This window comes from Aquirufa sp. HETE-40SA (assembly GCF_054558635.1).
The window spans coordinates 518,773-749,458 of sequence record NZ_JBPXKN010000001.1 but is presented as its reverse complement, the minus strand read 5'-3'; the positions used below and the strand labels follow the sequence as shown (position 1 = coordinate 749,458).

The following is a 230,686-nucleotide window of genomic DNA, read 5'->3' as shown; positions in this document are numbered from 1 at the left end:
CTTTTTGTTCGCTTTCGTCTTTCAAATCAGCTAGTTTACTAATCAACGGGTGGTTCGCATTGATAGTGATGTTATAGGTGTTTGGCATAGCTCCAAACATTCCCATACCGCCACCGCCGGTCTTCGACATGTCACTCATTCTGCGCATAAACTCATTTTGAGTGACGATCGCAGGTAATTCATCGGGTGACATCGCCTCTACGGCTACTACTTTTTGTTTGTCATTTAGGGTTTCTTCGAAGACTTTCTTTACGCTTTCTTTTTGCGTATCCGATAAAATGGCTTCTAGTGTAATCCCGGTATCAATTAATTTGTCGACCGCATCAGCATCCACACGCTTCCATTGCGTCTTTTCTAATTTAGACTCCATCGTGTTAATGAAGTGGCTGTCGATCAGGGTATCCAATTTAATGACTGAATAACCTTTGTTTTGGGCGGATTGAATAAAGGCATCTTGTTGCTCGACGTCGGTGGTATACAAGTAAACCTTGTTTCCGTCCTTGTCTGTTTGGGCAGCTTGCACCTCTTCACTGTATTCGTCTAACGTGAAATATTTGTTATTCGTATCTTGAACTAGACAAAAATCTTTTGCTTTCTCTAAGAATTTCTCATCCGAGATCATTCCGTACTTGATGAATAAACCGATGTTCGCGAACTTCTCTTCGAAAGCAGGACGATCTGATTTGAATAATTCAGCTAACTTATCAGCTACTTTCTTCGTAATGTAAGAGTTTATTTTCTTCACATTTGAATCTGCTTGCAAGAACGAACGAGAAACGTTCAATGGAATATCTGGTGAATCGATAACCCCGTGCAATAACATCAAGAATTCAGGAACGATGTCTTTGACCTCATCGGTGATGAATACTTGGCGGCTGTAAAGGGAGATTTTTTCGCGTTGCAACTGCATCTCGTTCTTTACTTTTGGGAAATATAAAATACCCGTCAAATTAAACGGATAGTCCACATTTAAGTGAATCCAGAACAAAGGCTTCTCTTGGAAAGGATATAATTCCTCGTAGAATTTCAAGTAATCTTCGTCTGTTAAATCAGATGGGGATTTAGTCCAAATCGGGTTCGGGTTGTTGATGACCTTATCACCAAACTCAATCTCAATCGGCAAGAACTTACCGTATTTCTCTAAGATCGACTTTAATTTGAACTCCTCTAAAAACTCTTCTGAATCTTCTGCGATGTGCAAGATGATATCCGTTCCACGCGTCTTCTTTTTGGCTGATCCGATCGTGTATTCGGTAGAACCGTCGCACTTCCAAGTAGCGGCTTCAGAACCCTCTTGATACGATTTTGAGATGATCTCGACCTCTTTCGCCACCATGAAGGCAGAATAGAAACCCAGACCAAAATGTCCGATAATTCCTTTGTCATCTCCTTGGTCCTTGTATTTCTCTACGAATTCGGTCGCCCCAGAGAAGGCGATTTGGTTAATATACTTCTTGATTTCTTCCGCGGTCATACCGATACCGTTGTCAGAAATCGTGATGGTCTTTTTGTCTTTATCAAAACTTACTTTAACCTTCAATTCTCCCAATTCGCCATTAAATTCGCCAATGGAACTTAAGCGCTTAATTTTTTGGGAGGCATCTACGGCGTTCGAAACTAGCTCACGAAGGAAAATCTCGTGATCCGAATAGAGAAATTTCTTGATAATGGGAAAAATGTTCTCGGTGTGAATGGAGATGTTACCTGTTTCTTTCATATTTATTAAAATTAATAATCCTAAATTTGGACTACCTTTTGCAATTTTAATTCCAAGTCGGCAGGAGGTGTCACATTGTCAGTTTTTATGAGAAAACTTGCCTTTCTTTTATTCCTTTCATTCGCAGTTCATGCCCAGCAGGAATCTTTGCGAATGGCCTATCCATTTCTCCCGTTAGCTATTAATCCAGCGGATGCGGGGGTGCAGAAGATTTTTTCTGCGAAAGGTGTTTTTCGCAGAAAGCCACTATTTCAAACAATAGGTGGAGCTACTTCGTCACAGCAATTTATGAGCATCGATATGCCATTGCAAAAGGGAAGCTGGGGATTGGGATTTTTGGGATTCAATACGGATCAATCCTTCGCTACTTCTTCCGGCATGATATCATCGAATTTAGGTTTAGCTGCTGTTATTTCAAAGCATTGGAATTGGGGTCGGGGTCATCAATTAAGTGTGGGGGCTAATTCTGGAATTAATCAATACCCCATTTTAGGGAAATCAGGTTCTAGTGAAATGCTCGCCAACGTGGGGGTAGGAATTGCTTATCGAAAGGAGGCGCTGACTCTTGGTATTTCGAAACCAACTATTCGTTTGGATGGACTGGGAGATTCGCCACTTTATTTGCAGGCTTCTTATTATTTTCCAGTCGCTGATTTGCATAATTTAAAATTAGGAACCGTCATTCGAGAGGATCAAGAAACTAAAATTGACATGAATGCGGTGTTTTGGTTTCAAGAAAAAGTTGGTTTCGGATTATGGTACCAACAGACCGGTTCAGAGTTCGGTGATCCAGCACTTTTGGGATCAATCGAAGTACCTTTAGGAATCAATTTTAAGGTAGGCTACTCGTATGATTTTCTGGGCAAAAACGTGACCACTTTAGGTAGTTCCACCACGAGCGAAGCCTCTGGTTTTCATCAAATTTTTCTAAGTTACAACCTGGATTTTGGACTGGGTAAGTTAGGTCTATTTAGACCTTAAAAGAGTACGGTTATTATTGGTGATTTTAGGGGAAAAAATTGAAATTATTAAAGAATTTTAATGACTCTTTTCTACTAGCTACAAATCCTCAGAAATTTGTGCTCTTATAGCTAAAAAACCCGGTAGAAATTAGGGTTATTTTGCTGAGCAAATAGTAAATTGCGTAGATTTTAGCGTTTAATAAGATGTTAGAATTAATACTAAACCAAAACATTGAAACATTTCTTTGGCCTAAAGCCTAGAAAATTAACTTATGGATCCATTTTCCTACGTAGCCAATGCCGACACGCAAGTTATAGCTGACTTGTATGAGGCGTACAAACAAGATCCCAATTCGGTAGATAGCTCTTGGAGAGATTTCTTCAAAGGTTTCGACTTTTCTCAAACCTGGTTAGGCGAGGGAGCTCCTTCGGGCGCTGTTTCAGCAGATTCAAGCCACGTTCAGAAAGAAATGGCGGTTATCTCATTGATTAAGGCATTCCGTTCAAGAGGCCACTTATTAGCTAAAACTAACCCGGTGCGTGAGCGCAAGGATCGTAAGCCACGTCTAGATTTGGCTGATTATTCGTTGTCTGATGCGGATTTAGATACCGTATTCCAAGCGGGATCTTTCATGGGTTTAGGTGCAGTGACTTTGCGCACGATTCAAGCAGCTTTACATAAAATCTATGCTGGTTCTGTTGGTTTCGAATATTCTTATATCCGCGACGTACAGCAAAAAGAGTGGTTACGTAATAAAATCGAGAAGGAAGCCCTTTCTTTCAAGCCTACTTTTGAGGAGAAAAAGCACATTCTTCAGAAGATGAATGAGGCGGTTGTTTTTGAGAACTTCTTAGGAACAAAATATTTAGGCCAAAAGCGTTTCGGCCTTGAAGGTGGTGAATCCACTATCGCCGGTTTAGATGCGATTATCAATGTGGCAGCTGATGCGGGTGTGAAGGAGGCGATGATCGGGATGGCGCACAGAGGTCGTTTGAACGTTTTGGCAAACATCATGCACAAATCTTACGAAGCAATCTTTGATGGTTTCGAAGGAAATGTACCACATGAGATTCATGGTGATGGTGATGTGAAATACCACTTAGGTTATTCAAGCAAGCATATTTCTCCAAAAGGAAGCGAGATTTCATTGAAATTAGCTCCTAATCCATCGCACTTAGAAGCGGTAAATCCTTTAGTAGAGGGTTTCTGTCGTGCGAGTGCAGATGCGCATTATAACGGAGATTACGATAAAGTATTACCTATTTTAATTCACGGAGATGCGGCGGTTGCCGGTCAAGGTATCGTATATGAGGTAACTCAGATGGCTAAATTAAATGGATATTGCACAGGTGGAACGATCCACTTTGTGATCAATAACCAGGTAGGTTTTACGACTGACTTTGAAGATGCTCGTTCGGCGATTTATTGCACAGATGTGGCTAAAATCATCGATGCGCCAGTATTCCACGTGAATGGAGATGATCCAGAAGCGGTGGTATTTGTGTCTCGTATGGCGGCAGAATTCCGTCAAGAATTTAATCGCGATGTATTTGTGGATATGGTTTGTTACCGTCGTAATGGCCACAACGAATCAGATGAGCCTCGTTTTACGCAGCCTACGTTGTATGCGAACATCACGAATCACCCAAACCCACGCGAGGTTTACACACAACAATTAATCAAGAATGGCGAGATCGAGGCTAAATTAGCCGAAGAAATGGATTCCGCTTTCAAAGCTGAATTACAGGCTCGTTTAGATATGGTGAAGCAAAAAGTAAGCCCACCCTATGTTCCCTTGAAATTAGATAATCGCTGGTCAGCGCTTCGTTTCTCAAACGAAACGGATTTCGATTCGTCTCCTAAAACGGCGATCTCGAAAGAGGTGATTGATTCAGTAGCGAAAGCCTTGACTTCATTGCCTAAAGGTTTTACTGCCTTAAAGCAAATCGAAAAAGTAATCGCAGATCGCAAAGGCTACTTCGAAAAAGGCCAATTAAACTGGGCTACGGCTGAATTATTAGCCTATGGTTCACTTCTTTTAGAAGGCAAACCAGTTCGTTTATCCGGTCAAGATGTGCAGCGTGGTACGTTCTCTCACCGTCACGTCGTATTACACGATGCGAACACGAATGAGAACTACAATTCGTTAAACCACATTAAAGAGGGTCAAGAGCAAGCGCAGATTTATAACTCCTTACTTTCTGAGTACGGCGTATTAGGTTTTGAATTTGGTTATGCCTTAGCGAATCCAGATGCCTTAGTTATTTGGGAAGCACAGTTTGGTGACTTCGCCAATGGCGCTCAAACCATGATTGACCAATTCGTTTCATCTCACGAATCGAAGTGGGGTACCCAGAATGGTTTGGTGATGTTATTGCCGCACGGTTATGAGGGACAAGGTCCAGAGCACTCGAATGCGCGTCCAGAGCGTTTCTTGCAGTTAGCTGCCGAAAACAACATGATCGTGGCGAACTTAACGACGCCAGCGAATATTTTCCACGCTTTACGTCGTCAATTAACTTGGGATTTCCGCAAGCCATTAGTGGTGATGTCGCCTAAGTCGATTTTCCGTCACCCGAAAGTGGTTTCGCCTATGGAAGAGTTTACCAAAGGTAAATTCCAAGAGGTGATCGGTGATAGCTATGCTGATAAGGCCAAAGTGAAGAAGGTATTACTTTGCTCAGGTAAAGTATACTTCGATCTATTGGATCGTCAAGAAAAAGATAAGCGCAAGGATGTGGCGATTGTACGTTTGGAACAATTACACCCATTCCCTACGAATCAAGTAGATGCAGAATTAGCCAAATACAAAGGCGCTGACGTATATTTCGTGCAAGAAGAACCGGAAAACATGGGCTATTGGTCGTTTGTGATCCGTGAATTTGGCTGGTCTAAATTCAAAGGTTTAGTAGCGCGTAAAAAATCAGCTTCTCCTGCGACTGGATTCTTGAAAGTTCACGGCGTAGAGCAAGCAAACCTAATTAACAAAGCATTCGAATAATAGAATTATTATGGCTATAGAAATGAAAGTGCCCGCTGTGGGCGAGTCGATTACGGAAGTGACCGTTGCTACTTGGAACAAAAAGGAAGGCGATCACGTGAAATTAGACGAGGTTTTGTGCGAATTAGAATCGGACAAAGCGACCTTTGAATTGCCTGCAGAGGCGGAAGGTGTGTTGCATATTGTGGCGAAAGAAGGCGATGTTCTTCCGATCGGCGCTATCATCTGTACGATTGAGGCAGGTGGAGCAACGGCTTCAGTGAAAGTGGCAGATGCGGCACCAGCGGCAGCCGTTGCTGCGGCAGCCGTTGCTGCGGCAGCGACTCCAGCACCAGCCCCTGCACCTTCGGCGGGTCCTACGTCTGTTTTAGAAGTAAAAGTTCCTGCAGTAGGGGAGTCGATCACGGAAGTGACAGTTTCTGTTTGGAATAAGAAAACAGGGGATAGCGTTTCTTTAGACGAAGTACTTTGCGAATTAGAATCAGATAAAGCGACGTTCGAATTGCCAGCTGAATCAGCGGGTGTATTAGAAATCGTAGCGGAATCAGGAACGGTAGTTCCGATTGGAGGAATTTTGGCAAGAATCACCGTAGGAGGTTCAATAGCTGCGGCAGCTCCTGCCCCAGCAGCAGCGCCATCTGCTCCAGCAGCTCCAGCTTCTTCTGGGGATGCGACTTATGCAGCGGGTCACCCATCTCCAGCAGCAGCAAAAATATTAGATGAAAAAGGAATCTCCGCTGCTTCGGTAGCAGGTTCAGGCGTAGGTGGTCGCATCACAAAAGAGGATGCGGTTGCTGCAGTTAAACCAGCTTCGGCATCGGCTCCAGCCGCTTCTGCTCCGGCAGCAGCGACATCAGATCGTACACGTCGCGAAAAAATGAGCTCATTGCGTAAGACAGTGGCTCGTCGTTTAGTAGCAGTGAAGAATGAAACAGCGATGTTGACGACGTTTAACGAAGTCGATATGAAACCAGTGATGGATCTTCGCGGTAAATACAAAGATAAATTCAAGGAGAAACACGGTGTAGGCTTAGGCTTTATGTCGTTCTTCACGAAAGCAGTTTGCGTGGCTCTAAAGGAGTACCCTTCTGTGAATGCAAAAATCGATGGAGACGAAATCGTATTCCACGATTATTGTGATATTTCCATTGCAGTATCTGCGCCGAAAGGCTTAGTAGTTCCTGTGATTCGTTCTGCGGAAAACTTGTCTCTAGCGGGAATCGAATCAGAAGTGGTTCGTTTAGCAGGTAAGGCACGTGAGAACAAATTGAGCTTAGAGGAAATGAGTGGCGGTACATTCACCATTACGAATGGGGGGGTATTTGGTTCGATGTTATCGACTCCGATTATCAACGCACCACAAGTGGCGATCCTAGGTATGCACAATATCGTAGAGCGTCCAGTGGTGGTAGATGGTCAAATCGTCATCCGTCCTATCATGTACTTAGCCTTATCCTACGATCACCGTATTATCGATGGTCGTGAGTCGGTAAGCTTCTTAGTTCGCTTAAAGCAACTTTTAGAGGACCCAGCTCGTTTATTATTAGATATTTAATCAATTGGATAGGCCTTTAGGGGCCTATTCGCTTTCAATCGCCTATATGCAAGATTTTGATGTAGTAGTTATTGGTTCTGGCCCAGGAGGATACGTTTCGGCGATCCGTTCGGCTCAATTAGGTTTCAAAGTAGCCATCATTGAGAAATATGCCGTGATGGGTGGAACTTGTTTAAATGTGGGATGTATTCCTTCCAAAGCGCTTTTGGACTCGTCTGAGCATTATTACAATGCCGTTCATAGCTTCGAAGAGCATGGAATCGATATCGCGAAGCCGAAGGTGAATATGGGCCAAATGATCAAGCGTAAAGCAGGTGTGGTTTCGAATTTGAATGCAGGTATCTCGTATTTGATGAAGAAAAATAAGATCACCACTTTCTATGGTTTGGGTTCATTTGATTCCGCTAAAACGGTGAAAGTGACGAAAGAAGATGGTTCTTCTGAAGTAATCTCTGCTAAAAATATTATCATTGCAACCGGTTCTAAGCCGACGATCTTACCTTTTATCCCCGTGGATAAGGAGCGTATCATTACATCGACGGAGGCCCTAAAGATGAAAGAAGTTCCGAAACACTTAATTGTGATCGGTGCCGGAGTAATTGGTGCTGAATTAGGTTCGGTTTATGCGCGTTTAGGTGCTAAAGTTTCTTTCGTTGAATTTGCGGATAGCATGATTCCGACGATGGACAAGACAATGGGAAAAGAATTACAGAAGTCGATTGCCAAAATGGGCGCCGATTTCTACCTTTCACACAAAGTGACTTCTGCGGCTGTTAAAGGCAAAGAAGTAACGGTGAAAGCGCAAGATTCCGCTGGAAACGAAGTCGAAATCAAAGGTGACTATTGCCTAGTATGTATCGGTCGTCGTCCGTATACAGATGGTTTAAACTTAGCTGCGGCTGGTTTGACGGCTGATGAACGTGGTCGTGTGGCAGTAGATGAGCACACGCTTCAAACTTCGGTTCCAGGCATTTATGCGATTGGTGACGTAGTTCGTGGTGCGATGTTAGCGCACAAAGCGGAGGAAGAAGGAACCTTTGTTGCGGAAGTAATTGCAGGTCAAAAACCACACATCAACTACAATTTAATTCCAGGTGTTGTTTATACTTGGCCAGAAGTGGCTGCTGTGGGAAAGACAGAACAAGAATTAAAAGCAGCTGGCATCGCTTACAAAGAAGGTTCATTCCCATTCAAAGCCTTAGGTCGCGCGATTGCATCGGGTGATGTGGATGGCGTATGTAAGGTGTTAGCTGATGCAACAACAGATGAGATTTTAGGTGTTCACATCATCGGTGCTCGTGCAGCTGATATGATTGCGGAAGCAGTTGTTGCGATGGAATACCGTGCTTCAGCTGAAGATGTAGCTCGCATGTCTCACGCGCACCCAACGTATACGGAGGCGATGAAAGAGGCTTGTTTAGCGGCTACGGCGAAGAGGTCGATTCATTCTTAATTCAAAGAATAGAGCATAAAGCACAAATAATAAAGTTGGAATCGCCTTTGGCGATGAATTTAGGGGATGCAAATTTGCATTTCACTATACTAAAAAAGGGGTCGAATTTCGAGCCCTCTTTTCACGTACTTTATGCTTTATTCTTTGTGCTTTATGCTTTTAAATAATCCTTATTCGATATCCAACTCCTCAAAATTAACTTTCTTCGCCCTCGCATAAAAGCGCCATGATAGCAGGGCAGAAGAACAAACTAAACTAGCAGTTAATCCTACCCAGATGCCCACGGCACCTACTTTTTCATAAATACCGATATAGTAGCAAAGTGGAATTCCGACTCCCCAATAGGATATAACGGTAATGGCGGTAGGGATTTTGTAATCCTGAAGTCCACGTAATAAGCCGAGTGAAACGGCTTGAATGCCATCAAAAAGCTGGAATATCGCGCCCCAAACGACCAACGTAACTGCGATAGTAATTACCGGTAATTCTTGTGTATAACCCCGGACCAGGTATTCGCGGCCGAAGAAAAACAATAGGGCACAGGCACCCATAAATAAGAGGGAAAGGATTAATGCTGCTTTGCCAGACTCTATGATTCCAGCACGGTTTCGTTCGCCAATGGCTGTTCCCACATTAATTCCACCTGCCACTGCGATCCCAGTAGCCATCATATATGTAATGGAAGCCATATTAATAGCCACAATATGAGCTGCTTGAGCGGTAACAGAAATCCAACCCATCATAACAACGGCCATACCAAAAGTCGCAATCTCAAAGAAACCTTGCATTCCAGAAGGTATTCCGATGCGAAGAATATTTTTTTCTAAGACATTCTTGACCACATGTACATGTCCTTTACGCAGATAAGGCTTGAACTCCTCTCTTGTAAATACATAAATAGCGAGTGTTCCCGCCATGAATAAACGGGACAGTAAGGTGGAAATGCCAGATCCGAATAAACCCAAGGCTGGAAAACCCCACAAACCATTGATCAAAATATGGTTACCAAATACATTTAAAGCCAATGCGATGATGGTAATTGTCATCCCTACAGTAGTCCGTTGCAATCCATCCATGAAGCTTTTCAGGGCGATGAACCAGAATATAGGTAAAACGGATACCGATATTAAACTTAAGAAGGGTAATGTTAAGGCTTTGTTTGCCTCTGTCTGTCCAAATAAGTCGTAGTTTAAACTAACGATGTACGTGATCAGGATGGTGATTAGGCCTAAAAAGGTAGCTACTCGCAGGTTTGCGCGCAATAGATTTCCACATTCCGTTTTGTCACCCTCAGCCACGGCTTTAGAAACCATGGGGGATACAATTTGTATGCAAATGATTCCTATAACCGCAATTGTAAAAAATATAGACTGCGCCATACCAGAAGCACCGAGGCTTTCGGCGGCACCGGTGGACATTTGGCCTACTTGAATCGTATCCGCAAGGCCCATTAGCATCACGCCCAATTCGCCTACCACGATAGGTAAGGCCAATTGGACGGTCTGTTTGATTTTAGGAAAAAGGGACATTAGATACGGACGATTTCTGCACCGATGGCATTTAGGCGTGTATCAATGTTTTGGTAACCGCGATCGATTTGTTCGATGTTATCGATGATCGAAGTTCCGTTCGCTGACATCGCTGCGATTAAAAGGGAAACACCCGCACGGATGTCTGGTGACGACATGCGGATTCCTTTTAATGTTTGCTTGCGGTCGAATCCAACAACCGTTGCGCGGTGTGGATCGCAAAGGATGATTTGGGCACCCATTTCGATCAAACGGTCAACGAAGAATAGACGGGATTCGAACATTTTTTGGTGGATTAAGACCGTTCCTTTGGCCTGAATCGCTGTCACTAAAATGATCGATAATAAATCGGGTGTGAAACCTGGCCACGGGTGGTCAGAGATCGTTAACATCGACCCATCGATGAAGTTTTCTAATTCGTAATGTTCTTGAGATGGGATGAAAATATCATCGCCACGGAATTCCATTTTGATTCCTAGTTTTTTGAAAACCTCAGGAATGATGCCTAATTCAGGGATTTGGCAGTTTTTGATCGTGATTTCTGATTGTGTCATCACGGCTAAGCCGATGAATGAACCGATCTCAATCATATCTGGAAGCATCGTGTGCTCTGTACCATGTAATACATCTACACCTTCGATGATCAACATGTTAGATCCGATACCGGAGATTTTCGCTCCCATGCGGTTCAACATCTTGCTCAATTGTTGCAAATAAGGTTCGCAAGCGGCGTTATAGATGGTTGTTTTTCCTTTGGCTAAAACGGCAGCCATCAAAATGTTTGCTGTACCTGTTACAGACGCTTCGTCTAATAACATGTACGCACCTTGTAATTGTGACGCATCTACTTCGTAGATTCCGCCATCTTCTGGGCTATAGTTGAACTTAGCACCTAATTTCATAAAGCCAAAGAAGTGGGTATCCAATCTTCTGCGGCCGATTTTGTCTCCACCTGGGGAAGGAATACGTCCTTTTTTGAAGCGGGCTAACGTAGGTCCAAGAAGCATAACTGAGCCACGAAGCGCAGCCGCTTTCTTCTTGTAGGTATCTGAATCTAAGTAATCAATGTTGACTTGTGAGGCATCGAATTCAATGCTGGATTCCGATAAACGACGCATGCTCACGCCCATATCGCCTAATAAATCAATTAATTGATTGACGTCGCGAATGTTCGGGATATTGTGGATGGTTACAGGCTCTGCTGTTAAAACCACGGCACACAAGATCTGTAATGCTTCGTTTTTTGCTCCTTGAGGAGTAATTTCTCCTTTTAAACGGCGGCCACCGGTTACTTTAAATGATGCCATAAATGATTACTTATTTTTACGGAAATTGTTATTTCGGTTGTTGTTATTGTTGCTTCTGAAGTTATTCTTCCGGTAGTTATTGTTCCGGTTATTGTTGTTGCTATTCGGATATTCCGGTGCGTTATACGCGTTTCTAGCGTTATTTGCCACCTTAGCGTGTCCTAATCCCTCTTGCGAAAGCTCATCCACGATAGTGCCTAATAGGTTTTCTGACATCTCTTTAATGTTTTGCCAAATCACCGCATCGTCCACCGATTCCTTGTTCCAGGTTACGTAAAAACCTTTCATCAAGCGGGCGATGTACGCTACTAATATTTTCTTGTCTTCTACTTTTTCTTCAGCGATGGCACGAAGAATTAATAACTCGACGTTGCGGCCATAATGCTTGAAACGCAAGTTGTGCTGGTTGTACGCCACTTTACGCGGTGCTTTACCTAGTGATTCCGGAGATGGAGAAGGGAAGGGGCCCTGAACATTCAATTCAAAATTCGACATGATGTACAAATCATCCCACAATTTTTTTGTGTAGTCTTGGGTATTATCCTTCATATTCGGGTGAATTTGTTTCATCACCTCTACCATCAAAAACGCGTATTTTGTCCGTTGCTCTTCATCGGCAATAGTCAAAATATAATTCACTAATTTTTGAACACTTGATCCGTATTCTTTCATATTTCTGTGCTCTTAAAGCATTAAATTCAGTATAATGCGCGGTACTGCGACGAGTAAGAAGACGATAATCGCCCAAATAGCCATCACTAAAACCGCTCCCGCGGCATAATCTTTGGCCTTCTTCGCTAATTCACTTTTCTCCGGCGAAACCAGATCTGTGATACGCTCTAAAGAGGTATTCAGCAATTCAGCCACCCAAACGCCGGCCACCGCTAAGGAAATCCATAACCATTCTGACGCCTCAAACCCGACTTTCCAGCCCACATAAATCACGACAGCCGTGCTCACCAAATGAAAACGCGCATTGCGCTCATTTTTGATGAGTTCCACTAGTCCATTGATCGCGTGCTTTAAACCAAACATCTTAGAATTCAGCCGTTTTAGGGGTACGAGGGAAAGGAATCACGTCACGGATATTGCTCATACCCGTCACAAACAGCACTAAGCGCTCGAATCCAAGGCCAAATCCAGCGTGTGGTGCAGATCCGAATTGACGCGTTTCTAAATACCACCAGATGGATTCTTCTTCGATTCCCACCTCTTTCGTACGTTGCAATAATTTCGCATAATCATCTTCACGCTGCGATCCACCGATGATTTCTCCAATGCCTGGGAATAAAACGTCCATCGCACGAACCGTTTTTCCGTCCTCATCTAGTTTCATATAGAACGCTTTGATGTCTTTCGGGTAGTTCGTTAAGATAACCGGTTTTTTGAAGTGTTTCTCTACTAAATAACGCTCGTGCTCTGATTGAAGGTCGATTCCCCATTCAACTGGATAAACGAATTTACCATTCTTGTGCGCTTTCGAATTCAATAAGATGTCGATCGCTTCTGTATAGGTCAAGCGTTCGAATTCGTTTTCTGTCACGAAACGTAATTTCTCTGACAAGCTTAATTCCGATTGCTCTTCTTTCTTTTTGTTCTTTTCCTCTTCGATTAAGCGCTTTTCTAAGAATGCAATATCATCTGCGCAGTGATCTAAGGCGTATTTGATACAGAATTTAGTGAAGTCTTCCGCTAAATCCATGTTGTCTACTAATTCATTAAATGCAACCTCTGGCTCGATCATCCAGAACTCCGCTAAGTGGCGGGTGGTGTTCGAATTTTCCGCACGGAAAGTAGGTCCGAACGTATACACTTTGGACAAAGCCATCGCTCCTAATTCTCCCTCTAATTGTCCTGAAACCGTTAAATTGGTCTCTTTCCCAAAGAAATCTTCCTTGTAGTCCACTTTGCCCTCTTCCGTTAACGGAGGATTGATAGGGTCCAAAGTCGTCACGCGGAACATCTCGCCAGCTCCCTCTGCATCCGATCCCGTAATGATGGGAGTATGTAAGTAGAAGAAACCGTTGTTATTGAAATAGGTGTGAATCGCATAGGCCAAAGCATGGCGAATACGCAATATCGCAGAGAATGTGTTCGTCCGGGGACGTAAGTGCGCAATCTCGCGCAAGAACTCTAAAGAGTGTTTCTTAGGCTGTAATGGGTATTTCTCCGGGTCCGCTGTTCCGTACACCTCGATGGAAACCACTTCCACTTCTACGTTTTGGCCTTGTCCTTGTGAAGCAATTAATTTACCCGTAACGGCGATACAAGATCCCGTAGTCACTAATTTCAACGTTTCTTCTGAAACAGTTCCCTCGGATACCACCGCTTGAATATTGTGGATGGTCGAACCATCATTGATCGCAATAAACGCGACAGAAGAGGAAACTCTTTTCGTACGAACCCATCCTTTCACGACGATGCTTTGCTGCGTGGGTGTTAAACCTAGTATTTCTTTGATTTGCATAAATGACTCGGGCATTATTAATAAAAAGGCCTCAATAGAGGCAATAACCCTCAAAAATACGGATAAAAAACCGATTTATTTTATTTATTTGTAATTAAAAATCGGCTTATCTTTGGTGTAGATTATTTAGACAATGCAGGGATTATCCTTAAAACAGAATCAACAACAGAACCTCTCGCCACAACAGATACAGTATATCAAGTTGTTGCAGATACCTACCGCAGAATTAGCGGCTAGGATTGAGGAGGAATTAGAGGATAATCCTGCTTTAGAGGAAGGCTTAGATCATAATGAGGAGCAAGAACCCCGCGAAACCTTAGATGACCTGGAGCGTGAGGAGATGGAAGTGGGGGATTATCTGCAAGATGAATATGCTGGCTACAAGATGGCCGGAGATTCCTATGATCCCAATGAGGAGACGCGCGAACGCCCTTTGGCCACCGAATCAAGCACCCAAGAATATTTATTGAACCAAATCCGTTACGTCGTTCGTACCGAGCGCGAAGAAATTCTCGCCCAGCAAATCATCGGTTCCTTAGAAGAGGACGGCTATTTGCGTCGTAATATTGAAAGCATCGTGAACGATCTTGCCTTCACCCAAGGCTTTGAAACGGATTACGATGAAGTGGAGCAAGTATTGTTCAAAGTACAGTCCTTAGATCCGGCCGGTATCGCCGCTCGTTCCTTGCAAGAATGTCTTTCCTTGCAAATGCACCGAAAAGAGTCAGACGCACCAGCTCATCTAATCGCTATACGTTTAGTGGATGATTTTTTTGAGGAGTTCTCCAAAAAGCACTTTAGCATTTTATTGACTAAACTTGCCATCACAGAAGAAGAGCTCAAAAAGGCGATGCAAGTCATCACCCATTTGAATCCCAAACCAGGTGGGGGAGATGACGCTCCCATCGCCCCGTATTTACAACCGGATTTCATCATCACGAATCAAAACGGCAAGATTGAGATCAAAATCAACGGAAAAAACGCCCCTGAGCTTCGGGTTTCCCGTGCTTTCCAAGAAATGTTGCAGACCTACGACAAAGGCGACAAGCAGCAAAAGGATATCAAAGAAGCCGTTACGTTTATCAAACACAAATTAGATTCCGCTTCTTGGTTCATTTCAGCCATTCAGCAACGCCAAGGAACCTTGATGAAAACCATGGAAAGTATTGTGACAAAGCAATATGATTTCTTTTTAACGGGAGATGAAGCGGTATTAAAGCCATTAAAGATGAAGGAAATCGCTGCCATGATCGAAATGGATATTTCCACCGTATCTCGAGTGGTTTCGGCGAAGTCAGTTCAGGCCGATTTTGGTATTTATCCTCTAAAATACTTCTTCTCCGAAGGTATCACCCACGAATCTGGAGAGGATTTCTCTACCCGTGAAGTGAAGAACATCTTGCGCGAGATTATCGAGCAAGAACCTAGCTCAGAACCGCATTCAGATGAGGATTTAGAGCAATTATTACTCGAGCGCGGCTTTGTCGTGAAGCGCAGAACCGTCGCTAAATACCGCGATCAGCTGGGGATTCCGGTGGCGAGGTTAAGGAAACATTTATAATCAGTTTCTTGATTAGGAATTCAATGTAATTTACTTACCTTTGGAGTTAGTAACGCAATGCGTCATTATGATCAAGTCCTTCGGTTCTAAAGAAACTTTAATAATTTGGAATGGAGAGAGGTCAAAACGCTTACCATTTGAAATTCAAGAGATTGCGCGTAGAAAATTACGTATGATTCAAGCCTCAGAGAATATAAATGACTTGCGAATTCCACCTGCAAATAGATTGGAAAAACTCACTGGTTCAGAATTTTATAGTATTCGCATAAACGATCAGTGGCGAATTATTTTCAAATGGATAAATAACTCAGCAGAAGAAGTAGAAATTGTAGATTATCATTGATATGGAAAACTTGAAAAACATACACCCTGGAGAGGTTTTATTAGAGGAATTTCTAGTTCCTATGGGTATTTCTGCATATCGTTTAGCGAAAGAAATTAATATACCTCAAACACGTATTTCAGAAATTTTAAGAGGTCGCCGCCGTGTGACGGCAGACACAGCCTTGCGTTTGTCTTTGTTTTTTGGTAATTCTGTGAAATTCTGGATGGGTTTGCAGGATGATTTTGATATTGAAGAGGAATTAAGATTAAAGAAAAATGAATTTGATTTAATTCGTAAATATGAATTTGCATAAGCTATGACTTTCAACTACTTAAAGCTCCACCGCAACGGTCCCATCTGGACGCTGACTTTACATCGTCCTGAGGTATATAATGCCTTGAACGCCGGATTAATTCATGAAATCAGGGTAGTAGCCGAAGCGGCACAGATCAACGACGAGGTGCGTGTTTTAGTGATCACGGGAGAGGGTAAAGCCTTTTGTTCGGGAGCAGACTTGAAGTCCGGAGTGAGTGACCCTAATCTGGGAAATGTGTTGTGTTCTACCTACAACCCGATGATTACTGCCTTGCGTGGTTTAAACAAACCCGTTATTGGAGCTATTAATGGGGTAGCGGCTGGTGCAGGCTGTAGTTTAGCCTTAGCCTGTGATTATATCCTTGCGCACGAGGATGCATATTTTTCTGAATTATTTGTCCAAATAGGTTTAGCCATGGACGCGGGTTCAACCGCCTTTTTAATGCAGTCAGTTGGGTATCACCGTGCATTTGATTTAGCAACTACCGGTAGGAAGGTGGGGGCAAAAGAGGCGAAAGAGATAGGTTTAGTGGCTGAAGTCGTTTCAGGGGCTGAATGGGAGGCTAAGGTACAAGAAACGGCGGTTACCTTCTCAAAGAAAGCTACTTTAGCAATCTCGTTAATGAAGCGTAGCTTGCAAAGGGCTTATAATCAGGATTTAGTAGCGACACTAGCCTCTGAGGCAGAGGAGCAAACAATCCTCGGGCACAGCGAAGACTTCGCGGAAGGTGTGACTGCTTTTATCCAGAAAAGAGCTCCTCAATTCAAAGGGAAATAATTTTTGAAAATTTTAGAGGATAGTTTTTCATTTTGCCAAAGAAATTCTACCTTTGCAATCCCGAAAGGGCAATGGTTGCGTAGCTCAACTGGATAGAGCATCTCACTACGGATGAGAAGGTTTGGGGTTCGAATCCCTACGCGACCACATAAATGAAAAGACCTGTACGAAAGTGCAGGTCTTTTTTGTTTTTTCTTCTATCTTTAAGCAACCTATTTAAATACTATGAAGAAAATCCTATGCCTGTGCTTTCTAGCACCCTCTCTACTTTTTGCTCAAGAAATTAAAGTACCTACCGGTTTTAAAGTCGATGAAATTGGTAAAGATCTGGGTGCTACGCGTCATTTAGCTGTTTCGAAGCAGGGCGATGTATATGCCAAATTATCCAAATTGAAAGAGGGTAAAGGAATTATCATGTTGAAAGACAAGGATAAAGATGGAGTGTATGAAGAACAAGCCCTCTTAGGGAATTATACAGGGACAGGGATAGCAATACATGATGATTACTTTTATGCTTCTTCTAATAAAGGAGTATTTCGCTATCGATTAAATGAAAAGGGCGAGGTAGCGGATTGGACTAAATTCGAAACGATTGTGGATGGATTGCCAGATCATGGTCGGGATAATGCGAAGTCTTTTACGTTTGATCAGGATCGTAAGCATATGTATGTGACCATCGGATCATGGAATGATTCGTGCAGAGAGCCCGGGACTGGAAAAGGGATGAGTCCTTGTGCGATTTTAGATTCTGCGGGTGGTGTTTGGCGTTTTGATGCAGCTAAATTGAATCAAGGTTTTGCGGATGGAACGCGTTTTGCGACCGGTTTAAAGAATGCAGTTGGAATTGTTTGGAATAATTCTACGAAGTCCTTGTTTGCAATGGCCCACGGACGTGGTCAATTCCATGATTTTTATCCACAATATTATACTCCAAAACAAAGCCAAGAGCTTCCTTCTGAAGCGATGTATGAATTCAAAAAGGTGGGAGATGATGCAGGATGGCCATATATCTATTACGACCATATCCAAAAGAAGAAAATAGTCGCTCCCGAGTATGGAGGAGATGGGAAGAAGACGGGTGGAGAAAATGCCTTAAATCCTGTAGTGGCTTTTCCAGCTCACATGGGACCTAATGATATCTTATTTTACACCGGAAATAGCTTTCCAGCCCGCTACAAAAATGGGGCATTTGTCGCATTTCATGGTCAATCAGCAGAATTAAAGAAGGGTTATTTTGTTGCCTTCGTTCCATTCAAGAATGGAAAACCGTCTGGGCCATGGGAGATCTTTGCAGATAATTTTTCGGGCCAGGATTTAGCAAAACCGACTGGGCCCATTGAACACCGTCCTTGTGGTTTAGCTCAAGGACCTGATGGCTCTTTGTTTGTATGTGATGATTTGAATGGAAGTATTTGGAAGATAAGTTTTAAGAAATAAGTATTTTAAATGGTTAAATACAATACGAAAGACTGGATAACCTTTATTTTTCGTTTTCATCAATCGGATACGTTTCGAAAATTATTGCCTTTGATGGTTTTAATTGGGGTGTATTCAGGTTTGGTTTGCTTTTTAGAAGAAGAGGTTTTTCATCTTGGAGAAGACAGTTTAGTCAAAAACATTTCTGTGATGCACAGTATGTTAGGATTTGTTATCTCTTTATTACTAGCCTATCGGACTAATACGGCCTATGATCGTTGGTGGGAAGGGCGAAAATTGTGGGGTACTTTAGTGAACAATAGTAGAAATTTAGCCTTAAAAATAGCAGTCATCTTAGAAAATGAAATAGATCGTCACTTTTTCCAAAAAGTGATTCCTTTATATTCTCACATTCTTCAAAAATATTTAGCTGATGATGAAGCAGGTTTAGTCCTTTTCGAAGGCCTTGATTTAGATATTGACCACGCGAAACATAAACCAAATCAGGTGGCGAAAATGCTCTTTAAAAAGACGGATGAATTATATAAATCGGGAAAAATCTCAGGACATCAACTGCTCTATATCAATTCCGAATTACAATCTTTTACAGACGTATGCGGTGCGTGTGAGCGTATCAAAAATACGCCTATTCCTTATTCCTATAGTGCTTTCATTAAGAAATTTATCTTCTTCTATGTGATGACTTTGCCATTTAGCTACACCTTTATTCTGAGCTACTATGTGATTCCTGTGGTAGTTTTTATTTTTTACGTATTAGCTAGTCTGGAATTAATCGCGGAGGAAATTGAGGATCCTTTTGGTAACGACGCAAATGATTTACCTACGGAGAAAATTGCGGCCAATATCAAAAAGCACGTGGACGAAATATTTGTGTCGAATTAAACGTTATTTCAAAGCTTTCTGAAGCACACTACTATGCCCATCAATAGCCTTGGGATCGTAGTTTAATCCGAGGATTTTGGCCACAAAAGGATAGACATTCACATTTTCGAATCCGTCTACTATAAGACCAGATTTAATGGAAGGCCCCCATGCCTGGAAACTAGCACGCATTTCTGGCAATGCGGGATCAAAACCGTGTTTGCCTTTAGAGGTTTTGCGAGTGGAAAGGTTAAATACTTGAGGGAGTTTTGGCACTAATAAAAGATCTCCTAAACGATTAAAGCGATCATCTGATTTGCGGTAATGCCAATGTGCAGGCGTCTCGTCCAGCAGAAACGTTGTAAATCGGGTATCTTTCTTCAATTCCTGGTAGGTAGAATCAATTTTTGAAGGATCTTTGGTATAAACGTGCAACAAAGCATCGCCCCAAGGCACTTGAAACGCAGATGTATTCAAGGCAGCAGGTTTGCCAATCGTATTTACATTATCCACCTCCTTCATTCCGTGATCAGAGACAAAAACGAAGTTGATGGGCAACCCTAAAGGGGCTACCGCTGCCTCTAAATCTGCTATCGCTTGATCCACAAATTGCACAGAGTTCTTAACGCGTGGATCTTCTGGGCCATATTCATGTGCATCATGATCTACCTCGGGAAAATAAAAGGTAATTAAATGAGGCCTTTTTTCTGCCGGCAGCGAAAGCCAATTTTTGACCTGCGCAATACGTGTTTTGATGTCAATAACTTCGTTATAAACATAATAATAAGAGGGATAAGTATCTTGAATATTCGCTTCTGATGCTACCCAGTAGAAGCTAGCTGCCATCATCTGCTGTTTCTCCGCTAACACCCAAAGTGGCGTCCCCCCATACCATTTTCCCTCAGCCACCATTTTCTTGTTGGCCATTCGGTATTCTTGACCTGAATTCACGTCTAAGTAGGTGTTATCCACCAAACCATGGTGCGCAGGATACAACCCGGTAACGATGGAATAGTGATTAGGGAAAGTCAAGGTGGGGTAGGAGGCCTGCATGTAGTTTGCCTTTACACCTGTTGACTCTTTTGATTGAAGGAATTTAGCTCCGTATTTATGGGAAAAGTCGGAACGGAATCCATCGGCTGAAATAAGGATAACATAGGGCTTTTCTTGTTGAATCTTCGCATTCGATCTACCCGCTATGATATGTTGGGCGGTATCTTGAGCCCAGCTGGTGAAGCTAATTATCAACAAAAAAGTCAATATTCTCATTTATTTCTTTTTCCAAAATTTACCACCAGACTTGCCACCACCCGGCTTACCGCCAGACTTACCTTTATATCCTCCAAATGAGCTCTTTTGAGCAGCCGGATTATATTCCGGCGTCTCTCCAAATTCCTCCGGAACGGCCGCTTTTGTTACCTCTTTCTCTAAGAGATCCTCAATGGTCTTAAACTTACGTTGCTCAGATTCTGTAATAAAGGTATATGCCGTTCCTTTTGTCTGCGCCCGCGCTGTACGACCGATGCGGTGGATATAATCCTCGCCGTCATTAGGCACATCGTAATTGATCACTAATTCGATCTCGTCGATGTCAATACCCCGACTTAAGATATCGGTAGCTACTAAAATCTTCGTTTTCTTATTTCTAAAATCTTGTAAAACTTGTTCACGTACTTCTTGCTCTAAATCAGAGTGAATCTCCTCCACCGAGAAACGAGCACGCTTTAAATCCGAGGTGAGGGATTTGACGTTTTGTTTTTTAGAACAGAAAACAATCACGCGGGTATAATCTTGCAACTTTAATAGGTGCTTTACGAGCGGACTTTTCTGTTTTTCATACACTACAAAAGCCTCCTGAACAATTTGCTCTGGGGGTTTCGAAACGGCGATATTGATTTCAACCGGATTATCTAATAGTTTTTGGGCCAAAGTCTTCATCTTAGGCGCAAATGTCGCCGAGAACAACAAGTTCTGACGCTTCTCAGGTAAGAATGAAATAATCTTCATCAAATCATCCGAAAATCCCATATCGAGCATGCGATCCGCCTCGTCCAATACTAAATAACTACAGTGCTTTAAGTTCACATATCCCATATTTAAATGGGCAATCATGCGACCTGGAGTGCAAACTACGATATCTACACCGCTCGTTAACGCTGTTTTCTCAGTGGTAAAGGAATTTCCATCCCCTCCACCATATATGGCAATCGAACTTACATTAGCGAAATAGCCTAATCCTTCCATATTTCCGGCGATTTGAATCGCTAGTTCACGGGTTGGAACGATAATCAGGGCATTGATGTGATCCTCCGGATGAGGTTCTGTGATTAATTTATGGATGATGGGTAAAAGAAAGGCTGCCGTTTTACCAGTTCCTGTCTGGGCTGAGGCTAAAATGTCGCGGCCCGCTAATATGGGTTGTATAACTTGGGATTGAACCGGCGTAGCGGTTTTATATCCCATGGAACTAATACCGTCTAATATTTGTGGGCTGAGCCCGAGTTCTTCAAATGTCAAAATCTAGTTGTTTATGTTATCTCGGTAATGGAGGGCATTCTTTGGGTGAAGGTATGTGAAATATGATTTGGAATTGTGTTGTAACGACATGATCCGTTGTGTAGGGTCTTTTAGCCGGAATTAACAATTTTGGGTTAAATACTTTATCCGTATTTGTACTAGCCAGTTGGGGGAAAATACTTGGGGTTAAATTAGTTAAGTAGCCTAACTCAAAACCAAAGTCAATTTTATCATTTAATTTGTACCGTAAACCCAAATGAAGTGGAATGGCGATTCCAACGGATGGGACCACTTCAGCGGGATTCGTTATGGTTTCCGGAATAGTACTTAATGTAGGTAGAGGCGCTGGTGTTGGTATGGGTGAGGGAGGTTGAAGATAATAATTCAAGGTTTTAGGAGCGCTTTTCAATCCTCCTGAATAACCTGTGCCATCTACTCTTGAAATACTTGGGTTATTGGATATGACTGAAATTCCAAGTGAGATATAAGGTTTGATGGGACTTCTTTTGAGCACATATTCGTCATTTCCCAAAATTTCATATAGGCCTTTTGCGCTGATTTCGATGATATTATTACTAGTCGAAAAAACCATATTTTGCAAAGTGATGTCCGTAGGAATTTTTGTGAATGATACCTCTTCGCCCTTTAATTGAATGAAATTGCCGCTAAATCGGTAACTGAATTTTTTGTGAAAATGTCGGGTGAAACTCGCTCCTAAATTAAAGGAGGTTTTCGAATTGATCCAATTAGAAAAATAGCCTAAATCCTGATTCGAATAGAAATATTGCGAACTTCCTGCACCTAAGGTAATGGAATTATGTGCCTGAAAAGGGGCTCCTTTGTATCCCTGTTGACGCTTTTGTTTTTGAAACCACATTTGTTGTCCACTACTGGTAGGCTGATAGAGCAAAAAAGAAAGAAGAGACAACAAAAGTATTCGAATCATAATCAGTTAAATGCTAAGCTTTAAAACAAATATACTCATAATTCGATAAACGTTAAGGGCTTGCAATTATTTTGCTGAGCTTATTTGGAATATTTCTAGCTTGCTTCTGTCCCTAAGCTTAGGTAATTTTAACTCTAATTCTGTAACCATGAAAAAAATTATACACTTGTTGTCGTTGGCCGTTTTGGCTTCTTGTGGATCTAACTCGGAAGTGAGCATTCCTACTGAGAATTTAAATGAAGTATTGACCTGTATAGATGCCAAAGGCTTAGTCTCTAAATATGGTTCTAAGTCTGTCATTCTGGATACAGCCATTATCTCGGGAGATGATACGTTGAAAGGAGCGATCATTTTTCCAGGTACGCCTAAGCAAGCGAACGTATTCTTTCACGAGGGTAAAATTTCTGATGTGAGTATTCAAGGGGAGAGTTCTTCCTGGAAAACGGCTTCTGGCTTGTTTTTAGGATTGCCTTTACAGGAAGTGGAGAAATTGAATTCAAAAAATTTTACGATCTCTGGTTTTGGTTGGGCACACGGTGGCTCGGTAGTATCCTGGGAAGGAGGTAAATTAGCTGGAGACAGCACGTTAACTCATTTGGTTTCCTTCCGCAACAAACGCCAAAACATTTCTGTAGAAGAATTTACTAAAGTATCGGGTGAAGCGGAATTCGATGTGCGCCATCCTTTCATTCAGCAAATGAATCCCGTATTAGAACAAATAACGATTTTGAAGCCCTACATTCCATCTAAAGAAGAGGGGAAGGGAATCGCTAAGAAGATTGAATCTAGTCAAATACCCGTTCGTTAAGCTAGTTTGGGATTATTCTTGTGGCGGTCAGCATCACGCTCCGTCTTCTTTAAGAGGTTCTGTTTCAGAGCCTCTTCTAAGTTAACGCCTGTTTGGTTAGCCAGACAGATCAGCACGAAAAGGACATCAGCCATCTCATCTCCTAAGTCTTTATTCTTATCGGATTCTTTCTCTGATTGTTCTCCATAGCGACGCGCGATGATGCGAGCGACTTCTCCTACCTCTTCGGTAAGCATGGCCATATTGGTTAATTCACTAAAATAGCGAACGCCTACGGTCTTAATCCATTCGTCTACTTGCTGTTGTGCGTTTGAAATCGTCATAATTAGGGGTTTTTAGAGTCGAGGATGATGGTGACTGGCCCGTCGTTTGTTAAATTAATTTGCATATCAGCACCGAAGACGCCAGTTTGGATCTTTTTACCAAGTTTATCTGATAAAGTCGAGATCATCAGTTCATAGAGAGGAATCGCCTCTTCTGGTCTGGCCGCATCAAGAAAACTGGGTCGATTTCCCTTGCGAGTCGCCGCCTGAAGGGTAAACTGGCTCACTAATAAGAGCTCGCCTTGAATGGCTTTTAAATCCAAATTCATTTTGCCTTCCTCATCAGAGAAAATGCGTAATCCAGCTATTTTGCCCGCTAAATATGCCACATCTTCTGGCGTGTCATCCACGTGAATGCCTAGAAGTACCACAAATCCCTGCTGAATGGAGGCCTGCATTGCACTATCGATATGCAAGGTGGCTTGACTTACGCGTTGAATAACGGCAATCATATTTACAAGAGTAGGTAGACGATCAAGAAATAAACTCCATAGCCTAGGATGTCGTTCGTCGTGGTGATGAAAGGGCCACTTGCCACCGCTGGATTAATCTTCATTTGATTTAAAACCAATGGGGTGATGGTCCCCATTAAACTAGCTAACATAACCACCGCGAAAAGCGAGATGGAAACGGTCATGGATAACATGATTTGGCCTGAATCTACTAATAAAGAACATCCAAAAGCGAATATCGCTGCGATTAATGCGTTGATTAAAGCAACTAATAACACTTTCTGGAGACGTTTCCACAAGGTGGTATCTAAACCGCTTTTATCTGCTAAAGACTGCACAATTAAGGAAGAAGACTGTATTCCTACATTTCCACCGGTCGAACCGATCAAGGGAATGAAGGCAGAAATGGCAGGTAAAAGAGAGATGGTGTCGTCGAAACGATCGATGATTTTAGCTGCCAAAAAACTACCCACCATACCACCAATCAACCAAGGCAGGCGTGAACGCACTAATAACCAAACAGAGTCATCTTCTTCCACGTCTTCCGAGATACCGGCCATGACCTGAATATCTTCTTGTGCGGATTCTGTGATGAAATCAACCACGTCATCGATGGTGATTCGGCCTAAAAGACGTCCCTGAATATTGACTACCGGTATTGCTTCTAAGTCGTATTTCTGCATTAAATCGGCTACTTCTTCACCAGAAGCGTAAGTCTGAACCGAAACAATTTCATCCGCATCGTAGACGTCTGCGATTTTAGAACCGCGCTTCGCTAAGATGATTTTCTTTAAAGAAACGGTACCTAATAAAAGTCCGTCGTCATCAATGACGTAAACGGAATATACTTTTTCCACTTCCTCTGCCTGCTTGCGGATTTCCTCCACACATTCGGTTACGGTTTGGGAAATATTAATCTTGATTAACTCTTTCTGCATTAAACCACCAGCGCAGTCTTCATCGTAATGCATTAAGTCTATGATGAAACGAGCTTGCTCGCGGTCTTTTAAAAGCGCGATTACTTCCTCACGTACTTTAACCGGTTGCTCATTTAGAATATCTACTGCATCATCGGAATCAATGACGTTGATATATTGGGCGATTTCCTTGGAAGTAAAATTCTTTAAGAATTTTTTGCGGTCATCTGCATCTAGGGTAGAAATGATTTCAGCCGCTAGTTTAGTATCGATTAACAGAACCAGGTATTTCGCCTCTTCTGTGGTCAATTCAATTAAAATACTGGTAATATCAGCTGGAAATAATTCATCTAGCTTCAATAAAATCTCCTCATTCGCCTGATTTTCGATCATCAAACGGATGTCCTCTATGAACTCTTTCGTTAGTTCAAACGGAAGGTGTTGTGGGTTGACTACTTCCATGTGTTGAGGTGATTTAAAAATTTAACAGCGCAAATTACGAAAATTAGATCGATTAAGCGCCCTGGTAACCATTATCTTTCCATAAAATCGTTAACTCGGTGAACTCGGCTACGCCTAGTTGTTCAGCACGTTTACTCAGTAAAGGATGTTCAGGTAATTGCAAGGCTCTGAGGGCATTACGCAAAGTCTTGCGACGTTGGTTAAAGGCCATCTTTACTAAAGACTTGAATTTTGCTGGATCGCATTCTAGTTTTTTGTCCCAGTTTCGAACGAGGCGAATGACGCCGGAGTTGACTTTGGGAGGAGGGGTAAATACCTCCGGTCCTAGGCTGAACAAGTATTCGATATCGTAGAATGCCTGCAAGAGAACACTCAAAATGCCGTAATCTTTATTGCCTGGTTTTGCCGCAAGACGAACTGCTACTTCTTTTTGGAGCATTCCCACTACTTCGATGCATTGGTCTTTGTATTCCAAAATTCGGAAGAAGATCTGTGTCGAAATGAAATAGGGGAAGTTGCCCACGATGGCAAATTTCTCTTCGCCAAAAATATTCTCCAGCGGATAACGGAGGAAATCTCCATCGATTAAGCGCGGCCCCGTAAACTCCAGGTAGTTTTTACGTAAATAGTCGACAGACTCTTTATCGATTTCGATGAGGGAGGTTTCGTATTCGTTTTTTTTGACCAAAAACTGTGTCAACACTCCCATTCCCGGCCCAATCTCCAACACTTTCGTATAGGCTCCAGCCGGCTGCAAGCCATCTACGATGCGCTTTGCCGCGTCTAAATCATTTAAAAAATGTTGTCCTAAACTCTTTTTTGCTCTTACTTGCACCGGGTCTCTGGGGTTTAAGGAGTAAAATTAAGCCCTTTTTTGTACATTTAAGCAAAATTTTCGATTAAAGGCATGGAGGACAAGCAGGCCCTGATTAAAACATTGGATTCCCTGAAGCTTTTTGGCATCGTTATGGCGCTCGATGGTACCATCTCGCATGCGAATGCCTATACGCATCAATTGCTAGGCTATAAGCCGGGGGAATTAAATGGAATGGACTTCTTTAGCACCCTTGTTCCTGATGGCGAAAGTGAAATACGAAGAACCTCTTTTGATAAAGCGATTCAGACCGGTGGTCTATTCGAAGAACGCGAACGAAATTACAAAACGAAATCAGGTGCTATCAAATGGGTAGAAGTCGCTTCTACCGTGGTGAGCGATAATTTTCTGAGTATCATAGGGGAGGATGTCAGCGAGAAGAAGAAAGTATCAGAAGCGCTGACGCGCTCGAATGCCCAATTACAAGATTTAATTAATAATACGACTGACTTAATTCAAATTACGGGGGTGACTGGTCGTTTCCTGTTTGTAAACCGTGCCTGGTTAGAAACCATGGGATACACGGAGGAGGAAGTAAAGGACTTGAAAATTCAGGATGTGCTGCATCCAGAGTTTGCGCATTTGACGCAGGCTCAATTTGATACGCTAGCGAAAGGGGAGGAAATACCAGAATTTACAGCCGTTTTCAAACGTAAAGACGGACGCCGTTTGTATGTTTCAGGCTCCGTGACTTGCCGATTCGAACGGGGTCTGCCTACTGCTTATCGTTGTATTCTTCACAATTCGACGGCAAAGGTCCGTGCGGAGCGTGCGAATAAATTGTTCTCTTCTATCTCTCAGGTAGCCATCAATTCCTCGAATCTGGATGATTTGTTTGTGAACATTCACAAGCAATTAGGCGAGGTGATCGACGTGAAGAACTTCTTTATCGCGCAATACGATCCAGGGAAGAGTTATATCTATTTCCCTTACTACATCGATGAATACTTTAACTCCCGGGTGCACTTTACGAAGCGACGCTTAGGGAATGGCTTGACCGAATATGCGTTGATGGCGAATAAGCCGCTGATTTTGCACGATGATGAGATTCATCAGTTAGCGGCAGAGAAGAAGATTTACCTATATGGGGTGGTTCCCAAAGTAATGCTCTGTGTTCCCCTCCGGATTGGGGATCGGGTGACAGGAATCATTGGTGTGAAGTCTTATGAGCGGGCGAATAAATACGAGAACCGAGATTTAGAGTTATTGGATTTTATTTCGGGGCAAGTGGCGATTGCGATTTCGAGGAAGCAGGCGGAAGAGGCTTTGGCCAGAGAAACGGCACGATTAAATTCCATCTTCGAAAGTTCGTCTCACCTCATGTGGTCAGTGAACAAGCGTTTGATGCTCATGAGCTTTAATCATGATTATGCGGACTTATTACAGCAGGAATTGGGGATTACGCCTCAATTGAATTTCAGTTCGGAGACGATGGGTTTCAAGATGATGGCGCCGGAGGAACGCAAGGTAATGGAGGAGCATTATAAGCAGGCGTTCAGAGGTACGAAGCAGCACTTTGAGCTGTGTTTGAAAAAGAAAGATGGGACGGATCGCTGGTTAGAGATTTATTTGAATCCCATTTTAGACCAGGGGATCATCTCGGAAGTTTCTGGTATCGCTCGGGATATCACGGATATTAAGAAGTATCAAACTGAACTGGTGGAAGCCCGCGAACAGGCGGAGCACTCGTTGAAAGTGAAGGAACAGTTTTTGGCGAATATGTCGCATGAAATCCGGACGCCTATGAACGGGGTGATTGGGATGGTGGACTTGCTTTGTGATACACCGCTGGAGGAAGAACAAAGAGATTATTTACAAACGATACGTAAGTCGTCGGAGACGCTATTGCATATTTTGAATGACATTTTGGATTTGGCCAAAATCGAAGCCGGCAAGATGGTCTTACATCCTACCGATATTCTGCTAGAGGATGTTTTCGATCGCTTGATGGCTTTATTTACTCCATTAGCGCATCAGAAAGGGAATAAAGTCTCGTATAAACTAGATGATAAAGTGCCCGCTTATGTGAAGGCTGATGAGACGCGCTTATTGCAGATTCTATCCAATTTAACTTCGAATGCGCTGAAGTTTACGGAGAATGGTTCCGTTAAGATCTCGGTGAAACCTATTTCAGTTTCTTCCGATGCGACAGAATTAGAAGTGCGCGTGACTGATACAGGGATTGGAATCAGTCCTACGAATTTAGAAAAGCTCTTCAACGCGTTCCAACAAATAGATAATTCTACCTCGAAAAACTACGGAGGAACCGGATTAGGTCTAGCGATTTCACGGGAGTTCTGTAAGTTTATGGACGGTGATATCGGGGTGGAGTCAGTGGAGGGAAAGGGAAGTACGTTCTGGTTTACGATTAAACTCGCGATAGGGGATTCTTCTCTAGCGGCCAAAACGAAGAAAGACGAGAATCTTTCCATTTCAGGGACTTTGCATTCCGTACATGCGCGTGTCTTGTTAGTGGACGATAATGCCACGAATCGCAAGGTAGCAAGTCAGATTTTGATGAAGGCGGGTTGTGAGGTTTTGATGGCCTCCAGTGGCCAGGAAGCCATTGATATTTTGCAAAAAGACTCGAATTTCGATTTAGTGTTGATGGATATCCAAATGCCAGAAATGGATGGAATGGAAACTACACGTCGCCTGAAATCATTGAATCTAGCCGCTTTGCCACCTATCGTGGCGATGACGGCCTATGCGATGAAAGAAGATCGAGAGCGCTTCTTGGCGGCTGGAATGGACGATTATTTAGCCAAACCGATTCGGGCGCAGCAAATCATTCAGATGGTTTCGCGCTGGGTGTCTGAGGGTCACGCTATTACCGAAGTTTTCGTCAATAACGCTGAATTTGTGGTGGACGAAGAGGTTTTAGCCTCGCTTTCGGACGCGGTGGGCGGAGATCCTGCCTTTGTCCAAAGTATGTTAGAAGAATTTATCGCGGAGGCCAAAGAACAGATTGCGGCTGCTATCTCTGCTCATGCTGAGTCGAATTGTAAAGGAGTTCAATCCGAACTACATACCTTAAAGGGAAATTCCGGAACTTTAGGTGCGGCTCAAGTGCATTCGATTTGTGAAAAGATGGAGTTGAAAGCCAAAGTCTGTGATTTCACGCATTTCGCCACCGAGATAGTCGATCTGCAAATTGCATTAAAGAATTTTGAAGATGCGATAAAAGCCAAATTCGCCTAATATGCGCCATTTTGGCGTGTTTTCCTTTTTCGTTTCGCGAAATGTAGTGCCATTTTTTCCGAATTTATCGATTGGGTATTCATTTGCTAGGTAGGGGAAAAACCTAGCCGATATGAACCCCAATAATTACACATCACAAGCTGGAATTATTATTCAAAACGCGATGGAATTCGCGAGCCAGAATGGCCAGCAAGCCATTGAAACGGGGCACCTTTTGCAAGCCATCTTGCAAGACGACACCCAAACATCCGCCTTTCTTTTAAAGAAGAATGGCGTGTCTGTTCTACAAATTCAAGAGAAATTACAATCAATCCTTTCTTCTTACCCGAAAGTATCAGGCGCTCAGCCTTATGCGAGCAATGGCTTGCAGCAAGTTTTGACGAAAGCGGAGGCTTTGAAAACTGAATTTGGCGATTCGTATGTCAGTGTAGAGATTCTATTTCTCGCTTTAATCGAATCCAAAGATGCTGTCGCAGACCTATTGAAGTCGCTAGGCATCAACAATACAAATTTTAAGAAATCCATCACAGAATTAAGAGGAAATAGAAAAGTGAACGATCCACATGCAGAAGGTACTTACCAGTCTTTGGAAAAATACGGTAAGAATTTAAATGAATTAGCGAAAGCCGGAAAAATTGATCCCGTCATCGGACGTGACGAAGAAATTCGCCGGGTCTTGCAGATTTTATCCCGCAGAACGAAAAACAATCCCATTCTTCTAGGAGAACCTGGCGTAGGTAAAACCGCCATTGTGGAAGGTCTAGCCCAACGTATCGTCTCTGGTGACGTACCCGAAAACTTGAAATCCAAAATCGTGATGTCACTCGATATGGGACTTTTAGTGGCGGGAGCGAAGTACAAGGGGGAATTTGAAGAGCGTTTAAAAGCGGTGATCAAAGAAGTAACAGATTCCGACGGGGAAATCGTCTTATTCATTGATGAAATCCACACCTTGATAGGTGCTGGCGGCGGAGGCGAAGGGGCGATGGACGCAGCGAACTTATTAAAACCTGCTTTGTCGCGTGGTGAACTGCATGCGATCGGTGCCACGACTTTGAAAGAGTACCAAAAGTACATCGAGAAAGACAAAGCCCTCGAGCGTCGTTTTCAATCCGTTTTAGTGGAAGAGCCAGATGTCGCTGATGCGATTTCCATTCTTCGCGGGATCAAGGATAAATACGAGTTGCACCACGGGGTTCGAATCCAAGATGACGCGGTGATCGCGGCGGTGGAATTATCGAACCGCTATATCTCTGATCGTTTCTTGCCTGACAAGGCGATCGATTTAATGGATGAAGCAGCTGCCAAAATGCGACTTGAAATCGACTCTGTTCCAGAAGAAATCGATGACATTCAGCGCAAGATTATGCAATTAGAGATCGAGCGTGAGGCCATTCGTCGCGAGAATAACAAGGAAAAAGAAACGATATTATCACGCGATTTAGCGGATTTGTCAGAGAAAAGAGATGCGTTGAAGGCCAAATGGCAAGCAGAGAAATCCGTGCTCGATGCGGTCCGCGCCGAAAAAGAGACGATCGATCGTTTAAAACTAGAAGCCGAACAAGCCGAGCGTCAAGGCGATTACGGAAAGGTAGCTGAGATTCGCTACGGTCGTTTAGTCGAGTCAGAACAGAAGTTAAAAGATATGCAAGCTTCTTCCTCAGGAGAAAATTCGATGTTGCAGGAGGAAGTTACGGCCGAAAACGTAGCAGAGGTGGTGGCGAAATGGACTGGAATTCCCGTGAGCCGTATGTTGCAAACGGAGGTGGAGAAGTTATTGCATTTGGAAGATGAACTGCACAAACGGGTAGCAGGTCAAGATCAAGCGATCGAAATGGTTTCGGATGCGGTTCGCCGCTCTCGTGCGGGATTGCAAGATCCGAAGCGTCCCATTGGTTCGTTCATCTTCTTGGGTACGACGGGTGTGGGGAAGACGGAATTAGCCAAAACTTTGGCATCCTACCTATTCAACGACGAAAACGCGATGATCCGCATCGACATGTCTGAATACCAGGAACGCCATGCGGTAAGCCGCTTAGTGGGAGCGCCTCCGGGATACGTGGGCTACGATGAGGGCGGACAGTTAACGGAAGCAGTGCGTCGCAAACCTTACTCGGTCGTGTTGTTGGATGAGATCGAAAAGGCGCATCCAGATGTTTGGAACATCTTATTGCAGGTATTAGATGAAGGCCGATTAACGGATAACAAGGGTCGCACGGCGAACTTCAAGAACACGATCATCATTATGACCTCGAACATCGGCAGCCACTTGATTCAAGAGAAAATGGCGCAGATGGAAGGTTGGAATAATGCGATTGTATTGGAGGAGACCAAAGAAGAAGTAATGACTTTACTGAAACAAGTAGTCCGTCCAGAATTCTTGAACCGTGTCGATGAAGTCGTGTTGTTCGAACCATTGACTTTAGATCATGCCCGCAAAATTTTAGCGATCCAGTTCAAAGAAGTGCAGAAGCGTTTAGCGGAACAAAACATTACGCTGGAAGCTTCTGAAGAAGCCTTGAATAAACTCGCTACGGATGGATATGACCCGAATTATGGTGGTCGTCCGATGAAGCGCGTACTTCAAAAAGCGGTTCTGAATGAATTGTCAAAGGCTATTCTGTCAGGAAAAATCGTGAAAGATTCAGCGGTGATGATGGAGTTGGATGGTAAGGGGGAGCTTATATTTGAAAATGTGGAGGTGGAAATTTAAGAGTAGAGAGAGGAGATAGTAGATAATAGATAGGAGAGTAGAGATAATTTACATATTTTATCTCTACTCTCTGCTCTATAATCTCTAATCTAAAACCAATCTCTACTCTCTTATCTATACTCTATTCTGAAGGCAAACCATCCTCGTAAACCGATAAATCGCCTGCGTTCCCACACTCGTACTCCTCGAGTCTGTGGTAGCTGGAAATGGACCACCGTGGACCATTGCGCCAGAAACTTCCACACCTGTAGGGAAACCGTTGAATAATAGGCGGCCTACTTTTTGTAACAGCGTATCGATTAATTCGTCTGAAATTTCGTTTTTGGTTCCGTGAATGGTTCCCGTTAATTGTCCGTCCATTGACTCAATAAACGTCAACATTTCTGCTTCATCTTCTACTAAAATTGCGACTGTGCAAGGTCCAAAAACTTCTTCCAAAATCTGGTGATTTGCAGTAGCAGCCTCAGCCACAAATAGGGCAGGAGAAGGTAGCTCGTGCGAGGTTAATTGTTTTGCGTGTTTTGCAAGGTTAGTAACGCCGGAAGTGTAAGCAGATGCGATTCCGGGCGTTAAAAAAGTACCCAGAGGTAATTTATCTAATTCCGCGGCAAGCAAATCGAGGATGGCCGCGTCTTTTTTCTGTAAAATTAGCAGGCCAGGATTGGTACAAAATTGACCTACACCTAGGCAAACAGAACCGGCAAGTCCCGCTGCGAGAGCGGAAGGATTTTCGGCGATTTTGTTCGATAATAAAATAACGGGATTCACGCTGCCCATTTCCGCATAAACGGGTATCGGATGAGGTCTACGAACGGCTAAGTCATACAAGGCTTTTCCACCTCGGTATGATCCTGTGAAACCAACTGCCTGAATAGCTGGGTGTTGCACTAAATGGGATCCTACCTCGTTCGAAGAACCGTGAATCAAAGCGAAAACGCCTGCGGGTAAACCGCAGGAAGCGACCGCTTTTGAAATAGCTGAACCGACTAACTCCCCCGTTTTAGGATGAGCAGGGTGTGCCTTGAAAACGACAGGACATCCGGCAGCCAGGGCAGAAATCGTATCTCCACCTGCTACAGAAAAGGCTAATGGAAAGTTGCTAGCCCCAAAAACGGCCACTGGACCTAGCGGGATTTGGGTTTGAAATAAATCTGGTTTAGGTAAAGGTGCACGGTCCGGTTGAGCGGGATCGTGGATTTCTTTTTTCCAAGCAGGATTAGAGATGAAGTCTGCGAAGGCTTGAATTTGGCCCGTTGTGCGACCTCTTTCTCCCGTAATACGCGCTTCTGGGAGGTTAGATTCTGCGCAGGCGCTTTGGATTAAATCATCACCTATCGCCATTATTTCGCGGGATATGGCTTCTAAGAAGGCAGCACGCTTAACATCCGAAATGCGGCGATAAATAGGAAATGCGGCTTTTGCAGCTGCTATGGCTGAGTCGATTTCTGCCATCGAGGCGTCTTTATAATTCATTAGGCGACGGTTTGAATAAGGGTTCCAATAGGTTCAATCGTGATGTGGATGCTATCCCCGGATTGCAAGGTAAACGGCGGATCCGGGACGATGCAAGTGCCCGTCATCAAATAGACGCCTGATGGGAAGGACATTTCGCGGGTTAAATAATCGATTAATTCGGCGTGTGAGCGCTTCATTTGGGAGATTTCGGTGTCGCCTTGGAAAACGCTTTCGCCGTTTCGGATGATTTCCATCGCGATGATGGTAGTGGGTTCCAACGGTTTTTCAGTCACTAACAAGCAAGGTCCTAGGCCGGCGGCGGCGTCATAGACTTTGGCCTGCGGTAAATACAAGGGATTTTCTCCCTCAATATCTCTTGAACTCATATCGTTACCGATGCTGTAGCCCGCTAATTCTCCGTGTTTATTGACAAAAAGTGTCAATTCTGGTTCTGGCACATTCCAAAAAGAATCCTTCCGAATACGCACCTTTCCGCCCGGCCCTACGGACCGCAAGCGATTACCTTTATAGAATATTTCAGGCCTCTCGGCGTCATACACCTTGTCGTAAAAGGTATCTCCGCCAGATTCTTTAGACTCTTCCATTCGTGCGACTTTGCTGCGCAAATAAGTTACGCCAGCCGCCCAAATTTCTTGTGAATCGATAGGGCAGAGGGGTGTTTCGATTTTGGCCTCCTGAAAATTCAGGGAAACGCAATGCTGAAATAGCTGGGACTGGTTAATAAACTCATCCCAATTTCCTGGAACCGAGCAAACCAGCCCTTGCTGATCCTGCACCTGAATTCCAACTGAGGTTAAATTAATTTTATACGTTTTCATAGGTTGTCTAGTGAGGCATCAATCTCTGCTGCGTGGCGAGATGCATACGTCAATTCATAGGTACAAAGGTTATCAATTACCTGATTTACTATCGTAATCGGGTGTTTTTTGCAAATTTTCATCACTTCATTCATCTGGGCATAGCTGAACTGAATGCTACGGATTTTCATCGGCTCTTTCTCATAAATCTCCGCCTGTTCTAGCGCATCGACTGCTCCTTCTTTATAGGCTTGGATGAGTCCAGGTACGCCTAACAAAGTGCCGCCAAAATACCGAACGACCGCCACCAACACATAATGAAGATTTTGAGAGAGAATCGTATTCAAAATGGGTTTTCCCGCGCTTCCAGATGGTTCCCCATCATCATTTGATCTAGCTTCTTCAGGGGTAAATCCGAGTCGATAAGCATAACAAATGTGGCGTGCTTTCGGATGCGCTTCTTTCAAGGAAGCTAAATGGCTTTTGATTTCTTCCAAATCTTTCACCGGATATGCCCAACTGATGAATTTACTTCCTTTATCTTTGTAAAGTCCTTCAGCTGGTTTTGCGATCGTGAGATAGGAGTCGGGTATCAATGACATAAGGATAAATTTAGGCTAAGCGATGCACAATAACTATTATTTTCTGCGGATTTTATCAAGTCAATTACGTCAGATATTGATGTATGCGCGCTTAAAACAGTGTTTTTCGCAGGAGAAGGATGAATTAGTTTTAGGTTTTGAACGCCAAAACGGCGATGATTTCTACATCAAATGCTCCCTCGGTCCCCAGTTTTCTAGCTTACAATTCCCCGATTCATTCCATCGTGCCGGCCGAAATTCCATCGACCTGTTTTCTGATTTACTCTTAGCCGAAGTCCAAGAAGTGGAGATGTATGAAAATGAACGTGCCTTTGGGATTCATTTTCTAGGTAATTATGTACTCGTATTTAAGCTTTTTGGGAATCGGGCAAACTTGATTTTATACCGAGATGGAGAATATGATTCTCAATTCCAAAAACGACTAAAGAAAGACGATGAGCTTTCTCTAGATTCCATCTCGCGTTCCATCGACCAAAGTTTTGAAGCCTTCCAGACAGCAGATGGCGAGTATTTTCCACTATTTCCCACCTTGGGAAAAGAAGGGCAAGCTTGGCTTGCCGCGCGAGGATATGAAAATTTGAATCTGAATGATCGATGGGCTCTAGTGCAAAAGATGCTTCAAATCCTAGATGAAGGGACTTTTTACGTGGTTTCCACATCTAAAGGCATTGGTTTTACCTTGTTCCCGCCATCTTCCGCAACGCTATTCGAAACGACGGATCCCATTGCCGCTTTGAATCAATTCTATGTGTTGCATTATTCGGTAGGGGAGTTCACAAGGGAGAAAAGACAAATACAGGAGGGGTTAGAACGAAATTTAGCGAAATCTCAACTCTACCTACAAGAGCTGGTAAAACAAAAAGTGATAAGAGAGACCAATGTGCCATTCGAAGAAATAGGTAATATTTTGATGGCTTTTTTACATCTAGTTCCGGAGGGTGAAAGTAAGGTGGTTTTAGACGACTTTTACCGAAATCAACCCATCACGATTAAGTTAAATTCAACGCTGAGTCCTGCAGCTAATGCAGAGAATTATTACCGAAAGGGTAAGAATTTCTCCAAAGAACTGGCCCATTGGGAAGAAAATATTGCACGCAAGCAGCAGGAGATAGCTGAAATACAACAAAGAATCGCTTTGTTAGCATCCGTAAAAACTCGGAAAGGCTTGAAACCCTTTTTAGCCTTAGCGACAGATAAAAAATCCGCCGAAGAATTGCCATTTAAGCAGTTTGAGGTCGATGGTTGGGTAATTTGGGTAGGGAAAAATGCAAAGAATAACGACCTTCTTACACTGAAATACGCGAAGAAACAGGATATCTGGTTACATGCTCGCGACGTATCCGGTTCTCATGTGATTGTGCGTAACCCTCAAAATAGAACCGTGCCAGCCTTCGTCATCGAAAAGGCAGCAAGCCTAGCCGCTTATTTTTCTAAAAGACAGACCGAATCCCTTTGTCCCGTGATTGTTACCTCTAAAAAGTATGTGCGCAAAACGAAGGATTTATTGCCTGGAATGGTCATCGTAGACCGCGAGGAAGAGGTAGTTTTAGTAAAACCAGAGCTTTGGAATTAGTACAATTCCGATAAAAAGGTTAATTTAGTCAATTCAAGACCTTAAATTAACTTTAAAACTCTATGCAATCAAACGGTTTACAAACACTCGACTACCTAGTATTTCTATTTTATTTCGTGGTAGTAGCTGGTTACGGCTATTGGATTTACAACAAGAAAAAATCCGAATTATCCGACTCTAATGACTTCTTTTTAGCGGAAGGTTCGTTAACCTGGTGGGCGATTGGTGCGTCCTTAATCGCATCCAATATCTCAGCAGAGCAATTTATCGGCATGTCCGGCAATGGTTTTAGACTCGGTCTGGCCATCGCTACCTACGAATGGATGGCTGCAGCAACGCTCTTAATTGTGGCGATCTTCTTTATGCCGATCTATTTGAAGAATAAAATCTTCACGATGCCTCAATTCTTATCGCAACGATATTCACCTACAGTAAGTTTAATTATGGCTGTGTTCTGGTTAATGCTGTACATAGCAGTTAATTTGACCTCTATTTTGTATTTAGGAGCCCTAGCAATTACCACTATTTCAGGTATAGATTTTACGGTTTGTATGATTGGTATGTCTGTTTTCGCAGTGATTATTACGCTAGGTGGAATGAAAGTAATTGGATATACTGACGTAATTCAGGTCTTCTTCTTAATCTTAGGAGGTCTAGCAACTACTTATTTGGCACTCCAAATGGTATCAGACCACTTCGGTGGTGAAGGTGTGATGAATGGTATGAATCATTTATTAGCCAAAGCCCCAGAGCATTTCCACATGATATTAAACAAGGATAATGCCAATTACCCTTCTCTACCAGGTCTAACCGTGTTAATCGGGGGTATGTGGATTATCAACTTGAACTACTGGGGTTGTAACCAATACATCACGCAACGTGCTTTAGGGGCAGATTTGCCTACCGCGCGTAACGGTATCTTATTCGCAGCATTCTTGAAGATGTTAATGCCTATTATCGTGGTTTTACCTGGTATCGCAGCGTATTTATTGCACAAGGACGGCATGTTCCAGCAAGAAATGTTGAAAGATGGAGTTATCAACCAAGATAGTGCTTATCCTGTATTATTGAATTTGTTACCAGCTGGTTTAAAAGGTCTTTCCTTTGCGGCTTTAACCGCAGCTGTTGTAGCATCAATGGCGGGTAAGGCGAATTCAATCTCTACGATTTTTACGTTAGACATCTACAAGAAATACATCAATACGAATGCATCTGAAAAGCAATTAGTTTCTATTGGCCGAATAGCCGTAGTTGTTGCCATGGTATTAGCTATCGTGATTGCACCTTTAATGGGTATCGACAAAAAAGGTGGTTTTGAATTTATTCAAGAATATACTGGTTATGTTTCACCTGGTATTTTTGCCTTATTTACCTTAGGCTTCTTCTGGAAGAGAACTACGTCGAATGCGGCATTATTTGCGCTAATTGGAGGTGTTTCTTTCTCCATTTTAACGAAATACATTCCAACTTGGACTGGCGTCAATGACTCTATTTTCTATACGGCATTCCTTGATGGAGATGTGTACATGATTCCATTTATGGACCGCATGGGCTGGGTGTTTATCTTCTGTGTGGTTTCGATGGTGATTATTTCATTAGCGGATCCTAAAAGCAAGAACAATCCGAAAGGTTTGGAGATTGATGCCAAAATGTTCAAACTCGAGCCTTCTTTCATTTTAGGAACGGTCGTGGTGGTGATGGGATTGATTGCTCTTTACACGTATTTTTGGTAAAAATTACAGGCAAGGGTTTTAAAATTGTGCTGCGCAATAATTTTGTAAACCCTTGCCTGTAATTTTTCTGGAGACTTTTGGCTAAGCCGTAGGCGACTAAGCTGCGCGGCAGCGACTTTATCAACAAAACCATGAAAATCAAACTTCTGAAGAATAGATCGGATATAGGCGCCGGTACTAGAGGATCAGATATGGGCATCGATGCCCTTGAAATTGCTGCGATCAATGTAGATAACGATTTTTTTCATCGCCATCTTTTTGAAGATATTCCTACCCATAACGAAACTATCTACCAAAAGAATACCAATAGTTTTGCTAAACGAATAGACCATGTGTTACAACAGTGTGAACGCGTCTGTAACCACGTTTCTTCTACTTTAGAAAATGAGTATTTTCCTATCGTTTTATCTGGTGATCATTCTTCTGCATTGGGTGTAATTAGTGGAATAAAAAAAGCTTATCCACAGAAAAAGCTGGGAGTAGTTTGGATCGATGCTCATGCTGATTTACATTCTCCGTTTACTTCACCCTCAGGCAATATTCATGGTATGCCATTAGCAGCTTCCATGCAAATTGATAACAAAGCATGTGCGGTAAATGAGGTTTCGCATGCTACAGTCGAATCTTGGAACGAGTTGAAGAACATTGGATTATCCCAGCCTAAATTCTCGAGTGATCATTTAGTATTTTTTGGGCTACGGGATTTTGAATCAGCTGAGCAGTATATTATCGATCAAAATAGAATTCTGCATCACAAAGTAGAAGAAATACGCTCCTCGGGTCTAGCGAATTGTGTTGAAAAAGCCATCCAAAAACTGGACGAAGTAGACATGATATTTATATCTTTCGATGTGGATTCACTCGATTGTGATCAAATTTCGTATGGAACAGGGACTCCCGTAAAATCGGGTTTTAGTTCTGAAGAGGTACTTGCCATCATTGAATTATTTATCGCTACAAAGAAAGTAGTTTGTTTAGAAGTGGCTGAAATTAACCCCTTACTTGATAATAAAGGGAACAAGATGGCGGAAACTGCATTTGATGTTTTGGCCAAAATAGAGAAGCGAATAACGCAGTAGTCAGTCGACAGTGGGCAGTTTACAGTACGAAGGGAATGAGTCCGTAGGAAAAAAACCTCTAAATTCATCGCCATCGGCGATTCCAACTTTATGCTTTAAACCTATACTCTCTACTCTATTATCTATACTCTACAGCGGAGCATTGTAAAAGAGCGGAGCTCTTTTACAATGCTCCGCTGATAATCGAATCCACCACACCCGGATCTAACAACGTTGACGTATCTCCCAAGTTGGATGTGTCGCCTTCCGCCACTTTGCGAAGAATACGGCGCATGATTTTGCCAGAACGTGTTTTAGGTAAGCCTGTAACGAATTGAATCTTGTCAGGTTTGGCAATAGGCCCAATCACACGAGTTACGGTTGCTAAGATATCTTTGCGAGTCAAATCATCATTGATGGTCGGGTGTTCGCAGATAACATAGGCATAAATCCCTTGTCCTTTGATATCATGTGGATAGCCTACGACAGCGGATTCAATCACACCCGTGTGCATATTGATGGCATTTTCCACTTCTGCCGTCCCGATTCGGTGTCCAGAGATGTTCATTACATCATCCACACGACCGGTGATACGGTAGTATCCATCTTCATCGCGCATACATCCATCTCCTGTGAAGTATAAACCTGGGTAGGTAGAGAAGTAAGTCGATTTGCAACGCTCGTGATCACCATACGTGGTACGAATAATCGATGGCCATGGGTATTTGATACATAAATTACCATTTACGCCATTTCCGGTAATTTCTTTTCCATTCTCATCTACTAAGATGGGTTGAACCCCTGGTAGAGGTAATGTCGCGAAAGCCGGTTTTAATGGGGTGATTCCCGCGATAGGCGAGATCATTAATCCGCCCGTTTCGGTTTGCCACCACGTATCGACGATAGGGCAGTTGCCGTGACCTACTTTGTCATTATACCAATGCCACGCTTCTTCATTCAATGGCTCACCCACGGATCCTAAAACACGTAGCGAACTAAGGTCCTTGCCTTCAATGTGTTCATCGCCAAAACCCATTAACGAACGAATCGCTGTAGGGGCTGTGTAGAAGATGTTAACGGAATGTCTTTTGATGATATCCCAGAAGCGTCCAGCATCTGGGTAGGTAGGAATTCCTTCGAAAAGAACGGATTTTGCTCCATTTAACAAGGGACCATAAACTAAATAGGAGTGACCGGTAATCCAGCCAATGTCAGCGGTGCAGAAGAAGACTTCTCCAGGATTGTATTGGAATACGTTAGCGAATGTATAGGCTGTGTAGACCATATAGCCACCACAGGTATGAACAACGCCTTTAGGCTTTCCTGTAGATCCAGAGGTGTATAAAATAAACAAAGGATCTTCTGCATTCATCGCTTCAGCTGGGCAATCCAAAGAGGCTTCTAATTCTTCTTCTTCCAACCAAAGGTCACGTCCGCCTATCATCGAAACAGGTGTTTTAGTTCGTGTTTTTACAATGACCTTTTTTACTGATGGACAGGTGACTAAGGCATCGTCCACCGTTTCTTTCATCGGAATGGTCTTGTTGCCCCGCACAGCTCCGTCCGTAGTGACTACCACTTTACATTCCGAATCATTGATGCGATCCGCGATAGATTGAGCTGAAAATCCGCCAAAAACCACCGAGTGAATGGCACCTATTCGAGCACAAGCTAACACTGCGATAGCTAGTTCTGGAATCATGGGCATGTAAATACAAACACGATCTCCTTTTACGACGCCTTGGTTTTTTAGCACATTACTGAACTTACATACTCTCGCGTGTAATTCACGGTAAGTTAAGGTGATGGCTTCATCTCCCGGTTCATTTGGTTCGTAGATGATGGCTGCTTGATCTGGAATCGTTTTTAAATGGCGATCTAGTGCATTGGCTGTGATGTTCATTTGGCCATCTTCAAACCATTTGACCGAATAATCATCAAAATTCCAGTCTAACACTTTCGTGAATGGTTTGATCCAATCAAATTGATTTGCGATGCCTGCCCAGAATTTCTCTGGTTGCTGTACGCTTAATTCATACGTTTTTTGGTAATCTGCTAGGCTTGTGATTCTCATAATTAAATTTTATCAAATTCTCCCTGAAGGGAATAGTAGCCAAAAAGACTCATTCCAATCGATATAAGGGGAGCTAAAACAAAGGTGTAAATAATGGCAGGTACGAGGTCATTCCCGCCTTTGGCCCATAAAGGAACCGCTTGGAAATAGATCAAATAAATGCCTGCACCGATTCCTAGACCGATCCAAACTATTCCTAAAATGCGTTTGATGAGGTTCATGCTGCTGCTTTTTTATCTGATTTGATGTAAATAATTCCGATCACTACGCAGACACTAATTAAAGCAATAGGGTAGTTTAATCCCTCTAAATAGGGTTTTTGAACGACTCCAGCCGTTTGTGCATTGGACACTAAAAACGTAGCGATGGCCGGCATTAAGCCACCAAAAACACCATTCCCAATGTGGTAGGGCAACGACATCGAGGTATACCGAATTTTCGTAGGGAACATTTCCACTAAAAAGGCGGCGATGGGACCATATGCCATGGTGACAAAAGAAATCAAGAGAAAGACATAACCCACTAAGGTCCACTGATCTGTCTCGTTTATTTTAATGCTAATCTTAGATTCCGTTTTATCTGGAGAAACTTCTGTAATTACATTTTTATACGAACTACCATCCGTAAATTCTTTCGTAATAGTCATCGTATTGCCATTTAAAATACTCTTTTCAGAACCTGGAATCACGGTTTTATTGGTCACATCCACTGTTTTATACATCTGGTCAAAAATGGGGCGATACGAGAAAACGGCTATAATCATACCCGCCATCATTATCCCTTTACGTCCTATTTTATCTGATAAGGCACCAAAAATCACAAATAAAGGGGTTCCTAATAATAGTCCTATGACTAAAATCATATTTGTCTGAATATCATCCAGATTACAGATTTTTAAGAGGAAAGTCTGTGCGTAAAACTGGCCGGTATACCAGACTAAACCTTGACCCATCGTAGCCCCGAAAAGCGCTAAAAGCACATATTTTAGGTTTAGTTTATTTCCAAAAGATTCTTTTAAGGGGTTCTTGCTAATATTTCCTTCTGCTTTGGCCTTAGCAAACATGGGTGATTCCTCCATGTTTTTACGGATTAAAAGAGAGACTAGCACCATTAAAATAGAAACCAGAAAGGGAATTCTCCAGCCATAGTCATCGAATGCTTCTTTGCTCATAGATGCCCTAGTGGCCATTATGACAGCTAAGGAAATGACTAAACCTAAAGTAGCTGTCGTTTGAATCCACGAAGTAAAAAACCCGCGTCTTTCAGCGGGTGCGTGTTCAGCCACATAGGTTGCGGCTCCACCGTATTCTCCACCTAAAGCGAGTCCTTGTAAAAGTCGTAGTGTTAAGACTAAAATGGGTGCCCAGGCACCAATAGTAGCATAAGAGGGAATTAATCCGATGGCAAAAGTGGCGCCTCCCATCAGCATCAGGGTGACCATAAAGGTATATTTTCGGCCAATTAAATCGCCCAATCGTCCAAAAACTAAGGCTCCAAAAGGGCGCACTACAAATCCAGCTGCAAAAGTGGCTAAGGTATTTAGAAAGGCGGCGGTAGGATTATCTGTTGGAAAGAATTTGGTCGATAATACGGTGGCTAAACTTCCAAAAATGTAGAAATCATACCACTCGATTAAGGTACCTACTGACGACGCACTAATAATGTAGGCGAGGCTTTGTTTTTTGGTTGACATTATTTTAAATAGGTTTTAACAAATCTAAAATTTTCTGCCTAATTCTGCTAAATTTGAGCCAAAATTCTTGCCTATGTTTACCGAAACACAACGCTTCACCCAATGGTGGTTATGGCTGATTATCATTGGATCTTGGTTGACCATGATGTACTCGATTGCCACCGTATCACCGCCCACCACCAGCACATTCATGATATCATTTGTTGTGGGAATGTTATTGCCTGTGTTGTTTTGGCAAATGAAATTAGTCACTAGAATCACAGAAGAAGGTATTTATGTGCGTTTTACCCCTTTCCATTTAAAGGAGAAGTTTTACCCCTGGGATTCTCTTTCCGCTTGTTATGTTAGGACGTATAGTCCCTTACTAGAATATGGTGGCTGGGGGATTAAATACAGCTTTAGTGGGAATGGATTAGTTTACAATACGGCTGGAAATGTAGGCTTACAATTGAATTTCAAAAAAGGGGAATCGGTCTTAATTGGAACCCAAAAAGGGGAGGAGATCAAGCAGGTTTTAGCTGATATGGGCCGATTAGCCGAATCTGTGAAATAAAAGGCGTACCTTTGCGCCACATTATGAGGATGTTTGTTATTATTTCATTGCTCATAACACATCTTTATACAGTAATATGTCATTTGAATCATTGCACCTCATTGAGCCTATTTTAAAGGCGCTCAAAGAAGAGGGTTATACAAATCCTACACCTATTCAAGCCCAATCAATCCCCATTGTCCTTCGTGGCACGGATTTATTAGGTTGCGCCCAAACGGGTACGGGTAAAACGGCAGCGTTTACGTTGCCCATCATTCAGCTTTTAGAAGAGAACAAGTCGTTCCAGAAAAATAAGAAAATCCGCGCCTTGATTGTAACGCCTACTCGGGAGTTAGCGATTCAAATCGGTGAAAGTTTCAGAGCCTATGCGCGTCATACGGACTTGAAATATGCAGTTATTTTTGGAGGAGTGGGCCAAAGTCCCCAAGTTTCAGCCATCCGCAGCGGAGCTGATGTGGTGATTGCGACGCCTGGACGTCTTTTGGACTTAATGAACCAACGTCTTTTATCGATCGCAGACGTAGAATATTTCGTCTTAGATGAGGCGGATCGCATGCTCGATATGGGTTTCATCCACGACGTGAAGAAATTATTAGCCGCCTTGCCACACAAACGCCAGTCGTTATTCTTCTCAGCAACGATGCCACCAGAAATCGTGAAACTTGCGGGTAGTATTTTGAAAAACCCGGCATCCGTTTCTGTAACACCGGTTTCATCTACCGTTGAGATCATTAATCAATCAGTCTATTTTGTAGATAAAGGCAATAAGAACGATCTATTGCTTGACATCTTACAAGATACTTCGATCAAAACAGCCCTAGTCTTCACCCGTACAAAACACGGTGCGGACAAGGTGGTAAAAATGCTATTAAAAGCTAGCATTAAGGCAGAAGCGATTCACGGGAATAAATCCCAAAACGCTCGCCAAACAGCGCTGAAAAACTTCAAAGCTCAAACCACACGTGTACTTGTCGCTACCGACATTGCCGCTCGTGGTATTGATATCGACGAATTAGAATTTGTCATTAATTACGAACTATCGAACATCGCTGAAACCTACGTTCACCGTATCGGTCGTACCGGTCGTGCAGGAGCAAAAGGCGCTGCGATATCCTTCTGCGATATCGAAGAGAAAGCGTATTTGAAAGACATCGAGAAATTAATTGGGAAGAAGATTCCAGTAGTCGAAGCCCACAAATACCCGATGAAAGTCTTGCACGTGGAGAAAGCGGCCAAAAAACCGCAAGGTCAATCGCGTAATGGCGGAGGTTCTCGTCCCAGTGCTCCGGCAGCTGCAGCTAAAGATGCGAAGCCAGCTCGTTCTTTCGATAAGGCTAGTTCTGGCCGTAAATGGTACGGAAAGAAAAATACCTATTGATAATTGAAAAAATCAACTAAAATACTGCTCGTCATTGTAGGTCCCACGGCAGTGGGTAAGACCGCACTTTGTGTGGATTTAGCGAAGCACCTACAGACGGACATTATTTCGGCGGATTCCCGTCAATTTTATCGAGAACTTTCCATCGGTACTGCGAAACCTTCCGTGGAAGAGCAGGGTGGGGTAACCCACCATTTTGTCGATTCCCATTCGGTAGAGGACTATTTCTCTCCGGGTGATTTCGAGCGGGAATCTATGAAGTTATTGACGAAACTCTTCAAAAAGCACGATGTTGTAGTCGCGACAGGTGGCTCAGGATTATACTTGAAAGCTTTGATGGAGGGTTTGGATGTGATGCCAGAAGCTGATTTAGCCTTGCGCGAAACGTTGAATGCACGTTTGGAAAAAGAGGGTCTTTGGGTACTGTTTTCAGAATTGAAGCAATTAGATCCGCTATATGCTAATCAGGTAGATGCCAAAAATCCGCAACGCGTCGTTCGCGCGCTCGAAGTCTGCCTTTCTACCGGAAAACCCTATTCTGAATTTCGATTAGCTCAAAAACCAGCCAGACCTTTCCAAGTCATTAAGATCTGTTTAGAACGGCCGCGTGAAGAGTTGTATACGCGAATCGATCAACGGATGGATCAAATGCTCACGGCTGGTTTAGTGGAAGAAGCACGTGCCTTTGAGGATAAACAGCATTTATACGCCTTGAAAACTCTAGGCTACAAAGAAGTATATGCTTTTCTTCGGGGTGAATACGATGAAGAGGAAATGGTTCGCTTATTAAAGCGTAATAACCGTCATTATGCGAAGAAACAGATGACTTGGTTCAGAAACCAAGACGAGTTTACTTACTTGCATCCTTCGAATGCCTTCGTAGAAGTTTTGAAACAATTAGAGGCTTAAGTAGGCTTCAAGCCCGCCCTCGAGGTGGTCAATATTCGTGAAGCCTTTGGCCTTCAGTAGACGCATCGCAATCAAACTCTGGGTCCCATTATAACAGATAATCACCCAGTTTTTCTCTTTTGAAATTTCATCGATGCGCTCCAAAAGCGTATCCAATGAAACGTGAAAACCTCCTAGACTTAATTCATCCCATTCTCTGGGAGTCCGTATATCTAGGAGGTTTACATTTTTTAATTCAGCTTTGAATTCAGCGGCAGTCATATTAGTAGCCAGCTGCTTGCCAGGCCATCATTCCGCCTAATACGTTGCGCACATTTGCGTAGCCTTCTGCTGTCAAATAGTCTTTTGCACGTCCTGAACGAGCTCCAGAGCGGCAATGAATTAAAATCTCTTCGTTTTTTAGATGAGCAATCTCCTCTAAACGATCAGGCAATTCAGCTAAAGGGATCAAAGTCGCCCCAATGTTGAACTCATCGAATTCATACTCTTCGCGCACATCGAACAAGTTCAGTTTTTCGCCCTTGTCCATTCGCTCTTTTAATTCTTCAATTGTAATATCCATCTTATTCGTTATTTCCGTCACCTACTACCCAAACATCAATCGTATCACCCGGATGAATACTTGTTCCATCACAAGTTGCACAAGTCTGTTTGAATACAGTTCCTGCTGTTAAATCACTATTTGCCTCGTAGGTCACTTTGCCTAATTTTAAATTCATTCCTGCCAAAATAATAGACACCTCATCAATCGGTTTTCCAATCAAATCTGGCAATTCAATCTCCACATCCGCCGTTCCATTTCCAATGTATAGATCAACCTCTGTACCCTTTGGAATACTATTTCCAGCCATTATTTTACGTCCCAAAGCTTGCATGTCAATCACCTCTTTCAAACGTGGATCATTCACCTGATGCACTATCCCTTTTTTCAATCCCGCAATAACCAATTGCTGCTCCGCACTCCTTACAGATAGACCAATCAAATTAGGCATTCGGATGGTAGGAGGGGTTTCTGAATTGATCGTAATATAAATTTTACGACCTGATTTAACTAAGGCATTCGGCAATGGATATTGCGACAAGATCGTCAAAGGCGGCTTGTCCGCTACAAAGGTGCAGTCTGAAATTTCGTATTCTAGATTATTCGCATCGACTGATTCCTCCATTTTTTCCATCGACATTCCTTTCAAATTAGGAACTTTAATAGTCTCCCCGTGATGGGTACTCCAGGGTAAATACACAAAAAAGAAGGCAAAAAATAGCACCAAAAATAACGTCACTAAGATCGCGACGTGCAGGTAGAAGTCCTTTTTTGATTTAGTTGAAATGATTGCCATAGAGGGGGTAGTCTATTATACTGCAATTTACAAAATCTTATTAAAGCATAAAGCATAAAGCACAAAGAATAAAGTCAGTACTACAGTAGTATGACCTAATATTTACATTAATCATCAAAAAGGAGCTTTTGCTTTCTTTTTGATCCCATCATTATTCTTTCTTATCTATAATCTATACTCTTTACTCTATTATCTCTACTCTATTTAACAAAAAAGGGGCTTACGCCCCCCTTTTGTTTACTGACTACTGTCCACTGACAACTGACCACTGCCGACTGTCCACTGACCACTGTCTAGTACTTAAACACCTTATCGCCCGCCATTACCTCTTGCGTTTTCTCGTCAAAAGTAACGCGTTGTCCGGTGCGATAAGCCGCGTTAGACATGATGGTTGCAATTGAGTGTTGGTATCCAGCCTCGATAGGGGCATTCGGAGTTTTGCGAGATCGAACGCATTCCATCCAGTTTTTCACGTGGTTGAAAGTTAAGATATCTCCACCTGTATCTGCGTCTGTTGCTACTTTAGCCCCTTCAATTTTCATTGTAGGTAAAAGGTTCGCTTGAAGGCCCATTGCTTTTGCCTCGCGCTCACGAAGACCTCCGTTAGGAGAGATGGTATTCGTATCTAGGTTTAATTCACCTCCATTTGAGTAGTAAATTTCCTTCGTACCACCTGCTGAGTTAGAGAAACGGGAGGTGAATTGAACTTGGAAACCTTTGGTTCCCTTTCCATAATCCATTACCACAGTCATGGTGTCTGCATTTACGCGGCCATCATTCCACTGGTAGATTCCTCCGTTTGCCACGACTGAATTCGGGTGTGATAAACCGGAGAACCAATGTACTGTATCGATTTGGTGCGACATCCATTGTCCTGCAATTCCTGATGAATAAGGCCAAAATAAGCGATATTCTAAGTATTTGCGAGGATCAAATTTGTCTGCTGGGCGGTTCATTAAGTAACGTTTCCAGTCAATATCAGATTCTTTTAAGATGCTCGTTAATTCTGGGCGTCTCCAGCGACCTGGTTGATTGACGTTCCACATCAATTCCACCATTTTTATATCGCCAAATTTACCCGACTTGATGAATTCATCCGCAGCCCAGTAGTTCTCTCCTGAACGACGTTGTGATCCGATTTGAACGATTTTGCCTGAGTCTTTAACCGCTTTTAAAACCGCGCGGTTATCTTCCATCGTTTCAGCTAAGGGTTTTTCTGTATAGGTATCGCAACCTGCTTTTACAGCCTCGATGGTATGTAAAGCGTGCTGGAAGTCAGCTGTGGAGATGAAAACGGCATCGATTCCTTTGGCAGAATACAATTCCTCATTGTTTCGGTAAGTCTGGATAGATCCACCTAATTCTTTCTCTAAAAAGGCTTTTCCTTCATCTCTACGGCGGTTCCATAGATCAGATAGAGCGACCATTTCGAAGTTCATTCCTTTGGCCAAAGCCTTGAAAGGAGGCACATGCGATGCACGGTGACGATCAGAGAAACCTACGCAAGCCACGCGTACGCGGTCGTTTGCGCCAAGAATCTTGCTGTACGATTTTGGGCTAAATGCTAAAGTACCTAGAGAAGCTAGGGCACCTTTGTGTAAAAATTCTCTTCTTTCCATAGGTTGGTTTATTTAATTTCTCTGATTTTGATGTTTTTATAGAATACAGAATCCCCGTGTTCTTGGAAAAGGATTGGACCTGAATCTTGTGCTCCAAAACCATCCCACACTTTATGCTTGCTATGTGCAACTAATACTTTGAAGATATTGCTTTTGCGCTCGTATTCGATCACTTTAAAGCCATTCAACCAGTGTTGAACGATGTTATTTGGATACACAATGATACGTCCTTGGTTCCATTCGCCTATTTTCTTTTGGAAACGACCATCGATTTTGTTCGATGGAATGATGTCATACAAACTAGCTAATGTGCGATTTCCTACTGTTCCTAATTTCGCATCCGGGTGTTTTGCGTCGTCTAACACTTGGTATTCCAAGCCGATCGCTGACATGCCTGAATTATAAGATTCATTCACGAAATATTTCACACCTGAATTAGCGCCCTCTGTAAGTTTGAAATCAAACGTTAGTTCGAATGCGGAGAACTTGTCATTCGTAAGGATATCACCACCATTTCCTGATTCCTTACCACCAGAGCTATTCACATGCAGCGTGCCGTCTTCAACCGTCCAAACCGATGGAGGAGCCGTTGTCTTAAATGCTGAACGGAAGCCTGTTAAGTCTTTCCCGTTGAATAATAGACGGAAACCTTGTGCTTGTTCTTGAGCAGATACATTATTTATCGTGTAGTTGTCTACGACTACTCTGCTGTCCAAAGGACGAGGTTGCATCTCTTTTCCCGTTTGGATGCGGATATTTTTCCACATCACTTGCATGCCCGGTTTCATCTCTCCATAAATAGCGTGTACTTGGAAGGCGATAAATCCTTTCGCCGTCATGTCGTCTACTAAATAAGTCACAGGATAATCGTTAATCCAGGTACGGATCGTGCTTCCGATTGCCTCGATGCGGTAATGGTTCCAAACATCCCCTAATTTAAAGGCTTTCTTCGCCTCAGGTTTTAGCTCATTTTGAGCTAACCAACCACGGCGTGATTCGTCATAAATACCACCTGACCAGCCTCTAGTAGAGGGGTCGATTTCTGCTTGGTAACCGTGAACGCGGCCATTTTGGTATTCTGGAATAGATAAACTTCTGAATTGAACTCCAGAATTCATTTTGTTGTCTACTTTGACATCGAATTCTAGGATAAAATCTCCATATTCTTGTTCGGTAGCCATAAAGGAATTTGGTGTGTTCGCTACAGTGGTTCCCACCATCACGCCATCCTTTACTTCATATTTAGCTTGTCCATTGAGTTGCTTGAAACCTTTGAAGGTTTTTCCGTCGAATAGGTTGGTCCATTTTTGAGCTTGCGTTTGAAACGATCCAATCGCTAAAAACAAGCTTAAAAAGGGTATAATCAATTTTTTCATATGTTTATTTAGTTTTCCTTATAAGGTAGTAATCTTCGAAATTTACTCAATTATCTTAAAATAATTTAGTTCAGTAAGGTGTCAAAAACAGGTCAAGAAATTTGTAATCATCCAAGGGCGGATATCAGCGGTATTCTATTAAATTTGTAGATTAATTTGAAGAATATGCAAAAACAGACCAAAGCCATTCGTATTCAAGCCGAAAGATCTCAAAATAGAGAGCATTCGGTGCCATTGTACTTGACTTCTAGCTTCACTTTTGAGGATGCGGAGCAGGGGAGAGCAATATTCGCGGACGAAATGGCGGGCAATATCTATTCACGTTATATGAATCCCAATGTGGATGAGTTCGTGGAAAAGATGAATATGTTGGAAAATGCAGAGGATGGTATTGCATTTTCTACTGGAATGGCTGCCATTTTTGCATCAATGGCAGGATTATTAAAAGCAGGAGATCATATAGTCGCCTCTAATGCCTTATTTGGTTCATGTATCCAGATTTTGACGAAGATTACCTCGAAATGGGGAATTGAATGCACTTTCGTTCCTGGTGCTGATATCAATGCATGGAAAGGCGCTATTAAACCGAATACGAAATTCTTATTCTGTGAATCTCCATCAAATCCAGGTTTAGAGCTAATTGACTTGAAAGCATTAGCTGCCTTGAAAGAGGGGAAAGAAATGATTTTGGCCGTTGATAACTGTTTTGCGACACCTATTTTGCAAACTCCTTTGGATTTAGGTGCAGATTTAGTAATTCACTCAGCTACAAAATATATTGATGGCCAAGGCCGTGTTTTAGGGGGTGTGATCTGCGGAAAGAAAGTATATATCGATGACATTCGCTTTTTTGCGCGCCATACAGGTCCTTCTCTATCGCCATTTAATGCTTGGGTATTATCCAAGAGTTTGGAATTATTAGATCTCAGAATGCAAAAGCATTCAGAGAACGCGATGGCTTTAGCGGAAGCTTTGGAGGGACATAAAGCCTTAAATAAGGTAAAATACCCTTATTTGAAATCACATCCGCAATTTGAATTGGCAAAACGCCAAATGAAATATGGTGGAGGTATTCTAACTATTGATATTAAAGGTGGATTTGAAAAGGTAGTGGCATTTAGTAAGTTATTGAAGATAGCTTCTATATCTCCTAATTTAGGTGATTCACGCACGATTATCACACATCCAGCTTCGACCACACACGCTAAATTACCAGCAGAAGAGAAAGCTACTTTGGGGATTACCGATGGTTTAGTTCGTATTGCGGTAGGTCTTGAGTCAGTAGAAGATTTAAAAGCAGATTTCCTACAAGCCCTTAATCAAATTAGCTAATGTGGATCGCTCTGGTCGTTTGTTTGCTTTTGTTGACTGTAAATGTCGTAATAGGCGTTTATGTAGAGCGAAAGTTATCTGCCTTTATGCAGGATAGATTAGGGCCAATGAATGTGGGTAAATGGGGTTTGTTGCAGGTTTTTGCGGATCTGTTGAAGTTATTCCAAAAGGAAGACATCGTTCCAGAAAATGCCCAAAAGCGTTTATTTCTTATAGCTCCCTGGATTATATTTTTATCTGTTTTTGGGGCATTTTCTGTTATTCCTTTAAGTTCTGGCACTTTTTTGCAAGGAAGTCAAACCCAGATGGGATTGATGCTCTTAATGGGAATTGTTTCATTAGATAGTTTAGGCATTTTGTTAGCCGGTTGGACTTCGAATAATAAGTATTCTCTCTTAGGAGCAATTCGTTCCGCAGCTCAGTTAGTCTCGTATGAGATTCCTTTGGGGTTGACGATTTTATGTGTCGTATTGATTTCTGGATCGCTTAATTTACAGGATATTGCTTTACAACAAGGGATTTTCGCAACTGAAACGCAGTATTTATTTGGAATTAAAAGCTTAGGGATCGATTTGACACAAATCGGAGGTATCTTAAGTTGGAATGTGGTGCGCATGCCTTTGTATTTCTTTTTGTTCATCATCTATTTTATTGCCTCCTTAGCAGAAGCGAATAGGGCTCCCTTTGATATTCCGGAAGCTGAATCTGAACTAGTAGGAGGTTTCCATACAGAATATGCGGGTATGCGTTGGGCATTGCTATTTCTTTCTGAATATGGAATAATGCTTCTGGTAAGTGTTTTAGGCGTTATATTGTTTTGGGGGGCTTGGTATTCCCCTTTGCCTAATATTGGGTCAGTTCGTTTGGCAGATTGGACGAATGGTGAGCCTGGAACAATTTATGCTACTCTGTTTGGTTTTGTTTGGCTGATGTTGAAAGCCTATAGCTTAATTGCCCTTCAAATGTGGATTAGATGGACCCTTCCGCGTCTTCGGGTAGATCAGTTGATGTATTTGTGCTGGAAAGTGCTGACCCCCTTTGCCCTGATTTTCGTCGCAATTTCTGCGCTTTGGTCGCTTTTGATGTAAAGAGTTCGTTATAAAAAGTGTTTCTTTACAGAATTGAATCTGTTAACCTACTATCTATGATCAAACTCTTACTAAGAGTCTTTTGTATGGGACTTTTTTTTGTCCTTTCACATCAAAGTATCGCCCAAACCGTCTCTCTCCCTGTTATTTTTGGAAAAGTAACTGATGCCTCTACAGGAGAGCCTCTCATAGGAGCAGATATTTCCATTGATTCTAAAAAGTTTGGAATTAGGACGGATTCCTTAGGAAACTATAAAGTTTATTTTCCTGCTGGTGAATTGGTGATTAAAGTAAGTTTTGTGGGTTATAATCCATTTCGTTCGAAAGTGTCTCTTAAGGCGGATAGGGAATTAAATGTTCAGTTAAACAATGTAACTAAGCAATTAGAAGAGGTAATTGTTTCGAGTGCTGCGACTAAGCGCGATATTCAGACGCCCTCTTTAGGTGTTACTGTATTAAGTTTAAAAGGTATCAAAAAGCTCCCAACCATGATGGGGGAGGTTGATGTAATTCGCAGTTTGCAGTCTCTTCCAGGGGTATCTTCCGTAGGAGAAGGGGCAAATGGATTAAATATTCGAGGGTCCAATGTGGATCAAAATTTAATCTATATCGATGATACGCCTATTTTTAATCCGACACACATGTTTGGTTTGTTTTCTGTTTTTGCTTCAGATGCCATACGTGATTTAGAATTATACAAAGGAGGTGTTCCATCGCGTTTTGGAGGTCGCACTGCTTCAGTTTTGGATATCAAAATGATCGAGCCTAATACCGAGAAGTTTAAAATGCAAGGTGGAATTGGTTTAGTTTCGAATCGCGTAATGGCTGAAATTCCCATCATAAAAGAGAAATTATCTGTTTTAGTTGCGGGACGATTATCGGTAAATGATTTTTTGTTCAACTATTTTGCGCCTGATTATTTAAAAAACTTGCGGGCAAATTTTTCAGATGTGGCTACAAAGATTTATTTCCGACCTAACACGAAAAATACCATTTCTCTTTCGACCTATTTGAGTCATGATTATTACCGTGTGGATTCTTTGTTCAGTATTGAAAACGTAGTTGCGAAACAGACTTCATTTAATTATGGTCATAAAAATCTAGCTGTGCATTGGAATCACTACTTTTCTCCTAAATTAAATATGATGGTGAGTGGTTCTCTTACCGATTATATGACTAAAACCTTTGCACCAGATACGGTAAATACGATTGATTTAAATTCTTCTATCTTATATCGAAACTTGACTACTAGTTTTGATTACCAACCGAGTGAAAACCACAAGATGAATTTTGGTCTAACAGGAACACGTTATGATATAAATCCTGGTTATCTGAATGAAGGTGTTATTTCAAGGGTCGCTACGGTAAAGCTTCCTTTAGAGCAGTCCTATGAAGTAGGAATTTTCGCTGATGATGAATGGACTTTGAGTCCCAAGTTCACGGTTCAAGCTGGGCTTCGTTATTCGCACTATTATCGGGTAGGAGCGGGTGTAGTCAATGAATATCTACCAGGTCAATTACCTTCATTAAATTCAATTGTTAAAAAAACTACTTATGAGGAAGGGGAAGTGATGGCCTCTTACGGTGGTTTTGAACCTCGATTGACGATGAAATATTCGTTTGGAGAAAATATGACAATGAAATTTGGCTATAATAGGCAACAACAATTCTTTCAATTATTATCCAATAATACTACACCATTACCTACTTCACGATGGAAGACTTCGGATAGTTTTATTAAACCTCAACAAAGTGATTTCCTCTCATTGGGTTTATTCAGAACCTTTAATGAAAATGTGTTTGAGGCATCCATTGAGACTTATTACCGAGACGTAAGGAACACATTAGACTTCGTTTCTGGGGCTAATCTTCAGTTAAACCCAACAATAGAAACCCAATTAATTTCAGGAAAAAGTAAGGCCTATGGGATGGAAGTTATGGTGCAGAAGAAAAAAGGCGAAGTATCTGGCTGGATTTCCTACACTTATGCCAGAGCCTTCAATCAAATGATAGGCGATTTTCCAGAAGTTCAGTCGATTAACGGGGGAGAATGGTTTGCCACAAATTATGACAAGCCACACACGTTTAATATGATGTTGAATATTCAACCTACGACACACCATAGTTTCTCTTTTACTTTTGCGTATAACTCGGGTCGTCCTTTTTCTTCTCCTTCTGGATCCTATGAAATTGGAGGCAAAGTATACCCTGTATTTGCGGAACGTAATAATGATCGTGTTCGCGACTACCACCGTTTAGACTTCTCTTGGACGATCAATAATCCATCCTTAATTAAAAAACGTTGGGAAGGTAGCTGGGTATTTACAGTTTATAACTTATATGGTCGCCAAAATCCTTATTCGGTTTTCTTTAAATCAAGCAGAAGTGGTTTGAAAGCTTATGAATTGAGTGTTTTCGCCTCTCCATTTATCTCATTAACCTATAATTTCAAATTCTTATAGTCATGCCAATATCAATCACAAAAATAGTATTTTTCCTTTTGCTTGTTGGCATGGTGACTTGGGCATGTATAAACCCTATTAATGATTTTATTCAAGTGGATTCCACTTCGTTTACGACAATAGAGGCAGATATTTCTGATGACGCAGAATTAAGTAAAGTGCGATTAACAAGTTCTTCTAATCAACTGAATTCACAATTGGCACTTCCTATTTCGAAGGCAATCGTTTCGATTACGGATCAAAATGGCCTTAAGACTTCTTTTACAGAGGGTATTCCTCGTGGAACTTATTATCCACCAAAAGGATTTGTCGGAAAGGTTGGTTCTACCTATAAGTTGAATGTGAAGATGTTAAGTGGTCAGACTTACGAAAGCACCGAAGAAACAATGAAAGCGGTACCGGAGATTGAAAATACGATCACTCGTTTTGAAATCTTTGATCAATATTCAAAAGTAGATGTTAGGCGATCCGGTTTTACCGTATATTTAGATTTCAAAGATTTGCCATCGGAGGGGGATTATTATTTATGGAATTGGAAACATTATGAACAATTAAATTATTGTGCCACCTGTACGGATGGGGCTAAATATGATTTTAATAGATTAGATTGTGTCGTGCCTAGGAATCCCACTGATGAAGTTTTAAACTACTTGTGTGATGGTAAATGCTGGAGTATTACCACAAATAATGATTTGAATGTATTCTCGGATGCCTTAACAAATGGAAAGCGTGTAGTAGGTCGCCAGGTAGCACGTATCCCTTTTGATAATTGGTCTCCTTATTATTTCCGATTAGAACAACGTTCGATTACTAAAAATGCATTCGCTTTTTACCAATCCTTGATAGCACAAGTTCAATCATCCGGTTCTTTATTTGATGTGCCTGCTGAAACTAGGTTTAGTTTAAATATCAAATCATTGACTAATCCTACTGAACGAGTTTTGGGTATCTTTAACGTGTTTTCCGTTCGTAAAAAGATCTTTGTGATTGATCGTAAACAAAATATACCTATCAATGAATATCCAATGATTCCTCCGGTTATTGGTCTTCTCTACAGTTGTCCTCCGGGCGCAAGCGCCTTTGGATGTAAAGATCAGGTACCTTGTATGGAATCGGCTACCAGAACAAAAATTACACCAGAAGGTTGGGTATTCTAGTTTTTTAGGCACAAATTTGTTCTTTAATTAGAAATATGATCGGTGTTTTATTAGTGAATCTGGGAACTCCAGATGATCCGGGTACCCCAAGTGTACGCAAGTATTTACGGGAGTTTTTAATGGATGGTCGTGTCATCGACATACCTTATCCATTTCGTTATTTGTTAGTGAATGGAATCATTGCTCCCTTTAGAGCACCTCAATCTGCTAAAATCTATAAAGAATTATGGGAGGAGCGCGGCTCACCTCTTAAGTTTTATGGAGAAGACGTTTGTGCTTCTTTAACTGAGAAGTTAGGTGATGGTTACATGGTTCGTTTAGCCATGCGTTACCAAAGTCCGGATTTAAAGTCGGTCATGTCAGAAATGCAACAGGCAAATCTGAAGAAATTAATCGTCATTCCTTTCTTCCCACAATACGCTTCAGCTACTACGGGTTCTGTTTATGAGCGCGTGATGGAAATTATGTCGGATTGGCAAATTATGCCATCTCTTTCGATGGTGAGCTATTTTTACCAGCATCCGATTTTTGCCAAATACTTCGCAGATAAAGCTGCGAATTACCAAAAAGACGTCGACTTCGATTACTATTTATTCTCCTACCACGGAGTTCCCGAACGCCATATTCGCAAAGGAGATATCACAAAAAATACCTGTGTTTTTGGGACTTGTTGTGAAAGCATCACGGAGAAGAATCATACGTGCTACCGGGCACAATGCCACGAGACCACACGTTTAATTGCGAAGGAGATGGGTTTGAAGGCTGGGACATACGGAACAGCATTCCAAAGCCGCTTAGGCCGGGACCCTTGGTTACAACCTTATACGGATGAAACGATCAAGAAGTTGGTTAAAGAAGGGAAGAAGAAAATTTTAGCCTTCTCTCCAGCGTTCGTGGCGGATTGTCTAGAAACCACGATTGAAGTGGGTGAGGAGTACAAGGAATTATTCGAAGAAGCAGGTGGCGAGCACTGGCAATTAGTAGAGAGTTTGAATAATTCGCCGGAATATGTGGCGCTTTTAGAAGACCTTGTAAAGAACTCATAAGATGGTAGCCTTACTTTTAACTATCGTTTTTTCGGTATTATTATTGGTGAATTTTCGCGTACATGCGAAGTATAATATCGATACGAGAATCGCCATTTTGTTGAACTATCCTGTTTGTTTTCTAACCGGCTATTTTCATCAAATGGATGCGATTCCTTTTCACTGGCCCTCTACAGGGTATTCATTGGGTATTTTAGGTATTGGAATTGGTTTCGTAATTACTTTCTTATTGTCGGGCTATTCAACAGTTAAGAATGGAATGGCGCCCACTTCTTTAGCGAATAATATTTCCTTAGTGATTCCGGTGATGGTGAATCTTTTTATTTGGAAGACCGGAGGGGATTTGACTTTGTCTGTCATTGCAGGACTCATATTGTCGTTTGCTGCCATCTATTTCTGTAGTCCATCGGGAGAAGGTTCGGTACAAAAGCCAGTTATTTGGGCTTTGGTTGCCGTTTTTGTGGCTTATGGAATAACGAATACAGCCTTTAATTATTTGAATGCTGCTATCGTTCAGCAAGTGGGCGGGAGTATTTCATTTACCCTAATGCTCCTATTAGGATCACTAGCTACCGCCACGATTGTTTTAGTGTATTGGACGATCACAGGTGGAGTCACTTGGTCATTAAGATCTGTTTTAGCAGGAATTCCTTTAGGTCTTCCTAATTTCTTCTCTTTCTATTTCTTGCTAAAAGCCTTAGATGCTTACCAACAAAATGGTGCGGTGGTATTGACCATTTACAACTTAGGAGTGATACTATTAAGTGCAATAACCGCTTTGATTTTCTTCAAAGAAAAGTTGACGAACAAGCAGTGGTTAGGGATTGGGTTGGGGTGCGCTGGTATTGCGTTGATTATTCTTTAGAGTAGAGATAAGAGAGTATAGAGTAGAGATAGTAGAGTAAAGATTATAGAGTGGAGATTATGGATAATATTTAAATTTATCTCTTATCTATACTCTCTAATCTATACTCTGCGTTTTATAATTGCCCCGCAATTATAAAACGTTTGCAGTCTGCTCCTTAATCTTCTCCAGCTCATCCTTCATATTTACAACTAAACGCTGAATGGTAGAATCGTTTGCTTTTGAGCCAATGGTGTTAATTTCACGGCCAATTTCTTGGGCCATAAAGTTGAGTTTCTTTCCGTTTCCTTCGGCTAGAATTTCGATGAAATAATCTAGGTGGGTCGCTAAACGTACTTTTTCTTCTGAAATGTCAAATTTTTCGATGTAGTAAACGACTTCTTGTTCAAAGCGGTTTTTGTCAAAATCCTCTTTCAAACCAAGTTCCAAAAGCGCATTGCGCATCCGTTCACGGATACCTGGCATACGAATTTTGTCTTGCTCTAAAACTTGGGCTAATCCAGATTTGATGGCAGCGATGTATTCACGGAATTTATCTTCTACGACTTTTCCCTCCCTGGCACGGAACTCCTTACATTCTTTCACGGCTTCTTGGACGGCCTCAAAAACTACTTTCCAAAGTGCTTCAATTTCTTCTTCGTTGTCTTGCGAATGATCGGAAGTGTTCAAGCTCGGCATCGACATCGCCTGTAAATACAAGGCATTTTCGTCGATGTTTGTAACACCTAATTCAGTGGCAAAGCGCTTTAATTCTGTAAAATAGGTGGAAATTTGGCCTTGGGGTAAGATACTTTGTTCTACGTTTTCCGTGTTTTTTTGCAGATGTAAATTCAACTCCATTTTACCTCGCTCTAATTGTTGGGTGAGGTAATTGCGGATATCGATTTCTTTAGCTGATAGTGATTTAGGAACACGGCAGAAGATATCGGTAAATTTAGAGTTTAAACTTTTGACTTCGACACGGATTTGAAGGTCTTGTAGTTCTTTTTGGGATTTTCCAAAACCCGTCATGGAGTAGATCATATCGTTTCTTTTTTGGCCTTAGCCGCTTGGTAAAAAGCAAATGCAATAAATAAAAGCATCGCGATGGAAGCCCCTAAGTCAATTTTATTTCCAGTAATAACGGAAATGGGAGCAAATTTAAATTCAATGGTATGTTTCCCAGCGGGAATCGCTAAGCCACGTAAAATATAATCTGCTTGTACGTGATTGGTTTCTTTTCCATCGATATAGGCCTTCCAATCTTTGTTTCCACGGTAGTAAATTTCAGAGAATACCGCAAAGCTTGGATCCTTCGAATTAGAACTGTAGGTTAAATGATTTGGCTTATATTCGGTTAATTGAATACTGCCTTCTGTCTTAAACTCTTTAGCAGGTAGGTATGCGGCATCTTTTTGTTCCACTAAAGCCACAAAACGCGGATCTATCTTCCCAATTCCATTCAAGGCACTATCTGCTGATGGAACAAGATTAACAGCTGAAACAAACCAAGCATTGCCTAAAGCTCCGGGATTGGTTTGTGGTGTTAATTGGCCGGTCGAATCAGGGCTTAGGATGTATTTTGTATTGAGCATATTCAGGATATTCATTTGTCCTGGATTTGCAGTGAATTGCTTCTCAATTAATTCTTGGTAACGACGTAGTTTAGCTGCGTGATATCCTCCCACTGATTGGTGGTAATAGGATGTAGTCGCATCGTTCATAAAGCTGGTTGCCACATTCACCACACGGTAATGCGTAGAATCTTGTAAGATTTTTTGATCGGCTGGCGTAGGTAAAATTTGCTCATCAAGAGTCGCTTTAGAAACAAAAAATTCTTTGCCAAAATAGCGTTTTGCCACTGGAGTTAAGTCGAATATACCTAAGAGAACTAACGCAAGTAGCCAAATGGATTTTTTTACTTTTCCTGTACTTGCCACCCATAAGATGCCAGTTCCAATGAGTACAATAAAGAAGCTACGGAAGGCGTCAGATTGAAATAAATCGATTCGATCTAGTTGAATGCTTCGCCAGATTTGGTTGTTTAGTGCCGTATCTTGAATCAGAGCCCCACCAAAGTTAGGACCTTTAAAGTCAAGAAATAAGTCAGGAGCCATTCCGAAAAACAAGGCAAGTCCTCCGCTTAAACCTGCGGCATATAAAAGCGGTTTTTTGATATCGGACCAAGTGGATTTAAGTTGAATGAATCGAATTAGCCCTAATATACCCAAACTAACGAAACCTAGCTGTACAAAGGAAAGCACCATGGTGATTGCCCTGAACTTATTGAACAAGGGGAAATATTGGAAGAGAAATCCGTTAAAGAAGAAATATTTACCCCAGGCGAAGGTGATGAAAAGGGCTGTAAATCCAATGATCCACCACTTTTCTGCAGATTTAATATAGAAGGCTCCAAACAAAAACAAGAAGATCACAAGTGCACCCGCATAGGCAGGACCTGCGGTATAACTTTGTTCACCCCAATAGGCCGGACCTTTTTCTACGAATCCCAAAGCTTGCTCCTCTGGAATGCCTGCATTAGTCATCGTCTGGTAGGTGTTAGAAGCGGTTCCTCCTAAATCTCCCGCCGAGGCTCCACCCATAAAATTAGGGATTAATAACGTCCCAGTTTCAGCGATACCATAGGACCAATCAAAAGCGTAAGTTTGGTCTAAACCATCTCCACGCGATTTGTTTGCGCTTAGTTCGGAGGCACCACGCGTTGTTTCTTTAGCATATTCGTAGTTATTCCAAAGACGCATCGAGTGCGTTCCTAAAGCTAAAACTAAACCCAATCCTAGCAACAATCCGCGTTTGAACCAGTCGGCAAGGGTCTTCTGACTAATTGCCTTAGAAAAGGTGTAAACCAAGTAAAATCCAATGATGAAGAAAAGGTAATACGTAATTTGGACGTGGTTGGCATATAATTCGAGTGCCATTCCGAGCGTGAATAGGGCAGCGCCTAGCCATTTTCTATTACCCCATCCTAGTTTCACACCAGCTAGAACGATCGGAGCATAAGCCAAGGCCAAAACTTTTGAGGTGTGTCCAGCTGGGATAATAACCATGTTATACGTCGCAAAGGCGTAAAAAACGGCTCCAGCAAATCCTAAGATAGGAGAGGATCCCATCGCCCAAAGCAAAATATACATGCCTAACATCTGCAAGACAAGTAAGTTCACTGGACTTGGAAGGAGATTGGTAATGAAAGAACCTATTTTGGCAGAAATAGAATAGGGATAAGATCCTGAAATTTGGTAAGTAGGCATTCCCCCAAACATCGAGTTCGACCACCACGCATCTTCACCCGTTTTCTCTTTGTATTGTATGCTCTCCTGTGCCGCCGCCTGGGCTTGCTGAATATCGTGTTGAATCAATACTTTTCCTTGTAGAACGGGCCCACAATAGATAAAAGCGATCAATAGGAAACCCAAAAGGACAATCCCGTGGGGGGCAAAGGAGCGCAAATTAATTTTCATAGTTTATGAAATCGATACTAATTCTAATTCAAATGTTAAATCACGACCAGCCAATGGGTGATTTGCATCTAAAGTTACATGAGAATCTGTTAAGTCAGTGATAACTACCTCTACCACATGACCACCATCTTGGTGCATTGACAAAGAAGCACCTAATTCTAATTCAATGTGAGGAGGAATTTGAGCGCGTTCCAGGGTCACTGTATTTTCTGGAGAATGCTCGCCATAGGCCTCAGCAGCTGGTATAACCACCGTTTTTTTCTCACCAATCGTCATTCCAGTTACGCCATCATCAAAACCTTTGATGACCATGCCTGAACCTAATTGAAATTCAAGTGGTGTTCTTCCTACAGAAGAGTCAAAAATAGAACCGTCGGTGTGTTTACCTGTGTAGTGTACGGCAACCTTGTCGCCGGTTTTTGCAATAGACATATTGAATCGTTATAAATTAAAAAATAAGCTACAAATAACACGAATTTTCACTGGCTTTCAAAGCAAATGAACCCACCATTCACCACTCACCACCCACCATCATCTCTACTCTCTACTCTCTACTCTCTACTCTCTACTCTCTACTCTCTACTCTCTTATCTATAATCTCCTTTATTCTTTGTGCTTTATGCTTTATTCTTTACACAAAGAAGCTTGGTACTTCAAGGACAAAGTATCCCCCAGTTCAATCGCCGTCTTGAAATCAAGGCACGCATCGTCCAATAAACCCAAATGCATCAAGTTTAACCCACGATTATAATAGCTTTCCGCGTAATAGGGATACCGAATGATGGATTGTGAATAGTCGCGGATCGCTCCTTTATCGTTGCCTAATTTGGATTTGTAAAAGCCGCGGTAGAAATAATAATCCGCATTCGTTGAATCTAGGCGAATAGCTTTTGTTAAGTCAGAAATGGCTCCAGAATATTGCTCCATCGATCCGCGTGAAAATGCCCTTGCGAAGTAGATTGCTGGGTTATTGGGGGCTTTTGAAAGAGCCACTGAGAGATTATAGGTGGCTTGTTCGTATTTTTCTTGTTGAATTTGACTAAGTCCAGTTGCGTATTTAAACATACAACTACTTAGTAGAAATAGGGCAAAAAGAATAGCTAGAATACGTATCATTTGAAGGTGACGATAGTAATTCCCGCACCGCCACGGTCTGCATGTTCGTCCGTACTGTTTTTGATTTCCCGATAACGGCGTAATTGTTCCCGGATGAGCGTACGTAAAATTCCATCTCCTTTTCCATGCAGAATTTGAACTTCCGGAACACCTAAAAGTAGGCAATCATTAATGTATTGGTCTAAAATAACATAGACTTCTTCTGCTCGCTTCCCCCTAATATCTAGTTTAAGTTGAAATTGCGCCATTCGATCATTGATGTCGATGCCGCGTAGAGGGGCTGTGCTTTTCTTGGGTTGTTTGGGTGCGATGATTTTTTGAAGTCGATTCAGTTTGATCGTACTGCGAATGGCTCCCAAAGAAATGACTGCGTCTTTGCCTTTTAGTTCGAGTATTTGTCCCAAAGTAGGTTCGTCGCCACTCCCTTTAATCACCACCCAATCGCCCACAGCGATAGGGGAGTTCGCGTAGACGATTCCTGGAGTTTCAGACACGACCTTTAATGGGGCCACGGTTTTCAACTCTTTCTGCACAAATTGATCTAAATCAGCCCGTAATTCCTTCGTTTTCTCCTTGTCAGCCTCTTTTTCCTTAATCTGTCTAATGGTCTGTTCAATGCGTTGATTCGCCTCTTGGATGATCTTTTTTGCCTCAGCCTTCGCCGCATTTAACATGGCTTTCTGCTCCTCTTGTACGTGATTTTTGAGCCGCTCATAGTTTTCCTTGATGGAAAGTGCCTGCTCATTAGCGAGTGCTAAACTAGCATTTTTGCTCTCCCAAATCTGCTTCTCCGTCTCCGTTTCCAGCAATAACTTGTCAAAATCTACTTGTTTTTTGCCTAGTTTCTTTCGCGCATTTTCGATGATGGCCTTAGGCAATCCAATCTTCTGGGCGATTTCAAAGGCAAAAGAACTACCCGGTTTTCCCATATCCAAGATGAATTGGGGTTCCAAATGTTCGGTGTCGTAGCGCATCGCTGCGTTGAATAGTCCTTTTTGGCGATCAGCTAGACTTTTTAAGTTACCAAAATGTGTATTAATCGCGCCGTAACATCCTTTATCGGCTAGTTTCTCTAAGATGGATTCCGCAATCGCTCCTCCTAAAGAGGGCTCTGTTCCAGTTCCGAATTCATCGACTAAAATCAATGTGTTCTCGTTCACATGCTGCAAGAAATACCGCATGTTACTTAAATGGGACGAATAGGTACTTAATTCGTTTTCTAGATTTTGTTCATCCCCCATATCTAGGAAGAGTTGGGAGAAGAATCCCATCGTGCTGCCTTCGGCTAATGGCACTAAACAGCCGGATTGGAATAAGAATTGCAATAAACCTACTGTGCTCAATGTTACGGATTTACCTCCCGCATTGGGACCTGAAACGACCATAATGCGGCGGTCCTCTTCTAATCGAATGGTCAGTGGTTTAATCTTCTTACCAATTTTTTCGAGCGATTTCTCCAATAAGGGATGACGCGCATCGGTCCAATTAACGATCGGTTTATCTTGAATAAACGTAGGTTTGATAGCTTTGTGAGCACTTCCCCAAATGGCTTTGGCCCGAATAAAGTCAATCAGACCTAACCACGAAAAGGCGTGGGCTAAAAAGGGTGTTAAAGGACGAATTCGGTCCGACAGTTTCGATAAAATCTGTATGATCTCGCGACGCTCAGCTGATTCCAAAGACTTGATCTCATTGTTCATCGCTAAGGCATCCGCGGGCTCTAAAAAGACGGTTTTCCCGGTATCTGATTCATCTTGAACAAAACCTTTGATCTTTCGCTTGTGCTCTGCCGCTAAAGGAATCACCATCCGGCCATTTCGCAAGGTTAAGGAGAAATCCTTGCTGACCCAGCCCTCTTTATAGGCTTGGCTTAAATAAGAATCAAGTTTTTTGCGTAGGCTTTGTTCCTCTGCAATCCGCTGGCGTCGTAAATCGCCTAAAGCAGGGGAGGCCGTTTCCTTGATTTGACCATTTACATCAAATACGCGATCCAAATCCTGAATAATCGGAATGATTTGTCTGAAATCCCCCTCGCTTTCAGCACCTTTGGTGAGAAAATGCTGTGTAATTTTGTGTATTTCTGGGTATTCGGCAGAATCGATAGATGCAAAGAACCGAATGGTTTCATACAAAACCGTCAATGCGCGCTGCCAATCTCTCCACTCGTCTGCTGACAAATAATGACCTTCCAGCTGCAGCGGACTTAGATAAGAACGTAAGTCGTAATAATCTGTTTGCGGAAATTCGCCACCGTGCTCGCCCAAAATACGATTCATCTCATCGACCTGTTCTACCCATTGTTTGACCAAAGGGAATCGGTCTGAAAAACGCATTTTATCGGCATATTCCAGCCCCATCTGACTTAAGCAAAGTTGCTTAATTTCCTCTTTTACCTGGTTGAAACCCAGTTTTTCGGCAAGATTTACGGGGTAATTCATAGAGAAAAGTGCAACTTTATTTTTTCGAGTAATACCTCGTTGATTTTATAATAACTTTCCGTCGTCCAACCCGCTACGTGTGGGCTGAAAATGGTCGCTGGATAAGCGGCGATTTCAGCGAAAAGTTCTTTTTCCACCGGAGACCAAGAGGATAACTTTTCGTTTGGTAGCACATCTAGCGCTAATCCCTTAATCTGGCCGGAGCGTAATCCGTGTAATAAGGGTTGTAGCGGTGCAATGGGTCCTCTAGAACTATTGATTAGAATAATGGGCTTTTTGAACGAGTCTAAAAACTCAATGGAGATAAGTCCCCGCGTCTCAGTAGTCAAAGGAATGTGTAAACTTAGGATGTCACACTGTTCAAATAGCTGCTCCATTGTGGCTGGATAATCAGCCGACGGGGCGTATTTATCATACGCTAAAATGGTCATTCCGAAGCTAGAAAGGCGCGAAGCGACCGCTTTGCCCATATTTCCATATCCGATAATGCCGATCGTCTTTCCTTTGAGTTCAAAACCCCGATTTCCTTCTCTTTCCCACAATCCATGACGCACCTCGGTGTCTGAAGTATGTAATTTATGGGCAAGGGATAAAAGTTGTCCGATGACGTGTTCTGCCACCGCGTCAGAATTGCCCTCGTTAGCAGAGAAAACCGCGATTCCTCGAGATAGACAGGCGTCTACATCCAGTAAGTCTAGTCCTGCACCAGCACGAGCGATGAAAGTCAAAGTAGTATCTGACAGCATTTCTGCCGTGATTTTGAATTTACTTCGAACAACTAATCCCTCATAAGTCGGCAAAATCGACACAAACTCTGTTAGAGTTAAATCTGTACGCGTTTCCACCTCGAATCCCAAATTCGTTAGTCCTTCTGTCATCGAAGGATGAACCTCGTCGACGATTAAGACTTTACGCATTCATTCGATTTTTTATAAGATCTAACGCTAAAAATAAGGCTTGTAAGAAGGAACCTGGATCGGCTATGTTTTGGCCAGCAATATCATAAGCCGTTCCATGATCTGGAGACGTACGAATGACTGGTAAACCGGCTGTGAAATTCACACCTGAGTCGAAAGCTATGTATTTAAATGGAATCAACCCTTGATCGTGGTACATACCTAAAACCCCATCAAAATCCTTGAATTGCGCTTTTCCGAAGAATCCATCCGCCGGATACGGCCCAAAAATCAGGTTACCCTTCGTTCTAAATTCATCCACAACCGGTTGAATTATCTCTAATTCTTCTTGGCCTAATAACCCCGATTCTCCTGCGTGAGGATTTAAACCCAACACGGCTAAACGCGGTTTGTCAATAGAGAAATCCTCCTTTAAACTCTTCAAGAATAAGGTGATTTTTGTGCGTAACAAATCGGCGCTTAATGCCTTGGAAACCTCTAATAGAGGAATGTGGCCAGTAGCAACGCCCATTCTAAAACCATCCGAAACCATCATCATTAAAGATGATTTCGCTTCGAAGCGTTCTGTTAAATACTCGGTGTGTCCTGGGAATTTAAACTCCTCGGATTGGATATTATGTTTATTAATAGGGGCAGTGACTAAAGCGGAAATTAGTCCACGATCTAGGTCGTTTGCGGCTCTTTCTAAGCAATTAAAGGCAGCTTTCCCTGCTTCTTTGGTCTCTTTTCCGGGTTCTACGACCGTAGAAGAGTCGTCCCAACAGTTGATGACAAAGCTTTCACCAGATTTGGCTTCGGAAGCTTCTTGGATAACGGCGATGGACCACTCTTTTAATTCGAATTTTTGGCGATAGAAATCCAATACTTTAATAGATCCATAAATCACCGGTGTACACCACTTCAATAAGCGAGGACTAGCTAAGGATTTCAAGATTACTTCCGGTCCGATACCGTTGTAATCCCCTAACGTGATACCGATGATAGGTTTCATAAAAACTAATTTTTGTTCGACCTGCAAGTTAAGAAAAATCGTTCGAAGGCGGTAGAATTATTTTTCTTGGTAACGAACCCAATAAATATGGTATTTTTTTAAGTTTTCCCAAATAAAATGCGGTATTCGATGCGATTTTCACAATATATTTAGCATTTTTGTTAGAATCTCCTACTTTATTGATTATGCCAAAATCATACGTTAAGAAAATCTCTAGCCTATTAATCGCTAACCGCGGTGAAATCGCTATCCGAATTATGCGTGCTGCTTCCGAATTAGGTATTCGGACAGTCGCTGTGTATACCTTCGAGGATCGCTACTCCTTGCACCGCTATAAAGCGGATGAAGCCTACCAAATCGGAAAAGATGATGAACCTTTAAAGCCTTACTTGGACATTGAGGGCTTGATTTCTTTGTGTAAATCGAAGAAAATTGACGCTATTCACCCGGGTTATGGTTTCTTATCGGAGAACGTGGTGTTGGCAACCCGCTGTAGAGAGGAGGGAATCGTTTTTGTGGGTCCATCTCCAGAGGCGATGAATGCATTAGGAGATAAAGTAGCAGCGAAAGTGGCAGCCTTGAAGGCCAATGTGCCTATGATTGAGGATTCGAAAGGGGATTTGGCTGATTATTCTTTGGCCCTATCCGAAGCTAAACGTATTAAATTTCCCGTCATGGTGAAAGCGGCTGCCGGTGGAGGTGGACGTGGAATGCGTGTAGTAAGAACGGAAGAAGAATTAGAAAAGGCGTATCAAGAGGCGAAGAACGAGGCGAAAAATGCCTTTGGAGATGACACCTTGTTTATCGAAAAGTTTATCGATGATCCGAAGCACATTGAAGTACAATTATTAGGAGATCAGCACGGAAATTTAGTGCATTTATACGAACGCGATTGTTCGGTACAAAGACGTTTCCAAAAAGTAGTAGAGATCGCCCCTTCTTTTGGCTTAAAAGAAGAAACAAAACAGAAATTATACGCTTACGCGCTTTCCATCGGTAAAGCGGTCAATTATTATAACGCAGGAACTGTAGAGTTTTTAGTCGATAAAGACGAAAATATCTACTTCATCGAGGTAAATCCCCGCATTCAAGTAGAACATACGATTACGGAAGAGGTGACGGGCATCGATATCGTCCGCACACAAATCCTAATCGCCCAAAACTACAAGTTATCAGATCCTGGTATTTTCATTCAAAACCAAGCGGATATCCCGCTAAAGGGCTTTGCAATCCAATGTCGTATCACGACGGAGGATCCAGCGAATGGATTTAAACCCGATTTTGGAACGATCATCGCCTATAGAAATGCAGCTGGTTTTGGTATTCGTCTAGACGAAGGATCTTCGTATCCAGGGGTGAAAATTTCGCCTTATTTCGATTCGATGTTAGTAAAAGTGTCGGCCAAAGGCCGCACGCTTCGAGGTGCGTCCGAACGCTTAAACCGCGCACTAACCGAATTCCGAATCCGCGGCGTGAAAACCAACATCCCATTCTTGCGCAACGTCATCACGCACCCGGTCTTCCAAGAAGGCCACTGCACGGTGCCTTTCATTGCCAACCACCCGGAACTATTCAACTTCAAACCCACTCGCGACCGCTCTACGAAGGCGATACGCTACCTGGGAGAAGTTATCGTCAACGGAAATCCGGATGTAAAAGTGAAGCCAACGGCTCCTTTCCGCACTCCAATCATCCCGTATGTGGATCCGATGGCGGAATACCCGAAAGGAAACAAGCAATTATTAACGGAAATGGGTCCTGAGAAATTTGCGAAGTACATTCGTGATGCGAAGCAAATCTATTTCACCGATACGACATTCCGCGACGGACACCAATCGCTCTTAGCGACCCGTGTTCGTACCCAAGATATGTTAGCCGTGGCTGACGGATTTGCGAAATCCTTCCCTCAATTGTTCTCGATGGAGGTTTGGGGTGGCGCGACTTTCGACGTAGCGATGCGTTTCTTGCAAGAGTCCCCTTGGAAAAGGCTGCAAGAATTCCGTGAGGCCATGCCGAATATGTTATTGCAAATGCTTTTCCGAGGTTCTAACGCTGTGGGATATTCTGCGTATCCAGATAATTTGATCGAAAAATTTGTGGAGAAATCCTCCGAAGCAGGTGTTGACGTCTTCCGTATTTTCGATTCTTTGAATTGGATAGAAGCGATGAAAGTATCCATCAAAGCTGTTCGCGAACGTACTCCAGGTATAGCAGAAGCAGCGATTTGTTACACAGGAGATGTATTCACAAATGAAAAATACAATCTGCAATATTACGTAGACATGGCGCGTCAGCTCGAAGATGCCGGCGCTCATATGTTATGTATAAAAGATATGGCGGGACTTTTACGTCCTTTCCAAGCGGAGAAATTAGTAACCGAATTAAAGAAAGCGGTTGATTTACCTGTTCATTTGCACACGCACGATACGGCCTCTGTTCAATCAGCGACGTATTTAAAGGCCATTGAAGCCGGTGTAGATATTGTAGATGGAGCGTTAGGAGCGATGTCAGGATTGACTTCTCAGCCTAACTTGAACTCGCTAGTGGCGATGATGCAGGGTCATGCGAAAGCATCAGACCTAGATTTAGACCTGTTAAACGAATATTCGAATTATTGGGAAGCGGTGCGGACGATGTATACGCCGTTCGAATCTGAACTGAAGGCGGGAACCGCTGAGGTGTACAATAATGAGATTCCGGGTGGACAATATACCAACTTACGTGGTCAAGCGATTGCGCTGGGCGTAGGCGATAAGTTTGAACAGCTGAAGCGTAATTATACGGAGGCAAATACGCTTTTTGGAGATATCGTTAAAGTAACTCCATCGTCGAAAGTGGTAGGGGATATGGCGATTTTTATGACAGCGAATTCGTTAACGGCGGAGGATGTGTATGCCAAAGGCGCCACCTTATCCTTCCCTGAATCCGTAAAAGACTTCTTTAAAGGCGGCCTAGGTCAACCTTACCAAGGTTTCCCGAAACAATTACAGGAGATCATCTTGAAAGGGGAACACGCGATCGAAGGTCGTCCAAACGATCATTTAGCACCCATCGACTTCGATGCTGACTTCAAGTCATTTAAAAAGAAATTCCCTGAGGCTGAAGACGGATTCTTTGATTACTTATCGTACAAAATGTACCCGAAAGTCTACGAAGACTATTACAAGAATTCGGCTTCATTCGGTGAATTATCGGCACTTCCTACGCCAGCCTTCTTCTATGGCTTAAAGCAGGATGAGGAGATTATGATTACAATTGAGCCAGGTAAAACGATCATCGTGAAGTTCTTGTACATGTCTGAGCCAGATGAGTCAGGTCTGCGTAACGTGACTTTTGAGTTGAATGGCCAAGCACGCCGCATTAAGATTTTGGACAAAAACGTCAAAGTCGAACGTGCTCAACACGCGAAGGCAAAAGTAAAAGGCGATATCGGCGCTCCATTGCAAGGTCGCTTATCCCGTATCTTGGTAAAACCAGGCGATGAAGTTAAATTAAACGCGCCACTTTACGTGATCGAAGCGATGAAGATGGAATCGATCGTTTCAGCTCCATTCGAGGGAATCATCGGTAACGTAGTACTTACAGAAGGAACGGTGGTAGAGCAAGAAGACTTAGTATTGACCTTGGAAGAGGCAAAACTCCCAGAACCAAACGTGGAAGAATATTTATTTGTGTATGGAACCTTGCGTCGTGACTGTGGAAACGACTTACATCGCTTAATCGCACGTAATTCGGACTATATCGGCATGGCAACATACCAAGGTCAAATGTACCAAGTGGCCGATTATCCAGGTATCATTCCTTCATCAGATGCAAAAGACCAAGTTGTAGGTGAATTGTATTTATTGTCCAATACGATCAAATTATTGAACGTGTTAGATGAATACGAGGAATACAATACCGAAAAACCAGCAGAAAGTATTTTTGTGCGTGAGCAGGTAAAAGTGAGCTTAAAAGGCAAAGAAATTGAAACTTATGCGTATTTATACAATAAAAAAATCGACCCGAAAACGCGCATTGCGTCTGGGGATTATGTGAAAGGCTAATGAAAAATATCGTTCTTTTTTGTTTGTTGACATTTGCCGCTCAGGCCCAAAATCCGCTTTTAAAGGCGCACGCACACAATGATTACGAACACGTTCGACCATTTTTTGATGCGTTTCAGCTAGGTTTTGGCTCTATTGAGGCGGATGTATATGCAGTAAATGGTGAATTATTGGTGGGACATGAGCGTTCCCAGTTAAGCCTGAATCGCAACTTGAAAGATTTGTACATAGATCCCATTATTCGAGTTCTGAAAGCAAATAAAGAGGGTAATTTTCACCAATTATTGATTGATTCTAAGACCTCATCAGACTCCACTTTACCGCTGATTATTGCTGCATTGAGGCCCCATGCCGAAATATTACTGAAAAAGGGATTCCGAATTGTGATTTCAGGAAATCGTCCTAAGCCTTCACAATACATTGAATCTCCTGCTTGGATTACCTTTGATGGTCGTTCAGATGAGCGTTTTCCAACGAAAAAAGTGATTTTGGAGAGCGAATCTATGTTAAAATTTGGATTTTGGGGTGGCCAAGGACCAATTCCTGCCGCTTTGAAAGAAAAACTCAAAAACTACGTCGATCAAGTTCACGCGAATGGACGAAAAGTCCGTCTTTGGGCTACGCCAGATACTCTTTTAGGATACCAGGCTTTGATGGATATCGGTGTAGACTATATTGGCACAGATAAATTAAGTTTGTTAGCAGACTATTTGAAATTCGGCGAGAGTAAATAAGCCTGAGATTAAGCTTTTACAATAAAACCTATTCATATGAAAACTAGACGCGAATTTTTAGCTAAATCAGCTTTTTTTACTTTAGCATCCACACTTCCCATTTCCTTTTTTGCTGCTAAAAAATCCTATTCATTAGGTTATTCAGCTATTACCTGGAGTGGGCAAGATGAGCAGGCAATTAAAGATATTTCTGGCTTAGGATTTAAAGGAATTCAACTGCGTGCGAATACCTTCGCAAAATACAAAGACAATACGGCTGCCTTAAAAACACTATTAGAGCAATCGGGATTGCAATTATGCATGTTTTCAAGTGGTAATGTCGAAATAGATCCGGCTAAAGTAGAAGCATCTATTGCTCAGCACGTTAAGCACGCGGCATTTGTGAATGCCTTAGGAGGAACTTCGATTCAATTGACTAATTCCCTACGTAAGAAAGGGGTAAAGCCGGAGGAAAAAGACTTGATTCGTTTAGCAGAGGTAATGAATGAAATTGGTGCTAAAACGAAAGAAATTGGCATTCAATCTACCTACCATAACCACATGGACCAGTTTGGGGAAACACCAGAGGAGGTTGATTTATTGGTAACCCACATGGACTCTTCGAAGATCAAATTGCTTTTAGATGTGGCACACTATTTCCAAGGCGGAGGAAATCCAGCGGAAGCAGTCTTGAAATACCGCAAAGTGTTACACTCTTTGCATATGAAAGATGTGCGCCAAACAGAGCCTCGCTACCGTTTTGTCGAATTAGGACAAGGAAAAGTTAATTTAGAAGAGGTATTCGCCAACTTGGATAAAATCAAGTTTAAGGGCTTTGCCATTGTGGAATTAGATTCTGTCCCTGATACAGGTAAAACACCACTAAGTTGTGCAGAAACGAGTAAGGAATTTTTAAAATCTAAAATTCAGTATCCTTTTTCTTAAATTGCAGCCTAATTTAAAATCAAATGGCGAGTAAAAAGGATCCTGCAATTGGGTTTATCTTCATCACTTTATTAATTGACGTTCTTGGAATCGGCTTAATTATCCCCGTTTTACCCACCTTAATCAAAGGTTTTGTAGGCGGTGATATTTCAGTAGCCTCCCAATATGCAGGCTGGTTAATGGCTTCCTATGCCATTATGCAATTCCTGTTTTCACCTGTTTTAGGTGGATTATCTGATCAAGTGGGTCGTCGCCCCGTGATTTTAGCCTCTTTATTTGGATTCACGATTGATTATTTAGTTTTAGCTTTTGCCCCCAATATCCTGTGGTTATTTATCGGGCGAATTATGTCTGGGATTACTGGAGCTAGTTTTACAACCGCTCAAGCCTATATTGCGGATGTTTCTAAGCCGGAAGATCGCGCTAAGAACTTTGGGGTAGTGGGAGCCGCTTTTGGTGTAGGATTCATCATTGGGCCTGCCGTAGGCGGTATATTAGCCTCTTATGGAGACCGAATTCCTTTCTTTGCAGCCGCTGGTTTAACCTTGATTAATGGAATTTATGGCTATTTTGTCTTGCCTGAATCCCTAGCAAAATCGAATCGCCGTCCCTTTGATATTAGACGTGCAAACCCTTTAGGTTCCTTAAAAAACTTAACAAAATACCCCCTTATTGCCGGTTTAGTGGGTGGCTTTTTCTGCTTACAATTAGCTGGTCAGGTGCACCCTAGCACTTGGTCCTATTTTACGATGAAGGTATTTGGTTGGACTCCGGATCAGGTAGGTTATTCCTTGGCTTTTGTGGGTTTAATTGTTGCCATTGTGCAAGGAGGATTGGCACGTGTTATTTTGCCCAAATTGGGGGAAATACGAGCGATCTCCTACGGTCTACTCCTGTACGGAATTGGTTTCTTTATGTTTGCTTATGCCACTAAGTCTTGGATGATGTACGCCTTTATGATTCCTTTCGGATTAGGAGGAATTGCAGGACCAGCACTACAAAGTCTCATTACCCAACAAGTAGGTCCTGATGAACAAGGTGAGTTGCAAGGTGGTTTAACCAGTTTACAGTCGATTACGACGATTTTTGGGCCCTTATTAGCCTCCAATCTGTTTGCCTATTTTGCATCAGAACAAGCCCCTATCTTATTTCCTGGTGCTGCTTTCTTTATGGCCGCCATATTAGTACTCATTGGTTGGTTTATCGTGATGCGCTCTATCCCCAAGAAACACGCTTAAAAAAGGATGAACGGTAATTAAGCTATGCTTTTTTACCTTAACTTTCGAAAATAAACCCCTTTTAAATGAAAACAATGATCAAATCAATCTGCCTTGTGGCAGTAATGCTTGTAGCTAATGTAGCCTTTGCTCAATCGACAGAGGAAATTTTAGCTAAACACGAAGCCGCTATGGGTGGTGCCGATAAATGGGCAACTGTGAAAACAGCTGTGGTAAAGAATAAGTTTAATGTTCAAGGAATGGACATTGAAAGCAAGACGTCCTTAGTGGTTGGTAAGTCTTTTCGTCAAGAGGTGGAAGTAATGGGAAATAAAATCATTACTGTAATTGACGGAGACAAAGGTTGGATGAATCGCCCTGCCATGATGGGTGGAACGGGTGAGCCTGAAGATATGCCTAGTGAACAAGTAAAGATGTCAAGCTCACAAAAGACATTAGGTTCTATTTTAACGAATGCAAAAAAAGACGGTTATAAGATCGAGTTAGTATCTAAGGAGAAATTAGATGGTGCTGATGTGTATCTGTTAACGGTTACAAAGCCTTCTGGCGAAGATAGTAAAGTCTACGTTTCTACTGCCACTAATTTCGTAGTGAAGACACAGGCAAAAGTTCAAGCAAATGGCCAAGAAATAGATTCAGAAGTTAGCTTCTCGAACTATAAAATGGTCAACGGTTTAGCTTTCCCTCACACGGTGGAAACAGCTAATCCAATGGGTGGCATGATGACAGTGGAAACGGTTTCAGTGGAGATTAATCCAACAATTGATCCAGTTATTTTTGCAAAACCAAGCAAATAATCAAGCGTTTTTTGCTGAATTAAAAAAGGGCTTCAGTGATGAAGCCCTTTTTTTTAGGGTAAAAATTGCTGAATGTGATTCCGAGCACTTCGAATCGCTTTATCAATATCCTCTTCCGAACCCTCATAAGCCTTGTCTTCTACTTCGATGACGATGGGGCCTCGGTAACGTACATCATTCAATGCTGAGATAAACTTTCCCCAATGAATATCACCTAAACCTGGAATTTTAGGAGAATGGTATTCCAATGGATTGGCTAAAATCCCCACCCGATTTAACTTCTCTGGATACACTTTCACATCTTTTAAATGCACATGGTGAATCCGATCTGCATATGAATAGATAGGGTAGGTGTAGTCCATCATTTGGAAAACCATATGTGATGGATCATAATTTAAGCCAAAATTTGGCGATGGAATAATCGTAAATAATTCATCCCAAATCTTAGGCGTCGTCATCAAATTTTTTCCACCCGGCCATTCATCATCCGTAAAAAACATGGGGCAATTTTCAATCCCTATTTTGATCTGTAACGTATCAGCTAAGGCAATAATTTCAGGCCAAACTTCTGCAAATTTTCCTACATTATAATACACATTCTTCGTGTAATCACGTCCTACGAAGGTGTTAACACGCGATATACCTAATATGGCCGCAGCCTTGATGATTTTTTTGATGTGCTCGCGGTAAAAAGAAGCTTGAGTTTCGTCCGGATCTAATGGATTCGGATAATAGCCAAGAGCTGATATTTTGACCGGATGCTGTGCTAATTTCTCTTTTAAGCTCAATAAATCTTCTGTAGTCATTTCATCCACAGCTATATGAGAAACTCCTGCATACCTGCGCGCGTCTTTAGACGAAGCAGGCCAACACATGACCTCCACACACGCAAAATTTTGTTGATTTGCGTAGTCTAATACCTCAAATAGGCTTTTAGTAGGAAGAATCGCAGAGACAAATCCAAGTTCTAACATTTTATTTCATTTTTTCTAGTCCGTAAAACAAAGCAAAAGAACCGGTTGCTATCCAAAGACCTACTGCTTCTCTTGCTAATTCTTGATTATGCGTCTTCATGCTTAAACCATCGGTTAAGAATCCCTCCCAGGCCGTCATTTCGACCCATAATTGCAATCCTGCGAAGAAGGATAAGCAAAATAAAATGAGTAGAAGTTCGGGATTAGTTTTACCACGCATCGCTTGTAATGACGTATAAACTGCCGTAGCATAAACCGGAACCCACAAAATGGGGTCTGGATCATTTAATTGCCAATAAGTGAACATTAAAAATACTAGTCCAAATAAACCTCCCAAAACTAATTGTGCCTTTTTCATCTTAATTACATAGGTTTTTTACTGCTTCGGCTGCACCTGGATAGTTCAATTTCTGCGCTTGTTGGAAAGCAAGGCAAGCTTTATCGTTTTGTTTCGATTTTATATAGCTCAGGCCTAAAGCGTAATAGGATTTTCCAAAGGTTGGATCAATTTCTGCGGCCTTCGCAAAATCAGCTATAGCTTCGGCATAATTTTCTTCTTGAAACAAAATGTTTCCGCGGTTATAATAGGCATTGATGTCTTTGGGGGCTAATTTGATGGCTTGAGTAAAATCGATCTTAGCTTTTGCTGGATCAGCTAAAGCTGCTTGAATGATCCCTCTTTGGAGGTATCCTGCGCCTGAATCTGGCTGAGCTGTGATGGCTTTATCTGTAGGAGCTAAGGCTTTATCCCAAACTCCTTGTTCCATCAAAACTGCCCCTAGATTAAGCTGAGCAGTATATAGGGAAGGTTTTAGTTCGATGGCTTTACGATAGGCAGCTTCTGCCTCAGGATAATTTTTTTCTTGAAATAGAATGACCCCTTTGAGGTTATACGCTTCAGCTAAACCCGGATTTTTTTCAATCGCTTTCTGGAGCGCCTCTTTTGCGGAAACTGTTTCCCCTTTCTTCAATCTGGCTTTCGCCTCGTCTAACCAAGCCTCACCTGACGTTGAGCAAGCCCAAGCAAAACTAAGGCTTAGAAATAATATCAATTTTTTCATCTTTTAAAGTTAAGGGGCTATTCCAAAAAAACGATATATATTTTGAAAAAAGCAGCTTTTTTATCATATTTGTGACGGCAAATTACCAGCTCCCGCTGAATCCCCCAGGTCTTGATCGAAGCAAGGGTAGGTCGGTCGTAGCGGTGAATTTGCCATTTTTTTGTTATAAAAAATCTGACCTATGAAATTTTTCATTGATACAGCAAACCTAGCTCAAATTAAAGAGGCACAGAATTTAGGTGTTTTAGACGGCGTTACAACGAACCCTTCTTTAATGGCTAAAGAAGGAATTACCGGAAAAGATAACGTTTTACGTCATTACAAAGCGATTTGTGATATCGTAGACGGTGATGTTTCTGCCGAAGTAATTGCGACTGATTACGAGGGAATGATTCGTGAAGGCGAAGAATTAGCTGAGCTAGATGATAAAATTGTAGTTAAGATTCCAATGATCAAGGACGGTATTAAGGCCTTGAAATATTTTTCTGAAAGAGGTATAAAAACCAATTGCACGCTTGTATTTTCAGCCGGTCAAGCTTTATTAGCAGCGAAAGCAGGTGCAACCTATGTTTCCCCTTTCATTGGACGTTTAGATGATATTTCTTTTGATGGTATCGAATTGATAGAGCAAATTCGCTTGATCTACGATAACTACGAATTTGATACACAAATCTTAGCAGCCTCTGTACGTCATCCCATGCACATCATTAAATGTGCTGAAGCAGCTGCTGATGTCATGACAGGTCCATTGTCAGCGATGTTAGCTCTTTTGAAGCACCCATTAACTGATACTGGTTTAGCCCAATTTTTAGCTGATCACGCAAAAGCGAATTCATAATTAACCTAGGCGATTTTATGTCTGTTTTATCTTTTGAACAAGTAAGTATTTCACAAGAAGGTGTTAACACACTCGAAGACATTAATTTAACGATTAATGAAGGAGAATTTTATTATTTGATCGGCAAAACAGGTAGTGGGAAGAGTACTTTTTTTCGCAGTATCATTGCGGAAATTGGCCTTGAATCGGGAATTGCCTCCGTTGCAGGCTATTCTTTGAATACGATTAAGCGTTCAGAGGTGCCTTTCTTAAGGCGCAAATTAGGCTTTGTATTTCAAGATTTTCAATTGTTGACTGATCGCAATGTTGAGAAGAATTTATCTTTTGTTTTAGAGGCTACTGGTCATACGAATAAAGATGAAATTCGATTCAAGATTGAGGAGGTTTTAGCGCGCGTGGGAATGAGTTCTGCCATCAACAAGCGTATTCACCGTCTTTCAGGTGGAGAACAACAACGTATTTGTATTGCCCGATCAATTCTGAATAATCCGATGCTATTGCTAGCTGATGAGCCTACGGGGCATTTAGATCCAGAGGTTTCTTTGGAAATTATGCAATTATTCAAAGAATTAAATCAAAGCGGCATGGCGATTATCATGGCTAGTCATGATTACAATACGATGGCTAAAGTCCCAGGTAAAATCCTGAAATGCGAAGGAGGTAAAATCTTCCCTGTAAGCAGTCTTTAATCTTATTTTCCTGTATAGTAAACCACTGGAATGATACATTCTTCTAGTGAAATACCTCCATGTTGGAATGTATTTTTATAGTGGTTTACGTATTGATTGAAATTATTGGGATAAGCGAATAGATTGTCTTCTTTAGCAAAAACATAGGTGGTAGAGACATTCGGTTTCGGTAAGAAAATGTTCTCTGGTTTCCTGCAAACCATCATTTTATTGGTTGCATCCCAATTTAAATTTTTCCCTTGCTTATAGCGCAAATTCGTATTCGTATTGCGATCACCAATGATTTTAACTGGGTTTTGTACTCGAATCATCCCGTGATCCGTCGTAATGATTACACGCCCTTTTTTCTCTGCGATCTTCTTTAACAGATCAAATAGGGGAGAATGTTGGAACCAACTGGCTGTTAAACTGCGATAAGCAGATTCGTCTGGGGCTAATTCCTTAATCATGGCCATGTCTGTGCGTGCGTGGGATAGCATATCCACGAAATTATAGACGATGACGTTTAAATCATTGGTGGCTAATTTATTGAAATTGTCGACTAACTGTTTTCCTTGGTATTGGTGAATAATCTTGTGATAGGAGCTTTTAGCGTTGATTTTCAAGCGCTTTAGTTGTTCTTGTAGGTAGAATTCTTCTTGTTTATTATATCCCTCTTCATCTTCCGAATCACCTATATCATATACCCATTTATCAGGATATTTTTTTGCAATTTCAGACGGCATCATACCGGCAAAAATAGCATTTCGGGCATAGGCGGTTGTGGTGGGAAGGATGGAATAATACTTGTTTTCCTGTTCTAATTGAAAGTATTCTTGGATGTATTTATCCAACGTTTTCCATTGGTCAAAACGTAAGTTGTCGATTAAAATAAAATAAAGTGGACTCTTATCGTTTATTTTCGGAAATACGTGTTTACGAAGCATCAAGTGTGATAAAACGGGGGTTTCTGCATCAGGTTTTTGCAACCAATCTTCGTAATTTTTTTCAATGAATTTACTGAAATGGGCATTTGCCTCATTTTTTTGGTTGTTCAAAACTTCAGCCATCGATTTATTTTCGGTGGTGTCTATTTCGAGCTCCCAATACACAAGTTTTTCGTAGATTTCAGACCATTCTTTGGCATTTAAATGATCCTGGTATTGCATTGATAAGGCCAAAAATTCTTGTTGGTACGTAATATTCGTTTTCCCTTCTTCCAGTCTTTTCTTATCGAATATACGCTTAACTGAAAGTAATAATTGATTGGGATTCAGTGGCTTGATGAGGTAATCTGCTATCTTAGAACCGATAGCATCCTCCATTAATTCTTCCTCCTCTGATTTTGTAATCATGATAACGGGAAGGTTAGGACGGATCTTTTTGATTTGCAATAAGACCTCTAATCCAGACATTCCTGGCATATTTTCATCTAGGAATAAAATGTCGAACTTCTGCGTCTCTACTAATTCAAGTGCATCAGCCCCTGAATTAACCGTATAAACTTCATATCCCTTGCTCTCTAAAAACAAAATATAGGGTTTCAATAAATCGATTTCATCGTCTGCCCAAAGTATTTTATACGTCATTCTTCTTTTATTTACCTTTCAAGTATAAAATTAGCTAATTTTACATTTAATCCTCGTTAATACATGTTAATAGATTATCCTGTTCATTTAACGGAATCTGCGGTTGAAAATCTGCGCCTACTTTCTTTTCCTGAGCCTTTTCTTAGGGTTGGAATGCGAGGTGGTACATGTGGTGGTACATTTATACTTGGCTTTGATGCTAAAACTGAGTTTGACGAGGAATACCTGATTGAAAATATTCCTGTTATCATTGATCGAAGAGAATTGTTATTTGTCCTAGGAACAGAGATTTCATACGAAGCCCAAGGCAATGGTTTTTACCTTCATAAACCCGCGAAATCATGAAATTTGCAGCCATAGATATCGGTTCGAATGCCGCTCGTCTTCAAATATCCAGTGTATTGGAGAACGATGGTGTGATCAGTTTTAAGCGGATCGAATACGTGCGTTTCGCTCTTCGCTTAGGTCATGATGTGTTTGGCGATGGTTCCATTTCCCCTGAATCGGAGGTAAGGGTCTTTAAATTGTTGCATGCTTACAAGTTATTAATGGATTTACATGAAGTGAAGGATTACGCTATTTGTGCCACCTCAGCCATGCGTGAAGCCTCTAATTCAGCCGAGATTATTACTCGAATTCATAAGATTTTAGATATGAAAATCCAATTAATTGATGGAAGCCGCGAAGCAGAATTAATTAATGATGTGGTAGTTCAATCGTTGCATCCGAAGAAAAATTATCTGCACATTGATGTAGGTGGTGGAAGTACTGAATTAAATATCTACCGTCATCGGGAGAAGCTGGCCTCTAAATCCTTTAAAATAGGATCAGTTCGTTTATTAGAAGGCACAGAGAAGGAGGGGGATTGGGAAAAAATGCGTAATTGGATTTCGCAGCAGAAAGAATTAATCTCAGGTGAAATTGAGGCAATTGGGACAGGTGGAAATATCGCCAAATTATTTAATTTATCTAAGCCCGGAACAGAGGAGAAGTCAATGACTTTTGATGCTTTATTTGAGATGGCTGCCTATGTAGGATCTTTCTCTTTTGAAGACCGTGTCAATAAGCTTCGCTTAAATACGGACCGAGCTGACGTCATCGTGCCAGCAGCTTCTATCTATTTGACTGCGATGGAGTTAGCTGGTTGTAAATCGATTTTGGTACCCGATTTAGGACTGAAAGACGGTATTTTACAAATGCTCTATGACCGGTATTTAAATAGAAAGAAATAATTATTTTTCTATTCGGTAGACAAGCCCCATCGATAATACTTGGGAAAATTGCCAATTAGGGTCTTGATCATAATCGCGGAATAATACGATTTGCAGATTCGTACTGACATATTTGTTTACTTTCATTGTTATATTCGCATCTAATCGATGCACAATACTATTTGATAATGTTAGTCTAAAATAGTCTATGAGGGCTGAATAGCGGGCTTTTACATTGATATTTTCCCAAACATCTTTGTCCACGTTAACTAAATATTGGAATACGAATTGATTTCTAATATTGTCGCCTGGCTTTTCTAAACCATATAATCCTGCTCTAGAGATAGCTTGATCGAAGACAAAAGTTTGTCGTAAACTACCAATACCTATTCGGGTATAAAAAGATTTATCGGGATGGTATTCTAAACCCATCGAAGAAGTTAGGTAGGCAGGAGCAAAAAGGCTTGAAATAAGGGAGTCTACAGGAACACCTGCTTTGTTTTTCTTCCCATATTCAAATCCACTAAAGAATTGTGTTTGAAAGTTAGTCGAACCGAAAAAGTCCCATTTAGGGCTGATTCGATAACCCGCCTTAAATTCATAGGCAATACGGTCTATATTTTTACGAAGACTTTGAGTTTTATTTTGGAGAAAACCTACTTGTAAATTAAGGTCAGAATTCAAACGCCAAGATTCATTGGAAACGTTTGCTGTATGATTTAAATACCAGCCTATGGCTAAGGTATTTGTTCCCCCACCTTTCCAGTTATCACTAAAACTCGATTGATTCAAGTTAATGCCTGAGGTCATTATTTGTTTCCATTTATTTGCCGTAGAATCAGCCTTAGATACTGCTAATGCAGGCTCTAAAGCAATGAATAACAACAAAATGAAAAACAAATTATACTTCATTTGACAAAGGTACAAAAAACCTGTAGGAATGGCTTATTTTCCAATGGATAAACGTATCTGTCCTGAAAAGACCTCTAATGGCTCCAATTCAATTAATCCATCCCCCGTATTGAAGGCATCCGTATTGGCAGTCATCGGTTCTATGGCTACTGAAGTAAATCCCTCAGGCTGAAAGACAACCAGAAATGGAAATTGAATGGAGGATTGTTCCAAAAACAATGATCGCTGGTGTTTGTTGTCTCTCAATTCTGTGATGTGCTTCTTAAGGGGTTCTAGTCTAAAAACATGATCCACTTTTTCTTTCGAGAAAATAAACGCTGTCTGCCCTTGTAGACTTTCTTCTTTTAAGGGAATCATCTGCGAATCTGATAAAAAACGGCTAATTGGATGAAAATTGATGGATAAGTCCGCTATTGCTGTATCGGGGAATTTAAAATAGGGATGCCAGCCACAAGCAAATGGCATAGAAGTTGACCCAGTGTTTTTTGCTTCGAAAGTAATTTCAAGGCCACCTTCATTTAGTAAATTATACGTGTAGCTAAAGATAAAGGGGAAGGGGTAGTTCAGTTCTTCACCTTCATATACGCACTCTAAGGTGATAGAATTTTCTGCGTGTTGTTTGATTGAGAAAGGCGCTCTTGCTAATAAACCGTGAATTGCATTACCTAAAGCTAGTTCATTAATGGGTAATTGGTAATTTTTACCCTTATAGGAATAGTTTCCGTTGCGAACGCGATTAACCCAAGGGCTAAGGAGTGCACTTGGATGAAAAGGGTTACTTTCTAAAGGGTGTATTGTACTTCCAGGTAAATCAATTAATGAAATTCCGGAAAGATTTAATTCAATTAGGCTCGCACCTACCTTTTCATCTACTACTAAGTAATCCCTTGTTGTTATGTTTCTTATTTCCATGGCTTTCTACTTCACTACTTTTACCATATAGGTAGATTAACTTCAAAATTGCGCAAAGTTTCTGTTAGGGCCAAAGCCTAAAATTAAAACCTACCTTATAATTTCTTTATTTCCATTTTAACGGGATTGTGTAGGCGATTTTTTAGCTATTTTCTATGTCAATTCTATTCTTAGCAAAAACATGGTATGAAATACGCATATGAAAGGAGAATGTAGTATATATATAATAGGTATGAGAAAATTTTTAAAATTGAGTATTATTCAAACTTTGAATAGTCTTATTTGATTGATAAAACGATTAAGATTGAATTATTTAATCGTCACTTAATTACCTAATAACACCTTTTTGATTTTTTTTGAGCATATTTTTTTTTGATTTTACCGATAAATAATATACCTTGCTCGAATAAATTAAACATAAACTAAACTAAACACCTTATGAGAAAAGCTTTACTCTTTGTTGTTGCGGTTTTAACAATGACCCTCAGTTTTGAGGTTTCAGCGCAACAACGGGTGATTACCGGTACGGTAATTTCCGAGGAAAACGGTCAAGGGTTGCCAGGTGCAACGGTTCTCGTGAAAGGGACGAAAGTGGGTGCTACCACCGATTTGGATGGTAAGTATTCTATCAACGTTCCTGCGGGATCCGATGTTTTGGTTGTTTCTTTCGTAGGCCTTAAGGCTCAGGAAGAGGCAATTGGTAGCCGGTCCGTAGTCAATTTAACCCTTAAAGTCGATGCATCGCAACTATCCGAAGTGGTAGTAACGGCGATCGGTATTGCAAGGGAGAAAAAAGCTCTGGGTTACGCAGTAACTTCAGTAAGCAAAACACAGTTGGAGAATCGTCCAGAAGCTGACGTTGCCCGCGTATTGCAGGGTAAGGTACCAGGGGTAAACATTACCTCAACCAATGGTATGACAGGATCTGGTACTAACATGATTATCCGTGGTTACAAATCAGCTACTGGTAACAACCAGCCGTTGTTCGTTGTGGATGGGGTTCCATTTAATACCTCTACTAACGCGCAGAACGGATTTACAACTGGTGGAGCAACTACATCTTCTCGTTTCTTGGATATTGATCCTAACAACATCGAGACTATGTCTGTATTAAAAGGTCTTTCTGCAACCGTTCTTTATGGTGACCAAGGTAGAAATGGTGTAATCTTGATTACAACTAAATCTGGTGCATCTAAGAGAAAGGATGCTGAAGTAACAGTCAACCAGTCTGTATTCTTTAATAAGGCAGCCTCTTTACCGGATTATGGTATGGAATATGGTAACGGTTTCCAGCAAGCTCCAGGTTTCTTCTTCTCTAACTTCGGTCCGAGCATGAATACTGGTTTGTTGATCAATCACCCTTATGCTACTTCTTCTGTAGCGGCGGTCCGTGAGGCATTCCCTCAATTTTGGGTAGATGGTAAAGTGGGTGGTACTCCTATTAAGTATGAATACAAAGCTTACAAGGATCCTTCTCAAATCTTCTTTAGACAAGGTTTAATTTCCAATAGCTCTGTTCAAGTAGCAGGTGGTTCGGCTAAGACTAGCTATAATGCAAGTTTTGGTTATACAGATGAACAAGGCTTTACTCCAGGAAATGAAATGAAGAAGTTTAACTTCGGATTAGGAGTTAGATCTGAAATTACTGATAAGTTATCGGTTAACTCTTCTTTCACTTTCGCTAAAACTGATTTAATCTCTCCTCCTGCAAACGCATCATATGGTTCAGGATCTGATATTCCTTCTGTTTTTGGTCACGTATTGTTTACTCCACGTTCAGTGGATTTAGAAAACCTTCCGTATGAGAACCCTGTAGATAAAAGCTCTGTTTACTTTAGAGGTGGAAACGATATCACTAACCCTAACTGGTTGGTTAAATATTACAAGAATACTTCTAACGTGAGTCGTTTCTTCAACTCGACTTCTTTGAACTATGATTTCAGCAATAACTTCTCTGTGACTTATCGTTTAGGTCTAGATACCTATTCTGAATTACAAGAGCTCTTATACAATAAAGGTGGTGCTACTGCTAACCTAGCAACTAAAAACGGTTACTATAGAACCATTAATATTAATAATACGATCTGGAACCAAGACTTAATCTTGAATTGGAAGAAAGACTTTTCTGATAAATTCAGCATGACTGCTTTATTTGGTGCAAACTCTCGTTTTGATACTTATGCCCAGTCTGGTGTGGCTTCTCAAGGCCAATTGGCTTTTGGGTTGTTCAGACACTCTAACTTCGCTACCTCTTCTAGTAATGATGCCTATTCAGGTGGTACTATGAACTATGGCGTAGATGAGCGTAGATATGGTTTGTACACTAACATTACTTTAGACTATTCTGATTACTTATTCTTGAACTTGTCTGCTCGTAATGACTGGACTTCTACAGTAGAAAAAGAAAACAGAAGTGTATTGTATCCTGGAGGATCTTTATCTTTCATCCCTACTACGGCATTTGATTGGAGTTCTTCTACATTGAAATACCTTAAGTTGAGATTTGGTTATGGTACTTCAGCGGGTTATCCTAGCCCATACAGTACACGTAATGTCTTAGCTCAGTCTGCTAGAGCTTTCGATGTAGGTGGATCTGTGACTGCTACTCACTCGGTATCTAATACCTTGGGTAACCCTAACTTGAAGCCTGAGCTTCATGGTGAGGCAGAATTCGGTGTGGAAGGTGTTATGTTCAACAATAAGTTGAAATTTGATATCTCTATTTATGAGAAAAACACGACGAATTTGATTACGAATGCTCCGATTGACCCAGCAACAGGTTTTACAACAACTGCTATCAATATTGGTCGTATCAGAACTCGTGGTGCTGAATTCCAAGCTACTGTAACACCAGTATCTACGGCAAGTGGTTTTGAGTGGAACTCTACTTTAAACTGGGCTACATACAAGACTTTAGTAATGGAATTAGGTGGTGGATTATCTGAAGTAGTAGTGGCTGGATTTACCGATTTAGGTAACTTCGCAGTTCCTGGTCAGCCATTTAACGTTATCAAAGGTATTGGCTTTGATAGAGATCCTGCTACAGGACAGCCTATCATCCTTTCTACTGGTGTACATAAGCCTACTAACGAACCTGTAGTATTAGGTGATCCTAATCCGGAATGGACTGGTTCATTCATCAATAGCTTCTCTTACAAAGGTTTTACCTTAAGCGCTATGATGGAATACCGTCACAAAGGTGTAGTAATGTCTAATACAGTAACGGCAACTTTAGCTCGTGGTGTAACCAAGGATCCAGTTGCTGATCGTGAAATGACTTTCATCATGCCTGGTGTAAGACAAAATGGTACTAATCCAGATGGAACGCCAATTTACATCAAAAATGATCGTCAAATTTCTGCTTCTGATTATTTCTTCTCTGGATACCAGGGAGCTACAGATGAGCCTAACGTATTTGACGGATCTACGATTCGTTTGAGAGAAATTTCTTTGGCATACAGCTTGCCTAACAAATTGATGTCTAAGACTCCATTCAAGAAAGCATCTTTTGCTTTGAGCGGTACTAACTTATGGTTCCTTGCCCTTAACTTCCCACCAAACATGAACTTCGATACTGACGTATTGGGTACTGGTGTAGGTAACGGACTTGGATTTGATTTCGTAACTGGACCTAGCTCTCGTAGATTGGGTGGAACGTTGACTCTTACATTCTAACTCCAAACTAAAAATGATAATGAAAAGATTTATATATGGTCTGACGATGGTTGCCGGAATGGTATTCGCAACGTCATGTTCGGAGAAACTGGATGAATTATTGGAAAACCCGAATGCAGTTAATGCAACTACTGCATCTCCTGATTTCCTTTTGAATAGTATCCAGCTTAACTACCAAAGTTTATGGTATGGTGTATCAGATCGTGGTGCACGTTTGACTCGTCAAATTAACCAAGGATCTGCCTTGTATGAAGCAGCTTATTCAGCTGGTTCTACTAATGGAACGTGGTCTAATGCTTATGCGAACATTTTAGCGGACGTCGAGTTTTTGTTGCCTTTGGCACAGAAGTCGAATTTGCAACGCCACATGGGTATAGCTAAGACAATCAAGGCAATGGTCTTGATGGATCTAGTAGATACCTATGGTAATGTTCCGTTTACTGAAGCATTGAATGCAGCTAATTTCAATCCTAAAACAGATGATGGTGCTACTATCTATGCTGCGGCATTGAAATTGTTAGATGAAGCTTCAGTTCACTTTGCTGCAACTACTTCAGGTGGAACACCTAACGATTACTTTTACGCTAGAAATTATACACGTTGGGGTAAATTTGTTAATACACTTAAGTTAAAGTATTACTTGTATACGCGTTTAGTAAATGCAGATGCTTCTAAGACTGAGATTAATAAGTTGATTACAGCAAATACACTTATCGGAACTGGTGATGATTTCGTTTTCCGTTTTGGTACTACAGCTGCAGATCCAGATTCTAGACATCCTAAGTTTGCTGGTCAGTATACTGCCGGTGGTGGTGACTACCAATCTACGGATTTCATGCACCATTTGACTGTTGAAAAAGGTTTCGATGATCCTCGCGTTCGTTACTACTTGTATCGTCAAGTATTGACTAATACGACGAACGTAGATGAGCAAGAGTGTATTTCTCAGATTGCTCCTCCACACTACTTAGTTGGAAACTATTGCTACTGTAATCCTGCTGGTAACAAAGGATACTGGGGTCGTGATCACTTAGATCCAGACGGTATACCACCCGATGGTTTAAAACGTACAGCTTATGGTGCATTCCCTGCTGGTGGTCGTTTTGACAATAGTTCAGGTGCTCCAGTTGCAAACCCTGCTTTGGGTATGAAAGGTGCTGGTATTCACCCAATCATGTTAGCTGCTTATGTTGATTTTATGTTAGCTGAAGCTGCTCTTACTCTTGGAACTACAGGCGATGCAAAGACTTTGATGCTATCAGGTGTTAAGAAGCATATGGACTATGTTCGTGCTTTTGCAGTTGCTGGTGCTGAAGGTGCTACTATTACGGCTTTTGAGCCTGCGGCTACTTTCACTTCACGTGTAACTAACTATCAGAACTATATAGGTGCTCAGATTGATGCTGCTTCTTCTAACGACGCTAAATTAGACGTTGTAGCAAGAGAGTATTGGTTGTCACTATATGGTAATGGTATGGAGGCTTATAACTTGTATAGAAGAACTGGTAAGCCATCTCGTATGCAGCCTGGTTTAGAAGCGGTAACGGGAGTTTTTGTTAGATCATTCTTGTATCCTAACAACTACCTTGTGACCAATACTTCTGCAGTTCAGAAACAGAATCTAGCGACTCAAGTGTTCTGGGATAAGAATCCTGCATCACCTTGGATTTATTAACCTTAAAAATTAGAAAATATGAAAATGCTAAGATATAGTTTCGGATTGTTGGCAACTATGCTCATCTTTCTAAGTTCTTGTAGAGATTTTGTGGAACCTGCTGTTCCATACAAAGATTTTGATACAGGAGCTTATTTGAGAACTATTGCCAGAACAAGCACGACCTTTAACTTCTTTGATTTGGCTAGCTCTAAGTTTGCGCTGACCATTGAAGCAGTAGATAAAGAAGATGGAAAGACGGTTCAGACCGTAGAAGTTCGCGTACGGCACAGACGTTTAATTGCAGGTGTAGGATTAAAATACACTCCTGCAAATGATGTTCTAGTGAAGACACTTCAAGCTGCTGATTTCAAGCCTAACGATAATACTCGTTTCTTGAGATCAACCTTTGAAGTAACAGCTGCAGAAGCTATTGCAGCAGTAGGTTTGACCGCTGCGGGTATTAGTGGAGGTGATGTATTTGAATTCCGTTTGGTATTGAAAGATAAGTCTGGAAGAGTATTCTCTTCTGACAATGTCACTACTAACGTTGCAGGTGCTCCTTTCTATGATTCTCCGTTCCAGTATCCAACGTCTGTAGTATGTCCTTCTGATTTAGCAGGTACATATGATTTCGATGCATTGGAGACTTTCTGCGGAAATACTTACAATGGAAAAATCACTTTAACGGCAGATGCTGCATCTCCTGGATCATACAAAGTTTCTGATGGTACCTTTGGTGCATGGGATAGTTGTTATCCAGATACTTGGGGATCAGGTAACGTAAAAATCAGTGATGCTTGTGGTAAGTTGACCATGAGTGGTGCAGATAAGTATGGTGATTCTTACTCTATGACTGTTAAGAGTGTTACTCCTGCTCTTCTTACTTTTGAGTGGAAAAACACTTACGGTGAGTTCGGTACTGTTGCTGTTAAGTCTAACCCTGGTAAACCATGGCCGGCTACTTTGAAGTAACAGGTTAAATCCTAAGATTATAAAAGGCAACGTCTATTGACGTTGCCTTTTTTTTGTTATTTCTAGTACGGTTCTTGAAAATTGGTATGGAACTTAGAATTTTTCTATAACCCCTAATCCGAATAGAGCAAAGTCATATTTCACTGGATCTATTGGTTCAAATTCTCTTAAAATGGAATCTAAATCAACTACAGCTTTGGCATCATTTTGGTCTCGTTGTAATAGACCTAGTTTTCGTGCTGTATTTCCTGAATGAACATCAAGAGGTATGGAGAGTTTTGATGGGCTAATTTCCTTCCATAAGCCAAAATCTACACCTTTATTATCTTTTCTGATTAGCCACCTAAGCATCATGTTAATTCTTTTTGAGGCAGACCCTGTTCTTGGGTCGGAAACATGCTTTTGAGTTCTTTTTGGATGTGGTAGCTCGAAGAATATATTTTTGAACTCTGAGATGGATTCCTGAATTGTATAGCTAGCAGTCAATTCATTAAATACACTCTCTAACCCTCCATGGTTTACATAGATATTTCTTATTGACTCTAAAAAATAGCTGAAATCTATACCATTAAATGTCCTATAGTAAAATTTAGATATTTGATCACTCTTGTAATCATCACAATTCATAATAAAATCATAAGGACTCTCACCCATTATTTGAATCATTTGATTTGCAGCTCCCAGTATCGCTTTTCGGTTTCCCCAGCTAATAGTGGCAGTTAAAAAAGCTGCAATTTCGATATCTTCTTTTAATGAAAACTGGTGAGGAATACTTATGGGATCTAGTTCAATGAATTCAGGTCTATTGAATTCATTTACTTTATAATCAAGGAATTCTTTTAATTCAGTTTTAGAAAGACTATTCATATAGAAGGAGGTTTCTGTCTTTTTTCCTCGAAAGATGAAATGGCTTTTCCCTATATAGAGAATTTCCTTTTCTTGCTTAAGACTTAATTAGAAAGTGTATTTGAAAAGGTTTCGATTTATACAGGGCGGTTTTAAATCGAAATTCACCTAATTACGGCTCCATTTTTATGAAATTATTTTCGGCTGAATAAAGCAACTAAACGAGATGGAAGTGAAAAGATCCAAACTAAAACCGTAATAGCAACCGAAAATGCAGCTATGAAGGGATATGAAAGTATAAATAATACCTCAAAAACTACATGACCTGCAGTAATAGGCCTTTTTCTTTTATTCATATTATTGCAACAAATAAGAAATTTCAGCTCTAACCCGCTTATCAACTGCATTTAACTTTTCAAAAGCTTTAGGAGATAGTTTAATGATTACTTTGCTATCCCCGTTCGGTAAGCGCCCGATTACCTTTACCCAAATACTTTGATTGTTGGTTAGGTTCTTAACTAAAACTAGGGTTCCAATAGGGGCTGAACGGTGAAGTGCAAGGAATTTTCCTGAGTTATCAGGTACATCAATTAATTCAGCAATACCTGTTTCAATTTTCTTTTTGATATCCTCTGGTCCTTTTTCTTTAACAGGTGTTGTCTCCTCTATTGAGGTTGTGGCAGGAACTGTAGCAGCTTTTGCAGGTAATAAACTTGATTTATCTACAGAGATAGTAGAGTTTGAACTAGCTGGATCAGAAACGATTAATCGTTGCCCTTCTTGTAAACGATCGGATGTCAAATTATTCCATTTTCGCAATTCTGCCATGGTTACTTTATGCATATTAGCTACAGACAGTAATCCTTGTTTAGGTGCTACGATATGTATCTCTGCATCTTTAACCGGCGTTTCAGCTACTATTTCTTCGATAACTTTAGGTGCAGGGTTACTTTCCTCTAAATAATGCAGTGGTATGTAAACGATTTCACCTGTTTTTACTGGAATTTGTATGTCTGCATTGGCAGATTTGAATTCGCTTAAGGATAAATTATAGCGCTTTAGGATAGAGAAAAGAGATTGCTTAGGACCTACTTTAAATAATAAAAATGTCTTATTATTCTCCTTTTTTAATCCCAAAGAATCAAGGCTACTTGCTTCTAAAGATAGCTGCAATGTGAATAAAAAGGCGATTAGTAGGGTTAGTCTATAATTTTTCATAAATAGTCAATTTCAGTTTATCCTTTATAAAAATCAATTGTTCATTGAGTAGCGAAAAGGTTTGGAATCCGATGGTATCTCCTTCAGCGATCTGTTCTAACAGAATTGTCTCAAAAGCTAAATTACATACCCGAAGGTAGTTTTTCCACCCATTATCGTAAAGATAATAAGAAAACCATAGCTTATCATTTCTTTCAAAATAATCTATGCCTTTCGCAATCGTTTCGTTGAATTGCTTTTGAAAGAAGGCTTGAAAGTCTTTGAAATATTCTTGACTTTCATCAAAATGCTGTGGGACTTGAAATGTAAAGGTATTTTCCGTACTAATAGGACGCGGTTTTTCTTCTTTAATCAATTTTAATGGCTCGAACGAATAGGTTTGAATAGACTCAATACCCGGGTTTTTTGCTTGCTGTAATTTGATAAAAATAGCTTCGTTTTCTGAACCTTGAATAAAGTTTAATTGAGCATAATCGGACGGAGCTTTGCCAATTAGCTGCACCGATTTAGTCCCTAGTTGATGCGAATGCCAAAAAGCTTCTCCATTCCCCCTTGTTTCAATCCATAAACGAGGTTCTTCAACAGATCCCCAATAACGGATACTCCAAATAGGTTCAGCAAAGGAATGTTCAAAAAATGTGGACAAAGGATCGAATGTTTGGAAATTATGTGCAAATTTGGCAAAAATCTATCGAAAAAACGTATTTATTATGCTCTATGGCAAAAAGGTAGTCGCGATTATTCCGGCTCGTTTCGCATCCTCTCGTTTTCCTGGCAAGCCTTTAGTTGATATAGGAGGAAAGCCAATGATTCAGCGAACTTATGAGCGTGTGAAAGCGGTAGAGGGTTTTGATCGCATAGTCGTTGCAACTGATGATGAGCGTATTTTTGATGCTAGTGTAGCTTTCGGTGCGGAGGTGATGATGACGGCTAAAACGCATTTAACAGGAACTGATCGTTGCGCTGAAGTGTTAAGTCGATTAGGCGAATCAGTTGATTATGTCATCAATATTCAAGGTGATGAGCCTTTCATCGAGCCCGAGCAGTTGAGAGAAGTAGCTGCCGGATTCACTTCTGGAGCGCCTATTTTGACATTGATTAAAAAAATCACAGATCAGGAAACTCTTTTTAATGTGAATACGCCTAAAGTTATTTGTGACGCGGAAGGTCATGCGATTTATTTTTCTCGCCAAACCATTCCTTTTTTACGTGGGGTAGAGCCATCAGATTGGTTGAATAATCACACCTTTTTTAAGCATATTGGTTTATATGCCTATCGCGCAGATATTTTACCCGGATTAAGCGCACTGAAACCTACCTCTTTAGAATTAGCAGAATCCTTAGAGCAGTTACGTTGGGTGCAAAATGGTATTCGAATTAAGGCGATTGAAACCCAATTTGAAACGGTAGGAATTGATTCTCCGGAGGATCTAGAAAATATTCAAAAAATGGGACTAATTTAGCCTTTAAAGCGGTATATTTGCTAGATTTTTGGCATAATTAACTGTCAAATATGCGATTGTACACATGCAAAGACCGAATATAAAAGACGTATTACGCGAAAAGATTTTAATTCTTGACGGCGCAATGGGTTCTTTAATCCAACAATATAATTTAACGGATGCCGATTACCGAGGTGAACGATTCAAGAATTTCCCACACGAGGTAAAGGGAAATAATGATTTATTGTCGATCACACGTCCTGATGTGATCAAAGAAATTCACGCGAAATACTTTGCCGCAGGTGCAGATATCGCGGAGACTAATACCTTCTCCGGAACTTCCATTGCGATGGCAGATTACCACATGGAGGATTTGGTCTATGAATTAAACTTCGAGTCAGCGAAAATTGCGCGTGAAGTTGCGGATGAATTTACAGCCAAAAATCCTTCGAAGCCACGTTATGTCGCTGGATCCATTGGACCAACGAACCGCACGCTTTCCCTTTCTCCAGATGTGAATGATCCGGGTTTCAGGGCAGTCACTTTTGATGAATTAGTGATTGCTTACACCGAACAAATCCAAGGTTTAGTGGATGGAGGGGCTGATTTACTCTTAGTTGAAACGATTTTCGACACTTTGAATGCGAAGGCAGCCTTGTTTGCAATCGATCAATATTTCAAACAAAATCCGTCCAAGCCTTATTTGCCAGTGATGGTCTCTGGAACGATTACGGATGCCTCAGGGCGTACTTTATCAGGCCAAACAACGGAAGCCTTCTTGACTTCTGTTTCGCACATGCCTTTACTTTCAGTAGGCTTAAACTGTGCTTTAGGAGCAGATTTAATGCGTCCTTATGTAAAGACGTTGAACGATAAATCCCCTTTCTTAGTTTCTGCTCACCCGAATGCGGGCTTGCCGAACGAAATGGGTGAATACGATCAATCTCCCTCTGAAATGGCAGTTATCATCGATGATTTCTTAGCGAATGGCTTCTTAAATATCATTGGAGGGTGTTGCGGGACTACTCCAGCGCACATTCAAGCGATTGCGGAAGTAGCTGCGAAACACAAACCTCACGTGATTCCGGAAGAAAATGTGAATCAAAAGCTATCGGGTCTCGAGCCTTTAGAGATTACCGAATTAACCAATTTTGTGAACGTAGGGGAGCGTTGCAATGTAACGGGTTCGAAGAAATTTGCGCGTTTAATTCGCGAAGAAAAATTCGAAGAAGCGATTGCAGTGGCTCGTGAGCAGGTGGATGGTGGTGCACAGATTTTGGACATCAATATGGATGAAGGGATGATTGATGGTGTGAAAATGATGCCTCAATTCCTGAATTTATTGATGGCAGAGCCTGATATCGCGCGTTTACCTATTATGATTGACTCCTCGAAATGGGATGTGATTGAAGCCGGTTTGAAGTGCGTGCAAGGTAAATCGGTGGTTAACTCGATCTCGTTGAAAGAAGGTGAGGAGAAATTCATCGAATCCGCGAATTTGGTAAAAATGTACGGTGCTTCAGTGGTCGTGATGGCCTTTGATGAAACGGGTCAAGCGGATTCGTACGAGCGTCGTATCGAAATATGTCAACGTGCCTACGATATTTTGGTTGATAAAGTCGGTTTCCCAGCGCAGGACATTATTTTTGATCCCAATATTTTAACAGTTGCCACAGGAATCGAGGAGCATAATAATTATGCGGTTGATTTCATCAAGGCAACGAAATGGATTAAAGAAAACTTGCCACATTCGAAAGTTTCGGGTGGGGTTTCGAATATCTCCTTTTCTTTCCGTGGAAACGAATTAGTGCGTGAGGCGATGCATACCGTTTTCTTGTACCACGCGATTAAGGCGGGTATGGATATGGGAATCGTAAACGCCAGTCAATTAGGCGTTTATGATGATATCGATGCGACATTACGCGATTTGTGCGAGGATGTTTTATTGAATCGCAATCCTGAATCGACGGAGAAATTAGTGGCTTATGCGGAGACAGTTAAGTCCGCAGGCAAAGAATTAGTAGTCGATGATGCTTGGAGAAAAGAACCAGTGAACAAGCGTTTAGAACACGCCTTGATTAAAGGTTTGACTGAATTCATCGATGAAGATGTAGAAGAAGCGCGTCAATTAGTGGAGCGCCCGATTCAGGTGATCGAAGGTCCGCTAATGGATGGAATGAACGTGGTGGGGGACTTGTTTGGCGAGGGGAAAATGTTCTTGCCACAGGTCGTTAAGTCAGCGCGTGTGATGAAAAAGGCCGTGGCCTATTTATTGCCTTATATCGAAGCGGAGAAAGAAGGTGGGAAGAGTTCATCGGCTGGGAAGATCTTGATGGCGACGGTGAAAGGCGATGTGCACGATATTGGAAAGAATATTGTGGGCGTGGTTTTGGCTTGTAATAATTACGAGGTGATCGACATCGGTGTGATGGTTCCTTGCGATAAAATCCTAGCTGCGGCGAAGGAGCATAACGTAGATATCATCGGTTTATCCGGTTTGATTACGCCTTCCTTAGATGAGATGGTGTATGTGGCCAAAGAAATGGAGCGCCTTGGTTTCAAAGTGCCTTTGTTAATCGGTGGAGCCACAACGTCTCGTATTCATACCGCGGTAAAAATTGATCCTCACTATTCAGGACCGGTGATTCACGTATTAGATGCGTCTCGTTCTGTGCCGGTGGCAGGTCGATTAATGCAAAGTGAATTAACGTCACAAGAAATCTTTAACGAGATTAAAACGGAATACGCTGAATTGAGAACGGCTCACGCCGCCCGTCAGCAAGAGAAAAATTACTTGTCCATCGATCAGGCGCGTGCAAAATCGAGCGGCATCGATTGGACTGGATTTAAATCGAAACAACCTTCCTTCTTGGGAGTGAAGTATTTTGAGGATTATTCGTTAGAAGAAATCGCGAAATATATCGATTGGACTCCGTTCTTCTCCACTTGGCAACTGTCAGGTAAATATCCACGTATTTTCGATAATGAGGTGGTGGGAAAAGAAGCGAAGAAATTATTTGATGATGCGCAGGCTTTATTGAAAGAGATTATTGCAAATAAATCGCTACAGGCGAAGGCCGCTTTAGGTTTCTTCCCGGCGAACTCGCTAGGGGATGATATTATCTTACACGATTACATGGAGAAGGCACTAGAGGTTGCTTGCGAAAAACACGGTTCACACAAACAGGTTTCTTACGAGATTCAATACAAAGACGAATCTTCAGACAAGAGCCAATGGTTGCACCATTTGCGTCAGCAAGGTCAAAAAGCAAGCACGCTTCCTAACCGTTGTTTAAGTGACTTTATTGCTCCATTAAATTCGGGCGAGACAGATTATATCGGTGCCTTTGCGGTGACGACGGGACTGGGAATCGAAGCACTTTTAGATAAGTATGAAAAAGAGCACGATGACTATAACTCGATTATGGTCAAGGCTTTAGCAGATCGTTTAGCGGAAGCTTTCGCCGAATTATTGCACGAACGTGTGCGCAAGGAGTATTGGGGCTATTCGGCTGAAGAGTCTTTAAGCAATGAAGATTTGATATCAGAGAAATACGAAGGTATTCGTCCGGCACCGGGTTATCCAGCCTGTCCAGATCACACAGAGAAGAAGCGTTTATTTGAATTGTTGGATGCGGAGAAGCAGATAGGGATTCAATTAACGGAAAGTTATGCGATGTACCCGGCCTCTGCGGTGTCTGGATTCTATTTCTCTCATCCGGAGAGTACGTATTTTGGTTTAGGTAAGATTGCCAAAGACCAAGTGACAGATTACGCGAAACGTAAAGGCATGTCCCTAGACGACGTAGAAAGATGGTTAAGCCCCGTATTGAATTATGACTAAGATTACTAAATACTTTGAAGAAGCGGCGGGAAAAACACTTTTCTCGATCGAGATTATTCCACCGATGAAAGGCCAGCATTTGGGCGAATTAATGTCGCACATTGAGCCTTTGATGGAGTTTAAGCCGCCGTTTATTGAGGTGACGTATCACCGCGAGGAATATGTGGAAAAGTTGGTAGATGGGGTATCGAAACGTATTCCCATTCGCAAACGTCCAGGTACTTTAGGAATCTGCGCCTCCATCATTCAGCGTTTTCAAATTGAGGCAGTACCACATGTAATTTGTGGAGGGTTTACCAAAGAAGAAACCGAGGATTTTTTGATCGATTTACATTACTTAGGTATTGAGAATGCGCTTCTGTTGCGAGGTGATCAAGAAAAAGGCGAAAGCCATTTTATACCTAAACCGGGTGGCCATGCCTATGCGAATGAATTAGTGGCGCAAGTGGCGGCGATGAACCAGGGTATTTTATTGCACGAAGAAACGGAGTCATTACCGACGAATTTTTGCATTGGCGTAGCCGGTTATCCTGAGAAGCACATTGATGCGGTTTCATTCGATCAAGACCTACAGTATTTAAAACAAAAGGTAGATGCGGGTGCGGATTACATCGTGACGCAGATGTTCTTTGATAATGCGAAGTATTTTGATTTTGTTCAGCAATGCCGTGAAATGGGGATTCACGTTCCCATCATTCCAGGCTTGAAGCCTTTAGCGACTGAACGTCAATTAGAGATTCTGCCGGAGATTTTCCATTTAGAAATTCCGTCAGTATTTGTTTCTGAGGCGCGTAAATGCTCAAATAACGCAGCCATCAAGCAATTAGGGATTGAGTGGGCAGTTCAACAAGGCAAGGAGTTAATTCAAGCTGGTGTGCCTGCTTTGCATTTCTATACGATGAGTAAATCCGATAGCGTGCGTGCCATCGCAGAAAAATTATTCTAATGAAAGTCTTAGTCTACGGTGCCAGTACGAACCCAAGTCGATATGCCTATATCGCGACGGAATTACTTTTGCAGCATGGACATGAGGTTTCTTTAGTAGGAATTAAAAAAGGGGAGGTGTTGGGATTGACCATTCAGCAGAATCAACCTTTGCTACAAGATATCGATACAGTAACACTATATGTAGGACCGGCGAATCAGGATGGTCTTTATGACTATCTTAAGTCAATAGCTCCTAGACGTGTTATTTTTAATCCAGGTACAGAAAGTCCGGAATTAGAAAGAGAATTAGAAAAAGCGGGTATTCAAACAGAAGAGGCCTGTACACTTGTTTTATTGCATACAGGCCAGTTTTAGGCTCTTATTGAGCTGTTAACGTAAACTCAAATTCCTCCATAATCAAGTTCGCTAGCAATTTCTTGCAAGCATTTGTTACCACCTCATTTGCTTCAGCTTCAGAAGATGCATCCACTGTTAATGTGATGTGCTTGCCAATACGAACGCCTGCCACTTGGTTAATACCTAAGTTTTGTAAGCCAATAAGTACCGCTTTTCCTTGAGGATCAAGGATTTCTTTTTGAGGCATTACGTTGATTTCAGCTAAGAATTTCATTATTTGTTTGGATTTAAAAGGAAAATAAGGCCGGATAGGAGGATGTATGCGATCACTAAAACCGGAATTGCTGCAAATTTAAGCATAACAAGGGCAGCAATGCAAAAGATTAGGAAAATGAATTTTACTTGATTGCTTTTCCAATCCCAGGTCTTGAATTTAAAGGCCAATAAAGGCAATTCGCAGACTAACAGATAACTCATCACTACCGCATAAATCAATAGGCCTTTGAATGATAAAATATAGTCACTGTATTCTTGCTGAAAATGTAGAATCATGGGTAGGGAAGCAATTAAAAGGCCATTTGCTGGCGTAGGTACGCCGATGAATTGGTCGCTTTGACGGGTATCAATATTGAATTTGGCTAAACGATAGGCTGACATCAATACTAAAGCAAATACCATAAATGGCTTATAGAATCCGAATAATCCTACTGTGCATTGTGTTCCGCAGCTTTTTTCTACTAAACCAAACAAGATAAAAGCAGGCAAAACCCCAAATGACACCATATCTGCTAAAGAGTCCAACTGTTTCCCTAATTCGGAATAGGCCTGCAAAGCACGCGCTAAAAATCCATCAAAAAAATCGCAGACAAGGGAGATGAAAATACAATAGGAGGCACTTACTAAATCGCCTTGCATTACGAACCAAAGTCCGATGCAACCCGCCAATAAATTACCTAGCGTTAATAAGTTAGGGATTTCTTTTTTCATGCTTTTACGAATGGATTGGATACTTTTTCTTGACCTATGGTCGTGCTTCCCCCGTGTCCAGGGTATACAATCGTTGATTCAGGTAAGGTATATAATTGCGTTTGGATACTCTTCACTAAATCTGCGTGGTTGCATAAAGCGAAGTCAGTTCTACCAATACTCTGTCTAAACAACACATCTCCATCAAATAATAGGCCTTGATTTTCAAAATACAAAGCCACGTGTCCAGGTGCGTGACCCGGTACAAACAAGATCTTGATTTCCATTTCACCTATTTGTAATACTTGGTTGTCCTCATACCAAACATCTACTTCAGAGGGTTGGTAGTGGGGGAATCCATATACTTGTGCCCGATTTGCCGCATCTTTCAAGAGCGGTTCATCTTTCGGGTGTAGGTAAAAAGGAATCTTGAATTCTTGTCTAAAATATTCTACACCTAGCACATGATCTATATGCGCGTGGGTATTTAGAATATGTGTTAACGTAATGTTTTTTTCTTCAATAAAGCTTTTTATCGATTGACGCTCCTCAAAAGTGTAGCATCCCGGATCTACGATAATGCCTATTCCCTGGGAATCCCAAATGATATAGGTATTTTCTCGAAATTGATTTACGGTGAAGGCTTGATGGAAGATCATATTTATTTACCTAAAAGGAAGATACAAGGTTTTTTGTGTAAATCAGGTTGCGCTTTAGCCCAGTCACTTGCCTTTTTTGTTTGAACAAATCCGGAAGGTGCAGTCACGTCACAAGCAATGCAAATTAATGAATCTGGGGCACATTGTGCTATCAGATCTTCTAACATTGCATTGTTTCGGTAGGGAGTTTCAATGAAGATTTGTGTCTGACCCCATTTAGCTACTTCTCTGTCTAGTTGCTCTATCTTGTTAATACGGGCTGCTTTGTCGATAGGAAGGTAGCCGATGAAGGCGAAACTTTGGCCAGAAAATCCGGACCCCATTAATCCTAATAAGATAGAAGAAGGGCCTACTAACGGAATGACTTCGATGTTTTGTTGCTGTGCAATCGAAACGGCTAAAGCTCCAGGATCTGCTACCCCCGGGCAACCCGCTTCTGAAATAACGCCGATATATTCGACTGAACTATGTTTTTTATAAAAATCCGTAACCGTTTTAGGTTGAGTGTCTTTATCTAACACCTCAAAAACCAAGCTGTCAATATGAATCCCTAGTTTCAATTCACTAATGAATCGCCTTGCTGTGCGTACATTTTCGACTAAAAAATGTGTCGTCTTTTGAAGCGTTGCTAAGATTTGTTGGGGTAAGACTTCGGATGAAGTGTTTTCAGCAATCGGACAGGGGATGAGAAATATTTTCATAAAAACGGTTGAAGTGCCTGCAGAAATAGCTCAGGCTGGTCTGCTTGCACCCAATGGCTCGCACCTGGAATCTCTAAAACTTCAAAATTAGGAAAAATTTCTGCAATGTATCGTTCGTCTTCCGGTTGAATATAAGGCGAATCTGCTCCTTTAATGAAAAACGTTTCGGTATTCGAGGCAGCAGGGACAAGTAATTCGTGCCCCACGACATCGATATTTTTAGTGATTACTTTCAGATTAATTCGCCACGCAAATTGCTGCTCCGCGTTTCGGTAAAGGTTCTTTAAAAGGAATTGACGCACGCCTTCCTTCTCTTCAAAGCGCTTTAAATGATCATTCGCAGCTTGGCGACTCTCCAGTGAAGTTAAATCAAGGCTGTTTAATCCTTCCAAAATTTGGGTATGGTGCACCGGATAGAATTTAGGAGCGATATCCACAATGACGATTCGGCTAGCCATTCCTGGATGCAAAAGGTCGAATTGCATGACAACCTTGCCTCCCATACTGTGACCGATTAAAATGGGGTTTTCTAATTGATGCTCCTGAATAAATTCCAATAAATCCTGGGCCATCACCTCGTAATTAAATTCATCTCCCCAGGGTGATTGTCCGTGGTTTCTTTGGTCCACTAAAAATACGCGGTGATTTTCAGAGATCGCTTTTCCAAAACCTAACCAATTATCGGAGGTCCCAAAAATGCCGTGTAGAATAATAACCGGCGTGCCCGATTCCCCAAGTGCGCGATAAAATAATTTCATTAGGCTAAGTAAATGGCTTTTTCCTTACGTTTTGTCAATTCTCCGATAGGGCTCAATTCAAATCCATTCTCAAGCGCGAATGCCTCGAATTCAGCCGTATGCTCCGCTTCCACGGCGATTAACAATCCACCAGATGTCTGTGGATCAGCTCCGATATAACGTTGTCGTTCAGAGATATCTTCACTCAAGCGTTCACCATAACTCGCTAAATTGCGTGCTGTTCCACCTGGGAAGCACTTTTGGTCTAAATAATGATCTATATTAGGTAGCAATGGTAAGTTTTCGAACGCAATTTTAGCACTTAGTCCTGAACCATCCGCCATTTCCACTAAATGTCCGAATAATCCAAAACCTGTCACATCAGTTAAGGATTTAACATAATTTAATGGACCTAGCTTTTCTCCAAAGCTGTTTAAGGTACTCATCTGCTTCACCGCGCGAGCTAAATCTGCAGGACTAACGATGCCTCGTTTTTGTCCAGTAGATAAAATACCTACGCCTATTGGCTTCGTCAAATAAAGCATACAGCCTTTCGTAGCCGTATCATTCTGTTTTAAATGTTCTTTACGTACTTTTCCAGTCACAGCAAGCCCAAAGATTGGTTCAGGAGAATCAATCGAATGACCTCCTGCTAATGGAATTCCTGCTTCTGCACAAGCCGCGCGACCACCCTCTAATACTTGCGCCGCAACCTCAGGGGCTAATTTATCTATCGGCCAGCCTAGGATCGCAATCGCCATTAGTGGACTTCCACCCATGGCATAAATGTCAGAAATCGCATTGGTAGCCGCAATTTTCCCAAAATCAAACGGATCATCCACAATCGGCATAAAGAAATCCGTCGTCGAAATAACTGCCTCTCCATTCTGCCAATCAAATACCGCCGCATCATCTCGGCTCTCGTTTCCGACTAATAAGAGGGGGTGTGAGGCTTTGGGTTTATCAGATTTAAGGATTTGGTCCAAAATCTGAGGCGATATTTTACATCCGCAACCTGCGCCGTGACTAAAGGAAGTTAATTTGATATTTTCTGACATCTTGTTTTTTTACTTTGAAAGAAGTTTTAAAAAAGCGAGGGCGGAAATTTATTGCGCATCACAATTTTAGCCCTCGCATTTTTTAAAACTCTTTATGATGCGCCATTCTGAATAAATCGTCCTTACTCAATGACTTGAAATACTCGTAGGTAATCTTTAACCCATCAGCACGATTAACCTTGGGCTCCCAGCCTAAAATGCTGCGTGCTTTTGTGATATCAGGTTTACGTTGTTTGGGATCATCTGTAGGTAAGGGTAGGGAGATCAATTTCTGCGATGTACCCGTTAATTTGATGATCTCCTCGCCAAACTCCTTAATCGTTATCTCATCCGGATTTCCGATGTTCACTGGTTGAGCATAATCGCTCAATAAGAGACGGTAAATGCCTTCGACTAAATCATCTACATAGCAGAAAGAACGCGTCTGAGAGCCATCCCCAAACATCGTTAAATCCTCCCCACGTAAAGCTTGTCCAATAAAAGCAGGTAATACACGTCCATCATTCAGTCGCATACGTGGACCATAGGTATTGAATATCCGAACAATGCGTGTTTCTAAGCCATGGTACGTGTGGTAGGCCATGGTCATCGCTTCTTGGAAACGTTTGGCCTCATCATACACGCCACGAGGACCTACTGGATTCACATTTCCCCAATACTCTTCCGGTTGAGGATGTACATTAGGATCTCCGTAAACCTCTGAAGTAGAGGCAATCAATACACGCGCATTTTTCACACGAGCTAAACCTAGGCAATTATGTATCCCTAATGAACCCACCTTTAAGGTCTGAATAGGGATTTTTAAATAGTCAATAGGAGAGGCAGGCGATGCAAAATGCAAGATGTAATCTAATTCACCTGGTACGTGGATGAACTTCGATACATCGTGGTGAAAGAATTCGAATTGCTCCAAATGGAACAAATGTTCGATGTTCTTCAAGTCACCCGTAATTAAGTTATCCATGGCGATCACGTGGTAGCCCTCTTTGATAAAGCGATCACATAAATGAGATCCTAGGAATCCAGCTCCGCCGGTGATTAAAACTCTTTTCATATTAGTGTATGGTTTGACGGCCGATGGAATAATACGTGTAGCCTAATTCTTGCATTTGGCTTAATTCATATAAATTTCTTCCGTCAAAAATGACTTTATTCTTTAATAAACTATCCATTCTCTCGAAGTCAGGTGTTCTAAATTGCGGCCACTCAGTCACGATTAGTAAGGCATCTGCCCCTTCTAAAGCTTCATAAGGATTCTTAGTGAAGGTAATTTTATCTCCTATAAGATTTCGAACATGATTCATTGCTTCTGGATCATAGGCACTAACCGATGCGCCTAATTCGAGTAATGCATCGATATTGTATAAAGAGGGAGCCTCTCTAATATCATCGGTATACGGTTTAAATGCCAAACCCCACATCGCAATTTTCTTCCCGGCTAAATCACCTTTAAAATGTTTCGCTAGGTGCGGAATGAGTTTCGTTTTTTGATTCTCATTTACTTTCATGACCGAGTCTAAGATTTTAAACTCATAGTCGTTTTCTGCCGAAGTTTTAGCCAATGCTTGCACATCTTTTGGGAAGCAACTTCCTCCGTAACCGATACCAGCAAATAAAAAGCGTTTCCCGATTCGAGAATCTGTTCCGATTCCTTTGCGCACCTCATCCACATTCGCACCTACGAGTTCGCACAGATTAGCGATCTCATTCATGAAGGTAATTTTAGTGGCTAAAAACGCATTAGCTGCATATTTTGTTAATTCCGCCGAACGCTCATCCATAAAGATAATCGGATTACCTTGGCGAACTAATGGCGCATATAAGCGTGACATTAAGTCTTTTGCTCGCTCTGATTGCGTACCTATAACGACACGATCCGGTTTCATAAAATCCTCCACCGCTACGCCTTCTCGTAAGAATTCTGGATTTGAAACGACGTCGAAATCGACTTTCGCCTGCTTAGCAATAGCTGCGTGTACTTTTTCTGATGTGCCCACTGGAACGGTACTTTTATCAATGATAACCACGTATTCCGATAGAAGTGGACCTAAATCATTCGCCACTTGCAAAATGTATTTTAAGTCAGCAGAACCATCCGCACCAGGAGGGGTGGGCAGTGCTAAGAAAATGACTTTTGCTCCAGCAATACCCTCTTGTAAAGAAGTGGTAAAATCCAGACGACCTTCTTCCGTATTTCTTTTGAACAAATCCTCTAAACCAGGCTCATAGATAGGGATTACACCCGCCTGCATTTGTTTTACTTTCTCTTCGTTGATATCTACGCAAGTAACGTGGTTTCCTGTTTCAGCGAAACAAGTACCAGTCACTAAACCTACATATCCGGTTCCTACAACGGCTATTTTCATATTTTTACTGAATTACTTTACCAATACTTCCTGAGGGTTCACTTATTTTTAACCAATTCGCTAACGTACTGGCAATATCACTGATGTTTGTTCTTTGGTTTATTTCTTTTGGTTTTACATTCCACCCGAAAAACAACAATGGAACGTGGGTATCATACGCATATAAAGTGCTGTGTGTGGTTCCTGTTTTGTAACCAGAAAACCACTGTGGTTTTAATAAGTACATAAAATCACCGCTTCTCGCTTGATTATAGCCATTGGAGATCATTTCGCGGTATAGGGCAGGTAAAGGGCTATTCAAAGCATTTCTCATGTCTACTAATTCCGCAAAACCCGCTTGATTTTTGAATGATTTCTCCAAAACCTTTCCCATAGCCTCTTTCGAAATATGTAATCTCTCTAGGTTTGAATGGTTTAAATAGATTTGGTAATTATCATTTCCTACAAATAGATCTATCTCCCCAAATTCTTTTTTCAGCGCCATTTTAGCCTCATTTATTGCCTTCACATTATCAAATACTCCACCAGGCAATCGTTTGCTCTGTAGGTAATATGGAATTTCAGCTACAGCATGATCAGCTGTTAGAAATACGAGGTATTGATTCTTTCCTAATTTGGCATCTAAATGCGTTAAAATGTCTGCTATATCTTGATCCAAACGCAAATAGGTATCTTCTAATTCGATAGATTGAGGACCAAACGAGTGTCCTACATAATCAGTTGAAGAGAAGCTTATCGCTAAGAAATCAGTAGTTCCGTTCTTTCCTAAATTCTCCTCTTCAATCGCTTTTATAGCGAAGTCTTTAGTTATCGAATTGCCAAAAGGAGTAGTACGAATTACTTCTAATGCATTTGCTCCCTTTAATTCATGAGGGAAAGTGGGTGATTTTTCTCCGCTTAACTTACTTTCATATGGACTATTGTCTTCAGCAGAACGGGTATACGTTGCGATGGGGTAAAGCGTATTCCAGCCTTTACTCATGTATTTCTGTGGTCTTCCTTCTGAATTAAATTTTTGAACCCAAGTAGGTAATTCTTTCATGTAAAAAGAGGAGCTAATCCAATACCCATCAGCGGAATCATACCAATAGGCTGCATCTGCGGTATGACCACCTGGTAAAATGGATCCACGGTCTTTTAAGGCGATAGCGATCGTTTTAGACTTGTAATTCTGAGCCATTTTTAGTTGATCCGTAATGGTGGAAGTGAACATGTTTTTAGGAGACATGATTCCTGCTTTGCTTTTACTGCCCACTGTTTGTACGGTAGTGTCATCGACACAATACATTTTTTTTCCATTGGATACCTCAATCCACTCGTTACCTACAATGCCGTGAACCGCTGGAACAGTGCCTGTGTACACGCTAGCATGTCCTGCTGCTGTTACCGTAGGGGCATAATTATAGTGATTATCCTTGCAATTAATTCCTTCAATCATTAGGCGTTTGAAGCCTTTATCAGAATAGCGATCATAGAATTTATTCAGGTATTCGTAGCGCATTTGGTCTACGACTATTCCTACAACAAGAGCGGGTTTTTTCTGTGCCAAAACGGGTAAAGAAAGTAACCCTAGGAAAATAATCACTATTTTTTTCATAGATAAGGAGGGAATTCGTTGATAGTTTTTGTTGAATGGTGTAGTATAATGTTGTGCAGACCATTGGTAATGGCGAGGTACTCTGCTTTTTGAGTTTTCTGGTATTGACTTATTTGTTGCAATGTCGTTAAGTTAATGTCCACATGCGGTGCCTTACACTCAATAAGCATAAAAACTTCACCAGTTGACTTATATATGCGAATATCCGTTCGTCTATTTAATTTATCGACCTTCATTCCTCCTTCAATTTGGAACAAGGCGGCAGGGTATTTTAAGTCATTGACTAAAAATTGTAAACAATGTTGCCTCACCCATTCTTCAGGAGTAAGTAATCGATATTTTTTGGAGATCTCTTCGAAAATATACAGTTTTCCTTCGTTTTTCTTTACTTTGTAAGAATAGGCAGGGAAGACTAAGTTAATTTCCGGTGAGCTTATCATCAATTCATCGATATAACCTCTAAATTAATCTTTTTGCTTTATTAATTCATCACATCAAAGCGTATAATATGAAAACGAAAGAGGAAATTGTTCAAAATTGGTTGCCCCGCTATACGGGAACGAATTCGGAAGATTTTGGACAGTATATTTTATTGACCAATTTCAAGAATTACGTGGATATGTTTTCGGAGAAATTTGGGGTAGAAATAAAAGGCCACGATCGCCCGATGCAGACGGCTACAGCACATAATATTACGATCATTAATTTTGGGATGGGATCTCCCATGGCCGCTACGGTGATGGATATTTTATCGGCCATTAATCCTAAGGCTGTCTTGTTTTTAGGTAAATGCGGTGGCTTGAAGAAGAATCTATCCCTAGGTGATTTAATTCTTCCGATTGCTGCGGTAAGAGGAGAGGGGACATCGGATGAATATATGCCTAAAGAAGTGCCAGCTCTTCCTTCCTTCCGATTGCAGCGTGCCGTTTCTTCCATGATCAAAAAACATGAATTAGATTATTGGACAGGATTAGTTTATACAACAAATCGCCGTGTTTGGGAACATGATGAGGTATTTAAGACATATTTGTCAGACATTCGAGCGATGGGTATTGATATGGAAACAGCCACGATTTTCACGGTCGGTTTTAAGAATAAAATTCCGCATGGTGCACTCTTGTTAGTGTCCGATAACCCGATGACTCCAGATGGAGTTAAAACGGATGCAAGTGATAAAAAGGTAACGGCTAACTTTGTTGATAAACACCTCCAAATCGGTATCGATTCCCTCGAGGAATTAGCGAATTCAGGAGAGTCAGTTAAACATTTACGATTTGATTAAAAAAAAAGCCTTCTGAATGGAAGGCCTTTTTTTAATTGCAATAATCGCGAATCACATTATAAGCTCCTGCGTATCCAAGCTCACCAGCTTTACTTAAATCTAAGCAGCCAGAGGTATCATTCAAGGCAAGTTTGATGATGCCGCGAATGAAATAGGCTTCGGCAAATTTGTTATTCAATTCGATGGCATTGTTGCAATCTTGAATGGCATTGCGTTGATCTCCTAGGCTTGATTTAGCAACTCCGCGTTGGAAATAAGCATCTGCATAAGTGGGCAGGAATGAAATGGAGCGGTTATAATCTTCAATGGCACTTTTCGGGTCGCCGGATTTCGCTTTAGCTAAACCTCTATGGAAAAATACCTCCGCTCTACCAGCACTCATATCGCGCATTTTGGTGCGATCTACCAAGCCATTTCGGATTTCATCTAGTTGGATTTTACCTAGTTTGGCGGTATATAGAATTTTAGCGTTTTCATTATTTCCAAACTCAATTGCTTTTGTAAAATCCTCCATGGCGGCGCGCTGATCACCTAATTTAGCCTTTACAAAACCTCTTCCATACATCGCTTCGATTTTCTCTGGATCTAATTCTAGGGCTTTATTGAAATCTTCTAAGGCACCTTTCTCTCCATTTTCACCTCTGAAATTCTCTAACTGCACTTTACAGAGGCCAGAATAATACCATTCATCTGCTTTCTCTGGACTTAATTTTAATACTTCGGTAAAATCGGCTAAGGCCCCTTTAAAATCTGCCATTTTCATCTTCGCAAAAGCACGTCCAGAAAGGTAATTTGTGCGTTTAGGAGTGATTTCAATCGCTTTGTTATAGTCTTCAATACTTCCTATATAGTCTCCTAACTTAGATTTGCTATCGGCTCTTACGGCTAAAGTGGGTGCGTAATCGGGTAATAATTCGAGAGATTTATTGAAATCGGTGATGGCACTTCTGTAATTTTCTAATTTGTTTTTGGAAATACCTCTGCTCAAATAAGCTGTTCCTTCCAATGGATTTAATCGAATCGCTTCGTTATAGTCCTGAATTGCTAATGGGTGGTTATCTTGCTTGCTATAACTTTGGCCACGGGCAATAAAGGCCTCAAAGTAGTTAGGCTTTAATTCTAGTGCTTTGTTGAAGTCCAAAATAGCCCCTTGGAAATCCTTTAAATTGTATTTCGCAAAACCCCGGTTATAAAAAGCTATGGAGTTTGGATTAGCTGCAGTTTTCTCAATTTCTAAACTAAAATTGCGCAAGGCATCTGCGTAATTACCGGATTTGTTTTGGTTTAAACCAATTTCTAAATAATTGATCTCTGTTGTTTGTGCTGATAACGAGAAAAGGCAAGCCAATAAGGCGAAGGCCAAAATGACCACTTTGAATTTCATAGAAACTTATTTTTCGTAAAAATAAGCGAAATTACTGGCTTGTTAAAATTTGTATCAACCCAAAAACGATGATTAAAAACAGCGTCCTTAATGCAGTCTTTTTCAAATAAGGATCTATTTGCTCTGAGTTCATCTCTGAGTGTAGTTCGCGGAAAAGTTGAATAATGGGATAGATACCTACGATAAGTATTTGTTGATTGATGCCTATTTTGATCCCAGCTACAAAAGGATAGGCATAAAAGCAGGCAATGGCGAAAATATAGAGGGCTTTTTGGTAATAAAATCCAAAGGCTTTGCCTATTCTCACGGGAATCGAGTTTTTTCCCGTTTTAATATCATTGTCGATATCTCGTAAATTATTCAAATTCAAAACAGCCACAGACAAGAATCCGCAACCTGAGGCGGGGAATAAAATGGCTAAATTTAAAGTATAAGTCTGTAAGTAATAAGTACCCAACGTGCCAATTAAACCGAAAAAAAGGAAAACAGACAAATCCCCTAATCCCATATAGCCGTACGGTCTTTTTCCTACGGTATAGGCAACCGCTGCGGCAATGGCAGCGACTCCTAGGGCTAAAAATGTGGCCCATACTTCGAGTGGAGCATTTTTAAGTCCGAAAAATAATAAAGAGATACCTGAAAAAAAAGAAAGAACTGCTGTCCACATAACGGCAGTTCTCATCTCTTTTTGACTAATTTTTCCTGTTTGAACGGCTCTTAAAGCCACTTTGCGATCTGCATTATCCACTCCATTAGAGAAGTCGCCCAAGTCATTCGCAAAGTTGGAAAGTATTTGTAATAATAGGGTGGTTAAGGTGGCAAGTATCGCAATGATCAAATCAAATTTTCCCGTGGCGTAGGCCAAGAAATTACCTAATAAAATACTGCCAACCGCCAACGGTAAGGTTCTTGGCCTTGCCGCATCCACCCATCTATTCATATTATTTTCCTATGGCCGCTAAAAATTCTGGACTGCTTGGCTTGATGCCTGAAGCAAAGAAGTTTTGCAATTCGCCTTTCTCGTTGATTACGTATTTGCAGAAGTTCCAGCTCGGCTCTTTCTCGTTCCAACCATTTTTCGACTTGTCTGAAAGCCATTGATAAAGATCACATTTTCCGGATCCTTTAACTACGACTTTTTCCATCATTTGGAAGGAAACACCATAGTTTAAGGTACAGAAAGAGGCGATATCTGCGTTTGAGCCTGGTTCTTGTCCACCAAATTCATTGGCTGGGAAACCTAAAATAACAACGTCTTTGTTTTCCTTGTGGAATTTCTCCCAGTCTGCATATTGAGGAGTATACCCGCATTTAGAAGCGGTATTCAATACGATAATTTTCTTTCCTTTGAATTGAGAGAAATCAATCTCTTTTCCATCGATTCCTTTCATTTTGAAGGAATGGAAGTTCGTCGAAGCTGCGGAAATTTCCATTTTTTCTGGTCTGTTTAAGACGGTTTTTTGGGTGAATGGGAGGGCCAAAGCCGTTAATAACGATCCGATTTTCATAAAACTTGCGATCATAATGATGATTATTAAAAGGGTGAGGTAAAGGTATTTACGTTTCAAATTACATTCGATTAGGTGAAACTATACCTAATAACGAGGTGGCATGCTGAATTGTTTTACCTGTCAGCTCAGCTAAGGTAAGACGAATGTTTCTTTTTACCTCATTTTCCTCTGATAGAATAGTTTGCTCGTTGTAAAATTTATTAAATGTTTTGGCTAAATCATAGGCATAATTGGCGATCACAGAAGGTGCAAAATTAGCTGCAGCTTGCGCGATAGTCGCTTTGTATTCGCCTAATAAATAGATTAATTCTTGTTCAGATTCAGCTAATTCGGATTCAGAAGAAATAGTCGTAATCTCGCCCCCTTTGCGTAAAATGGAACAAATTCGGGCGTGCGTATATTGGATGAATGGCCCTGTATTTCCTTGGAAGTCTATGGATTCCTCCGGATTAAACAACATCCGTTTTTTCGGTTCTACTTTTAATAAGAAATACTTCAAAGCGCCTAATCCTAAATTATGGAATAACTCGTTTGATTCTTCTTCCGTAAAGCCATCGATTTTACCTAATTCAAGTGTGCGGTCTTTAGCTGTTTGAATCATTTCTGCCATCAAATCATCCGCATCTACCACGGTTCCTTCGCGGGATTTCATCTTGCCACTAGGTAAGTCAACCATTCCGTAAGAAAGGTGAAAATTGCCGTTTGAATAAGACTTGTTTAATTTTTTCAATATATGGAAAAGAACTTCAAAGTGGTAATCCTGTTCGTTTCCAACTACATAAACCGATTGATTCGTTTTGAAATCTTCGTATTTCAATTGAGCCGTTCCCATATCTTGGGTGATATAAACGGAGGTTCCGTCTTTGCGTAAAACCAATTTTTCATCTAGACCTTCTGCCTCTAAATTAATCCAAACAGATCCGTCTGGCTTTTGGAAAAATACACCCGAAGCTAGGCCCTCATCAACGATTTGCTTACCTAATAAATAGGTATTCGACTCGCGGTAAATTTTATCGAAGGACACGCCCATGGTGTGGTAAGACTTCTCAAAACCAGCGAAAACCCAAGCGTTCATCGTATTCCAAAGGTTCATTACCACTTCGTCACCTTGTTCCCATTTCAACAGCATTTCTTGTGCTTTTAATAGAATAGGAGCTTGTTTTTTAGCTTGTTCTTCGTCTAAACCGCTAGCTTTTAACGCTGCAATTTCCTCTTTATAAGCTACATCGAAAGCAACGTAATATTTGCCCACTAAATGATCGCCTTTTAATCCAGATGTTTCAGGAGTTTCATTATTGCCAAAAAGCTGGTAAGCTAGCATCGACTTACAGATATGTATGCCGCGGTCATTTACTAAATTTGTTTTAACCACGTCATAGCCACCCGCTGCTAAGATTTGTGCCACAGAAAAACCTAAAAAGTTATTGCGTAAATGGCCTAAATGAAGTGGTTTATTTGTGTTAGGAGAGGAATATTCGATGAGTACTTTTTCCCCTTTTGATTCAATTTGAAAGGGATTTTTATCCGAAGCAACGTTGGCTAATAAGTCTAACCAAGCAGAATCGTGAATCGATATATTTAAAAATCCTTGAACGACTTGAAAAGCCTTTACGATCGTACAATTTGTCATCAAATACTCCCCTAAGTCAGTTGCAATGGCAGCTGGAGCTTTTCCTGCTTGCTTTGTATAAGGGAAAACAACTAAGGTATAAGCGCCTTCAAACTCCTTTTTCGTCTCTTGTAATACGATTTCTGATACGTCGATTTGAAAGAGGGCTTTTAATCCTTTTGCTAGTTCTAGCTGTAATGTTTGCTGAATGTTTGACATCTAAATGGCTGTAATTTTTCAATCTGTAAAGGTAGCTAAATTCGGTCTAAACATTGCTTCTAATGCTCAGAAATGAATAAATTAATCTTACCTTTGCCCTAATTATGCAAAATATGTACCACGAGGCAATTCAAACTTTAAAATCGGGAGGCGTGCTGCTGTATCCCAGCGACACGATTTGGGGTTTAGGCTGTGATGTTCGAAACGATCAGGCCATTGAGAAGATTTTAGAATTAAAAAATAGACCAGCATCTAAAGGATTGATTGTCTTGATTGCTAAAATCGAGCAATTGAGCGAATACGTGGAACAGGTGCCTGATCTCGCTTGGGATTTAGTGGAATTTGCGGAGGATCCTTTGACGATTATTTATCCCAAAGGAAAAAATGTTTCTCCCTCCTTATTAGGGCCTGAGGGTAGTATTGCCATTCGTTTGGTGAAAGATGAGTTTTGTAAGGGATTAATTTACCGTTACCAACGAGCGATTGTTTCTACTTCCGCAAATCTTTCAGGGGAGCCATCCCCAGTTAATTATGCTGGTATTGCACCTTCGATCGCTACGGGAGTCGACGGAATTTTAAAAAATCCAGTTGGAGAGGGACCTGTGAAAAAGGCGAGTAAAATTGTGCAATTAGGCCTTCATGGCGACTATAAATTAATCAGAGGATAGATGAAAGAAGGGAAGGAGATTGTAGCAGATCCGATATTCTCCAAAATTGGCCTTGCAGCTGATCGTTTGGGGGTGGATAGTTATGTCATAGGAGGCTATGTGCGAGATGCGATTTTAGGTCGTGATTGCAAGGATATCGATGTGGTTTGCATCGGTTCTGGCATCGATTTAGCACTTAAAGTAGCGAAGGAATTTGATTTACCTGAACACGCGGTGTCTGTTTTTAAAAACTTTGGTACGGCGATGATCAAAGTCGATGACTGGGATCTAGAGTTCGTAGGTGCTAGAAAAGAATCGTATAATCGGGATTCCCGAAAGCCAGTGGTGGAAGAGGGTACTTTAGTGGACGACCAAAACCGCCGTGATTTCACCATCAACGCGATGGCAGTTCAATTAAATAAAGCGAATTGGGGTAAACTATTGGACCCATTTAATGGCCTCGAAGATTTAAAGGCGAAAATCATTCGCACTCCTTTAGCCCCCGACATTACTTTTTCAGACGACCCACTTCGGATGATGCGTGCAGTTCGTTTCGCTGCTCAATTGGGGTTTGATATATTTCCAGAGACTTTCGAAGCTCTGAAAACTGAAAAAGACCGATTGGAAATCATCTCGATGGAGCGCATTTCAGATGAATTGAATAAGATGATTCTCTGCAAGAAGCCCTCTTATGGCTTCCTTTTGCTCGATGCATGCGAAATTCTTCCGATCATTTTTCCTGAGTTTATGAAGCTGAAAGGTGTCGACACAGAAGATGGAAAGGGTCACAAAGATAATTTCTACCATACCTTGCAGGTATTGGACAATATTGCAGAAAACACACATGACCTATGGTGGCGTTGGGCAGCCATTTTGCATGACATTGCCAAACCGCAGACTAAACGTTTCGCGCAAGGCAAAGGTTGGACTTTTCACGGACACGAGGACATGGGCGCGCGCCAAGTGCCGAACATTTTCAAACGGCTAAAACTACCTTTGAATGAGAAAATGAAACTCGTCCAAAAGCTTGTTCGCTTACATTTACGCCCTATTGCTTTATCCAAAGAAGAAATCACGGCTTCTGCCTTACGTCGCCTTTTATTCGAGGCAGGTGAGGAATTAGAAGCCTTGATGACTTTGTGTCGGGCAGATATTACCTCCAAGAATGGAGATAAGGTAAAACGCTACCTCCGTAATTTTGATATTGTTGAGCAAAAACTAAAAGAGGTAGAGGAAAGCGATTCGCTTCGCAATTTTCAGCCTGTTTTCTCTGGTGAAATCATCATGCAAGTCTTTGATATTGGTCCAGGCCGCGAAATTGGCTTAATAAAAATTGCCATGCGAGAAGCTGTTCTGGAAGGAACCATCCGAAATGAATTAGCTTCAGGATGGGATTTACTAGTAGAGGAGGGTAGAAAGCTAGAGCTTAAACCAGTCGTTTCTCTCGCTGACATTCAATAAAAAAGGCTCCGAATTCAGAGCCTTTTCACTTTCTTAGGCAGATGTATATTATAAGTTGATCACTAGATCTTCTTTTGCATAACGAACCTTAGTTGCAGTTGCCATAAAGTCATTCGCTGCATCACGCTCACCCACGGCAAGCATCAAAACAGAATGTAATCCCATCGCCTCTAGACCTAATAACTCATCTAATTGAGCTGGAATAAAACCTTCCATGGGAGTAGAATCAATTTGCAATTCACCCGCAGCAGCTAGCGCAGTTCCCATGGCTAAATAGACTTGGCGTGCAGCCCAATTTCTTTTTGCATCTACAGGACGACCCAAAAGAGACCCAGCGATTGCTCCACGGTAATCACCTAGCATATCCACAGAAAGACCACGTGTGTCAGCCACTAATTGAATGAACGCATCGATTTGCGTTTCTGTGATATCGTTCCAAGCTGCAAACACTAACAAGTGAGACGACTCTACCGCTTGTGGTTGACCATAAGCGATCGGTTGAATTTTTGCTTTTAATTCTGGGTTTTCAATCACTAAAATTTTATACGGTTGTAAACCAAAACCGGATGCAGAAAGGCGGATTGCTTCTAATAAAGCATCCATTTTTTCTGTGGAAACTTTGTTTCCAGTCATTCTTTTGGCGGCGTAACGCCAGGTTAATGAGTCGATTAAAGACATATTGTTGAATGGTGAATGATAAATGTTAAGGCTTATTCTAGAAAATGCCCTGTGATATATCTAAAGTTTAAGATTATAGAGAGGAGAGTAGAGAGAAAATTTTAAAGTGCAATCTTATAAAACATTGTCGTAAGGCAGTTTTAGAGATTGCACTTTGAAATTATTCGCTTACTAATGAAACTGTCAAAGCGAAATCATCATAAATCGCCTTATCACCAATTGACTCAAAGAATTTCTTAGAACCGTAACGGATGTTGAAGTCAGTGCGATCGATCGTAATGTTTGCTTTCGCTGAAACTTTACCACCTTTAACCGCGATTTCAGCAGGGAAAGTGATTGATTTTGTGATTCCTTTTACTGTTAAGTTTCCAGTTACTTGGTTACCTGCTACTTTAGTGATAACGAAAGTCGCTGTTGGGAATTTTTCTACTTCGAAGAAATCACCTGAAGTGATGTGTCCGATGAATTTTTGGTTGTAACCAGCATCTGTGATATCTAAATCCTTGATAGTTTTCAAATCTATGGTGAAGTTTCCCCCGATTAATTTGTTGCCATCTACATTTAAAGCTCCTGCAGAGATACCTACTGTACCATTGTGCTCTCCTGTTACTTTCTTTGCTAACCAAGCGACAGAACTAGCTGACTTGTTAACGTTGACTACTTTCGGTGCCGATACGCCAGCGAAAGTTACTAGGCCTAATGCCAAAGTTGCAATAATTACTTTTACAGATTTCATATCATTTATTGTTTAATTGTGAGAAAATACGGTTCTAAATTCGTCCAAAATTTGGTTCATTTCTTCGAGCTTTCTAACTCCCAAAGCGTCGAAATGTTTTCCCCAGTCATTTTGGACTTGGTCTACTTGGGTTAATAAGTCTAGTCCAGCCGGTAAAATTAAGACATCTACCGCCCTACGATCTTTTGGACATTCGCGGCGAAGCACTAAATTCTTCTCCACTAATTTGTCTACTAGGCGAGAGGCATTCGACATTTTGTCTAACATCCGTTCGGTAATGGCTAAAACGGTCATCGGGTTTCCTTGTTGTCCTCGAAGAATGCGAAGCACATTATACTGTTGGACCGTAAGTCCAAAGGGTTTCAATAATTCCTGCTGTTGCTGAACGATCCAGTTGCCTGTGTAGATCGCATTTACAACGGCTTTTGCTGCTTCAGAAGGAAATTTTGATTGTTTTAAAGCTTCGGAAATACCCATGACTAAAAATTGATGTTGTAAAATTAAATGTAATTACATTAAATACAAATGAAAATAAATTTATTTTTATCAAAACCCTGATATTTTTAAATTTTGGGCTATTTTTGAACATGCAGACATCTTTATCCCTTCAATATCCATTTATCCTTGCTTCTAATTCTCCCCGTCGAAAAGAGATCTTGCGTTCGGCCGGATTCGAATTCTCCGTATTACCCAGTGATGTGGATGAATCCTTTTCTGCAGAAATGAAGCCTCAAGAGGTGCCGGTACATTTGGCGGAAAGAAAAGCAAATGAATTAGCTAGAATTTCCCCGAATGCCTTAGTATTAGCCGCTGATACGGTGGTGATTTTAGGAAAGGATATATTGAACAAGCCTCAAGATAAATCAGAGGCAATCTACATGTTGCAGCAATTATCTGGGAAAACACACGAAGTAGTAACTGGAATTGCTTTACACACACCTCAAGGTTTGTTCACAAAAGCAGATTCGGCCTTTGTTAAATTCAGGACTTTCGAAGACTGGGAAATTGATTTCTATGTACGCGAAGGATCGTGCTTGGATAAAGCAGGATCTTACGGGGTTCAAGATTTCTTAGGAATGGTGGGAATTGAATCCATTCAGGGTTCTTTCTACACGGTCATGGGATTGCCCATTTTTGACGTGTATCAATTAATGAAACCCTATATTCTAGATGGTAAACAGTTAACGATTAGATAGAGAAGCTCTCTCCGCATCCGCACGTACGGCTTGCGTTCGGGTTTTTGAATTGAAAACCTTTGCCATTTAATCCATCAGAGAAGTCTAATTCTGTGCCAGCAAGGTAGAGGATTGATTTCTTGTCTACCATCACTTTCACGCCTTTGTCTTCGAAGATCATATCGTTCGGTTGAGCTTCTGCCGCAAAATCCAAATTATACATAAGGCCCGAACAGCCGCCACCTTCTACGGCTACACGGATGTTGAATTCCTCCGTTAAACCTTCTTTAGAACGTAATTCCTTGATTCTATTGGCAGCTAAATCCGTTATCGTAAGCATGATGGTCGTATTTTGATGAAAATCTGATACAAAAGTAGCCCTTTTTTTGATAAAAAAAACCATTATTTAGAGTGAATCTAAATAAAGTGTAGTTTTTCAAAACCATTGGTCTTAATTTTGTGTTTCAATTGCGGATTAAAAACATATACCATGCTTTCAATAAAGAATTTACAAGCGAGAATAGGGGAGAAGGAAATCTTAAAAGGGATCAATTTAGAAATTAAAGCCGGTGAGGTTCACGCCATTATGGGACCCAACGGATCAGGTAAATCGACCTTAGCGTCCGTTTTAGCAGGACGTGAAGACTACGAAGTTACTGGAGGATCCGTTGAATTTTTTGGAAAAGATTTATTGGATTTAGCTCCAGAAGAACGCGCAGCAGAGGGTTTATTCCTTGCTTTTCAATACCCAGTGGAAATTCCTGGGGTGTCGACAACGAACTTTATGAAGTCAGCGGTGAACGAAATTCGTAAATACCGTGGCGAAGAGCCTTTGGACGCTGTTCAATTTTTGAAAATGTTCAAAGAGAAGATGAGTTATGTGAACATAGACCAAAGTTTATTGTCTCGTGCCCTAAACGAAGGTTTCTCCGGTGGAGAGAAGAAAAGAAATGAAATTTTCCAAATGGCAGTCTTAGAACCTAAGTTGGCCATTTTGGATGAAACAGACTCTGGTTTAGACATTGATGCTTTGCGTATCGTGGCAGAAGGAGTGAATAAATTGAAATCCTCAGACAATGCGACGATTGTGGTGACACACTACCAACGTCTTTTGGACTACATCATTCCTGATTTTGTACACGTATTGTACAAAGGAAAGATCGTAAAATCAGGAGGAAAAGAATTAGCGCTTGAATTAGAAGAGCGTGGATATGATTGGATTATTTCAGCTTTAGGAGAATAAGATGTTGTATACAGAATTAACGTCATCGGCTCAGAAAGAGGCTTTAGAGCGTTTTAAGGCCAAAGGATTTCCTACCAACAAATGGGAAGAATGGAAGTATGCGTCCTTGAAATCGTGGAATGAAAAGGACCTAGATTGGACTCCTGCTACTTTAAATGAAAATCTTTCAGCGAGCTTACAAACGCAAAATGGGAACACTAGTTTTCATGGTGCATTGCCTGCAGGGGTAGAATTCATTTCATTCGATGCTTTCATAGCTGCTAATCCAACGATTGCAGCTACATGGGAGCAGCGTTTACCTATATTAGATCAGAACTCCTTATACGATTTAAACACAGCGCTTGTGGTAAATACACAGGTTTTGTGGGTCAAAGCAGGTGTTTCAGTTGATCAGGCGATTACACACGATTATATTTTATCTGTGGCAAAAGCCTCAGCGGTTCAAAGTCGTTTAATCGTCTATCTAGAAGCAGATGCTTCCTTGACTTTAATTGAGCGTGCCTTTACAAAAGAGGGTTCAGCGGAGGTTTTGTCCAATTTTGTACAAGAAATATATGTGAGTGAGAAGGCGAATTTGACCTATGTGAAGGAACAGGATTTGGCCCAAAACACGACTCACATCGATCATACTTTTATCACTCAGCTTTCGAATAGTCAGGTTGATTTGTTTACATTCTCCCTGAATGCAGCTTATTTACGTAATAACCTGCATTTCTACAGCGATGGCGAAAATGTGGTTTCGAATTTGAATGGTCTTTATGTGCCAGGTGAAGATCAATTGATGGATTCACACACGGTGGTAGATCACCGCAAACCGAATTCAGAATCACACGAATTATACAAAGGCGTGTTATTAGGAAACGCAACCGGTGTGTTTAATGGTAAGATTTTTGTGCGTCCAGATGCTCAGAAGACCAATGCTTTCCAAAGTTGCAAAAACGTTCTTGCTTCCACTCGTGCTACGATGAATACGAAGCCTCAATTAGAGATTTGGGCTGATGACGTGAAATGTTCCCATGGAACAACGACAGGTCAATTGAACGAAGAAGCTTTATTCTATTTACGTTCAAGAGGTATTTCTTTAGCGAATGCGCGAACTTTATTGTTACTCGCTTTTGTTCAAGAAGTAATCGATCGCGTAACACACGAGGAAACGAAGTTGCGTTTGACAGATAAAATTATTACAAAAATCCAGACTTCCTTAGCGATTTAATCATGGCGGAAACATTAAATATAGATCAAATTAGAGCGGATTTCCCTGTTTTACATCAGCAGGTGAACAAGGCTCCTTTGATTTATTTTGATAATGCAGCAACCACTCAAAAGCCAAAAGCCGTTATCGATGCGCTTTCAGCCTATTATGAGCAGGATAATGCGAACATTCACCGGGGTATTCACACCTTGGCGGAACGTGCGACAACCGCTTATGAGTTGACAAGAAAAAAGCTAGCGGCTTTTTTGAATGCTCCTTCCACAGATCAGATTATTTTCACCTCGGGTACCACCGCAGGGATTAATTTAGTAGCCCAAACTTTTGGTCGTGCAAACGTCGGAAAAGGAGATCAAATCATTGTTTCTAACCTAGAACACCACTCGAACATCGTGCCTTGGCAGATGATTGCGGAGGAAAAAGGAGCAGAGATCAAAGTGATTCCTGTGAGTGATGCAGGTGTCTTGGATGTGGAAGCTTATAAATTTTTATTGAATCCCAAAGTCAAATTAGTCGCAGTCAATCACGTTTCTAACGCGATTGGGACGATTAATCCCATTGTTGAGATTATTTCTTTGGCACATGAAGTAGGGGCTAAGGTATTAATTGATGGAGCACAATCTGTCGCGCATTTAGCCGTAGATGTGCAAGCGCTTGATATGGATTTCTTTGTGTTTTCTGCCCATAAACTTTTCGGGCCTACGGGCGTGGGGGTGTTGTACGGAAAGCGTGATTTATTAGAGTCCATGCCTCCTTACCAAGGAGGAGGGGAGATGATTAAAGAGGTGAGTTTTGCTGGTACGACTTATAACGAATTACCCTATAAATTTGAGGCAGGAACGCCTAATATCGCAGATGTGATTGCTTTTGGGGCTGCTTTGGACTATGTTCAGGCTATCCCTTCGGAAGCTTTAGCAGCACAAGAAGAGGCACTTTTAGCCTATGCTACACAGAAATTGCAAGTGATTCCAGGTTTACGTATCGTGGGTACGGCTCCTGAAAAGATAGCCGTTATTTCATTCGTGATTGACGGAGTTCACCCGCAAGATATTGGGGTGTTATTGGATAAATTTGGCATTGCGATTCGTACCGGACATCATTGTGCGCAGCCATTGATGCAGCGCTACGAGCTAGTGGGTACGTGCCGTGCCTCCTTCGCTTTTTACAATACGTTCGAGGAGATCGATCGTTTTGTTCTTTGTTTAGAGAAAACCTTGCAGATGTTAGGATAATGGGACAGCCAATTAACGAGATACAAGAAGAATTAATTGAAGAGTTCGGTCTTTTTGAAGATTGGGCGGATAAATACGAATATTTAATTGACCTAGGTAAGAAATTAGCGCCTATGTCAGATGCCTTTAAAACGGAGGATAATGTAATTAAAGGCTGTCAAAGCCGCGTTTGGTTACACGCCGAAAAGCAAGGTGATTTAGTCGTTTTTCAGGCGGATTCTGAGGCCATTATCGTAAAAGGAATGATTTCGATGTTGATTCGGGTGTTGTCGAATCACACGCCAGCGGAGATTTTAGCCGCTGATTTATATTTCATTGATCAAATTGGAATGAGTCAGCATTTAGCTCAAACTCGCTCTAACGGTTTAGTATCCATGGTAAAACAAATGCAACACTATGCTTTGGCCTTCTCTTAAGCGATTATTTAGAATGGAAAATTCAAGTCAAATGAATGAGGTAGAATTAAAGGAAAAAGTGGTGAAGGCGATTAAAACCGTTTATGACCCCGAAATTCCGGTAGATGTGTACGAGCTCGGATTAATCTATGAAATCAAGATTTTTCCTGTCAATAATGTGTATATCTTGATGACACTAACTTCGCCATCTTGTCCATCAGCGGAGAGTATCCCGGTAGATATCGAGAAAGCGGTAAGAGAGATTGAGGGTATAGCTGAAGTCTCTGTAGAATTAACATTTGATCCTCCTTACGAGCAGGATATGATGTCTGAAGTGGCCAAATTGGAACTTGGTTTTATGTAATTGCGTTTAATTTTAAATCTAATATAAAAATATATGTATCCAGAACATTTAGTACATCCTATGCGGATGGATATTGTTGCCGGAGGTTTCCAAGAATTGAAGTTAGCTTCAGAAGTGGAAGACGTAATGGCTAAGCCAGGAACTACCTTGGTATTTTTCAACTCAGTATGTGGTTGTTCAGCATCTACTGCACGTCCAGGTGTAAAACATGCGGTAGCTGCTTCAGCTAAGAAACCGAATCAATTAGTGACGGTTTTTGCTGGTGTTGATCCTGAAGCGGTTCAAAAAGCACGTGAGTATACCTTACCTTACCCTCCATCATCTCCATCGATTGCCTTATTCAAAGATGGTGAGTTAGTTCATTTCGTAGAGCGTCACCACATTGAAGGTCGTTCAGCAGATATGATTGCAGGGCACTTGGAAGGCGTATTCGAAGAGTTTTGTTAATCTCAATACAATAAAAAAGGGAGCTTCCATCAGGAGCTCCCTTTTTTTATGACCTTTCAGAAAGGATTATTGCTTAGGCGCACCGCCCATCGCTCCTGATTCTGACGTACTATTTTTTGCTTTCTCAGCCATTTTCTTAGCTGCTCCTTCATAGTCACCCGCTTTGATGAAGGACATCTTCAACAAGTCGATTGATTTTTGAGTTGCCTCTTGAATTTGTGCCGGAGTTAAGCTCTTCACTTTGTTCTCTAATTCTTCAGACCATTTCATGTTACGTCCTAAGAATAAGTTGCTGTTCAAGCTTCCTACTAAAGCATTGTCTTGTGAACGTGTCACTTGACGAGATTGTAACCAAGATTTCTTCGCTTCGTCGATTTCTTTCTGAGTGAAACCTTCTTTCAATACTTTCTCGATTTCCTCTTTGAATGCTGACTCTAACTTTGCTAAGTTCTCTGGAGCATAGATCGCATAGCCGATGAACGCACCGCTTTGATCTAATGGACTAGCTACGAATTGAGAACCAACGCCGTAAGATAAACCATCTTTCTGGCGAATACGGTTCATTAAACGTGAGCTCAATCCGCTACCACCACCTAACATATAGTTAGATAATTCTAACGCAGCATAGTTAGGGTCGTTATCAGAGATTTTCAATGGTTGGTAAGCTAAGAAGAAGGCATTTGCTTTATCAGGCGTTTCGATTGAAATCGCTTTTCCACCTGTTTCTTTGAACTCTTCAGGAATTCGTTTGTATGACTTTGGAGATTTCCAATTGCCAAACTCTGCCGCAATTAAATCTTTCAATTCTTTCTCATCAAAATCACCTACCGCTGAGAACGTTGCATCAGAAGCTCCGTAGAAGTTCTTATAGAAATTAACGGATTCCTCTAATTTCACAGCTCCATAGTTAGCCGTTTGCTCTGCCATGGTAGGCTGGTAGCGAACATCTTTCTTATCATAGTGTCCAGCTCTTAATTGGCCTAATGCCTCAGAACCTTTCGCTTGTGGCTCGCTTTTTTGACCTTCGATCGCTGTTAAATTCTCTTGCTTCAATTTTTCAAATTCAGCCGCAGGGAATACCGGTTGTTTTAAAGCCTCAGCCACTAATTTCATCGCTGGGATTAAATTTTCACGTGTTGTTTCAATGGAAACGTTCGCTTGTGTTGCTCCGCCTGAGATACCCACACGTGCTTTTAACTTGTCTAATTCATCTTGGAATTGTTGACGTGTGTGTTTCGCTGTTCCTTTAGTTAACATATCAGCCGCTAAATCCGCTGCAGTAGCTGTTCCCATTAACGATTTTACATCGCCAAAACGTAAGGTCATTCTAGCATAAACTGAATTACCTCTTGTTTTCTTAGATAACAAGGCCACTTGAACACCACCGATTTTCTCTGTCTTCGTGCGTGAATCAATGTTTGCTGGAGATGGATCAAAAGCTTCCCCTTGGCTTACTGCAGCCTTCGGCTTGAAGTCTTTTAAAATTGTAGCTACGTCTTTTGCTTCAGGAATCTCAGCACGAACTGGTTTTTCTGTAGGATAGAAAGTTCCAGATGTTCTGTTCGAAGATTTGAAGTAAGCTGCTGCCACACGTTGAATGTCCTCAGGAGTTATTTTCTCTAATTGATTACGTGTGTGGAATAATAAACGCCAATCGCCTTGTGCAATGTATTCAGAAAGACCTACACCCACACGTTGTGCATTGTTTAATAATAATTCGATGTTCTTAATGCCTTTGGTCTTAATGCGATCTACTTCTTCTTTAGTAGGAGGAGTTTTGGCAAAATTCTCGATGGTATTAAACATAATCTGGCGAACAGAATCCACCGATTTCTCTTTTAAAACTTCCGCGCCGAAATAAATCAATCCAGGTTCTTTTAATTGGAAAGAGAATCCAAATTGGCTACTTGCCTTCTTCGTATCAATTAACGCCTTGTATAAACGTCCTGAAGGTGCATCTGTCAATAAATCAGCCATGACATCTACAGCTACATAATCTGGGTGTAAGCCAGAAGGAATATGGTAGGCCATACCAACTACCTGCACATCACCCACGCGGCGAAGAGATACTTCTCTTTCTCCATCTTGTGTAGGTTCAGCAGTAAAAGTAGGTGTTAAAACACGCTCAGGACGTGGGATGATACCAAATTTCTCATTGACTAACTTTAATGTTTTGATTGGGTCAAACTTACCAGCCACTAATAATACCGCGTTATCTGGTTGGTAGTATTTACGGTAATAAGCCTGTAAGTTCTCAATAGGCACTTTTTCGATGTCAGAACGAGCACCAATAGTGGAGTTACCATAGTTATGCCATAAGAAAGCCGTAGAAACGATACGCTCCATTAAGACACTACCTGGATCATTCTCGCCACGCTCGAATTCGTTACGAACAACCGTCATTTCGGTTTCTAATTCGCTCTTCGAAATACGTGAGTTGATCATACGATCAGCCTCCATATCTAAAGCCCAATCTAGATTTTCATCTGTTGAAGCGAATGTTTCGAAGTAGTTTGTGCGGTCTAACCAAGTAGTTCCGTTAAACTGAGCGCCGTGATCTGAGATTTCTTTCGCTACCTCTTTGTGTTTTTCTTTCGTACCCTTGAACACCATATGTTCTAAAAGGTGAGACATACCCGTTTCACCGTAGCCCTCGTGGCGAGAACCTACGAGATAGGTAATATTAACCGTTATGGTTTGTTTAGATGGGTCTGGGAATAATAATACTTTTAAGCCGTTCGCTAATTTGTATTCTGTAATTCCCTCCGCTTCCGTTACCTTTTCAGGTATGGGAAGGCTAGCAGACGCTTTTTGTGTTGTTGGAGTGGGTTTAGGTTGTGCTAATGCAGGTTGCAAAAGACAAAGCAGTAAACCCGATAGAATAATTCTCTTCATAGGGGTATTTTGTTTTTAAGAATTGAAAATTAAAAATTAATTAAATCGGTAGTGTTGATAAAATGATAAACGGTAAAATTATTTCTTGTACTGTTGAATTAACTTGTAAATAGCTTTTTGTGTTTCCATGTTAGGGAAATATTCAAAAATAATTTCGTGTTTATCGTAATCCAATAGTAGCCCTGACTCTAAAAAGTGGAATGCCTCTTTAAATTGACCTGCTTTAATTAAAAAGATGGCTGCGCGGTAATATAGGTCTGCTTCCTCTGGCAATTCATCAATAGCGGAAAGCATAATTTCTGCACACTTTTCGAAATCATTCAAATCGTAGTGTAATTGCGCCCATTTGACCCAAGTAGGAGCGAAGAAGGAATCTAAGTCTACTGATTTGGCATAAGCCTCATCAGAGGAAACGGGATTGCCTAAATAGGCCTCTACATCCGCTAATCCTGTCCAATACAAGGGATTCGTATCGTTTAGTTTCAGGGCTTTCTTCAAGAAATGAAGGGCTTCGAACCATTTGTCCATCTCTGTCAAACAAACCGCTAAACCATAATAACCTTCATCCCAAAGAGGATCTACCTTAATGGCCTCCTTATAATGGGTTAAAGCCTTATCAAAACGGCGCTGGCGTTCAATGCTAGCCCCTAAACAGCAATATAATTCTGGATTCGGATCATCGTATTTCAAGCACAAAAGATAAGATTCTTCGGCTTTTACATATTCCTGAATGTTCATGTAGGTATTCCCTAAATTGAATAATGAAGACCCAAAAGTAGGTTCTATCGCAAGCGAATATTCATAGGCATCGATTGCTTTTTCAAATTGCTTTAATTTGGAATAAGCAATGCCTAAATTGTACCACGCCGTAAATGAAAAGGGATCAGCATCAATGAATTGTTTGTAATAGGGGATACTTTCCTCAATTTTACCAATTTCATCCAAACAATTTGCGAGTTCGACTAGCGCATTTTCATTCTCTGAATTGAGTTCTAAACACTTTTTTAACATGTCTACCGCCTCTCGCGGTTTCCCCCAGGCTTGGTAGCTCAAGCCGATGCGGAAATAGACTTCGTCTTTTTCTTCTGTTCGATCTAAAGAGGCTAAAAATAGTTGGATGGATTCTTCGTGTTGCCCCATTTGGCTTAATAAATAGCCTTTAACCAAGGTTAATTCGATGTCATTGGGGAATAATAGAATAGAATTTTCAATCAATTCCATTGCCTCTTCGGGCTTTTGCATTTCCCCTAAAATTTGAGCTTTCAGCGTAATCAACTCTAAGGAATAGTTGAAATGGCTGAGTCCTAAATTAACAGCTTCTAAGGCTTGGTCAAAACGTGATTGAACAAAGTAATGTTCGGCGATTTGTTCCAAAGTCTCTGCATCGAAAAACGCATTTTCTTGCTGATTCAACATGTTCTCGTAGCGTTGAACAGAAGCTTGGATGTCTTCTTTATTCTCGTCGAATTCGGGATCTAGCATTTTTCGGGATACATTTTCACTAAAATAATGAATAATATTTATTCTTGAACGCCTTTTCGGCTTAATTTTGTTCCAAACACCTGATAATGTCAAAAATCTGTGCCATTGCGGACCTCGGTACCAATACGTTTCAATTATTAATTTCCCCGCTTTCTGAATTTCGAGTGGAGGAGCACTTACAACGGCCAGTTGGTTTAGGGAAGGGGGCTATGGAAGAGGTGATTTTGCAAGCAGATGCAATGGATCGGGCGATCGCTTGTTTGATTGAGTTTAGGCAGGTTTTTCTGTCTAAAGGAGGCGATCTGGAAAATTTCTACGCTATTGGTACGAGTATACTTCGTCGAGCCTCGAATGCAGAAGTTTTTATTCATCGGGTTCTTCAGGAATTAGGCATCCACATTCAAATCATCAATGGAATGCAGGAAGCAGGTTATATCTATGAGGGTATACGAAATTCCTTGCCAGAACGTTGGGAGAAAACGAGTCTGGTGATGGATATTGGAGGTGGAAGTGTGGAATTCATTTTATTTAAAGGTCACCAGGTACGCTATCGGGTAAGTTTAGAGTTAGGTGGATTGCGATTAAAGTCACTTTTTTCCGAAGGTAATGAGTTTGATTTATCTATTGTAACTGAATTAAATGCGTATGTATCGAATGAAATGATTCCGCTTTTTGATGCGTGTCGCCTGTATCCACCCAGTGTATTAATTGGAGCCGCTGGTGCCTTTGAAACGATATTTGATTTAGAGAATAGATCGGGTTATGCGCCTGCCTCTTGTGAATTGAATTTAGCTGTTTTTTTACAACATAAGACTAACCTAGATGCTTTAGCGTATGAAGAGCGAGTGGGTTATCCAGGAATGAAAGCATTTAGAGCAAGTATATTTCCTTATGCTACTTTTTTAGTGGAGAAAGTTTTGCGTGAATTGGAGATTAAGGAGCTTTGGTTTTCGTCGTATAGTTTAAAGGAAGGCTTTTGGTTTACGGAACTCCAAAATCCATCAAACCAACCGTAGAATTTGAAAAAAAAATTGTAAACTTGTAGTTAATAAGATTAATCAACCCCTTCATATGGCTTTTTCATTAGCAACTATTTTACTTCAGGCGGGTACAGTGACCGTCGATTCTACTGCAGCTATGGCAGATTCCATTGTTAATTCGGCTCCTGTTCAAGAAGTTACGAAAGTAGTAGTGGAAGAGTTTTCTGTATTGGACTTATTAGGAAAAGGGGGATATGTCATGTATCCGATCGGCTTCTTATTCGCAGCAGCCGTATTCTTGTTCATTGAACGTTATTTGTATATCCGCAAGACGGCTAAATTAGACGAGGATTTCTTGCACAAGATTCATGATATGTTGCAAGCAGGTAACGTACAAGGAGCGATTAATTTCTGTAAAGCGACTTCCTATCCAATTGCTAAACTTTTAGAAAAAGGTTTATCTCGTTTAGGTTCTCCTATCCGTGATATCGAAGCGGCGATTGAGAATAAGGCCAAAGTCGAAATCTATAATATGGAGAAGAATTTAGGTATTCTAAGTGCTATCGCACGTATCGCTCCCATGTTTGGATTCTTAGGTACAGTTACCGGTATGATTCGTACGTTCCACAACATCTCAATTTCCAATAAAATTGATATTTCAACAATTGCTGGTGGTATTTATGAGAAAATGGTGACTTCAGCATCTGGATTGATTGTGGGTATCATTGCTTACGTGTTGTATACTTTATTGACAACTATGATTGATCGTACGATTAACAAAATGGAAATTACAGCGATTGATTTCTTAGATATTCTTCACAAACCAGCGTCTAAAGCCTAATTCGATGAATTTCAGAAAAAGAGCCAGAGAAGCATCAGAAGTAGAAACAGGAGCCTTAGCGGATATCCTTTTCTTTCTATTGATGTTCTTTTTAATGATTTCGACGCTAGCTTCTCCGGATGCAATTAAATTGCTTTTACCAGAAACAGCAAAGCCAATGCCTACGCCTGCCAATGAAGTGATTCGTTTGACGATGGATGAGCAGCTCAATTATTATATTGATGATCGTTTAGTAGATGTGGCTAATCTAGAGGCTGAATTGACGAAAGAAGCGACTTCTAAAAAGGCAGTTACTTTAGTAGTGCGAATGGATCGCAACCAGACAGTACAAGAATTAACCAATATATATGACCTGGCAGCTAAATTGAAGTTGTCTATGGTGATGGCTGCGGAAAAGAAAAAATAGTAATATGGAAGGCTATGTGATCATCGCCCTCAAATCAATAGCCGTTTACGTGTTCATCGTAGCGGCTATTCGTGTTTTTGGGAAGAAAGAGTTTGCGCAATTATCGGTGGTTGATGTGGTTTTCATCTTATTGATATCTAATTCCGTTCAGACAGCAATGGTAGGGGATGATACGAGTTTATCCGGCGGTTTAGTGGCAGCTTTGGCCTTATTTGCCATGAATTATGTTTTTAAGCGTATTTCTTTAGGTAGTGAATCAATGAGTAAAGTGATAGATGGGGAGCCAGTTATGTTGATTTATAATGGCGAAGTTCGCCCAAATTCCTTGAAGGAAGCTTCCATTTCATTAGAGCAATTGAAGGCAGTCGTGAGGGAACATGGTGTGGAAGAAATTAGTGATGTAAACTTGGCCATCTTCGAAGTAGATGGAAATATTTCCGTTTTAAGTGATAATTATCGGAATTTGACCAAAAGAAAACGAAAAGGACACCGCATTCTTGGGCAAAATACGGCCTAAAATCGTATATTTGCACCTATATCTCAGCTGTTTGTAGAGTTGAGAATCATTTTGTTTTCTTAATTAATGGAAAAAATCCTAAAATTCGGTGGGACCAGTTGTGGTAGCATTGAAAGTATTCAATCCGTTTTGACAATCATTGAGTCAAACGGAAAATCCTCCTCAGATTTTGCTGTTGTCTTTTCTGCGATGAGCGGTGTGACGAATCATTTGTTAGAAGCGGGCATGCTGGCAGCTCAGCCAAAAAGCACCGTAAATACCTTGATTGAGACGATTGAAACACGTCATTTTGATATCATTAAGCACTTTATTCCCGTTGCGGGACAAAGCCAAGTGATCGCACATGTACGCACTTTAGTCAATGAATTACGTGATGTATTGAAAGGAATTAATTTGATCAAGGAGATCTCGCCTAAGACGTCTGATTCATTAGTTAGTTTTGGAGAACGGTTATCGACGTATTTAATTTACGCTATTTTACAACAAAAAGGTCTTCCAGTTGTCTATGTAGATGCGCGGGAGATTATTAAAACGAACAGTGCTTTTAGTCACTCTGAAGTTGACTTTGCTGTCACTAATCCGTTGATTTCTAGTTATTTCGAAGCAAATAAGGGTAAAATTGGTTTAGTCACAGGTTTTATTGCGTCTAATGCTAAAGGGGAGACAACGACTTTAGGTCGCGGTGGTTCTGATTATACTGCTTCGGTGATTGGAGCTGCTTTAGGGGTAAAAGAGATTGAAATTTGGACGGATGTGGATGGAATGATGACAGCTGATCCAAGAAAAGTAAAGTCTGCCTTTACCATTCCTTCGATATCTTATGCGGAAGCGATGGAATTGACCCATTTTGGAGCTAAAGTGATTTACCCTCCTTCTTTACAGCCTGCTTTTGCTAAAAACATTCCGATTCGGGTGTTGAATACCTTTAATCCGACTTTTGAAGGTACCGTAGTTAGTAAAGAACCTACGGGGAGTCCTTACATCATCACGGGAATTTCGTCGATAGACCAGCTAGCGTTGGTTAATTTGCAAGGTTCAGGGATGATAGGTGTGGCTGGTGTTTCTGCTAAACTATTTACAGTTTTAGCCCGCGAAAAAATATCAGTTGTCTTGATTTCTCAAGCCTCTTCTGAGCATAGTATTTGTTTTGCCATCGATCCTTCTGTGGCGGATAAGGTGCGAAAAATAGTAGAAAAGGAATTTGCGGCTGAGATCGTGACGGGAGATATTGAGGGAGTAGATATCCAAAAAGAACTTTCTGTGATTGCTGTGGTAGGTGAGGGGATGCGTAAGCATACCGGTGTGAGTGGGAAATTATTCTCTTCTTTGGGAAAAAACGGGATCAATATTGTCGCTACTGCGCAGGGTTCTTCTGAGTTAAATATTTCAGTTGTGATTGAAAACAAAGACCTTTCCAAGGCTTTGAATGTCATTCACGAGACCTTTTTCTTCTCTCAGATTAGAACATTACATCTCTTTTTAGTGGGAGCTGGTTTGATAGGAAAGACTTTATTAGCGCAAATTATTGGTCAAGAGCATTATTTGGCCAAATACAAAGGAATCAAGATCCGTTTAACGGGAATCGCGAATAGTCGTAAACAATTAATTCAGGAAGAGGGAATTGAGTTAGATCAAGCTTTACACCTATTAGATTCAGTGGGCGATCCGGCTGATTTAGCTGGATTTATTGCTCAAATAAAAGCATTGAACTTGCCGAATTCCATTTTCGCTGATTGTACAGCGAGTAAAGAAATTTATACGAATTACTTAGGTTTATTTCAGTCTAATATTTCGGTAGTTACGCCTAATAAGGTAGCTAATTCAGGTCCATATGATTTATATGCGCAATTGCATCAAACGGCTTTTGCTAAAGGAGTTAAGTTCCTATATGAGACGAATGTAGGGGCTGGATTGCCCGTTATAAATACCTTGCAAGGGCTAATTGCTTCGGGTGATCGCTTTGAGAAAATTGAAGGAATTTTATCCGGTACTTTATCTTTCTTATTTAATCAGTTCACCCCTGGAAAGTCTTTTGGCGAAGTTTTACGTATAGCTAAACAAAAGGGGTATACGGAACCGGATCCACGCGAAGATTTAAGTGGGATGGATGTGGCGCGTAAAATTTTGATTTTAAGCCGCGAGATTGGATTGAAATTAGAATTTTCTGATATAACCATTGAAAAGATTATTCCTCCCGCCTGCGAAGAGGCTCCTTCAGTGGATGCTTTCTTTGAGGAGATCGATAAAGCCAATGATTTCTTTGAGATATTAGTGAATGAGGCAGCGACCAAAGGTGAGGTTTTACGCTATATCGCTTGTTTAGAGGGTCAAAAAATTACCATCGGTTTACGTTCTGTAGGACCAGCACACCCATTCTACCAAATGGATGGGGCTGACAATGTAATAGCCTTTACAACAAAGCGTTACCATGATCGTCCTTTAGTCATAAAAGGTCCTGGAGCAGGAGCCGAGGTGACTGCATCGGGTGTTTTTGCAGATATAGTATCTATTGGTAGTCACCTCTCATAATATGGAAAAGATTCGTGTATATGCTCCAGCTACGGTAGCTAATGTGGCTTGTGGATTTGATATCTTTGGATTTGCGGTGAATCATCCTGGTGATGAAGTCGTGTTAGAAAAGAAATCAACACCCGGAATTATCATAAAAGAAATTACAGGTGATGAGGGTAGATTACCCAAGGCTGTAGAGAAAAATACGGCTGGGATAGCGATCCAGAAATTCTTAGCTCATATTGGTCGTGAAGACCAAGGCTTTGAATTGTCGCTTCACAAAGATATGCCTTTAGGTTCTGGATTAGGTTCCTCTGCCGCATCCGCTGTAGCAGGCGTTTTTGCCGCAAATGAACTAATGGGCCGCCCTTTATCTCAAAAAGACCTCTTGCCCTTCGCGATGGAAGGCGAGCGCGTCGCCTGCGGCTCCGCGCACGCGGACAATGTAGGACCCTCGTTATTAGGAGGCTTTATCATTATTCGCTCCTATGATCCTTTAGATATCATTCAAATACCCGTACCATCCGATTTGTTCGCCAGTATAGTTCATCCACAAATCGAGGTGAATACCAAAGATGCCCGTGGAATCTTAAATAAAGAAATCTCTTTATCTACCACCATTACCCAAATGGGGAATGTAGCAGGACTTGTCGCAGGCCTTTTATTGCCTGATTATGAGTTAATTGGTCGTTCCTTAGTGGATGTGATCATCGAACCCTCTCGTGCAATCTTGATCCCTGGTTTTGCCGAAGTAAAGGCTGCTGCTATTGCAAAAGGCGCGTTAGGCTGCTCTATTTCAGGTTCCGGACCTTCCTTGTTTGCCTTATCGAAAGGCGAAGAAACGGCCCAAAATGTAGCCAAAGCCATGGCCGCAGAATTTACTGCCATAGGTATCGGTTCAGAGCAATATGTCTCTCAAATCAATCAGAAAGGCCCCGTTATTTTAGCTGACTAAGCTTTCGGGTGTGCTTGGAGGTAAATCGCCTTCATTTTTTCCATTGAATTATGGGTATAGACTTGTGTTGCAGCTAGGTTCGCGTGTCCCAATAATTCCTTGATGGCATTCAAATCAGCCCCTTTATTCAGTAAATGCGTAGCGTAAGTATGGCGTAACACGTGTGGGGATAACTTCTCTAACTGGCTATATTCCCCTAGATTTTTCTTCACTAAACGCTGTACAAACATCGGGTACAGGGGTTCTCCTTTATCGGTGAGTAGTAAATTAGGGTGTTCTATTGTGCAGAAGCTGCGATAAGTTGCTATTAAGTCAATGAGTAGTCCAGGTATAGGGATGACCCTTTCTTTATTGCGCTTTCCAATAACTCGGATCGTTTTTGTGGCTAGATTGACTTGGTTGTTTTGCAGTGAAATTAATTCTGCTAGCCGAATGCCTGTCCCATAGAGCAGAAATAGAATGAGTTCGTCTCTAGCTTCGCTAAAATTCGAAGCTATTTTTCTGTTTTCCACCAGGTTTTCCATTTCTGATTCACGTACAAATTGGGGGATTTTCTTGGTGGTTTTGACCATCCGGATGGAGCTCATTGGGTTTTCCTCCATTTTCCCCGTGCGTAATAGGTACTTATAGAAGGTACGAAGTGTAGCTAATTTGCGGTTGATGCTGCGGTTTTGGATAGAATCATCAGATAAGCTGATGAGCCATTTGCGAATAGTTAACGCTTTAACTTGTAGGAGTTCTGCAGGTGCTATGAAAGCTATAAACTGTTCTAAGTCAGTAGAGTAGGAGGTAATCGTGTGCGAACTGTGGCGCCTTTCGATGGACAGGTGGTCCAAAAAAAAATTGACTAATTCACGATTCATCATCGAAATTAGTCAATTCCTTTAAAGATTGTATAGGAAATTAGTTATTAATATTTCCGTAAGTGATTTGCTTGTAAGCAGCACGAATCATTTCTTTGCGACGTCCTACAGAAGGTTTTTCGAAAGCAGATCTTCTACGTAGTTCTTTCACTACACCTGTTTTTTCAAATTTCTTCTTAAAGCGCTTTAAAGCTTTATCAATTGATTCGTTCTCTTTTATCGAAATAATTAACATTTTCTTTTGTCTGTTTTTTTAAATTGTGTGCAAAGATAATCATATTTTTTTGATGCGCAATAGGTGAATCGATTATTTCAATGAATGTTTTTGCCTATTTTTGTAATTCATTTTACCTGTATTTATGTCAGACTTTTCACGGACTACCGTTACTGCCGCGTTAATTTATGCCAATGGGCCTATTCATATTGGTCACTTAGCCGGTTGTTATTTGCCAGCAGATATCTATGTGCGGTATTTGCGCTTGCAGAAAAAGGATGTGATTTTCGTGTCAGGCACGGATGAGCATGGGGTGCCTATTACGATTAAAGCCCAAAAAGAAGGGAAGACCCCTCAGCAAGTGGTGGATTATTATTACACCGAAATCAAAGATTCGTTTGAGCAATTTGGCATTTCCTTTGATATATATGGGCGTACGTCAGATCCGGTGCATCACCAGGTTTCTCAAGAATTCTTTTTGAAATTATATAACGAAGGGAAATTTATCGAGGAAGTAACGGAGCAATTTTATGATGAAGAGGCGAAGCAATTTTTAGCAGATCGCTACATTACAGGTGATTGTCCCTCTTGCAAGCAGCCTGGCGCCTATGGCGATCAGTGTGAAAAGTGTGGCACGACGCTTTCGCCTACTGAGTTGTTAAATCCTAAATCAGCTTTGAGTGGCTCTAAACCTGTATTAAAACCGACAAAAAACTGGTTCTTGCCCTTGGATCAATGGCAACCAGAATTAGAAAAATACATTAATTCACACCCAGAATGGAAGTCGAATGTGACGGGACAGGTTAAGTCCTGGTTACAGGAAGGCTTGAAGCCGCGTGCAATGACGCGTGATTTAAACTGGGGTGTGCCTATTCCTTTGCCTGATACAGAGGGCAAAGTGCTTTACGTGTGGTTTGATGCTCCCATCGGATATATTTCCATGACGAAGCAATTGACGCCGGAATGGGAGACCTATTGGAAGGCGAAAGATAGTCGCATCGTACATTTCATTGGGAAAGACAATATTGTGTTCCATTGTTTGATCTTCCCTGCGATGTGTATGGCACACGGTGGCTACCAATTAGCGGATCAAGTGCCTGCGAATGAGTTTATGAACTTAGAAGGGGATAAGATTTCGACCTCGCGTAATTGGGCGGTTTGGTTACACGAATATTTAGTGGATTTCCCGGGTAAACAAGACGTATTGCGTTATGCATTAACGGCTTCCAGTCCGGAAACGAAGGATGCAGATTTTACATGGGCTGATTTTCAGACCAAAAATAATTCTGAATTAGTAGCCATTTTAGGCAATTTTGTGAACCGCGCCTTTGTATTAATTGATAAAAACTTCGGTTCTATTGTGCCACCTAAAGGGGAAGGAACTGGATTAGAAGCTGATTTAATGGCAGCCGTGGCTGAAATACCGTCTAAACTGTCCCTAGCTTTAGAAAATTATAAATTCCGCGATGCGCTTGTGTTAGCGATGGAAATTGCCCGATTAGGGAATAAATATTTAGCGGAAGCGGAGCCTTGGAAAATAATGAAAGAGGATCCGTCGAAAGCGGGTACCGTATTGAATTATGCGGTGCAGTTAGTTGCTCAGGCAAGCATTGCTTTAGAACCATTCATTCCGTTTAGTGCTCAGAAATTACGTTCTGCGCTTGGTATGGAGAGTTTTGAGTGGTCGAGTATGGGTGATTTTGAGGTGATTGCTGCGGGAACTGCCTTGCAAAATCCAGGTTTATTATTCGAGAAAATTGAAGACGAAGCGGTCCAAAAGCAGGTTGATAAATTAACTCAAACAAAAACACAGATGGAATTAGCAACTAAAACTGTGCCAACTCTAAAGGAGACGATAGCCTTTGATGATTTTGCCAAAATGGATATTCGCATCGGTGAAATTGTTGCAGCAGAGAAGATGGAAAAAAGTAAGAAGTTATTGAAGCTTCAGGTGAATGATGGTTTTGTGACGCGAACGATTTTGTCAGGCATTGCAGAGCATTTCGCACCGGAAGATTTAGTGGGTAAGCAAGTGACCTTTCTAGCTAACCTTGCACCGCGTAAAATGATGGGTATTGAGAGTGAGGGGATGATTTTAATGGCAGAAGATGCAGATGGAAGTCTGGCGCTAGTGCAACCCAATAAGCAGATTTGGAATGGAGGGACCGTTAATTAGGGTTCTAATACAGGTAGGGATAAAATAAAAATAAGGTCAGAAGAAACTTCTGGCCTTATTTGTTTAACCTCTAAACCTATTTAACTATGAAAATTTATACAAATATAATGCTTTTGCGGATATTTTATTAGTTTAATGCAAAAAAATAAAAAAGGTGAAGTTAAAAACTTCACCTTTTTTGATTACCTCTAAACCTATTTAACTATGAAAACTACTGTTAATCTAATTACAACATAACAATCAAGTGCTCTTGTTGTTCAGAACTGTTATCGAAATTAGTGTCGATAACGGGTTCTGTGCTTACAATTGACCAAACTAGGTTGATCTTTCTAGCTGCTTGATTAATTTCTTTGATCCAGTTTAACGTCTTAATGTCTGAAAAATTTTGGCCTTGATCAGAAATAGTTTTAATGGTTTGGTTGAAAACCACTTTTTCTGACTCAGATACATTTATGAACTCAGTTTTGTTATTTTGGAAATCTTCTAAAATCGATATAGTCAGACTCGCTGCGCTTGCGCTCTTAACTTGAGCGTCTTTGCGAATCAACGAAGTGATCACTTCTGATAAAGTTTCTGATTTTACTGATAAATCGTTTGAAAGATTAAATGAACGTGCTTCTTCTCCCGCAACCGCGACTAGGTTTAATCCAATTAAACAGCTAGCTAATAATAATGTCTTCTTCATATTTTTGTTATATTTATTATCTAAATCAACAATGCAAAATTATTGCATTTTTTTAATATGGCAAAACTTTATTTTAGTCTATTTTTTGAATTAATTTTTGTTAAATTCCGATTTGGTACTTAAAAACAGAATTAAATATATAATTATATGTATTTAACAGAATTATATTTGGTAAATTATTTTAAATCATTTGAATAATTCTTAAAGAATATTTGCGGAAAAATTCAAATATTCTTTAAATAATACAATCATTGGTTGTATTTGTTCATTGTTTTCGTTAATCCTTCAGCGCAGAATGATTCAATTATCTCCGCGGTTTTGTCTAAGATGAATGGGATTGTCTCTATTTCAGTGTTAGAAAAGTTACTTAAGACATAATCGGCCTGCCTTCCTTTGGCAAAATCACTGCCGATTCCCATGCGCAAACGCGGATATTCTGTGCCACCCAGAACTTCTTCAATGCTTTTAAGTCCATTATGTCCTCCCGAAGAACCTTTCGGTTTTAAACGTAAAGTGTCAAATGGAATGGCTAGGTCATCGACTAGCACTAGCATGTTCTCTTTCTCTATCTTAAAATAGGATAGCCAATAGTTAACCGCTTTCCCACTCAGGTTCATGAAGGTGGTTGGTTTAATTAAATAAATAGTATGGCCTTTCTCTTTATAGGAGGCGATTGAGGCTAGACGATCGGTTTTGAAGCTGATGTCTTTTTGTTTTGCCAAAAAATCCACCGCCATAAAACCAATATTGTGGCGTGTAAATAAATATTGCGGGCCTATGTTGCCCAATCCAACGATTAAAAAGTTCATAGGGTATTGAATTTGGATACAAATTACGCTCAAATTTTTTAGAACACCTCTTTGCGCTTACCTTCGCATAAAATTTATTCCTATGAAAAAAATCGCCTGCATCACAGGTGCGAGTTCCGGAATCGGTCGCGCCACAGCTCAATCCTTAGCAAACGAGGGTTTTCAATTAATCCTTTGTGGTCGAAGAAAGGAACGTTTAGAGGAGTTGCAGGCCAGTTTAACTGTTAAATCCATCCTTTTAACGTTTGATGTGAGTAATCAAACTTCCGTTATCCAGGCGTTTGAATCACTTCCGGTTGAGTGGAAAAATATAGATGTCTTGGTAAATAATGCGGGTAATGCACATGGTATGTCCGCTATTCAAGATGGAGATGTAGCTGATTGGGATGCGATGATGGCCTCGAATGTAACTGGCTTATTATATGTTTCGAAAGAAGTAATTAAAAGGATGGTCGAAAGAAAATCGGGCCATATTATTAATCTGTCTTCTATTGCAGGAAAGCAAACTTATCCGAATGGGAATGTGTATTGTGCGTCCAAAGCGGCAGTAGAGGCCTTATCTGCAGGAATGCGCCAGGATTTAAATCCATTTGGCATTAAAGTGTCTAATGTGGCTCCAGGAGCGGTGGCTACCGAATTTTCTGAAGTGCGTTTTAAAGGAGATCAAACTAAGGCGGAAGCAGTTTATGCCGGATACGAACCTTTAGTTGCAGAAGATGTAGCAGAATTGATTCGTTATATCGTCTCAGCACCAGCTCACGTCAACATTGCGGACGTGACTATTTTGCCGACAGCGCAAGCTTCAGCTTTCCAGATTCTTCGAAAAAATTAAATAGAACGTTGGCGAACGGTCTCAAAAATGATGACACCTGCCGCAACCGATACGTTTAGCGATCCTACTTGACCTGCTTGAGGGATTTTAGCGATCTCATCTGATTTACGGATGATTTCGTCTGTGATTCCGTCTTCTTCTGATCCCATGATGATGGCGATCGGATCTTTGTAGTCTATTTCGTAGATCGTGCTTTTAGCCTTTTCTGTACAAGCCACTACGCGTAATCCCGAGTTTTGCAAGAAGTCAATCGTTTGGATTAAGCTATCTTCCCTACAAACCGGAATAAAGTTTAAAGCACCAGAGGATGTTTTCATTGCATCTGCGTTGATTTGAGCGGCTCCACGAGAAGGTAAAACGATCGCGTGAACACCCGCACATTCTGCCGTACGTGCAATAGCACCGAAGTTTCTCACATCTGTAACGCGGTCCAAAATCAGAATAAAGGGTATTTCGCCTTTCTCAAAGGTGTCTGCAATGACATTCTCTAATTTTGCATAGTGAATAGCTGAAACGAAAGCGATGGCTCCTTGGTGATTTTTCCGTGTAATTCGGTTTAATTTCTCCAAAGGTACCTTCTGCACTTGAATGCCTTTTTCTTTGGCTAAATCAAGGATTTCGGTGTTTCCTAACTCTCTTTGAACTAATAAACGATCAATTTCCTTTCCAGAACGAAGGGTTTCTAGTACAGATTGCACCCCAAACACAAACTCTTTATTGTCTGTTACCGGAGCTGTAAAATGTCTAAATGGTCTCTTAAATGGGGGTCTTGATGCGTTTTCTTCTGACACGTTGTTGCTTGAAAATTTTGCACGAAGGTCGGCATTTTTTTTAACATTTCAGCTAGATAATTCCTTACCTTTGTCTCTTAATCTTATTAGAATGTATAAAACTACCGAAATTGCTTCCTCTGATATTCCTTCAGATAATCCCGTTCACCAGCGTTTATTGTATCCTTATATCCACGTCAGCCAATTACTTTCTGGCAATGTTCTTGAGATTGGATGCGGCACAGGACGCGGGGTAGGTGTTTTAGCGGATAAGGTAAGTGACTATACGGGAGTGGACAAGAATACGGAATTGATGGAGAGTTTATCGAAGACTTATCCTAAATTCAAGTTTATCGATATGTTCTTGCCACCTTTAAAAGATTTGCCTTCGAATCACTTCGATTTTGTCGTAACTTTTCAGGTGATCGAGCACATCGAAAACGATGATTTCTTTTTAGCGGAAGCGGCTCGCGTGTTAAAGCCGGGTGGGAAATTGTATTTAACAACCGTGAATAAGAAATTCTCTTTAACCCGTAATCCGTGGCACGTACGGGAGTATTTAGCTCCAGAATTACGAGATTTAATGAAGAAACACTTCTCTGAAGTAGTGACGGAAGGGGTGCATGGGAATCAAAAAGTGATGGATTATTATGAAGAAAATAAGGTAGCAGTTAAGCGAATCACTCGATTTGATATTTTCAACTTACAATATAAATTACCAAGAACTTGGTTACAAGTACCTTATGATATCGCGAATCGCATGAGTCGCTTATCGATGTCTAAGTCAAATAATTCACTTGTTTCATCGATTCAGGTGGACGATTATTTCCTTAGCCAAGATCCTGATAATTCATTGGACTTCTTTTATACGGGTATCAAATAGATGGAATTCATTGACCACGGCATTGAGGAATATGCGCGTTTACATACGGAACCCGAAAATGACTTATTAAGGGAGTTAGTAAGGGAGACGCACGCGATGGTATTGCAGCCTCGAATGCTTTCGGGTCATTTACAGGGGCGTTTTTTGTCCTTTATTGCCAAAGTCTATCAACCCTCACTCATCCTCGAAATAGGCACTTACACGGGTTATTCTGCCCTTTGTATGGCGGAAGGATTAAAAAAAGGTGGTCGTTTGATTACGATTGATGTGAACGAAGAATTGGAAACCTTCACTCGTTCGTTCTTTGATCGATCTGCTTATAAAGAGCAAATTGATTACCGCATCGCGGATGCCGCTCACGAAATTTCTGCCATAGAAGGCCCTTTAGATATGGTATTTATCGATGCGGATAAGCGTAATTATGCCCTTTATTTTGATTTAGTTATCGATAAAATGCGTCCAGGAGGACTTATATTAGTGGATAATGTGCTTTGGAGTGGTAAAATCATAGAAGAAGCGGCTAAAGATAAATCAACACAAGCTTTGCGTGACTTCAATACAAAAGTAGCTAACGATTCACGTGTGGAGCCTCTTTTGTTGCCTATTCGAGATGGACTATTCCTTTTGCGGGTTATCTAACTTCTTTTTAGGCGGTAACAGAAAATCATCAGGCTGTAAAATCTCAGGAATCTGGATGGAATTTTCGAAGAAGGTTACTGTAGAAGGATGGTAGATGATGTAATTCTTATCTCCAGGAACGTAATCGTTCAATAGCCACGGATTGTATTTCTTTAAATCATTGTAGCTTACATTCAATTCATCCGCGATTTCATAGAGGTTTTTGCCGCAGGAATTATCGTAGCAAATGAGTTTGGCTTGATTTACCGGCTGAATACCTAGTGAATCATCTTTTTTGAATTCATCTGCCCAAAATTTTTGATAGGCTAAGAAACGTAATACGTACCAATCCGTGCTCGAATCCACCTGAATGTCCGATTTTCCCACCCAATCCATCACATAGGAAGTTTTCTTCGCTGTTCCTAAGCCCACTCGGTAGGAGAGAAGTGTCCCCACCCAGTTATTTAAAACCCGGTTATTTCGAGTAAAATAGTTCGCGGCGCCTTTTGTAGCCTCGATAATGTGTTTTCGTTCATCCACATTCGCATTCACTTTCATTCCCACATCCGTCGCAGTACCTGCTTTAAATTGCCAGTATCCTACGGCTTGCGAGCTCGAAACAGCGATCGGATTTAATCCACTTTCTTGAACAGAAAGGTATTTGAACTCATTGGGAATCCCTGCTGATTGTAAAAGAGGCTCCATAACTGGAAAATAGAAGCGCATTTTCTCTTTCATTCCTTCCACAAATTTCTTGCTGCTCCCTAAGCGCTTTTGCTCTGTTTCTAGGATGGATTTAGCGGAAGGATGGATGAATACCTTTACGTTTCCGATCAAAAGGGAGTCGGGAAACTCGGTTTTGGCAAAAACCGGAAAACAGAATAAAAGTATTAATAAAAGTATCCAAAGGGATTTCATAGGGTAAAATTACCTATATAAACTATAATATGTACCTTTGTGGTTCAAAAATAACCAGATGATTTTAATTGACGATACGGTAATCTCTTCCGATGTAGCAGACGAATTTTTCGTATGTGATTTAGCCAAATGCAAAGGCGCTTGCTGCGTAGAGGGCGATTTAGGGGCTCCATTAGAGGAAGACGAATTAGAGATATTAGAACGTATTCAAGAGGATATCAAGCCCTTTTTATCTGAAATAGGGTTAAAAGAAATTGAAAAATCAGGAGCATGGGTAAAGGATGACGATGGTGACTTTTCTACACCCGTGATTAAAGGAAGAGAATGCGCCTATGCCTTATATGATGACAAAGGGCATTTGAAATGTGGGATTGAGCAAGCTTATTTTGCCGGTAAAACGGATTTCAGAAAGCCTATTTCATGTCATTTGTACCCGATTCGATTGGCTAAATTAGCCGATTATACGGCCTTAAATTACGATCGGTGGTCTATCTGTTCTGACGCGTGTTCGAATGGAGCGTCCTTGGGTGTTCCTATTTATGTATTTTTGAAAGAGCCCTTGATTCGCAAATTTGGGGAGAAGTGGTATGCGGAGTTGTGTCAAGAGATCGAAGAGCGTAAAGAAGAATAATGGCTGATTTTGAAGCGATTTACCAGGTAGTAGCGTTGATTCCTTCCGGCAAAGTGTCGACTTACGGAGCTATTGCGGGCTATTTAGGTTCTAAAGGAGGGGCTAGATTAGTGGGCTGGGCGATGAATGCATCGCACGGTCAAGCGAATATTCCTGCTCATCGAGTTGTAAATCGCAATGGCGTTTTAACGGGAAAGAACTTTTTTGGAGGGAATAGAATGCAGGAATTATTAGAAGCAGAAGGCCTGACGATCAAAGATGATCAAATTAAAGATTTCTCCACCCATTTCTGGGATCCTTCCGTCGAGTTATTATAGATTTTTCAGGTAGTTTTTACCCCCTAAGCCTTTCATTTGGCGTTGAATCGCAGAGGTACGTTTGCGTACATAAGCGGAGGGATGTTCGATGGAAAAGCGGTTTGGGCTCGGTAAAACCGCTGCAATTCTAGCCGCTTCTGAGGCCGAAATCTCGGTTCCACTGTGACCATAATATTGGCGGCAGGCCGCTTCCACGCCAAACGTCATTGGTCCCGTCTCAGCCACATTCAGATAGACTTCTAAAATGCGTTCTTTGCCCCAAATCAATTCAATCAAGAACGTAAAGTAGACTTCTAAGCCTTTTCGGACATAGCTTCTGCCTTGCCATAAAAAGACGTTTTTTGCTACTTGTTGAGAAATGGTGCTAGCTCCACGGATTTTTTTACCCTTCATATTGTGCTTCACTGCGCCCCACATCGCGTCAAAATCAAATCCGTGGTGATCTGGGAAAGCCTGATCTTCGGAGGCAATCACGGCGATTGCCACATTTTTATCGAGTTCTTTGTAGGATGTCCATTGGCTGTGAATTTTAGATGGTCTTCCTTCTAGGAGCGCATCAATCTTCCTGGAAGCCATAGTAGGGGTGAAATAGACAGGGAAGAATTTTAGAAATACGACCGTAAACAGGCTAAAAATCCATAGGTAGAGGAAGAAGAAGCCGATTTTCTTTAGCCAGGTGCGTTTTTTAGGGCTTTTCTTCGCTAAGCGTTCAAACTTTTTACTTCCGTTGGATGGGATTGGAGATTTTTTATCGTATTCGATTCGCTTTGCCATAGGGTTGTAAAATTACAAAAAGGGCTTAGACCACAAAAATATCACTGCTTAAACGATCAGCAATTAATTTACCTTCGCCTTCTAGTATTAAACTGTCATTTTCAATTCGAGCGAAACCTTTCGCAATCCAGGTCTGAAATTCCTTTTCAGGATAAATTTGTCCCATTTTTTCGAAGCTCTCCCGCACATAGTTCAAGTCAATACCCCATTTTGTTCGCAAGCGAACCATGAGGTATTCATTGAGTTGATCGGCTGGACTAAGATTTTCTTTCTCCACTAATGCGAGACCCTCTGACATATATTTGGCGTTATTCGCCACATTCCATTGCCTGGAATGGCCATTGAAACTGTGCGCGGAAGGTCCAACGCCTACGTAGGGTTCTTGCTGCCAGTAACTGGTGTTGTGGATAGAATAATGGCCTTCTTTCGCAAAATTCGAGGTTTCGTAGCCCTCATAACCTTTAGATTCTAAATAATCTCGTACTTGGTTGAAGGCTTTTGCCATCGCGGAATCCGGTATCTCTTGGAAAGTCCCTTTCTTTTTTTGAACGCCAAAAACCGTTTTAGGTTCCACCGTTAAGCTGTAAGCTGAAATGTGTTGGACTCCCAATGAGGTGGCCTTTTCTAGATCTTCGGCTAATTCTACTTCAGAGTTAGAGGGAATTCCATAAATCAAATCGATACTGATGTTGTTGATACCTGCTTTTTGAGCATTCTGGATCGCTTGGATAGAATCGGATGCCTGGTGGTTTCGATTCATCAAGACTAGGTTTTTCTCCTGAAAAGATTGAATGCCGATACTCAGGCGATTAATTCCTTTTGAGGCAATCATTTGGCAATAATCCAGCGTTAAATCTTCTGGATTCGCTTCTAAGGTAATTTCAGCGTCGCTTGCGACGTGATGAAAGCTGCGAATCGTGTTGAAAATCGTATTTAAATCTGTAGCAGATAAGAGGGAAGGGGTTCCTCCTCCAAAATAGATCGTATGTAATTCAGCGCCTCCTAAATAGTCCTTCTGCGCTTGTATTTCACGGCATAATGCGTTGACCATTTCCTCTTTTCTGCTCGTATTGGTCGAAAAATGAAAATCGCAATAATGACAAGCTTGCCTACAAAAGGGGATATGGAGGTATAGGTGCACTGAATTAAGGTTCGAAAATCAAACAACTCAAAGTAGCAGGATCTAGCATTTCTTTCGCCAGCGATTGAATATGCGCGCTGTCGATGAGGTCAATTTGTTCGAAAATTTCGTCTAAGCTTTCAATTTTCTCTCGATCTAAGAGATTCTTAGCCATCATCAACATGAAATTAAGGTTTCCCTCCTCTGCCATGGCTAATTGCCCTTTTAATTGGCTTTTTATCTTAGTCAATTGAGGTGCTGACAACTCCTTTTCTTGCAGTTTGGCAAACTCTTTATGAATCAATTTCAAGGATTTGTTCACCTGATTTGGCTCTGTCCCAAAATAAATGGCCCAATAACCGGAGTCTAAAAAGGAGGTTAAACTCGCTTCGATTGAATACACAAGCCCGTGTCGTTCCCGAACCGAAACGTTCAGTAGGGAGTTCATTCCAGGTCCACCCAATAGATTCACGAGTAGGAAGAAGGCGAGTCTATTCGGATTTTCAATAGCAAAGGATTGGCGCCCTAAAGCAACGTGGGACTGTGTAATGCCTCTTTTGATGACTTTAGTTTGAGGGATCATCGATGAAGGCGCAAGGCGTTTCACGATTTGCTTCTTCGCTTTGATGGATCCTAAATGCTTTTCTGCCCAAGCAAAAACTTTAGCAGGGTCTAATTTTCCGATGGAGGAAAAGACGATGCGTGAGGTGTCTAAATTACGTTCAATGAATGTTTCGAGGTCCTTTTTTTGGAAAGCCTGAACCGTCTCTGTCGTTCCTAATATATTTACACCTAGTGGATGATTAGGGAAAAGTAATTCATCAAAATCATCCTGAATGGCTTCCTCCGGAGCGTCATAATACATCGACATTTCCTCTAAAATTACCGAACGCTCTTTCTCCATTTCCTTTTCAGGAAACACGGATTCAAACGTGATGTCAGTTAATAGTTCTAAGGCCCGTTCGAAATAAGGGCTTAAAATGGAGGCGTGGAAACAGATTTTTTCTTTGGTGGTATAGGCATTCAATTCTCCGCCATAAACTTCGAGGCGGTTAATAATCTGCATATTGTTCTTTTTCTTCGTCCCTTTGAAGGCCATATGCTCCCAAAAGTGCGCTAAACCCTCTTCTCCGGCTAATTCATCCCGACTACCTATGTCTAACATTATCCCTAAATGCGAAATCTCCGTGTGAAGCACTTGTCTGTGCACCACCGTGATTCCGTTTGAGAGGGTATGCAGGTGAATGGAATTCATAAATGGGGTTTTGGTGAAAAATGTCTCAAAAATAAGTAATTTTATGGCTAATCGCTTCCTTTTCCTCTATGAATCCAGTGTCCAAGGTGTTAATTATTCAGACCGCATTCCTCGGGGATGCTGTTTTAGTGACATCATTATTGGAGAAAATCCGGATAGAATCCCCTGAAACGGCCATTCATTTGTTAGTAAGGAAAGGGAATGAGTCTATTTTTCAGGCCTACACACATCCTTGTTTAGCGCGCGTTTGGACCTATGATAAGTCCAATAAACGGGCGTCTTGGCTTGATTTACGCACTAATTTGAAGCAAGAATCCTTCGATAAAGTCTTTTTGGTACAGCGATTCTTCGGAATGGGTTTGTTGAGTCTGATGATTGGTGCCAAACAGGTTTATGGGTTTGCAAAAAATCCACTTTCCTGGTTTTTTACAAAAGCTTATCCGCATCCTTTCGGTAATGGCATTCACGAGGTAGAACGAAATACGGCTTTATTGAGCGATTGGTTAGGGGAGAAGGTGCACAAACCTTTCTTGAATCCTTCGAAGGTATCAGCACCCGCTAAAAATTACATTTGTATTTCCCCTGGAAGTGTGTGGGAGACGAAGCGTTTACCCATTCAGAAATGGATCGATTTTATTCATTTACTGCCTCGTGATCAGGCAGTTGTGTTAATGGGTTCGCCTAATGAAAAGCATTTGTCAGATGAAATTGAACAAGCCTGCACTGGCTGGCCTATCTTTAATGAAACGGGGAAACACGTGCTCTTAGCGTCTACGTCTATTTTTGCCCAAAGCAAAGGTAATTTCGTCAACGATTCCGGTCCGATGCACCTATCTTCGACGGTTAATGTTCCTACAGTCGCCTTGTTCTGTTCTACGATTCCTGATTTTGGATTTGGACCTTTAGCGGATCAAAGTCAAATCATCGAGGTATCAGAGAAATTAGATTGCCGTCCTTGCGGTGATCATGGCAAGAAAAATTGCCCACTAGGCCATTATGCCTGCGGAAATTACATTTCAACCCAAAAAATGTTATTGGCTTACGAAGCTCTCGAAGCAAGTAAATAAAGCACGGCCATTCTCACTGCCACGCCGTTTTCTACCTGATCTAAGATGATTGAATGCGGCGAATCTGCTGCATCAGAACTTAATTCCACCCCGCGGTTTATTGGGCCTGGGTGCATTAAAACGATTTCTTTGGGTAATTCCTCCAGCATCGCGCGATTGATCCCGAAGAACTGCGAGTATTCGCGAAGACTCGGGAAGTACTTAATTTGTTGTCTCTCTAACTGGATACGCAACACGTTCGCTGCATCACACCAGGCTAAGGTACTCTTTACGTCGTGAGAAACTTCGACGCCTAAACTTTGTATGTGCTTCGGAATCAAGGTGCTAGGTCCACAAAGGCGAACTTCTGCTCCTTGTTTTTTCAAGGCATAAATATTGGAAAGGGCTACTCGGGAGTGCAAAATGTCACCAATGATGGCGATCTTTTTGCCGGCTAAATCGCCTAGTTTTTCTTGTAGAGAGAAGGTATCTAATAAGGCTTGCGTTGGATGCTCGTGCGTCCCGTCGCCTGCATTAATGATATTCGCTTTAATGTGTTTGGCTAAGTAATGAGGCGCACCTGGACTAGCGTGCCGCATCACGATCATATCCACCTTCATCGCTAGAATATTGTTTACGGTATCTAACAAGGTTTCTCCTTTTTTCACTGAACTGCCTGATGCTGAGAAGTTAATCGTGTCAGCGGAGAGTCTTTTCTCAGCTAATTCAAAGGATAATCGGGTACGGGTGGAGTTTTCAAAGAAGATATTGGCAATCGTCACATCGCGTAGAGAAGGAACTTTTTTAATGGGTCTGTTTAGGACCTCTTTAAATTCTCTGGCCGTTTTAACAATCAATTGAATGGATTCTTCATCCAGATCTTTGATTCCTAATAAGTGTGGCGACTTTAACATAGTTATTCAGGTTGAGGAATTAACCAAATTCTGTCCGCTTCGTGGCCTTGTTCTGTCCACTCTACGAGCACTTTTTCGGTGGGTAAGGTATTCACACTTTTACCCACGTAATCTGCGTTAATCGGCAAATCACGGTTATAGATACGGTCGATTAAGACACATAATTCCACTTTAGCCGGTCTCCCAAAACTATTCATCGCATCCAGCGCTGCCCGAACCATTCGGCCTGTGGCTAAAACGTCATCCACTAAGATAACACGCTTGTTTTCGATCAAAAAGGGGACATCGGTTGAATTAGGCGATACGGTTTCTCTCCGGCGGTAGTCATCGCGGAAGAACGTGGCGTCAATTTTTCCTACACTAGGAGCTTTTTCAAGGTGTTTACTTAGTTCTTTTGCGATACGTTCTGCAAAGAAAATTCCGCGGGGCTGTAAGCCTAGAATAACGGTTTCAACACCGTTGATTTGATTTTCAATGAGCTCTTGGCATAACCGAGATATGGTTATTTCGAGTAATGGGCTTGATAAAATCAGCTTACGAGTCATTGTTGCAAAGATACTATAATTTTTTTTAAAAGATTGCCTGGTTCGGGTTGAAGTCAGGTAGAATTTGGTCCTTATCCGATACAATCGGGTTTTCAACACCCCATTCGATGCCTAATTGTGGATCATTCCAACGAATGCCTGATTCCGCCTCTTTATTCCAAAAATTGGTGCATTTGTACACAAAAATGGTCTCTTCCAACGCGATAAAGCCGTGGGCGAAACCGATGGGAACATAGAGCATATTGCCTTTATCTGCATCTAAAACGAATTTTTCATGCTGTCCAAAAGTGGGGGAGTCCTTGCGCAAGTCAACTACGACGTCCAATGCTTTTCCCGTCATTACTCGCACTAATTTCCCTTGTCCATTTGGGTTGTGTTGGAAGTGTAAGCCACGTAACACTCCTTTCGAAGAGAAGGAATAATTGTCTTGCACAAAATCTTCGGGGATTCCATTCGCTGCAAAGCGCTTCTGGTTATAAGACTCATAAAAATAACCACGCTCATCGTGAAATTTAGTAGGTACACACTCGATAACTCCGGACAAACGATGGGTAATGAATTCCATAAATTGTTTTTTGGAAGGGAAAGGGATAGATTTGTGGCAAAATTAATCCTATTTTCCTTCTTTCACATGAATTCAGCGGAATTAATTAAGCAGATTGAGCAAAAAAGATCCTTTTTATGTGTGGGTCTAGATACCGACATTTCGTTGATTCCCAGTAAATTCAAGACAGAACAAGATCCCATTTTTGCCTTTAATAAAGCGGTCATCGATGCCACTTTGCCTTATACGGTGGCTTATAAGCCTAATATCGCTTTTTACGAAGCTTTAGGACCTGCTGGTTGGGAAAGTTTACAGAAAACGATGGACTATATGCCTAAAGACGTTTTTTCTATCGCTGATGCTAAACGAGGCGACATTGGAAATACGGCAACGAAATACGCTCAAACTTTTTTTGAGCCTGCTCGTGCTGGTTTTGATTTCGATTCTGTGACGGTTGCACCCTATATGGGCGAGGATTCGGTGAGTCCCTTCTTGCAATTTGAAGATAAGTGGGTGATTTTGTTAGCCTTAACTTCTAATCCAGGAAGTAACGATTTTCAACAAATGAAGGATTCAAATGGTATTCCTTTCTACGAGCACGTGATGCGTAAATCCATGGAATGGGGGAACGCAGATCAATTAATGTTTGTGATAGGAGCGACTAGGACTGATTATATTGCCAAAGTCCGTGAAATAGCACCGGATAATTTCTTTTTAGTGCCAGGTGTTGGAGCCCAAGGTGGTAGTCTTTCAGATGTGGCCAAATATGGAATGAACAGTCGCGTAGGTCTGTTGGTGAATTCCTCCCGTGGCATCATTTATGCTGGAGATGATACCTCGATTTCTGCAGCCAGAGAGGCGAAAAAAGTACAAGAAGAAATGAATCAATTACTCGATCAATACTATAAGTAACATGGAATTAAGCATCGGTACCCCCGCCTTATTGTTCTCAACAGTTTCTTTGTTGATGATCGCCTTTACGAATCGCTTTATGTCGATGGCTTCGTTAATTCGGGGTTTACACGAAAAGTTCCAACAGAACCCAGATGATTCGATTCGGATGCAAATTGATAATCTTCGTTTACGGATGAAGTTGATTCAACGCATGCAGATTATTGCCATCATCAGTTTGATTTTGAGCGTTGTATGCATGTTTCTTCTATTTATGAATGAACAATTAGTAGCTCGCTGGTTTTTCGGGATAGGGTTAGTGGGCATGTGTATTTCTTTAGCCCTCAGTGCTTGGGAGATAACCATTTCAACTAAAGCATTAGAAGTAGAACTCTCAGATATGGAAGAGAGTATCAATAAAAAGAAATAGTACTATTTTATAACTGAATAGTAAAAAAAATATACTAAAATATTTTCCGCCTATAAATTATTTACTATTTTTGTGTACAATAATTACATTTCATACAAACGAAGATTTTAAATGACTTCGGTCATTGAAAATACTACTTAGGCGGATTGAATAAAGGCTCGGAATTTTTCTGAGTCTTTATTGTTTCTAGCCATTTAGTGCCATTAGTTAGGCCTTTAAAATAAGCGCAGAAAGAGGAGGGAGATTGATAGCAATTGAGAACGCTTTCCCTTGCCAGTTGATTTCTTCGGTCATCGTAGCGCCTGAAACAGGGTAATTGCTTCCTCCGAATTCGCCCTTATCAGAGTTGAATACGGTCTTCCAAACCCCAGGGAGCGGAACTCCTATCCGGTATCCATCCCGTGGTGCAGGGGTTAGGTTCAAAATCACAATCACTTGTTGTTTCGCTGTTTCTCCTTTTCGGATATACGAAATCACCGAATTACTTTGGTCATTCGATTCGACCCATTCAAAACCTTCATAGTCAAATTGCTTGCTATAGAAAGCTGGTTCAGATTTGTAAAGTTGATTTAATGCCTTCACCGTTTCTTGAATTCCTCTGTGGGAATGTTCTTCTGTTAGGTGCCAGTCTAGGCTTTGGGTGTGATTCCATTCTTCTCTTTGGCCAAATTCTCCTCCCATAAACAATAAATGAGATCCTGGATGCGTAAATTGTTCCGCTAAAAGCAGACGTAGGTTAGCAAATTTCTGCCAATCATCGCCAGGCATCTTATTCAAAAGAGATCCTTTGCCGTAGACTACTTCGTCGTGAGAAAGTGGTAGACAGAAATTCTCTGTAAAGGCATAAATCAAAGAGAAAGTCAGCTCATTCAGATGGTGTTGGCGATAAATCGGATCTTTTTGGAAGAAACGAAGTGTGTCATTCATCCAGCCCATCATCCATTTTTGGCCAAAACCTAATCCACCCATATGGACTGGTTTCGTTACTCCAGGGAAACTCGTCGACTCTTCTGCAATCATCTGGATATGCGGAAACTCGGCATAGATGTGGCTGTTTAAGTCTTGTAAGAAGGAAATAACCTCTAGGTTATGGTTCCCTCCAAACTGATTTGGCTCCCATTCTCCGTCGTTTCTCGAATAATCTAAATACAGCATAGAAGCTACCGCATCTACGCGTAAACCATCAACATGGTAGCGATCACACCAGAAAAAGGCGTTTGAAAGTAAGAACGAACGAACTTCATTCTTACCGTAATCGAAAATATAGGACTTCCAATCCGGGTGATAACCGCGTTTCGGATCCGGATGCTCATAGGTACTACCGCCATCAAAGTTATATAGACCGTGTGCATCGCCCGGAAAATGAGACGGAACCCAGTCCAAAATCACTCCAATTTCTGCTTGATGAAAGGCTTCTACTAAGCGCATAAAACCTTGTGGATCCCCGAAACGGGCGGTAGGAGCAAAATAACCAGTGATTTGATATCCCCACGATGGATCATAGGGATATTCCATGATGGGCATAAATTCTACGTGGGTAAAGCCCATTTCCTTCACATAATTCACTAGTTTTATGGCTAAATCGTCATAGGAAAGGTAGTCATTTTCCAAGGTCTTCATCCACGAAGCTAAATGCACCTCATAGATGGACATCGGCGCATTCAGCGCATTTTTCGACGCTCTAACTTCTTGCCATTTCGTATCTTTCCACTCTTTATAGGTATTCCAAACAATGCTGGCTGTCTTAGGCGGTGCCTCACAATACAAGCCCATTGGGTCTAGTTTCTCCAAATATTCCCCACCTGTAGTCTCAATACCATATTTATAGGTTTCCCCCGTTCTTACGCCTGGTATAAAGCCTTCCCAGATACCTGATGAGTCCCATCGAGGAAATAAGGGGTGAGAATAGTGATCCCAAAAATTAAAATTCCCCGTCACAAATACATTTTTAGCCTGGGGAGCCCACACCGCAAAAAAGGTTCCTATCGTTCCTTCGTGCTCAATTTCGAAAGCCCCTAATTTCTCATAAAGTCTTGTATGTTTGCCATTTAAGAATAAGGCAACGTCAAAATCAGTTAGTCTAGAATAGGGGATTACGTTCGCCATAAGGGGTTCTGCTTCAATGTTTAGGCTAAAATAGCGAAAATAAATTAGAAAATAATTAGTCTTTTTTAGCAGGTAGTTTTGAATATAAAAGGGAAAAGCCTACCTTTGTGCCACCAAAATAAATAATGGTCCGTTCGTCTAGGGGTTAGGACACGTCCCTTTCACGGATGAAACACGGGTTCGATTCCCGTACGGACTACTTCGGTAGGCAAAAAACCACACAGGACGTGTGGTTTTTTTGTTTTATATTCAGTTCATTTGTCTTTTGAATCTGTTATTTACACTTGAGACTTTTCTTTTTTCTCTTTCTTTCCTTCTCTCTTTCTGCCCAACAAATTGCGCGTTTGCGATTTGATGATAATTTTTCTGCCCTGAAAAATGATAGTTTGAAGAAGGAAGTAACGGATTATTTGAAAGAAATTCGCCTGGGAAAAGAAATCAGATTAAGTTTTGGAGGGGAGTGGCGAGAGCAATATCAATCGTATACCCATTTTAATTTTGGGGAGGTACCTGCGGATTTTGTGACCCAGAGTCCGTATCAACTCATGCATAGAATGATGTTGCACGCAAATATCGAATTGCCGCGAGGTTTTCGTGTATTTACACAACTAAACAGTACGGCACGTTTCTTCAATCCTAATCCGATTACGGGACAATTGGATCAGAATGTGTTATCGCTGCATCAATTATTTGTTGATATTCCTTTTTCTAGGCAATGGAAACTAAGGGTAGGAAAGCAGGAATATTCATTGGGTTTGGAGCGATTTGTGGCTACTAGGGAAGGGCCTAATACGAGAACGCCTTTTTATGGTATTAATTTAAAATACCAGCTGAAGAATCTACAATGGGATGCTTTCGTTTCGCATCCGATTCGCATTAAACCGGGTGTGTTTGACGATGAGCCAACCGATGAAATTCTGGGTGGTCTCTATGCCAATTACCGGGCTCAAAAAAGAATGCAGTTTGAACCCTATTATTTTTATTTCGAGAGTGATTTGCGGGAATATAAGTTCAAGCGTGGTTTAGAAAAGCGCCATACGTTTGGTTTGAGGTCCTTTTCTAGTCCAGGAAGTTGGAATTACGATATTGAATTAGCGGGCCAAATGGGTCAGTTTAATGACCTGTCCATCGCTGCCTTTATGGGTGTTTGGGACTTTAATGTGGCCTTTAAAAAGGCGTTTTATGTCGGATTCTCGGGCAATTATGTGCCAGGTGATCGTTCGGCTTCCGATTCTAAATTGAATACGTTTAATACCTTGTTTGCGCGACCGCCTTTTGGCCAAACCGTCGCCTTAAACATCACGAATACCTGGAATTTTAGCCCCTATATTCGCTATCAAGACTTCAAGAAGTGTTTAGTGACAGGGAGAGCCTCTTTTGTATCACGAGAGAGCACAGATGATGGTATTTTTACGCCTAATATGACCCCAGCAAGGCCTATTCTAGGCAAAAATCTAGGAAGTGTTGCTAGGGATATCTGTAATATTTATGCATTAGATGCCCAGTTTTTCCCTACTAAACACTTTAGCTTTCAAGTAGAACTAGGTTATTGCGCTGCTGGAGACTACCTTAAAGAAAGTGGTTCAGGCCAAAACGTCCACTATTACGCCTTACGCAACGTGTACCGATTCTAGGTTTTTGTCCCGAATAAACCAAAGCATCATAAAGCAAATTGCTCCATTCAGGATCAATTTAGCGAACCCAAATCCCCCAAATAAACTCTGAGCCTGTGTTTCTAAGACAAATGTGATTATAGGCGAAAGCACACAGATAATAGGCACCCATTTATCGCGGATGGCATATTTCGTAAACAAACCGAACGAGAATAAGCCTAACAAAGGCCCATAGGTATAACCCGCTAAATTGAATACCGCGGCAATTAATTCAGAGGTATTGAAGATGTGGAACAGGCCAATTACGACGAAAAACAAGGCCGAGAATCCGATGTGTACGAAATGTTTCATCTTCTTTTGCTTATCCTCTTTGAACTTTTCGATACTCAAGAAATCAATGCAGAAAGAAGTCGTTAAGGCTGTTAAGGCCGAATCAGAACTGGCATAAGAGGCAGCAATAATGCCTAATAGGAAAGTCACAGCAGCTAAGGTTCCAAATTCACCTCCTAAGGCTAACATCGGATACAATTCGTCCGTTTTAGTTGGAACAGTTATCCCTTTCGAAGCGGAATAAATGTACAATAAAGCACCTAAAGAAAGGAATAAGATATTAATGAAAAGAAGCACCCAATAGAACCAGAACATATTTTTCTGTGCTTCTCCGATCGATTTGCAGGTCAGGTTTTTCTGCATCAAATCCTGATCTAAACCGGTCATTACGATGGCTATAAAAACACCCGCCAGGAAGTCTTTTCCGAAGAAATGAGGGTTCTTCCAATCCCACTCAAACAGATGCGAATACTTGCTCGCGCTCACTTGCTGAATCATGTCAGGGATGCTCATGTCCATTTTTTGGCCCACTAAAACAATCGTAATGAACAGCGCTACGAGCAAAAACAGGGTTTGTAAGGTATCCGTCCAAATAATCGTTTTAACACCTCCACGGTGCGTATACAGCCATATTAAGAAGATAGAAACGAAAACGGTCACGATAAATGGCACGCCAATAGGGGCGAAAATCGCAATTTGCAAAACGTTAACCGCCAAATACAAACGAGCAGCTGAACCGATGGTTCTAGACAATAAAAAGAAGGCAGAACCCGTCTTATAGGACCAAAAACCAAAGCGTTTTTCTAAATAACCGTAGATGGATATCAGATTCAATCGATAATACAAGGGCATTAATACCAAAGCAATGGTTAAATAACCAAAGGAGTGGCCTAAAATGACTTGGTAATAGGTAAAGTAGGTCTTACCTACAGCACCCGGAACTGAAATAAAGGTTAAGCCAGAAATAGATGTTCCAATCATTCCAAAGGCCACCAGCCACCAAGGGGACTCGCGATTTGCTGTAAAAAAAGCATGGGTATCAGCGCCTCTAGAGGTAAAATAGGAGATCGCTAATAGTAGGCCAAAATAGAGGGCAAGAATTCCTCCAGCTAATTGTACAGACATAAGGTTTGGAACGGATTTTTTTTTAAATTTGATTTCAAATTCATCAAAAATATGGAATTCTGTGTAGATAGTATTTATCGTCTACCTTTTTCTTTTCAAAATCAGGAAAAATGGCAAGAAGACACGTCGACTCTCGTAGAGGAAGAGGTGATCGAGGCCCATCAGCTGATTGTCTACAATGATGAAGTCAATTCCTTTGAATATGTCATTTTAACGCTGATTGAGGTGTGTGAACATACGCCACAACAAGCGGAGCAATGTACCTTGCAGATTCATTTCAGAGGCAAATGCGGCGTAAAAACCGGTGGATTTGACGAATTAGTAGCTATGCGCAATGAGATTTGCCGTAGAGGAATTTCCGCCGAAATCGAAGCAAGCGTATGATGAATAACTATCCTTCCAAGATGATTGAGCAAGCTGTTGAAGAGATTTCTAAACTGCCCGGCATCGGTAAAAAATCAGCACTGCGCCTCGCTTTACATTTATTAAAGCGCCCAGAAGCCCAATCTTTGCAATTAGCCCACGCGGTAGTTCAACTCAGAACAGAAACGAAATATTGTCCACAATGCCATATGATTTCGGATGGTGATTTATGTGGCATTTGTGCCAGTCATAAACGCGATGAAAGCATCATTTGTGTGGTGGAAGATCTACGCGATGTATTAGCGATTGAAAATACAGGTCAGTTTATGGGCCTATACCATGTTTTGGGCGGAATTATTTCCCCTTTATCCGGTATTTCACCCGGCGATTTGACCATCGAAACCTTAGTGACGCGCGTCGCTTCTGGTAAAGTTAGTGAGGTGATTTTAGGCTTAAGCCCCACAATGGAGGGGGATACGACGGCTTTTTATTTGACCAAAAAGCTAAAAGAATTTCCCATAAAATTATCCACGATTGCGCGTGGTATTCCCATTGGCGGTGATTTAGAATATACCGACGAGATTACACTAGGCCGAAGTATAGTAGGTAGAGTCGTTTACGAATAGTATAAATTTAAACATAATGAAACGTGCCGAATTCCTTCAAAAATCACTAGTCCTTGCGGGCGCTAGCGTGGTTTTGCCCTCTTTTTCTGCTCCATTAGCTGATTCTTTTAGTTTACCAGCCTTGTCTTATGCTTTTGATGCCTTAGAGCCTCATATCGATCGCTTAACGATGGAAATTCACCACGATCGCCACCACAAGGCCTATGTAGATAATTTAAACAAGGCTTTGCCGGCTGCGACTAAATCGCTTGAAGAGATTTTAGCCACCGTTTCCACTCAGCCTGTTGCCGTGCGTAACAATGGGGGAGGACACTGGAATCATAGTTTTTTCTGGAATGTATTAGGACCTGCCAAAGGCTCTAAACCATCTGCCGCTTTAGCGAAGCAAATAGAGGCTGATTTCGGCTCTTTTGATGCATTCAAGGCTGAATTTACGAAGGCGGCAACGTCTCGTTTTGGTTCAGGTTGGGCTTGGTTGATCAAGAAAGACGGGAAATTGATGATTTCTTCGACGCCTAATCAAGACAATCCTTTGATGGATGTGGCTGAATTGAAAGGACAACCCATTTTAGCTTTAGACGTGTGGGAACACGCGTATTATTTAAAATACATGAACAAGCGCGCGGATTACATCGCAGCGTTCTGGAACCTAGTTAACTGGGACTTTGTATCAACAAACTTTAGTAAATAAGATGTTATTAGATGAAATTCCTTCGCTGGATTTAGCGGATTTCCTTTCTGGGGACACGAATCGCAAGGCGAAATTTGTACAAGATTTAGGGTCTGCCTTCAACACGATTGGTTTTGTGGCGATTAAGGGTCACGAATTATCGAATGACTTTACCAAGAAGCTTTATTCAAATGTAGAGCAGTTCTTTCAATCGCCAGATTCGCTAAAGCAAACCTATGAAATTGAAGGAATTGCAGGCCAACGCGGATATATCGGAAAGCGAAAAGAAACGGCTAAAGGCTTCAAAGTGCCTGATTTAAAGGAGTTTTACCACGTGGGTCAACCCCACAAAGAGGATGGAGATTCGGTTTGGTCTGAATACCCGGCGAACGTTTTTCCAGTGGAATATCCTGATTTCGAAAAGAACACGGTGGAAGCTTATCAAACCTTAGAGAAGGCTGGTAAAGCTTTGTTACAAGCAATTGCGCTCTATTTAGAGCTTCCGGAAGACTATTTTGAATCCCGGGTGAAAAACGGTAATTCCATCCTACGTGCGATTCACTATTTCCCTATTTTAGATCCAGATTCTCTACCTGAAGGAGCGGTGAGAGCGGCGGCACACGGCGATATTAACTTGATTACTTTATTGATGGGCGCTTCTGCGGAAGGCTTAGAAGTATTGCGTATGGATGGAAAATGGATTCCCATTACCGCATTACCGGATCAGGTAGTGGTGAATGTGGGTGATATGTTAGATCGTTTGACGAATCATAAATTGAAATCAACGATCCACCGGGTGGTGAATCCACCGCGTGAGAAAATGGGAACATCTCGTTATTCGATCCCGTTCTTTATGCATCCGCGTTCTGAAATGGATTTGACTTGTTTATCTTCTTGCGTTTCGACGGAGTATCCGAAAATCTATACAGATATGACAGCTGGGGCGTTTTTGAATGAGCGATTGATTGAATTAGGACTTAAAAAGGCATAGATGAGGCGGCTAAAACACCTGGATTTCCTGTGGGATGTCTTGCTTTTAGCCTGCACCTCTTTTGGTGGACCTCAAGTGCATTTTGCCCTCTTTTTAGATCGATTAGTAAAGAAAAGAGACTATTTGACGGAAGAAGAATTGTTTGAAATTCAAGCACTTTGTTCCGTATTACCAGGCCCTACTTCTACTCAGATGATCACTGCGATTGGTTTGAAGCGGGGTGGGGCTTATTTGGCTTATTTAACTTTACTTTGTTGGATTACGCCAGCGGTCTTAATTATGACCTTAGCGGCGTATGGAATGACTTTTTTACGCAACCATTCCATTCTTCATTACGTTCTTCCAGTGGGTATTGGTTTGATTTTGCAGGCAGGATGGTATATGGCCAAAAAGGTCATTACTGGCCCCATGTATGTCATTATTTTACTCGTGACCTTGTTTTTAGGGATCGCTTTTCATAGTCCTTACATATTTCCCTTGGTGTTAGTATTAGGGGGTGTCGTTTCTTCTTTTAATTACAAGGATTTCCCTCGACAAACCAAACACAAATTCGTTATCCCTTGGGCAAATTTCCATTTGTATTGGGGATTTCTAGTTTTTTTAGCCGTCTTAGGTCATTTCACAGAATATTTTCCTATCCGACTTTTTGAGAATTTTTACCGGAATGGATCCCTTGTTTTTGGGGGTGGGCACATATTGGCACCTGTTCTTTATACGGAATTTGTCGAGTTTAAGCAGTTAATCAGTTCGGAGGCTTTTTTGACGGGAATGGCTCTTTCTCAGACGCTTCCTGGACCTGTATTTGCTTTTACGTCATATTTGGGGGTTTTGTTGATGAAGGACTATGGTCTGCTAGGTGAATTGGCGGGTTCGCTCATCGGTGCGCTGGGAATCTTTTTGCCTGGGACCTTTTTGATCTTCTTTGTGTTCAGAATTTGGGGACAATTGAAGCAATATCGCTTCATTCGAGCTTCTCTAGCGGGTATTCAGGCGGCATCTGTGGGATTAACCTTAGTGGCAGTATTTACTTTCACTCGTCCTATGGTGGTGGAAGCGCAGGTTATTTCCTTGGGCATTGTAGCGGCTGCATTTGTTCTAGCAGAGAAAACAAAAATTCCCGCCATCTTGCTGTTTGGATTAGCGTTGATAGCGGGAATTCTAGGTATATAAGCCGATTAGGCGATTAAATTCAATAGGTATTGTCCGTAACCACTTTTCACGAGTGGCTCAGCGATTTTCTTCAATTGTGCTTTGTCGATGTACCCCATTCGATAGGCTACTTCTTCGATACAACCTACTTTCATGCCTTGGCGCTCTTCGATCACTTGAACGAATTGACCCGCTTGCATTAAAGAAGCAAAAGTACCCGTATCTAACCAAGCCGTTCCGCGGTTCAAAATACCCACCGAAAGACGTCCTTGCTTTAAATATTCCTTGTTTACATCCGTGATTTCGTATTCTCCACGAGGTGATGGGGCGATTTTTTTGGCAATTTCCACCACATCATTATCGTAGAAATATAAGCCTGGTACGGCATAATTCGACTTAGGTTTCGCTGGTTTCTCTTCGATTGAGATCACTTTATTGTCTGCATCGAATTCCACCACGCCATAACGTTCCGGATCGTTCACCGAATAAGCGTAAACTACACCACCTGAAGGATCATTGTTCGCTTGCAATAACTTACTCAAGCCAGATCCGTAGAAAATATTATCGCCTAAAACTAAGGCTACCTTATCTTTTCCGATGAATTTCTCGCCAATCACAAATGCCTGTGCTAGACCATTCGGTTCCGGTTGAACGGCATATTCGAAACGACAACCGATTTGAGATCCATCACCTAATAACTTCTCAAAATGGGGCAAATCGTGCGGCGTGGAGATGATCAAAATCTCTTTAATGCCCGATAACATCAAGATAGACAAGGGGTAATAGATCATCGGCTTGTCATAAACCGGCATTAATTGCTTGCTAACCGCTAAAGTCAATGGGTGCAATCTCGTTCCGGATCCACCCGCTAAAATAATTCCTTTCATCTTATCTGCCTGCGTAGTTTTTTTCGTAATATTTTTGATAATCACCTGAAGTGACATCATTTAACCATTTTTCATTTTCTAAATACCAATTCACGGTTTTCTCTAAACCTTCTGCGAATTGCAAACTAGGCTCCCAACCTAATTCTTTCATAATCTTGTTCGCATCGATCGCATAGCGCAAATCGTGACCCGCACGATCCGTTACATACGTGATTAATTGAACCGATGTTCCTGCTGGACGACCTAATTTCTCGTCCATAATTTTGCATAATAAATGGACTAAATCAATATTCTTCCACTCATTAAAGCCACCAATGTTATAGGTTTCACCTATTTTCCCATCGTGGAATACCGTGTCAATCGCACGTGCGTGGTCAATCACAAAAAGCCAATCCCGCACATTTTCGCCCTTTCCGTACACCGGAAGAGGTTTGTGATGAATAATGTTGTGAATCATCAAGGGGATCAGCTTCTCTGGGAAGTGATTGGGCCCATAATTATTCGAACAATTTGTAATCACCGTAGGTAGACCATAGGTCTCATGATACGCTCTTACGAAGTGGTCTGAACTCGCTTTCGAAGCCGAATAAGGCGAACGAGGATCGTAAGATGTTGTTTCTAAGAAGAATTCCTTCGGATCGTGCAACTCACCATATACCTCATCAGTAGAGATGTGGTAGAAGCGCTTGCCCTCCATTTTGCCTGCCCAATGTTTCTTCGCTGCTTGTAATAAATTCACCGTTCCGATGACATTCGTTCTTACGAACGCCAAAGGATCCGTAATCGAGCGATCCACGTGTGATTCCGCTGCTAAGTGCAGAACGCCATCAAATTGATGCTCTGCAAAAAGGGCGTCAATATGTTCCGCATCCGTAATATCTGCTTTAATGAAGTGGTAATTAGGGGCAGATGCCACATCTTCGTTGTTCGCTAGGTTACCTGCATACGTCAAGGCATCCAAATTGTAGATCTGGTAATCTGGGTATTTGTTCACAAACAAACGAACCACGTGAGATCCAATAAATCCGGCACCGCCGGTGATAACTAATTTTTTCATCTTATTGATTGATTGCTTCTTGCCATTTCCAGGCGTCTTGCAAGGCTTTTTCTAAACTAAATTGTGTTTTCCAACCTAAAATCTGGTTCGATTTATCAGTTGAGGCATAAACCGCCGTAATATCTCCCGCTCTGCGGTCTCTGATTTCATACGGAACTTTCTTGCCGGTCGCCTTTTCGAAAGCGCTGATAACTTCCATGACAGAGCTCCCTTGGCCAGTTCCAATGTTAAAGAAATCATAATTCTTGGTTGATTTCCCCTCGATTAAGTGGGCCAAAGCCTTCACGTGCGCTCCTGCTAAATCCACCACGTGAATGTAATCGCGAATCGCCGTTCCGTCTGGGGTAGGATAATCCGTTCCCCATACTTGCAATGGTCCGCGTAAACCGGCCACTGACTGCGTTAAGAAAGGAATCAAATTCGCTGGTGGACCGATCGGCAATTCGCCGATTAAGGCCGATTCGTGCGCCCCAATGGGGTTAAAGTAACGTAAAGCAATGGCTTTTAAAGCTGAAGACGCTGCTACTGTGTCGCGAATAATCTCCTCGCAAATCTGCTTAGAGTTACCATAAGGAGAAGTTGCGGGTTGTACTGGCGATTCTTCTGTGGCAGGTAGCGTTTCAGGTTGACCATAAACGGTACAAGAAGACGAAAACACTAAATTAGAAAGGCCGTATTGAGCCATTTTTTCTAATAAAAGTACCGTGGACGCTACATTGTTTCGGTAATATTTTAAGGGATTCTCCACGGATTCGCCTACCGCTTTAGAGGCCGCAAAATGGATAATTCCTTTGATATCGTATTTTGTGAACAATAAATCGTAGGTCTCCGGATGGTTGACATCGCCCTCTTCGAAAATCACCGGTTCTTTCGTGATGATTTCTAGGTTTTTAATGACCTTTTTCGAAGAATTAGAGAAGTTATCTACGATAATAGGGGTGTAACCGTGTTCTTTCAAAACCACATAGGTATGTGATCCAATGAATCCAGCTCCTCCCGTTATTAAAATTTGCATACGTAAATTGTAAGAATTAAGGACAAATTTAGGGGAAAATAGGCCAAATGTCTTTAATTTTGTCAAAAATATACGTTCTATATGACGGAAGCTGCCATTAAAGCCATGATTCATTTATTAGACGACTCTGATCAGGAGGTCGTTAGCATGGTGGAACAGCAAATCCGTACCTTGGGACCCTCCATCATTCCCGTGTTAGAATCGGAATGGGAGACCGAAAGTTTGAATCCCATTCTTCAAACCAAGATTGAAAACTTAATTCACGATTTTCAGTGGCAATCTGTGAAGACGCGTTTGCAGCTTTGGAAAGAAGCAGGTGGGATGGATTTATTAGAAGGGATGTGGATTTTAGCCACTTACCGCTATCCAGATTACAGTTTTGAGCAATTGAAAGTAGAAATGGATCAGTTGTATTACGAGGTTTGGCCACAGATGCGTGAAGAATTACACCCGATGGACCAGGTGAAGGTATTAAATACCGTATTGTTCGAGCAATTGAAGTTTGGGCCTAATTCGAAGAACTTCCACGCCGCAAATAACTCGTTCATTAACAATGTGTTGTCCTCCAAAAAAGGTAATCCCATTAGCCTTTGCGTCATCTATATGTGGATCGCCCAAAAATTAGGTTTACCTGTTTATGGCGTGAATTTGCCTAATCTCTTCGTGTTAACCTACAAGCAAAATGGCTTGCAGTTTTACATTAATGTGTTCAATAAAGGGCTGATTTTCAATAAGATAGATATTGATAATTACATTGCTCAATTGAATTTAACATCGAACGAAATTTATTACAATCCTTGCTCTAATTTGGAAATCATTCGCCGCGTGATTCGCAATTTGATGATGGCTTATGAAAAAGCAGGGGAGCAGGAATACAAAGATGAATTAACCGAGTTGATTGATCTATTAGATTAAGGCTACTGTCAGGCTAAATTCCGGAAATTCTTCCCAAAACACCTCGATATCTTCTGCTGAAGGAATTCGAGCATTGCTCGGATTGAGATCAAAATCGTATATCTCTATTTCTTTCTGAAATGAAAGGCCAGGTTTTCCGACTGCTTTATAGATGGATTCCTTCGCTGACCAGGCTAATGTCAACAAATTCGAAGTGTCCTTCCATTTCGCTAATTCTGCAGCACACAGAAAACGAGGAGCAATTTTTTCGATATTTCTACCCGGTTTCTCTAGATCAATTCCGATTCGGTTCTGGCGCGAGCAAGCAGCAGCAACGTATGGATAGGAGTGGGTGAGGCTAATGTGCCAGTCGGAATCCTCGAAAAATGGCCTGTTTCGGTCGTTTTGGACTAGATTTAGTTTATAGAATTCGGGTGACAGCTGATGTAAGCAAAACCTTGCTGCTAGTGATTCCAGTTTTTTGATTGGATTTTCGATGGCTGGCGTAGACCAAGATGCCGGAAAGGTTTCAAAAAAAGCGATGGGTTCTTCAATTTTCCAAACCAAGATTTGGAAATCATCTGCGCTAATTTTTGAAAATATTTGGGGCATAAATGGGAATAGTTGGACGTAAAATTATCATTTTTGTAGCTAAATCGATGGAAATAATTTGAGTACGCTACAAATCGAACGTATTGACACCTTCTCAGGACACCGTGGGCCGGTTTACGCGCTTGAAAATGGCGTGGATTCCCTCTTTTATTCTGCGGGATCTGATGGATGGGTAGTGCAATGGAATCTCGCAAAACCGGATCTGGGCAAGGTAATAGCCCAAATCGAAGGTTCCGTTTACGCGATGAAACTGGATGCAGCCGGAATCTTATGGATAGGCCATAATTACGAGGGAATCCAAGGAATCCAGGTAGCTGATCAGACTCAAGTATTCGCTATTCCGACGAAAGGTTTATCCATTTTTTCTATTGCTTTTGTAGGTTCTAATGCCTGGATTGGGCATAATGAGGGACTGATTACCTTGGTGGATCTCGCCACAAAATCGGTTGTTAAACACATCAAAGCAAGTGCATCAAGCGCGCGCTGTTTCTGCGTTTTAGCTGATGATCGAGTTGCGGTAGGTTATTCTGATGGATTTGTTCGAGTTTTTGATGCTGCTTTTCAATTAGTACATTCCTTTAAAGCGCACGAGTCTTCTGTTTTTTCTCTCCAAAGTAGGGGAGGGGATCTCTACAGCGTAGGCAAAGACGCGCGAATTAAACGTTGGAGTGCTGATTTTCAGCTTCTAACAGAGGTGATTGGGCATATTTATGCCATACACGATATACAATTTTCTCCAGATGGGAAATGGTTTGCGACGGCCAGTATGGATAAGACGGTGAAAATATGGGAGAGTGAGACTTTAACGTTGCGCAAAGTGCTAGATGCTTCCAGACACGGAGGACACAAAAATTCGGTTAATAAACTAATCTGGTGTTCATTCAATGATTTATTAGTTTCCGCATCCGACGACAAAAATCTATCTGTTTGGAAGATTCATTAAAAAAATTCCTATTTTAGCATTTGAATACCTAAAATCTATATCATTTGGAAGCTTCTTTTTCAAAATCATTTCGCGGTTATGATGTCTCAGAAGTAGACGCATATATTCAAAGTGTTCAGAACTTTGAGGCCGAAACACAGAACTCTTTGGCAAAGTTAAATCAGAAAACAGTTGAACTAGAAACTGAGGTGACTCGTTTAAGAGAAATTGAATCTAGTTTATTTAGAGCCTTGAAATTAGCAGAAGAAAGTCAACAAAACTTCGCTGCTAAAATGGAAAAGGAGGCGAAATCGATCTTAGATAAAGCGTCTAAAGAGGCTGAAGCCATTAAAAAGAAGTCTGAAACGGATGCCCAAAAGCAGGCGTTGTTAACTGAAAATGAGCGCAAACAAACCCTAGCGCTAGCTGGGCAAGAATTAAAAGAACAAGAGCGCCAATTACGTAATTTGCAAGAGGCTCAAAAAGAAATAGCCGAACAATTGAAGCAAATTTCAGAGCAAACTTTAGGGGCTATTTCCCAATGGAACTCTACCGAATTAGTGAAGCCAGTGGCCTCCATCAATACTTTTGCTACACCGGCGTCTAAAAGAGGTCGTAAACCTGGTGTGAAGAATAAGCCTAAGGTTAAGGCAAAAGTAGCTGCGAAAGTTAAAGTCGCGAAACCGAAAGTTTCCTCGAAACCGATAGCTACTTCAGCAAAACGCGGTCCTAAGCCTAAATTAAAAGTAACTACTACTGAGGCAGTGGTTAGTCCAGTGGTAAAGTCAGCTCAGCCTGAAGTAAAAACAGCTGCTAAACGAGGCCCTAAGCCTAAATCGGTGGTAAAAACATCGAAAAAAGTTAAGCCAGCAGTGAAAAAAATTACTAAATCAGCCACAAAACCAGCTGCTAAACGCGGTCCTAAGCCTAAAATTACGCTGGAAACCGTTTCGGATGATGGGTTGCCTACCTTAAACAAGGTGTTAGAAGCCTACGCGAAATCATCAGGTCCACGAGGTAAAGTAGGGGAGATCAACTAAAAAATGGCAAATTACCAAGTTTCTATAGATGATATACGGATTTTTGCCTTTCATGGATTGTATCCAGAGGAACGTATTTTAGGGAATTGGTATACCTTGGATGTTTTAGTGGAATCTGAATCACAGCCTAATTTCTCAGACGATATCGCGAATACGATTGATTATTCGAAGATTTACACCATTTGCAAACAAGTGATGGCTAAGCCAGTGGATTTATTAGAAACGGTGGCTGAAACGATTGCACAAAAAATCAGAGCTGAATTAAGCCAAGAAGTGGCTGTTATGGTTCAAATATCGAAGGAAAATCCCCCAATGGGAGTCTCTGCAGGCAGAAGTACAGTCGTTTATCGCCTCAATTGAATTTTGTAAAGATTAATTGTGTAATTTTGACGTAACTAACCTGAACTAATGCGTCACCAAGTTACCATCAAAGATATTGCCAAGCAGCTAGGAGTCTCAGTTGCTACCGTATCTAGGGCTTTACGTGATTTGCCTGATATCCATCCAGATACCAAGAAGTTAGTTTTAGATTTAGCTCAAGAGCTTGATTATCAGCCTAATGTACTCGCTACTAGTTTAGTTAAATCGAAGACCAAAACACTCGGTCTTATCGTTCCCGATCTAGGTTATTATTTCTTCTCTACGGTTGTTAAGGCGGTGGAAGATGCTGCCATCGCAGCAGGATATTCTCTTTTGATCGCTCAAACACAAGAGTCTTTTGAGCGTGAGTTAACGAATATTCAGAATTTGTCTCGTTCCCAAGTAGAGGGAATTATTATTTCCTTGTCGCGTGAAACCGTCAATTTTGAGCATTTGACTCGTTTACAACGCAGGGGTATTCCATTGGTCTTTTTTGACCGAGATAGTGAAGAAATTGATGCATCTAAAGTAATGGTGGATAATGAGCAATCTGCTTATGAGGCTGTGAAGCACTTAATTGAGAACGGATGTAAGCGCATTGCTTTTCTAGCCGGGCCTAAAAACGTTTCCGTAAGTAATCAGCGTAGAATGGGCTATTCACGCGCCCTACAAGAGGCAGGCATTGAATCAGATCCGAATCTAATAATACATAGTGATTACTTCCAAGATTCTGCTATTTCTAAGACGCATCAGCTTATGAAGGAAGCGAATCGCCCAGATGGAATTCTTGTGGTTTCAGATAGGCTTGCCATTGGTGTTTTAATAGCGCTTAGAGAATTGAATATTTCGGTTCCCGAAGAGGTTAAAATGGTTAGTTTTAATAACGAACCTATTTGCTCCTTAGTTTCACCTACGATATCATCTATATCACAGCCTTTAGAAGAAATAGGTAGATTATCTGTGGAATTATTGTTAGAACAGATCGAACACAAAACGGATAATCCGGTTCCAAGAGTCGAAGTTTTAAAGACAAAATTGATTGTACGGGAGTCTTCCGTTCACAAAAAATAAACCACATTTTTTAGTATCATTTTTTCTTGGAGAAATAGGCAAAATTTAAGATATTTGTTCTATTGAAAAATACTGCTTTTCGCCTTGTTTTTCTCTTGAATCAAAACATTATTTATGTCATTACAAAGCAATGTTATCCCTATCAACATCGAAGATGAAATGAGAGGGGCGTACATCGATTATTCGATGTCAGTTATTGTGTCTCGTGCGCTTCCAGATGTACGAGATGGCTTGAAACCAGTTCACAGAAGGGTATTATTCGGAATGGAGGAACTGGGGGTTAGTTACAACAAATCCTATAAGAAGTCTGCTCGTATTGTCGGGGAGGTACTTGGTAAGTATCACCCGCACGGTGATTCCTCTGTTTACGATACGATGGTGCGTATGGCCCAAGATTGGTCTTTACGCTATCCGTTAGTAGATGGTCAAGGAAACTTTGGTTCCGTCGATGGTGATTCTCCTGCAGCGATGCGTTATACAGAGGCTCGTTTAAAGCGTATTGCGGATGAGTTGCTTTCTGATTTGAACAAAGAAACGGTTGATTTCCAACCTAACTTTGATGATTCCCTTGAAGAGCCTACGGTTTTACCAGCTAAGATTCCTAATCTACTATTGAATGGTACTTCGGGTATCGCGGTAGGTATGGCGACGAATATGGCACCACACAACCTGAATGAGGTAGTGGATGGTATTTCAGCCTATATTGATAACCGAGATATCACGATTCTGGAATTGATGCAATACATCAAAGCACCAGATTTCCCTACGGGTGGAACTATTTATGGTGTACAAGGTATTCGCAATGCATTTGAGACGGGCAGAGGCCGTATCGTAGTTCGGGGTAATGCGACTTTTGATACCTCTAAAACGGGTAAAGAGCAGATTGTTGTTTCAGAGATTCCGTATATGGTTAACAAGGCGACATTAATCAAGCAATGTGCTGATTTAGTGAACGATAAGAAGATCGAGGGTATTTCAGAGATTCGGGATGAGTCTGACCGCCAAGGGATGCGTATCGTTTTCGATTTAAAGCGTGATGCGGTAGCGAATGTCGTGTTGAACAATTTGTACAAGCATACTGCTTTACAATCATCGTTCTCGGTGAATAACGTAGCCTTAGTAAAAGGTCGCCCTATGATGTTGAATCTGAAAGACTTGATTCACCACTTCGTAGAGCATAGAAATGAGATTATCGTACGTCGTACACAATACGATTTGCGTGAGGCGCGTAAGCGTGCACATATTTTGGAAGGCTTCATTATTGCGCTAGATAACCTAGATGCGGTAATTAAGTTAATCCGTGAGTCGAAAGATCCGAATTCGGCTCAAGAAGGCTTAATGTCTAAATTCAACTTATCAGAACTTCAATCGAAAGCTATCCTGGAGATGCGTTTACAACGCTTAACCGGTATGGAGCGGGAGAAGATCATGAATGAGTTCGCGGAGATTATGAAGTTGATCGAAGATTTGGAAGATATTTTGGCCAAACCAGAACGTCAATTACAGATCATCAAAGACGAATTAACGGATATTAAACAACGGTATGGCGATGAGCGTAGAACGCAAATCAACATGACGGATGAAGAGTTCTCAGTAGAAGATATGATTGCGGATGACGAAATGTTAATCACAGTTTCCGCACAAGGTTATATCAAACGTACTCCGATCACAGAATACCGTTCGCAATCTCGTGGCGGCGTCGGTTCTCGTGCTGTTGCAACGAAAGACGACGATTACACAGAGCATTTGTTCTCAGCAACGATGCATAACTGGTTATTGTTCTTCACAGAACGCGGTAAATGCTTCTGGTTACGTGTTTACGCGGTTCCAGAGGGGTCTAAGGTTTCCAAAGGTCGTCCTATCCAAAACTTGATGAATATCGAGAATGGTGATACCATTAGAGCCGTGATCAACGTGAAGTCGATTACAGATCCAGATTACATTGATAATAACTTCATTGTGATGTGTACGGAAGACGGTACGATCAAGAAAACGTCGTTAGAGGCTTATTCTCGTCCACGTCAAAATGGTATCATCGCCATCACCATCCGCGAAGGAGACCGTCTATTAGACGTTGCCTTAACGAATGGTAACAACCAAATCGTTATTGCTACTAACACAGGTCGTTCTGTTCGTTTTGAAGAGACACGCGTTCGTCCAATGGGTCGTTCAGCAGCTGGTGTGAAAGGTATTTGGATTGATGAGGAGATTCCAACCGAGAAAGTGATCGGAATGGTGTGTGTATCTGATCCAGAGGTACAACAATTGTTAGTGGTATCCGAGAAAGGATTTGGTAAGCGTTCAGAAGTTGAAGATTACCGTTTAACGAATCGTGGAGGTAAAGGAGTTAAAGCCCTGAATATCACGGAGAAAACGGGTAATTTAGTTGCTATCAAAGAGGTGAACGATAACAATGACTTGATGATTATTACCAAAGCGGGTATCTTAATCCGTACAAGCGTCGCAGAACTTCGCGTGATGGGACGAAATACACAAGGGGTTAAATTAATTCGCTTGAAAAATGAATCTGATGAGATTTCGTCTGTAACGAAGATCGAAAAAGAGCCTGAACCAGAGGAGGTAGAGGTTTTAGAAGGTGCTGAGTTAACAGAAGGAGTAGTTGATACAACAAATGCCGTAACTGAAGCTCCAGAAGGAGGGGAGGAGACCGCATCTGAAGCAGCCTCAGAAGAAGTAACTGAAGAATAATTTTATCTGCCCGTACGTGAGTACGGGCTTTTTTTTAATTAAACTAAACGTATGAAAAAACTACTTTTATCCCTATTAATGGTGGCATTGGCAATGAATACTTCATTTGGCCAAGCAGAAAAAATGGTACTTGATGCTCAAAAGAAAAGTATTAATGATGCAATTAAAAAAACTGACGAAGAGGTTAAAAAAACACCAACGAAGGCTAAATCTTGGTTATCTCGTTCGCAAGCTTATTTGGAACTAGCATTGTTCCCTGACTCATCATTTGCATTAACTAATCCTGAGGCAGCTTTCCAAGCTTTGGAATTTGCGAATGAGGCGATAAAATTAGATGTTAAAGAAGGAAAAAAAGGTTCGGTAGCAAAAGATGCAGAACTATTGTTGGCAGATAAGCGATTCTTAAATGCTTTTTTAAATCTAGGTGTATTTAAGTATCAGGGAAAAGATTTCCGCGGTTCCTTACGCTACATGTCTAAAGCTTCTGAATTAGCACCTAACGATACGCTTTCAGCCATGTATACAGGAGTAACAGCTCAATTATCTCAAGAAGATAAAATTGCCCAAGTTGCTTATGAGAAATATATGGCAATTGGTGGTAAAGATTTAGCCATCCTTTATGGTCTTTCACAAATCTATAAAAATAACAAGGAGGAGGAAAAAGCACTTAATTTAATTGAGAAAGCTCTTGCCATTTATCCTGCAAATAAGGATCTGAAAGGGGAGAAGTTTAATATGTTGATTGCTTTCAACCGAATTGATCAAGCAATTGCTGAACTTAAACAAACTACAACAAATGATGCTAAAGATGGCGTTTCTTGGTTAAACTTAGGTTTGTTGTATGAAAATAAGGTTGCAGGTTTAGGAGATGAGATTAGAAAACTTCAAGATAAATCATTTAAAGTTCAAGAGGTAGACCGTCGTTTAGCAGCTCAAAATGATCAAATTTCGGCTTTTCAAGATGAAGTAAAGCGTACCAAACTGAAACTTAAAACCGCAACCACTCCGAAAGCGAAAGCTTCTGTAAATAGCCAAGTGGCAAGTTTAGAGGCTAAAGTGAAGGAATTAACAGATGCATTAAAAGGTATTCAAGAGGAGAAATCAGCTGCAACTGCAGCAGCAGGAGATTTAGCAACAAATAAGGCTAAAGTCGATGAATTAATAACTAAAGTGAACGAAATTCGTTCAAATTTGCCTACTTATTATACAAAGGCTTTAGAGGTTGATCCTAACAACTATGATGCTTTGTATCAAATGGGTGCCTATTATTTCAATGATGCTCAAGAACTTAAGCGTCAGGTGAATGGTATGGATATGAATGAATATAAGAAAACTGGGAAGGATTTAGAGGCAAAATTAGCGGTTAAATACAACGAGGCTTTACCTTATTTCGAACGTGGATTCCAGGTTAAGAAAGACGAAGACTTAAAAGAAATCTTAAAACAGGTTTATCGTGAATTGAAAAACGAGGCTAAATTAGCTGAGTTAGAGAAGTAAGAATTAGTCGCTAGTCACTGGTCGCTAGTCACTAGTCACTGGTCGCTAGTCACTGGTCGATTGTCTTAGTAAAAAAAGGAAAGGGTTACTTAAAAATAGGTGGCCCTTTTCTTATGGTTTACAATCTATTTAACATAATATAAATTATATAACAAATATCAGTGGGCAGTTGTCAGTAGACAGTGGACATAAATAGTTGTCAGTTGTCTGTTGGCAGTATAAATAAATAGTTGACAGTCGGTAGTATAATTATATAGTTGACAGTGGGCAGTTGTCAGTTAGCAGTATAACTTTTATTTTCCACTGTACACTGTCTACTGTCCACTGACGTGAAACGTCACCGTAAACTCCGTAAACGAATCAGGCACTGAAACCACTGAGATTTGGCCATTGTGTAATTGAATTATCCGTTCTACTAATGATAATCCGATTCCGTAGCCTTTAGATGAAGCCGTATTTTCGCCTCTAAAGAACGGTTGGAAGATATAAGGTAAATCGTTTGCTGGGATGCCTTTTCCTTCGTTTTTGACGAAAATTTGGATGGAATTTCCCGCATTCTTGAAGCTGACCTGGGCAGATTTTGATGGACTGAACTTGCATGCATTTTCCATTAAATTCTTTAAAGCGGTTAAAATGAGTTTGTCATCCGCTTTGATCAAGAGCATTTCCTCGTCCTCCGGCATGTGTGAGGTATCGATGTTGACTTTGTAGGCAGCGTTTAATTTTTGGGTTAAACTTCTAGCTTCCCAAAGGATCTCGTCAATTCTCCACTCATTAAAGCCAGCCTGGCTATCTGATAGACTTAATTTGTTTAATTCCAATAAGGATTCCGTGATGGCAGCTAACTCTTGGGTATCTTCTAAAACGGAGCTTATCGTATTTTTGTAATCGGTTGACTCTCTTTCCTTTAATAAACTAACTTCTAATTGGGAGGATATTTTAGTTAATGGATTCTTTAGTTCGTGTGAAACATTTGCAATAAATGTTTTTTGCAATTTAAAAGCATTCTCGATGCGTTCTAACAGTCGGTTGACCGTAGACACCATCTTCCCTATTTCGTCCTCAAAATCAGGCGATTTTAGGCGTTCTTCGAGGCGTTTGGGTGATAATTTATCTACTTGTTGGATAACTTCTGAGATTGGATTGACAGCTTGACCGGCAAAAAACCAGCCTGATAGCACTACAATGAGGATAAATAAGAGAAATAAGGCGATAAGGATGTTCTTTAAATCTTTTGCATTTTCTGCTGAATACTGATCCACCGCCCCTGCAAAAACGACTAATCGGCCTTGTGGAGTGGCAAAAACAGTTCCTAAAACTTCGATATCTTCGCGTTGAAAGCGTATTTCTTGTTTTTGGCGGACTTGTTTTATGAGATCTACATCTATGTGCAGGTTAATGCTGTCATTTGAAGCGTAGATTCGTTCATTGCATAAATCGTATACCAAAATACTCTCCCGGTACAATAAATCGCGGTTGGTTTGACCGATGATCCCCATTAATTTAGAGTCCACCTGGTTTACATTGACCAATAATTGGGCGGTTGTATTTGCTTTTTGGCGTAAACGACTATAAAATTTGTCCTTGTAATTCTCTTGTGTGAAGATATAGATGACAAAATAAGATACGAATAAAATCGCAGACACGAGGTAGGTAAACTGGTAAGTCAGCCTGGATCTAATCTGCATGGTTATTCGTTTTTAAGAATATATCCTCTACCAAATTGGGTGTGAATCAACTTACTCGCAAAGCCTTTATCTACCTTTTTTCGTAAGTAATTAACATATACCTCGATCAAATTGGAGCTATTCTCATCTTCGACCTCCCAGATGTTTTCCGCAATTTGTGCTTTCGAAATCACCATTTCCTGGTTTCTAAGGAAGTATTCCAATAATTGAAACTCTTTGGAAGTTAAATTAATGGATTGCCCTGAGCGTGTCACCAATTTACTGATGAGATCCATCTCTAAATCAGCAAATTTCAGCACTTGTGCATCTAATTGTGCCTGAGATGAGCGTTTTAATAGGGCCTTAATACGTGCCAAAAACTCTTTAAAATCAAAGGGTTTCCCTAAATAATCATCCGCGCCAGCATCAAAACCGACCAGTTTGTCGTCCGTCGTACTCAATGCAGTTAACATTAGGATGGGTGTTTGAATCCCTTCCGCCCTTAATTGCTTACATAGTTCAATTCCATTAATGCCTGGAATGATGATATCAGATACAATTAGTGAATAGTTATTTCGCAAGGCTAATTGTTTCGCGATCGTTCCATCATAGGCCACTTCCACCTCATAGTTGTTCTCTTCTAATCCTTGTTTCAAAGATTGAACAGTCTTAGGTTCGTCTTCTATGAGGAGAATTTTGATCATTTTAAGATAGATTTCAGGTCTGCTGGAGAGTAATTTATTGACTTTAATACTTTGTTATCCGCTTTACGATATACTTTCCAAACTCCACTTTCCTCCTTGATTTCCGCTTCTGTACCGTCTTTATCTTGGTAGAATTTGACCGTGTACTCTGCTTCCTCTAATGATGCGCATGCTTTGGACATATTTGAACGCTGTACTTCATTAAATAATTCGACGAATTTTTCACCTAAACCGAATTCTAAAACGGCACCTGATAAGACATACTGAAGGTCACAAAGTGCATCAGCCACTTCTACTAGGTCATTTGCCGCAATAGCCTCTTTCAATTCATCTAATTCTTCTGCTAGAAGGCTAACACGTAGATTGCAACGTTCTGCAGCGGGAATGGTAGGTTGAGCAAGTATAGGGGCTCCAAAAGTTTGGTGGAATTGTGCCACCTGGTTCAATGAGTCTAGTTTTTCCATTTTTTGTATTCAATTTATTAAAATTAAACAATTAATGGGTCTCTAGCAATATCGTGTTTTGGTGTTAATTAGAGATTATGAAAATACAATTGTGCACAAATGTGGATAACTTGTGGATAACTCAAAAGCAAAATGTGGATAAGTATGATTTATGTTTACAATCCTTAATTAAAGGGGTTTGCTTTCCGAGAAAGTACCATCTGTATAAAAGATAAGAACACGCTCTATCTTCTTGGCTAAATGAGTCGTAGGTGCGGGAGCAGCGACTGGTTGGGTTGCCTTTGGGCTACTTTCTCTAGGTCGTCTGAGATTCGATTGTACGATCGTTTGTTCAGCTAAATTATTTTCAGGCGATTCTGGGGCGCTAGGTATGACAGCATCAAAAAGGGATGGAGTGGAAGCGATTGGAGAAGGAGCTGCTTTAGGAGCGGGTGCCGAAATAGATAAATTGCGTTTATCATCTAATAACTCTTCCGCGGGAATTTCAGGGAAGGCGATGAGAATCTTTTGTACGACATCTAAGCTAGGCTTATTTCTTCCTGAGAGAATGTGAGAAATACTACTGCGAGGAATTCCTAAGGTATCAGCAAACTGAGAGGCACTTAGTTTCTTTGATTGAATTAACAATTCTATTTTAGCGCTTAGATTCATTTTTGTAAACATTAATTAATGTGTTACAAATCTAAACAATCTTCACTTATTTACAAATACCAACTGCCGAAACATTTGTTTACCAAAGTGACACGCAATCAGAGTGCAAAGCAATCAGTTTACTTTTGTATAATCCTCCAATAGCTTTCTTGAAATCCTTTTTAGACATACCTAACTGATCGTAGATATCTTCAGCTGGGCTTTTATCGTGTAGATATAGGACGCCTTTATTATCTTTAATTGCTTGTAATACTTTCTCTACTTGTGCATCTAAACGTACGCGTCCAATTGGTTCCAAACGTAAATCAAGTCGTCCATCTTCTCGCAAGTTTTCAATGTATACAAATGTACTTTGGCCCAATATTACATTTGTAAATATTTCATTTTTGAATAACATTCCAATTTTACAATTGTCAACCAAACATTTAATACCTAAGTCAGTGTATTCAAATGGAACGGCTTCAATCTTTGTTCCTGGTGCAAAACGATTTTCTTCGTCGTCGATAAAGGCGGGTAAGAAGTTTTCGATTCTGGCTGATGCTACGATGCGATCAGTTTGTGCGTCGAGGTAAATATAAACGAGGTAGAATTTCCCTACCACCATTTTTTGGTATTGTTGACTAAAAGGAACAAAAAGGTCCTTTGCTAACCCCCATTCTAAGAATACGCCCAGAGGAGTAACAGATTTCACTTCCAAATAAGCGAACTGCTTGATAGTGGCGAAAGGCTTTAAAGTAGTGGCGATGATGCGGTCTTCTGAATCGCGGTAGATGAATACATCAATCGATGAATCTATTTCATACGTTTCTGGAACGTATTGCAAGGGTAATAGGATTTCATCTTCGTAACCATCTAAATAGAGGCCAAAAGGTACTTCTTTGATAATACGAAGGTGATTGTATTCACCGATTTTCAATTCATTTTCCATAAAAAAAGCTCGGCTGCGAACCGGGCATTCATTTTTGCTATTTACTAAACGACTACGTTATTCTCTCTTAATGCTTGATTAAGCGAAGTTTTTAAGTCGGTACTTTCTTTTCTTTTACCTATGATTAAGGCACAAGGTACGCCATACGTTCCGGCTGCAAAGGTCTTTTGGATACTACCTGGAATGACAACCGAGTTTTCTGGAACATAACCGATGTATTCCACTGGCTCAGGACCTGAAACATCGATAATTTTAGAAGAGCCTGTTATCGTAACTCCAGCACCTAAAACGGCTTTTTTACCAATGTGTGCACCTTCCACTACTATACAACGAGAACCAATAAAGGCACCATCTTCAATAATGACAGGAGAAGCTTGAGGTGGTTCTAATACGCCACCGATACCCACACCACCACTTAAGTGTACGTGTTTACCGATTTGGGCACAAGATCCTACCGTAGCCCACGTGTCTACCATCGTTCCTTCATCTACAAAAGCACCAATATTTACATAAGAGGGCATTAAGATGGTTCCTTTCGCTAAAAAAGCGCCATAACGGGCTACAGCAGGAGGAACTACACGAACACCTAACTCTTTATAATTCGATTTTAACTTCATTTTATCGTGGAATTCGAAGATGCCCACTTCTGAAACGGCCATTTGGCGAATAGGGAAATACATCACGATGGCTTTCTTTACCCATTCGTTCACTTGCCAGCTACCATCAGCCTTAGGTTCTGCGGTACGCAATTCCCCTTTATCTACTAAGTCTACGACTTTTTCAATCGCCTCGATGGTTTCAGCCTTCGAACGAAGCTCCGGGTTGTCCCAGGCAGCTACAATACTATTTTCTAATGAATTCATAAAAATGATATGCAATAAATGAAGATGCAAATTAATCAAAAAAGGCTTGGCTTCCCCTGATCAGTGGAAATAAAATCGATGCCTACTGGCGATGAGAGCGAAAAAACGCTAAAAAATCGAACTAAATTTAACTTCAACTTTAATAAGTCATCTAGCTGATTATCAATCAGTTACGTATCGACACGAAATATTATTTCGGTAAAATTTGCTAGAAAATTAGCTAAAAAGACAAGTGACATTCTGTCACTCCCCTACCCCATCGATCTGGAGCATTTATTTCTTATACAAATATGCAAAAAAAGTTTGAATAAAAAACGTATCCGAGCAAATTTTATGTAAAAGCCAATTAATTAGCATTTGTGCTAAATTAAAATATCCTGATTTACTTTTGTAAAATAGGCCTTGTAAACGTTTAATAACGATTATTTTATATTGCCACTCTTGGAATAATACATTTTAAATGCTATATTTGGACTTTGTATGAAATCAAATTAATTTATTCAATGAAAAAAATTAAAGTTGCTATTAATGGTTTTGGTCGTATCGGTCGACTTACTTTCCGTCGTTTATTGGAAAAAGAAAATGTGGAAATCGTTGCTATTAACGATTTAACTGACAATGCTACTTTGGTACACTTACTAAAGTATGATTCAGTTCATGGTCGTTTTAATGGAACTGTTACTTCTGATGCTGACAGCATTACTGTTAATGGTAACGTGATTAAGGCTTTTGCAGAACGTGATCCTAAGCAATTACCTTGGGGTGCTTTAGGAATCGATGTTGTTTTAGAATCTACTGGTCGTTTCATCGATCAAGAAGGTGCTGGTCAACACTTAGTGGCTGGTGCTCGTAAAGTAATCATCTCCGCTCCTGCTAAAGGTGATATTCCTACAGTCGTTTTAGGTGTTAATGATGATACATTAACAGATGATATGACGATTATCTCAAATGCATCTTGTACAACTAACTGTTTAGCTCCAATGGCTAAGGTGTTAGACGATGCTTTTGGAATCGAAAAAGGATTTATGACTACGGTTCATGCTTATACAGCGGACCAAAACTTACAAGATGCACCTCACTCCGATTTACGTCGTTCTCGTGCTGCTGCTTATTCTATCATACCTACATCTACAGGTGCTGCTAAAGCGGTAGGTTTAGTTTTACCTCACTTGAAAGGTAAATTAGATGGTAACGCGATGCGTGTTCCTACTCCAGATGGATCTGTTACAGATTTCACGGTAGTATTGAAGAAAGACGCTACAGTTGCGGAAATCAACGCTGCTTTAAAAGCGGCTGCTGATGGCCCGATGAAAGGTATCCTAGAATACACAACTGACGAAATCGTTTCTATCGATATCATCGGAAACCAACACTCTTGTATCTTAGATTCTAAGTTAACAACAGCGATGGGTAACTTAGTGAAAGTAGTTGGTTGGTATGATAACGAATTTGGTTATTCATCTCGTGCAGCAGATTTGATCGCTCGCGTAGGTTAATCAACCAATTTGAGATAAATGAAAAAGCCTCTCCATCTGAGAGGCTTTTTTTATTTCGCATTTATAGCTCTGAGGTAATTGATGTTAAATCCTTTTTCGTAGAACATCTCCTCGAAACGTGTTTTGATTCCATAATGATCGTCCATCCATTCAGAAGTGTAGAGATCATTCGTTTTGACTGTAATGTCCCATCCATTTTCAGTTAGCGAACCCTCCGAAAATTCGAAGAAAGGTAAAGAATCGGTTTTTAAATGAAGGATGCCTCCAGGCTTCAAGATTTTCTTGTAACGAGCAAGAAAGGTATGAAAAGTGAGGCGTCGTTTCTCATCACGATCCCGAAGACGAGGGTCCGGAAAAGTAATCCAAATTTCATCGATCTCATTTTCTGCAAACTGTTCGTCTATCTCTTGCATGTGGATGCGAAGAAACGCGGTGTTTGTTAATTCAAGTTCTCTCGCAGCTCTCCCTCCTTGCGCTAAACGATCTCCTTTGACATCTACTCCGATGAAATTCATCTCGGGAAATAGTTTACCTAAGCCATTGGTGTATTCTCCTCGGCCACAGCCCAGTTCTAAAACTAATGAGCTGTCGTTTTTAAAGTAATCCGATTTCCATTTACCAGCCAATGTTCCGAAAATAGGTTTCGGACTTTGGATGACATTGTCTAAAGCGATGGCTAGATTGTATTTGGCTGTTTTTCTTCTGCTCAAGGGTACGCGAATTAAAAGGTAATTTCTCCTACTAGATAGGTGGATCCACAGATGAGAATCCCATCTGAAGGTTTTGAATTTAATTTTGCCAGGGCAATGGCCTCGTTCACAGAAGGAACGACTTTACCATTCAGTCCTTTGGTTGCTGCTAATTTTTGAAGTTCTAAAGCGGAGATCGCTCTCGGGTTGTTTGCTTGGCAAAAATAGAAGCTGGCCTCTGTTGGAAACAAGGATAAGACCGAATCGATGTCTTTGTCCGCGACCATTCCCAGAATAATGGTCAGATGATCGAAACCCTCTTTATTTATTTGTTGCATAATTTCTGTTATGCCACTTTTGTTATGCCCGGTGTCAGCGATGATTTTAGGGCTTTCACCTAATATCTCCCATCTGCCTTGTAAACCGGTATTCACTCGGGTTTGCTCAATTCCTTTCCTGATTTTTGCCCCTTCTAGAGGAATGATGGATTGAATCTGTTCGCACCATGCCAACACTCCACGTATGTTTTTTTGCTGGTAATGTCCTTTGTATGTGCTATTGATATTCATTTCACCCCAAGATGGGCTTGTGAAAGTGAAGTCTGAAGCTTTAACTACATCTGAAGCAAATTGAAGGGAGGCATTTGCTGATGAAGCTTTGGCAATGAAAACATCAGACGTTTCTGGCTGTTTTTCACTTATGGTTACCGGAGTATGCGTTTTAATGATGCCAGCCTTTTCTGACGCAATTTTTTCCAACGTATCCCCCAATAAATCCTGGTGGTCGAAGCTAATGTTCGTGATTAAACATCCGAGTGGAGCTATGATATTTGTAGAATCCAATCGGCCGCCTAAACCCGTTTCAATGATGGCATAATCAACTTGCTGTTCCTTGAAATAAGTAAAGGCCATAATGACGGTCCATTCAAAAAAAGACGGACGCACTTTTTCGATTAGGTGCAGATGATTAGAAACAAAATCAGCCACCCATTCTTCAGGGGCCTCAATCCCATTAATTTTTATTCGTTCAGTAAAGGAATGTAGATGTGGTGAGGTATATAAGCCCACCTTGTAATCGTGTTCCTGAAGAATAGAGGCCATAAAATGCGAGGAACTCCCCTTTCCATTCGTGCCTGCAATGTGCAAAGACTTAAAATAGCGTTCCGGGTTTCCCATCAGCTCGCAAAGTGCTTCAATATTACCTAAGCCCGGTTTATAGGCTTTAGCCCCTTCGCGGTGAAATACCGGCAATTGTGCATACAAAAAGGAAATGGACTCGGAATAATTCATCGGATGCCTATCTTTCTCCTACGCGGAAGGTGATAGACCCGGTGGCTTCTTTCGGGCTTGCGCCTGAAGACGTTTTAATGAATTTAGATTTTTCGATGGCTCTTTTGTATTTCTGTGCCAAAGAATTAGAAAATGAATTCTCCGCAATCACTAATTTGATGATATTTCCGTCTTCATCGATTTTGATGGTAAATCGAATCATACCCGTTTCACCTGTATCATCTTTGACGTTAGGACGATTAGCGATTCTCCAGCCAGAAATATTCACGGAAGAGGAACCAGAACCCTCTCCGCTACCGCCGCTTCCTGAGTAATTCGTTGAATTGTTGATTTTGCCGTTGGGGCTACCTTTATCTCCAATTTTTCCAGCGTCTGGTCCATTGGAATTTCCTCCTGGATTTGGATTTGTTCCTCGAGTTCCGTTGCTAGTTGTTTTTTTCTTGAACAATGCACCCTCATCGATTTTTTCTTCTGGTTCAGGAGTGGGTTTTGTGGAAACGGTGGTGGTCTTTTTCGTATTCTCTGAAATGCTGACAGGACTTTTAACTACAGAGGAGATGACGGTCTCTTTAGAACTTGGGTTAGGTTTCGCTTTCGTTACGGAAGCAACTTCTGTTTCTTTTTCAGCAGGCTGTGATTCATCGTTATTAGGCAAATCACTCGCTTGATTATATGACTGCACATTTCCACCACCTTCATCATCTGTTCCATAATTCACTTCGAATCCTGGTTCAGGTAATTCTAGTTTCATTTCTTCTGCTGACCAAATCTTTGCATACCAAAATAACAAAAACAATAAACCCTGAATCACAATCGTGATTGCCAAGGCTTTCCTTTGGTTTTTACGTTCTAATTGCTTTTGTTCGATGCTTTGGTTCATATCTTATAGCGCCTTATACACCCAAATGTCTACTTTCTTGGAAGCTTTTAATTCACTTGCTTTAGCATAACCCGCATCCATTGAATGTTCTGTACCTAAACTAATGCGGTAAAATTTCGTCTGTTCGTTCTTTAAGATAATCTCTGCTTGATCAAAACCACGCGATTTGAACTCTTTAAGCCCTTTTTCTGCTTGAGATAAGGTTTGAAAACTTGCAGCTATTAAGTAAATAACATTTTGATCCGCCTCTGCTGATATTTCTGCAGGCGCATCAATGGTATTTTTCTGAACCGTATCCATCTGAATTGGCGCAGCTGGAGCTACTATAGCTTTAACTGAAACAGTTTCTTTTTTCTCGATTTTAATCGGATTTAAGGAACTTTGCGCCTGATTACTAGCGGGCTCCGTTAGGAAAAAAGCACCTAAACCAGCTAATAGGAACGCAATTAAAGCATATACATAGACTGATCGACTTAATTTTACAGGTTCGTATTCTTCTGATATAGTAGTAGGCAGATCTTCTGCAATTGGAATTACTTCAAGAGTTGGTTTAACTACTTTAGGTTGATGAGTATAACCTAAGCTAACAGGAAAAAGACCAAATACAGTTAAATCAGCATTGAAATCTGGATTGGGAGTAAAGGATAAGCGATTTTCTGTATTTAAAGTAAAAGCACCTATTTCCCCAATAGTTAAATATCCTTGTGATATGATTTGTGATTTTAATTCTTTTGAGATGGCAGCTATTTCATAGGAGGCCTCTTTTTGCGAGATAGACTGTTTTTTAGCCCATTCCGTCGTTAAGAAACGATCATCCGTTTTTAGTTTCTCGTTGAAAGCGACGCATTTTCTTTTGGGATAAATCTTACCTTCTTTTGCATTAAACTGATAATCTTGTGCATTTACGACAAAACCTCCGAATTGTGGTATAATAACACATTCGTGATCGTAAAGTAAATGCTCTAGAAAGGTATAAAATTCAGTCATTCTTAAAATGAATATGCGAGAGTTGCTGTAAAGTTAAAACCTTGTGTTGGATAAAATAAATATCGTTGGTAATTTTTTCCAAGTAGGTTATTACCAGATAACGTAGCTGTGAATTTATCTGTTATTTGGTATTCTCCTTTCAAGTTGAGATCCAGTATGTTATCCAAGGCTATCGCCTTTTTTGTTGTTGGATTGAATCCATAAAGCCCGCCTAAATAATATAGTTGGGGTAAAATTGAAATCTTAGGGTGTACTTTAATTGTATTCATCCAAGTGATTTGCATGTTAGGACGGTGGTAAGCATATAAAAAGCTGCCAAGGTTTCCATAATTAGTATAATCAACTTGAAGGTCAGACTGGATTTTATCCGTGACAGTCATCTTTACATTGGCTTGTAAAGAAAGAACAGAAACGGCAGTATTAACACTCGAATATTGGATTTCATATTGTGAAAGATCTTCCAATGAAGAAGTGAAAAAAGCCATGTTAGCATATTCACCGTAGCTTGCTTTTAGTTCATAATGCACATTGCGTTCATTCGTACCAATTAGACCTCCTGATACCATCCATTTTTGTTGGGTATTTTGTAAACTAATTGTTTGAGATAGCCAAGGATTTAGTAGTAAACTGCTGTTGTATGAATTAAACTGTGTGTCTCCTTCGAATCCAGCGAATAAACGAATGAAGTCATTCGCTCTGTATTTTAGTTGTATACTTGGGTAGATTCTTAATTCCTCATCATTAATCGCATTAATTCCAGCTTGCAAATTTAAGCGCGGCAATAGGTCGTAGGAAATGCTGGGTTTCAAACGGAAAAAATGACGATTTATCGAGGTATTGCTTGTGAAGTTTGATAAGACGGCATCTCCATTAATACGTAGCATTAGTCCTTCCGAAATGTCATAATTCGCTTTTAAGTAAGAAGATGACATCCATTCTTTAGGAGCTAAATTCCCTGATAAAGAAGAGAATTCGGTTCCAGCTTGGTAGGAGAATCTCTTACCCTCTGTCTGGCTGTAAATATCTCCATTGAACTTTATTTGATTATAATTGATAGCAAATGCATCCTCTGGAGTATTAATTGGAAAAACTTCTCTCCCATAAAAATTAGTTGCCGTTCTGCGGTAATCAATCGAACCTTTTAATAAAGCTTTAGACCAAAGTGATTGACTGTAAATTTTCACTTCATTTTCTGAACGACTTGAAAAGGCATTATCAGTGGGTCCATTCGAATTTGCATCGTGATTAATGTACAATCCTCTAAATTCCTTTTCTGTTGGATTATACCCAAAGTGCCCATTTAACAAGGTATGGCCATAATTACCTGCACCTACTTTAATTGAATTTTTAGCCTTTGATCCAAAAGGGGATTTCAACTCCTCTCCTGCTCTTGGTCCAATTATTGACGTCTGAAAAGTGGGCAATTGAATGGAGGTGGGCTTAGTCAAGTCAAAGCTAAAATCGACTTTTTTATCTTTACTATAATCAGGAATTTCATTTAGTGCTTCAAAAGAACGGCTCATGGTGGGTTGTACTTCTATTTTGCGCACTTTTTCAGAGACAAATTCTTCATTTTGAATAGTTCCCTCCTTTTTCTGTTGACCATAACTTAGTATGGAAATCAGGCTAAGGGGTAAAACTAGAATGATTTTAGATGTAAATCTCATATACATTATTTTTGTAAAAAGTTTTTCATTAGGACCTTGGCCGCTTCAACACTTTCTTTGTCCTCTGAATTATCGATAATAGATTTTAAGGTAGCTTTTGCTTGAGCAACATTTTTCAATTCAATGAAGTTTTTTGCTAAATGTAAATAGGCTTGTCCTAAAGTAGCATCAGAAACTTCTGCGAATTCATTTCTGAATTTATCTAAAATCATTTCGTTTGAGCTGGCGAAATTTCCTTTTAAGTTATTTAAATGAATGATGTCTAAATAGAGAATTGCTGCTTCCTCTAATCCTTCAGTGGAATTCACTGCCAACGAATGGTAATCATTGTAGGCGATTAAAGCAGAATCTATTTCATTTAATTTGATAAAGGACTGCAGTATTCTCTTATTAGTGCGATTGATAACGGTAGAATCTACTCCTTTGTCTTTTAATAATCGGTAATGTACAATAGCTTCCTGGTAAGCAGCTGAATCAAATTCAATATCAGCCACTTTAGCAATCACCGAATTTAAAGAAGGGTGAACATTTTGTTCAATGACCTTTTTGTAGAATTCGTAGGCTACCGCTTTATTATTCGAACGATTGGCCGCATCAGCGATTAAATAGGTTACCTCTGAAACGCGTTCATCTGCTGGAAAATGCGCGATAAAGGCCTTTAATGGTTCGATTGCTTTATTATATTTTTCACCTAAATAAATACCTTTTGCTGCTTGGTACTCTAATTCCGTCTTCTCTTCTTCGTTTAGGCTGCTATTTTGATACAGGCTTAAATAGGAACTCATTTCTTCAGGACGTCCTACTTCATTTAATTCTTCTTGTAGACCAGCAACGGCATCTTTAGCAAAAGCCTCTTTTGAGAATTTCTCGATTACCTCTTTGTAATCTGTTATTGCTTTCTCAGGTTGCTTTGAGTTAGAGTACGATTGTGCTCGTTTTAAGATTGATTCAGCGTAATAAGGACTAGTAGGCTGATTGGTTATCAAATCTGTAAATCCAGCGATTGCATCTGCATATTTACCCGTACGGAAAGAAATCAAGTATTCTTGAAAACTAGCATCATCCCCCAATTTCGTATTAGGGAATAATTTTTTCAACGACTGAAATGTTGTTTTTGCTTCTGCATCACGCTCTAAATAGACTAGCGTAATCCCTTTTTGATACATCGCATAATCCTTTTCCGTTTTTGCATTTTCAATTGCCTGGTTGTAATAGGTTAATGCTTCTGTATAATTCTTAGCTACTAAATAGGTGTCAGCTAAACGAAGAACGGCATTTGCATTTGCCTTTCCGGTTGGATTTGCTTTTAATTGATCTACATAATTCTTGAAAAAGGTATTCGCATTTGTGAAATCCTTTACAGAGAAATAGGCATAGGCGATTCCAATACGGTTTCTTTGTAGAAAGTCTGCTGAATTTTTATTTGAAACCAAGGGTTTGTAGACCTGAATCGCGGCTTCAAAATCTTTCATTTGAGAAAGACATTCAGCCTTTCCATAGGAAGACTCATCTGTTATCTTTTGGTTAGCTGCTTGAATGATCGCTTTATCGAAGTAGGTAATAGCTTCTTTATATTGTTCTTTATTGTAGGCCTTTATTCCGAGGTTATAGGTTAGCGTTTGGTAAGCCACTTTCATCTCTTCAGAAATAGGGATACCTGACAGCATGAGCTGAGTGGCAGGTTCTAGGCTTGGTAATTTTAAAAAAGCATCAGCTGCAAAACCTTGATAAGATGCCGCGAATGTGCTATTCGGATAAGATTTAGCAAATTGCTCAATGGCTTCTAGTCCATTAATCCATAACCCTAAATCGATAGAAATGCTGATTGATTTGAATTGAGCTTCTTCTTTTTGTTCCAAATCAAAGTCTAGCTCACCCGCTTGGTTAAATGAACTAGCTGCATCTGATTTTTTACCAATTTTTAATTGAGCTAATCCTTGTAAATAATAGGCTTTTTGGCCTAATGAATCCTTTTTTAATAAACCTACGATGGATGCCATTGCTTCCTCGTATTTATCTAATGAATAAAGTGAAAAAGCCATCTTATAGGTAGCCGTTTCATTCTTAGTGTTTTTCAAATAGGTTTCATAGCTTTTAGCGGCTTTGGCAAACAAGGCTTTCTTAAATTGAATTTCCGCTACTGTAAGAGCAATATCTGGGTGAGAATTAGCAATTGGTTCGGCGTACTTTAATAACTCGTCCCATTGTTTAGTTTGTTGATAACTCGAAATAATCCAAAAAGGTAAATCTTTACGGTATTTAGAGTTTCCATTGGATTTTTTAAAATCAGTAATGGCATCTAGGTATCTTTTTTGCTGGTAATTAATTACACCCGCATAATAAGCAGCAGAAAAGGCATATTCCTCATCTGGATCCGATTTTACTTCATTGAAAATGGCTAAGGAATTAACATAATCCTTCGTCTCAAAATAGGCAACACCGAGTTTGAACCTTGCTTCCACATTTCCTAAAGAGGAATTCTCGAGATAACGAATGGCTTTTGCATAATTACCTAGGTCATAATAATACATACCCATTTTTCTGAAAAGCAAATTACTTTGTGCGCTATTCGGGTGATTAAGGTTAAAATGATAACCTAATACCTCTATTTCAGGTTGATTTAAATAAAGTGAGCACAATACTTGGTAATATTCTGCTAAAATCACCTCGTTAGTGTTTGCTTTTGATTGTCTGCTTAAAAAATTCGCAAATTCTTCACGGGCTGCCACATAGTTTTGCGCATCAAAATATTCTTTTCCTTGACTAAAATGAATTTGATTATTTTCAAAGGCCAGTGATTGCTGAGAAAATGACGAAAAATATAGGGATAAAAATAGGACGAGGCAGTAAAAGGATGATCTAAATACCATAGGTTTATTGTCAATATACAAGACTAAACAATAATACGATTTTTATGTCAAATAATTGTTTTGAGATTTAGAATTATTTGGAAAAAAATAGCACATGTTAGACTATACGGCTGATTTTTATAATTTTACTAAAATCTATTTCACAACAAAAATACTTATGAAGTTAAAACTCCTATTCTTGAGTGTATTCGCGTCAATTAGCTGTTTTGCCGGACCGATCAAACACGAAATCAGTATGCCAGAGCCCTACTCTCATTATTTTGAGGTCAAAACGACGGTAGATGTTAGCAAAGAATCCAATTTTTTTGATCTTAAGATGGCAGCTTGGACACCAGGTTCTTATTTAATTAGAGAGTATGCGAAAAATGTGGAGTCTGTTTCGGCGGAATCTGATGGTCAAAAAATCGCAATCTCTAAGTTAAATAAAAATACGTGGCGTGTAGCATTAAGTGCGGGTTTAAAACAGGTTTCTGTTCGTTACCGTGTTTATGCCTATGAAATGTCAGTTCGAACCTCTTTTTTAGACGATGCACACGGATATATCAATCCAGCTAGTGTCTTGATGTTTTCGCCTAAATATGCTTCCGGACCTCAAGAATTGACAATAATTCCTCATAAAGACTTCAAGAAGGTGTCAACCGCCATGAAAAATGTAGGAGGCTTCAATTATGTAGCTAAAAACTTAGATGAATTGATTGACTCCCCTATTGAGATCGGAAATCACAAGGTTTGGGACTTCAAAGTGAACAATATTCCACATCAAATTGCTTTTTATGGTCCTGCTAAGGTCGATTCTGTTAAGTTCTTAAACGATGTACAGAAGATGGCTGAGGAAGCTCAAAAAGTAGTAGGTGTGCATCCCTGTGATCACTATTTGTTCATTATCCACAACTTAAATCGTGGTGGTGGAGGTCTGGAGCACTTGTATTCAACGACTTGCCAAGTAACGCGTTCTAGTTATGAGACGCCTAAAGGGTACCAGGGGGTTATGAATTTATTAGCCCATGAGTATTTTCACTTATGGAATATAAAGCGCATTCGTCCTAAATCTTTAGGGCCATTTGACTATGAAAATGAAAATTATACGCACAATTTATGGTTCTCCGAAGGAATTACAAGCTATTATGCGGATGTGATTAATCAACGTAGCGGCATGGTTTCTACAGCTGATTACATCAAAGGCTTAGGGGAAGATATTTCTGGTGTTGAAAATACCCCAGGAAATCAAGTAGAATCTGCGGCTGAATCTAGCTGGGATGCCTGGATTAAGTATTACCGTCCGAATGAAAACTCGCGTAACGCAACAGTCTCTTATTATGACAAAGGCTCTTTATTAGGAGGTGTCTTAAATATGTGGATTATTCATCAAACGAATGGAGCTAAATGTCTGGACGATGTTTTTAAATTATTATACCAAACCTATTATTTAAAAGCTGGACGTGGATTTACAGATCAAGAATTAGAAGATGCATTTTCTAAAGTGGCGGGATCTTCTGCTTCAAATTTCTTTAAAACGCATATTTATGGGGTCAAAACACCTGAGTACGCGTCTCTATTTAAGGCTTTTGGCTACCAATTTACGGATACAAATTTTTCTAAAACCATTCCTTTTGTAGGCGCTAGTATCGCTGGAGGCCGCGTAATCTCCATTTATAAAGGAAGTTCAGCTTATTTGGCAGGCTTAAATGTGGGTGATGAAGTATTAAAAGTAAATGGGGCTGATTTCCCAGGAATCGATAAATTATTAGCAGATAAGAAAGCAGGTGATTCGTTAGTCTTCTCTGTGAAAAGAGATGGAATGGAGCGTACGTTCTTAGTTGCCGTGCAGCAAACGCCATTAAAGGCTTTTGTGATTGAATCTGAGGTTACACCGTCGGATGCGCAATTGAAACTCCGCCATAAGTGGTTAGGCGGGAATTAATCCGTCTGTTTAGCCATTTCGGCATACATATTTTTAAAGGTCTGTAAGACGAAATCTTGAAAGGAGGAGCTGGATACCAGCTCCTCTATTTCATTTTGGGAAGAAAAGTCCATCACGGAATATTTGTAACTCTGCTCTAGGTGCGGAGTCTCAAACTTCACGATGTATTTCGAATTCCATTCAAAAAGGGAGATTCGCATCTGTGGATGGCTTATTTCCTTGATAAAATGCATTAGTCTTGAATGATTTTAACGCTTTGGATTTTATCTCCTTCACGTACTAAATCGATTACCTCTAATCCTTCTACTACTTTACCAAAACACGTGTGCTTACGGTCTAAATGAGCCGTATTGTTACGAGAGTGGCAAATAAAGAATTGAGAACCACCTGTGTTAGGTCCACGGTGTGCCATGGATAATACGCCACGATCGTGGAACTGATTGTTTCCTGTTAATTCGCATGGAATCGTATAGCCTGGGCCACCTGCTCCTGTTCCGTCTGGGCACCCCCCTTGGATCACGAAATCATTGATAACTCGGTGGAAAGTAATACCGTCATAAAAGCCTTTCTCCGCTAAGTCGATGAAGTTTTTTACGTGGATAGGTGCATCCTCTGTGTAGAATTCGATTTTCATTAACCCTTTATCGGTTAACATTTCTGCGTATGCCATAATTTTACATTTAATTAAGCTACAAAGATGCGAATGAAATTTGAATTATTTAAATTGAACTTTCTTTTAGCCCTATGAAATACCTTGTATTAGTATTTGTTTCCTTGTCCCTTTTTAGTTGTTCTACCACGACAGATGATGAAAAGCGCGAATCGAGCGCCTTCTTCTTGCGTGGAAATGCAAAATGGAAAGAAAAAGAATATCATGAGGCCATTAAATGGTATTCTGAGGCAGTAGAAAAGCGTCCTGATTTTTCCGATGCCTATTATAATCGTGGTTTAGTTTATCAGATTCTTGAGAAAAATGAAGAAGCTTTAGCAGATTTTTCTAAGGCATTTGCTTTAGATGAAAAGTTTGCTCCTGCCCTTTTTAAAAAGGCAGAAATGCTACAAACCTTACAGCGTTTTGATGAGGCTTTACCTACAGTGGAATTGCTTGTTAAGTCCTTCCCTGATTCGGCAGCAAACTGGACATTAAAAGGTGATATCTTACTTCAAAAAGCTGATTTATCTGGTTCTCTTTCGTCCTACGACCGTTCTCTCTCTCTCGATTCTACTTCCATTGAAACCTTGATTAATAAAGGTGTGGTATTACAAGAGATGGATGAAATCGATTTAGCTGAAGCGGTATTTAAGAAGGCCTTGAAGTCTGGAAAATACCAGGATCTTCTAAATAATAATTTAGGCTACCTCGCTATTCAGCGAATGCAATGGGATTTAGCGGCTGCTTATGTGAAGAAAGCGCTTGAAAAGGATCCTAAAAATGAATTGTATTTGAAGAATTGGGCCAAAATTCAGGCCAAATCAAGCCTTAAATAAGGCCATATATCGCTTCAGTTCTGCCGCGTTTTCGATGGAATTTGTGTGAATTTCTAAGAGCGCTGCACCTTGATTGTTTAGAAACGATTCAAGATTTAATTCCGCCGCACTTGAAGCAGAAAAATAGCTAATCCCCGCGTCTTTGGTTGTATTTTCAGCTGTATATCCTTGCCGCGTTTCCATAAACTCATCAAGTTCCGGCAAGTCTTTGGCCCCATCTAGGTTTCGGAATATTCCCCCACCCCCATTATTAAAGACAATGATGCGCAAATTTGCTGGAATATACTGATTCCAAAGTGCATTGCGATCGTATTGAAAGGCCACATCCCCAATGATGGAGATGCATAGTGTGTCTGATCTTTGGGCAGCACCTACGGCCGTGCTTAAACAACCATCTATACCAGAGGTACCTCGATTAGAGAATACCTCGGTATGTTTGAATTTCGCCAAAGTCCAGTTAATGTATCTGACAGCTAATGAGTTAGCGATATGTACTTCGGCTGATTCTTGCTCAATCGCTTCTGTTATTTTCTGGTATAAATGGATTTCTGTCCAATTCGGTTTAGCAAAAAAATCAGTTTGTTGCTGCGCGATTTTAGCTGAATTCCAGGTGTTCCAAGATTTTGTAGTCCATTCAGCGCCTTGTATAAAGCTTATAGCATCCGTGTTAATCACCTGAGTTAAACACAAGAATGGATCTGGTCTTCCGATCGGATTCGGGTGAATGAGCCAAGATTGCTTCGGTTTGTGTGACCTAAGAAACTGTTTAATTCGCTTCGAAACGAATGATTTTCCGAAGTGTATGTGTAAATCTGGTTGCAAAGAAGGCCACAAAAACTCATCTGCTAACAACAAATCGTGCGCAATGGTGCTACCGCAATTAGACGTCGCATCCCCTATTACTGGAATACAATAAGCAGATAACGTTTCGAAGATCGAATTGTCTTCCATTTGGCCTACGGTCACGAGAATCTTTTCTGCAGAAGCTATTTCTTGGTTGAAATAACTAAAATCTACTCTATACTCTCTACTCTCTACTCTATACTCTCTACTCTCTAATCTCCCCTCTTCCACTTTCTGTATAACTTCACCTACAGAGGGGTAAAACGGCTCCCTAATCGGCACATTAATTTGCACGGGTCCTTTCGGTTCCACCATAGCAGTCAATGGTGCAGAAGAACAATCATCTGTCTCAAAGTCAAAAAAGGCTTTTGAGTGTTTACCAAAGAGGTTCTCCTGGTAAATTGTCTGTCCATCCCATTGTCCGATCCATTCTTTTGGACGGTCAGCCGTTAAAACAATTAACGGAACTTCTTGGAAGAAGGCTTCGACTACGGCTGGGGCAAAATTTAATCCGGCTGAGCCTGATGTGCAGCAAATAACGACAGGACGTCCTGTTTTCAGGGCGATTCCTAGTCCAAAAAATCCGGCCGATCGCTCGTCAGAGATGGAAAAACATTTGAAACCTCCATGACGAGTTAAAGCGAGCATTAAGGGGGCATTTCTAGATCCTGGGCATATAACTGCCTCATTTACACCTTGTTGGTATAAAGAGTCTACTAGTTCGATGATGCCTTTTGGAAATGCCATTGCAAAAAAAAGCCTCGTGAGAGGCTTTAAAAATTATCCAAGATATGTTTTTAGTGCTTTGCTTCGAGAAGTGTGTCGTAAACGACGGATCGCTTTCTCTTTAATTTGTCTTACACGCTCACGCGTTAAATTAAATTTTTCACCGATCTCTTCAAGAGTCATTGCATGTTCGCCATTTAAGCCGAAATACAAGGTAACTACATCTGCCTCGCGTTGAGTTAGGGTAGATAAAGCGCGTTGTACTTCACGACGAAGGGAATCGTTGATTAAACCAGAATCAGGTTTATCTTCTGAATCATTCTCTAATACGTCTAAAAGCGAGTTTTCTTCTCCTTGAACGAAAGGTGCATCCATGGAAACGTGACGACCTGAAATTTTCAAGGTATCTACGACTTCGCCGGTTGAGATCTCTAAAACCTCTGCTAATTCCTCTGGAGATGGCTCACGCTCGAATTTTTGCTCTAATTCAGAGAATGTTTTTGAAATTTTATTCAAAGAACCTACTCTATTTAAAGGCAAACGTACGATACGAGATTGCTCCGCTAACGCTTGAAGAATCGATTGACGAATCCACCAAACGGCGTATGAAATGAATTTAAAGCCACGAGTTTCATCAAAACGCTGTGCTGCTTTGATCAAACCTAAGTTTCCTTCGTTAATTAAGTCGCCTAAGCTAAGACCTTGGTTTTGGTATTGTTTTGCAACGGATACCACGAAACGAAGGTTCGCTTTTGTTAAACGCTCTAATGACAATTGATCCCCATCGCGAATCTTCTGCGCTAGGATTACCTCTTCATCCGGAGTCAATAAATCGACTTTACCGATCTCTTGAAGGTATTTGTCTAGAGATTGACTTTCCCTGTTGGTAATTTGTTTGCTAATTTTTAGCTGTCTCATAAGATCTTACAACAGAATGAAAGTGTCGCGCACGAATGCGCGACACTTGGATATACTAAATTATTCAGCTGAGGCTGCTGGAGCCTCTGGTTTTTCTGGCTTAGGTAAAAGAACCTTAGCAGATAAACGGAATTTACCCGTTTTCTTATCTACCTCGACTAATTTAACCTTCACTTTATCTCCTTCTTTGAAAACGCCATCCATCGTGTCGATGCGATCCCATGAAATCTCAGAGATATGTAGTAAACCATCTTTACCTGGTAAAAATTCCACAAAAGCTCCGAATGCTTGAATATTCTTCACTTTTCCTTCGTAAACCTCTCCTACTTCAGGTAAAGTAACAATTCCACGAACCATACTTACTGCTTTCGCCATTGCATCTCCATTAGAAGAGAAAATACTTACGTATCCGCCATCTTCTTTTTCTTCGATCGTAACGGTTGCACCGGATTGTTTTTGGATATCTTGAACGACTTTACCGCCTGGTCCGATTACCGATCCGATTTGGTCTTTCATGATCTTGATAACCGTTGCACGTGGAGTTTGAGGTTTGAAGTCTTCTCTTACAGCTGGCATTGCCTTCTTCATCTCGTTTAAGATGTGTAAACGACCTTCTTTTGCTTGAGATAGCGCTTCTGCTAAAACCTCGTAAGATAAACCTTGTACTTTGATGTCCATTTGGCAAGCTGTGATACCGTTTTCAGTACCTGTTACCTTAAAGTCCATATCTCCTAAGTGATCTTCATCACCTAAAATATCTGATAATACGGCGTATTTTCCTGTTTTCGAATCAGAAATTAATCCCATCGCGATACCTGAAACGGGCGCTTTGATTTTTACACCTGCGTCCATTAATGCCAAAGTACCAGCGCAAACCGTCGCCATCGAAGACGAACCATTTGATTCTAGGATATCAGAAACGATACGTAAGGTGTATGGGAAGTCTTCCATTTTAGGTAAAACCTTTCTGATTGCACGCATCGCTAAGTTTCCGTGACCTACTTCACGACGACCTACCCCACGGTTTGGTTTAACCTCACCTGTAGAGAAGCCTGGGAAGTTGTAGTGCAACATAAATTTGTTGTACCCTTGTGTCATGGCTTGGTCGATGATTTGCTCATCCATTTTCGTACCTAAAGTAACGGTAGTCAAGGATTGAGTTTCACCACGAGTGAAAACAGACGAACCGTGCGGTGTAGGTAAATAATCTACTTCGCACGTGATTTGACGTATTTCATTCAATTTACGACCATCTAAACGGTAGCGCTCTTGCAATACTAATTGACGAGCTGCTTCTTTTTCGATATCATGTAAATAATGTTTCGCTAAACCGATGCTCACCGTGTGATCTTCTGGTAAAGACGCGGTAAATTCATCAACGATCGCCTTGAAACCAGCTTTGCGCTCATCTTTCTTCGGGTTCGCTAATTTAGCTACCGCTAAATATTTTTCGTAGTAGTTTTTCCACAATTCAGCACGCAACTCTTCGTCGTGTGTTTCGTGTGAATAAACGCGTTTCTCTGTCTTGCCACAAGCTACAGTCAATTCGTTCAATGCTGCGCATTGTAATTTGATTGCATCGTGCGCAATACGTAGAGCTTCAAGCATTTCAGTTTCAGAAACTTCGTCTCCTTCACCTTCTACCATTAAAATATCGTTTGCGTTAGCCGCAACGATTAATTCTAAAGAAGCACCTGCTAATTCGCTTACGCTTGGATTTACTTTATATTCACCGTTGATTTTCGCTACGCGAACTTCTGAGATAGGACCATTGAATGGAATATCAGATACGGCTAAAGCTGCAGCTGCCGCTAAACCGACAAATGCATCTGGTAAAACTTCTGAATCTGCAGAGATCAAGTTGATTAAAACTTGAACATCTGCGTGGTAATCATCTGGGAAAGTAGGACGCAAAGCGCGGTCTACTAAACGAGAGATTAAGATTTCATAATCAGAAAGGCGTGCCTCTCTTTTTAAGAAAGATCCTGGAATACGTCCGTTAGACGCAAATTTTTCTTGATAGTCTACTGATAAAGGAAGGAAATCTACTCCTTCTTTGGCCTCTTTGTTAGCCACTACAGTAGCTAACAACATCATATTTCCTGACTTAATAACGACAGCTCCGTCCGCTTGCTTGGCTAATTTGCCTGTTTCAATCGAGACTTCTTTGCCGTCTGGCATCGAAATATGCTTTGTAATGATGTTAAATGACATACGTTTTTGAATAAATTTCACGCAACCTCGCGTGATTTAAGTTTTGTTTGAACGATTCAAACGTTTACAGCGGGGAAATAAAAGAGGGCTCCATCGAAATGAAGCCCTTTTTTGTTATTTACGAATACCTAATTCTGCGATGATCGCACGGTAACGTGTGATATCTGTGCGAGTTAAATAATCTAATAAGCTACGACGCTTACCTACTAATTTCAAAAGTCCTAAGCGTGTGCTGTGGTCTTTCTTGTTTTTCTTCAAGTGCTCAGTCAGATAGTTGATTCTGTAAGTGAATAACGCAATTTGCGATTCAGAAGAACCAGTATCGATTTTAGACTTTGCTTTCCCTTTAGTTTCGAAAATTTCTTGTTTTTTCTCAGGTGACAAATACATCTTTTACCAGTTTAAGTTTTAAATAATTATTGAATTTGCAAAAGTACTCTTTTTCTTGCTAACAACCAAACGAATTACTCAGCTGTTTTAGCGCGCCTTAACTTAGTGCTAAGTCTATCCCATAGGACTTTGTAAAAGTCTGTTTCGAACAGACGAGAATCGGCTAAAGCAATCTTTAAAAAATACGCTCCTATTAATGCCAAAATAGAATTTGCAAGCCATGCTCCTAATTGAAGAATTAAAGCTCCTTCTTTGGCCATCTTATCTCCTTGCTGAGTTAATATATAAAGTAATATAAAGAAGGATACTGCTACTACAACGGGTATTCCGAATCCACCCTTTTTAATAATCGCACCTAAAGGGGCACCAATTAAAAACATGACTAAAATGGACAATGCATTAGTGAACTTATGGTGCCATTCTAGGTTAGTCTTATTTAATTGAGTTCTGTAATTCTCTAGAAGTAATTTATTTGATTGCGCTGAGGAAATCATATTTTTAGCCTGTTGTCCGGCTAAATCGTATGGTGAAGATTTACTATCATTTAAGCCCTTTTGTAGCCTAGGCTTAACCCAATCTTTATTTTTTAAAAGTTGTAAGGAAACTTTTATAGGGGATACAAAATATAAAAAATTAACATTATAGGACTTTGAAAAGCTGTTGATAATGTTTGTTATTCTTGTTGATATGGAATCTGCATCATCCGCTAGTTGATTATTGTTGCGCATAATCTCGTGGTGGGCGAATTGCTTTTCATCTGTTTTTTGTAGATCAAATACAGCTAGAGACATCACTACCTTACTTTTCTTGAAATCGTGTACCGCTAATTCGGTTGGGTTTACGACAGCTCCCTGATCTGCATCTTCTAAATAATCTTTCCCATTGAATAGTTCGAATACTAAATACTGTTTGTTATATATGGTATACATCAAAGCAGAATCAGCCAATGTGACATGTCGATTACCATCATTGTGTGTATGATCGTAAATAATAAGGTTTTTTAAAGTCTTGTTGTCGGGATATTTTTTTCCTACTTTAATAGAATATCCGGTCAAATCGGTATAAAAGATACCTTCCTTGATATTCAAAGTCGTTTTAGTCGTTTTAATGTCATATAAAAGGCTCCAGCCCTTCATATTCGCCCAAGGCAAGGCAACATTCATAAACCAAAACATGAAAATGCTTAGAAATACGGAGACGGTTAAAATGGGTCTCATGATTCTAAAAATGGATATGCCCGCACTTTTTAATGCTGTCAACTCAAAGTTTTCGCCTAATTTCCCAAAGGTCATTAAAGACGATAGCAATACCGACAGCGGCATGGCTAAAGGAATGGTAATTAAGGAGAAGTAGAAAAACAGCTCAACATAAACAAAGGCACCTAGATCTTTACCGAAAAGATCTACAAAATAAAACAACACTAAACGCAAAAGGAAAATGAAGATGACAACTAGAAAGGTCAAAACAAACGGCCCCAAAAACGCCTTCAGCACTAATTTGTCAATTTTACGCATTCTAGCTTCCGACGATCTCTTTTAATTTGTCCATTAAATAATCCCACAATTCAGCTGCATCCGCATCTGATTTAAAGGTTGATGCTCCATCTATAACGGTCAAATAGGTTGTATTAGAAACTTCGCTTACATCAAGGTTCATTTCAATTATGTGCTTACCTGGCTCAGAATCACCCTTTTTAAAATCGAATTTAACTGATTTGTTCGCTTTACCAGGTAAAACAGTCGCGGGATGGTTTTCATTATCCCAATAGAAATGTAATTCAGTGCTGCCACGAACAATTACTTTGTCAGCAAACCATTGCTGTAATCCAGATGGACTACTCAGATAAGGATAAAGCACCTTAGGAGATGCTTTTACCTCATATTCAAAAGTATATGGAGTTTGTGACATAATTTCTAGGGATTTATTATTTGTAAAACTACCTATAAACAAAGGTATTAACTCTGAGCTAATTCCCAAATCCTTCGCAAAATTAATAAGTATTGTGAAAATATTTGTGTTCTACGGTCGGAACGCTTACCTTTGCGACATAATTTGGCGGGGTAGCTCAGATGGTTAGAGCGTTGGATTCATAACCCAAAGGTCGGCAGTTCGATTCTGCTCCCCGCTACAAGAAATCCCTTTTTGGGATTTTTTTATGTCTATGAAAAAGCCCTCGTTTGATGTGATCTTTATGGAACTAGCTCAGAATCTGGCGCTTCGTTCTCATTGCACCCGCGCTCAAGTGGGATGTGTATTAACTAAAGATACCCGTATCATTTCGATCGGATATAATGGTCCTCCTGCTGGAACGCATAACTGTGATGACGAATTTGGAGAGGATGGTTGTCCACGAGATTCAAAGGGAAGTTGTTCTTTAGCTTTACATGCGGAACAAAATGCCATTTTGTATGCATCCAAGAATGGTGTATCCGTTGAGGACTCTACGATTTACGTGACTCTATCCCCTTGCATCTCTTGTGCGCGTATTATTTACAGCATGAAAATCAAAAAGGTAATCTATTTGAACTCGTATGCTGCCTATAAAGGCTTGGCGTCTGATGAGGGAGTTGACTTTTTGAGGAAGTTCGGGGTGGAGGTAGTTTCATATTCAGAATTATAGCTCCGCTATAATTCTGAATATGAAACGAGAGTAGAGATAATAGAGTAGAGATTTAAAGAATAGAGCACAAAGAATAAAGGTGGAATCAAAAAAGGGATCGAAATTTCGATCCCTTTTTTGATGGATGTTTATAAGATTAGAGAGTATAGAGCATAGATAATATGCAATCGATTAGAATAGAAATAGTATTTTTAAAGCTCTAATCTACTCTCTACTCTATTATCTATAATCTCTACTCTCCTCTCTCTACTCTATTAAAACAAAAGGGGATCGAATTCGATACCCTTTTGTTTTAATGATGCACCCCCCCTTCCCCATGCACGTGGCCGTGGGCAAGTTCGTCTGGAGTAGCTTCTCTGATTTTCAAGATCTTTCCTTGGAACATTAAGGTTTTCTCCGCTAATGGGTGATTAAAGTCCATAGTGACCGTTTCTCCTTCGATGGAAACGACTAAACCTTGCATGCGGTTTCCTTGGTCGTCCGTCATGGGGATGAAGTTTCCGATTTGAAGGATATCGTCTGCGTTTTGTCCTTCGGCCTGGAAAATAGATTTAGGCAATTGGATGATGGCGTTAGGATCGACGTTACCGTAAGCATCTTCGGCTGAAATGCTGAAATCGAATGTTTCGCCTTCGTTTAGGCCCAAAAGGTTCTTTTCAAACGCTTCAGGTAAGCCGCTAAGGCCATGAATAAAAACCATTGGTTCTTTTTCGTCTACGATTTCTACGACATCTGGTTGTCCGTCTTCATCTGGAAATGCAAGTTGATACGAGATGAATACGACGTTATTTTTTGCAATTGGCATGGTTTGAGCTGTTTTTTTGCCTGCAAACCTACGGGAAATACTTGAGATATTTTTCCATCCCTTTGGTTTTGCCTATTTTTGTCCAAATAATTTTAACATGCAACAGAGCGCTCAAGAGGTTTTAAAGGATATAAAGCAGAAAAAACTGGCTCCTATTTATTTGTTGCATGGCGATGAGCCTTATTTGATTGATCAGTTGGTGGATGCATTTGAAAAGCAGGTATTGCCGGAGGATCAGCAGAGTTTTAATCAATTTGTCCTTTTTGGTAAAGATCATAGTTTAGGATCTATCATTGCTACAGCTCGTCGGTATCCGATGATGGCAGAGCGTCAGGTCGTGATTGTGAAGGAGGTGGCGTTCATCGAGGCGATGGCGAAAGCGAAGGAAAATGCGAAGGCCAAAGACGATGATTTGAAGGTTTGGGAAGATTATTGTGCGAATCCGACGCCCTCTACCCTGCTGGTTTTGACCGTTAAATCCTTGCTTTCTGATAAATCAAAGGTGTTTTCTGCGCTGGTGAAGCACGGCGTGATTGTGACTTCGAAGAAAGTGTCGGAGGATAAACTGGGTGCTTGGTTAGTGGATTATTTGGGCCAAAAAGGGATTAAAATCCAGCCTGCTACCGTCGAATTGATGGTTTCCTATGTGGGAGCTGATTTGTCCAGAATGGCGCATGAGGCGGATAAATTAGCCGTGAATGTACCTGCTGGTTCTGAAGTGGGCTCAGCGGAGGTGGAGAAATACATCGGGATTAGCCGGGAATACAACTATTTTGAGTTTCAGAAAGCTATCATCCAGCGCAACACTGAAAAAGCGCAGAAAATTGCTTTCCACTTTGCTGAAAATGCGAAGCAGAATCCTGCTGCCCCTATGCTTGTCTTATTATTTAACTTCTTTTCCAAGGTCTTGCAGGTCCACGATGTGGGAAATGTCTCAGACGGCGAGATTGCGAAGCTGATTGGTGTAAACCCCTATTTTGTTCGTGATTATACGACAGCGGCGAGAAATTACCCGCTAGCGAAGGTGGTGCGCATTATTGAAGCTGTGAAGAATGCGGATTTAAAAGTGAAAGGGGTTATGGGAAGTGCGGAGACAGACCGCGAAATCATTTTGGACTTAAGCTTCCAAATCCTACATCTTTAATTGATAGGCAAAAAATCATCCTCTTTTACATAGCCTTGCTGGCTCTCAATCAGGCTATACACCCATATATCGCGGGTAAACCAATAATTAATTCGATTACCTTTCTTTAAAAGACGCTCCACCGGTGCTGCAGAAGACGGGAAGTCGCGCATGTAGGATTTATCTTTGGTAATAATCCCATAATTTAAAAAACCCGGAAAGTTCGCGAAGAGGCCAATAAAGGCGATGTATAGGATTAAATAGGTGAATTGACTACTGCGAATTGCTTTCTTTCGAAAGACGGAATAGGTCAAGATTCCTGCTCCGTACACGGCGATTAAAAGTAAAAATCCTAATATGAAAGGGAAATATCTAAAATAGATCCAGTAGATCTGGTCCCAAAGGCTCATTACGAAACCATTCAGCCCCTGCTTCTCTCCTATTTCCTCTAAACGCTTCGAGATTTCTGGCCGCGCATTCGTGGCTTGTATGCTTGATAAATAGTATAATTCCTTCAACCAGTCATTTTTTGCTTTCGCTATATAGGCCAGTTTTAACTTGATATTTTCAGTTTCGCTCGGTTTGGTCTTTAAATGAGAGACGTAAATTTTCTCAGCAGATAAAAGTCTATTCGCTTTAAACAAAGAATCTGCTAATGCGAGTTGATTTCTATCTATTTGGCTATAAGCCCTTTGTCCAAAAGCCAAAAGAAAAATAACCAGAAATGTAATTTTATTTAGACGAATGACTTGCATTATTTAAAAAAGGGTGCTAGTTTTGCACCGCAATAAGGGGAAAAAGTTACTCTTTTGCAAACGAAGGTCAACCAGTGGTTGAACTTCCTTTCGGTTCCAGAGTGAACCATTTTACATATACAAGCCTCGGCTTGAATGATTCCGTAGCTCAGTTGGTAGAGCAATACACTTTTAATGTATGGGTCCTGGGTTCGAATCCCAGCGGGATCACTTCTTAGCTAGTAAATAGCACGAAAGACTCCGATTTCTCACGATTTCGGAGTTTTTTTATGCCTTTTAGGCACTCTTTTGTCTCCTTTTGTGTTGAATTGTTTGGCACGGTTTTGGTCTTATAATTTTAAAATATAGTACCAGCTTGGAAAGTATAGAATTCTCCATCTTGAGTTGCATAAGCTCATTAGTAGAAGTTATTTATATAATCTAAAGATTAATTGATTCAATTAACCATTTTGATTTTTCAAGGTGTTAGTATAAACTATGATTGAAAGGATAGATTAATTGTTCAAACAATTCTCAACTAATGCAATCTCATCCACACTCAATCCATACAACTCATATACCATAGCATCTATAGCTTTATCTGTAATGTCTATAGTAGCTTTTAGTTTCTGTGCTTTAAGGGACTCTTGAAAAAAGTAGTCTTCCCATTCAGCTTCTTGAGACAAGGACAGCTTTACTTTCTTTTTACCCAACTCTTTTATAAAATCTGCATAAGTCATTTTATACCAATCCTGTAATTTCGTTTGCAACTCTTCTAATTCAAATTTTCTTTGAATAGTTCTTTGGAATTTTTGAGATTGGTTTTGCAGCTCTGAATTTAGCTTAAGCATTAAATCTACTTTTTCTATAAGAGGTTGTTGATTTTCTTTTGAAATTTCAATTAAAGGGATATTCTTGATGTCATTTACAAGAATTTTTGGAAAAAGTCCTTTATTAGCCTTTGGTGAAACTTTTTTGCAGTACCAACCTATTAAAGATGAATTTAGTATTGATAATGTGGCTTTTAAATTTAAAATTTCTTTAGTATCAATAATATTTAAACAAGACGGAGTATTATAATATTCTTCATTTGTATATCCACAATATAGATTTTTAGAAATAATTTCTCTAACTAATATTCTCTCTTTTGTAAAAAACATTGGGTTTCTTGGAGCAGCTAGCCATTGACCATAGCTAATCCATAGATTTCCATTCCATTGAATATTATACCTATTTACATCTGCTCCTTTTAACTCCTTTTTATATGTTTCATCTTTCTTGAAGTCAGAATGCCAAATTCTATTTTTAATAGTAAATTCATCATGTCCTCTATATTTATCATAGGGTATTAATCCTTGAGAAACCTCATGAAACTCTTTTAAGGACTTATTATTTTGCAACTTTTGAATTAATAATTTTTCTTCATCATTCTGAGAAAAAAGACTTAAAACATTCTCAATTTGGAGTAAAATATTAGCCTTAGTGTAATTTCCAACAGTTTTAAATTCTCTGTTTTCAACCTTAAGTAATTCTGTATCGTAATCTTCTGTATTGTTCCTAAATGAGAAAATACAAGTTCTTACTGATGCATCTACAAAAGTATTATCATTTGATAAGTCAATAATTTGATAGACTTCTAAATTACTAAAAATTGCTTCCCTGTATTTAATTCCAAATAATGTTGACAAGAATGTATTTGGGAAGATATATGATAAAACGGAGTTCTTTTTTAATATTCTTTTGTACAATGAAATGAAGTAGATATAAATTTCAAAATCAGGCACTAAAGGATCAAAATCTGACAAATATTTTTTCTCCACTTCATTGAAATTGACTCCGTAAGGTGGATTTCCAATAATCACATCAAACCCTCCTTTTTCAAAAACCTTTGGAAAAGCTTGTTGCCAATTAAAGGCTTTATCTCCTGATATCGCTACATCATCAATTAAGGAGTTACCACATTTAATGTTTCCATTAAGGTCATTCAGTTTCCTGTTGGGCTGTGCTGTTCTTAGCCACAAAGAAAGTTTAGCAATCTCAACACTTTCTTCATTCAAATCCACTCCAAAGAGGTTGTTCTCTAAAATGCTTTTTTCGCAATCATTTAACACCAAAGTATCACCAAATAATTTAGCCTTGAGCTCATCTATATATTGGTGCTCTTTAATTAAAAAATCAAGAGCTTGGTTTAGAAAGGCACCAGACCCACAAGCAGGATCACAAATAGTTATTTCCAAAAGCCATTTTCTATAGGCATCCAATTTTTCAACTAACTCTTGAATGGTTTTCTTTTGCCTTTTTTTATCTATAAAATACTCCTCTTCAAAAATTTTAAGTTCTTCTTTTTTCTCTTCACATAATTTTCCAACTGTATTTTCTACAATGTATTTGGTAATGTATTTTGGTGTATAGAAGACCCCGTCTTTTTTTCTTTTTGTTTTAGATTTATCAATTTCCTGACCTTCTAAATGAGCCTTAATTTCATCAAGCTCATTTAATGAGTTTTCAAAAATGTGTCCCAATATATTTACATCCACCTCACTGCCAAAATCATATTCAGCAATTTTAAGTGTGTGATTATACAATAAATCATCATCTATTTTTATGAAGTCCAATATTTCATCAGGCTTAAAAAGTCCTCCATTATATGCAAAAACATCATATCTCTTACCTTTATAACCTTCGTTTAAATAGTTAAAGTATGTTTTAAACCTATCATATAAAGGTACATTAACATCTCTTTCTACGAGATCATTCCAATCACTTAATATCAACCTGACAGAATTAGGAGGTAATAAATGTCTGTCTTCACCAAAGAATAAAAACAAAAATCTATCTAAGAGTTTCTGGGATTTTTTGAATAATTCTAAAGGTTCAAAATTAGGATTTAGCAATACTAAATTTTGATGAAGTTCCCTTTTAAACAAAGAATAATCCTTGTATAATTTTTTAGTTATTACATCTTCTTCGCTTAAGGATTCTTCTTTAATTTTTTTAGCAACATTTTGAGATAAATTGTCATACCCTAAACACAAATACAGAAGTTGGAACTCCTCTTCTGTAAGAGTAAACAAGTTAAATTCAATGTGTTCAATTGCATTGTCAATATAAAAACGGAGCTTCTCAAAGTTAGAAGTAATTACATACACACAATCTGGTTGATTGTTTTTATATCCAAATGCCTGTACTTCTATTTTGCCTAAATCAGTTGTATTAGTTCCTTTTAGTTCAATTACAGCTTTTACTTTATCATCAAAAATTATGGCACCGTCAGCTTTCTTGCTGTCCTTTATATTTTTAAATTCTGTAGTTAGATTGAATTTGGTTTCAGAAGATGATGCTGGCTTAGTATAACCAAATATTTTAACAAACAAATCTTCTAAAAACTCACCTTGGTATTGCTCTTCTTTTAAGTTCCTGATATCAGCCTGTACTGAAGGATTATGGAAATGATTTTTATAAGCATTCCATTTATCCAGTAAAACCTGTTTATTATGATTTTTGAGGTATTTGTTTACTACGCTCTTTTGAAATAATGGCATAAAAAAAATTAAAGGTTAAATAAGTATTATTAAACATCCCATATTTAGCAGATCTAGGTTCTGATGAATATTCGCTAAATGCTACTTCTTTATCTGCCGTAAAGTAAAGTTTCTTCTTGTCTTGTATGAGCCAATCATAAGTATTAAGTTGCTTTTAAATATTATCACGCGAATAATATACAAATAGAATTATCTCCCATGTGATAGGGGGCTATTGTGGAATACCTAGTTCTAATATGTGTAAAATTTGTTAAACAGGTTAAATATACATCAAACAAATCATAATGAGGCCGAAAAGGAATTTATAGAATATCATAGAGAACTAATTTTTAGAAAGAAATAAATGTGGCTCGACTTTGGGTTGATTAAAGCTAAAAGCCTTATAAATGCTTGTATATGTGCAAGTTAATATAAATTAAAACGCCCCAGCGGGATCACTTCTTAGCTATTAAATAGCACTAAAGACTCCGATTTCTTACGATTTCGGAGTTTTTTTATGCCTTTTAGGCACGGTTTTGTCTCCTTTTGTATTGATTCTTTTGGCTCGATTTGAGTGTAGTTTAATATATCATTTTTAAAGATGACTGTTTATACCGTCATCAATTTCTAAAAATATGCAACTAGCCTAACTCACTTGTAGATAAAGAAAAAGCCATCATTTCTGATGGCTTGTCAAGTGTGGCCCTCCTTATCAACAATAAGATACAACTATCATTCCTTAGTTGAGTATTTTACTAATAGGAGATTGAAGGATTAAATTTGGTGTTAAATTGAAAGAGGATTTGTGTAAAAAAAAAACATGGATATTTATCAAATTTAGACACCTTAATATTTACCTCAAACAATAAAAGTTAAGTTTGGCGATTACTTTTTTTAAAAATACGATATACACCGATTTAATAAAATTAAGTAATCGTCTTAGATGCCAATTACTATAAAATAATTTATAGTAAATCAATTTCTCGTGAGTGATTAATCTTATTGATAAATAATTGGATTTTTATGAAAGATAAATTACAGAAAATAATCCAGAAATTTAATTTGATTAGTCTTGTAAATTCTTCATTTGGTTAACAAAATCATTCAAAGTAGAAGCTACTGATTCACAATTATTTACCTTCCCAAAAGTGCCTTTAGGTAATATACCATCATTCCAAGCAATTGCACCTGAAGAGGTTTTAAATTTGACATCTTTATATGGTCTAAACCTACTATCAACACAATGATAAACACCCTTGTTTGTAAATAAAAATTCCATAATATTTTTAGCGTTGGAAGAAAAGCCGCCTAATACTGATTGTCCGTTTGGTACTTCAAACTGACTATGGCTAAATAAGCCCTTAACTTTCCAGGTCTTAACCGCAAAATTAAAATTATCGGAATCTACAATCATTGCAATAGCCTTGTTTGGTTCCACAAAATAGCTACCTAAACTTTGTAATATGTTAATATCTATTGAACGATCTGTCTGAGTAATCGTTCCGAATTTATCGGATAATGTTAAAATTTCAGAAGATAACAGTTCCTTCTCAATAGTGATAGCCTGTTTTAAATATTCAATCATTTCAACTTTAATTCGCGATACATAACTGATCATATCTGAAATACTTCCAATATTAGAAAGACTATCCATAGACATCCCTATACCAAAACCAGCTCCTACTAAACCAGAAATAGCTCCAAAGGAGTGCCTAGAACTATCAATAAGTTTTGAGCTAGCAAAAGTTACAAGTGCACCAATTGCTACATTAGTCGCTTCTTTTTTCCTCTGTTGAAATAAGTTCTTTTCTAATTCGGCAAGTTGCGAATAAAGCCCTACGCAAAAAACCATTATATTTCTTTCACACTCTGCTTTATTAGAAGACAATTCAAGGCACTTATTGAAGCAGAACTGAACTTCCAAATAACTTCTTCCTTTATCTAAAAGTAGATTAGATTTTGTTGTACCAAGCATGAAATATGCATCAACAGAAGGGTTAGAAAGAATAATTTCACCAAGTTGCTTTTCTGCCTCCAAGTATCTCCCTCCCTGTATTGACATTATTATTAAATCATTCATTTTATTCTCTATTTATTTTAGTCAATTGAATTTAAAAATAATTTTTAAAAATGTAATGCAAAAAAAATATTTTTTTTCTACATATTTCTTGAACTTTGTAAAACCTCACGCAGAAATCTTCAATAAAGTAAGAAACCGATTTGGACTTATGTTTTCCTCACATAACAAAGGTCCCGCGATTTAATGGGATGGCCAACTACGATGAATTATTATCCTCGTAAGTTCCTTTTTTAGGACTTGAACTAGAAAATGATTCGTCTTAATTCATAAGTTTTATCAAGATTTGTAATTTTTTAATTTTTAAATAGAAAAAGCCTTAGAGAAATCTGAGGCTTTTTTGTTTTTAAGGTATCATCCAGTTAGAACCCTTCTAATCATAATCAAAGAAAGCCCTTCTATTTCCTGAATTTTTCAGCTACAACCAATCAATTTATTGAACTTGGAACGGAATATAATAACCAGCAAGTCCACCCTATTTTACCATAACACCAACTTTTCTTAGAATTTCTTTCAGAGATATTATCAAATTATTCCTTTGATAGTGTTGCCTTCACTCTATTTTGGGCTGATATTCCCATTGACAAAAGCTTATAAAATCTGTGATTTGGTTCAATAAATTGACATTTCACTAAGATTTGTAACTATTTATTAATAGAGAAAAAAATTATGGTAAAGATGTATTTTTTGTGTTGTTCTTATAGAACCCGTATCAATGGTTATGGAATAATCAAGTTGAGAATTTCGGGTTTGGATAAACAAATCAATCACTCAACAAAAGTTTGTATTCCTATTGCAGATTGGGATTCTAAGAAGGTTCAAGTTAAAGCTCGTAATGAACAAGCTTACGTTTTAAACAAAAAGATATCCGATCTAAAAGCAAAGGTTCTAGATTGGCTAGAACTTAGAACAAAAAAAGAAGAGCTCATTTCATCTGCATTATTAAAAGAGCATTTGATGGGCAAAAGCACTAGTTCTCAGACCTTGCTTGAAATGATTCAGTATTATATAACCAATAGTAAAAGTAGATTGTCAGGTGGAACATTAAAGCAATATGAATCTATTAAACGAAAGGTTGCTAAATACTTAGAACAAGAATTGCTAGTACCAGACTTCCCTTTAGATAAGCTTAATTATCGATTTATTAATGATTATAAGGTCTATTTGGAATCAAAATGTATGAATAGTCCAAATACGATTGATCGTGATGTAAAGCGTTTAAAAGCAGTCATTCACTTTGCGATGAAATTGGACATCCTAAAAGAAGATCCATTTATAAATTATAAGTCTTCAACGGTTCCAACTCACAGATCTACATTAAACATGGATGAGATCAATAAAATTGAATCACTAGTAACATCAAATTCAACGATTCAGCTCGTAAAAGATGCTTTTTTGTTTATGTGTTATACAGGACTATCGTACAGTGATTTAAGAAATCTATCTCAAAACGATTTACACACAAGTATGGTGGGTAAAAGATTGATTAAAATCAGCAGAAATAAGACAAATGAATATAGCATGGTGCCTTTAATGAATAAGGCTGAAGCTTTAATTTCAAAATTTAAGGACTACCCTACTGTTCAGCTTACTGGGAATATTATACCAACACTTTCAAATCAAAAAATGAATCAGTACCTAAAACTGATTATGGAATTAACCTCAATCAATAAGACCGTTACTTGTCACGTAGCAAGACATTCATTTGCTACTAATTCACTTGAGTATTCTATTCCTATTGAAACGGTCTCTAAAATGTTAGGACACACAAATCTTAAAACCACTCAGATATATGCAAAAATCACAGAAACTAAGCTTTTAAATGATTTTGCTTTGTTTGAAGAGGATTCAAAACCCAATTATCAATCATTAATCAAATCAGTAAACTAAAAACCAAAATTTAATACCATGGAAATTGTAACTAGACAAATGCTAGACGAGTTTAAACGGGATCTAATCAACGAATTATCTCAATTTGTTAATTCATCCAGTCAAGCAAATAAACTCCTTAAAAACAGTAATTTGATGGAGTATTTAGGATGCTCCTACTCTACTATTGAGAACTTAAGAAATGAGGGGATATTACCTTACAAAAAGGTAATGGGAACTTATTATTATCTGTATGATGAGGTTCGAAAAGTATTTGAGCAGCGTAACTAAATTTCCTGTTCATCTAAATCGTATTTAAACCCTTTGGGGATATTGGGAACTTTACTGAATCCGAATCGCTTTCCTTTATCTTTTCTTTCCAATTCTAACAAAAGATCATTTTCTGTATTTTTTCTAAAGATCTCCTTTAAAATATTGGATTTATCATCATAGTAAACTGTGACAAATTCATTTGAAATAACATCATAATAGTAGTAAGCTCCGTTGTATCCCATTTCAATTAGAGGAGATCTCAAAATCATTTTTCCGTTATAATCGTATAACTCTTGAACTGGAGCTAAATATTCAGTTTTCATTATTTTAACAGAGTCATCAAAGCATAAAATTTTTCTATCTGATTTTAAAATTCTATTTAAAACCAAATTGAGCTCTTTAATTCTCTTTTTCTCGGCATTTTGTGCTTTTTTTAGCTCAGCCTTTGTTTTATATTCATTGATTTTTATTCCAAATGCGAATTGAAAGGTTTCCTCATCGTTTAAATCTCCTTTTACTTTAGGCAAAATACTTACTAAAGCTTTTCTTGTTTCAGTATCATCTGAGTAAAAATCTTCATTATTTTCAATTTCTTCCATAACTATTATTTAAAATTTAGTCCAATCTAATTATATCTGTGAATCCATTCTTTTTAATGATAAAATTAAAAGCCTCTGTTACAATTTGTTCATCTGATTTTTTAACAATTAAACAGTCGTATAAAGGCAAAAACAAAATTTTATCATTAATAAGTTTATGCATTACCTCAGAAAGGAATTCACTTTCTTCTCTTTGCAATAAAGCACTAAGGTTCCTATATTTTTTAGTATCAATTCCATCGATATCGAACTTTTCAATCTCTTCTAATACTTCAAAGAAATCTATTCCAAAAAGGCTTGTTATCAGTTCTTTTCTGTCTCTACCTTTATATTTTTCATGTTTAGTACTTCCATAGAAAAGTCCCATTAAAATAGTTTTCATTTCATTACGGACTTCTTTATTCTGTAAAGCATTTAAACCATTTATTTTTAGAGCCATATATTTGTATAGGTCTATTTTACTGTCTTTTGAGTAGATCATTTCTAATTTATCCATCATCATAAATGGCGAATTAGCATAAAACCTTTTATCAGAATCAGCTTCAAACCACTTTTTTAATAAGATTAATAGAAAAGCAACCTGAGAAGAAACAATATCAATTTCAATTACCTCCTTACTTTCTATCTCTAGCCTTTTACGATACTTTTTAGGCATACTACTAAAAATATGGCTTATACGATTTCCAAAAGCCTGTGTATTGATATTGTACTCAAAATTTTTAACGATATTATTCGAATTTAACTTAGACATTAGACCTTCATAATATCTATTCATTATATTTTTATGATCCTTTTTAAAGGAATCTTTATTGCTGATCTTTTTAACAATATTTGCTTTATCTGAATCAGAAATATAAGGGTTTAACAACCTTTGGGTCTCTTTATTATACTTATCATCAGCAATTTCAGAATCAAGTGCATTTCTATCGTTCAAAGAGAATGTACATTTATCTAAAACTGTTTCAATATACTTTTCAATACCTTTTCTTTCCTTTTGAATCTTATTAAAATACTTTAAAATTGAATTTTGATACTTTTCACTAATCAAATTTCGCTCTACATAAACAGCACCTTCAATATTTATAAAATTTCTATTCAGGATTAAGTATTTACAATTTTTGGACTTATTGAACTTGCTAATCTCTTTATGCATTACTATTTTATCCAACTCACTTAATCTGTCTAAGATTAAATTATAATCATCCCCCAAATACAACCTTAATACTTGCGCTTCGAAATATACCTTTTCCCAATCAGTACAATTTCTATTATCAAATTGCTTTTTATACAATGCCGTAAGAAACATCGCAATTTTCTCCCAGTACTTATAATCAAAATCAACCTTTATTGAATCAATACCATAATAAGCAAAATCATATATTTTAATAACGCTTTCCTTTAACAATTCTTTACTCTTTTTCTTCCCGTAAATCCCTTTATACTCATTCCAATAACCACCTTCATCCACATACTTTTTATTATGAATTCTTAATTCAACATCTTTTTTCATAACATTTTCAATTTGTTTCACTTTCATAACCTCTATTCAATATTGCATTTTTTAAATCCCCCTTACATCCTCTAAAAAACAAAAAATCATTTTTCAATCTTAAAAACACTTTTTTCACCATTTTTACCCCTTTTTTCACACTTTCTCTTTTTAAACCACTTAAATCTTCCATTTCCTTCCTTCTTACCCTTTAACCTTCTTAACGCCTAATTCTTTCCATTTAACCTTCTTCTTCTTCTTCTTCTTCTTCTTCCTTTAACTATTAACAACAACGCATATACTATAGTGACGGAAAAAGTCCTGAAAAGGAATAATAGTGTTTATTGAATATTGGTTAATGGTATTAAAAATTTATTGATATAAACCCAATGGAGTATAATGCACTATAGGTGTCTTGGTAAAAAGGTATGGGTGTATGTATATCATATGGAAGGTAAGAAATTGATGTCTATAGAAAAATATATATTAATTGAATGGTAAAGTATGGGGTGCTAATAATATGATTAAAAGCTATTTATTAGAAAGGATAATATGGAATCTAATAAAAGTGATTTAAAACCGTCTAAAATGAATCAGGTTTATACTAAGAGTGATATCAAGGACTGGATAAGTTTTGGTATAAAGAATGGATATGTAAATAAGGTGAAGAAAGATGAAGTATTAAAGTGGGTAGACCTTATTTTAAAGCATGGAGTGGTTAAGATGAATAATAAGTTATTGTTGGATGAGGATAAGCCAATTTTGAAGGTTTAAAGATGTTTTGGCTTGATTTTAGTATTGTCTGAAAGTAGTATCGATTAATCAGTTGATTTTAAGTGTATTACAGGAATATATATGATTCTGTAAAGACTATCCGATGTTCAGAATTGATTTTGAATAACCTAAGTTTTTAGAATTGAGTTTAGCAAGATTATGATCAAAAAAAGAGATTGTGGCTCGACTTTGGGTTGAGGAATACCAAATAGCTTATAAATGCGTGTATATGTGCGAGTTAATATAAATTAAAACGCCCCAGCGGGATCACTTCTAATGTTTCAAAACACTGTTAAATCCATATTTGACAGTGTTTTTTTTTGCACTTACTCGAGAAAATAGAGGCTTACCCTTTTTAGTTTCAATAAGATATTTAAATTTGATCTTCAAATAAATCTATAATCTCATGAAAAAATTAGTACTAGCTCTCGTATGTGTATTGAGTTTTAGCCTCCCTTCCTTTGCTCAAGAACTGAAAAGCAAATTGCTTTTTGAAGTTACATTTAATCTAAAACCTGGTGTAGAAGTCGGACAAACCTTAGCCGGTAAAAGAACCATATATCCTGTGAAGGATGGCTTTTTTGAAGGTCCTAATTTAAAAGGAAAAGTGTTACCAGATGGTGCTGATTGGTTTCTTCAATTAAATGAAACTTCTAATAAAATTGACGTAAGGGTTACTTTGCAAACAAATGAAGGCGAAAATATCTATGTATCTTATCAAGGATATTTGAACTTAAACGCTGATGGCACCTATTATTTTAGAACTACACCCTATTTTGAAACGAGCTCTAAAAAGCTAGCTTATTTGAATCATACCGTAAGTGTAGGCGTAGGAACCATTGTAAAAATGGGAGAAACGGTTTCTTATAAAGTGTTCCAAATTTTGTAATAAGTATACGTACAAGACAAAAAAAGCCTCAGGTATTCTGAGGCTTTTTTTATGGTATCATCCACTGAAAACTTCCATCGCTATAATCAAAGAAGGCTCTCCTATGTCCCGCATGATTCAGCCACAACCAATCAATCGATTGAACTTGTATGGAAACAATGCCAAAGTTTGTATAACCCACTTCACTCTCTGCTAAAGTATAATTCTCCTGCTCCATGTCTTCAGAAAGACCACTTGTCGATGCATCAGCAAAACTGGATGGTCTATGGAGCGTTAAATAACATTTTCGACTGGATAGAGAGGTGGTTTGCCAGGCTTTGGCCGTCAAATCATCTGTATGATGTAATACCGCTTTCCCTTTTACGCGTAATTGAATTCGCTCTTCAGAATCATAAAAGAGCGCACTTATGGATGGATTAATCAATAATTCATTCCATTTAGGGCTTCTGATATCCGTGTGAAAACGCAACTCTCTTTCTTCTGGTAAAGTCTTTCGTAAAACAACGGTTCGCAAACTCACTTCGCCATAAGCTAAAGTAGCCACGCAAGGCGTATGAAAGGGATTTCTGCTTTTGCTGGCACCGGTGACCAGACGGTTCCAGCAGTCCTGCTCTAACTCGACTAAATTGTATTCGGTATAATTTCCACGAATTAGCACGTTGTTTTTAATTTTTTGTCTTTAATCGACTTACCAAAATAGAAATGGGAAATACCACCATTGTCCAGCACAAAACAGACATAATGAGCACATCCAGTAGTAAACTTGAAATTCTTATAATGGGATCTGAATCCATCATTGCCAGGATAATGATAATCGTTAAAGCTATCAGATAGCTTTGGATCATGAGTTTAGTGATTTTCATAGGTAGTATCTATCGCTCAAACACCTTCTTCAACAACTCACTCGTCCGCGCCAACGGATTCGCACGGATATCTTTTTCCTGCTTCGCAATTTCACTGTAGATACCTTCCATTGCTTTTTCTGTAACGTAAGCGCTCAAATCCGGATTGATCTTTTTATTACTGAATGGAATGGCATTGTAGGCCGTGATGGCTTTCTCCCAGTATTGAGTAGCTTTCACTTTATCTAATGATGTTTTAACGATGGGATTAAAGGTGGATTTTAAATTATCGCTTGTCTTAGACCGTAAATAGGAAGTAGCTGCCGTTTCATCTCCACGTAAAATAGTTAGACCGTCAGTGATGGTCATTTGTTTGATTGCATTGACAAAAATGGGTGCAGCGGTAGTAGAGGCATCTTCGGCAGCACGGTTCATGCTTAATATCAAATCGTCTGCTAATTGATTAAGACCGACGCTTCTGAGGGTACTTTCGACTTTGGCAGCCTCTGGTGGCATGAGGATTTTTAGCGCCGCATTTTTAAAGAATCCATCTGGTTTAGCGAGATTAGTACAGCCTTTTTCGGCGCCAATGCGAAGAGCTTCTTTTAGTCCATTGCCAATATCGTCAGAACTTAAACCAGTTTTTGTGGCACCTGTGGCTATTTCGGTGGCTTTTTTGAGTAAGCCTTGGAAGGATTGAGCTTGAGTGTTGAATCCAAGAGCTAATAAGATTATAAGTGTTTTTTTCATTTTATTTTAAAGAATAAAGCATAAAGCACAAAGAATAAAGTAGGAATCCCCTGCGGGGATGACCGTATGAAATAATTCCTGCGGACTTCGGACTCATTCCCTTCGGACTCTTGCCCACTGTCCACTGCCCCCTGTCCACTGTCTACTACCCACTGCATAAATTTACAGATTTATCCCTATCTTTAATCGCAAATTTATTTAACGTATATGAAATTTTGTTTTCTACCTCTATTACTCTTTCCCCTATTTTCTAACGCCCAGGCAAACACAGACTCCCTCTTCATCAAGAAGATGTCTGATGAGATTATGACAAACGGGAAGGCCTATGATTTATTATATGAGTTGACCAAAAAGATAGGTGGTCGATTAGCCGGTTCGCCACAAGCTCAAAATGCGGTGACTTGGGGAAAGAAAAGTTTAGAGGCATTGGGTGCCGATAGAGTATTTTTGCAACCTTGTAAGGTGCCTAATTGGAAGCGTGGAGGATCTGATTTTGCGGCGATTGTGGGGGTGAATGGAGAGGCGAGAATGCAGCCGTTAGCGGCTTTGGCCTTAGGGAATTCAATGGGTTCGAATGGATTAATTGAGGCTGAGGTGGTCGCAGTAGCTAGTTTTGAGGAATTGGAGAAGCGCAAGAATGAGGTGAAAGGTAAGATTGTGTATTACCACAGTGTTTTTGACCCTACGAAAATTCAGACCTTTAAGGCCTATGGCGAGAGTGGCGCTTTTCGTCGTTCTGGGGCTAGTATAGCTGCGAAATATGGGGCAGTGGCGGTAATGATTCACTCGCTAAGTACGGCGCCGGATAATGAGCCACATACAGGTAGCATGAGTTATGATGAGGCGTATCCGAAGATTCCTGCCGTGGCTTTAGGTCCGAATGATGCTCAGCTATTGTATGCTTTGGCCAAAAAAGGAACCATCAAAGCCCAAGTTCAAACCTATGGTTTCTTCCTTCCAGAGGCGGATGATAACAACGTCATCGCGGAAATTCGCGGATCCGAATTCCCAGACCAATATATCACCCTAGGCGGTCACTTAGACAGCTGGGATGTAAACGAGGGTGCGCACGACGACGGCGCCGGCATCGTCCACACCATGGAAGTCTTGCGCGTCATGAAAGTGTTAAACTACAAACCAAAACGGACGATTCGTTTTGTGCTATTCGCGAACGAAGAAAATGCCGCGCGCGGTGGCAAGGAATATGCGAATCAAGCTAAAATCAACAAGGAGAACCACATTTTCGTCATTGAAAGTGATGAGGGTGGCTTCACCCCTCGTTCGATCGGAATAACCGCACCTCCAGCGCAATTTGCTAGATTTCAATCGTGGACTCCCCTACTAAAGCCTTACGGATCCGAGATTACTTTTGGCGGTGGCGGTACGGATATTGCCCCGATGGCCGGCATCAATAAAGAATCCATCTTAGCTGGACTTATCCCAGACAGCCAACGTTATTTCGATCTACACCACGCTAAAACCGACGTGTTCGAAAACGTGAACAAAAGAGAACTACACCTAGGCGCCGTGAATATGGCTGCCATCATTTATTTAATTGATAAATACGGAACCAACTAATGAAAACGACGGTCCTACTCCTATTCTGTGCGTTAACTACGTTTGCACAATCCTCTTTTTCTGTTTTAGTCTACACGAAAAATGGCCCAGGCTACGTGCACGATAATATTTCGTCCGCTGTAGCTGCTGTTCAGAAGTTAGGCGCAGAAAATCGCTTTAAAGTGGATGTTTCCGCTGATCCAGTGGTGTTCGAAGAGAAGAATTTGGCCAAATACAAAGTCATCATCTTTACCTCCACTAACAACGACGTCTTCGACTCAGACGCCCAGCGTGTCGCTTTCCGCCGCTACATCGAAGCAGGTGGCGGATTCGTGGGCGTGCACTCGGTAACGGGCACAGAACGCAAATGGAGCTGGTTCAAATCGATGGTAGGCGAAACCTTTTCCTGGCACGCAAAATTCCAGCCCTTCTCGGTCATCAACATCGCCCCATCTCACCCATCTTTGAAAGGTGTACCATTAAAATGGACGAAAGAAGACGAATGCTATTTTGGCTTTGAACTCTACCCAGGCATCCAAACACTAATGATGCACGACGTAAAAACTCTTGATCAGTCTCAAAAAGATCTCATCACAAAACACAAAGGCGTTTACGGCGACTATTTCCCAGCCGTTTGGACTCAACACTTCCAAGGAGGTCACATCTGGGTCACCACCCTAGGACATGCGAAAGAGAACTACCAAGAACCAACTTACTTGAATCACTTGTTGCAAGGCATTAATTACATCGCTGGTCAGGTTCGCAAAATCGATTACTCGAAGGCTTTCTCGACGGGTAAGGATGATGGGTTGAGGTTTTAAAAATCAGGCTTTAGTTTTCCTTTTTTCGGGAAAAATACCCATTTTTGCAGCATGATTAGAGTATTGTTAATGGCCATAGCCACCCTATTTGTTCTAAATTCGTGTAAAAAGTCGTCGAAAGAAATAGAAGGCGAGGTACGCGAAATGTGGCTGCAAAATCTTCAAAAAGAGCAGGTTACAGGTGTAAGCGTCTTAGAAGTTTCCTTGATTCAAAAGAGTGATTCCCTTTACACCGGGGTACTTAAAACAAAGGAGCCTGAAGGCACTTTCCTTTATAATTTAGAAGTGACTCGTGCAGGAGATCAGGTCAGCTACGAGGTAATCGGAGATGGAATTCCGGCGGACGGCAGAAATTCGCATGAACCCGATGACCAGCCTGCAGCATCGGATTCTTTACATCAATAGTATTTTTCCAGATCTTCCCGGCTTTTGATAGGCTTCTATTGCCTCTTTAAAATCCACTAGTGGATAGCTTGCTTGAATATCTACTTTGATATCTTGTTTCAACAAAAGAGAAAAAACCTCTTTTATCGCTTTTTGAATTCCCTGAGTTCCTAGTTTTTCCCACCAAGAGCTGAGCCACCAGCCTTCGACGCTTAGGTTTTTAAAGATTAATAATCCTGAATTTAAGGGAATAGGTTCTAGACTTAATAGGCCAAAAACAAGCATTTTTCCACCGGTTTTTAGACAAGCTAAGGCTTTGGCCCCCTGATCCCCTCCTACCGCATCAAATACATAATCCACTCCCTCTGGGAATAGTTCTCTTACCTTCTTAGATAAGCTATCAGTAGATACATCAATGACCGCTGTGGCTCCCAGATCCAATAAGGCCTGCTTTTGATCTGAAGACCGTAACGTCGCAATCACGTGAATCCCCCGCATGGCAGCTAGTTGAATCACGACCTTACCCCAGGCTGAAGCTCCGGCAGTAATTAATAGACTCCCCCCTTTCTGAAGACCAGATGTGTCTAACATCCCATAAGCAGTCACTGGATTTACAAAGGCTTGACAAGCCACCTCATCTGACATTCCTTCCGGAATAGGGATAAGTCCCGCATCAGGGACACAGGTATATTCTTTCCAAGTTCCAATCGATGTAAACATGACGCGCGTTCCTGCTGGAAAAGTTTCCGATTGCTCCACAACCCCAGCTGCCTCAAAACCAGCACTGCTAGGTAGCTTAGGCGTAATGCCGTATAAACCTTGCACAAACATGATGTCTGAGGGATTGATATTGCGGGCAGTGATGCGGATAAGTGCTTCTTTTACCGCAGGCGTTGGTTTTTCGATTTCTTCTAATTGAAGTACTTTTTCTGGTAAACCGGTTTCGTAGAATACAACTTGCTTCATAGGGTAATTTTTCAAGGATTGAACATGTAAATTACCCTTTTTATTCTTTAAATTGTTCAAAAATAGACTAGAAATATGCAGGCATTCTCCTTAAAGAATCAAGTAGCCCTGATTACAGGCGCTAGCAAGGGTATCGGCTTTAGTATCGCAGAGTTTTTTGCAGAAGCTGGAGCGAAGGTGGTCATCAGTAGCCGGGACCAAGCGACCTTGGATCAATTAGCACAAGAATTACGAGACAAAGGATACGAGGCGACGGGGATTGCTTGCCACGTGGGTAAGATGGATCAGCTAGCTTCTCTCGTTTCAGCGACAATTGCCAAATATGGCCAAATAGATATTCTCGTGAATAACGCGGCGACGAATCCCACTTTTGGCCCTATTCACGATACCACGCTGGATGCTTTCGATAAGATCATGAACGTGAACCTCAAGGCCCCGTTTGAATTAATGCGACTCTGTTTACCTCATCTCCAGAAATCTTCTAATGCGTCCGTGATTAACATTAGCTCCGTGGGCGGTATTTCTGCAGAACCAGGTTTAGGGATTTACAGTGTTAGTAAGGCGGCACTTATTTCTATGACGAAGGCTTTTGCCAAAGAATGGGGCGATTTTAACATCCGCGTGAACGCCATTTGTCCGGGATTGATCAAGACAAAGTTTTCGGAGGCGCTTTGGTCCAATGATAAAATACTTCAACATACGCTTCGCCAATTACCCATTAAACGTATAGGAACGCCAGAGGAAATCGGAGCGACCGCCTTATACCTTGCCTCACCAGGAGCTTCTTACACGACCGGTGCAGTCATTACTGCGGATGGCGGTTTAACCATTTAACTATGTTTGTTTCAGATAAAGCGTTAGAATTAGTACCTCGTTACCGAGCATTCCTCGAGAAACACATCATTCCTTTAGAGCAAGGGGCCATATATGGTTCTTTTCGGGCTCATTTGCCTTCCTTACAAGCACTGCGCGCTAAAGTGAAAGAGATGGGGTTATTTGCCCCTCACCTGCCTGTTTCCCATGGGGGATTAGGTTTGTCCTTAGTGGACTTTGCTTCGATCTCTGAGGTGTTAGGGACGAGTCCATTGGGACATTACGTGTTTAACTGCAATGCACCGGATATCGGGAATATGGAGTTGATGCATCAATTTGCATCACCCTATTTACAAGAGACCTTTTTACGGCCATTAGAGCGCGGGGAGATTCGTTCGTGTTTTGCAATGACAGAACCTGAACATGCGGGAAGTAACCCGGTTCATATGTCTACTACTGCTGTGCGTGACGGGGATGAATATGTCATAAATGGGCATAAATGGTTTACCTCCTCTGCGGATGGGGCGTCCTTCACGATTGTGATGGCGGTGACGAATCCATCGGCTGAAAATAAGTATGAACGGGCGAGTATGATTTTAGTGCCTTTAGATACACCCGGTTATCGAATGATTCGCAATATTCCCATTATGGGAGATGAAGGCGAGGACTATCTTTCACATAGTGAGGTGGAGTTTGTGAATTGCCGGGTGCCAGTGTCTCATTTGATAGGGACGGAAGGATCTGGTTTTACTTTAGCGCAGGTTCGTTTAGGGCCAGGGCGTATTCACCACTGTATGCGATGGATCGGAATCTGTGAGCGGGCTTTAGGGATGATGTGCGATCGAGCTATTGAGCGCGAGTTAAATCCAGGGCATTCGCTAGCCATGCAGCAGACGATTCAAAACTGGATTGCGGAGAGTGCAGCGGAGATAAAAGCCTCTCGCCTCTTAGTTTTAAACACCGCCTATATCATCGAGAATAAGGGTGCTAAGGCAGCTAAAGAAGATATTTCTACCATCAAGTTCTACGTTTCTGACGTGTTAATGAAGGTGATCGACCGGGCTATTCAAGTGCACGGTGCCTTAGGGATTACGGATGATACTTTATTATCGTTTTGGTACCGACACGAACGTGGTGCACGCATTTATGATGGGCCGGATGAGGTGCATAAATCGGTTTTAGCGAAGAGCATTCTTAAATCACGCAAGGGCTAATGGAAGGCTTTGAAAAATTACCGGCCTATTTAGGTGTTTCCTCTGTGGAGGTTACAGCCTTTCCGGGAGGATTCTCGAATCTGACCTACCAGGTATGCGCTGGAAAAGAAACGTATGTGTTGCGCAGACCACCACACGGATTGAAGATTGCCAAAGCCCACGATATGATTCGGGAGTTTCGCGTATTACAGGCCTTGGAAAAGGCGGGATATACGAAGATGCCGCATCCTATTTCGGCTTGTGAAGATGAGTCGATTATAGGGGCTCCTTTTTTCCTCATGGAGAAAGTGGATGGCATGATCATTAGAAATCGTCCGCCGGCGGAGGCTTCAGCCTCGTTTTTTCGTAGCCTTTCACAGTCTGCCCTAGATGTTTTAATCGATTTACATTCGCTGGAATTAAGCGACTCTGGCTTAGGTGCTTTAGGAAAGCCGGAGGGATATGCGTTACGTCAGGTGCAAGGCTGGGCGGAACGTTTCCAAAAGGCGAAAACTACGGAAGTAACTTCCATTGAAGAAGCCTTTGATTGGCTCCATGCTGCGCTTCCGAAAAATTCTGATGTCGCCTTCATTCACAATGACTTCAAATATGATAACCTAGTGATTTCTCCCAATGGAGAAGTTCAGGCCGTATTAGACTGGGAGATGGCAACCGTGGGAGATCCGTTGATGGACTTGGGAACGACTTTGGCCTATTGGGCGGAGGCGGAAGATGAAGATATTCTGAAGATGTTTAATCTCTCGTATGTGCCCGGTAATTTTACCCGCCGCGAGGTGATTGATTACTATGCCTCTAAAACGGGTCGAGATGTGAGTAATATGGTTTTCTACTATGTATTCGGGCTATGTAAAGTGGCTACCATCGCACAGCAGATCTACCAACGTTTTAGTTTAGGGTATTCGAAAGACCCGCGTTTTAGTGTTTTAAACCAAGTCGTGGAGGCCGCTGGCCGAAAAGCGATAGCATCTATTCAAACAGGCAACATATGAAAATTAACAACGTGTGCATTTTAGGTGCAGGAACCTTAGGAACAAGAATTGCTTTGCAGGCTGCTTTGTCAGGCTTTCAGGTAGCTGTTTATGACATAAATGCGGAAGCTTTTGTGGCTTCGAAGAAGGTGATGGCAAAGATCCTAAGATTGCTTTCGCTGACGGATGAAATTATCGCGAAGATAAAATTCACAACGGATCCGGCGGAGGCAGTAGCTGACGCGGATATTATCTCGGAGTCGGTGACGGAGGAATTGCCTTTGAAGCGCCAGGTTTGGGCGCAATTTTCCGCTTTAGCACCAGCTAAGACTATTTTCACGACGAATACCTCGTATTTATTGCCGTCTATGTTAGTGGACTCGGTGGATCGTCCTTCCCTATTTTGTGCGTTTCATTTCCATGATGTGTTTTATTCTAAAGTGGTGGATATTATGCCGCACCCGGGAACTTCTGAAGAAGTGGTGACTCTATTAGAAGATTTTGGCAGAGCGTTAAAACAAGTCCCCGTGATTGTTCGAAAGGAAAATCCGGGCTATGTGTTCAATTACATGCTGATGGCCGTGATAGGTGCAGCGGGTAAGTTAAGAACGAAAGAAGTGGCGAGTATTGAGGACATCGATAAATCTTGGATGGTGAACTTCCATATGCCGATGGGGCCTTTTGGCATATTAGATAGTATCGGTTTAGATACCGCTTGGCATGTCACCCATAACCTGGAGGATGCAGGTTCTCAGGCTTTTGCTGCACTATTGAAGACTTATATCGATGCTGGGAAGCTAGGAGAAAAAACAGGGGAAGGATTTTACAAATATCCTGCCCCTGCCTATAAAGATCCTGATTTTCTAGTTTAAGCTATTCAGGCTGGTAAATACGTTCCGCATTTTTCAATACTTCGGCTTTGTCCAAAGTCATACGCTTCGTTTTCTGTGACTGGTATAGTTCACGTTGATCAGCGAAGTGCTTTGATTCCGGATGAGAACTGGCCCCGAAGGTATTTACTGTCTCAATAAGCGGTAAACCACCATCCTTAGGAAATTTCACAAATCCGATGTAGGCATCGCCTGAATTCATCTTACGCTTTGATTCACCGAAAGGCTCAGACATCACCGCCGCTAACACATCCGGCATACCTGCTTGTGGCCAATCTTGATCGCCTCTTTTTAGGCGCTGAAACTCCCCTAATGTTACGTCCAAACGGCCATAGTGTTTCATCAGGAAATCGTGAGCATATTGTACAAGTTCAACTGCCTCTGCCTCGGTAAAAGGTTCTTTAGAACCTGATTGCCTAATTTTAGACGCTCCGTAATACACGACGTTATAATACAAGGCACCCACACTTTCGATATTGGTCACGTGATTCCATTCTTTCAATCCCTTGATGATTGTTGCCAAGGCCGGGTATTTAGCAGCATCTAACGTGAACAAAACCGAAGCATCATATCCATAGGGATATAAAATCTTCGCAGGCAATTGGCGATCGAATTTAATGCGCTTCAAATCTTCCAAACTAATCTTATCATACGTGTCGATCAGTTCTTTGGCCCGCTGCGAACGGTTATTATGGTAGGTCTCATATCCGTCGTTTTTATCAAAATTTGCCGGATTAAGACTCTCGTTTACTGCCGTCGCCATAAAGGGCGAGTGATTCGTATTGTATAAATAGCCCGCAGCTGGATTCAAATGTTGTGGTAATTCACTAAGTGGTTTGAATTTATCCCAAAGTGTTTTGCGCGTATTGCCCGGAAGCGTGGAGGCCCAGTTATAATCAGGGTTACGATACGGCATCTTACCATTCGAGATGTAGAAGATGTTATCGTCCTTGTCCGCATACATGATATTAAACATGGGCAGGTGGTTTTGGTTCAACGCCGACTTGAATTCGGTGAAGTTCGTGGCACGGTTCATCGCATACCATTGTTGTAGAGCACCCGCATCCATAAGAGAAGGAAGACGAATGGAGAAATATTCTCCTTTGGGTGATTTCACCGTAGGGCCGTAAATGGATTCATAGGCCATTTTAGAAACGGAGAATGGAATCCCTTTGATCTGAAGCTTGACCTTTCTTTTCGTTAAAGGTAACCATTCACCATCCACCTCGTATTGACCTGGATGTGCTATGTCCGTCTTTAACTGATAGACGTCGATTTTATCTTGGAAATTCACTGTATGCGCCCAAGCTAGATTAGGCGTTGTGCCGTGGAAGATTAAAGGGCCACCAGGGAAAAGACCTCCCAAAATATTCCAACCTTCCTCTGATTGAACGTGCGCCTCATAGAAGGCCGTAGCTCCTTCAATAGGCTGATGCGCATTAATGACTAACATCGGCTCTCCTGTTGCCGATTTCGAGCCCTTAATGGCAAAGGCATTACTTCCTTCTCCAGTAAAGCCAGGAAGCGAAGGAATGGAGCCATCTAGTATCTTGGGTAAAGTTTTATCAACGCCACAGAAGATGGCCACAGAGAACATGGTGGTAGCTATGTAATCTTCTAGTGCGATGGGAAAAATATGTTTATTCAAAATCTCAGACGGATGGGCTTTTCCATACGCTTCTAGACCTAGTAAATACCCCTGTACTAGTTGCAAGAATTTGGGATCCATCGACTTGATTTGTTGGTCTACTACCTTTCGGGTATTTAATAAGCCGAACACAAAATCCACAGGTGCCCCTTTCTTTCCCAGGTAGGTACCTAATTTGCCCTTCCCCGTTAAAATCAAGGTTTGTATGGTCTTGAAGTCATCTTCGGAATGCGCCCAGGCTAAGCCATAAGCAACCTCAGGATCAGTAGGTGCAAAAATATGGGGTACTCCATAGGCATCGCGAGCGATCGTAATTTTATCCTTTCGGATATGAGGTTGTTGTGCATTCGCGGTAAAGGCAAATAGTACTAGGGCAATAAAGAGAATTCTCATTTAGAATTGGGGTTAGCTAATAGATTCGCAAATAAACGGTAGGCACCAGGAACGCCGGCAGGAATTTCACGGAAGAATACAAGTCCAGTGTAGATGAACTGACCTTTTCCGTATTTAGTTACTGCAATGTTTCCTTTGTTTTCAGCTTCATTGGGATCTGAAAATCCTAAGGGGAACTCGAAATGAGGGTCACTTGTTTCAGCCGTGTAAATACTCCGCTCTTGAATCCAATCGTTGAAATCTGCTTCACTTATCTTGTTCGGACTGTTAAAGAGTGCATGATTCGGTAGAAGGAAATTAGGCTTTGCTTCTTCTTTCGTGATACGGTTACGTGTTACTTGTAATGGGTAGGGTGACATACTCGACTTCATAGGGCCTAAATAACTCGAAGTATTATATTGCACCACGTAATTACCCCCATTTTCAATGTATTTCATGATTTCTGGGTAAGCATTCCCCCAAAAGTCGTTAGTGTTATATGCACGCACACCCGTAAGCACCACATCGTATTTTTTTAGGTTTGCGGCAGTTAGGTCTTTTTCTGCTAAGAAATCCACCTGGTAGCCCATCTGCATTAAGCCCTCTGGGACTTTATCTCCTGCGCCTTTAATATATCCTAATCGATTTCCTTTCTTCACGAAGTCGATGTGTAGTAAACTTAAATTTACAGGCGAGAAATAGCGCTGAGTGGGAATATGCGGGTATTCGATGGTTTGGAGAGATAAAGAGTCAATCCATTTCTGGCTACCTGACTGAATGTGTAACTGGATGTTACTCGAAATTTTTCCTTCTTGTAGGGAAGCCACTGAAAATGAGATAGGCCATTCGCGCCTCTCTCCTGCTTTCATTCCGTCATTTAATGTAATGTTTGCCAAAACCGTAGCTCCCGACTTCACCTCTATCTTCCCTGGCTTCAGTGGGGCTAGGGCAGTAATGGAGATTTGGGTGGTTTTGGTTGATTTACTTCCTTTTGGTAATAAAACAACCGTCGAACTTAGATTAAAGACCGTTTTCGGACTAATCGCAATAGGTTGTAAGATTTCTCCTTTCACCGGGTCAATAATCAATTCCTGTACGGGCTTTTCAACACTAAACTCCTCGCCTTGGATATGGAATACCGCTTTTACCGTAAAGGCTTGATCAACTCTGGCTTGTCCAATTTTCTGTTGATTGCTTACGTTGAAATGACCTGTCGCTTTAGCTTCTTGTATCCAATACGGTTGCGTGATGGGCGCGGAGGCTGTGATGCTTCTGTTAAATGGATATTTTTTATAAGGTTCGATTTTACCTCCGAAGGTGGAATCAACACCTGCAAATGAAATGGTCACATTATCTACACTGATAGGAGCGCGCACAATAAACTCCGTCTTAATAGGGAGTTTTTCACCCAAAGCAACAATTCCTTGAGTTGTCGTCGCACCTACGTACATACCAGAAGCATTGACTACCCAGGCATCTATTTCAGCCAACTTTTTCTGTGTCCAAGGGCTTAGAGGCAGTGATTTGATTGACTTTTTCAAGCTGATAAGTGCCGGAATACTTTCATAGGGCTTCTCCGGGTTATAGCTTTTAATAATGGGTGTGATTAAGCCATCAATGTTTGCATTGACGCGATTCCAAGTAGCATCTACCCCATCCCACAAGAAATCTTTAGGAGCTTCACCGCTTAGAGTCGCGAAATATTCTGTGCTTCTGCCATGGTCTACAGCAAATCCAAAACCTTGAGATTTATGTTGGCTACGGCTGAAAGCGGCTAATTCGCCTGTGCTTTGGCCTAAAAAAGGAAGATAATCACCTATGTTCACTTTGAATTGAGATTCAGCAATAGTTGAATTACCCGTAGAACCCGGGAAACGAAACGTGTTCCAAAGTAAGCGTTTAGCCTGCCAAACATCCACGCCTTGTTTTAACTGCTCAGGAAACATTTTCGAATCAGCCGCTGCTTTGTAGGCTTCAATAGCTAAGGCCGCGGAGGCCGAGTGATGTCCATGACCAGCGCGCGCATCTGGAGGGAAACGAGTGAATATGATATCTGGACGTGTTTTTCGGATTACCCAGACTAAGTCTGCTAGAATTAATTGTTTGTCCCAGAATGCCAAAGCTTCATCCGTCGATTTCGAAAATCCAAAGTCAAAAGCTCTGGAAAAATATTGATTCGCTCCGTCGATTCTTCGCGCGGCTAACAATTCCTGGGTTCGGATAAGTCCTAAAGGAACCCCTTGTTCGTCCCCTATCAGGTTTTGGCCTCCATCTCCCCTCGTACACGCAAAATAGTTCGTCTCCCAATGTTGTTGCTGAGCAAACCAAGTTAACATGTGTGTACTTTCATCATCTGGATGAGCCGCCACGTGTAAAACGGATCCCAAGACCCGTAATTTCTGAAGATCTTCGCCTAACTGAGCGGATGTACGCGGCTGTTGAGCTAGTGCAGGAATGGCCAATAAGGCCAGTAGGATAATTTTTTTCATTAGTTCAGCATGTTTCTGTTCCAAGGGCCACGGTAGTTTCTAGCTAATAAGGCAGTGGCTTCAGGATCGTTTAATATTGTTTTAGTACCAGGATCATAGGAAAGAGGTCTACCCAGTTTCATTGATAAATTAGCAATAATACAGGAAGCGGTCGAAATGTGTCCTTCTGAAATATCGGCCACTGGTTTTGTTCCTTTATCTATGGCTGCTAAGAAATCAAGCATGTGCCCACGCGTAGCTGGCGCTGCATTTAATTCAATGCGGTCTTCTTTTAAATCTTCTGGGTATTTCTCTTTTTCATAGACCACGTCCATGTGTAATTTTTCTGCTTTGGAGTCTGTGGGCGTGAAATCGTATTTCATTGTACTCATTCGTAAGGTTCCTTTTTCCCCATAAATGGTTAATCCCCACGGATATTCTGGATCTGGTGCCGTGCCCCAGCTTCTATGTTGCCAAACACAATTCAAGCCATTGTATTCAAAAACGGCCGTTTGCGTATCAGGGATGTTCGATTTGCCCTCTTTTTGGACATAAATCCCTCCTTCCGAACTCACGCGGTTAGGCCAACCTAAATCCAGCATCCAGCGCGCCGTATCGAACATATGAATACACATATCGCCCATAATTCCATTGCCATATTCCTCAAATGTTCTCCACCAGCGGGTGTGAGGTAAGCCATCGTAGGGACGCAATGGCGCAGGACCCGTCCACATCTCATAGTCAAAATAGTCAGGCACTGCCTGAATAGGTGGATTGCCGTTGTTACGCATATGGTAATAGCAATACATTTCTACGTGAGCTACTTTACCCAATAAACCTTTTTCTACAATTTCTTTTTTAGCCTGAATCAAGTGTGGCGTACTCTTACGTTGAGTTCCTACCTGAACCGTTTTGCCGTATTTTCTAGCTGCCGCTACCATCGCCTCACCTTCTAGCACATCTACTGAAATCGGTTTTTGGACATAGACGTGAGCTCCTGATTTAACTGCATCGATCATCTGTAAGGCATGCCAATGATCCGGGCTTCCTACAATGGCAATGTCTAATTCATTTTCCTTCAATAATTGGCGGTAATCGCCATAAAGGCGCGGTGTTTTACGCAATTTTTGACGTGCTGCTACGAGCTTTCCAGCCTCTGTTAATTGATTTCGATCCGGATCACAAAGCGCGACCACTTCTACAGGAGCCACTTGCATGAGTCGGAATAAATCACTCTTACCGTACCATCCGGCACCAATTAAAGCGACGCGGTATGGTCTAGCAGGATTTACTAAATCTAGTCCATAAGCGCCAAAAGTCGACAAGGCCAAAGCGGCCGAGGCCCCTTTCATAAAATGTCTACGGTTAATGTGGAATGTTTTCATAGGATGATCGCTAATACTGATTCAGCCGGTATTTCTAGGTTTATTTTTTCAATGCTTAAGTTCTTTTTACGTCCCTCATTTTGGACTAAAAGTACTTTTTTTCCATCCGGACGCTTAAAAGCCGCTGCCTGAATTCCTTCCGGCACATCGATTCCTAAGCGAATAGAGCCAGCTGGTACAAATCGGGCCGCCTGCATAACAATGTAGTAAGATTGATTACGTGTGATATCCTGACCTGAGATGGTTAATGCCCCTAAGCATTCTGTGCAACCTCCAGGCGTATGTGGGCCATAGGTAGGATCATTGGCTAAATTCCATTCAATGGCCGTTTTAGCGTGATTGTTGACTGCCCCTATGATGACATTTTTGATGTGCCACATAAAATCACCCGTAAAGTCGCCTTTGTAGCCTGTCCATTGCTCCGTAAAATAGAGATCTTTATCTGGATGCGCTGCTTTTACTTTACTTAAGGCTGAAATATCCCCGTTATACAAATGAAAGGCAGAACCACTCACATATTTTTTAGCCTCTGCATCATTTAATAAGTCTATGGCATATTCTGGATGATCGCAATTGTGATCGTAGACGATGATTTTGGTCGTAATATTCCGTTTTTTGAATTCGGGGCCCAAAGCTGTTTTGACAAAATTAGCTTGCATCTGTGAAGTCATCAACATACTCGGATTATTGCCTGGATGAAGTGGTTCATTTTGAGGTGTTAGCGCCCAGATGTTAATTCCCTCCTTCGCCATGGCTTGAAGGTATTTGGCTAAATAAACTGCATAAGTCTGGTAGTGTTTTTCTAACAGTGATCCCCCTTTACTTTCTGCGTTATCTTTCATCCAAACAGGTGGAGACCAAGGGGTCGCCATGATTTTAATGGCTGGATTAATCGCGATGATTTGTTGTAATAATGGAATTAAATCAGCTTTTGAAGGCTCTAAGTTAAATTTTCTTGGTTTATCTTCGTACGAAAATACGGTAGCATCTAAATCTGTCGCCCCTACGCCGATTCTTAAAACGGAGATTCCGTTCTTGCCAAATAATTCCTGTAATAAAGCGGCTTTGTTTGTCGGTTCTAGCGCCTGAATTAATTGGGCGCTTCCTCCTGTTAAGGTAAAACCAAATCCATCCATGCTTTGAAAAGCTTGTTCCGGATGAATGATAATCTTAGCACCAGAAAAATCTGCACTCAGCTTATCTGTTTTTTGAAAAAACGATTTCTGTTTAGGAATGCTTAGATACATCTCCGTTTGTGAAAAACAGAAAAGCGGCAAGCACAATAACAGTACTAGTTTTTTCATAGGTTTAAATTTCATTAAAGGTATTGAATATTTACAAAAAAATAAACCACCTTTTTTAGGGGCGGTTTATCATTTCATGTAGTCGCCTACGGCTTAGTCGTCCTTCGGACTTAATCGCCTACGGCTTAGTCGTCCTTCGGACTCATTCCCTTCGGACTACTTCAGCGAAGAAAGGTATTCCACCACATTTCTAATTTCTCTTTTACTCATCAAAGCCCCCATCGGCGGCATGCCAGATGGTAAATTTTCTCTTGACTTAATGCGCGTTACAGGAATGCGTAAAGGCTCGGCATCGCTTGTTTTTAGTTGCACGAGTTCATTCGTTTCTGAAATGATGGATCCTGAAACTTCTTGGCCGTCTGTTAAAACAAAATTCGTAGTTCCATATCCAGGAGCGATGCGTGCACTAGGCTCTATGAGGGCTTGCAACAATTGCTCTCTCGTTAATCGAGAAGCAACTCCCTTTAAATTAGGACCCACATTGGTTCCTTCTCCACCTACGATGTGACAACGGACACATTGCACCGTTTGGTTATAATTAAACGTATTTCGTCCTTCAATAACGGATCCCCCATACAAGGCTTCTCTGAATTCGTCCGTTAATGATCCTTTCACTTTTAGCGCATCTAATTTTGCCACTAATTTCTCCTCATTAGTGGCCTCTACTGCCTCCATTAGATCTAATTTGATCCCAGCAGGTAATTGATTATCGACCATTTTCTGAATTAAATCCGTTAAAATAGCAGAGGTATTAGCAGGCTTCATTTTGGCCATACTCTGCAATAGAGATTGCTGTTCTGTCAATGATCCTTTTTCGAAAATTGGTTTTGTAATAGCAGGTAATTCAGTGGCGCTTAATTCGATTTTGTTCAAATTGCTTAAGGCAATACCTCTCACTAGTTTGCTGGTATCAGCCATCCCTTTCTCTATAATGGAGGCCAGTTTTCCCACTTTAAGTTCAACAATAGAACTTAACATATTTGCTCTTACTTTCGAATTCGTGTTTTTTTCAAAAATGGATATTTGAGTAGAACTAAAATCCGTTAAATTTAATTCTGCTACTAATTTCGAAGTAGCAATCAAGACATCTGGATTTTCTGAAGCTAAGAAGGAAGGAATTTTAGGCTGAATTCGGGCAATCACATCTGCCGGATTTCTTTCCAAAACGCCTCTGTGGCGACCATCCACCCGATCCATCACCGATGGATTTGCCCAAGAACCTAAGGTCGCTATCGCTTCCGCACGCAAGGCTTCAGAGATCCCCGTTCTTTCTGAATAGGCAATCAATAAATCAATCTCTTTTGCAGTTCCCACACGTAAGCAGGCATTGATCGCTCTTCTGACAATTACTTCAGTGGTAAAACGTGTATCCGCTAAGGTCGCTGCTAAAGCTGGCAAAGCTGAAGGAATTGATTCGTCATCATTTATTGCTCTTGCAGCTTCAGCTACGATGTATTCGTCTGAATCTTTCAAAAAGGCTTGGATTCCGGGATGAGCCAAACGACGTAATACCAATACCGCCGCGATACGCAAGGAACGATTTGATGAATTTTGCAAGGCTAACATCGGTTCTGCCTGTCCTATTCTACTTAACGCTAATACCGCTGCGTGACGCAAATACAGGTCTTTATCTGCATTTGTTTCTACTAATTTTAATAAGGCAGGAATGGCTTTCTCTGAACGAATGCGACCTAAAGCTTGAGCCGCGAAGAAGGAAATACGAGGATTAGCAGATCCCACTAATGGAATAAGCTGATCGGTGGCGGATCCATCAAAGATGTCCCCTAACACTTTAGCCGCTTGTGCAACGATTTCCTCGTCTTTATCTGCTAAATATGGCTGAAGAAAGGCTGCCGCTTTCAATTGGCCTAATCCCCAAATACCATGCACTCGAGCTAATTGATTCTCCTTTTGTTGAACAGCTTTGACGAAAACAGCTGAAGCTTTTCTCTCTGCTAATTCATATTGTGCTTTCAAGCGAACACGCTGGTCAGTGTAAAACAACAAATCATACAATTGTGTTAGAGTCTGTTTAGAGTAATCTTGTTGGATGTATTTCTTGGTTTGCTCACGTTCGACTTTCAAATCATTCTCCTTATCCTCCACATCGATTTTCCAGATTCGGCCGTAGTTTTTTGTATCCCAACCGAATATCCAATCCGAGGCATATAACGCGCCCTCAGGACCGAATCGAATCCCAGTAGGCAAAATTCCTTTCACTACATCTTCCTCAGATTTGAAGTCAAATGAGGCCCCTTTAGGTTTAAGATCAAACGCCCAAATATGTGAGTTATTTGCATTACCTACAAACTCCACTAAGAAGAATTTATTTGTCCAGCGCTTCCCTAAAGCCGTTCCTGGGTTCCAAAGCATCCCGGTAGGACCATTGTGGAAATTACGAATGGGTGGAATAATATAGGCTGCTTGGCCTTCCCAACGTGGAACATATAATTTCTCATCCATCCAAACCTTGTACTGATTGTTCCGCGGATCGGTATATTTTCCGTATTGCCAATTCGAGCGCCAACCCGCATCAGAACCTTCCACTACGTGCACTAAACGCTCACTTTCGCCCGGATGATCGCCATCGTTATCAGAACTGATTAAATTACCATAGTTGTCAAAAACGAATTCATGGGTATTCCGTAATCCAGAAGCAAAAACTTCAAATTCAGATCCATCTGGATTGGATCGGACAATCACACCGGAATTAGGGTGTTTGTAATTTTTGCCGTCTTTCGCAGTAATGTTCGCGCCAATATCACCTATTTGCCAGTAAATTTTTCCATCTGGGGCTTCTGTTAATCCTGACATGCCATGACCCCCAAAACCAATGTGCACCGCATATCCTGTTGAAATAGATTCTGGATTTGTCCATTGGCCCCCTTTATGTTTTAAACGCATTAAATCAGGACCAATAGCCACAAAAGCATCTTTTTTACGAACCAATAAACCTCCCGCTACATCA

Annotated in this window: 209 protein-coding genes and 4 tRNA genes (2 of these 213 running past the window's edge); 99 read left to right on the top strand and 114 right to left on the bottom strand. The window is 40.6% G+C overall.

Translation table 11 applies throughout. The features are described from left to right. A protein-coding gene (gene htpG, locus ACRZ9O_RS03435) for a molecular chaperone HtpG (RefSeq protein ID WP_459456378.1) crosses the window boundary here: on the bottom strand, positions 1-1,717 show its 5' portion. It extends 101 nt beyond the left edge of the window; only the first 1,717 of its 1,818 coding nucleotides appear in the window; its start codon is at positions 1,715-1,717; its stop codon lies off the left edge, out of view. An 87-nt stretch (positions 1,718-1,804) separates the two neighbouring features. Here htpG and ACRZ9O_RS03430 point away from each other — a divergent pair, with 87 nt between their 5' ends. The 4 genes from ACRZ9O_RS03430 to lpdA all read left to right on the top strand — a co-directional run bounded on the left by ACRZ9O_RS03430 (position 1,805) and on the right by lpdA (position 8,689). Further along, entirely contained in the window at positions 1,805-2,698 is an 894-nt protein-coding gene (locus ACRZ9O_RS03430; protein ID WP_459456376.1) for a type IX secretion system membrane protein PorP/SprF, read from the top strand. Between the two features lie 253 nt (positions 2,699-2,951). Beyond that, positions 2,952-5,681 (top strand): 2-oxoglutarate dehydrogenase E1 component, encoded by a 2,730-nt coding sequence (locus ACRZ9O_RS03425; RefSeq protein WP_459456374.1) that lies wholly within the window; start codon positions 2,952-2,954, stop codon positions 5,679-5,681. Between the two features lie 10 nt (positions 5,682-5,691). Beyond that, positions 5,692-7,236 (top strand): 2-oxoglutarate dehydrogenase complex dihydrolipoyllysine-residue succinyltransferase, encoded by a 1,545-nt coding sequence (gene odhB, locus ACRZ9O_RS03420; protein ID WP_459456372.1) that lies wholly within the window; start codon positions 5,692-5,694, stop codon positions 7,234-7,236. A 46-nt stretch (positions 7,237-7,282) separates the two neighbouring features. Continuing rightward, a complete protein-coding gene (lpdA, locus tag ACRZ9O_RS03415; protein ID WP_459457034.1) occupies positions 7,283-8,689 on the top strand; it encodes a dihydrolipoyl dehydrogenase in 1,407 nt (468 codons plus the stop codon). Between the two features lie 170 nt (positions 8,690-8,859). Here the strand turns inward: lpdA and ACRZ9O_RS03410 are convergent, their stop codons facing one another. The 5 genes from ACRZ9O_RS03410 to asnS are packed head-to-tail and all read right to left on the bottom strand — an operon-like array spanning position 8,860 to position 13,992. Continuing rightward, the gene (locus ACRZ9O_RS03410) at positions 8,860-10,218 is read right to left on the bottom strand and encodes an MATE family efflux transporter (RefSeq protein WP_459456370.1); all 1,359 of its coding nucleotides are present in this window, start codon (positions 10,216-10,218) and stop codon (positions 8,860-8,862) included. Beyond that, a complete protein-coding gene (gene murA / locus ACRZ9O_RS03405; protein WP_130923522.1) occupies positions 10,218-11,525 on the bottom strand; it encodes a UDP-N-acetylglucosamine 1-carboxyvinyltransferase in 1,308 nt (435 codons plus the stop codon). Before murA ends, ACRZ9O_RS03410 begins: the two co-directional genes overlap by 1 nt. 6 nt (positions 11,526-11,531) lie before the next feature. Then, on the bottom strand, positions 11,532-12,197 hold the full coding sequence (locus tag ACRZ9O_RS03400; protein WP_130896225.1) for a DUF4290 domain-containing protein: 666 nt from the start codon (positions 12,195-12,197) through the stop codon (positions 11,532-11,534). A 12-nt stretch (positions 12,198-12,209) separates the two neighbouring features. Continuing rightward, on the bottom strand, positions 12,210-12,560 hold the full coding sequence (locus tag ACRZ9O_RS03395; RefSeq protein WP_459456366.1) for a diacylglycerol kinase family protein: 351 nt from the start codon (positions 12,558-12,560) through the stop codon (positions 12,210-12,212). A 1-nt stretch (position 12,561) separates the two neighbouring features. Beyond that, positions 12,562-13,992, bottom strand: coding sequence for an asparagine--tRNA ligase (gene asnS, locus ACRZ9O_RS03390; protein WP_459456364.1), 1,431 nt, complete (start codon positions 13,990-13,992; stop codon positions 12,562-12,564). Between the two features lie 133 nt (positions 13,993-14,125). Between asnS and rpoN the strand changes: the two genes are divergently transcribed. From rpoN to ACRZ9O_RS03355, 7 genes are all read left to right on the top strand, one after another. Continuing rightward, positions 14,126-15,553, top strand: coding sequence for an RNA polymerase factor sigma-54 (gene rpoN / locus ACRZ9O_RS03385; protein WP_459456362.1), 1,428 nt, complete (start codon positions 14,126-14,128; stop codon positions 15,551-15,553). Between the two features lie 67 nt (positions 15,554-15,620). Next, positions 15,621-15,896, top strand: a complete 276-nt coding sequence (locus ACRZ9O_RS03380; protein ID WP_459456360.1) for a type II toxin-antitoxin system RelE/ParE family toxin — start codon at positions 15,621-15,623, stop codon at positions 15,894-15,896. A 1-nt stretch (position 15,897) separates the two neighbouring features. Further along, positions 15,898-16,191 (top strand): HigA family addiction module antitoxin, encoded by a 294-nt coding sequence (locus tag ACRZ9O_RS03375; RefSeq protein WP_459456358.1) that lies wholly within the window; start codon positions 15,898-15,900, stop codon positions 16,189-16,191. A gap of 3 nt (positions 16,192-16,194) precedes the next feature. Beyond that, positions 16,195-16,971 (top strand): enoyl-CoA hydratase/isomerase family protein, encoded by a 777-nt coding sequence (locus ACRZ9O_RS03370; RefSeq protein WP_459456356.1) that lies wholly within the window; start codon positions 16,195-16,197, stop codon positions 16,969-16,971. A gap of 73 nt (positions 16,972-17,044) precedes the next feature. Further along, a tRNA-Arg gene (locus ACRZ9O_RS03365) sits at positions 17,045-17,118 on the top strand. Between the two features lie 78 nt (positions 17,119-17,196). Beyond that, on the top strand, positions 17,197-18,408 hold the full coding sequence (locus tag ACRZ9O_RS03360; protein WP_459456354.1) for a PQQ-dependent sugar dehydrogenase: 1,212 nt from the start codon (positions 17,197-17,199) through the stop codon (positions 18,406-18,408). Positions 18,409-18,417: 9 nt separating this feature from the next. Continuing rightward, positions 18,418-19,290, top strand: a complete 873-nt coding sequence (locus tag ACRZ9O_RS03355; protein ID WP_459456352.1) for a bestrophin family protein — start codon at positions 18,418-18,420, stop codon at positions 19,288-19,290. A 3-nt stretch (positions 19,291-19,293) separates the two neighbouring features. On the opposite strand, the gene ACRZ9O_RS03350 is transcribed toward ACRZ9O_RS03355, so the two are convergent. The 3 genes from ACRZ9O_RS03350 to ACRZ9O_RS03340 all read right to left on the bottom strand — a co-directional run bounded on the left by ACRZ9O_RS03350 (position 19,294) and on the right by ACRZ9O_RS03340 (position 22,732). Then, positions 19,294-20,538, bottom strand: coding sequence for an alkaline phosphatase family protein (locus ACRZ9O_RS03350; protein WP_459456350.1), 1,245 nt, complete (start codon positions 20,536-20,538; stop codon positions 19,294-19,296). Beyond that, the gene (locus ACRZ9O_RS03345) at positions 20,539-21,732 is read right to left on the bottom strand and encodes a DEAD/DEAH box helicase (protein ID WP_459456348.1); all 1,194 of its coding nucleotides are present in this window, start codon (positions 21,730-21,732) and stop codon (positions 20,539-20,541) included. 70 nt (positions 21,733-21,802) lie between these two features. Continuing rightward, positions 21,803-22,732, bottom strand: coding sequence for a hypothetical protein (locus ACRZ9O_RS03340; protein ID WP_459456346.1), 930 nt, complete (start codon positions 22,730-22,732; stop codon positions 21,803-21,805). A gap of 148 nt (positions 22,733-22,880) precedes the next feature. On the opposite strand from ACRZ9O_RS03340, the gene ACRZ9O_RS03335 reads away from it, so the two are divergent. Continuing rightward, positions 22,881-23,540 carry a hypothetical protein gene (locus ACRZ9O_RS03335; protein WP_459456344.1) on the top strand — a complete coding sequence of 220 codons (660 nt, stop codon included), beginning with the start codon at positions 22,881-22,883 and terminating at the stop codon, positions 23,538-23,540. Here ACRZ9O_RS03335 and ACRZ9O_RS03330 read toward each other — a convergent pair. From ACRZ9O_RS03330 to rsmA, 4 genes are read right to left on the bottom strand one after another with little or no spacing between them, the layout of a single operon-like run. Further along, entirely contained in the window at positions 23,537-23,863 is a 327-nt protein-coding gene (locus tag ACRZ9O_RS03330) for a nucleotide pyrophosphohydrolase (protein WP_459456342.1), read from the bottom strand. The genes ACRZ9O_RS03335 and ACRZ9O_RS03330 overlap by 4 nt on opposite strands. Positions 23,864-23,865: 2 nt before the next feature. After that, a complete protein-coding gene (gene dtd / locus ACRZ9O_RS03325; protein ID WP_459456341.1) occupies positions 23,866-24,315 on the bottom strand; it encodes a D-aminoacyl-tRNA deacylase in 450 nt (149 codons plus the stop codon). A gap of 2 nt (positions 24,316-24,317) precedes the next feature. After that, complete coding sequence (mgtE, locus tag ACRZ9O_RS03320) at positions 24,318-25,694, bottom strand: magnesium transporter (RefSeq protein ID WP_459456339.1); 1,377 nt, start codon at positions 25,692-25,694, stop codon at positions 24,318-24,320. Between the two features lie 52 nt (positions 25,695-25,746). Beyond that, positions 25,747-26,529, bottom strand: coding sequence for a 16S rRNA (adenine(1518)-N(6)/adenine(1519)-N(6))-dimethyltransferase RsmA (rsmA, locus tag ACRZ9O_RS03315; protein WP_459456337.1), 783 nt, complete (start codon positions 26,527-26,529; stop codon positions 25,747-25,749). Positions 26,530-26,601: 72 nt separating this feature from the next. On the opposite strand from rsmA, the gene ACRZ9O_RS03310 reads away from it, so the two are divergent. After that, positions 26,602-29,769, top strand: a complete 3,168-nt coding sequence (locus ACRZ9O_RS03310; protein ID WP_459456335.1) for a PAS domain S-box protein — start codon at positions 26,602-26,604, stop codon at positions 29,767-29,769. A 112-nt stretch (positions 29,770-29,881) separates the two neighbouring features. Next, positions 29,882-32,482, top strand: a complete 2,601-nt coding sequence (clpB, locus tag ACRZ9O_RS03305) for an ATP-dependent chaperone ClpB (protein WP_459456333.1) — start codon at positions 29,882-29,884, stop codon at positions 32,480-32,482. A gap of 114 nt (positions 32,483-32,596) precedes the next feature. Here clpB and ACRZ9O_RS03300 read toward each other — a convergent pair whose 3' ends face one another. The 3 genes from ACRZ9O_RS03300 to ACRZ9O_RS03290 are packed head-to-tail and all read right to left on the bottom strand — an operon-like array spanning position 32,597 to position 35,357. Beyond that, the gene (locus ACRZ9O_RS03300; RefSeq protein WP_459456331.1) at positions 32,597-33,955 is read right to left on the bottom strand and encodes an aldehyde dehydrogenase (NADP(+)); all 1,359 of its coding nucleotides are present in this window, start codon (positions 33,953-33,955) and stop codon (positions 32,597-32,599) included. Then, positions 33,955-34,776, bottom strand: coding sequence for a fumarylacetoacetate hydrolase family protein (locus tag ACRZ9O_RS03295; protein WP_459456329.1), 822 nt, complete (start codon positions 34,774-34,776; stop codon positions 33,955-33,957). The genes ACRZ9O_RS03300 and ACRZ9O_RS03295 overlap by 1 nt, the downstream gene beginning before the upstream one ends. Beyond that, complete coding sequence (locus ACRZ9O_RS03290) at positions 34,773-35,357, bottom strand: IMPACT family protein (RefSeq protein ID WP_459456327.1); 585 nt, start codon at positions 35,355-35,357, stop codon at positions 34,773-34,775. The genes ACRZ9O_RS03295 and ACRZ9O_RS03290 overlap by 4 nt, the downstream gene beginning before the upstream one ends. 22 nt (positions 35,358-35,379) lie before the next feature. Between ACRZ9O_RS03290 and ACRZ9O_RS03285 the strand changes: the two genes are divergently transcribed. The 3 genes from ACRZ9O_RS03285 (at position 35,380) to ACRZ9O_RS03275 (ending at position 39,742) form a co-directional block, all read left to right on the top strand. After that, positions 35,380-36,930 carry an NFACT RNA binding domain-containing protein gene (locus tag ACRZ9O_RS03285; RefSeq protein WP_459456325.1) on the top strand — a complete coding sequence of 517 codons (1,551 nt, stop codon included), beginning with the start codon at positions 35,380-35,382 and terminating at the stop codon, positions 36,928-36,930. Positions 36,931-36,992: 62 nt separating this feature from the next. Further along, positions 36,993-38,663 (top strand): sodium/sugar symporter, encoded by a 1,671-nt coding sequence (locus tag ACRZ9O_RS03280; RefSeq protein ID WP_459456323.1) that lies wholly within the window; start codon positions 36,993-36,995, stop codon positions 38,661-38,663. Between the two features lie 131 nt (positions 38,664-38,794). Next, positions 38,795-39,742, top strand: a complete 948-nt coding sequence (locus ACRZ9O_RS03275; protein WP_459456321.1) for an arginase — start codon at positions 38,795-38,797, stop codon at positions 39,740-39,742. Positions 39,743-39,905: 163 nt separating this feature from the next. On the opposite strand, the gene acs is transcribed toward ACRZ9O_RS03275, so the two are convergent. Genes acs through ACRZ9O_RS03260 form a run of 3 tightly spaced genes read right to left on the bottom strand, consistent with a single transcriptional unit; the run spans position 39,906 to position 43,488 of the window. Then, on the bottom strand, positions 39,906-41,795 hold the full coding sequence (gene acs / locus ACRZ9O_RS03270; protein WP_459456319.1) for an acetate--CoA ligase: 1,890 nt from the start codon (positions 41,793-41,795) through the stop codon (positions 39,906-39,908). A 2-nt stretch (positions 41,796-41,797) separates the two neighbouring features. Beyond that, positions 41,798-42,016 (bottom strand): DUF6814 family protein, encoded by a 219-nt coding sequence (locus tag ACRZ9O_RS03265; RefSeq protein WP_459456317.1) that lies wholly within the window; start codon positions 42,014-42,016, stop codon positions 41,798-41,800. Beyond that, positions 42,013-43,488 (bottom strand): MFS transporter, encoded by a 1,476-nt coding sequence (locus ACRZ9O_RS03260; protein WP_459456315.1) that lies wholly within the window; start codon positions 43,486-43,488, stop codon positions 42,013-42,015. The genes ACRZ9O_RS03265 and ACRZ9O_RS03260 overlap by 4 nt, the downstream gene beginning before the upstream one ends. Before the next feature lie 73 nt (positions 43,489-43,561). On the opposite strand from ACRZ9O_RS03260, the gene ACRZ9O_RS03255 reads away from it, so the two are divergent. The 3 genes from ACRZ9O_RS03255 (at position 43,562) to miaA (ending at position 46,328) form a co-directional block, all read left to right on the top strand. Beyond that, positions 43,562-44,041, top strand: a complete 480-nt coding sequence (locus ACRZ9O_RS03255; protein WP_459456313.1) for a DUF6141 family protein — start codon at positions 43,562-43,564, stop codon at positions 44,039-44,041. Positions 44,042-44,117: 76 nt separating this feature from the next. Then, entirely contained in the window at positions 44,118-45,419 is a 1,302-nt protein-coding gene (locus ACRZ9O_RS03250; RefSeq protein ID WP_459456311.1) for a DEAD/DEAH box helicase, read from the top strand. 3 nt (positions 45,420-45,422) lie between these two features. Continuing rightward, entirely contained in the window at positions 45,423-46,328 is a 906-nt protein-coding gene (gene miaA, locus ACRZ9O_RS03245; RefSeq protein WP_459456309.1) for a tRNA (adenosine(37)-N6)-dimethylallyltransferase MiaA, read from the top strand. Here the strand turns inward: miaA and ACRZ9O_RS03240 are convergent. The 5 genes from ACRZ9O_RS03240 to ACRZ9O_RS03220 all read right to left on the bottom strand — a co-directional run bounded on the left by ACRZ9O_RS03240 (position 46,317) and on the right by ACRZ9O_RS03220 (position 50,660). Then, complete coding sequence (locus tag ACRZ9O_RS03240; RefSeq protein WP_459456307.1) at positions 46,317-46,589, bottom strand: rhodanese-like domain-containing protein; 273 nt, start codon at positions 46,587-46,589, stop codon at positions 46,317-46,319. The two genes, miaA and ACRZ9O_RS03240, sit on opposite strands and share 12 nt — an antisense overlap. 1 nt (position 46,590) lies before the next feature. Beyond that, entirely contained in the window at positions 46,591-46,890 is a 300-nt protein-coding gene (locus ACRZ9O_RS03235) for a rhodanese-like domain-containing protein (protein ID WP_459456305.1), read from the bottom strand. 1 nt (position 46,891) lies between these two features. Then, on the bottom strand, positions 46,892-47,665 hold the full coding sequence (locus tag ACRZ9O_RS03230) for a PASTA domain-containing protein (RefSeq protein WP_459456303.1): 774 nt from the start codon (positions 47,663-47,665) through the stop codon (positions 46,892-46,894). A gap of 293 nt (positions 47,666-47,958) precedes the next feature. Further along, positions 47,959-49,284, bottom strand: a complete 1,326-nt coding sequence (locus ACRZ9O_RS03225) for a Gfo/Idh/MocA family protein (protein WP_459456301.1) — start codon at positions 49,282-49,284, stop codon at positions 47,959-47,961. A gap of 8 nt (positions 49,285-49,292) precedes the next feature. Beyond that, positions 49,293-50,660: a 3-keto-disaccharide hydrolase gene (locus tag ACRZ9O_RS03220; RefSeq protein WP_459456299.1), complete on the bottom strand. Its 1,368-nt coding sequence runs from the start codon at positions 50,658-50,660 to the stop codon at positions 49,293-49,295. 165 nt (positions 50,661-50,825) lie between these two features. On the opposite strand from ACRZ9O_RS03220, the gene ACRZ9O_RS03215 reads away from it, so the two are divergent. From ACRZ9O_RS03215 to ACRZ9O_RS03190, 6 genes are read left to right on the top strand one after another with little or no spacing between them, the layout of a single operon-like run. Continuing rightward, the gene (locus ACRZ9O_RS03215; protein ID WP_459456297.1) at positions 50,826-51,992 is read left to right on the top strand and encodes a trans-sulfuration enzyme family protein; all 1,167 of its coding nucleotides are present in this window, start codon (positions 50,826-50,828) and stop codon (positions 51,990-51,992) included. Further along, positions 51,992-53,080 (top strand): complex I subunit 1/NuoH family protein, encoded by a 1,089-nt coding sequence (locus ACRZ9O_RS03210; RefSeq protein ID WP_459456296.1) that lies wholly within the window; start codon positions 51,992-51,994, stop codon positions 53,078-53,080. The genes ACRZ9O_RS03215 and ACRZ9O_RS03210 overlap by 1 nt, the downstream gene beginning before the upstream one ends. A gap of 56 nt (positions 53,081-53,136) precedes the next feature. After that, positions 53,137-55,542 carry a TonB-dependent receptor gene (locus tag ACRZ9O_RS03205; RefSeq protein WP_459456294.1) on the top strand — a complete coding sequence of 802 codons (2,406 nt, stop codon included), beginning with the start codon at positions 53,137-53,139 and terminating at the stop codon, positions 55,540-55,542. Between the two features lie 2 nt (positions 55,543-55,544). Further along, positions 55,545-56,699 (top strand): DUF4249 domain-containing protein, encoded by a 1,155-nt coding sequence (locus ACRZ9O_RS03200; protein ID WP_459456292.1) that lies wholly within the window; start codon positions 55,545-55,547, stop codon positions 56,697-56,699. Positions 56,700-56,734: 35 nt separating this feature from the next. Beyond that, entirely contained in the window at positions 56,735-57,745 is a 1,011-nt protein-coding gene (hemH, locus tag ACRZ9O_RS03195; RefSeq protein ID WP_459456290.1) for a ferrochelatase, read from the top strand. Position 57,746: 1 nt separating this feature from the next. After that, positions 57,747-58,610: an EamA/RhaT family transporter gene (locus ACRZ9O_RS03190; RefSeq protein WP_459456288.1), complete on the top strand. Its 864-nt coding sequence runs from the start codon at positions 57,747-57,749 to the stop codon at positions 58,608-58,610. A 132-nt stretch (positions 58,611-58,742) separates the two neighbouring features. Here ACRZ9O_RS03190 and ACRZ9O_RS03185 read toward each other — a convergent pair whose 3' ends face one another. From ACRZ9O_RS03185 to pdxA, 7 genes are all read right to left on the bottom strand, one after another. Next, positions 58,743-59,633: a YicC/YloC family endoribonuclease gene (locus ACRZ9O_RS03185; protein WP_459456286.1), complete on the bottom strand. Its 891-nt coding sequence runs from the start codon at positions 59,631-59,633 to the stop codon at positions 58,743-58,745. Continuing rightward, on the bottom strand, positions 59,630-62,068 hold the full coding sequence (locus tag ACRZ9O_RS03180) for a YfhO family protein (RefSeq protein WP_459456284.1): 2,439 nt from the start codon (positions 62,066-62,068) through the stop codon (positions 59,630-59,632). Before ACRZ9O_RS03180 ends, ACRZ9O_RS03185 begins: the two co-directional genes overlap by 4 nt. Positions 62,069-62,071: 3 nt before the next feature. Continuing rightward, entirely contained in the window at positions 62,072-62,500 is a 429-nt protein-coding gene (locus tag ACRZ9O_RS03175; RefSeq protein ID WP_459456282.1) for an FKBP-type peptidyl-prolyl cis-trans isomerase, read from the bottom strand. A 192-nt stretch (positions 62,501-62,692) separates the two neighbouring features. Beyond that, on the bottom strand, positions 62,693-63,133 hold the full coding sequence (locus ACRZ9O_RS03170) for a tetratricopeptide repeat protein (protein WP_459456280.1): 441 nt from the start codon (positions 63,131-63,133) through the stop codon (positions 62,693-62,695). 47 nt (positions 63,134-63,180) lie between these two features. Next, entirely contained in the window at positions 63,181-65,622 is a 2,442-nt protein-coding gene (locus ACRZ9O_RS03165; RefSeq protein ID WP_459456278.1) for an endonuclease MutS2, read from the bottom strand. Further along, on the bottom strand, positions 65,619-66,539 hold the full coding sequence (locus ACRZ9O_RS03160; RefSeq protein WP_459456276.1) for an NAD(P)-dependent oxidoreductase: 921 nt from the start codon (positions 66,537-66,539) through the stop codon (positions 65,619-65,621). The genes ACRZ9O_RS03165 and ACRZ9O_RS03160 overlap by 4 nt, the downstream gene beginning before the upstream one ends. Then, positions 66,532-67,530: a 4-hydroxythreonine-4-phosphate dehydrogenase PdxA gene (gene pdxA, locus ACRZ9O_RS03155; protein WP_459456274.1), complete on the bottom strand. Its 999-nt coding sequence runs from the start codon at positions 67,528-67,530 to the stop codon at positions 66,532-66,534. Before pdxA ends, ACRZ9O_RS03160 begins: the two co-directional genes overlap by 8 nt. A gap of 185 nt (positions 67,531-67,715) precedes the next feature. Between pdxA and ACRZ9O_RS03150 the strand changes: the two genes are divergently transcribed. The 5 genes from ACRZ9O_RS03150 to ACRZ9O_RS03130 all read left to right on the top strand — a co-directional run bounded on the left by ACRZ9O_RS03150 (position 67,716) and on the right by ACRZ9O_RS03130 (position 75,269). After that, a complete protein-coding gene (locus ACRZ9O_RS03150; RefSeq protein ID WP_459456272.1) occupies positions 67,716-71,576 on the top strand; it encodes a pyruvate carboxylase in 3,861 nt (1,286 codons plus the stop codon). Further along, positions 71,576-72,310 (top strand): PI-PLC domain-containing protein, encoded by a 735-nt coding sequence (locus ACRZ9O_RS03145; protein ID WP_459456271.1) that lies wholly within the window; start codon positions 71,576-71,578, stop codon positions 72,308-72,310. The genes ACRZ9O_RS03150 and ACRZ9O_RS03145 overlap by 1 nt, the downstream gene beginning before the upstream one ends. A gap of 36 nt (positions 72,311-72,346) precedes the next feature. Beyond that, entirely contained in the window at positions 72,347-73,234 is an 888-nt protein-coding gene (locus tag ACRZ9O_RS03140; RefSeq protein ID WP_459456269.1) for a sugar phosphate isomerase/epimerase family protein, read from the top strand. 23 nt (positions 73,235-73,257) lie between these two features. Beyond that, positions 73,258-74,472, top strand: coding sequence for a TCR/Tet family MFS transporter (locus tag ACRZ9O_RS03135; RefSeq protein WP_459456267.1), 1,215 nt, complete (start codon positions 73,258-73,260; stop codon positions 74,470-74,472). 65 nt (positions 74,473-74,537) lie between these two features. Further along, entirely contained in the window at positions 74,538-75,269 is a 732-nt protein-coding gene (locus ACRZ9O_RS03130) for a LolA family protein (protein WP_459456265.1), read from the top strand. A 53-nt stretch (positions 75,270-75,322) separates the two neighbouring features. On the opposite strand, the gene ACRZ9O_RS03125 is transcribed toward ACRZ9O_RS03130, so the two are convergent. From ACRZ9O_RS03125 to ACRZ9O_RS03115, 3 genes are read right to left on the bottom strand one after another with little or no spacing between them, the layout of a single operon-like run. Next, the gene (locus ACRZ9O_RS03125; protein WP_459456263.1) at positions 75,323-76,243 is read right to left on the bottom strand and encodes a sugar phosphate isomerase/epimerase family protein; all 921 of its coding nucleotides are present in this window, start codon (positions 76,241-76,243) and stop codon (positions 75,323-75,325) included. Position 76,244: 1 nt separating this feature from the next. Then, positions 76,245-76,601, bottom strand: a complete 357-nt coding sequence (locus ACRZ9O_RS03120; RefSeq protein ID WP_459456261.1) for a transmembrane 220 family protein — start codon at positions 76,599-76,601, stop codon at positions 76,245-76,247. A gap of 1 nt (position 76,602) precedes the next feature. Beyond that, positions 76,603-77,304, bottom strand: coding sequence for a tetratricopeptide repeat protein (locus ACRZ9O_RS03115; RefSeq protein ID WP_459456260.1), 702 nt, complete (start codon positions 77,302-77,304; stop codon positions 76,603-76,605). Between the two features lie 181 nt (positions 77,305-77,485). Here ACRZ9O_RS03115 and fsa point away from each other — a divergent pair, with 181 nt between their 5' ends. Both fsa and ACRZ9O_RS03105 read left to right on the top strand, forming a co-directional pair. Continuing rightward, positions 77,486-78,142: a fructose-6-phosphate aldolase gene (gene fsa / locus ACRZ9O_RS03110; protein WP_459456258.1), complete on the top strand. Its 657-nt coding sequence runs from the start codon at positions 77,486-77,488 to the stop codon at positions 78,140-78,142. A 17-nt stretch (positions 78,143-78,159) separates the two neighbouring features. Continuing rightward, positions 78,160-78,831, top strand: coding sequence for a cell division ATP-binding protein FtsE (locus ACRZ9O_RS03105; protein ID WP_459456256.1), 672 nt, complete (start codon positions 78,160-78,162; stop codon positions 78,829-78,831). A gap of 2 nt (positions 78,832-78,833) precedes the next feature. On the opposite strand, the gene porX is transcribed toward ACRZ9O_RS03105, so the two are convergent. Continuing rightward, entirely contained in the window at positions 78,834-80,399 is a 1,566-nt protein-coding gene (gene porX / locus ACRZ9O_RS03100) for a T9SS response regulator signal transducer PorX (RefSeq protein WP_459456254.1), read from the bottom strand. A gap of 63 nt (positions 80,400-80,462) precedes the next feature. Here porX and ACRZ9O_RS03095 point away from each other — a divergent pair, with 63 nt between their 5' ends. Together ACRZ9O_RS03095 and ACRZ9O_RS03090 are read left to right on the top strand one after the other, a co-directional pair. Beyond that, entirely contained in the window at positions 80,463-80,744 is a 282-nt protein-coding gene (locus tag ACRZ9O_RS03095) for an iron-sulfur cluster biosynthesis family protein (RefSeq protein WP_459456252.1), read from the top strand. Next, positions 80,741-81,631 (top strand): Ppx/GppA phosphatase family protein, encoded by an 891-nt coding sequence (locus ACRZ9O_RS03090; RefSeq protein WP_459456250.1) that lies wholly within the window; start codon positions 80,741-80,743, stop codon positions 81,629-81,631. Before ACRZ9O_RS03095 ends, ACRZ9O_RS03090 begins: the two co-directional genes overlap by 4 nt. Here the strand turns inward: ACRZ9O_RS03090 and ACRZ9O_RS03085 are convergent, their stop codons facing one another. Beyond that, positions 81,632-82,522, bottom strand: coding sequence for a DUF3078 domain-containing protein (locus ACRZ9O_RS03085; protein WP_459456248.1), 891 nt, complete (start codon positions 82,520-82,522; stop codon positions 81,632-81,634). A 33-nt stretch (positions 82,523-82,555) separates the two neighbouring features. After that, the gene (locus ACRZ9O_RS03080; protein WP_459456246.1) at positions 82,556-83,434 is read right to left on the bottom strand and encodes an aldose epimerase family protein; all 879 of its coding nucleotides are present in this window, start codon (positions 83,432-83,434) and stop codon (positions 82,556-82,558) included. Between the two features lie 438 nt (positions 83,435-83,872). Between ACRZ9O_RS03080 and ACRZ9O_RS03075 the strand changes: the two genes are divergently transcribed. Genes ACRZ9O_RS03075 through ACRZ9O_RS03065 form a run of 3 tightly spaced genes read left to right on the top strand, consistent with a single transcriptional unit; the run spans position 83,873 to position 89,738 of the window. Then, positions 83,873-87,109, top strand: a complete 3,237-nt coding sequence (locus ACRZ9O_RS03075; protein ID WP_459456244.1) for a SusC/RagA family TonB-linked outer membrane protein — start codon at positions 83,873-83,875, stop codon at positions 87,107-87,109. Between the two features lie 19 nt (positions 87,110-87,128). After that, positions 87,129-88,784 (top strand): SusD/RagB family nutrient-binding outer membrane lipoprotein, encoded by a 1,656-nt coding sequence (locus tag ACRZ9O_RS03070; protein WP_459456242.1) that lies wholly within the window; start codon positions 87,129-87,131, stop codon positions 88,782-88,784. 24 nt (positions 88,785-88,808) lie between these two features. Then, positions 88,809-89,738 carry a hypothetical protein gene (locus tag ACRZ9O_RS03065; protein WP_459456240.1) on the top strand — a complete coding sequence of 310 codons (930 nt, stop codon included), beginning with the start codon at positions 88,809-88,811 and terminating at the stop codon, positions 89,736-89,738. A gap of 93 nt (positions 89,739-89,831) precedes the next feature. Here the strand turns inward: ACRZ9O_RS03065 and ACRZ9O_RS03060 are convergent, their stop codons facing one another. From ACRZ9O_RS03060 to ACRZ9O_RS03045, 4 genes are all read right to left on the bottom strand, one after another. Then, entirely contained in the window at positions 89,832-90,605 is a 774-nt protein-coding gene (locus ACRZ9O_RS03060) for a TIGR02757 family protein (protein ID WP_459456238.1), read from the bottom strand. Between the two features lie 173 nt (positions 90,606-90,778). Continuing rightward, positions 90,779-90,940, bottom strand: coding sequence for a hypothetical protein (locus ACRZ9O_RS03055; protein ID WP_459456236.1), 162 nt, complete (start codon positions 90,938-90,940; stop codon positions 90,779-90,781). A 1-nt stretch (position 90,941) separates the two neighbouring features. After that, positions 90,942-91,802 carry a septal ring lytic transglycosylase RlpA family protein gene (locus tag ACRZ9O_RS03050; RefSeq protein ID WP_459456234.1) on the bottom strand — a complete coding sequence of 287 codons (861 nt, stop codon included), beginning with the start codon at positions 91,800-91,802 and terminating at the stop codon, positions 90,942-90,944. Continuing rightward, positions 91,789-92,448, bottom strand: coding sequence for a hypothetical protein (locus tag ACRZ9O_RS03045; RefSeq protein WP_459456232.1), 660 nt, complete (start codon positions 92,446-92,448; stop codon positions 91,789-91,791). The genes ACRZ9O_RS03050 and ACRZ9O_RS03045 overlap by 14 nt, the downstream gene beginning before the upstream one ends. A gap of 31 nt (positions 92,449-92,479) precedes the next feature. Between ACRZ9O_RS03045 and kdsB the strand changes: the two genes are divergently transcribed. The 4 genes from kdsB (at position 92,480) to ACRZ9O_RS03025 (ending at position 98,390) form a co-directional block, all read left to right on the top strand. After that, positions 92,480-93,265 carry a 3-deoxy-manno-octulosonate cytidylyltransferase gene (gene kdsB / locus ACRZ9O_RS03040; RefSeq protein WP_459456230.1) on the top strand — a complete coding sequence of 262 codons (786 nt, stop codon included), beginning with the start codon at positions 92,480-92,482 and terminating at the stop codon, positions 93,263-93,265. Positions 93,266-93,329: 64 nt separating this feature from the next. Then, on the top strand, positions 93,330-97,088 hold the full coding sequence (gene metH, locus ACRZ9O_RS03035) for a methionine synthase (protein ID WP_459456228.1): 3,759 nt from the start codon (positions 93,330-93,332) through the stop codon (positions 97,086-97,088). Continuing rightward, the gene (gene metF / locus ACRZ9O_RS03030) at positions 97,081-98,034 is read left to right on the top strand and encodes a methylenetetrahydrofolate reductase [NAD(P)H] (protein WP_459456226.1); all 954 of its coding nucleotides are present in this window, start codon (positions 97,081-97,083) and stop codon (positions 98,032-98,034) included. Before metH ends, metF begins: the two co-directional genes overlap by 8 nt. Further along, the gene (locus ACRZ9O_RS03025) at positions 98,034-98,390 is read left to right on the top strand and encodes a CoA-binding protein (protein ID WP_459456224.1); all 357 of its coding nucleotides are present in this window, start codon (positions 98,034-98,036) and stop codon (positions 98,388-98,390) included. Before metF ends, ACRZ9O_RS03025 begins: the two co-directional genes overlap by 1 nt. Before the next feature lie 4 nt (positions 98,391-98,394). Here the strand turns inward: ACRZ9O_RS03025 and purS are convergent, their stop codons facing one another. The 10 genes from purS to ACRZ9O_RS02975 form a co-directional block, all read right to left on the bottom strand. Then, positions 98,395-98,646, bottom strand: coding sequence for a phosphoribosylformylglycinamidine synthase subunit PurS (purS, locus tag ACRZ9O_RS03020; RefSeq protein WP_459456222.1), 252 nt, complete (start codon positions 98,644-98,646; stop codon positions 98,395-98,397). Then, entirely contained in the window at positions 98,646-99,359 is a 714-nt protein-coding gene (locus ACRZ9O_RS03015; protein ID WP_459456220.1) for a CDP-alcohol phosphatidyltransferase family protein, read from the bottom strand. The genes purS and ACRZ9O_RS03015 overlap by 1 nt, the downstream gene beginning before the upstream one ends. Next, on the bottom strand, positions 99,356-99,997 hold the full coding sequence (locus tag ACRZ9O_RS03010; protein WP_459456218.1) for an MBL fold metallo-hydrolase: 642 nt from the start codon (positions 99,995-99,997) through the stop codon (positions 99,356-99,358). Before ACRZ9O_RS03010 ends, ACRZ9O_RS03015 begins: the two co-directional genes overlap by 4 nt. Before the next feature lie 2 nt (positions 99,998-99,999). Continuing rightward, positions 100,000-100,698 carry an SAM-dependent methyltransferase gene (locus ACRZ9O_RS03005; protein ID WP_459456216.1) on the bottom strand — a complete coding sequence of 233 codons (699 nt, stop codon included), beginning with the start codon at positions 100,696-100,698 and terminating at the stop codon, positions 100,000-100,002. Beyond that, positions 100,695-101,456 (bottom strand): alpha/beta fold hydrolase, encoded by a 762-nt coding sequence (locus ACRZ9O_RS03000; protein ID WP_459456215.1) that lies wholly within the window; start codon positions 101,454-101,456, stop codon positions 100,695-100,697. Before ACRZ9O_RS03000 ends, ACRZ9O_RS03005 begins: the two co-directional genes overlap by 4 nt. Further along, complete coding sequence (gene selD / locus ACRZ9O_RS02995; protein WP_459456213.1) at positions 101,456-102,493, bottom strand: selenide, water dikinase SelD; 1,038 nt, start codon at positions 102,491-102,493, stop codon at positions 101,456-101,458. The genes ACRZ9O_RS03000 and selD overlap by 1 nt, the downstream gene beginning before the upstream one ends. A gap of 82 nt (positions 102,494-102,575) precedes the next feature. Continuing rightward, the gene (locus ACRZ9O_RS02990; protein ID WP_459456211.1) at positions 102,576-103,547 is read right to left on the bottom strand and encodes a UDP-glucuronic acid decarboxylase family protein; all 972 of its coding nucleotides are present in this window, start codon (positions 103,545-103,547) and stop codon (positions 102,576-102,578) included. A 1-nt stretch (position 103,548) separates the two neighbouring features. Then, complete coding sequence (locus ACRZ9O_RS02985; RefSeq protein WP_459456209.1) at positions 103,549-104,859, bottom strand: UDP-glucose dehydrogenase family protein; 1,311 nt, start codon at positions 104,857-104,859, stop codon at positions 103,549-103,551. A gap of 4 nt (positions 104,860-104,863) precedes the next feature. Beyond that, positions 104,864-106,456, bottom strand: coding sequence for an alkaline phosphatase PafA (gene pafA, locus ACRZ9O_RS02980; RefSeq protein WP_459456207.1), 1,593 nt, complete (start codon positions 106,454-106,456; stop codon positions 104,864-104,866). After that, the gene (locus ACRZ9O_RS02975) at positions 106,453-106,896 is read right to left on the bottom strand and encodes a type I restriction enzyme HsdR N-terminal domain-containing protein (RefSeq protein WP_459456205.1); all 444 of its coding nucleotides are present in this window, start codon (positions 106,894-106,896) and stop codon (positions 106,453-106,455) included. The genes pafA and ACRZ9O_RS02975 overlap by 4 nt, the downstream gene beginning before the upstream one ends. A 68-nt stretch (positions 106,897-106,964) precedes the next feature. On the opposite strand from ACRZ9O_RS02975, the gene ACRZ9O_RS02970 reads away from it, so the two are divergent. Beyond that, complete coding sequence (locus tag ACRZ9O_RS02970; protein WP_459456203.1) at positions 106,965-107,738, top strand: AMP nucleosidase; 774 nt, start codon at positions 106,965-106,967, stop codon at positions 107,736-107,738. A 31-nt stretch (positions 107,739-107,769) separates the two neighbouring features. Here the strand turns inward: ACRZ9O_RS02970 and ACRZ9O_RS02965 are convergent, their stop codons facing one another. Genes ACRZ9O_RS02965 through argS form a run of 4 tightly spaced genes read right to left on the bottom strand, consistent with a single transcriptional unit; the run spans position 107,770 to position 112,461 of the window. After that, positions 107,770-109,122, bottom strand: coding sequence for a tetratricopeptide repeat protein (locus ACRZ9O_RS02965; protein WP_459456201.1), 1,353 nt, complete (start codon positions 109,120-109,122; stop codon positions 107,770-107,772). A 31-nt stretch (positions 109,123-109,153) separates the two neighbouring features. Next, positions 109,154-110,062, bottom strand: coding sequence for a 1,4-dihydroxy-2-naphthoate octaprenyltransferase (menA, locus tag ACRZ9O_RS02960; protein WP_459456200.1), 909 nt, complete (start codon positions 110,060-110,062; stop codon positions 109,154-109,156). A 1-nt stretch (position 110,063) separates the two neighbouring features. Further along, positions 110,064-110,645, bottom strand: a complete 582-nt coding sequence (locus tag ACRZ9O_RS02955; RefSeq protein WP_459456198.1) for a glutathione peroxidase — start codon at positions 110,643-110,645, stop codon at positions 110,064-110,066. A 46-nt stretch (positions 110,646-110,691) separates the two neighbouring features. Next, on the bottom strand, positions 110,692-112,461 hold the full coding sequence (gene argS, locus ACRZ9O_RS02950) for an arginine--tRNA ligase (RefSeq protein ID WP_459456196.1): 1,770 nt from the start codon (positions 112,459-112,461) through the stop codon (positions 110,692-110,694). Between the two features lie 104 nt (positions 112,462-112,565). On the opposite strand from argS, the gene ACRZ9O_RS02945 reads away from it, so the two are divergent. Both ACRZ9O_RS02945 and ACRZ9O_RS02940 read left to right on the top strand, forming a co-directional pair. After that, positions 112,566-113,129 (top strand): L-threonylcarbamoyladenylate synthase, encoded by a 564-nt coding sequence (locus ACRZ9O_RS02945; RefSeq protein WP_459456194.1) that lies wholly within the window; start codon positions 112,566-112,568, stop codon positions 113,127-113,129. Continuing rightward, positions 113,130-114,569, top strand: a complete 1,440-nt coding sequence (locus tag ACRZ9O_RS02940) for a CCA tRNA nucleotidyltransferase (protein ID WP_459456192.1) — start codon at positions 113,130-113,132, stop codon at positions 114,567-114,569. A 48-nt stretch (positions 114,570-114,617) separates the two neighbouring features. Here the strand turns inward: ACRZ9O_RS02940 and ACRZ9O_RS02935 are convergent, their stop codons facing one another. The 3 genes from ACRZ9O_RS02935 to ACRZ9O_RS02925 all read right to left on the bottom strand — a co-directional run bounded on the left by ACRZ9O_RS02935 (position 114,618) and on the right by ACRZ9O_RS02925 (position 116,460). Then, the gene (locus ACRZ9O_RS02935; protein ID WP_459456190.1) at positions 114,618-115,247 is read right to left on the bottom strand and encodes an NAD(P)H-dependent oxidoreductase; all 630 of its coding nucleotides are present in this window, start codon (positions 115,245-115,247) and stop codon (positions 114,618-114,620) included. A gap of 160 nt (positions 115,248-115,407) precedes the next feature. After that, complete coding sequence (locus ACRZ9O_RS02930) at positions 115,408-115,983, bottom strand: YceI family protein (RefSeq protein ID WP_459456188.1); 576 nt, start codon at positions 115,981-115,983, stop codon at positions 115,408-115,410. Between the two features lie 12 nt (positions 115,984-115,995). After that, positions 115,996-116,460: a MarR family winged helix-turn-helix transcriptional regulator gene (locus tag ACRZ9O_RS02925; protein WP_459456186.1), complete on the bottom strand. Its 465-nt coding sequence runs from the start codon at positions 116,458-116,460 to the stop codon at positions 115,996-115,998. Between the two features lie 110 nt (positions 116,461-116,570). On the opposite strand from ACRZ9O_RS02925, the gene ACRZ9O_RS02920 reads away from it, so the two are divergent. Beyond that, positions 116,571-117,179 carry a Maf family protein gene (locus tag ACRZ9O_RS02920; protein WP_459456184.1) on the top strand — a complete coding sequence of 203 codons (609 nt, stop codon included), beginning with the start codon at positions 116,571-116,573 and terminating at the stop codon, positions 117,177-117,179. Here the strand turns inward: ACRZ9O_RS02920 and ACRZ9O_RS02915 are convergent. After that, positions 117,172-117,498, bottom strand: coding sequence for a HesB/IscA family protein (locus ACRZ9O_RS02915; RefSeq protein WP_130896345.1), 327 nt, complete (start codon positions 117,496-117,498; stop codon positions 117,172-117,174). The two genes, ACRZ9O_RS02920 and ACRZ9O_RS02915, sit on opposite strands and share 8 nt — an antisense overlap. Before the next feature lie 150 nt (positions 117,499-117,648). Here ACRZ9O_RS02915 and sufC point away from each other — a divergent pair, with 150 nt between their 5' ends. The 6 genes from sufC to ACRZ9O_RS02885 are packed head-to-tail and all read left to right on the top strand — an operon-like array spanning position 117,649 to position 122,049. Further along, positions 117,649-118,401 (top strand): Fe-S cluster assembly ATPase SufC, encoded by a 753-nt coding sequence (gene sufC, locus ACRZ9O_RS02910; protein WP_459456182.1) that lies wholly within the window; start codon positions 117,649-117,651, stop codon positions 118,399-118,401. A gap of 1 nt (position 118,402) precedes the next feature. After that, a complete protein-coding gene (sufD, locus tag ACRZ9O_RS02905) occupies positions 118,403-119,614 on the top strand; it encodes a Fe-S cluster assembly protein SufD (RefSeq protein WP_459456180.1) in 1,212 nt (403 codons plus the stop codon). A gap of 2 nt (positions 119,615-119,616) precedes the next feature. Continuing rightward, entirely contained in the window at positions 119,617-120,843 is a 1,227-nt protein-coding gene (locus ACRZ9O_RS02900; protein ID WP_459456178.1) for a SufS family cysteine desulfurase, read from the top strand. Continuing rightward, the gene (locus ACRZ9O_RS02895; protein WP_459456176.1) at positions 120,843-121,259 is read left to right on the top strand and encodes a SufE family protein; all 417 of its coding nucleotides are present in this window, start codon (positions 120,843-120,845) and stop codon (positions 121,257-121,259) included. Before ACRZ9O_RS02900 ends, ACRZ9O_RS02895 begins: the two co-directional genes overlap by 1 nt. A 31-nt stretch (positions 121,260-121,290) precedes the next feature. Further along, positions 121,291-121,602, top strand: a complete 312-nt coding sequence (locus ACRZ9O_RS02890; protein WP_223131844.1) for an iron-sulfur cluster assembly protein — start codon at positions 121,291-121,293, stop codon at positions 121,600-121,602. A 33-nt stretch (positions 121,603-121,635) separates the two neighbouring features. After that, positions 121,636-122,049, top strand: a complete 414-nt coding sequence (locus ACRZ9O_RS02885; RefSeq protein ID WP_459456174.1) for a BrxA/BrxB family bacilliredoxin — start codon at positions 121,636-121,638, stop codon at positions 122,047-122,049. A gap of 66 nt (positions 122,050-122,115) precedes the next feature. Here ACRZ9O_RS02885 and ACRZ9O_RS02880 read toward each other — a convergent pair whose 3' ends face one another. Both ACRZ9O_RS02880 and ACRZ9O_RS02875 read right to left on the bottom strand, forming a co-directional pair. After that, positions 122,116-124,944 carry a M16 family metallopeptidase gene (locus ACRZ9O_RS02880; RefSeq protein WP_459456172.1) on the bottom strand — a complete coding sequence of 943 codons (2,829 nt, stop codon included), beginning with the start codon at positions 124,942-124,944 and terminating at the stop codon, positions 122,116-122,118. A 78-nt stretch (positions 124,945-125,022) separates the two neighbouring features. Beyond that, the gene (locus tag ACRZ9O_RS02875) at positions 125,023-126,426 is read right to left on the bottom strand and encodes a tetratricopeptide repeat protein (RefSeq protein WP_459456170.1); all 1,404 of its coding nucleotides are present in this window, start codon (positions 126,424-126,426) and stop codon (positions 125,023-125,025) included. A gap of 86 nt (positions 126,427-126,512) precedes the next feature. Here ACRZ9O_RS02875 and ACRZ9O_RS02870 point away from each other — a divergent pair, with 86 nt between their 5' ends. The 6 genes from ACRZ9O_RS02870 (at position 126,513) to ACRZ9O_RS02845 (ending at position 132,636) form a co-directional block, all read left to right on the top strand. Next, positions 126,513-127,442: a Ppx/GppA phosphatase family protein gene (locus ACRZ9O_RS02870; protein ID WP_459456168.1), complete on the top strand. Its 930-nt coding sequence runs from the start codon at positions 126,513-126,515 to the stop codon at positions 127,440-127,442. Between the two features lie 55 nt (positions 127,443-127,497). After that, positions 127,498-128,247 (top strand): MotA/TolQ/ExbB proton channel family protein, encoded by a 750-nt coding sequence (locus tag ACRZ9O_RS02865; RefSeq protein ID WP_395618332.1) that lies wholly within the window; start codon positions 127,498-127,500, stop codon positions 128,245-128,247. 4 nt (positions 128,248-128,251) lie between these two features. Beyond that, on the top strand, positions 128,252-128,653 hold the full coding sequence (locus ACRZ9O_RS02860) for an ExbD/TolR family protein (protein ID WP_459456166.1): 402 nt from the start codon (positions 128,252-128,254) through the stop codon (positions 128,651-128,653). Between the two features lie 4 nt (positions 128,654-128,657). Then, complete coding sequence (locus ACRZ9O_RS02855; protein ID WP_459456164.1) at positions 128,658-129,170, top strand: DUF421 domain-containing protein; 513 nt, start codon at positions 128,658-128,660, stop codon at positions 129,168-129,170. 66 nt (positions 129,171-129,236) lie between these two features. Beyond that, positions 129,237-131,699: a bifunctional aspartate kinase/homoserine dehydrogenase I gene (gene thrA / locus ACRZ9O_RS02850; RefSeq protein WP_459456162.1), complete on the top strand. Its 2,463-nt coding sequence runs from the start codon at positions 129,237-129,239 to the stop codon at positions 131,697-131,699. A gap of 1 nt (position 131,700) precedes the next feature. Next, positions 131,701-132,636, top strand: a complete 936-nt coding sequence (locus ACRZ9O_RS02845) for a homoserine kinase (protein WP_459456160.1) — start codon at positions 131,701-131,703, stop codon at positions 132,634-132,636. Here the strand turns inward: ACRZ9O_RS02845 and ACRZ9O_RS02840 are convergent. Further along, positions 132,633-133,502 (bottom strand): tyrosine-type recombinase/integrase, encoded by an 870-nt coding sequence (locus tag ACRZ9O_RS02840; RefSeq protein ID WP_459456159.1) that lies wholly within the window; start codon positions 133,500-133,502, stop codon positions 132,633-132,635. The two genes, ACRZ9O_RS02845 and ACRZ9O_RS02840, sit on opposite strands and share 4 nt — an antisense overlap. Positions 133,503-133,539: 37 nt before the next feature. Then, positions 133,540-133,734: a 30S ribosomal protein S21 gene (rpsU, locus tag ACRZ9O_RS02835; RefSeq protein WP_130896373.1), complete on the bottom strand. Its 195-nt coding sequence runs from the start codon at positions 133,732-133,734 to the stop codon at positions 133,540-133,542. A 124-nt stretch (positions 133,735-133,858) separates the two neighbouring features. Here rpsU and metG point away from each other — a divergent pair, with 124 nt between their 5' ends. Further along, positions 133,859-135,889 (top strand): methionine--tRNA ligase, encoded by a 2,031-nt coding sequence (gene metG / locus ACRZ9O_RS02830; RefSeq protein WP_459456156.1) that lies wholly within the window; start codon positions 133,859-133,861, stop codon positions 135,887-135,889. Positions 135,890-136,115: 226 nt separating this feature from the next. Here the strand turns inward: metG and ACRZ9O_RS02825 are convergent, their stop codons facing one another. Next, positions 136,116-136,574, bottom strand: a complete 459-nt coding sequence (locus tag ACRZ9O_RS02825) for a hypothetical protein (RefSeq protein WP_459456154.1) — start codon at positions 136,572-136,574, stop codon at positions 136,116-136,118. Positions 136,575-136,822: 248 nt separating this feature from the next. Continuing rightward, entirely contained in the window at positions 136,823-137,383 is a 561-nt protein-coding gene (pth, locus tag ACRZ9O_RS02820) for an aminoacyl-tRNA hydrolase (protein WP_459456152.1), read from the bottom strand. An 82-nt stretch (positions 137,384-137,465) separates the two neighbouring features. Here pth and ACRZ9O_RS02815 point away from each other — a divergent pair, with 82 nt between their 5' ends. Further along, complete coding sequence (locus ACRZ9O_RS02815) at positions 137,466-138,215, top strand: SDR family NAD(P)-dependent oxidoreductase (RefSeq protein ID WP_459456150.1); 750 nt, start codon at positions 137,466-137,468, stop codon at positions 138,213-138,215. Here the strand turns inward: ACRZ9O_RS02815 and rlmB are convergent. Then, positions 138,212-139,006 carry a 23S rRNA (guanosine(2251)-2'-O)-methyltransferase RlmB gene (gene rlmB / locus ACRZ9O_RS02810; protein ID WP_459456148.1) on the bottom strand — a complete coding sequence of 265 codons (795 nt, stop codon included), beginning with the start codon at positions 139,004-139,006 and terminating at the stop codon, positions 138,212-138,214. The genes ACRZ9O_RS02815 and rlmB overlap by 4 nt on opposite strands. Before the next feature lie 91 nt (positions 139,007-139,097). Between rlmB and ACRZ9O_RS02805 the strand changes: the two genes are divergently transcribed. After that, the gene (locus ACRZ9O_RS02805) at positions 139,098-139,868 is read left to right on the top strand and encodes a class I SAM-dependent methyltransferase (RefSeq protein ID WP_459456146.1); all 771 of its coding nucleotides are present in this window, start codon (positions 139,098-139,100) and stop codon (positions 139,866-139,868) included. Next, complete coding sequence (locus ACRZ9O_RS02800) at positions 139,869-140,507, top strand: O-methyltransferase (protein WP_459456144.1); 639 nt, start codon at positions 139,869-139,871, stop codon at positions 140,505-140,507. Here the strand turns inward: ACRZ9O_RS02800 and ACRZ9O_RS02795 are convergent. Next, positions 140,484-141,404 (bottom strand): lytic transglycosylase domain-containing protein, encoded by a 921-nt coding sequence (locus ACRZ9O_RS02795; RefSeq protein WP_459456142.1) that lies wholly within the window; start codon positions 141,402-141,404, stop codon positions 140,484-140,486. The two genes, ACRZ9O_RS02800 and ACRZ9O_RS02795, sit on opposite strands and share 24 nt — an antisense overlap. Positions 141,405-141,462: 58 nt before the next feature. Here ACRZ9O_RS02795 and ACRZ9O_RS02790 point away from each other — a divergent pair, with 58 nt between their 5' ends. Continuing rightward, on the top strand, positions 141,463-142,035 hold the full coding sequence (locus ACRZ9O_RS02790) for a DUF3109 family protein (RefSeq protein ID WP_459456140.1): 573 nt from the start codon (positions 141,463-141,465) through the stop codon (positions 142,033-142,035). Further along, positions 142,035-142,352, top strand: a complete 318-nt coding sequence (locus ACRZ9O_RS02785; protein ID WP_459456138.1) for an MGMT family protein — start codon at positions 142,035-142,037, stop codon at positions 142,350-142,352. Before ACRZ9O_RS02790 ends, ACRZ9O_RS02785 begins: the two co-directional genes overlap by 1 nt. Here ACRZ9O_RS02785 and mtgA read toward each other — a convergent pair. From mtgA to ACRZ9O_RS02770, 3 genes are read right to left on the bottom strand one after another with little or no spacing between them, the layout of a single operon-like run. Continuing rightward, positions 142,347-143,126 (bottom strand): monofunctional biosynthetic peptidoglycan transglycosylase, encoded by a 780-nt coding sequence (mtgA, locus tag ACRZ9O_RS02780; protein WP_459456136.1) that lies wholly within the window; start codon positions 143,124-143,126, stop codon positions 142,347-142,349. The two genes, ACRZ9O_RS02785 and mtgA, sit on opposite strands and share 6 nt — an antisense overlap. A gap of 25 nt (positions 143,127-143,151) precedes the next feature. Further along, a complete protein-coding gene (gene hemW, locus ACRZ9O_RS02775) occupies positions 143,152-144,267 on the bottom strand; it encodes a radical SAM family heme chaperone HemW (RefSeq protein ID WP_459456134.1) in 1,116 nt (371 codons plus the stop codon). Between the two features lie 4 nt (positions 144,268-144,271). Further along, positions 144,272-145,501 carry a M16 family metallopeptidase gene (locus tag ACRZ9O_RS02770; protein WP_459456132.1) on the bottom strand — a complete coding sequence of 410 codons (1,230 nt, stop codon included), beginning with the start codon at positions 145,499-145,501 and terminating at the stop codon, positions 144,272-144,274. 68 nt (positions 145,502-145,569) lie between these two features. Here ACRZ9O_RS02770 and ACRZ9O_RS02765 point away from each other — a divergent pair, with 68 nt between their 5' ends. Next, positions 145,570-146,568 carry a glycosyltransferase family 9 protein gene (locus tag ACRZ9O_RS02765; protein WP_459456130.1) on the top strand — a complete coding sequence of 333 codons (999 nt, stop codon included), beginning with the start codon at positions 145,570-145,572 and terminating at the stop codon, positions 146,566-146,568. Here ACRZ9O_RS02765 and ACRZ9O_RS02760 read toward each other — a convergent pair. The 3 genes from ACRZ9O_RS02760 to rfbC are packed head-to-tail and all read right to left on the bottom strand — an operon-like array spanning position 146,541 to position 148,571. Next, entirely contained in the window at positions 146,541-147,461 is a 921-nt protein-coding gene (locus tag ACRZ9O_RS02760; protein ID WP_459456128.1) for an aspartate carbamoyltransferase catalytic subunit, read from the bottom strand. The two genes, ACRZ9O_RS02765 and ACRZ9O_RS02760, sit on opposite strands and share 28 nt — an antisense overlap. A gap of 2 nt (positions 147,462-147,463) precedes the next feature. Then, positions 147,464-148,006 carry a bifunctional pyr operon transcriptional regulator/uracil phosphoribosyltransferase PyrR gene (gene pyrR, locus ACRZ9O_RS02755; protein ID WP_223130465.1) on the bottom strand — a complete coding sequence of 181 codons (543 nt, stop codon included), beginning with the start codon at positions 148,004-148,006 and terminating at the stop codon, positions 147,464-147,466. A gap of 25 nt (positions 148,007-148,031) precedes the next feature. After that, on the bottom strand, positions 148,032-148,571 hold the full coding sequence (gene rfbC / locus ACRZ9O_RS02750) for a dTDP-4-dehydrorhamnose 3,5-epimerase (protein WP_459456125.1): 540 nt from the start codon (positions 148,569-148,571) through the stop codon (positions 148,032-148,034). Positions 148,572-148,637: 66 nt separating this feature from the next. On the opposite strand from rfbC, the gene pyrF reads away from it, so the two are divergent. Next, a complete protein-coding gene (gene pyrF, locus ACRZ9O_RS02745; RefSeq protein WP_459457032.1) occupies positions 148,638-149,462 on the top strand; it encodes an orotidine-5'-phosphate decarboxylase in 825 nt (274 codons plus the stop codon). A 1-nt stretch (position 149,463) separates the two neighbouring features. Next, positions 149,464-149,871: a DUF2721 domain-containing protein gene (locus ACRZ9O_RS02740; RefSeq protein ID WP_459456123.1), complete on the top strand. Its 408-nt coding sequence runs from the start codon at positions 149,464-149,466 to the stop codon at positions 149,869-149,871. A gap of 207 nt (positions 149,872-150,078) precedes the next feature. Here ACRZ9O_RS02740 and glgB read toward each other — a convergent pair whose 3' ends face one another. Beyond that, on the bottom strand, positions 150,079-151,977 hold the full coding sequence (gene glgB / locus ACRZ9O_RS02735) for a 1,4-alpha-glucan branching protein GlgB (protein ID WP_459456121.1): 1,899 nt from the start codon (positions 151,975-151,977) through the stop codon (positions 150,079-150,081). A gap of 127 nt (positions 151,978-152,104) precedes the next feature. Between glgB and ACRZ9O_RS02730 the strand changes: the two genes are divergently transcribed. After that, a tRNA-Glu gene (locus ACRZ9O_RS02730) sits at positions 152,105-152,176 on the top strand. A gap of 85 nt (positions 152,177-152,261) precedes the next feature. Continuing rightward, entirely contained in the window at positions 152,262-153,611 is a 1,350-nt protein-coding gene (locus ACRZ9O_RS02725) for an alginate export family protein (protein WP_459456119.1), read from the top strand. Here the strand turns inward: ACRZ9O_RS02725 and ACRZ9O_RS02720 are convergent. After that, on the bottom strand, positions 153,588-155,045 hold the full coding sequence (locus ACRZ9O_RS02720) for a sodium:solute symporter (RefSeq protein WP_459456117.1): 1,458 nt from the start codon (positions 155,043-155,045) through the stop codon (positions 153,588-153,590). The genes ACRZ9O_RS02725 and ACRZ9O_RS02720 overlap by 24 nt on opposite strands. 51 nt (positions 155,046-155,096) lie before the next feature. Between ACRZ9O_RS02720 and ACRZ9O_RS02715 the strand changes: the two genes are divergently transcribed. Genes ACRZ9O_RS02715 through chrA form a run of 5 tightly spaced genes read left to right on the top strand, consistent with a single transcriptional unit; the run spans position 155,097 to position 158,865 of the window. Next, positions 155,097-155,429: an ATP-dependent Clp protease adaptor ClpS gene (locus ACRZ9O_RS02715; RefSeq protein ID WP_459456115.1), complete on the top strand. Its 333-nt coding sequence runs from the start codon at positions 155,097-155,099 to the stop codon at positions 155,427-155,429. Further along, positions 155,426-156,034, top strand: coding sequence for a recombination mediator RecR (recR, locus tag ACRZ9O_RS02710; protein ID WP_459456113.1), 609 nt, complete (start codon positions 155,426-155,428; stop codon positions 156,032-156,034). The genes ACRZ9O_RS02715 and recR overlap by 4 nt, the downstream gene beginning before the upstream one ends. Before the next feature lie 16 nt (positions 156,035-156,050). After that, positions 156,051-156,725 carry a superoxide dismutase gene (locus tag ACRZ9O_RS02705; protein WP_459456111.1) on the top strand — a complete coding sequence of 225 codons (675 nt, stop codon included), beginning with the start codon at positions 156,051-156,053 and terminating at the stop codon, positions 156,723-156,725. Between the two features lies 1 nt (position 156,726). Further along, entirely contained in the window at positions 156,727-157,695 is a 969-nt protein-coding gene (locus ACRZ9O_RS02700) for an isopenicillin N synthase family dioxygenase (protein WP_459456109.1), read from the top strand. Then, entirely contained in the window at positions 157,696-158,865 is a 1,170-nt protein-coding gene (chrA, locus tag ACRZ9O_RS02695) for a chromate efflux transporter (protein ID WP_459456107.1), read from the top strand. Positions 158,866-158,870: 5 nt separating this feature from the next. Here chrA and rfbA read toward each other — a convergent pair whose 3' ends face one another. From rfbA to galE, 3 genes are read right to left on the bottom strand one after another with little or no spacing between them, the layout of a single operon-like run. After that, entirely contained in the window at positions 158,871-159,731 is an 861-nt protein-coding gene (rfbA, locus tag ACRZ9O_RS02690) for a glucose-1-phosphate thymidylyltransferase RfbA (protein WP_459457030.1), read from the bottom strand. A 1-nt stretch (position 159,732) separates the two neighbouring features. Further along, positions 159,733-160,788 (bottom strand): dTDP-glucose 4,6-dehydratase, encoded by a 1,056-nt coding sequence (gene rfbB / locus ACRZ9O_RS02685; RefSeq protein ID WP_130923821.1) that lies wholly within the window; start codon positions 160,786-160,788, stop codon positions 159,733-159,735. Position 160,789: 1 nt separating this feature from the next. Further along, the gene (gene galE / locus ACRZ9O_RS02680; RefSeq protein WP_459456105.1) at positions 160,790-161,803 is read right to left on the bottom strand and encodes a UDP-glucose 4-epimerase GalE; all 1,014 of its coding nucleotides are present in this window, start codon (positions 161,801-161,803) and stop codon (positions 160,790-160,792) included. An 81-nt stretch (positions 161,804-161,884) separates the two neighbouring features. Here galE and ACRZ9O_RS02675 point away from each other — a divergent pair, with 81 nt between their 5' ends. Further along, on the top strand, positions 161,885-162,718 hold the full coding sequence (locus tag ACRZ9O_RS02675; protein WP_459456103.1) for a transglutaminase-like domain-containing protein: 834 nt from the start codon (positions 161,885-161,887) through the stop codon (positions 162,716-162,718). Here ACRZ9O_RS02675 and ACRZ9O_RS02670 read toward each other — a convergent pair. Next, positions 162,710-163,309 carry a 4'-phosphopantetheinyl transferase family protein gene (locus tag ACRZ9O_RS02670; RefSeq protein ID WP_459456101.1) on the bottom strand — a complete coding sequence of 200 codons (600 nt, stop codon included), beginning with the start codon at positions 163,307-163,309 and terminating at the stop codon, positions 162,710-162,712. The two genes, ACRZ9O_RS02675 and ACRZ9O_RS02670, sit on opposite strands and share 9 nt — an antisense overlap. A gap of 58 nt (positions 163,310-163,367) precedes the next feature. On the opposite strand from ACRZ9O_RS02670, the gene ACRZ9O_RS02665 reads away from it, so the two are divergent. The 6 genes from ACRZ9O_RS02665 (at position 163,368) to ACRZ9O_RS02640 (ending at position 170,908) form a co-directional block, all read left to right on the top strand. Further along, positions 163,368-164,252 carry a WD40 repeat domain-containing protein gene (locus ACRZ9O_RS02665; RefSeq protein ID WP_459456099.1) on the top strand — a complete coding sequence of 295 codons (885 nt, stop codon included), beginning with the start codon at positions 163,368-163,370 and terminating at the stop codon, positions 164,250-164,252. 44 nt (positions 164,253-164,296) lie between these two features. Then, on the top strand, positions 164,297-165,271 hold the full coding sequence (locus ACRZ9O_RS02660; RefSeq protein ID WP_459456097.1) for a DivIVA domain-containing protein: 975 nt from the start codon (positions 164,297-164,299) through the stop codon (positions 165,269-165,271). A gap of 3 nt (positions 165,272-165,274) precedes the next feature. Continuing rightward, positions 165,275-165,631: a dihydroneopterin aldolase gene (gene folB / locus ACRZ9O_RS02655; RefSeq protein ID WP_459456095.1), complete on the top strand. Its 357-nt coding sequence runs from the start codon at positions 165,275-165,277 to the stop codon at positions 165,629-165,631. 48 nt (positions 165,632-165,679) lie between these two features. Next, positions 165,680-166,702 carry a LacI family DNA-binding transcriptional regulator gene (locus tag ACRZ9O_RS02650; protein WP_459456093.1) on the top strand — a complete coding sequence of 341 codons (1,023 nt, stop codon included), beginning with the start codon at positions 165,680-165,682 and terminating at the stop codon, positions 166,700-166,702. A gap of 114 nt (positions 166,703-166,816) precedes the next feature. Further along, positions 166,817-169,411: a DNA gyrase subunit A gene (gene gyrA, locus ACRZ9O_RS02645; protein ID WP_459456091.1), complete on the top strand. Its 2,595-nt coding sequence runs from the start codon at positions 166,817-166,819 to the stop codon at positions 169,409-169,411. 51 nt (positions 169,412-169,462) lie between these two features. After that, positions 169,463-170,908 carry a tetratricopeptide repeat protein gene (locus ACRZ9O_RS02640; RefSeq protein ID WP_459456089.1) on the top strand — a complete coding sequence of 482 codons (1,446 nt, stop codon included), beginning with the start codon at positions 169,463-169,465 and terminating at the stop codon, positions 170,906-170,908. A gap of 314 nt (positions 170,909-171,222) precedes the next feature. Here the strand turns inward: ACRZ9O_RS02640 and ACRZ9O_RS02635 are convergent, their stop codons facing one another. The 6 genes from ACRZ9O_RS02635 to ACRZ9O_RS02610 form a co-directional block, all read right to left on the bottom strand. Continuing rightward, positions 171,223-172,596 carry a sensor histidine kinase gene (locus tag ACRZ9O_RS02635; RefSeq protein ID WP_459456087.1) on the bottom strand — a complete coding sequence of 458 codons (1,374 nt, stop codon included), beginning with the start codon at positions 172,594-172,596 and terminating at the stop codon, positions 171,223-171,225. A 2-nt stretch (positions 172,597-172,598) separates the two neighbouring features. Next, complete coding sequence (locus ACRZ9O_RS02630) at positions 172,599-173,276, bottom strand: response regulator transcription factor (RefSeq protein ID WP_459457028.1); 678 nt, start codon at positions 173,274-173,276, stop codon at positions 172,599-172,601. After that, entirely contained in the window at positions 173,276-173,743 is a 468-nt protein-coding gene (locus ACRZ9O_RS02625; protein ID WP_459456086.1) for a pyrophosphohydrolase domain-containing protein, read from the bottom strand. The genes ACRZ9O_RS02630 and ACRZ9O_RS02625 overlap by 1 nt, the downstream gene beginning before the upstream one ends. Before the next feature lie 168 nt (positions 173,744-173,911). Continuing rightward, the gene (locus ACRZ9O_RS02620; protein WP_459456084.1) at positions 173,912-174,394 is read right to left on the bottom strand and encodes a helix-turn-helix domain-containing protein; all 483 of its coding nucleotides are present in this window, start codon (positions 174,392-174,394) and stop codon (positions 173,912-173,914) included. 79 nt (positions 174,395-174,473) lie between these two features. Further along, on the bottom strand, positions 174,474-175,322 hold the full coding sequence (locus ACRZ9O_RS02615) for a CvfB family protein (RefSeq protein WP_459456082.1): 849 nt from the start codon (positions 175,320-175,322) through the stop codon (positions 174,474-174,476). 44 nt (positions 175,323-175,366) lie between these two features. Further along, positions 175,367-176,185 (bottom strand): 2,3,4,5-tetrahydropyridine-2,6-dicarboxylate N-succinyltransferase, encoded by an 819-nt coding sequence (locus tag ACRZ9O_RS02610; protein WP_459456080.1) that lies wholly within the window; start codon positions 176,183-176,185, stop codon positions 175,367-175,369. Positions 176,186-176,688: 503 nt separating this feature from the next. On the opposite strand from ACRZ9O_RS02610, the gene gap reads away from it, so the two are divergent. Then, entirely contained in the window at positions 176,689-177,681 is a 993-nt protein-coding gene (gene gap, locus ACRZ9O_RS02605) for a type I glyceraldehyde-3-phosphate dehydrogenase (protein ID WP_459456078.1), read from the top strand. A 50-nt stretch (positions 177,682-177,731) separates the two neighbouring features. Here the strand turns inward: gap and trmB are convergent, their stop codons facing one another. Genes trmB through ACRZ9O_RS02575 form a run of 6 tightly spaced genes read right to left on the bottom strand, consistent with a single transcriptional unit; the run spans position 177,732 to position 186,063 of the window. Next, positions 177,732-178,391, bottom strand: coding sequence for a tRNA (guanosine(46)-N7)-methyltransferase TrmB (gene trmB, locus ACRZ9O_RS02600; RefSeq protein WP_459456076.1), 660 nt, complete (start codon positions 178,389-178,391; stop codon positions 177,732-177,734). 11 nt (positions 178,392-178,402) lie between these two features. Beyond that, positions 178,403-179,659: a bifunctional folylpolyglutamate synthase/dihydrofolate synthase gene (locus tag ACRZ9O_RS02595; RefSeq protein ID WP_459456074.1), complete on the bottom strand. Its 1,257-nt coding sequence runs from the start codon at positions 179,657-179,659 to the stop codon at positions 178,403-178,405. Positions 179,660-179,666: 7 nt separating this feature from the next. Continuing rightward, positions 179,667-180,539 (bottom strand): hypothetical protein, encoded by an 873-nt coding sequence (locus ACRZ9O_RS02590; protein WP_459456072.1) that lies wholly within the window; start codon positions 180,537-180,539, stop codon positions 179,667-179,669. A gap of 3 nt (positions 180,540-180,542) precedes the next feature. Further along, positions 180,543-181,526 carry an HU domain-containing protein gene (locus ACRZ9O_RS02585; RefSeq protein WP_459456070.1) on the bottom strand — a complete coding sequence of 328 codons (984 nt, stop codon included), beginning with the start codon at positions 181,524-181,526 and terminating at the stop codon, positions 180,543-180,545. A gap of 2 nt (positions 181,527-181,528) precedes the next feature. Beyond that, entirely contained in the window at positions 181,529-183,193 is a 1,665-nt protein-coding gene (locus ACRZ9O_RS02580; protein WP_459456068.1) for a porin family protein, read from the bottom strand. Between the two features lie 5 nt (positions 183,194-183,198). Next, positions 183,199-186,063 carry a tetratricopeptide repeat protein gene (locus ACRZ9O_RS02575; protein ID WP_459456066.1) on the bottom strand — a complete coding sequence of 955 codons (2,865 nt, stop codon included), beginning with the start codon at positions 186,061-186,063 and terminating at the stop codon, positions 183,199-183,201. A 157-nt stretch (positions 186,064-186,220) separates the two neighbouring features. Between ACRZ9O_RS02575 and ACRZ9O_RS02570 the strand changes: the two genes are divergently transcribed. Beyond that, positions 186,221-187,984 carry a M61 family metallopeptidase gene (locus ACRZ9O_RS02570; protein ID WP_459456065.1) on the top strand — a complete coding sequence of 588 codons (1,764 nt, stop codon included), beginning with the start codon at positions 186,221-186,223 and terminating at the stop codon, positions 187,982-187,984. Here ACRZ9O_RS02570 and ACRZ9O_RS02565 read toward each other — a convergent pair. Both ACRZ9O_RS02565 and ACRZ9O_RS02560 read right to left on the bottom strand, forming a co-directional pair. Then, on the bottom strand, positions 187,981-188,217 hold the full coding sequence (locus ACRZ9O_RS02565; RefSeq protein WP_459456063.1) for a hypothetical protein: 237 nt from the start codon (positions 188,215-188,217) through the stop codon (positions 187,981-187,983). The two genes, ACRZ9O_RS02570 and ACRZ9O_RS02565, sit on opposite strands and share 4 nt — an antisense overlap. Then, positions 188,217-188,654: a peptidylprolyl isomerase gene (locus ACRZ9O_RS02560; protein WP_223130496.1), complete on the bottom strand. Its 438-nt coding sequence runs from the start codon at positions 188,652-188,654 to the stop codon at positions 188,217-188,219. The genes ACRZ9O_RS02565 and ACRZ9O_RS02560 overlap by 1 nt, the downstream gene beginning before the upstream one ends. A 74-nt stretch (positions 188,655-188,728) precedes the next feature. Here ACRZ9O_RS02560 and ACRZ9O_RS02555 point away from each other — a divergent pair, with 74 nt between their 5' ends. Next, positions 188,729-189,472, top strand: a complete 744-nt coding sequence (locus ACRZ9O_RS02555; RefSeq protein WP_459456060.1) for a tetratricopeptide repeat protein — start codon at positions 188,729-188,731, stop codon at positions 189,470-189,472. Here ACRZ9O_RS02555 and menD read toward each other — a convergent pair. The 6 genes from menD to ACRZ9O_RS02525 all read right to left on the bottom strand — a co-directional run bounded on the left by menD (position 189,458) and on the right by ACRZ9O_RS02525 (position 196,471). Continuing rightward, entirely contained in the window at positions 189,458-191,062 is a 1,605-nt protein-coding gene (gene menD, locus ACRZ9O_RS02550) for a 2-succinyl-5-enolpyruvyl-6-hydroxy-3-cyclohexene-1-carboxylic-acid synthase (protein ID WP_459456058.1), read from the bottom strand. The two genes, ACRZ9O_RS02555 and menD, sit on opposite strands and share 15 nt — an antisense overlap. A gap of 33 nt (positions 191,063-191,095) precedes the next feature. Then, a complete protein-coding gene (locus ACRZ9O_RS02545) occupies positions 191,096-191,959 on the bottom strand; it encodes a sigma-70 family RNA polymerase sigma factor (RefSeq protein WP_109323139.1) in 864 nt (287 codons plus the stop codon). Between the two features lie 60 nt (positions 191,960-192,019). After that, entirely contained in the window at positions 192,020-194,173 is a 2,154-nt protein-coding gene (gene pnp / locus ACRZ9O_RS02540; RefSeq protein ID WP_459456056.1) for a polyribonucleotide nucleotidyltransferase, read from the bottom strand. A gap of 114 nt (positions 194,174-194,287) precedes the next feature. Next, positions 194,288-194,563 (bottom strand): 30S ribosomal protein S15, encoded by a 276-nt coding sequence (gene rpsO, locus ACRZ9O_RS02535; RefSeq protein WP_377980005.1) that lies wholly within the window; start codon positions 194,561-194,563, stop codon positions 194,288-194,290. 74 nt (positions 194,564-194,637) lie between these two features. Further along, positions 194,638-196,077 (bottom strand): LptF/LptG family permease, encoded by a 1,440-nt coding sequence (locus ACRZ9O_RS02530; protein WP_459456054.1) that lies wholly within the window; start codon positions 196,075-196,077, stop codon positions 194,638-194,640. 1 nt (position 196,078) lies between these two features. Further along, on the bottom strand, positions 196,079-196,471 hold the full coding sequence (locus tag ACRZ9O_RS02525; protein WP_459456052.1) for an START-like domain-containing protein: 393 nt from the start codon (positions 196,469-196,471) through the stop codon (positions 196,079-196,081). A gap of 146 nt (positions 196,472-196,617) precedes the next feature. Here ACRZ9O_RS02525 and ACRZ9O_RS02520 point away from each other — a divergent pair. Beyond that, a tRNA-Met gene (locus ACRZ9O_RS02520) sits at positions 196,618-196,691 on the top strand. Between the two features lie 33 nt (positions 196,692-196,724). Then, a complete protein-coding gene (locus ACRZ9O_RS02515) occupies positions 196,725-197,183 on the top strand; it encodes a deoxycytidylate deaminase (protein ID WP_459456050.1) in 459 nt (152 codons plus the stop codon). A 292-nt stretch (positions 197,184-197,475) separates the two neighbouring features. On the opposite strand, the gene ACRZ9O_RS02510 is transcribed toward ACRZ9O_RS02515, so the two are convergent. Continuing rightward, positions 197,476-197,988, bottom strand: a complete 513-nt coding sequence (locus ACRZ9O_RS02510) for an FKBP-type peptidyl-prolyl cis-trans isomerase (RefSeq protein WP_459456048.1) — start codon at positions 197,986-197,988, stop codon at positions 197,476-197,478. 97 nt (positions 197,989-198,085) lie between these two features. Between ACRZ9O_RS02510 and holA the strand changes: the two genes are divergently transcribed. Then, positions 198,086-199,132: a DNA polymerase III subunit delta gene (gene holA / locus ACRZ9O_RS02505; protein WP_459456046.1), complete on the top strand. Its 1,047-nt coding sequence runs from the start codon at positions 198,086-198,088 to the stop codon at positions 199,130-199,132. Here the strand turns inward: holA and ACRZ9O_RS02500 are convergent. Beyond that, the gene (locus ACRZ9O_RS02500; protein WP_459456044.1) at positions 199,129-199,866 is read right to left on the bottom strand and encodes a hypothetical protein; all 738 of its coding nucleotides are present in this window, start codon (positions 199,864-199,866) and stop codon (positions 199,129-199,131) included. The genes holA and ACRZ9O_RS02500 overlap by 4 nt on opposite strands. 137 nt (positions 199,867-200,003) lie before the next feature. Here ACRZ9O_RS02500 and ACRZ9O_RS02495 point away from each other — a divergent pair. Then, positions 200,004-200,076: transfer RNA gene (locus tag ACRZ9O_RS02495), tRNA-Lys, on the top strand. A 284-nt stretch (positions 200,077-200,360) separates the two neighbouring features. On the opposite strand, the gene ACRZ9O_RS02490 is transcribed toward ACRZ9O_RS02495, so the two are convergent. Together ACRZ9O_RS02490 and ACRZ9O_RS02485 are read right to left on the bottom strand one after the other, a co-directional pair. Continuing rightward, the gene (locus ACRZ9O_RS02490) at positions 200,361-203,387 is read right to left on the bottom strand and encodes an Eco57I restriction-modification methylase domain-containing protein (RefSeq protein ID WP_459456042.1); all 3,027 of its coding nucleotides are present in this window, start codon (positions 203,385-203,387) and stop codon (positions 200,361-200,363) included. Positions 203,388-204,432: 1,045 nt separating this feature from the next. Further along, positions 204,433-205,446 carry a hypothetical protein gene (locus tag ACRZ9O_RS02485; protein WP_459456041.1) on the bottom strand — a complete coding sequence of 338 codons (1,014 nt, stop codon included), beginning with the start codon at positions 205,444-205,446 and terminating at the stop codon, positions 204,433-204,435. A gap of 666 nt (positions 205,447-206,112) precedes the next feature. Here ACRZ9O_RS02485 and ACRZ9O_RS02480 point away from each other — a divergent pair. Together ACRZ9O_RS02480 and ACRZ9O_RS02475 are read left to right on the top strand one after the other, a co-directional pair. Next, a complete protein-coding gene (locus ACRZ9O_RS02480; RefSeq protein ID WP_459456039.1) occupies positions 206,113-207,333 on the top strand; it encodes a tyrosine-type recombinase/integrase in 1,221 nt (406 codons plus the stop codon). An 18-nt stretch (positions 207,334-207,351) separates the two neighbouring features. Continuing rightward, positions 207,352-207,603 carry a helix-turn-helix domain-containing protein gene (locus tag ACRZ9O_RS02475; protein ID WP_459456037.1) on the top strand — a complete coding sequence of 84 codons (252 nt, stop codon included), beginning with the start codon at positions 207,352-207,354 and terminating at the stop codon, positions 207,601-207,603. Here ACRZ9O_RS02475 and ACRZ9O_RS02470 read toward each other — a convergent pair. Genes ACRZ9O_RS02470 through ACRZ9O_RS02460 form a run of 3 tightly spaced genes read right to left on the bottom strand, consistent with a single transcriptional unit; the run spans position 207,600 to position 209,866 of the window. Further along, positions 207,600-208,184, bottom strand: a complete 585-nt coding sequence (locus ACRZ9O_RS02470; protein ID WP_459456035.1) for a hypothetical protein — start codon at positions 208,182-208,184, stop codon at positions 207,600-207,602. The genes ACRZ9O_RS02475 and ACRZ9O_RS02470 overlap by 4 nt on opposite strands. Positions 208,185-208,200: 16 nt before the next feature. Beyond that, positions 208,201-209,721 carry a hypothetical protein gene (locus ACRZ9O_RS02465; protein WP_459456033.1) on the bottom strand — a complete coding sequence of 507 codons (1,521 nt, stop codon included), beginning with the start codon at positions 209,719-209,721 and terminating at the stop codon, positions 208,201-208,203. Then, positions 209,702-209,866, bottom strand: a complete 165-nt coding sequence (locus ACRZ9O_RS02460; protein WP_459456031.1) for a hypothetical protein — start codon at positions 209,864-209,866, stop codon at positions 209,702-209,704. The genes ACRZ9O_RS02465 and ACRZ9O_RS02460 overlap by 20 nt, the downstream gene beginning before the upstream one ends. 359 nt (positions 209,867-210,225) lie before the next feature. Between ACRZ9O_RS02460 and ACRZ9O_RS02455 the strand changes: the two genes are divergently transcribed. Together ACRZ9O_RS02455 and ACRZ9O_RS02450 are read left to right on the top strand one after the other, a co-directional pair. After that, positions 210,226-210,447, top strand: a complete 222-nt coding sequence (locus ACRZ9O_RS02455; protein WP_459456029.1) for a hypothetical protein — start codon at positions 210,226-210,228, stop codon at positions 210,445-210,447. 406 nt (positions 210,448-210,853) lie between these two features. Further along, positions 210,854-211,336 (top strand): DUF3237 domain-containing protein, encoded by a 483-nt coding sequence (locus ACRZ9O_RS02450; protein ID WP_459456028.1) that lies wholly within the window; start codon positions 210,854-210,856, stop codon positions 211,334-211,336. Positions 211,337-211,385: 49 nt separating this feature from the next. Here the strand turns inward: ACRZ9O_RS02450 and ACRZ9O_RS02445 are convergent, their stop codons facing one another. Beyond that, on the bottom strand, positions 211,386-211,994 hold the full coding sequence (locus ACRZ9O_RS02445) for a pyridoxamine 5'-phosphate oxidase family protein (protein WP_459456026.1): 609 nt from the start codon (positions 211,992-211,994) through the stop codon (positions 211,386-211,388). A gap of 214 nt (positions 211,995-212,208) precedes the next feature. After that, positions 212,209-212,928 (bottom strand): DUF4197 domain-containing protein, encoded by a 720-nt coding sequence (locus ACRZ9O_RS02440; protein WP_459456024.1) that lies wholly within the window; start codon positions 212,926-212,928, stop codon positions 212,209-212,211. 207 nt (positions 212,929-213,135) lie between these two features. Between ACRZ9O_RS02440 and ACRZ9O_RS02435 the strand changes: the two genes are divergently transcribed. Genes ACRZ9O_RS02435 through ACRZ9O_RS02425 form a run of 3 tightly spaced genes read left to right on the top strand, consistent with a single transcriptional unit; the run spans position 213,136 to position 215,711 of the window. Further along, positions 213,136-214,506 carry a M20/M25/M40 family metallo-hydrolase gene (locus ACRZ9O_RS02435; RefSeq protein ID WP_459456022.1) on the top strand — a complete coding sequence of 457 codons (1,371 nt, stop codon included), beginning with the start codon at positions 213,136-213,138 and terminating at the stop codon, positions 214,504-214,506. Then, positions 214,506-215,306, top strand: a complete 801-nt coding sequence (locus ACRZ9O_RS02430; protein ID WP_459456021.1) for a ThuA domain-containing protein — start codon at positions 214,506-214,508, stop codon at positions 215,304-215,306. The genes ACRZ9O_RS02435 and ACRZ9O_RS02430 overlap by 1 nt, the downstream gene beginning before the upstream one ends. A gap of 51 nt (positions 215,307-215,357) precedes the next feature. Then, a complete protein-coding gene (locus ACRZ9O_RS02425; RefSeq protein ID WP_459456019.1) occupies positions 215,358-215,711 on the top strand; it encodes a hypothetical protein in 354 nt (117 codons plus the stop codon). Here the strand turns inward: ACRZ9O_RS02425 and ACRZ9O_RS02420 are convergent. Next, a complete protein-coding gene (locus ACRZ9O_RS02420) occupies positions 215,700-216,656 on the bottom strand; it encodes a zinc-dependent alcohol dehydrogenase family protein (protein WP_459456017.1) in 957 nt (318 codons plus the stop codon). The genes ACRZ9O_RS02425 and ACRZ9O_RS02420 overlap by 12 nt on opposite strands. A 75-nt stretch (positions 216,657-216,731) precedes the next feature. On the opposite strand from ACRZ9O_RS02420, the gene ACRZ9O_RS02415 reads away from it, so the two are divergent. The 4 genes from ACRZ9O_RS02415 to ACRZ9O_RS02400 are packed head-to-tail and all read left to right on the top strand — an operon-like array spanning position 216,732 to position 220,523. Next, positions 216,732-217,490 carry an SDR family NAD(P)-dependent oxidoreductase gene (locus ACRZ9O_RS02415; RefSeq protein WP_459456015.1) on the top strand — a complete coding sequence of 253 codons (759 nt, stop codon included), beginning with the start codon at positions 216,732-216,734 and terminating at the stop codon, positions 217,488-217,490. Positions 217,491-217,492: 2 nt separating this feature from the next. Further along, a complete protein-coding gene (locus ACRZ9O_RS02410; RefSeq protein ID WP_459456013.1) occupies positions 217,493-218,683 on the top strand; it encodes an acyl-CoA dehydrogenase family protein in 1,191 nt (396 codons plus the stop codon). After that, positions 218,683-219,672 (top strand): phosphotransferase family protein, encoded by a 990-nt coding sequence (locus tag ACRZ9O_RS02405; RefSeq protein ID WP_459456011.1) that lies wholly within the window; start codon positions 218,683-218,685, stop codon positions 219,670-219,672. Before ACRZ9O_RS02410 ends, ACRZ9O_RS02405 begins: the two co-directional genes overlap by 1 nt. After that, complete coding sequence (locus ACRZ9O_RS02400; RefSeq protein ID WP_459456009.1) at positions 219,669-220,523, top strand: 3-hydroxyacyl-CoA dehydrogenase; 855 nt, start codon at positions 219,669-219,671, stop codon at positions 220,521-220,523. The genes ACRZ9O_RS02405 and ACRZ9O_RS02400 overlap by 4 nt, the downstream gene beginning before the upstream one ends. A 1-nt stretch (position 220,524) precedes the next feature. Here the strand turns inward: ACRZ9O_RS02400 and ACRZ9O_RS02395 are convergent, their stop codons facing one another. The 5 genes from ACRZ9O_RS02395 to ACRZ9O_RS02375 form a co-directional block, all read right to left on the bottom strand. Next, positions 220,525-222,582: a penicillin acylase family protein gene (locus ACRZ9O_RS02395; protein ID WP_459456007.1), complete on the bottom strand. Its 2,058-nt coding sequence runs from the start codon at positions 222,580-222,582 to the stop codon at positions 220,525-220,527. Beyond that, positions 222,579-225,050, bottom strand: coding sequence for a PIG-L family deacetylase (locus tag ACRZ9O_RS02390; protein WP_459456005.1), 2,472 nt, complete (start codon positions 225,048-225,050; stop codon positions 222,579-222,581). Before ACRZ9O_RS02390 ends, ACRZ9O_RS02395 begins: the two co-directional genes overlap by 4 nt. Further along, positions 225,050-226,414 carry a Gfo/Idh/MocA family protein gene (locus ACRZ9O_RS02385; RefSeq protein WP_459456003.1) on the bottom strand — a complete coding sequence of 455 codons (1,365 nt, stop codon included), beginning with the start codon at positions 226,412-226,414 and terminating at the stop codon, positions 225,050-225,052. Before ACRZ9O_RS02385 ends, ACRZ9O_RS02390 begins: the two co-directional genes overlap by 1 nt. Then, entirely contained in the window at positions 226,411-227,718 is a 1,308-nt protein-coding gene (locus ACRZ9O_RS02380) for a glycoside hydrolase family 30 protein (protein ID WP_459456001.1), read from the bottom strand. The genes ACRZ9O_RS02385 and ACRZ9O_RS02380 overlap by 4 nt, the downstream gene beginning before the upstream one ends. Positions 227,719-227,874: 156 nt before the next feature. Further along, positions 227,875-230,686, bottom strand: partial view of a HEAT repeat domain-containing protein gene (locus tag ACRZ9O_RS02375; protein WP_459455999.1) — the 3' portion only. Its footprint extends 542 nt past the window's final position; only the last 2,812 of its 3,354 coding nucleotides appear in the window; its start codon lies off the right edge, out of view; the stop codon is at positions 227,875-227,877.

Bases quoted from the DNA above. Each gene is read 5' to 3' on its own strand.
- ACRZ9O_RS03430 (WP_459456376.1), top strand. From the start codon at position 1,805: ATGAGAAAACTTGCCTTTCTTTTATTCCTTTCATTCGCAGTTCATGCC.
- ACRZ9O_RS03425 (WP_459456374.1), top strand. From the start codon at position 2,952: ATGGATCCATTTTCCTACGTAGCCAATGCCGACACGCAAGTTATAGCT.
- odhB (WP_459456372.1), top strand. From the start codon at position 5,692: ATGGCTATAGAAATGAAAGTGCCCGCTGTGGGCGAGTCGATTACGGAA.
- lpdA (WP_459457034.1), top strand. From the start codon at position 7,283: ATGCAAGATTTTGATGTAGTAGTTATTGGTTCTGGCCCAGGAGGATAC.
- ACRZ9O_RS03410 (WP_459456370.1), bottom strand. From the start codon at position 10,218: ATGTCCCTTTTTCCTAAAATCAAACAGACCGTCCAATTGGCCTTACCT.
- murA (WP_130923522.1), bottom strand. From the start codon at position 11,525: ATGGCATCATTTAAAGTAACCGGTGGCCGCCGTTTAAAAGGAGAAATT.
- ACRZ9O_RS03400 (WP_130896225.1), bottom strand. From the start codon at position 12,197: ATGAAAGAATACGGATCAAGTGTTCAAAAATTAGTGAATTATATTTTG.
- ACRZ9O_RS03395 (WP_459456366.1), bottom strand. From the start codon at position 12,560: ATGTTTGGTTTAAAGCACGCGATCAATGGACTAGTGGAACTCATCAAA.
- asnS (WP_459456364.1), bottom strand. From the start codon at position 13,992: ATGCAAATCAAAGAAATACTAGGTTTAACACCCACGCAGCAAAGCATC.
- rpoN (WP_459456362.1), top strand. From the start codon at position 14,126: ATGCAGGGATTATCCTTAAAACAGAATCAACAACAGAACCTCTCGCCA.
- ACRZ9O_RS03380 (WP_459456360.1), top strand. From the start codon at position 15,621: ATGATCAAGTCCTTCGGTTCTAAAGAAACTTTAATAATTTGGAATGGA.
- ACRZ9O_RS03375 (WP_459456358.1), top strand. From the start codon at position 15,898: ATGGAAAACTTGAAAAACATACACCCTGGAGAGGTTTTATTAGAGGAA.
- ACRZ9O_RS03370 (WP_459456356.1), top strand. From the start codon at position 16,195: ATGACTTTCAACTACTTAAAGCTCCACCGCAACGGTCCCATCTGGACG.
- ACRZ9O_RS03360 (WP_459456354.1), top strand. From the start codon at position 17,197: ATGAAGAAAATCCTATGCCTGTGCTTTCTAGCACCCTCTCTACTTTTT.
- ACRZ9O_RS03355 (WP_459456352.1), top strand. From the start codon at position 18,418: ATGGTTAAATACAATACGAAAGACTGGATAACCTTTATTTTTCGTTTT.
- ACRZ9O_RS03350 (WP_459456350.1), bottom strand. From the start codon at position 20,538: ATGAGAATATTGACTTTTTTGTTGATAATTAGCTTCACCAGCTGGGCT.
- ACRZ9O_RS03345 (WP_459456348.1), bottom strand. From the start codon at position 21,732: ATGGGATATAAAACCGCTACGCCGGTTCAATCCCAAGTTATACAACCC.
- ACRZ9O_RS03340 (WP_459456346.1), bottom strand. From the start codon at position 22,732: ATGATTCGAATACTTTTGTTGTCTCTTCTTTCTTTTTTGCTCTATCAG.
- ACRZ9O_RS03335 (WP_459456344.1), top strand. From the start codon at position 22,881: ATGAAAAAAATTATACACTTGTTGTCGTTGGCCGTTTTGGCTTCTTGT.
- ACRZ9O_RS03330 (WP_459456342.1), bottom strand. From the start codon at position 23,863: ATGACGATTTCAAACGCACAACAGCAAGTAGACGAATGGATTAAGACC.
- dtd (WP_459456341.1), bottom strand. From the start codon at position 24,315: ATGATTGCCGTTATTCAACGCGTAAGTCAAGCCACCTTGCATATCGAT.
- mgtE (WP_459456339.1), bottom strand. From the start codon at position 25,694: ATGGAAGTAGTCAACCCACAACACCTTCCGTTTGAACTAACGAAAGAG.
- ACRZ9O_RS03310 (WP_459456335.1), top strand. From the start codon at position 26,602: ATGGAGGACAAGCAGGCCCTGATTAAAACATTGGATTCCCTGAAGCTT.
- clpB (WP_459456333.1), top strand. From the start codon at position 29,882: ATGAACCCCAATAATTACACATCACAAGCTGGAATTATTATTCAAAAC.
- ACRZ9O_RS03300 (WP_459456331.1), bottom strand. From the start codon at position 33,955: ATGAATTATAAAGACGCCTCGATGGCAGAAATCGACTCAGCCATAGCA.
- ACRZ9O_RS03295 (WP_459456329.1), bottom strand. From the start codon at position 34,776: ATGAAAACGTATAAAATTAATTTAACCTCAGTTGGAATTCAGGTGCAG.
- ACRZ9O_RS03290 (WP_459456327.1), bottom strand. From the start codon at position 35,357: ATGTCATTGATACCCGACTCCTATCTCACGATCGCAAAACCAGCTGAA.
- ACRZ9O_RS03285 (WP_459456325.1), top strand. From the start codon at position 35,380: ATGCACAATAACTATTATTTTCTGCGGATTTTATCAAGTCAATTACGT.
- ACRZ9O_RS03280 (WP_459456323.1), top strand. From the start codon at position 36,993: ATGCAATCAAACGGTTTACAAACACTCGACTACCTAGTATTTCTATTT.
- ACRZ9O_RS03275 (WP_459456321.1), top strand. From the start codon at position 38,795: ATGAAAATCAAACTTCTGAAGAATAGATCGGATATAGGCGCCGGTACT.
- acs (WP_459456319.1), bottom strand. From the start codon at position 41,795: ATGAGAATCACAAGCCTAGCAGATTACCAAAAAACGTATGAATTAAGC.
- ACRZ9O_RS03265 (WP_459456317.1), bottom strand. From the start codon at position 42,016: ATGAACCTCATCAAACGCATTTTAGGAATAGTTTGGATCGGTCTAGGA.
- ACRZ9O_RS03260 (WP_459456315.1), bottom strand. From the start codon at position 43,488: ATGTCAACCAAAAAACAAAGCCTCGCCTACATTATTAGTGCGTCGTCA.
- ACRZ9O_RS03255 (WP_459456313.1), top strand. From the start codon at position 43,562: ATGTTTACCGAAACACAACGCTTCACCCAATGGTGGTTATGGCTGATT.
- ACRZ9O_RS03250 (WP_459456311.1), top strand. From the start codon at position 44,118: ATGTCATTTGAATCATTGCACCTCATTGAGCCTATTTTAAAGGCGCTC.
- ACRZ9O_RS03240 (WP_459456307.1), bottom strand. From the start codon at position 46,589: ATGACTGCCGCTGAATTCAAAGCTGAATTAAAAAATGTAAACCTCCTA.
- ACRZ9O_RS03235 (WP_459456305.1), bottom strand. From the start codon at position 46,890: ATGGATATTACAATTGAAGAATTAAAAGAGCGAATGGACAAGGGCGAA.
- ACRZ9O_RS03230 (WP_459456303.1), bottom strand. From the start codon at position 47,665: ATGGCAATCATTTCAACTAAATCAAAAAAGGACTTCTACCTGCACGTC.
- ACRZ9O_RS03225 (WP_459456301.1), bottom strand. From the start codon at position 49,284: ATGGAAAGAAGAGAATTTTTACACAAAGGTGCCCTAGCTTCTCTAGGT.
- ACRZ9O_RS03220 (WP_459456299.1), bottom strand. From the start codon at position 50,660: ATGAAAAAATTGATTATACCCTTTTTAAGCTTGTTTTTAGCGATTGGA.
- ACRZ9O_RS03215 (WP_459456297.1), top strand. From the start codon at position 50,826: ATGCAAAAACAGACCAAAGCCATTCGTATTCAAGCCGAAAGATCTCAA.
- ACRZ9O_RS03210 (WP_459456296.1), top strand. From the start codon at position 51,992: ATGTGGATCGCTCTGGTCGTTTGTTTGCTTTTGTTGACTGTAAATGTC.
- ACRZ9O_RS03205 (WP_459456294.1), top strand. From the start codon at position 53,137: ATGATCAAACTCTTACTAAGAGTCTTTTGTATGGGACTTTTTTTTGTC.
- ACRZ9O_RS03200 (WP_459456292.1), top strand. From the start codon at position 55,545: ATGCCAATATCAATCACAAAAATAGTATTTTTCCTTTTGCTTGTTGGC.
- hemH (WP_459456290.1), top strand. From the start codon at position 56,735: ATGATCGGTGTTTTATTAGTGAATCTGGGAACTCCAGATGATCCGGGT.
- ACRZ9O_RS03190 (WP_459456288.1), top strand. From the start codon at position 57,747: ATGGTAGCCTTACTTTTAACTATCGTTTTTTCGGTATTATTATTGGTG.
- ACRZ9O_RS03185 (WP_459456286.1), bottom strand. From the start codon at position 59,633: ATGATCTACTCCATGACGGGTTTTGGAAAATCCCAAAAAGAACTACAA.
- ACRZ9O_RS03180 (WP_459456284.1), bottom strand. From the start codon at position 62,068: ATGAAAATTAATTTGCGCTCCTTTGCCCCCCACGGGATTGTCCTTTTG.
- ACRZ9O_RS03175 (WP_459456282.1), bottom strand. From the start codon at position 62,500: ATGTCTATTGCAAAAACCGGCGACAAGGTTGCCGTACACTACACAGGT.
- ACRZ9O_RS03170 (WP_459456280.1), bottom strand. From the start codon at position 63,133: ATGTTTAAATACGCAACTGGACTTAGTCAAATTCAACAAGAAAAATAC.
- ACRZ9O_RS03165 (WP_459456278.1), bottom strand. From the start codon at position 65,622: ATGAATTACCCCGTAAATCTTGCCGAAAAACTGGGTTTCAACCAGGTA.
- ACRZ9O_RS03160 (WP_459456276.1), bottom strand. From the start codon at position 66,539: ATGCGTAAAGTCTTAATCGTCGACGAGGTTCATCCTTCGATGACAGAA.
- pdxA (WP_459456274.1), bottom strand. From the start codon at position 67,530: ATGAAACCTATCATCGGTATCACGTTAGGGGATTACAACGGTATCGGA.
- ACRZ9O_RS03150 (WP_459456272.1), top strand. From the start codon at position 67,716: ATGCCAAAATCATACGTTAAGAAAATCTCTAGCCTATTAATCGCTAAC.
- ACRZ9O_RS03145 (WP_459456271.1), top strand. From the start codon at position 71,576: ATGAAAAATATCGTTCTTTTTTGTTTGTTGACATTTGCCGCTCAGGCC.
- ACRZ9O_RS03140 (WP_459456269.1), top strand. From the start codon at position 72,347: ATGAAAACTAGACGCGAATTTTTAGCTAAATCAGCTTTTTTTACTTTA.
- ACRZ9O_RS03135 (WP_459456267.1), top strand. From the start codon at position 73,258: ATGGCGAGTAAAAAGGATCCTGCAATTGGGTTTATCTTCATCACTTTA.
- ACRZ9O_RS03130 (WP_459456265.1), top strand. From the start codon at position 74,538: ATGAAAACAATGATCAAATCAATCTGCCTTGTGGCAGTAATGCTTGTA.
- ACRZ9O_RS03125 (WP_459456263.1), bottom strand. From the start codon at position 76,243: ATGTTAGAACTTGGATTTGTCTCTGCGATTCTTCCTACTAAAAGCCTA.
- ACRZ9O_RS03120 (WP_459456261.1), bottom strand. From the start codon at position 76,601: ATGAAAAAGGCACAATTAGTTTTGGGAGGTTTATTTGGACTAGTATTT.
- ACRZ9O_RS03115 (WP_459456260.1), bottom strand. From the start codon at position 77,304: ATGAAAAAATTGATATTATTTCTAAGCCTTAGTTTTGCTTGGGCTTGC.
- fsa (WP_459456258.1), top strand. From the start codon at position 77,486: ATGAAATTTTTCATTGATACAGCAAACCTAGCTCAAATTAAAGAGGCA.
- ACRZ9O_RS03105 (WP_459456256.1), top strand. From the start codon at position 78,160: ATGTCTGTTTTATCTTTTGAACAAGTAAGTATTTCACAAGAAGGTGTT.
- porX (WP_459456254.1), bottom strand. From the start codon at position 80,399: ATGACGTATAAAATACTTTGGGCAGACGATGAAATCGATTTATTGAAA.
- ACRZ9O_RS03095 (WP_459456252.1), top strand. From the start codon at position 80,463: ATGTTAATAGATTATCCTGTTCATTTAACGGAATCTGCGGTTGAAAAT.
- ACRZ9O_RS03090 (WP_459456250.1), top strand. From the start codon at position 80,741: ATGAAATTTGCAGCCATAGATATCGGTTCGAATGCCGCTCGTCTTCAA.
- ACRZ9O_RS03085 (WP_459456248.1), bottom strand. From the start codon at position 82,522: ATGAAGTATAATTTGTTTTTCATTTTGTTGTTATTCATTGCTTTAGAG.
- ACRZ9O_RS03080 (WP_459456246.1), bottom strand. From the start codon at position 83,434: ATGGAAATAAGAAACATAACAACAAGGGATTACTTAGTAGTAGATGAA.
- ACRZ9O_RS03075 (WP_459456244.1), top strand. From the start codon at position 83,873: ATGAGAAAAGCTTTACTCTTTGTTGTTGCGGTTTTAACAATGACCCTC.
- ACRZ9O_RS03070 (WP_459456242.1), top strand. From the start codon at position 87,129: ATGAAAAGATTTATATATGGTCTGACGATGGTTGCCGGAATGGTATTC.
- ACRZ9O_RS03065 (WP_459456240.1), top strand. From the start codon at position 88,809: ATGCTAAGATATAGTTTCGGATTGTTGGCAACTATGCTCATCTTTCTA.
- ACRZ9O_RS03060 (WP_459456238.1), bottom strand. From the start codon at position 90,605: ATGAATAGTCTTTCTAAAACTGAATTAAAAGAATTCCTTGATTATAAA.
- ACRZ9O_RS03055 (WP_459456236.1), bottom strand. From the start codon at position 90,940: ATGAATAAAAGAAAAAGGCCTATTACTGCAGGTCATGTAGTTTTTGAG.
- ACRZ9O_RS03050 (WP_459456234.1), bottom strand. From the start codon at position 91,802: ATGAAAAATTATAGACTAACCCTACTAATCGCCTTTTTATTCACATTG.
- metH (WP_459456228.1), top strand. From the start codon at position 93,330: ATGCAAAGACCGAATATAAAAGACGTATTACGCGAAAAGATTTTAATT.
- metF (WP_459456226.1), top strand. From the start codon at position 97,081: ATGACTAAGATTACTAAATACTTTGAAGAAGCGGCGGGAAAAACACTT.
- ACRZ9O_RS03025 (WP_459456224.1), top strand. From the start codon at position 98,034: ATGAAAGTCTTAGTCTACGGTGCCAGTACGAACCCAAGTCGATATGCC.
- purS (WP_459456222.1), bottom strand. From the start codon at position 98,646: ATGAAATTCTTAGCTGAAATCAACGTAATGCCTCAAAAAGAAATCCTT.
- ACRZ9O_RS03015 (WP_459456220.1), bottom strand. From the start codon at position 99,359: ATGAAAAAAGAAATCCCTAACTTATTAACGCTAGGTAATTTATTGGCG.
- ACRZ9O_RS03010 (WP_459456218.1), bottom strand. From the start codon at position 99,997: ATGATCTTCCATCAAGCCTTCACCGTAAATCAATTTCGAGAAAATACC.
- ACRZ9O_RS03005 (WP_459456216.1), bottom strand. From the start codon at position 100,698: ATGAAAATATTTCTCATCCCCTGTCCGATTGCTGAAAACACTTCATCC.
- ACRZ9O_RS03000 (WP_459456215.1), bottom strand. From the start codon at position 101,456: ATGAAATTATTTTATCGCGCACTTGGGGAATCGGGCACGCCGGTTATT.
- selD (WP_459456213.1), bottom strand. From the start codon at position 102,493: ATGTCAGAAAATATCAAATTAACTTCCTTTAGTCACGGCGCAGGTTGC.
- ACRZ9O_RS02990 (WP_459456211.1), bottom strand. From the start codon at position 103,547: ATGAAAAGAGTTTTAATCACCGGCGGAGCTGGATTCCTAGGATCTCAT.
- ACRZ9O_RS02985 (WP_459456209.1), bottom strand. From the start codon at position 104,859: ATGAAAATAGCCGTTGTAGGAACCGGATATGTAGGTTTAGTGACTGGT.
- pafA (WP_459456207.1), bottom strand. From the start codon at position 106,456: ATGAAAAAAATAGTGATTATTTTCCTAGGGTTACTTTCTTTACCCGTT.
- ACRZ9O_RS02975 (WP_459456205.1), bottom strand. From the start codon at position 106,896: ATGATAAGCTCACCGGAAATTAACTTAGTCTTCCCTGCCTATTCTTAC.
- ACRZ9O_RS02970 (WP_459456203.1), top strand. From the start codon at position 106,965: ATGAAAACGAAAGAGGAAATTGTTCAAAATTGGTTGCCCCGCTATACG.
- ACRZ9O_RS02965 (WP_459456201.1), bottom strand. From the start codon at position 109,122: ATGAAATTCAAAGTGGTCATTTTGGCCTTCGCCTTATTGGCTTGCCTT.
- menA (WP_459456200.1), bottom strand. From the start codon at position 110,062: ATGAATAGATGGGTGGATGCGGCAAGGCCAAGAACCTTACCGTTGGCG.
- ACRZ9O_RS02955 (WP_459456198.1), bottom strand. From the start codon at position 110,645: ATGATCGCAAGTTTTATGAAAATCGGATCGTTATTAACGGCTTTGGCC.
- argS (WP_459456196.1), bottom strand. From the start codon at position 112,461: ATGTCAAACATTCAGCAAACATTACAGCTAGAACTAGCAAAAGGATTA.
- ACRZ9O_RS02945 (WP_459456194.1), top strand. From the start codon at position 112,566: ATGCAAAATATGTACCACGAGGCAATTCAAACTTTAAAATCGGGAGGC.
- ACRZ9O_RS02940 (WP_459456192.1), top strand. From the start codon at position 113,130: ATGAAAGAAGGGAAGGAGATTGTAGCAGATCCGATATTCTCCAAAATT.
- ACRZ9O_RS02935 (WP_459456190.1), bottom strand. From the start codon at position 115,247: ATGTCTTTAATCGACTCATTAACCTGGCGTTACGCCGCCAAAAGAATG.
- ACRZ9O_RS02930 (WP_459456188.1), bottom strand. From the start codon at position 115,983: ATGAAATCTGTAAAAGTAATTATTGCAACTTTGGCATTAGGCCTAGTA.
- ACRZ9O_RS02925 (WP_459456186.1), bottom strand. From the start codon at position 116,460: ATGGGTATTTCCGAAGCTTTAAAACAATCAAAATTTCCTTCTGAAGCA.
- ACRZ9O_RS02920 (WP_459456184.1), top strand. From the start codon at position 116,571: ATGCAGACATCTTTATCCCTTCAATATCCATTTATCCTTGCTTCTAAT.
- ACRZ9O_RS02915 (WP_130896345.1), bottom strand. From the start codon at position 117,498: ATGCTTACGATAACGGATTTAGCTGCCAATAGAATCAAGGAATTACGT.
- sufC (WP_459456182.1), top strand. From the start codon at position 117,649: ATGCTTTCAATAAAGAATTTACAAGCGAGAATAGGGGAGAAGGAAATC.
- sufD (WP_459456180.1), top strand. From the start codon at position 118,403: ATGTTGTATACAGAATTAACGTCATCGGCTCAGAAAGAGGCTTTAGAG.
- ACRZ9O_RS02900 (WP_459456178.1), top strand. From the start codon at position 119,617: ATGGCGGAAACATTAAATATAGATCAAATTAGAGCGGATTTCCCTGTT.
- ACRZ9O_RS02895 (WP_459456176.1), top strand. From the start codon at position 120,843: ATGGGACAGCCAATTAACGAGATACAAGAAGAATTAATTGAAGAGTTC.
- ACRZ9O_RS02890 (WP_223131844.1), top strand. From the start codon at position 121,291: ATGAATGAGGTAGAATTAAAGGAAAAAGTGGTGAAGGCGATTAAAACC.
- ACRZ9O_RS02885 (WP_459456174.1), top strand. From the start codon at position 121,636: ATGTATCCAGAACATTTAGTACATCCTATGCGGATGGATATTGTTGCC.
- ACRZ9O_RS02880 (WP_459456172.1), bottom strand. From the start codon at position 124,944: ATGAAGAGAATTATTCTATCGGGTTTACTGCTTTGTCTTTTGCAACCT.
- ACRZ9O_RS02875 (WP_459456170.1), bottom strand. From the start codon at position 126,426: ATGCTAGATCCCGAATTCGACGAGAATAAAGAAGACATCCAAGCTTCT.
- ACRZ9O_RS02870 (WP_459456168.1), top strand. From the start codon at position 126,513: ATGTCAAAAATCTGTGCCATTGCGGACCTCGGTACCAATACGTTTCAA.
- ACRZ9O_RS02865 (WP_395618332.1), top strand. From the start codon at position 127,498: ATGGCTTTTTCATTAGCAACTATTTTACTTCAGGCGGGTACAGTGACC.
- ACRZ9O_RS02860 (WP_459456166.1), top strand. From the start codon at position 128,252: ATGAATTTCAGAAAAAGAGCCAGAGAAGCATCAGAAGTAGAAACAGGA.
- ACRZ9O_RS02855 (WP_459456164.1), top strand. From the start codon at position 128,658: ATGGAAGGCTATGTGATCATCGCCCTCAAATCAATAGCCGTTTACGTG.
- thrA (WP_459456162.1), top strand. From the start codon at position 129,237: ATGGAAAAAATCCTAAAATTCGGTGGGACCAGTTGTGGTAGCATTGAA.
- ACRZ9O_RS02845 (WP_459456160.1), top strand. From the start codon at position 131,701: ATGGAAAAGATTCGTGTATATGCTCCAGCTACGGTAGCTAATGTGGCT.
- ACRZ9O_RS02840 (WP_459456159.1), bottom strand. From the start codon at position 133,502: ATGATGAATCGTGAATTAGTCAATTTTTTTTTGGACCACCTGTCCATC.
- rpsU (WP_130896373.1), bottom strand. From the start codon at position 133,734: ATGTTAATTATTTCGATAAAAGAGAACGAATCAATTGATAAAGCTTTA.
- metG (WP_459456156.1), top strand. From the start codon at position 133,859: ATGTCAGACTTTTCACGGACTACCGTTACTGCCGCGTTAATTTATGCC.
- ACRZ9O_RS02825 (WP_459456154.1), bottom strand. From the start codon at position 136,574: ATGAAGAAGACATTATTATTAGCTAGCTGTTTAATTGGATTAAACCTA.
- pth (WP_459456152.1), bottom strand. From the start codon at position 137,383: ATGAACTTTTTAATCGTTGGATTGGGCAACATAGGCCCGCAATATTTA.
- ACRZ9O_RS02815 (WP_459456150.1), top strand. From the start codon at position 137,466: ATGAAAAAAATCGCCTGCATCACAGGTGCGAGTTCCGGAATCGGTCGC.
- ACRZ9O_RS02805 (WP_459456146.1), top strand. From the start codon at position 139,098: ATGTATAAAACTACCGAAATTGCTTCCTCTGATATTCCTTCAGATAAT.
- ACRZ9O_RS02800 (WP_459456144.1), top strand. From the start codon at position 139,869: ATGGAATTCATTGACCACGGCATTGAGGAATATGCGCGTTTACATACG.
- ACRZ9O_RS02795 (WP_459456142.1), bottom strand. From the start codon at position 141,404: ATGAAATCCCTTTGGATACTTTTATTAATACTTTTATTCTGTTTTCCG.
- ACRZ9O_RS02790 (WP_459456140.1), top strand. From the start codon at position 141,463: ATGATTTTAATTGACGATACGGTAATCTCTTCCGATGTAGCAGACGAA.
- ACRZ9O_RS02785 (WP_459456138.1), top strand. From the start codon at position 142,035: ATGGCTGATTTTGAAGCGATTTACCAGGTAGTAGCGTTGATTCCTTCC.
- mtgA (WP_459456136.1), bottom strand. From the start codon at position 143,126: ATGGCAAAGCGAATCGAATACGATAAAAAATCTCCAATCCCATCCAAC.
- ACRZ9O_RS02770 (WP_459456132.1), bottom strand. From the start codon at position 145,501: ATGAATTCCATTCACCTGCATACCCTCTCAAACGGAATCACGGTGGTG.
- ACRZ9O_RS02765 (WP_459456130.1), top strand. From the start codon at position 145,570: ATGAATCCAGTGTCCAAGGTGTTAATTATTCAGACCGCATTCCTCGGG.
- ACRZ9O_RS02760 (WP_459456128.1), bottom strand. From the start codon at position 147,461: ATGTTAAAGTCGCCACACTTATTAGGAATCAAAGATCTGGATGAAGAA.
- pyrR (WP_223130465.1), bottom strand. From the start codon at position 148,006: ATGACTCGTAAGCTGATTTTATCAAGCCCATTACTCGAAATAACCATA.
- rfbC (WP_459456125.1), bottom strand. From the start codon at position 148,571: ATGGAATTCATTACCCATCGTTTGTCCGGAGTTATCGAGTGTGTACCT.
- pyrF (WP_459457032.1), top strand. From the start codon at position 148,638: ATGAATTCAGCGGAATTAATTAAGCAGATTGAGCAAAAAAGATCCTTT.
- ACRZ9O_RS02740 (WP_459456123.1), top strand. From the start codon at position 149,464: ATGGAATTAAGCATCGGTACCCCCGCCTTATTGTTCTCAACAGTTTCT.
- glgB (WP_459456121.1), bottom strand. From the start codon at position 151,977: ATGGCGAACGTAATCCCCTATTCTAGACTAACTGATTTTGACGTTGCC.
- ACRZ9O_RS02720 (WP_459456117.1), bottom strand. From the start codon at position 155,045: ATGTCTGTACAATTAGCTGGAGGAATTCTTGCCCTCTATTTTGGCCTA.
- ACRZ9O_RS02715 (WP_459456115.1), top strand. From the start codon at position 155,097: ATGGAATTCTGTGTAGATAGTATTTATCGTCTACCTTTTTCTTTTCAA.
- recR (WP_459456113.1), top strand. From the start codon at position 155,426: ATGATGAATAACTATCCTTCCAAGATGATTGAGCAAGCTGTTGAAGAG.
- ACRZ9O_RS02705 (WP_459456111.1), top strand. From the start codon at position 156,051: ATGAAACGTGCCGAATTCCTTCAAAAATCACTAGTCCTTGCGGGCGCT.
- ACRZ9O_RS02700 (WP_459456109.1), top strand. From the start codon at position 156,727: ATGTTATTAGATGAAATTCCTTCGCTGGATTTAGCGGATTTCCTTTCT.
- chrA (WP_459456107.1), top strand. From the start codon at position 157,696: ATGAGGCGGCTAAAACACCTGGATTTCCTGTGGGATGTCTTGCTTTTA.
- rfbA (WP_459457030.1), bottom strand. From the start codon at position 159,731: ATGAAAGGAATTATTTTAGCGGGTGGATCCGGAACGAGATTGCACCCA.
- rfbB (WP_130923821.1), bottom strand. From the start codon at position 160,788: ATGAAAAAATTAGTTATCACCGGCGGTGCCGGATTTATTGGATCTCAC.
- galE (WP_459456105.1), bottom strand. From the start codon at position 161,803: ATGCAAATTTTAATAACGGGAGGAGCTGGATTCATTGGATCACATACC.
- ACRZ9O_RS02675 (WP_459456103.1), top strand. From the start codon at position 161,885: ATGACGGAAGCTGCCATTAAAGCCATGATTCATTTATTAGACGACTCT.
- ACRZ9O_RS02670 (WP_459456101.1), bottom strand. From the start codon at position 163,309: ATGCCCCAAATATTTTCAAAAATTAGCGCAGATGATTTCCAAATCTTG.
- folB (WP_459456095.1), top strand. From the start codon at position 165,275: ATGGCAAATTACCAAGTTTCTATAGATGATATACGGATTTTTGCCTTT.
- ACRZ9O_RS02650 (WP_459456093.1), top strand. From the start codon at position 165,680: ATGCGTCACCAAGTTACCATCAAAGATATTGCCAAGCAGCTAGGAGTC.
- gyrA (WP_459456091.1), top strand. From the start codon at position 166,817: ATGTCATTACAAAGCAATGTTATCCCTATCAACATCGAAGATGAAATG.
- ACRZ9O_RS02640 (WP_459456089.1), top strand. From the start codon at position 169,463: ATGAAAAAACTACTTTTATCCCTATTAATGGTGGCATTGGCAATGAAT.
- ACRZ9O_RS02635 (WP_459456087.1), bottom strand. From the start codon at position 172,596: ATGCAGATTAGATCCAGGCTGACTTACCAGTTTACCTACCTCGTGTCT.
- ACRZ9O_RS02625 (WP_459456086.1), bottom strand. From the start codon at position 173,743: ATGGAAAAACTAGACTCATTGAACCAGGTGGCACAATTCCACCAAACT.
- ACRZ9O_RS02620 (WP_459456084.1), bottom strand. From the start codon at position 174,394: ATGAATCTAAGCGCTAAAATAGAATTGTTAATTCAATCAAAGAAACTA.
- ACRZ9O_RS02615 (WP_459456082.1), bottom strand. From the start codon at position 175,322: ATGGAAAATGAATTGAAAATCGGTGAATACAATCACCTTCGTATTATC.
- ACRZ9O_RS02610 (WP_459456080.1), bottom strand. From the start codon at position 176,185: ATGAATTCATTAGAAAATAGTATTGTAGCTGCCTGGGACAACCCGGAG.
- gap (WP_459456078.1), top strand. From the start codon at position 176,689: ATGAAAAAAATTAAAGTTGCTATTAATGGTTTTGGTCGTATCGGTCGA.
- ACRZ9O_RS02595 (WP_459456074.1), bottom strand. From the start codon at position 179,659: ATGAATTATTCCGAGTCCATTTCCTTTTTGTATGCACAATTGCCGGTA.
- ACRZ9O_RS02590 (WP_459456072.1), bottom strand. From the start codon at position 180,539: ATGAACCAAAGCATCGAACAAAAGCAATTAGAACGTAAAAACCAAAGG.
- ACRZ9O_RS02585 (WP_459456070.1), bottom strand. From the start codon at position 181,526: ATGACTGAATTTTATACCTTTCTAGAGCATTTACTTTACGATCACGAA.
- ACRZ9O_RS02580 (WP_459456068.1), bottom strand. From the start codon at position 183,193: ATGAGATTTACATCTAAAATCATTCTAGTTTTACCCCTTAGCCTGATT.
- ACRZ9O_RS02575 (WP_459456066.1), bottom strand. From the start codon at position 186,063: ATGGTATTTAGATCATCCTTTTACTGCCTCGTCCTATTTTTATCCCTA.
- ACRZ9O_RS02570 (WP_459456065.1), top strand. From the start codon at position 186,221: ATGAAGTTAAAACTCCTATTCTTGAGTGTATTCGCGTCAATTAGCTGT.
- ACRZ9O_RS02565 (WP_459456063.1), bottom strand. From the start codon at position 188,217: ATGCATTTTATCAAGGAAATAAGCCATCCACAGATGCGAATCTCCCTT.
- ACRZ9O_RS02560 (WP_223130496.1), bottom strand. From the start codon at position 188,654: ATGGCATACGCAGAAATGTTAACCGATAAAGGGTTAATGAAAATCGAA.
- ACRZ9O_RS02555 (WP_459456060.1), top strand. From the start codon at position 188,729: ATGAAATACCTTGTATTAGTATTTGTTTCCTTGTCCCTTTTTAGTTGT.
- menD (WP_459456058.1), bottom strand. From the start codon at position 191,062: ATGGCATTTCCAAAAGGCATCATCGAACTAGTAGACTCTTTATACCAA.
- ACRZ9O_RS02545 (WP_109323139.1), bottom strand. From the start codon at position 191,959: ATGAGACAGCTAAAAATTAGCAAACAAATTACCAACAGGGAAAGTCAA.
- pnp (WP_459456056.1), bottom strand. From the start codon at position 194,173: ATGTCATTTAACATCATTACAAAGCATATTTCGATGCCAGACGGCAAA.
- rpsO (WP_377980005.1), bottom strand. From the start codon at position 194,563: ATGTATTTGTCACCTGAGAAAAAACAAGAAATTTTCGAAACTAAAGGG.
- ACRZ9O_RS02530 (WP_459456054.1), bottom strand. From the start codon at position 196,077: ATGCGTAAAATTGACAAATTAGTGCTGAAGGCGTTTTTGGGGCCGTTT.
- ACRZ9O_RS02525 (WP_459456052.1), bottom strand. From the start codon at position 196,471: ATGTCACAAACTCCATATACTTTTGAATATGAGGTAAAAGCATCTCCT.
- ACRZ9O_RS02515 (WP_459456050.1), top strand. From the start codon at position 196,725: ATGAAAAAGCCCTCGTTTGATGTGATCTTTATGGAACTAGCTCAGAAT.
- ACRZ9O_RS02510 (WP_459456048.1), bottom strand. From the start codon at position 197,988: ATGCCAATTGCAAAAAATAACGTCGTATTCATCTCGTATCAACTTGCA.
- holA (WP_459456046.1), top strand. From the start codon at position 198,086: ATGCAACAGAGCGCTCAAGAGGTTTTAAAGGATATAAAGCAGAAAAAA.
- ACRZ9O_RS02500 (WP_459456044.1), bottom strand. From the start codon at position 199,866: ATGCAAGTCATTCGTCTAAATAAAATTACATTTCTGGTTATTTTTCTT.
- ACRZ9O_RS02490 (WP_459456042.1), bottom strand. From the start codon at position 203,387: ATGCCATTATTTCAAAAGAGCGTAGTAAACAAATACCTCAAAAATCAT.
- ACRZ9O_RS02485 (WP_459456041.1), bottom strand. From the start codon at position 205,446: ATGAATGATTTAATAATAATGTCAATACAGGGAGGGAGATACTTGGAG.
- ACRZ9O_RS02480 (WP_459456039.1), top strand. From the start codon at position 206,113: ATGGTAAAGATGTATTTTTTGTGTTGTTCTTATAGAACCCGTATCAAT.
- ACRZ9O_RS02475 (WP_459456037.1), top strand. From the start codon at position 207,352: ATGGAAATTGTAACTAGACAAATGCTAGACGAGTTTAAACGGGATCTA.
- ACRZ9O_RS02470 (WP_459456035.1), bottom strand. From the start codon at position 208,184: ATGGAAGAAATTGAAAATAATGAAGATTTTTACTCAGATGATACTGAA.
- ACRZ9O_RS02465 (WP_459456033.1), bottom strand. From the start codon at position 209,721: ATGAAAGTGAAACAAATTGAAAATGTTATGAAAAAAGATGTTGAATTA.
- ACRZ9O_RS02460 (WP_459456031.1), bottom strand. From the start codon at position 209,866: ATGGAAGATTTAAGTGGTTTAAAAAGAGAAAGTGTGAAAAAAGGGGTA.
- ACRZ9O_RS02455 (WP_459456029.1), top strand. From the start codon at position 210,226: ATGGAATCTAATAAAAGTGATTTAAAACCGTCTAAAATGAATCAGGTT.
- ACRZ9O_RS02450 (WP_459456028.1), top strand. From the start codon at position 210,854: ATGAAAAAATTAGTACTAGCTCTCGTATGTGTATTGAGTTTTAGCCTC.
- ACRZ9O_RS02440 (WP_459456024.1), bottom strand. From the start codon at position 212,928: ATGAAAAAAACACTTATAATCTTATTAGCTCTTGGATTCAACACTCAA.
- ACRZ9O_RS02435 (WP_459456022.1), top strand. From the start codon at position 213,136: ATGAAATTTTGTTTTCTACCTCTATTACTCTTTCCCCTATTTTCTAAC.
- ACRZ9O_RS02430 (WP_459456021.1), top strand. From the start codon at position 214,506: ATGAAAACGACGGTCCTACTCCTATTCTGTGCGTTAACTACGTTTGCA.
- ACRZ9O_RS02425 (WP_459456019.1), top strand. From the start codon at position 215,358: ATGATTAGAGTATTGTTAATGGCCATAGCCACCCTATTTGTTCTAAAT.
- ACRZ9O_RS02420 (WP_459456017.1), bottom strand. From the start codon at position 216,656: ATGAAGCAAGTTGTATTCTACGAAACCGGTTTACCAGAAAAAGTACTT.
- ACRZ9O_RS02415 (WP_459456015.1), top strand. From the start codon at position 216,732: ATGCAGGCATTCTCCTTAAAGAATCAAGTAGCCCTGATTACAGGCGCT.
- ACRZ9O_RS02410 (WP_459456013.1), top strand. From the start codon at position 217,493: ATGTTTGTTTCAGATAAAGCGTTAGAATTAGTACCTCGTTACCGAGCA.
- ACRZ9O_RS02405 (WP_459456011.1), top strand. From the start codon at position 218,683: ATGGAAGGCTTTGAAAAATTACCGGCCTATTTAGGTGTTTCCTCTGTG.
- ACRZ9O_RS02400 (WP_459456009.1), top strand. From the start codon at position 219,669: ATGAAAATTAACAACGTGTGCATTTTAGGTGCAGGAACCTTAGGAACA.
- ACRZ9O_RS02395 (WP_459456007.1), bottom strand. From the start codon at position 222,582: ATGAGAATTCTCTTTATTGCCCTAGTACTATTTGCCTTTACCGCGAAT.
- ACRZ9O_RS02390 (WP_459456005.1), bottom strand. From the start codon at position 225,050: ATGAAAAAAATTATCCTACTGGCCTTATTGGCCATTCCTGCACTAGCT.
- ACRZ9O_RS02385 (WP_459456003.1), bottom strand. From the start codon at position 226,414: ATGAAAACATTCCACATTAACCGTAGACATTTTATGAAAGGGGCCTCG.
- ACRZ9O_RS02380 (WP_459456001.1), bottom strand. From the start codon at position 227,718: ATGAAAAAACTAGTACTGTTATTGTGCTTGCCGCTTTTCTGTTTTTCA.